Annotated in this window: 205 protein-coding genes, 7 tRNA genes and 3 pseudogenes (2 of these 215 running past the window's edge); 140 read left to right on the forward strand and 75 right to left on the reverse strand. The window is 65.5% G+C overall.

Translation table 11 applies throughout. The features are described from left to right. The 6 genes from ACN8ZM_RS07435 to ACN8ZM_RS07460 all read left to right on the forward strand — a co-directional run. Positions 1-122 carry the 3' portion of an acyl-CoA thioesterase gene (locus tag ACN8ZM_RS07435; RefSeq protein ID WP_420210986.1) on the forward strand. 316 nt of this gene lie to the left of the window's left edge, so 122 of the gene's 438 nt are visible here — the last part of the coding sequence; its start codon lies beyond the left edge, outside the window; it ends in the stop codon at positions 120-122. A 7-nt stretch (positions 123-129) separates the two neighbouring features. After that, entirely contained in the window at positions 130-1,065 is a 936-nt protein-coding gene (locus tag ACN8ZM_RS07440) for a branched-chain amino acid ABC transporter permease (protein WP_420210892.1), read from the forward strand. Next, positions 1,058-2,287, forward strand: coding sequence for a branched-chain amino acid ABC transporter permease (locus ACN8ZM_RS07445; RefSeq protein ID WP_420210893.1), 1,230 nt, complete (start codon positions 1,058-1,060; stop codon positions 2,285-2,287). Before ACN8ZM_RS07440 ends, ACN8ZM_RS07445 begins: the two co-directional genes overlap by 8 nt. Further along, the gene (locus tag ACN8ZM_RS07450) at positions 2,284-3,036 is read left to right on the forward strand and encodes an ABC transporter ATP-binding protein (protein WP_043182479.1); all 753 of its coding nucleotides are present in this window, start codon (positions 2,284-2,286) and stop codon (positions 3,034-3,036) included. The genes ACN8ZM_RS07445 and ACN8ZM_RS07450 overlap by 4 nt, the downstream gene beginning before the upstream one ends. After that, positions 3,033-3,737, forward strand: coding sequence for an ABC transporter ATP-binding protein (locus tag ACN8ZM_RS07455; RefSeq protein WP_043182480.1), 705 nt, complete (start codon positions 3,033-3,035; stop codon positions 3,735-3,737). Before ACN8ZM_RS07450 ends, ACN8ZM_RS07455 begins: the two co-directional genes overlap by 4 nt. A 175-nt stretch (positions 3,738-3,912) precedes the next feature. Continuing rightward, positions 3,913-4,659: a glucose 1-dehydrogenase gene (locus ACN8ZM_RS07460; RefSeq protein ID WP_043182481.1), complete on the forward strand. Its 747-nt coding sequence runs from the start codon at positions 3,913-3,915 to the stop codon at positions 4,657-4,659. 52 nt (positions 4,660-4,711) lie between these two features. Here ACN8ZM_RS07460 and ACN8ZM_RS07465 read toward each other — a convergent pair whose 3' ends face one another. The 5 genes from ACN8ZM_RS07465 to ACN8ZM_RS07485 form a co-directional block, all read right to left on the reverse strand. After that, positions 4,712-5,206, reverse strand: a complete 495-nt coding sequence (locus tag ACN8ZM_RS07465) for a heme-degrading domain-containing protein (protein ID WP_175021947.1) — start codon at positions 5,204-5,206, stop codon at positions 4,712-4,714. A gap of 82 nt (positions 5,207-5,288) precedes the next feature. Then, complete coding sequence (gene iolB / locus ACN8ZM_RS07470; protein WP_420210894.1) at positions 5,289-6,104, reverse strand: 5-deoxy-glucuronate isomerase; 816 nt, start codon at positions 6,102-6,104, stop codon at positions 5,289-5,291. Between the two features lie 44 nt (positions 6,105-6,148). Beyond that, a complete protein-coding gene (gene iolE, locus ACN8ZM_RS07475) occupies positions 6,149-7,078 on the reverse strand; it encodes a myo-inosose-2 dehydratase (protein ID WP_301769467.1) in 930 nt (309 codons plus the stop codon). Positions 7,079-7,139: 61 nt separating this feature from the next. Next, entirely contained in the window at positions 7,140-9,023 is a 1,884-nt protein-coding gene (iolD, locus tag ACN8ZM_RS07480; protein ID WP_420210987.1) for a 3D-(3,5/4)-trihydroxycyclohexane-1,2-dione acylhydrolase (decyclizing), read from the reverse strand. Between the two features lie 40 nt (positions 9,024-9,063). Further along, positions 9,064-11,022, reverse strand: a complete 1,959-nt coding sequence (locus ACN8ZM_RS07485; protein WP_420210895.1) for a bifunctional 5-dehydro-2-deoxygluconokinase/5-dehydro-2-deoxyphosphogluconate aldolase — start codon at positions 11,020-11,022, stop codon at positions 9,064-9,066. 307 nt (positions 11,023-11,329) lie between these two features. Here ACN8ZM_RS07485 and ACN8ZM_RS07490 point away from each other — a divergent pair, with 307 nt between their 5' ends. The 8 genes from ACN8ZM_RS07490 (at position 11,330) to ACN8ZM_RS07525 (ending at position 20,367) form a co-directional block, all read left to right on the forward strand. Then, on the forward strand, positions 11,330-12,256 hold the full coding sequence (locus ACN8ZM_RS07490) for a sugar ABC transporter substrate-binding protein (protein WP_043182491.1): 927 nt from the start codon (positions 11,330-11,332) through the stop codon (positions 12,254-12,256). Between the two features lie 68 nt (positions 12,257-12,324). Next, positions 12,325-13,908 carry a sugar ABC transporter ATP-binding protein gene (locus ACN8ZM_RS07495; protein ID WP_043182492.1) on the forward strand — a complete coding sequence of 528 codons (1,584 nt, stop codon included), beginning with the start codon at positions 12,325-12,327 and terminating at the stop codon, positions 13,906-13,908. Between the two features lie 26 nt (positions 13,909-13,934). Further along, positions 13,935-14,960: an ABC transporter permease gene (locus ACN8ZM_RS07500; RefSeq protein ID WP_043182493.1), complete on the forward strand. Its 1,026-nt coding sequence runs from the start codon at positions 13,935-13,937 to the stop codon at positions 14,958-14,960. A 76-nt stretch (positions 14,961-15,036) separates the two neighbouring features. Continuing rightward, entirely contained in the window at positions 15,037-15,948 is a 912-nt protein-coding gene (locus tag ACN8ZM_RS07505; RefSeq protein ID WP_420210896.1) for a sugar phosphate isomerase/epimerase family protein, read from the forward strand. A 59-nt stretch (positions 15,949-16,007) separates the two neighbouring features. After that, positions 16,008-17,021 (forward strand): Gfo/Idh/MocA family protein, encoded by a 1,014-nt coding sequence (locus tag ACN8ZM_RS07510; protein WP_043182495.1) that lies wholly within the window; start codon positions 16,008-16,010, stop codon positions 17,019-17,021. Positions 17,022-17,053: 32 nt separating this feature from the next. Then, complete coding sequence (locus ACN8ZM_RS07515) at positions 17,054-17,980, forward strand: TIM barrel protein (RefSeq protein WP_301769462.1); 927 nt, start codon at positions 17,054-17,056, stop codon at positions 17,978-17,980. A 32-nt stretch (positions 17,981-18,012) separates the two neighbouring features. Then, positions 18,013-19,185 carry a Gfo/Idh/MocA family protein gene (locus ACN8ZM_RS07520; protein ID WP_043182498.1) on the forward strand — a complete coding sequence of 391 codons (1,173 nt, stop codon included), beginning with the start codon at positions 18,013-18,015 and terminating at the stop codon, positions 19,183-19,185. Positions 19,186-19,482: 297 nt separating this feature from the next. Next, positions 19,483-20,367, forward strand: coding sequence for a MurR/RpiR family transcriptional regulator (locus ACN8ZM_RS07525; RefSeq protein ID WP_043182499.1), 885 nt, complete (start codon positions 19,483-19,485; stop codon positions 20,365-20,367). Between the two features lie 59 nt (positions 20,368-20,426). Here the strand turns inward: ACN8ZM_RS07525 and ACN8ZM_RS07530 are convergent, their stop codons facing one another. Beyond that, positions 20,427-21,947: a CoA-acylating methylmalonate-semialdehyde dehydrogenase gene (locus ACN8ZM_RS07530; RefSeq protein WP_420210897.1), complete on the reverse strand. Its 1,521-nt coding sequence runs from the start codon at positions 21,945-21,947 to the stop codon at positions 20,427-20,429. Positions 21,948-22,060: 113 nt separating this feature from the next. On the opposite strand from ACN8ZM_RS07530, the gene ACN8ZM_RS07535 reads away from it, so the two are divergent. The 7 genes from ACN8ZM_RS07535 to ACN8ZM_RS07565 all read left to right on the forward strand — a co-directional run bounded on the left by ACN8ZM_RS07535 (position 22,061) and on the right by ACN8ZM_RS07565 (position 29,344). Further along, the gene (locus ACN8ZM_RS07535) at positions 22,061-22,996 is read left to right on the forward strand and encodes a LysR substrate-binding domain-containing protein (RefSeq protein WP_420210898.1); all 936 of its coding nucleotides are present in this window, start codon (positions 22,061-22,063) and stop codon (positions 22,994-22,996) included. A gap of 117 nt (positions 22,997-23,113) precedes the next feature. Beyond that, entirely contained in the window at positions 23,114-23,341 is a 228-nt protein-coding gene (locus ACN8ZM_RS07540) for a sulfurtransferase TusA family protein (protein ID WP_006402122.1), read from the forward strand. Between the two features lie 199 nt (positions 23,342-23,540). Then, the gene (locus ACN8ZM_RS07545) at positions 23,541-23,963 is read left to right on the forward strand and encodes a peptidase (protein WP_420210899.1); all 423 of its coding nucleotides are present in this window, start codon (positions 23,541-23,543) and stop codon (positions 23,961-23,963) included. 268 nt (positions 23,964-24,231) lie between these two features. After that, a complete protein-coding gene (locus ACN8ZM_RS07550; RefSeq protein WP_006490421.1) occupies positions 24,232-24,936 on the forward strand; it encodes a response regulator transcription factor in 705 nt (234 codons plus the stop codon). After that, entirely contained in the window at positions 24,933-26,294 is a 1,362-nt protein-coding gene (locus ACN8ZM_RS07555; protein WP_420210900.1) for a FecR domain-containing protein, read from the forward strand. Before ACN8ZM_RS07550 ends, ACN8ZM_RS07555 begins: the two co-directional genes overlap by 4 nt. 10 nt (positions 26,295-26,304) lie before the next feature. Then, positions 26,305-28,692, forward strand: coding sequence for a CHASE2 domain-containing protein (locus ACN8ZM_RS07560; protein ID WP_420210901.1), 2,388 nt, complete (start codon positions 26,305-26,307; stop codon positions 28,690-28,692). A gap of 37 nt (positions 28,693-28,729) precedes the next feature. Beyond that, the gene (locus ACN8ZM_RS07565) at positions 28,730-29,344 is read left to right on the forward strand and encodes a DUF4136 domain-containing protein (protein WP_420210902.1); all 615 of its coding nucleotides are present in this window, start codon (positions 28,730-28,732) and stop codon (positions 29,342-29,344) included. 60 nt (positions 29,345-29,404) lie between these two features. Here the strand turns inward: ACN8ZM_RS07565 and galU are convergent, their stop codons facing one another. Together galU and ACN8ZM_RS07575 are read right to left on the reverse strand one after the other, a co-directional pair. After that, positions 29,405-30,289, reverse strand: a complete 885-nt coding sequence (galU, locus tag ACN8ZM_RS07570; protein ID WP_043182512.1) for a UTP--glucose-1-phosphate uridylyltransferase GalU — start codon at positions 30,287-30,289, stop codon at positions 29,405-29,407. Between the two features lie 87 nt (positions 30,290-30,376). After that, the gene (locus ACN8ZM_RS07575; RefSeq protein ID WP_089450342.1) at positions 30,377-33,244 is read right to left on the reverse strand and encodes a valine--tRNA ligase; all 2,868 of its coding nucleotides are present in this window, start codon (positions 33,242-33,244) and stop codon (positions 30,377-30,379) included. A 213-nt stretch (positions 33,245-33,457) separates the two neighbouring features. Here ACN8ZM_RS07575 and ACN8ZM_RS07580 point away from each other — a divergent pair, with 213 nt between their 5' ends. Next, positions 33,458-35,821 carry a UvrD-helicase domain-containing protein gene (locus ACN8ZM_RS07580; RefSeq protein WP_043182517.1) on the forward strand — a complete coding sequence of 788 codons (2,364 nt, stop codon included), beginning with the start codon at positions 33,458-33,460 and terminating at the stop codon, positions 35,819-35,821. Then, entirely contained in the window at positions 35,818-36,615 is a 798-nt protein-coding gene (locus ACN8ZM_RS07585) for a 5'-methylthioadenosine/adenosylhomocysteine nucleosidase (RefSeq protein WP_301769459.1), read from the forward strand. Before ACN8ZM_RS07580 ends, ACN8ZM_RS07585 begins: the two co-directional genes overlap by 4 nt. A gap of 78 nt (positions 36,616-36,693) precedes the next feature. On the opposite strand, the gene ACN8ZM_RS07590 is transcribed toward ACN8ZM_RS07585, so the two are convergent. Further along, positions 36,694-37,932 carry an MFS transporter gene (locus ACN8ZM_RS07590; protein WP_043182519.1) on the reverse strand — a complete coding sequence of 413 codons (1,239 nt, stop codon included), beginning with the start codon at positions 37,930-37,932 and terminating at the stop codon, positions 36,694-36,696. A 408-nt stretch (positions 37,933-38,340) separates the two neighbouring features. Between ACN8ZM_RS07590 and ACN8ZM_RS07595 the strand changes: the two genes are divergently transcribed. Then, positions 38,341-40,014, forward strand: a complete 1,674-nt coding sequence (locus ACN8ZM_RS07595; protein WP_420210903.1) for a methyl-accepting chemotaxis protein — start codon at positions 38,341-38,343, stop codon at positions 40,012-40,014. 21 nt (positions 40,015-40,035) lie between these two features. Here ACN8ZM_RS07595 and ACN8ZM_RS07600 read toward each other — a convergent pair whose 3' ends face one another. Genes ACN8ZM_RS07600 through ACN8ZM_RS07615 form a run of 4 tightly spaced genes read right to left on the reverse strand, consistent with a single transcriptional unit; the run spans position 40,036 to position 44,923 of the window. Then, positions 40,036-40,911 carry an HlyD family secretion protein gene (locus tag ACN8ZM_RS07600; protein ID WP_043182521.1) on the reverse strand — a complete coding sequence of 292 codons (876 nt, stop codon included), beginning with the start codon at positions 40,909-40,911 and terminating at the stop codon, positions 40,036-40,038. Positions 40,912-40,923: 12 nt separating this feature from the next. Further along, positions 40,924-41,127, reverse strand: coding sequence for a DUF1656 domain-containing protein (locus tag ACN8ZM_RS07605; protein WP_043182522.1), 204 nt, complete (start codon positions 41,125-41,127; stop codon positions 40,924-40,926). Continuing rightward, a complete protein-coding gene (locus tag ACN8ZM_RS07610) occupies positions 41,124-43,331 on the reverse strand; it encodes an FUSC family protein (RefSeq protein ID WP_175021925.1) in 2,208 nt (735 codons plus the stop codon). Before ACN8ZM_RS07610 ends, ACN8ZM_RS07605 begins: the two co-directional genes overlap by 4 nt. A gap of 14 nt (positions 43,332-43,345) precedes the next feature. After that, on the reverse strand, positions 43,346-44,923 hold the full coding sequence (locus tag ACN8ZM_RS07615; RefSeq protein ID WP_080741556.1) for an efflux transporter outer membrane subunit: 1,578 nt from the start codon (positions 44,921-44,923) through the stop codon (positions 43,346-43,348). 157 nt (positions 44,924-45,080) lie between these two features. Here ACN8ZM_RS07615 and ACN8ZM_RS07620 point away from each other — a divergent pair, with 157 nt between their 5' ends. Beyond that, complete coding sequence (locus ACN8ZM_RS07620; protein WP_089450345.1) at positions 45,081-46,022, forward strand: LysR family transcriptional regulator; 942 nt, start codon at positions 45,081-45,083, stop codon at positions 46,020-46,022. 117 nt (positions 46,023-46,139) lie between these two features. Next, the gene (locus tag ACN8ZM_RS07625) at positions 46,140-46,292 is read left to right on the forward strand and encodes a hypothetical protein (protein WP_006476208.1); all 153 of its coding nucleotides are present in this window, start codon (positions 46,140-46,142) and stop codon (positions 46,290-46,292) included. A 60-nt stretch (positions 46,293-46,352) separates the two neighbouring features. Here the strand turns inward: ACN8ZM_RS07625 and ACN8ZM_RS07630 are convergent, their stop codons facing one another. Genes ACN8ZM_RS07630 through wrbA form a run of 4 tightly spaced genes read right to left on the reverse strand, consistent with a single transcriptional unit; the run spans position 46,353 to position 49,658 of the window. Continuing rightward, on the reverse strand, positions 46,353-47,183 hold the full coding sequence (locus ACN8ZM_RS07630) for a metallophosphoesterase (protein WP_175021922.1): 831 nt from the start codon (positions 47,181-47,183) through the stop codon (positions 46,353-46,355). 25 nt (positions 47,184-47,208) lie between these two features. Continuing rightward, entirely contained in the window at positions 47,209-48,630 is a 1,422-nt protein-coding gene (locus ACN8ZM_RS07635; protein ID WP_420210904.1) for an FAD-binding oxidoreductase, read from the reverse strand. A gap of 18 nt (positions 48,631-48,648) precedes the next feature. Beyond that, complete coding sequence (locus tag ACN8ZM_RS07640) at positions 48,649-49,041, reverse strand: DUF2069 domain-containing protein (RefSeq protein ID WP_043182531.1); 393 nt, start codon at positions 49,039-49,041, stop codon at positions 48,649-48,651. Continuing rightward, positions 49,038-49,658: an NAD(P)H:quinone oxidoreductase gene (gene wrbA / locus ACN8ZM_RS07645; protein WP_011351764.1), complete on the reverse strand. Its 621-nt coding sequence runs from the start codon at positions 49,656-49,658 to the stop codon at positions 49,038-49,040. Before wrbA ends, ACN8ZM_RS07640 begins: the two co-directional genes overlap by 4 nt. 145 nt (positions 49,659-49,803) lie before the next feature. On the opposite strand from wrbA, the gene ACN8ZM_RS07650 reads away from it, so the two are divergent. Continuing rightward, on the forward strand, positions 49,804-51,135 hold the full coding sequence (locus ACN8ZM_RS07650; protein WP_043182532.1) for a YihY family inner membrane protein: 1,332 nt from the start codon (positions 49,804-49,806) through the stop codon (positions 51,133-51,135). A 16-nt stretch (positions 51,136-51,151) separates the two neighbouring features. Here the strand turns inward: ACN8ZM_RS07650 and ACN8ZM_RS07655 are convergent, their stop codons facing one another. Then, positions 51,152-51,469: an Mpo1-like protein gene (locus ACN8ZM_RS07655; RefSeq protein WP_043182533.1), complete on the reverse strand. Its 318-nt coding sequence runs from the start codon at positions 51,467-51,469 to the stop codon at positions 51,152-51,154. 158 nt (positions 51,470-51,627) lie between these two features. On the opposite strand from ACN8ZM_RS07655, the gene ACN8ZM_RS07660 reads away from it, so the two are divergent. From ACN8ZM_RS07660 to aroC, 3 genes are all read left to right on the forward strand, one after another. Further along, positions 51,628-52,083 (forward strand): CBS domain-containing protein, encoded by a 456-nt coding sequence (locus tag ACN8ZM_RS07660; RefSeq protein WP_043182535.1) that lies wholly within the window; start codon positions 51,628-51,630, stop codon positions 52,081-52,083. A gap of 139 nt (positions 52,084-52,222) precedes the next feature. Further along, the gene (locus tag ACN8ZM_RS07665) at positions 52,223-54,157 is read left to right on the forward strand and encodes an MFS transporter (protein WP_420210905.1); all 1,935 of its coding nucleotides are present in this window, start codon (positions 52,223-52,225) and stop codon (positions 54,155-54,157) included. Between the two features lie 266 nt (positions 54,158-54,423). Beyond that, a complete protein-coding gene (gene aroC, locus ACN8ZM_RS07670) occupies positions 54,424-55,524 on the forward strand; it encodes a chorismate synthase (protein ID WP_043183141.1) in 1,101 nt (366 codons plus the stop codon). A 137-nt stretch (positions 55,525-55,661) separates the two neighbouring features. On the opposite strand, the gene ACN8ZM_RS07675 is transcribed toward aroC, so the two are convergent. Then, entirely contained in the window at positions 55,662-57,335 is a 1,674-nt protein-coding gene (locus ACN8ZM_RS07675) for an electron transfer flavoprotein-ubiquinone oxidoreductase (protein WP_043182540.1), read from the reverse strand. 178 nt (positions 57,336-57,513) lie between these two features. Between ACN8ZM_RS07675 and ACN8ZM_RS07680 the strand changes: the two genes are divergently transcribed. After that, on the forward strand, positions 57,514-58,296 hold the full coding sequence (locus ACN8ZM_RS07680) for an SDR family oxidoreductase (RefSeq protein ID WP_011351770.1): 783 nt from the start codon (positions 57,514-57,516) through the stop codon (positions 58,294-58,296). Positions 58,297-58,328: 32 nt separating this feature from the next. Next, positions 58,329-58,760: an acyl-CoA thioesterase gene (locus ACN8ZM_RS07685; protein WP_043182542.1), complete on the forward strand. Its 432-nt coding sequence runs from the start codon at positions 58,329-58,331 to the stop codon at positions 58,758-58,760. A 105-nt stretch (positions 58,761-58,865) separates the two neighbouring features. Here the strand turns inward: ACN8ZM_RS07685 and ACN8ZM_RS07690 are convergent, their stop codons facing one another. Further along, the gene (locus tag ACN8ZM_RS07690; RefSeq protein WP_043182545.1) at positions 58,866-59,411 is read right to left on the reverse strand and encodes a LuxR C-terminal-related transcriptional regulator; all 546 of its coding nucleotides are present in this window, start codon (positions 59,409-59,411) and stop codon (positions 58,866-58,868) included. Positions 59,412-59,635: 224 nt separating this feature from the next. On the opposite strand from ACN8ZM_RS07690, the gene ACN8ZM_RS07695 reads away from it, so the two are divergent. Then, complete coding sequence (locus ACN8ZM_RS07695) at positions 59,636-60,340, forward strand: CoA transferase subunit A (RefSeq protein ID WP_043182547.1); 705 nt, start codon at positions 59,636-59,638, stop codon at positions 60,338-60,340. Between the two features lies 1 nt (position 60,341). Further along, positions 60,342-60,983, forward strand: coding sequence for a CoA transferase subunit B (locus ACN8ZM_RS07700; RefSeq protein WP_043182550.1), 642 nt, complete (start codon positions 60,342-60,344; stop codon positions 60,981-60,983). 101 nt (positions 60,984-61,084) lie between these two features. Here the strand turns inward: ACN8ZM_RS07700 and ACN8ZM_RS07705 are convergent, their stop codons facing one another. After that, positions 61,085-62,023 (reverse strand): LysR family transcriptional regulator, encoded by a 939-nt coding sequence (locus ACN8ZM_RS07705; protein ID WP_301769453.1) that lies wholly within the window; start codon positions 62,021-62,023, stop codon positions 61,085-61,087. Between the two features lie 92 nt (positions 62,024-62,115). Here ACN8ZM_RS07705 and ACN8ZM_RS07710 point away from each other — a divergent pair, with 92 nt between their 5' ends. The 13 genes from ACN8ZM_RS07710 (at position 62,116) to ACN8ZM_RS07770 (ending at position 75,368) form a co-directional block, all read left to right on the forward strand. After that, positions 62,116-63,000, forward strand: coding sequence for an EamA family transporter (locus ACN8ZM_RS07710; RefSeq protein WP_420210906.1), 885 nt, complete (start codon positions 62,116-62,118; stop codon positions 62,998-63,000). A gap of 439 nt (positions 63,001-63,439) precedes the next feature. Beyond that, entirely contained in the window at positions 63,440-64,336 is an 897-nt protein-coding gene (locus ACN8ZM_RS07715) for an alpha/beta fold hydrolase (RefSeq protein ID WP_420210907.1), read from the forward strand. Between the two features lie 85 nt (positions 64,337-64,421). Next, a complete protein-coding gene (locus ACN8ZM_RS07720; protein WP_021162422.1) occupies positions 64,422-64,775 on the forward strand; it encodes a RidA family protein in 354 nt (117 codons plus the stop codon). A gap of 44 nt (positions 64,776-64,819) precedes the next feature. Continuing rightward, positions 64,820-67,054: a RelA/SpoT family protein gene (locus tag ACN8ZM_RS07725; RefSeq protein WP_420210908.1), complete on the forward strand. Its 2,235-nt coding sequence runs from the start codon at positions 64,820-64,822 to the stop codon at positions 67,052-67,054. Between the two features lie 87 nt (positions 67,055-67,141). Next, positions 67,142-67,218, forward strand: a tRNA-Val gene (locus ACN8ZM_RS07730). A 271-nt stretch (positions 67,219-67,489) separates the two neighbouring features. Beyond that, positions 67,490-69,397 (forward strand): threonine--tRNA ligase, encoded by a 1,908-nt coding sequence (gene thrS, locus ACN8ZM_RS07735; protein ID WP_420210909.1) that lies wholly within the window; start codon positions 67,490-67,492, stop codon positions 69,395-69,397. 49 nt (positions 69,398-69,446) lie between these two features. Next, positions 69,447-69,971 (forward strand): translation initiation factor IF-3, encoded by a 525-nt coding sequence (infC, locus tag ACN8ZM_RS07740; protein ID WP_080741557.1) that lies wholly within the window; start codon positions 69,447-69,449, stop codon positions 69,969-69,971. A gap of 188 nt (positions 69,972-70,159) precedes the next feature. Further along, positions 70,160-70,357, forward strand: a complete 198-nt coding sequence (rpmI, locus tag ACN8ZM_RS07745; RefSeq protein ID WP_004191477.1) for a 50S ribosomal protein L35 — start codon at positions 70,160-70,162, stop codon at positions 70,355-70,357. A gap of 29 nt (positions 70,358-70,386) precedes the next feature. Beyond that, positions 70,387-70,746: a 50S ribosomal protein L20 gene (gene rplT / locus ACN8ZM_RS07750; RefSeq protein WP_004192938.1), complete on the forward strand. Its 360-nt coding sequence runs from the start codon at positions 70,387-70,389 to the stop codon at positions 70,744-70,746. 148 nt (positions 70,747-70,894) lie between these two features. Continuing rightward, the gene (gene pheS / locus ACN8ZM_RS07755; protein ID WP_043182559.1) at positions 70,895-71,908 is read left to right on the forward strand and encodes a phenylalanine--tRNA ligase subunit alpha; all 1,014 of its coding nucleotides are present in this window, start codon (positions 70,895-70,897) and stop codon (positions 71,906-71,908) included. 96 nt (positions 71,909-72,004) lie between these two features. Further along, complete coding sequence (gene pheT, locus ACN8ZM_RS07760) at positions 72,005-74,434, forward strand: phenylalanine--tRNA ligase subunit beta (RefSeq protein ID WP_205823826.1); 2,430 nt, start codon at positions 72,005-72,007, stop codon at positions 74,432-74,434. Between the two features lie 72 nt (positions 74,435-74,506). Further along, positions 74,507-74,893, forward strand: a complete 387-nt coding sequence (locus tag ACN8ZM_RS07765) for an integration host factor subunit alpha (protein ID WP_006486093.1) — start codon at positions 74,507-74,509, stop codon at positions 74,891-74,893. 61 nt (positions 74,894-74,954) lie between these two features. Further along, on the forward strand, positions 74,955-75,368 hold the full coding sequence (locus ACN8ZM_RS07770) for a MerR family transcriptional regulator (RefSeq protein ID WP_089450353.1): 414 nt from the start codon (positions 74,955-74,957) through the stop codon (positions 75,366-75,368). A gap of 83 nt (positions 75,369-75,451) precedes the next feature. Here ACN8ZM_RS07770 and ACN8ZM_RS07775 read toward each other — a convergent pair whose 3' ends face one another. Next, positions 75,452-77,662, reverse strand: coding sequence for a hypothetical protein (locus ACN8ZM_RS07775; protein ID WP_420210910.1), 2,211 nt, complete (start codon positions 77,660-77,662; stop codon positions 75,452-75,454). Between the two features lie 345 nt (positions 77,663-78,007). Continuing rightward, complete coding sequence (locus ACN8ZM_RS07780; protein ID WP_420210911.1) at positions 78,008-78,142, reverse strand: hypothetical protein; 135 nt, start codon at positions 78,140-78,142, stop codon at positions 78,008-78,010. Positions 78,143-78,276: 134 nt separating this feature from the next. Here ACN8ZM_RS07780 and ACN8ZM_RS07785 point away from each other — a divergent pair, with 134 nt between their 5' ends. The 7 genes from ACN8ZM_RS07785 (at position 78,277) to ACN8ZM_RS07815 (ending at position 84,680) form a co-directional block, all read left to right on the forward strand. Continuing rightward, positions 78,277-78,990 carry a class I SAM-dependent methyltransferase gene (locus ACN8ZM_RS07785; RefSeq protein WP_420210912.1) on the forward strand — a complete coding sequence of 238 codons (714 nt, stop codon included), beginning with the start codon at positions 78,277-78,279 and terminating at the stop codon, positions 78,988-78,990. Positions 78,991-79,146: 156 nt separating this feature from the next. Beyond that, positions 79,147-79,223 (forward strand) — tRNA-Pro (locus ACN8ZM_RS07790). A 665-nt stretch (positions 79,224-79,888) separates the two neighbouring features. Next, positions 79,889-80,824, forward strand: coding sequence for a phosphatase PAP2 family protein (locus ACN8ZM_RS07795; RefSeq protein ID WP_420210913.1), 936 nt, complete (start codon positions 79,889-79,891; stop codon positions 80,822-80,824). A 631-nt stretch (positions 80,825-81,455) separates the two neighbouring features. After that, complete coding sequence (locus ACN8ZM_RS07800) at positions 81,456-81,764, forward strand: hypothetical protein (RefSeq protein ID WP_420210914.1); 309 nt, start codon at positions 81,456-81,458, stop codon at positions 81,762-81,764. 256 nt (positions 81,765-82,020) lie between these two features. Further along, complete coding sequence (locus tag ACN8ZM_RS07805; RefSeq protein WP_420210915.1) at positions 82,021-82,173, forward strand: PAAR domain-containing protein; 153 nt, start codon at positions 82,021-82,023, stop codon at positions 82,171-82,173. Between the two features lie 472 nt (positions 82,174-82,645). Continuing rightward, positions 82,646-83,854 carry an outer membrane protein assembly factor BamC gene (gene bamC / locus ACN8ZM_RS07810; RefSeq protein ID WP_043182564.1) on the forward strand — a complete coding sequence of 403 codons (1,209 nt, stop codon included), beginning with the start codon at positions 82,646-82,648 and terminating at the stop codon, positions 83,852-83,854. A gap of 535 nt (positions 83,855-84,389) precedes the next feature. Continuing rightward, on the forward strand, positions 84,390-84,680 hold the full coding sequence (locus tag ACN8ZM_RS07815; RefSeq protein ID WP_043182565.1) for a putative quinol monooxygenase: 291 nt from the start codon (positions 84,390-84,392) through the stop codon (positions 84,678-84,680). A 40-nt stretch (positions 84,681-84,720) separates the two neighbouring features. Here ACN8ZM_RS07815 and ACN8ZM_RS07820 read toward each other — a convergent pair whose 3' ends face one another. The 3 genes from ACN8ZM_RS07820 to ACN8ZM_RS07830 form a co-directional block, all read right to left on the reverse strand. Continuing rightward, positions 84,721-84,978, reverse strand: a complete 258-nt coding sequence (locus tag ACN8ZM_RS07820; protein ID WP_021162409.1) for a hypothetical protein — start codon at positions 84,976-84,978, stop codon at positions 84,721-84,723. A 136-nt stretch (positions 84,979-85,114) separates the two neighbouring features. Beyond that, the gene (locus ACN8ZM_RS07825; RefSeq protein WP_011351789.1) at positions 85,115-85,393 is read right to left on the reverse strand and encodes a hypothetical protein; all 279 of its coding nucleotides are present in this window, start codon (positions 85,391-85,393) and stop codon (positions 85,115-85,117) included. Between the two features lie 220 nt (positions 85,394-85,613). Then, positions 85,614-86,330 carry a YdcF family protein gene (locus ACN8ZM_RS07830; protein WP_420210916.1) on the reverse strand — a complete coding sequence of 239 codons (717 nt, stop codon included), beginning with the start codon at positions 86,328-86,330 and terminating at the stop codon, positions 85,614-85,616. Between the two features lie 157 nt (positions 86,331-86,487). Between ACN8ZM_RS07830 and ACN8ZM_RS07835 the strand changes: the two genes are divergently transcribed. Next, positions 86,488-86,805: a hypothetical protein gene (locus tag ACN8ZM_RS07835; protein WP_011351791.1), complete on the forward strand. Its 318-nt coding sequence runs from the start codon at positions 86,488-86,490 to the stop codon at positions 86,803-86,805. A gap of 194 nt (positions 86,806-86,999) precedes the next feature. Here the strand turns inward: ACN8ZM_RS07835 and ACN8ZM_RS07840 are convergent, their stop codons facing one another. Together ACN8ZM_RS07840 and ACN8ZM_RS07845 are read right to left on the reverse strand one after the other, a co-directional pair. Next, the gene (locus tag ACN8ZM_RS07840; RefSeq protein WP_080741559.1) at positions 87,000-87,251 is read right to left on the reverse strand and encodes a hypothetical protein; all 252 of its coding nucleotides are present in this window, start codon (positions 87,249-87,251) and stop codon (positions 87,000-87,002) included. A gap of 201 nt (positions 87,252-87,452) precedes the next feature. Then, positions 87,453-87,848 (reverse strand): annotated as a pseudogene (locus ACN8ZM_RS07845) (transposase); the annotation flags it as partial. Between the two features lie 431 nt (positions 87,849-88,279). Between ACN8ZM_RS07845 and ACN8ZM_RS07850 the strand changes: the two are divergent. The 9 genes from ACN8ZM_RS07850 (at position 88,280) to truB (ending at position 100,475) form a co-directional block, all read left to right on the forward strand. Then, a complete protein-coding gene (locus ACN8ZM_RS07850; protein WP_089450360.1) occupies positions 88,280-89,182 on the forward strand; it encodes a LysR family transcriptional regulator in 903 nt (300 codons plus the stop codon). Positions 89,183-89,257: 75 nt separating this feature from the next. Next, positions 89,258-90,460: a pyridoxal phosphate-dependent aminotransferase gene (locus tag ACN8ZM_RS07855; RefSeq protein ID WP_420210917.1), complete on the forward strand. Its 1,203-nt coding sequence runs from the start codon at positions 89,258-89,260 to the stop codon at positions 90,458-90,460. 272 nt (positions 90,461-90,732) lie between these two features. Then, positions 90,733-91,764 (forward strand): SMC-Scp complex subunit ScpB, encoded by a 1,032-nt coding sequence (gene scpB, locus ACN8ZM_RS07860; protein WP_420210918.1) that lies wholly within the window; start codon positions 90,733-90,735, stop codon positions 91,762-91,764. Positions 91,765-91,824: 60 nt separating this feature from the next. Beyond that, positions 91,825-93,603, forward strand: coding sequence for a 23S rRNA pseudouridine(2605) synthase RluB (rluB, locus tag ACN8ZM_RS07865; protein ID WP_420210919.1), 1,779 nt, complete (start codon positions 91,825-91,827; stop codon positions 93,601-93,603). Between the two features lie 454 nt (positions 93,604-94,057). After that, a complete protein-coding gene (rimP, locus tag ACN8ZM_RS07870; protein ID WP_014897219.1) occupies positions 94,058-94,516 on the forward strand; it encodes a ribosome maturation factor RimP in 459 nt (152 codons plus the stop codon). Continuing rightward, the gene (nusA, locus tag ACN8ZM_RS07875; RefSeq protein ID WP_043182579.1) at positions 94,516-95,991 is read left to right on the forward strand and encodes a transcription termination factor NusA; all 1,476 of its coding nucleotides are present in this window, start codon (positions 94,516-94,518) and stop codon (positions 95,989-95,991) included. The genes rimP and nusA overlap by 1 nt, the downstream gene beginning before the upstream one ends. A gap of 91 nt (positions 95,992-96,082) precedes the next feature. Beyond that, complete coding sequence (gene infB, locus ACN8ZM_RS07880; RefSeq protein ID WP_043182581.1) at positions 96,083-99,016, forward strand: translation initiation factor IF-2; 2,934 nt, start codon at positions 96,083-96,085, stop codon at positions 99,014-99,016. A gap of 114 nt (positions 99,017-99,130) precedes the next feature. Beyond that, a complete protein-coding gene (gene rbfA / locus ACN8ZM_RS07885; protein ID WP_011351799.1) occupies positions 99,131-99,529 on the forward strand; it encodes a 30S ribosome-binding factor RbfA in 399 nt (132 codons plus the stop codon). Between the two features lie 13 nt (positions 99,530-99,542). Then, positions 99,543-100,475, forward strand: a complete 933-nt coding sequence (gene truB / locus ACN8ZM_RS07890) for a tRNA pseudouridine(55) synthase TruB (RefSeq protein WP_420210920.1) — start codon at positions 99,543-99,545, stop codon at positions 100,473-100,475. A gap of 55 nt (positions 100,476-100,530) precedes the next feature. Here the strand turns inward: truB and ACN8ZM_RS07895 are convergent. From ACN8ZM_RS07895 to ACN8ZM_RS07915, 5 genes are all read right to left on the reverse strand, one after another. Further along, a protein-coding gene (locus tag ACN8ZM_RS07895; RefSeq protein ID WP_089449955.1) for an IS3 family transposase occupies positions 100,531-101,759 on the reverse strand; the annotation gives its coding sequence in 2 pieces (ribosomal slippage) (positions 100,531-101,391 and positions 101,394-101,759; 1,227 coding nt in all). Positions 101,760-101,874: 115 nt separating this feature from the next. After that, positions 101,875-103,434: a DHA2 family efflux MFS transporter permease subunit gene (locus ACN8ZM_RS07900; RefSeq protein WP_043182584.1), complete on the reverse strand. Its 1,560-nt coding sequence runs from the start codon at positions 103,432-103,434 to the stop codon at positions 101,875-101,877. Between the two features lie 28 nt (positions 103,435-103,462). Continuing rightward, entirely contained in the window at positions 103,463-104,677 is a 1,215-nt protein-coding gene (locus ACN8ZM_RS07905; protein WP_043182585.1) for an efflux RND transporter periplasmic adaptor subunit, read from the reverse strand. A 52-nt stretch (positions 104,678-104,729) separates the two neighbouring features. After that, positions 104,730-106,226 (reverse strand): efflux transporter outer membrane subunit, encoded by a 1,497-nt coding sequence (locus ACN8ZM_RS07910; protein WP_089450693.1) that lies wholly within the window; start codon positions 106,224-106,226, stop codon positions 104,730-104,732. Positions 106,227-106,313: 87 nt separating this feature from the next. Further along, on the reverse strand, positions 106,314-106,805 hold the full coding sequence (locus tag ACN8ZM_RS07915; protein WP_011351804.1) for a MarR family winged helix-turn-helix transcriptional regulator: 492 nt from the start codon (positions 106,803-106,805) through the stop codon (positions 106,314-106,316). A 329-nt stretch (positions 106,806-107,134) separates the two neighbouring features. On the opposite strand from ACN8ZM_RS07915, the gene typA reads away from it, so the two are divergent. From typA to ACN8ZM_RS07945, 6 genes are all read left to right on the forward strand, one after another. After that, entirely contained in the window at positions 107,135-108,961 is a 1,827-nt protein-coding gene (typA, locus tag ACN8ZM_RS07920; protein WP_043182588.1) for a translational GTPase TypA, read from the forward strand. Positions 108,962-109,278: 317 nt separating this feature from the next. Continuing rightward, complete coding sequence (locus ACN8ZM_RS07925; RefSeq protein WP_043182590.1) at positions 109,279-112,143, forward strand: 2-oxoglutarate dehydrogenase E1 component; 2,865 nt, start codon at positions 109,279-109,281, stop codon at positions 112,141-112,143. A 135-nt stretch (positions 112,144-112,278) separates the two neighbouring features. Continuing rightward, entirely contained in the window at positions 112,279-113,553 is a 1,275-nt protein-coding gene (odhB, locus tag ACN8ZM_RS07930) for a 2-oxoglutarate dehydrogenase complex dihydrolipoyllysine-residue succinyltransferase (RefSeq protein ID WP_089450367.1), read from the forward strand. A gap of 83 nt (positions 113,554-113,636) precedes the next feature. Beyond that, positions 113,637-115,067, forward strand: a complete 1,431-nt coding sequence (lpdA, locus tag ACN8ZM_RS07935; protein ID WP_043182592.1) for a dihydrolipoyl dehydrogenase — start codon at positions 113,637-113,639, stop codon at positions 115,065-115,067. Between the two features lie 98 nt (positions 115,068-115,165). Further along, entirely contained in the window at positions 115,166-116,263 is a 1,098-nt protein-coding gene (zapE, locus tag ACN8ZM_RS07940; protein WP_041492816.1) for a cell division protein ZapE, read from the forward strand. Between the two features lie 144 nt (positions 116,264-116,407). Beyond that, positions 116,408-116,818 (forward strand): transposase, encoded by a 411-nt coding sequence (locus ACN8ZM_RS07945; protein ID WP_043182594.1) that lies wholly within the window; start codon positions 116,408-116,410, stop codon positions 116,816-116,818. A gap of 103 nt (positions 116,819-116,921) precedes the next feature. Here the strand turns inward: ACN8ZM_RS07945 and ACN8ZM_RS07950 are convergent, their stop codons facing one another. The 4 genes from ACN8ZM_RS07950 to ACN8ZM_RS07965 all read right to left on the reverse strand — a co-directional run bounded on the left by ACN8ZM_RS07950 (position 116,922) and on the right by ACN8ZM_RS07965 (position 122,665). After that, positions 116,922-117,383: a DUF2147 domain-containing protein gene (locus ACN8ZM_RS07950; protein WP_089450370.1), complete on the reverse strand. Its 462-nt coding sequence runs from the start codon at positions 117,381-117,383 to the stop codon at positions 116,922-116,924. Between the two features lie 166 nt (positions 117,384-117,549). Continuing rightward, a complete protein-coding gene (locus tag ACN8ZM_RS07955; RefSeq protein ID WP_420210921.1) occupies positions 117,550-119,235 on the reverse strand; it encodes a ShlB/FhaC/HecB family hemolysin secretion/activation protein in 1,686 nt (561 codons plus the stop codon). A gap of 144 nt (positions 119,236-119,379) precedes the next feature. Then, entirely contained in the window at positions 119,380-120,789 is a 1,410-nt protein-coding gene (locus ACN8ZM_RS07960; protein WP_043182597.1) for a collagen-like triple helix repeat-containing protein, read from the reverse strand. 40 nt (positions 120,790-120,829) lie between these two features. Then, on the reverse strand, positions 120,830-122,665 hold the full coding sequence (locus ACN8ZM_RS07965) for a collagen-like triple helix repeat-containing protein (protein ID WP_420210922.1): 1,836 nt from the start codon (positions 122,663-122,665) through the stop codon (positions 120,830-120,832). A gap of 679 nt (positions 122,666-123,344) precedes the next feature. Between ACN8ZM_RS07965 and ACN8ZM_RS07970 the strand changes: the two genes are divergently transcribed. From ACN8ZM_RS07970 to ACN8ZM_RS08035, 14 genes are all read left to right on the forward strand, one after another. Then, entirely contained in the window at positions 123,345-123,542 is a 198-nt protein-coding gene (locus tag ACN8ZM_RS07970; RefSeq protein WP_089450374.1) for a Flp family type IVb pilin, read from the forward strand. Between the two features lie 73 nt (positions 123,543-123,615). Beyond that, the gene (locus ACN8ZM_RS07975; protein ID WP_420210923.1) at positions 123,616-124,113 is read left to right on the forward strand and encodes an A24 family peptidase; all 498 of its coding nucleotides are present in this window, start codon (positions 123,616-123,618) and stop codon (positions 124,111-124,113) included. Beyond that, positions 124,110-124,610, forward strand: a complete 501-nt coding sequence (locus ACN8ZM_RS07980) for a TadE/TadG family type IV pilus assembly protein (RefSeq protein WP_089450376.1) — start codon at positions 124,110-124,112, stop codon at positions 124,608-124,610. Before ACN8ZM_RS07975 ends, ACN8ZM_RS07980 begins: the two co-directional genes overlap by 4 nt. A gap of 81 nt (positions 124,611-124,691) precedes the next feature. Next, a complete protein-coding gene (gene cpaB, locus ACN8ZM_RS07985) occupies positions 124,692-125,627 on the forward strand; it encodes a Flp pilus assembly protein CpaB (protein ID WP_420210924.1) in 936 nt (311 codons plus the stop codon). A 64-nt stretch (positions 125,628-125,691) separates the two neighbouring features. Further along, positions 125,692-127,023 carry a type II and III secretion system protein family protein gene (locus tag ACN8ZM_RS07990; protein ID WP_089450378.1) on the forward strand — a complete coding sequence of 444 codons (1,332 nt, stop codon included), beginning with the start codon at positions 125,692-125,694 and terminating at the stop codon, positions 127,021-127,023. A gap of 33 nt (positions 127,024-127,056) precedes the next feature. Beyond that, entirely contained in the window at positions 127,057-128,331 is a 1,275-nt protein-coding gene (locus ACN8ZM_RS07995; RefSeq protein ID WP_420210925.1) for a fimbrial protein, read from the forward strand. Positions 128,332-128,334: 3 nt separating this feature from the next. Further along, positions 128,335-129,702 (forward strand): CpaF family protein, encoded by a 1,368-nt coding sequence (locus tag ACN8ZM_RS08000; protein ID WP_420210926.1) that lies wholly within the window; start codon positions 128,335-128,337, stop codon positions 129,700-129,702. Then, positions 129,695-130,684, forward strand: coding sequence for a type II secretion system F family protein (locus ACN8ZM_RS08005; RefSeq protein ID WP_420210927.1), 990 nt, complete (start codon positions 129,695-129,697; stop codon positions 130,682-130,684). The genes ACN8ZM_RS08000 and ACN8ZM_RS08005 overlap by 8 nt, the downstream gene beginning before the upstream one ends. Before the next feature lie 4 nt (positions 130,685-130,688). Continuing rightward, positions 130,689-131,681, forward strand: a complete 993-nt coding sequence (locus tag ACN8ZM_RS08010; RefSeq protein ID WP_089450381.1) for a type II secretion system F family protein — start codon at positions 130,689-130,691, stop codon at positions 131,679-131,681. A 17-nt stretch (positions 131,682-131,698) separates the two neighbouring features. Further along, positions 131,699-132,532: a pilus assembly protein gene (locus tag ACN8ZM_RS08015; RefSeq protein ID WP_089450382.1), complete on the forward strand. Its 834-nt coding sequence runs from the start codon at positions 131,699-131,701 to the stop codon at positions 132,530-132,532. Positions 132,533-132,552: 20 nt separating this feature from the next. Next, positions 132,553-132,882: a DUF3613 domain-containing protein gene (locus tag ACN8ZM_RS08020; RefSeq protein ID WP_089450383.1), complete on the forward strand. Its 330-nt coding sequence runs from the start codon at positions 132,553-132,555 to the stop codon at positions 132,880-132,882. A 95-nt stretch (positions 132,883-132,977) separates the two neighbouring features. Next, the gene (locus tag ACN8ZM_RS08025) at positions 132,978-134,885 is read left to right on the forward strand and encodes a pilus assembly protein TadG-related protein (RefSeq protein ID WP_420210928.1); all 1,908 of its coding nucleotides are present in this window, start codon (positions 132,978-132,980) and stop codon (positions 134,883-134,885) included. 34 nt (positions 134,886-134,919) lie between these two features. Continuing rightward, positions 134,920-136,311: a sigma 54-interacting transcriptional regulator gene (locus tag ACN8ZM_RS08030; RefSeq protein ID WP_420210929.1), complete on the forward strand. Its 1,392-nt coding sequence runs from the start codon at positions 134,920-134,922 to the stop codon at positions 136,309-136,311. Positions 136,312-136,365: 54 nt separating this feature from the next. Beyond that, complete coding sequence (locus ACN8ZM_RS08035; protein WP_420210930.1) at positions 136,366-137,067, forward strand: DUF2968 domain-containing protein; 702 nt, start codon at positions 136,366-136,368, stop codon at positions 137,065-137,067. A gap of 77 nt (positions 137,068-137,144) precedes the next feature. Here the strand turns inward: ACN8ZM_RS08035 and hfq are convergent, their stop codons facing one another. Next, complete coding sequence (gene hfq, locus ACN8ZM_RS08040; protein WP_089450387.1) at positions 137,145-137,723, reverse strand: RNA chaperone Hfq; 579 nt, start codon at positions 137,721-137,723, stop codon at positions 137,145-137,147. A gap of 296 nt (positions 137,724-138,019) precedes the next feature. Between hfq and ACN8ZM_RS08045 the strand changes: the two genes are divergently transcribed. After that, entirely contained in the window at positions 138,020-138,304 is a 285-nt protein-coding gene (locus ACN8ZM_RS08045) for a PXPV repeat protein (RefSeq protein ID WP_043182620.1), read from the forward strand. A gap of 27 nt (positions 138,305-138,331) precedes the next feature. Here the strand turns inward: ACN8ZM_RS08045 and ACN8ZM_RS08050 are convergent, their stop codons facing one another. The 4 genes from ACN8ZM_RS08050 to ACN8ZM_RS08065 all read right to left on the reverse strand — a co-directional run bounded on the left by ACN8ZM_RS08050 (position 138,332) and on the right by ACN8ZM_RS08065 (position 143,448). After that, positions 138,332-139,249, reverse strand: a complete 918-nt coding sequence (locus tag ACN8ZM_RS08050; RefSeq protein WP_420210931.1) for a DUF1571 domain-containing protein — start codon at positions 139,247-139,249, stop codon at positions 138,332-138,334. Between the two features lie 29 nt (positions 139,250-139,278). Beyond that, positions 139,279-141,033 carry an AMP-binding protein gene (locus tag ACN8ZM_RS08055; RefSeq protein WP_420210932.1) on the reverse strand — a complete coding sequence of 585 codons (1,755 nt, stop codon included), beginning with the start codon at positions 141,031-141,033 and terminating at the stop codon, positions 139,279-139,281. Between the two features lie 157 nt (positions 141,034-141,190). Beyond that, positions 141,191-142,012, reverse strand: coding sequence for a TetR/AcrR family transcriptional regulator (locus ACN8ZM_RS08060; protein WP_420210933.1), 822 nt, complete (start codon positions 142,010-142,012; stop codon positions 141,191-141,193). 215 nt (positions 142,013-142,227) lie between these two features. Next, positions 142,228-143,448: an MFS transporter gene (locus ACN8ZM_RS08065; protein WP_043183148.1), complete on the reverse strand. Its 1,221-nt coding sequence runs from the start codon at positions 143,446-143,448 to the stop codon at positions 142,228-142,230. Between the two features lie 281 nt (positions 143,449-143,729). On the opposite strand from ACN8ZM_RS08065, the gene ACN8ZM_RS08070 reads away from it, so the two are divergent. The 3 genes from ACN8ZM_RS08070 (at position 143,730) to ACN8ZM_RS08080 (ending at position 146,765) form a co-directional block, all read left to right on the forward strand. After that, the gene (locus ACN8ZM_RS08070; RefSeq protein ID WP_043182627.1) at positions 143,730-144,272 is read left to right on the forward strand and encodes a GNAT family N-acetyltransferase; all 543 of its coding nucleotides are present in this window, start codon (positions 143,730-143,732) and stop codon (positions 144,270-144,272) included. Positions 144,273-144,400: 128 nt separating this feature from the next. Next, positions 144,401-145,027 carry a ParB-like protein gene (locus tag ACN8ZM_RS08075; protein WP_043182629.1) on the forward strand — a complete coding sequence of 209 codons (627 nt, stop codon included), beginning with the start codon at positions 144,401-144,403 and terminating at the stop codon, positions 145,025-145,027. Positions 145,028-145,034: 7 nt separating this feature from the next. Then, entirely contained in the window at positions 145,035-146,765 is a 1,731-nt protein-coding gene (locus ACN8ZM_RS08080) for a SulP family inorganic anion transporter (protein WP_043182630.1), read from the forward strand. 28 nt (positions 146,766-146,793) lie between these two features. Here the strand turns inward: ACN8ZM_RS08080 and ACN8ZM_RS08085 are convergent, their stop codons facing one another. From ACN8ZM_RS08085 to ACN8ZM_RS08105, 5 genes are all read right to left on the reverse strand, one after another. After that, complete coding sequence (locus tag ACN8ZM_RS08085) at positions 146,794-147,729, reverse strand: carbohydrate kinase family protein (RefSeq protein ID WP_301770472.1); 936 nt, start codon at positions 147,727-147,729, stop codon at positions 146,794-146,796. 126 nt (positions 147,730-147,855) lie between these two features. Continuing rightward, positions 147,856-148,800, reverse strand: a complete 945-nt coding sequence (locus tag ACN8ZM_RS08090; RefSeq protein WP_089450392.1) for an ABC transporter substrate-binding protein — start codon at positions 148,798-148,800, stop codon at positions 147,856-147,858. Positions 148,801-148,882: 82 nt separating this feature from the next. Continuing rightward, positions 148,883-149,920, reverse strand: a complete 1,038-nt coding sequence (locus tag ACN8ZM_RS08095; RefSeq protein WP_043182633.1) for an ABC transporter permease subunit — start codon at positions 149,918-149,920, stop codon at positions 148,883-148,885. A gap of 40 nt (positions 149,921-149,960) precedes the next feature. After that, on the reverse strand, positions 149,961-151,514 hold the full coding sequence (locus tag ACN8ZM_RS08100) for a sugar ABC transporter ATP-binding protein (protein ID WP_420210934.1): 1,554 nt from the start codon (positions 151,512-151,514) through the stop codon (positions 149,961-149,963). After that, complete coding sequence (locus ACN8ZM_RS08105; RefSeq protein ID WP_043182636.1) at positions 151,501-152,748, reverse strand: ROK family protein; 1,248 nt, start codon at positions 152,746-152,748, stop codon at positions 151,501-151,503. Before ACN8ZM_RS08105 ends, ACN8ZM_RS08100 begins: the two co-directional genes overlap by 14 nt. Positions 152,749-152,876: 128 nt before the next feature. On the opposite strand from ACN8ZM_RS08105, the gene ACN8ZM_RS08110 reads away from it, so the two are divergent. Next, positions 152,877-153,233: a hypothetical protein gene (locus tag ACN8ZM_RS08110; RefSeq protein ID WP_420210935.1), complete on the forward strand. Its 357-nt coding sequence runs from the start codon at positions 152,877-152,879 to the stop codon at positions 153,231-153,233. Positions 153,234-153,272: 39 nt separating this feature from the next. Here ACN8ZM_RS08110 and ACN8ZM_RS08115 read toward each other — a convergent pair. The 3 genes from ACN8ZM_RS08115 to ACN8ZM_RS08125 form a co-directional block, all read right to left on the reverse strand. After that, positions 153,273-153,359, reverse strand: a tRNA-Leu gene (locus ACN8ZM_RS08115). 374 nt (positions 153,360-153,733) lie between these two features. Next, a tRNA-Leu gene (locus ACN8ZM_RS08120) sits at positions 153,734-153,820 on the reverse strand. A 114-nt stretch (positions 153,821-153,934) separates the two neighbouring features. After that, complete coding sequence (locus ACN8ZM_RS08125) at positions 153,935-154,924, reverse strand: aliphatic sulfonate ABC transporter substrate-binding protein (protein WP_420210936.1); 990 nt, start codon at positions 154,922-154,924, stop codon at positions 153,935-153,937. A gap of 367 nt (positions 154,925-155,291) precedes the next feature. Between ACN8ZM_RS08125 and ACN8ZM_RS08130 the strand changes: the two genes are divergently transcribed. Beyond that, positions 155,292-156,854, forward strand: a complete 1,563-nt coding sequence (locus ACN8ZM_RS08130; RefSeq protein ID WP_043182640.1) for a DHA2 family efflux MFS transporter permease subunit — start codon at positions 155,292-155,294, stop codon at positions 156,852-156,854. A gap of 90 nt (positions 156,855-156,944) precedes the next feature. After that, positions 156,945-157,382, forward strand: coding sequence for a MarR family winged helix-turn-helix transcriptional regulator (locus ACN8ZM_RS08135; RefSeq protein WP_043182642.1), 438 nt, complete (start codon positions 156,945-156,947; stop codon positions 157,380-157,382). A gap of 222 nt (positions 157,383-157,604) precedes the next feature. Here ACN8ZM_RS08135 and ACN8ZM_RS08140 read toward each other — a convergent pair. Beyond that, positions 157,605-157,691: transfer RNA gene (locus ACN8ZM_RS08140), tRNA-Leu, on the reverse strand. Positions 157,692-157,941: 250 nt separating this feature from the next. Here ACN8ZM_RS08140 and rnr point away from each other — a divergent pair. From rnr to ACN8ZM_RS08170, 6 genes and pseudogenes are all read left to right on the forward strand, one after another. After that, positions 157,942-160,422 (forward strand): ribonuclease R, encoded by a 2,481-nt coding sequence (gene rnr, locus ACN8ZM_RS08145; protein ID WP_420210937.1) that lies wholly within the window; start codon positions 157,942-157,944, stop codon positions 160,420-160,422. A gap of 150 nt (positions 160,423-160,572) precedes the next feature. Further along, positions 160,573-161,316, forward strand: coding sequence for a 23S rRNA (guanosine(2251)-2'-O)-methyltransferase RlmB (gene rlmB / locus ACN8ZM_RS08150; RefSeq protein ID WP_043182646.1), 744 nt, complete (start codon positions 160,573-160,575; stop codon positions 161,314-161,316). A gap of 97 nt (positions 161,317-161,413) precedes the next feature. Beyond that, positions 161,414-162,286: an N-acetylmuramoyl-L-alanine amidase gene (locus ACN8ZM_RS08155; RefSeq protein ID WP_420210938.1), complete on the forward strand. Its 873-nt coding sequence runs from the start codon at positions 161,414-161,416 to the stop codon at positions 162,284-162,286. 91 nt (positions 162,287-162,377) lie between these two features. After that, positions 162,378-163,073, forward strand: a complete 696-nt coding sequence (gene rpiA, locus ACN8ZM_RS08160; RefSeq protein ID WP_043182651.1) for a ribose-5-phosphate isomerase RpiA — start codon at positions 162,378-162,380, stop codon at positions 163,071-163,073. A gap of 279 nt (positions 163,074-163,352) precedes the next feature. Further along, positions 163,353-164,069 carry a FadR/GntR family transcriptional regulator gene (locus ACN8ZM_RS08165; protein ID WP_006484155.1) on the forward strand — a complete coding sequence of 239 codons (717 nt, stop codon included), beginning with the start codon at positions 163,353-163,355 and terminating at the stop codon, positions 164,067-164,069. Positions 164,070-164,170: 101 nt separating this feature from the next. Then, positions 164,171-164,299, forward strand: a pseudogene (locus ACN8ZM_RS08170) (gfo/Idh/MocA family oxidoreductase); the annotation flags it as partial. Between the two features lie 25 nt (positions 164,300-164,324). Here the strand turns inward: ACN8ZM_RS08170 and ACN8ZM_RS08175 are convergent. Beyond that, a protein-coding gene (locus tag ACN8ZM_RS08175; protein ID WP_089454866.1) for an IS3 family transposase occupies positions 164,325-165,892 on the reverse strand; the annotation gives its coding sequence in 2 pieces (ribosomal slippage) (positions 164,325-165,454 and positions 165,454-165,892; 1,569 coding nt in all). A gap of 150 nt (positions 165,893-166,042) precedes the next feature. Between ACN8ZM_RS08175 and ACN8ZM_RS08180 the strand changes: the two are divergent. Beyond that, positions 166,043-166,909 (forward strand): annotated as a pseudogene (locus ACN8ZM_RS08180) (Gfo/Idh/MocA family protein); the annotation flags it as partial. Between the two features lie 52 nt (positions 166,910-166,961). On the opposite strand, the gene ACN8ZM_RS08185 reads toward ACN8ZM_RS08180, so the two are convergent. The 7 genes from ACN8ZM_RS08185 to ACN8ZM_RS08215 all read right to left on the reverse strand — a co-directional run bounded on the left by ACN8ZM_RS08185 (position 166,962) and on the right by ACN8ZM_RS08215 (position 172,255). Then, positions 166,962-167,654, reverse strand: coding sequence for an amino acid ABC transporter permease (locus ACN8ZM_RS08185; protein WP_043182654.1), 693 nt, complete (start codon positions 167,652-167,654; stop codon positions 166,962-166,964). A 122-nt stretch (positions 167,655-167,776) separates the two neighbouring features. After that, positions 167,777-168,571, reverse strand: coding sequence for a cystine ABC transporter substrate-binding protein (locus ACN8ZM_RS08190; protein ID WP_011351851.1), 795 nt, complete (start codon positions 168,569-168,571; stop codon positions 167,777-167,779). Between the two features lie 100 nt (positions 168,572-168,671). Beyond that, positions 168,672-169,709, reverse strand: a complete 1,038-nt coding sequence (locus ACN8ZM_RS08195; RefSeq protein WP_043182656.1) for a quinone-dependent dihydroorotate dehydrogenase — start codon at positions 169,707-169,709, stop codon at positions 168,672-168,674. Between the two features lie 99 nt (positions 169,710-169,808). Then, entirely contained in the window at positions 169,809-170,639 is an 831-nt protein-coding gene (locus tag ACN8ZM_RS08200) for an arginyltransferase (protein WP_043182659.1), read from the reverse strand. A 33-nt stretch (positions 170,640-170,672) separates the two neighbouring features. Beyond that, positions 170,673-171,437 (reverse strand): leucyl/phenylalanyl-tRNA--protein transferase, encoded by a 765-nt coding sequence (gene aat / locus ACN8ZM_RS08205; protein ID WP_043182662.1) that lies wholly within the window; start codon positions 171,435-171,437, stop codon positions 170,673-170,675. A gap of 12 nt (positions 171,438-171,449) precedes the next feature. Then, complete coding sequence (locus ACN8ZM_RS08210) at positions 171,450-171,995, reverse strand: NUDIX hydrolase (RefSeq protein ID WP_011351855.1); 546 nt, start codon at positions 171,993-171,995, stop codon at positions 171,450-171,452. A gap of 183 nt (positions 171,996-172,178) precedes the next feature. Beyond that, a tRNA-Met gene (locus ACN8ZM_RS08215) sits at positions 172,179-172,255 on the reverse strand. Between the two features lie 197 nt (positions 172,256-172,452). On the opposite strand from ACN8ZM_RS08215, the gene ACN8ZM_RS08220 reads away from it, so the two are divergent. The 3 genes from ACN8ZM_RS08220 to ACN8ZM_RS08230 are packed head-to-tail and all read left to right on the forward strand — an operon-like array spanning position 172,453 to position 174,484. Continuing rightward, positions 172,453-172,950: a heme-degrading domain-containing protein gene (locus ACN8ZM_RS08220; RefSeq protein ID WP_043182665.1), complete on the forward strand. Its 498-nt coding sequence runs from the start codon at positions 172,453-172,455 to the stop codon at positions 172,948-172,950. 9 nt (positions 172,951-172,959) lie between these two features. Further along, on the forward strand, positions 172,960-173,292 hold the full coding sequence (locus ACN8ZM_RS08225) for a DMT family transporter (RefSeq protein WP_374101787.1): 333 nt from the start codon (positions 172,960-172,962) through the stop codon (positions 173,290-173,292). A gap of 31 nt (positions 173,293-173,323) precedes the next feature. Continuing rightward, positions 173,324-174,484 carry an enoyl-CoA hydratase/isomerase family protein gene (locus ACN8ZM_RS08230; RefSeq protein ID WP_420210939.1) on the forward strand — a complete coding sequence of 387 codons (1,161 nt, stop codon included), beginning with the start codon at positions 173,324-173,326 and terminating at the stop codon, positions 174,482-174,484. A gap of 114 nt (positions 174,485-174,598) precedes the next feature. Here ACN8ZM_RS08230 and ACN8ZM_RS08235 read toward each other — a convergent pair whose 3' ends face one another. Further along, the gene (locus tag ACN8ZM_RS08235) at positions 174,599-175,027 is read right to left on the reverse strand and encodes a hypothetical protein (protein WP_043182670.1); all 429 of its coding nucleotides are present in this window, start codon (positions 175,025-175,027) and stop codon (positions 174,599-174,601) included. A 341-nt stretch (positions 175,028-175,368) separates the two neighbouring features. Between ACN8ZM_RS08235 and ssuD the strand changes: the two genes are divergently transcribed. The 8 genes from ssuD to ACN8ZM_RS08275 all read left to right on the forward strand — a co-directional run bounded on the left by ssuD (position 175,369) and on the right by ACN8ZM_RS08275 (position 180,476). Further along, entirely contained in the window at positions 175,369-176,526 is a 1,158-nt protein-coding gene (ssuD, locus tag ACN8ZM_RS08240; protein WP_043182672.1) for an FMNH2-dependent alkanesulfonate monooxygenase, read from the forward strand. Positions 176,527-176,543: 17 nt separating this feature from the next. Beyond that, on the forward strand, positions 176,544-177,356 hold the full coding sequence (gene ssuC / locus ACN8ZM_RS08245; protein ID WP_043182674.1) for an aliphatic sulfonate ABC transporter permease SsuC: 813 nt from the start codon (positions 176,544-176,546) through the stop codon (positions 177,354-177,356). Continuing rightward, positions 177,353-178,312, forward strand: coding sequence for an ATP-binding cassette domain-containing protein (locus ACN8ZM_RS08250; protein ID WP_420210940.1), 960 nt, complete (start codon positions 177,353-177,355; stop codon positions 178,310-178,312). Before ssuC ends, ACN8ZM_RS08250 begins: the two co-directional genes overlap by 4 nt. A gap of 57 nt (positions 178,313-178,369) precedes the next feature. After that, entirely contained in the window at positions 178,370-178,585 is a 216-nt protein-coding gene (locus ACN8ZM_RS08255) for a TOBE domain-containing protein (RefSeq protein ID WP_006476104.1), read from the forward strand. Between the two features lie 142 nt (positions 178,586-178,727). Further along, positions 178,728-178,925, forward strand: coding sequence for a hypothetical protein (locus ACN8ZM_RS08260; RefSeq protein ID WP_089425274.1), 198 nt, complete (start codon positions 178,728-178,730; stop codon positions 178,923-178,925). Positions 178,926-178,980: 55 nt separating this feature from the next. Beyond that, the gene (locus ACN8ZM_RS08265; RefSeq protein WP_043182680.1) at positions 178,981-179,226 is read left to right on the forward strand and encodes a hypothetical protein; all 246 of its coding nucleotides are present in this window, start codon (positions 178,981-178,983) and stop codon (positions 179,224-179,226) included. 130 nt (positions 179,227-179,356) lie between these two features. Beyond that, positions 179,357-180,343: a tRNA dihydrouridine(20/20a) synthase DusA gene (gene dusA, locus ACN8ZM_RS08270; protein ID WP_420210988.1), complete on the forward strand. Its 987-nt coding sequence runs from the start codon at positions 179,357-179,359 to the stop codon at positions 180,341-180,343. Positions 180,344-180,400: 57 nt separating this feature from the next. Further along, positions 180,401-180,476, forward strand: a tRNA-His gene (locus ACN8ZM_RS08275). A 115-nt stretch (positions 180,477-180,591) separates the two neighbouring features. On the opposite strand, the gene ACN8ZM_RS08280 is transcribed toward ACN8ZM_RS08275, so the two are convergent. The 4 genes from ACN8ZM_RS08280 to ACN8ZM_RS08295 all read right to left on the reverse strand — a co-directional run bounded on the left by ACN8ZM_RS08280 (position 180,592) and on the right by ACN8ZM_RS08295 (position 183,885). Then, positions 180,592-180,819: a hypothetical protein gene (locus tag ACN8ZM_RS08280; RefSeq protein WP_420210941.1), complete on the reverse strand. Its 228-nt coding sequence runs from the start codon at positions 180,817-180,819 to the stop codon at positions 180,592-180,594. Between the two features lie 367 nt (positions 180,820-181,186). Further along, positions 181,187-182,185, reverse strand: coding sequence for a phosphatase PAP2 family protein (locus ACN8ZM_RS08285; RefSeq protein ID WP_420210942.1), 999 nt, complete (start codon positions 182,183-182,185; stop codon positions 181,187-181,189). A gap of 165 nt (positions 182,186-182,350) precedes the next feature. After that, entirely contained in the window at positions 182,351-182,869 is a 519-nt protein-coding gene (locus tag ACN8ZM_RS08290) for a VUT family protein (protein WP_051889821.1), read from the reverse strand. Positions 182,870-183,459: 590 nt separating this feature from the next. Continuing rightward, entirely contained in the window at positions 183,460-183,885 is a 426-nt protein-coding gene (locus ACN8ZM_RS08295) for a hypothetical protein (protein ID WP_420210943.1), read from the reverse strand. A 71-nt stretch (positions 183,886-183,956) separates the two neighbouring features. On the opposite strand from ACN8ZM_RS08295, the gene ACN8ZM_RS08300 reads away from it, so the two are divergent. Further along, positions 183,957-184,472 (forward strand): GNAT family N-acetyltransferase, encoded by a 516-nt coding sequence (locus ACN8ZM_RS08300; RefSeq protein WP_420210944.1) that lies wholly within the window; start codon positions 183,957-183,959, stop codon positions 184,470-184,472. Positions 184,473-184,547: 75 nt separating this feature from the next. Here the strand turns inward: ACN8ZM_RS08300 and ACN8ZM_RS08305 are convergent, their stop codons facing one another. Further along, positions 184,548-185,012 carry a plasmid fertility inhibition factor family protein gene (locus ACN8ZM_RS08305; protein ID WP_043182697.1) on the reverse strand — a complete coding sequence of 155 codons (465 nt, stop codon included), beginning with the start codon at positions 185,010-185,012 and terminating at the stop codon, positions 184,548-184,550. Between the two features lie 332 nt (positions 185,013-185,344). Here ACN8ZM_RS08305 and ACN8ZM_RS08310 point away from each other — a divergent pair, with 332 nt between their 5' ends. Together ACN8ZM_RS08310 and ACN8ZM_RS08315 are read left to right on the forward strand one after the other, a co-directional pair. Beyond that, complete coding sequence (locus tag ACN8ZM_RS08310) at positions 185,345-185,749, forward strand: hypothetical protein (protein ID WP_043182700.1); 405 nt, start codon at positions 185,345-185,347, stop codon at positions 185,747-185,749. 209 nt (positions 185,750-185,958) lie between these two features. Further along, positions 185,959-186,585 (forward strand): hypothetical protein, encoded by a 627-nt coding sequence (locus ACN8ZM_RS08315; protein WP_043182701.1) that lies wholly within the window; start codon positions 185,959-185,961, stop codon positions 186,583-186,585. Between the two features lie 430 nt (positions 186,586-187,015). On the opposite strand, the gene ACN8ZM_RS08320 is transcribed toward ACN8ZM_RS08315, so the two are convergent. Continuing rightward, positions 187,016-187,759 (reverse strand): DUF695 domain-containing protein, encoded by a 744-nt coding sequence (locus tag ACN8ZM_RS08320; protein ID WP_043182703.1) that lies wholly within the window; start codon positions 187,757-187,759, stop codon positions 187,016-187,018. Between the two features lie 86 nt (positions 187,760-187,845). On the opposite strand from ACN8ZM_RS08320, the gene ACN8ZM_RS08325 reads away from it, so the two are divergent. The 6 genes from ACN8ZM_RS08325 (at position 187,846) to ACN8ZM_RS08350 (ending at position 190,817) form a co-directional block, all read left to right on the forward strand. Further along, positions 187,846-188,229, forward strand: a complete 384-nt coding sequence (locus ACN8ZM_RS08325; protein ID WP_420210945.1) for a VOC family protein — start codon at positions 187,846-187,848, stop codon at positions 188,227-188,229. 45 nt (positions 188,230-188,274) lie between these two features. Then, positions 188,275-188,583, forward strand: a complete 309-nt coding sequence (locus tag ACN8ZM_RS08330; protein WP_043183156.1) for a hypothetical protein — start codon at positions 188,275-188,277, stop codon at positions 188,581-188,583. A gap of 206 nt (positions 188,584-188,789) precedes the next feature. Further along, positions 188,790-189,032 carry a hypothetical protein gene (locus ACN8ZM_RS08335; protein WP_043182706.1) on the forward strand — a complete coding sequence of 81 codons (243 nt, stop codon included), beginning with the start codon at positions 188,790-188,792 and terminating at the stop codon, positions 189,030-189,032. Between the two features lie 178 nt (positions 189,033-189,210). Continuing rightward, complete coding sequence (locus ACN8ZM_RS08340) at positions 189,211-189,753, forward strand: aspartyl-tRNA synthetase (protein WP_420210989.1); 543 nt, start codon at positions 189,211-189,213, stop codon at positions 189,751-189,753. Positions 189,754-189,914: 161 nt separating this feature from the next. Further along, the gene (locus ACN8ZM_RS08345; RefSeq protein WP_043182707.1) at positions 189,915-190,388 is read left to right on the forward strand and encodes a VOC family protein; all 474 of its coding nucleotides are present in this window, start codon (positions 189,915-189,917) and stop codon (positions 190,386-190,388) included. Between the two features lie 201 nt (positions 190,389-190,589). Continuing rightward, positions 190,590-190,817 (forward strand): hypothetical protein, encoded by a 228-nt coding sequence (locus ACN8ZM_RS08350; protein ID WP_089450413.1) that lies wholly within the window; start codon positions 190,590-190,592, stop codon positions 190,815-190,817. A 136-nt stretch (positions 190,818-190,953) separates the two neighbouring features. Here ACN8ZM_RS08350 and ACN8ZM_RS08355 read toward each other — a convergent pair whose 3' ends face one another. Together ACN8ZM_RS08355 and ACN8ZM_RS08360 are read right to left on the reverse strand one after the other, a co-directional pair. After that, positions 190,954-191,577, reverse strand: coding sequence for a phospholipase D family protein (locus tag ACN8ZM_RS08355; protein WP_011351878.1), 624 nt, complete (start codon positions 191,575-191,577; stop codon positions 190,954-190,956). 341 nt (positions 191,578-191,918) lie between these two features. Next, on the reverse strand, positions 191,919-192,407 hold the full coding sequence (locus tag ACN8ZM_RS08360) for a winged helix-turn-helix transcriptional regulator (RefSeq protein ID WP_420210946.1): 489 nt from the start codon (positions 192,405-192,407) through the stop codon (positions 191,919-191,921). 169 nt (positions 192,408-192,576) lie between these two features. Here ACN8ZM_RS08360 and ACN8ZM_RS08365 point away from each other — a divergent pair, with 169 nt between their 5' ends. Together ACN8ZM_RS08365 and ACN8ZM_RS08370 are read left to right on the forward strand one after the other, a co-directional pair. Beyond that, positions 192,577-193,014, forward strand: coding sequence for a PaaI family thioesterase (locus ACN8ZM_RS08365; protein WP_039358790.1), 438 nt, complete (start codon positions 192,577-192,579; stop codon positions 193,012-193,014). Between the two features lie 147 nt (positions 193,015-193,161). Continuing rightward, entirely contained in the window at positions 193,162-194,214 is a 1,053-nt protein-coding gene (locus ACN8ZM_RS08370; RefSeq protein ID WP_175022571.1) for an NADP(H)-dependent aldo-keto reductase, read from the forward strand. A gap of 77 nt (positions 194,215-194,291) precedes the next feature. On the opposite strand, the gene ACN8ZM_RS08375 is transcribed toward ACN8ZM_RS08370, so the two are convergent. Both ACN8ZM_RS08375 and ACN8ZM_RS08380 read right to left on the reverse strand, forming a co-directional pair. Next, a complete protein-coding gene (locus ACN8ZM_RS08375) occupies positions 194,292-195,578 on the reverse strand; it encodes an MFS transporter (protein ID WP_089450415.1) in 1,287 nt (428 codons plus the stop codon). Between the two features lie 35 nt (positions 195,579-195,613). After that, a complete protein-coding gene (locus tag ACN8ZM_RS08380; protein WP_420210947.1) occupies positions 195,614-197,035 on the reverse strand; it encodes a M20 family metallopeptidase in 1,422 nt (473 codons plus the stop codon). 166 nt (positions 197,036-197,201) lie between these two features. Between ACN8ZM_RS08380 and ACN8ZM_RS08385 the strand changes: the two genes are divergently transcribed. The 4 genes from ACN8ZM_RS08385 (at position 197,202) to ACN8ZM_RS08400 (ending at position 200,926) form a co-directional block, all read left to right on the forward strand. Beyond that, positions 197,202-198,155 (forward strand): LysR family transcriptional regulator, encoded by a 954-nt coding sequence (locus tag ACN8ZM_RS08385; protein WP_043182717.1) that lies wholly within the window; start codon positions 197,202-197,204, stop codon positions 198,153-198,155. A 64-nt stretch (positions 198,156-198,219) separates the two neighbouring features. After that, the gene (mnmH, locus tag ACN8ZM_RS08390) at positions 198,220-199,347 is read left to right on the forward strand and encodes a tRNA 2-selenouridine(34) synthase MnmH (protein ID WP_089450418.1); all 1,128 of its coding nucleotides are present in this window, start codon (positions 198,220-198,222) and stop codon (positions 199,345-199,347) included. Next, a complete protein-coding gene (locus ACN8ZM_RS08395) occupies positions 199,344-200,402 on the forward strand; it encodes a permease (RefSeq protein ID WP_420210948.1) in 1,059 nt (352 codons plus the stop codon). Before mnmH ends, ACN8ZM_RS08395 begins: the two co-directional genes overlap by 4 nt. Positions 200,403-200,503: 101 nt before the next feature. Beyond that, a complete protein-coding gene (locus ACN8ZM_RS08400; protein ID WP_011351887.1) occupies positions 200,504-200,926 on the forward strand; it encodes a hypothetical protein in 423 nt (140 codons plus the stop codon). Between the two features lie 37 nt (positions 200,927-200,963). Here ACN8ZM_RS08400 and ACN8ZM_RS08405 read toward each other — a convergent pair whose 3' ends face one another. Both ACN8ZM_RS08405 and nodI read right to left on the reverse strand, forming a co-directional pair. Beyond that, complete coding sequence (locus ACN8ZM_RS08405) at positions 200,964-201,797, reverse strand: ABC transporter permease (protein ID WP_043182723.1); 834 nt, start codon at positions 201,795-201,797, stop codon at positions 200,964-200,966. Between the two features lie 6 nt (positions 201,798-201,803). After that, positions 201,804-202,718, reverse strand: a complete 915-nt coding sequence (nodI, locus tag ACN8ZM_RS08410) for a nodulation factor ABC transporter ATP-binding protein NodI (protein WP_043182724.1) — start codon at positions 202,716-202,718, stop codon at positions 201,804-201,806. A 337-nt stretch (positions 202,719-203,055) separates the two neighbouring features. Between nodI and ACN8ZM_RS08415 the strand changes: the two genes are divergently transcribed. Continuing rightward, positions 203,056-203,553: a universal stress protein gene (locus ACN8ZM_RS08415; RefSeq protein WP_011351890.1), complete on the forward strand. Its 498-nt coding sequence runs from the start codon at positions 203,056-203,058 to the stop codon at positions 203,551-203,553. Positions 203,554-203,650: 97 nt separating this feature from the next. Here the strand turns inward: ACN8ZM_RS08415 and ACN8ZM_RS08420 are convergent, their stop codons facing one another. From ACN8ZM_RS08420 to lexA, 3 genes are read right to left on the reverse strand one after another with little or no spacing between them, the layout of a single operon-like run. Further along, a complete protein-coding gene (locus tag ACN8ZM_RS08420; RefSeq protein ID WP_301769038.1) occupies positions 203,651-204,370 on the reverse strand; it encodes a DUF2939 domain-containing protein in 720 nt (239 codons plus the stop codon). Between the two features lie 29 nt (positions 204,371-204,399). Then, the gene (locus tag ACN8ZM_RS08425; RefSeq protein ID WP_043182727.1) at positions 204,400-204,735 is read right to left on the reverse strand and encodes a hypothetical protein; all 336 of its coding nucleotides are present in this window, start codon (positions 204,733-204,735) and stop codon (positions 204,400-204,402) included. A gap of 26 nt (positions 204,736-204,761) precedes the next feature. Further along, the gene (lexA, locus tag ACN8ZM_RS08430) at positions 204,762-205,409 is read right to left on the reverse strand and encodes a transcriptional repressor LexA (protein WP_009689103.1); all 648 of its coding nucleotides are present in this window, start codon (positions 205,407-205,409) and stop codon (positions 204,762-204,764) included. A gap of 264 nt (positions 205,410-205,673) precedes the next feature. On the opposite strand from lexA, the gene ACN8ZM_RS08435 reads away from it, so the two are divergent. The 15 genes from ACN8ZM_RS08435 to ACN8ZM_RS08505 form a co-directional block, all read left to right on the forward strand. Next, a complete protein-coding gene (locus ACN8ZM_RS08435) occupies positions 205,674-206,711 on the forward strand; it encodes a sulfate ABC transporter substrate-binding protein (RefSeq protein ID WP_043182729.1) in 1,038 nt (345 codons plus the stop codon). 121 nt (positions 206,712-206,832) lie between these two features. Then, positions 206,833-207,726 carry a sulfate ABC transporter permease subunit CysT gene (gene cysT / locus ACN8ZM_RS08440; protein ID WP_043182731.1) on the forward strand — a complete coding sequence of 298 codons (894 nt, stop codon included), beginning with the start codon at positions 206,833-206,835 and terminating at the stop codon, positions 207,724-207,726. After that, positions 207,723-208,673: a sulfate ABC transporter permease subunit CysW gene (cysW, locus tag ACN8ZM_RS08445; RefSeq protein WP_089450424.1), complete on the forward strand. Its 951-nt coding sequence runs from the start codon at positions 207,723-207,725 to the stop codon at positions 208,671-208,673. Before cysT ends, cysW begins: the two co-directional genes overlap by 4 nt. A gap of 13 nt (positions 208,674-208,686) precedes the next feature. Continuing rightward, a complete protein-coding gene (locus tag ACN8ZM_RS08450; protein ID WP_043182735.1) occupies positions 208,687-209,745 on the forward strand; it encodes a sulfate/molybdate ABC transporter ATP-binding protein in 1,059 nt (352 codons plus the stop codon). 78 nt (positions 209,746-209,823) lie between these two features. After that, on the forward strand, positions 209,824-210,750 hold the full coding sequence (locus tag ACN8ZM_RS08455; RefSeq protein WP_043182737.1) for a CysB family HTH-type transcriptional regulator: 927 nt from the start codon (positions 209,824-209,826) through the stop codon (positions 210,748-210,750). Positions 210,751-211,246: 496 nt separating this feature from the next. Further along, on the forward strand, positions 211,247-211,633 hold the full coding sequence (locus ACN8ZM_RS08460) for a DUF805 domain-containing protein (RefSeq protein WP_043182738.1): 387 nt from the start codon (positions 211,247-211,249) through the stop codon (positions 211,631-211,633). A 277-nt stretch (positions 211,634-211,910) separates the two neighbouring features. After that, positions 211,911-212,861, forward strand: coding sequence for a sugar ABC transporter substrate-binding protein (locus tag ACN8ZM_RS08465; RefSeq protein ID WP_420210949.1), 951 nt, complete (start codon positions 211,911-211,913; stop codon positions 212,859-212,861). A gap of 145 nt (positions 212,862-213,006) precedes the next feature. Further along, on the forward strand, positions 213,007-214,620 hold the full coding sequence (locus ACN8ZM_RS08470; RefSeq protein ID WP_089450427.1) for a sugar ABC transporter ATP-binding protein: 1,614 nt from the start codon (positions 213,007-213,009) through the stop codon (positions 214,618-214,620). After that, on the forward strand, positions 214,617-215,636 hold the full coding sequence (locus ACN8ZM_RS08475) for an ABC transporter permease (protein ID WP_043182744.1): 1,020 nt from the start codon (positions 214,617-214,619) through the stop codon (positions 215,634-215,636). The genes ACN8ZM_RS08470 and ACN8ZM_RS08475 overlap by 4 nt, the downstream gene beginning before the upstream one ends. A gap of 35 nt (positions 215,637-215,671) precedes the next feature. Continuing rightward, positions 215,672-216,703, forward strand: a complete 1,032-nt coding sequence (locus ACN8ZM_RS08480) for a LacI family DNA-binding transcriptional regulator (protein WP_043182745.1) — start codon at positions 215,672-215,674, stop codon at positions 216,701-216,703. Further along, entirely contained in the window at positions 216,700-217,635 is a 936-nt protein-coding gene (gene rbsK, locus ACN8ZM_RS08485; protein ID WP_420210950.1) for a ribokinase, read from the forward strand. The genes ACN8ZM_RS08480 and rbsK overlap by 4 nt, the downstream gene beginning before the upstream one ends. A gap of 268 nt (positions 217,636-217,903) precedes the next feature. Continuing rightward, the gene (locus ACN8ZM_RS08490) at positions 217,904-219,691 is read left to right on the forward strand and encodes a methyl-accepting chemotaxis protein (protein ID WP_420210951.1); all 1,788 of its coding nucleotides are present in this window, start codon (positions 217,904-217,906) and stop codon (positions 219,689-219,691) included. 553 nt (positions 219,692-220,244) lie between these two features. Continuing rightward, positions 220,245-222,167 (forward strand): PrkA family serine protein kinase, encoded by a 1,923-nt coding sequence (locus ACN8ZM_RS08495; protein WP_043182748.1) that lies wholly within the window; start codon positions 220,245-220,247, stop codon positions 222,165-222,167. Between the two features lie 125 nt (positions 222,168-222,292). Beyond that, positions 222,293-223,561 (forward strand): YeaH/YhbH family protein, encoded by a 1,269-nt coding sequence (locus tag ACN8ZM_RS08500; RefSeq protein WP_043182749.1) that lies wholly within the window; start codon positions 222,293-222,295, stop codon positions 223,559-223,561. Continuing rightward, positions 223,558-224,667: the 5' portion of a SpoVR family protein gene (locus ACN8ZM_RS08505; RefSeq protein ID WP_175030159.1), read on the forward strand. Its footprint extends 570 nt past the window's final position; only the first 1,110 of its 1,680 coding nucleotides appear in the window; the start codon lies at positions 223,558-223,560; its stop codon lies off the right edge, out of view. The genes ACN8ZM_RS08500 and ACN8ZM_RS08505 overlap by 4 nt, the downstream gene beginning before the upstream one ends.

The raw sequence follows: 224,667 nt of genomic DNA on the forward strand, positions 1-224,667 counted from the left end.
AGGGCGAAGCCACGCCCGCCGCACTGGGGCATTTCGTGCACGTGTACGTCGATCGCGGCACGCGCCGGCCGGTGCCGCTGCCCGACGCGCTGCGCGCCGCGCTCGAGCCGCTCGCCACCTGACTGCGCGGTGCACGCGTTCGCGCTCCAGGCCTTCAATGGCCTCAGCTACGGCTTGCTGCTGTTCATGCTGTCGGCCGGACTCACGCTGATCTTCAGCGTGCAGGGCGTGCTCAACTTCGCGCATGCGAGCTTCTACATGCTCGGCGCGTATGTCGGCTACAGCATCGCGGCCCGCGCGGGTTTCTGGCCCGCGCTGCTGCTCGCGCCGCTCGCGGTCGGGCTGCTCGGCGCCGGCTGCGAGCGCATGCTGCTGCGCCGCGTGCAGGCGCGCGGCCATACGAGCGAACTGCTGCTGACCTTCGGCCTCGCGTACCTGATCGGCGAGGGCGCGAAACTCGTGTGGGGCCTCGCGCCGCTGCCGGCGCCCGTGCCGGCGCTGTTCGACGGTGCGCCCGTGTCCGTATTCGGCCTCGCGCTGCCGCGCTACCGGCTGTTCATGATGGCGATGTCCGCAGCGATGCTCGTCGCGCTCGGCGCGCTGCTGCGTGCGTCGCGCATCGGGCTCGTGGTGCGCGCGGCGCTCACGCACCGCGCGGCCGTCGAGGCGCTCGGCTACGACGTGTCGCGCGTGATGACGGCGCTGTTCGGCGCGGGCACCGCGCTCGCGGCGCTGGCCGGCGTGATCGGCGCGCCGCTCGCGGTGATCGAACCCGCGCTGGCCGAAACCGTCGGGTCGGTCGTGTTCGCGGTCGTCGTGATCGGCGGGCTCGGCTCGCTCGGCGGCGCGTTCGCGGCGTCGCTCGCGGTCGGCTTCGCGCAGACCTTCGCGGCCGCGAGCGATACGTCGCTGCGCGACCTCACGGAATGGGCCGGCATCGCGCTGCCCGACAGCGTGGCCGCGGTGTCGATCGCGCAGCTGGCGCCGCTGGTGCCGTACCTGCTGCTCGTCGCGGTGCTGGTCGCGCGGCCGCGCGGGCTGTTCGGCGAGCGTGCCGATGCGTAACCGCGCGCTCGCCGGCGTCGCGCGCTGGTCCCTGTTTGCCGCCTGCGTCGCGCTGCCCGCGTGGCTGTGGCCGCATGGCGCGGTGCTCGGCTATCTCGCGCAGACGGCCGTGCTCGTCGTGCTCGCCCTGTCGTACAACCTGCAGCTCGGCACGACCGGGCTGCTGTCGTTCGGGCATGCCGCGTTCGCGGGCCTCGGCGCGTTCACGGCCGCGCACTGGTTCAATCACTTTGGCGGCCCGCTGCCGCTGTTGCCGCTCGTCGGCGGCGTGGCCGGTGCCGGGTTCGGCTTCGCCGCCGGGCTGCTCGCGACGCGCCGTTCGGGCACCGCGTTCGCGATGATCACGCTCGGGCTCGGCGAATGCGTTGCGGCCGCCGCGTGGAGCGTGCCCGCCTGGTTCGGCGGGATCGGCGGCGTGCCGATCGACCGCGCGACCGGCACGCCATGGGGCGGCTGGCATTTCGGCGCGCCGGTCCAGGCTTATGCGGTGATCGCGACATGGTGCGTCGTGTCGGCGTGGGCCATGCACGCGCTGACACGCACGCCGCTCGCGCGGCTCGCGAATGCGGTGCGCGACAACCCCGTGCGCGTCGCCGCGCTCGGCACCGATCCGCGCCGCGTGCGGCTCGCGATGGTCACCTGCGCATCGTTTTTCGCAGGCGTCGCCGGCACGCTGACGCTGATCGACGTCGAAATCGCGACGCCCGACAGCGTGTCGATGGCACGTTCGGCGACCGTGCTGATCGCCGCGGTGATCGGCGGCACCGGCGCGTTCTTCGGGCCGGCGGCCGGGGCCGTCGTGCTGACCGTGCTGAGCATCGTCGTGGCGGGCGTTTCGCGCGCGTGGGCACTGTATCTCGGCGTGCTGTTCGTCGCGATCGTCGTGGCCGCGCCGCGCGGGATCGCCGGCATCGTGCAAGCGCTCGCGCATGCGTGGCGGCGCGGCGCGCCGGCGGCCGAGCGGTGGCGCATGCTGTGCGCGGTCGGCGCGTGCCTGTTCTGGAGCGTCGCGATCGTCTGCGCGGCCGAGCTCGGCTATGCGTGGCGCTTCGCGCAGGACGACGGCGCGGGCTTCGCGTTCGGCGCCTGGGGTATCGATGCCGATACGCCGGCCGGCTGGGCCGTCGCATGCTCCGCGTTCGGTATCGGCACGCTGCTGTGGGGCTGGCGCGCGCGGCTCGTGCCGGGCGGGCAGGCCGGCAAGCGGGAGGACGGACGATGAACGGCAACGCGATCGCGCTTCACGGCGTCGTGCAGCGCTTCGGCGCGCAGACGGTGCTCGACGGCGTCGAGCTGAGCATCGCGGCCGGCGAGCGTCATGCGCTGATCGGGCCGAACGGTGCGGGCAAGTCGACGCTGTTCGGCGTGATCGCCGGTGCGACGCGGCCCACGCGCGGACGCGTCGTGCTGCACGGTGTCGAGCTGCGCGGGCGCGGGCCGGTCGTCGCGAGCCGGCTCGGCATCGGCCGCAGTTTCCAGCAGACGAGCGCGTTCGCGCGGCTCACCGTGTTCGACAACCTGCGCTGCGCGGCGCTGCATGCGCCGGCCGAACGGCGGCGCTGGTGGAACCGGCTGCGCGAATCGGCGTCGGTCGATCGTGCGGCCGCGCGCGTGCTGCACGACATCGGCCTCGATGCGCACCGCGACACGCTGGCCGGCGAACTGAGCTATGCGGAACAGCGCGCGCTCGATCTCGGGATCGCGCTCGCGAGCGGCGCACGCACGCTGCTGCTCGACGAGCCGACGGCCGGCATGAGCCGTGCGCAGGCGGCGCGGATGATTGCGCTGATTCGTGCGACGACGCAGGGGCGCACGGTCCTGCTGATCGAGCACGACATGGATGCGGTGTTCGGCTTCGCTGAACGCATCACGGTGCTCGTGCGCGGCACGGTGGTCGCGACCGGCGCGCCGGAGGCGATCCGCGCCGATCCGGCCGTGCGTGCCGCCTATCTGGGCGAGGGCCATCCATGAGCGCGTTGCTCGAGATTCGCGATCTGCGCGCGTGGTACGGGCTGCAACCGGTGCTCGACGGCGTCGATCTCGCGCTGGCGCCGGGCGAGACGCTCGCGCTGCTCGGCCGTAACGGCTCGGGGCGCTCGACGCTTGCGAAGGCGGTCATGGGGCTCGTGCGCACGGCTGGTTCGGTGCGCATCGCCGGCGCCGAATGCGTGGGCGCACGCACGTTCGAGATCGCGCGGCGCGGCGTTGCTTACGTGGCCGAAAGCCGCGACGTGTTTCCGCTGCTGACGGTACGCGACAACCTGCGGCTCGGGCTGCGCGGTGCCAGCGGTGCGGCCGAACGTGCGGCGCTCGAACGGCTGTTCGAACGTTTTCCGTTGCTGGCCGCGCGCGCGGACGTGAAGGCGGGGCGGCTGTCGGGCGGCGAGCAGCAGGTGCTCGCGCTGGTGCGGGCGTTGGCCGGCCGCCCGCGCGTGCTGCTCGTCGACGAACCGGCCGAAGGGCTCGCGCCGCTGGCGGTCGACGAAGTCGGCGCGTGCCTCGCCGCGCTGCAGGCCGACGGCGTTGCGATCGTGCTGATCGAGCAGCGGCTGCAGTTCGCGCCGCGGCTCGCGCGGCGCGTCGCCGTGATGGGGCGCGGACGGATCGTCTACGACGGCGCGCTCGATGGCCTGGGCGGCGAGGTCGCGAACGCATGGCTGAGCGCCGGCTGACGGTGCGCGCGCGATTGTTCGGCAAACTCTGCCAGTCAATTCGTGCCGAGCCGCTTTATCGCCACCCGGCCGCACAGTAAATTGCCAGTCATGCCGGTCGCCGCCTCCACGCCTCCAGGTACCCGCGCGGCAACCGGCGCCATCCATCGAAAGTCTTGGACTGAGGAATGAAATCATGAGCAAGCTGGCAAACAAGGTCGCAATCGTCACCGGCGGATCGAAGGGCATCGGCGCGGCGATCGCGAAGGCGCTGGCCGCGGAAGGCGCGTCGGTCGTCGTCAACTATGCGAGCAGCAAGGCGGGTGCCGACGCGGTCGTCGGTGCGATCGTCGAAGCCGGCGGGCGCGCGGTCGCGGTGGGCGGCGACGTGTCGAAGGCAGCCGACGCGCAGCGCATCGTCGATACGGCGATCGACACGTACGGCCGTCTCGACGTGCTCGTCAACAATTCCGGCGTGTACGAATTCGGCGCGATCGAGGCGATCACGGAAGAGCATTACCGCCGCCAGTTCGACACGAACGTGTTCGGCGTGCTGCTGATGACGCAGGCAGCCGTCAAGCATCTCGGCGAAGGCGCGAGCATCATCAACATCAGCTCGGTGGTGACCAGCATCACGCCGCCCGCCAGCGCCGTCTACAGCGGTACCAAGGGCGCGGTCGACGCGATCACCGGCGTGCTCGCGCTCGAACTCGGCCCGCGCAAGATTCGCGTGAACGCGATCAACCCGGGGATGATCGTGACCGAGGGCACGCACAGCGCGGGCATCATCGGTTCCGATCTCGACAAGCAGGTGCGCAGCGAGACGCCGCTCGGCCGCCTGGGCGAGCCGGACGACATCGCGTCGGTTGCGGTGTTCCTCGCATCGGACGATGCACGCTGGATGACCGGCGAGCATCTCGTCGTGAGCGGCGGGTTGAACTGATCGTGGAGGGCGGGGCATCGGCGCGTCCGCGCCGGTCGCACCGCCCGTGCCGTTACGCGTGCATCGCGAGCGCGTAACGGCCGACGTGCCACTGCAGGCTCTCGACGACGAGCGCGTGATTGTGTTCCGAATCGAGCCCCGCGATCGTCATCGCGCCGACGATGCCGGCACCGGCGATCCGCAACGGCACGCCGCCGCCGTCGAGCGCATAGTCGTCGTCCGACAGCCCCTGCGACTGCAGCGACCAGCCGGCGCGGCGAAAGCGCTCGCCGACCGCGAGCGAACTGAGGCCGAAGCGCAACACCGTGTTCTGCCGCCGGCGGATCGCGTCGCTGTCATCGGCATGGCTGCCGTCGAGCGCGCAGTAGAACAGCGGCGCCTGCTCGCCGACGATGCTCACGGCGATCGGCAGCCCGCGGCGCGACGCGAGGTTGACCGCGATCTCCCCCATCCGGCGGGCGACCTCCGCATTGAAGCGCGGCAGCGCGGGGTTCGACGCGTCGTCGTCGAAGGCTTGGGGTTCGAGGCGAAAGAGGGTCGTCACCATGGCGGCTCCGTGGCGTCGCCGGCTCTGGGTGCGCGTGCCGGGCGTCGCATCGTCACGGGCCGCGCGCCGGCCCGTCTTTCCATCAGCGCTTCGGTGCGTCGAGCATCCATTCGTGCGCGGGATCGTTCTTGAACGCCCACGCGCGGCTCGGCCCGGCCATCACGTTCAGGTAGTACAGGTTGTAGCCGTGCGGCGCGACGACCGGGTGGTAGCCGCGCGGCACCATCACGACGTCGTGGTCCTCGACCGCGCACGCTTCGTCGAGGCTGCGATCGTCGGTGTACACGCGCTGGAATGCGAAACCCTGCGGCGGATCGATCCGGTGGTAGTAGGTTTCCTCGAGCGACGTTTCGTCGGGTGCCGCGTCGCGATCGTGCTTGTGCGGCGGATAGCTGCTCGAATGGCTGGCCGGCGTGACGACCTCGACCACGAGCAGCCGGTCGGCGGCCGGGTTGTCGCCCATCAGGATGTCGCACACGTAGCGCGTGTTGGTGCCTTGCCCGCGTACTGAGCGGCGCATCCGCTCGCCGTCGAGGCGTTGCACGGGCTTGTCGCCGCTCGCGTACGGCGCGGTGCACAGCGCGATTTCCGCATCGCGCGTCGCGACCAGCGTGACCGTCTTGCCGCCCGGCACGTACAGCGCGTCCGGCGAAACGTCCTCGAAGACGCTGTCGCGCTTGCCGAGCGCATCGTAGGTGTTGCCGTCGACGTCCGCGCGCACCGTGCCGGTGAGCACGACGACGCACAGCTCGCGCGTGCCGGTGTCGAGCGTTTCGGTGTCGCCGGCCTTCAGGCGCAGCGCCCGGAAACCGACGTGCTTCCAGCCGGCCGACTCGGGCGTGACGTTGCAGATTTCGCGGTCGGCAGAAGCCTTGACCAGCAGGGGAGACATCGTCATGGGGTGGGGCTCCGCAATAGAGTAGGGCTCATGCGTTCACGTGCTCACGCGCTCAACCGGTCGACGATCGCGCGCAGCGATTCGTAGCCTTTCTTCGCATACGCATAGCTCGGCGCGACGGCCGGATCCTGCTCGGCCTCGACGACGAGCCAGCCTTCGTAGCCGGCGTCCTTCAGCGTGTGCAGCGTCGCCTCGTAGTCGAGCGCGCCGTCGCCCGGCACCGTGAAGGTGCCGTTGATCACGCCGTTCAGGAAGCTCCAGCCGTCGTTGCGCGCCTGCGTGACGACCTGCGGCCGCACGTCCTTGCAATGCACGTGGACCACCCGCGATACATGCTTCTTCAGCAGCGTCACCGGGTCGGCCGCGCCGCCGAAATACGCGTGGCCGGTATCGAACAGCAGGAACACCTTCGCCGGGTCGGTCAGCGCCATCAGCCGGTCGACGTCGTCGGGCGACTCGACGTACGCGCCCATGTGGTGATGGTAGGCGAGCTTGATCCCGTACGTGTCGAGCAGGTGCGCGCCGAATGCGTCGAGGCGTGCCGCGTAGCGCCGCCAGGCTTCATCGTCGACGAAGCGCGGCCGCTTCGCGACCGGCGTGTCGATGTTGCCCTGGATCGTGCCCGCGCATTCGCCGTACACCACCACCTTCACGTCGTTGTACTGCAGCTTCGTCATGTGCGCGCGGCAGCGCTCGATCTCGGCGGCGACCGCATCGGCGTCGCTCATGCCCGGCTCGACCTCGGCGAGGAAGCCCGAATACCAGCCCGACACGCACACGAGGCCGAACTCGGCGAGCTTCGCCTTCAACTCGGGGCCCGTCTTCGGAAACTTGTTGCCGAGCTCGAAGCCCACATAGCCGATTTCGGCGCCTTCCTTCAGCGCCGTTTCGAGCGGCGTCTCGCCGCCGAGCGACGGCAGGTCGTCGTTCATCCACGACAGGGGATTGATACCGATGCGGACGTTCCAGCTCATGACGTGCTTCCTTGGTTCGAATGTGTTGTTCGCGGGGAGGGTTCGTGGGCAGCGCGCGCCATCAGCGCCGCTGCCGGGTCTTCGCATCGAGGTACGCGCGGTGTGCCGACTCGACGCCGGCGCGTTCGGATACTTGCGGCACGGCGACTTCCCACCATGCGCCGCCGTCGTCGGTCGTGCGGCGGTGCGTGGTGTCGATCACGAGCACCTGGCTCTTCTTCGCCGCGCGGGCGCGTTTCATTTCGCTGCGCAGCTCGCCGATGTCGCGCACGTGCACGGCTTCGGCCCCCATCGCGCGCGCATGCATCGCGAAATCGATCGTCGAGCGCTCGCCGCCCTCCGGCACGCAGTCGTCGAGCATGTTGTTGAAGCTCGCGCCGCCGCAATTCAGTTGCAGCCGCTCGATGCAGCCGTAGCCGCGGTTGTCGAGGATCACGACGATGATCTTGCGGCCAAGCATCACCGACGTCGCGAGTTCCGCGTTGAGCATCATGTACGAGCCGTCGCCGACGATCACGATCACTTCGCGCTCCGGCCGCGCGAGCTTCGCGCCGAGGCCGCCCGCGACCTCGTAGCCCATGCACGAGTACGCATAGTCCATGTGGTAGTTGCCCGCCACGCCGCTGCGCCACAGCTTGTGCAGTTCGGCCGGCAGCGTGCCGGCCGCGCACACGACGAGGTCGTCGCGCGCGCTGTCGCGTCCCGCGTCGGCCGCGGAGTCGCGCACCGCGCCGATCACTTCGGCGTCGTACGGCAGCGTGTCGGTCGGCACGCGCGTCGTCAGCTCGGTCACACGCGCGTTCCACGCGGCGGCCTGGTCGCGGTTGCCTGCCGTCCACGCGGGATCGGCGTGCCAGCCGGCCAGCGCGGCCGACAGCTGGCCGAGGCCCGTGCGCGCATCGGCCACCAGTTGCCGGCCGCGTTTCTTGCCCGCGTCGAACGGCTGCACGTTCAGGCTCAGCAGCGTCGCGTTGCCGTAGAGTGCGTGCGAGCCGGTCGTGAAGTCCTGCAGCCGCGTGCCGACCGCGAACACCACGTCGGCCTGCGCGGCCGCGCGGTTCGCGGCAGGCGAGCCCGTCACGCCGATCGAGCCGAGATTCAGCGGATGGTCCCACGCGAGGCTGCCCTTGCCGGCCTGCGATTCGGCGACCGGCACGCCATGCGTGTCGGCGAACGCGCGCAGCGCGTCCCACGCCTGGCTGTACAGCACGCCGCCGCCCGCGACGATCAGCGGCTTCTTCGCGGCCTTCAGCACGTCGAGCGCATCGGCAAGCTCGAGCGCGTCGGCCGGCGGCCGGCGCATCCGGATCACCGGCGGCGCGAAGAAATCCTCGGGCCAGTCGTATGCGAAGGTCTGCACGTCCTGCGGCAGCGCGAGGCACACGGGGCCGCATTGCGCGGGATCGGTCATCACCTGGATCGCGCGCGGCAGCGCGACGAGCAGTTGCTCGGGCGACGTGATCCGGTCGAAGTAGCGGGTCACCGGCCGGAAGCAGTCGTTCGCGCTGACGTCGCCTTGTTCGAAATCCTCGACCTGCTGCAGCACCGGGTCGGGCAGCCGCGACACGAACACGTCGCCGGGCAGCAGCAGCAGCGGCAGCCGGCCGACGTGCGCGAGCGCGGCCGACGTCAGCATGTTGGTCGCGCCAGGGCCGATGCTCGACGTCGCGGCCATCATCCGCTGGCGGAAATTCGCTTTCGCGAACGCGACAGCCGCGTTGGCCATCCCTTGCTCGTTGTGGGCGCGGAAGGTCGGCAGCCGGTCCTTTTCAGCATGCAGCGCCTCGCCGAGCCCGGCCACGTTGCCGTGGCCGAAGATCGCGAACACGCCGCCGCAGTACGGCAGGATCTCGGTGCGGCCGTCGGGCTGGACAACTTCGGCGCGCAGGGCAGCCAGGTAGCGCACGAGCGCCTGGCTGACGGTCAGTCTCACGGTAGAGGTCATGTCGGTCGGTGAAGAGGAGTGGGTCATCGCAGGCGTCGCGTCAGGCTGCGGCGGCGCGGGCGGCTGCGGCACGGCGGCCGAGCCACGCATCCACGAGCTGCGCGAAATTGCCGGCGACTTCGTCGATCAGCGCCTGGTCGTCGATCCGGCCGGCGAACCAGTTCAGCGACGCATCGGCCCACAGCGTGCGCCCGACCATGAAGCCCTTGACGATCGGGTTGGTCGCCGAGCGGAAGCTGTCGACGAGATAGTCCAGCGGCTGGTTCAGCCCGAGGATCACCGCGCCGCGGCAGTGCGGATCGCGCTCGGCGATCAGCGCTTCGAGCCGCGCCCAGCCGTCGGCGCTCAGCGGCGTGAGCTTCCACCATTCGGGCATCACGCCGAGGTTGTAGAAACGCGCAATCGTGCGCAGCACCGCATCGTCCTCGGTGCCGGCCGGCGTGACTGCGCGCGGCGGAATCATTTCCAGCAGCAACTCGTTGCCGCTGGCGCGCGTGGCTTCCCACAGTTCCAGCACGCGCTGTTCCTGTTCGACGCGCAGGTCGACCTGGTCGTCGGGGTGATAGTGAACGAGGCACTTCACGACCTGTTCGGTCGGCCAGTGCGTGAGCGACGAGCCGACCGAGCGCGTTTCGTCGAAACGCAGCGGCCGCGAGCCCGGCAGCTCGACCGGGCGGCCGACCCACCAGCCGCGCCCGGTGGCCGACGCAAGCGCGTCGCTGCCGTAGCCGCCGCCGTCGATCAGCACGCCGACATGGCCTTCGATATGACGATCGCGCTCGACCTGTTCGACCGCGCGCACGAGCAGGCGCTTCAGCGTCTTGATCCGCGCTTCGTCCGCGCCGGCCTGCACTGCGAGTTCGTAGAACTGGCTGCGATGGTCGAACGCCATCACGCACAGGTCGTCCCATTCGCGGCGCGGCACCGTCACGCGATGCAGGTGCGCGAGCGTCTGGTCGGCGTCGACCACCGGATTGCGGCTGCCGTCGAACCAGTGCGCGAGCTCGGCCGGCGTCGGCATCGCGGCCGAGCACGCATGGCGCGACACGACGATCGCGCCGCACGCGTTCGCGATGCGCGTCGACTCGGCCCAGTCGCGGCCGCGCAGCAGCCCCGACAGCAGGCCCGACAGGAACGCGTCGCCCGCGCCGAGCACGTTGAGCACCTCGACGCGTTCGCCGAGGAAAGTCGGCGCATCGTCGAGGCGGGCGGGAATGTCACCTTCGATCACGCAGCAGCCGAGCGCGCCGCGCTTGACGACCAGCGTCGCGTTCGTGATCTTGCGCACCGCCTGCAACGAGCCGATCACGTCGTGCGGCACGCCGCCCGCGATCAGGAATTCCTCCTCGGTGCCGACCAGCAGGTCGAATTCGCCGAGCACCTGCTGCAGCTGACGCGTTACCTGTGCGTCCGGCACGTAGCGATTCTCGCCCGCGCCGCGCGCGGTTAGCCCCCACAGCACGGGCCGGTAGTCGATGTCGAGAATTCGCACGACACCATGGCGGCGCGCATAACCGAGCGCGGTCAGCGACGCCTCGCGCGTACCCGGCGTCGACAGGTGCGTGCCGGTGATCGCGAGCGCGCGGCAGCCGGCGATGAAGTCCTCGCGGATCTCGTCGGCGCGCACGGCCATGTCCGCGCAGTTCTCGCGCATGAACAGCAGCGGGAACGTGTCGCGATCCTTCAGCCCGAGCAGCACCAGCGCGGTGAGGCGCTCGCGGTCGGTCTGCAGCTGGCTGGTATCGCAGCCTTCGCGCTCGAGCGTCTCGCGCAGGAAGCGGCCCATCTGCTCGTCGCCGACGCGCGAGATCATCGCGGTCTTCAGCCCGAGCCGGGCCACGCCGAACGCGACGTTGCCGGACGAGCCGCCGAGATACATCTGGAAACTGCGCGCGTCTTCCAGGCGGCTGCCGTACTGCTGCGCATAGAGATCCACGGCCACGCGGCCGAGGCAGGCGAGATCGATGGGGCGGTCACTCGGAAAGTTCAGCAGGCTCATATCACGTGTCACGCTCGCGGCCGGCGTTCGGCGATGCCGGCAGATTAGGGGACCGATCCTCTGGCGGTGATCCGCACCGTGTGCTGCACGACGCGGGACTGCCTGCCGCAAGGAATCGGGCTACGGAACGGAGTCTAGACTTTTTGGAAATCCAGTTCCCTAGGTGAAATCACGTAGAAATAAATTTCCAAATTTTCGAGGAAGTGATCTACAGTTTCATCCGGATGCTTCAGTCCGTATCGGACTCGGCCCGGCGGCGCGCAACGCGCCGTCTTCCGCCCCCCGGAGATGAGGAGACAGATTGATCATGAAGACCAAGCTGATGGCCGTCGCGGCCGCCGCAATCCTGGCAGCGCCGCTCGCGCATGCCGAGAAGATCGGCGTGACGATGGCGTCGTTCGACGACACGTTCCTGACCATCCTGCGCAACGGCATCGCCGATTCGGCGAAGAAGGACGGCGCGACGGTACAGATCGAGGACGGCGGCAACGACGTCGGCAAGCAGTTGAGCCAGGTCCAGAACATGATTGCGCAGAAGGTCGACGCGATCATCGTGAACGCGGTCGATACCGACGCGACGCCGAAGATCACCAAGATGGTGACGGCCGCGAAGATCCCGCTCGTGTACGTGAACCGCAAGCCGGTCGATTTCGACAAGCTGCCGGCCGGCGTCGCGGTGGTCGCGTCCGACGAGAAGCAGTCGGGCACGCTGCAGGCGCGCCAGGTGTGCAAGCTGCTCGGCGGCAAGGGCGACCTCCTCGTGCTGATGGGCGAGTTGTCCAACGAATCGGCGCGCGCCCGCACCAAGGACATCGAGGACGTGATCGCGACGAAGGATTGCGCGGGCATGAAGATCGTCGACAAGCGCGAAGGCAAGTGGAGCCGCACGCAGGGCCAGGACATCACGATGAACTGGCTGAGCTCAGGCATGAAGTACGACGCGATCATCTCCAACAACGACGAGATGGCGATCGGCGCGATCAACGCGCTGAAGGCCGCGCGCAAGTGGACGCCGAAGACGATCGTAGCCGGCATCGACGCGACGCCGGACGGCCTTGCGTCGATGAAGAGCGGCGAGCTGAAGGTGTCGGTCTACCAGAACGCGGCCGGGCAGGGGCAGCAGGCCGTCGCGGCCGCGCTCAAGCTCGCGAAGAAGCAGCCCGTCGACCGCTACGTGAACGTGCCGTTCGAGCTCGTGACGCCCGAGAACATGGCCCAGTACGCGAAGCACTGAGCGGTGATCCGTTGAACTGCGCGGGCCCGGCATGGCCGGGTTCGCGCGCGACTCGTCGAGGAACGTCCATGTTTACAGCCAGGATCGCGCGCCCGATGGCCGGCGACGATGCGCCGGCCGCTTCGTCCGGCTCGACCGGCTCGTCGGCCCCGCCGGCTTCTCCCGCGGCCGACTGCGTGCTCGAGGTGCGCGGCGTCGGCAAGTCCTTTCCCGGCGTCGTTGCGCTCGACGGCGTGCAGTTCCGCGTGCGTCGCGGCACCGTCCATGCGTTGATGGGCGAGAACGGCGCGGGCAAGTCGACGCTGATGAAGATCATCGCAGGCGTCTACACGCCCGACCAGGGCGAGATCCTGATCAACGGCGAGCCCGTCGTGCTGAACGGCCCGCTCGATGCGCTCGATCGCGGCATCGCGATGATCCACCAGGAACTCAACCTGATGCCGTACATGACGGTCGCGGAGAACATCTGGATCCGCCGCGAACCGAAGAACCGTTTCGGCCTGATCGATCACGCGGCGCTGCGCCGCCAGACGGCCGAACTGTTCGAGCGGCTGTCGATCGACATCGATCCGGAAACCGACGTGCGCACGCTGACGGTCGCGAGCCGCCAGATGGTCGAGATCGCGAAGGCCGTGTCGTTCGACTCGGACGTGCTGATCATGGACGAGCCGACCTCCGCGCTGACCGACAAGGAAGTCACGCACCTGTTCCGGATCATTCGCCAGCTGCGCGAGCAGGGCAAGGGCATCGTCTACATCACGCACAAGATGAACGAGCTGTTCGAGATCGCCGACGAGTTCTCGGTGTTCCGCGACGGCAAGTACATCGGCACGCATGCGTCGAGCGACGTCACGCGCGACGACATCATCCGCATGATGGTCGGGCGCGAGATCACGCAGATGTTCCCGAAGGAGGAGGTGCCGATCGGCGAGGTCGTGCTGTCGGTGCAGAACCTCGGCGTCGACGGCGTGTTCCGCGACGTGAGCTTCGAGCTGCGCGCGGGCGAGATCCTCGGCGTGGCCGGCCTCGTCGGCTCGGGGCGCTCGAACGTCGCGGAGGCGTTGTTCGGCGTCGTGCCGGCCACGACGGGCGAGATCCGGATCGACGGCAAGCCGGTGCGCATTACGACGCCCGCGCAGGCGATGAAGCACGGGATGGCCTTCCTCACCGAAGACCGCAAGGACACCGGCTGCTTCCTGAATCTCGACCTGCTCGCGAACATGGAAGCGGCGGTGCTCAGCAACCGCTACGTGAAGTTCAATTTCGTGCAGCAGGCGCAACTGAAACGCGACTGCGAGGAAATGAGCCGGATGCTGCGCGTGAAGTCGCCCGGGCTGCACGAGGAAATCCAGAACCTGTCGGGCGGCAACCAGCAGAAGGTGCTGATCGGCCGCTGGCTGCTCACGCAGCCGCGCATCCTGATCCTCGACGAGCCGACGCGCGGCATCGACGTCGGCGCGAAGGCCGAGATCCACCGGCTCGTCAGCGCGCTCGCCGGCAAGGGCGTCGCGGTGCTGATGATCTCGTCGGAAATGCCGGAAGTGCTGGGAATGAGCGATCGCGTGATGGTGATGCACGAAGGGCGCATGACCGGCATCGTCGATCGCAAGGACGCCGACCAGGTCCGCATCATGGATCTCGCGTCGCGTTGAGCCGAAACAAGATTGGAGACAAAGCAATGGGCAACCTGAACCCGGTCGCGGATGCGCAGACCATGACCCTCAAGGCGCGGCACACGAAGTGGCCGCCCGAACTGAGCATCTTCCTCGTGCTCGTCGGCATCAGCCTGTTCTTCGAGATCGTCGGCTGGATCGTCGTCGGCCAGAGCTTCCTGTTCAATGCCGAACGGCTCGAGATCATCGTGCTGCAGATGGCCGTGATCGGCATCATCGCGGTCGGCGTGAACCTCGTGATCATCACCAGCGGGATCGACCTGTCGTCGGGCTCGGTCGTGGCCGCCGCGGCGGTCGTCTCGGCCAGTCTCGCGCAGGTGTCCGACTTCCCGCGCGCGGTGTTTCCGCACCTGACCGACTTGCCGATCATCTGGCCGGTGCTGGCCGGCGTGTGCGTCGGGCTGCTGGTCGGCCTGCTGAACGGCTCGCTGATCGCGATGACGGGCATCCCGCCGTTCATCGCGACGCTCGGCACGATGGTGGCCGCGCGCGGCTTCGCGAAGTGGTTCACCAACGGAATGCCGGTGTCGATGCTGACCGACCAGTTCGCGGCCATCGGCGCGGGCGCCAATCCGGTGATCATCTTTCTCGTGATCGCCGCGATCTTCCACGTCGTGCTGCGCTACACGCGCTTCGGGAAGTACACCTATGCGATCGGCGCGAACCGTCACGCGGCCGTCGTGTCGGGCATCAACGTCACGCGTCACCTGATCTTCGTCTACGCGATCGCGGGCCTGCTGAGCGGGATCGCCGGCACCGTGACGGCCGCGCGCGCGATCTCGGGCCAGTCGGGCATGGGCGTGATGTACGAGCTCGACGCGATCGCGGCCGTCGTGATCGGCGGTACGTCGCTGTCGGGCGGCCTCGGCCGCGTGACGGGCACCGTGATCGGCGTGCTGATCCTCGGCGTGATGACGTCGGGCTTCACGTTCATCCGCATCGACGCGTATTACCAGGAGATGGTCAAGGGCGCGATCATCGTCGCGGCCGTGATCGCCGACCAGTACCGCAACAAGAAGAAGCGCCGCTGACCCGTCAAGCATCGCCGGACGCGGGCGGCACGTGCCGCCGCCTGGGTCCGGCACCCGCCACCGTCGAGGACATTCGATGAAGATCGCGCTGGACCCCTACATGATTCGCCACCTGCCGCTCGACCGCCTGCCGCACGCGGTGGCCGAGCTCGGCTACGACCAGATCGAGCTGTCGCCGCGCAGCGACTTCCTCGACTGGTGGGTGATGCCGCGCGCCACGCGCGAACGGATGGCCGCGTTCCGGCAGGCGATGCGCGCGAGCGGCGTCGGCCTTGCGTCGCTGCAGCCGATGTATCGCTGGGCGAGCCCGTTCGAGGATGAGCGGCAATGGGCCGTGCGCTGCTGGAAGAAGGCGATCGAGGTGGCGGTCGACATGGAGTGCGCGCTGATGGTGTCGGAGTTCGGGCGCGGCGCGTCGCCGGAGCGCTCGGTCGGCGAACGGCCGGGCGCGAACCCGAAGGAGCTGTGCGAAGCCGCGTGGTTCCGTTCGATGGACGAGCTGCTGCCGATCCTCGAACGCGAACGCATCGTGCTGTCGGTCGAGCCGCATCCCGAGGACTGGATCGAGCAGCTGCAGCCCGCGATCGACATCGTCACGAACCTCGGTTCGCCGTCGCTGAAGCTGTCGTACATCGCGCCGCACACGTTCTACTACGGCGATGACATGGCCGCGATGATCGCGCAGGCCGCGCCGATCCTCGCACATGTGCGCGTGGCCGACACCTTCGACCACCGCAAGAGCAGCCAGCTGCGCTACATCGTGAACCCGCCGGGTTCGAACCAGATTCGCGTGCACCAGCATCTCGACATCGGGCAGGGCGAGATCGACTGGGACGTGTTCTTCCGCGCGCTCGGCGCGGCAGGCTTCGACGGCGTGATGTCGTCGTGCGTGTTCGCGTGGGAGGACCGCGCGGAAGAGTCGTCGCGCTACATGCGCGACGCGATCCAGCGCTACGTCGATCGTCATTTCGATCGCACGGCGCGCTGACGAATGGCTGACCGGTGCGGCGCGTGCCGCACCGCCAATGAACGACTGGAGACTTTTAGATGACCTTGCAAATCGGCGTGATCGGCTGCGGTGCGATCGGCCAGGACCATATTCGCAGACTGACCCGCACGCTGTCCGGCGCGCGCGTCGTGGCCGTCAACGACATCGATCCGCAGCAGGCGCGCGACGCGGTGACGAAGTACGCGCTCGACGCCGAAATCTACGGCGACGGCCACGAGGTGGTCGCGGCCGCCGACGTGCAGGCCGTGCTCGTCACGTCGTGGGGGCCGACGCACGAAGCGTTCGTGCTCGACGCGATCGCGCACGGCAAGCCGGTGTTCTGCGAGAAGCCGCTCGCCGTCACGGCCGAAGGCTGCATGCGGATCGTCGAAGCCGAAGCGGCGCACGGCAAGCGGCTCGTGCAGGTCGGCTTCATGCGTCCGTACGACGAAGGCTATCGCGCGCTGAAGCGCGTGATCGACAGCGGCGAGATCGGCGCGCCGCTGATGCTGCATTGCGCGCACCGCAACCAGTCGGTCGGCGAGCGCTACACGACCGACATGGCGATCACCGACACGCTGATCCACGAACTCGACGTGCTGCGCTGGCTGCTCGGCGAGGACTACGTAAGCACGCAGGTCGTCTATCCGAAGAAAACGCGCCATGCGTCCTCGCATCTCGCCGATCCGCAGATCGTGCTGCTGGAAACCGCGAGCGGCGTGCGCATCGACGTCGAGATCTTCGTGAACTGCCAGTACGGCTACGACATCCAGTGCGAGGTGGTGGGCGAGCAGGGCATCGCGAAGCTGCCCGATCCGCCGGCCGTGGGGCTCAAGCATGCGGCGCGGCAGTCGGTCGAGATCATGACCGACTGGAAGGAGCGCTTCATCGCGTCGTACGACGTCGAGCTGCAGGCGTTCATCGACGGCGTGCGACAGGGCGTGCTGACCGGGCCGTCCGCCTGGGACGGCTACGCGGCGGCGGTCGCGGCCGACGCCTGCGTGCGTGCGCAAAAGAGCGGGGCGGTCGAGCCGATCGCGATGGCCGAACGCCCTGCGTTCTATCGCGGTTGACCCGCCACCGCCTACTTGCCGGACTGACCGACATGACGATGAAGATGGGTTGCGCACCGTGCTGCTGGGGTGTCGACGACGTGAAGAACCCGCACCTGCCGCCGTGGCGGCAGGTGCTCGCCGAAGCGGCCGAGGCCGGCTACTCGGGTATCGAGCTTGGGCCATACGGCTACATCCCGCTGGAACTCGACGTGGTGAGCGCGGAGCTCGAGCGGCAGCGCCTGAGCATCACCGCCGGCACGATCTTCGACGATCTCGTATCGCCGGAGAACCTGCCGAACCTGTTGCGCCAGACGCGCGAGATCTGCGCGCTGATCACACGGCTGCCGAAGCTGCCGACGCAGGACGGCCAGCGCTACGCGGCGCCGTACCTGGTCGTGATGGACTGGGGCCACGAGGAACGCGATTACGCGGCCGGCCACGCCGATCGCGCGCCGCGGCTGTCGGACGCAAGCTGGTCGACGATGGTCGAGCACATCCGGCAGATCGCGACGATCGCGCGCGACGAATTCGGCGTGCGCACGGTGATCCATCCGCATGCGGGCGGCTATATCGAGTTCGCGGACGAGATCGACCGGATCGTCGCCGACATTCCGGCCGACACGGCCGGCCTCTGTCTCGATACGGGCCACCTGTACTACTCGGGCATGGATCCGGAAACCTGGCTGCGCCGCCACGCGGCGCGTCTCGACTACGTGCATTTCAAGGATATCGACGCGGCCGTGTACGACGCGGTGATGGGCGAGCACATCGCGTTCTTCGCGGCTTGCGCGCGCGGCGTGATGTGCCCGATCGGCAAGGGCGTGCTCGACTACCGGTCGATCAAGCAGGCGCTCGACGAGATCGGCTACGCCGGCTACATCACGATCGAACAGGAGCGCGACCCGCGCAATGCCGGCACGAGCCTGCGCGACGTGGCCGCGAGCCGCGCGTTTCTCGCGTCGGCCGGTTTCGCTTGATGATCTGAATACGGACAAGGAACGACACAATCATGATCGACGGACAGATTCTGCTTGGACATTCGATTCGCTGGGGCATGGTCGGCGGCGGGCTCGGCAGCCAGATCGGCTACAGCCACCGGTCGGCCGCGTTGCGCGACGGCAGCTTCCAGCTGGTCGCCGGCGCGTTCGACATCGATCCCGAACGCGGCCGCCAGTTCGGCGTGAAGCTCGGCGTCGCGGCGGAGCGCTGCTATCCCGACTACGCGACGATGTTCGACGCCGAGGCGCGTCGCCCGGACGGCATTCGCGCGGTGTCGATCGCGACGCCGAACAACACGCATTTCGAGATCTGCCGTGCGGCGCTGAACGCGGGGCTGCACGTGGTCTGCGAGAAGCCGCTGTGCTTCACGACCGAGGAGGCCGAAACGCTGCAGCGGCTGTCGGTCGAGAAGAACCGGATCGTCGGCGTCGCGTATGGCTACTCCGGACACCAGATGATCGAACAGGCGCGCGAGATGATCGCGCGCGGCGATCTCGGCGAGATCCGCATCGTGCAGATGCAGTTCGCGCACGGGTTCCACAGCGAGGGCGTCGAGGCCGCGAGCGCGGCCGCGCGCTGGCGTGTCGACCCGAAGTTCGCGGGCCCGAGCTACGTGCTCGGCGACATCGGCACGCATCCGCTGTACATCTCCGAAGTGATGGCGCCCGAGCTGAAGATCCGGCGGCTGATGTGTTCGCGGCAGAGCTTCGTGAAGAGCCGCGCGCCGCTGGAAGACAACGCGTTCACGATCATGGAATACGACACGGGCGCGGTCGGCTACGTGTGGTCGAGCGCGGTGAACGCGGGCTCGATGCACGGCCAGAAGGTGCGCGTGATCGGCTCGAAGGCGAGCGTCGAGTGGTGGGACGAGCATCCGAACCAGTTGCGCTACGAAGTGCAGGGGCAGCCCGCGCAGGTGCTCGATCGCGGGATGGGCTATCTGCATCCGCACGCATTGCGCGAGGATCGCATCGGCGCCGGGCATCCGGAAGGGTTGTTCGAGGCCTGGTCGAATCTCTATGCGCGTTTCGCGCTCGCAATGGATGCGGCCGATCGTGGCGACGCCGCGGCGTTGAAGAACATCCGCTATCCGGACGTCCATGCGGGCGTGGAAGGCGTGCGCTGGGTCGAGAACTGCGTGCGCTCGGCCGATGCGGGCGGCGTGTGGGTCGACTATCGTTGAACCGGCGGCACGGGCCGGCTGCGGCGCGCTGCGCGCCCGTCGTGCAAGGCTTCGCACCGACGGCCGGCCTTGGTAGACACCCTAATCTTTACGACGCCGCGAGAGCGTTGGACAATCGCTTCCAGCATTGCCGTGGAGCGTAGGCAAGTGATGATCGAGCGCGTGGGAGCGAGCACGCGGCGCGGGCCGCGCCGCAAACGTGATTAAATTCGCCCTTCATGCATGTATCCAGGTGAGCCCCGGGCCGCGCCCGCCAGTATCGCGCGCACGTCGGGGCCGTCAACTTCGCGCTATCCGATGAGTTCATCCGAGAAACCTCCCGCCACCGTCGAGCAGTTCCTGCAGCATCTGACGCAGGAGTACGACGGCCTCAGCAATCGCCTGAAGGTGATTGCGCGCCACGTGGAAACGCATCGGGACCAGCTTGGCCTGGAAGGCATCCAGTCGCTCGCGGAAGCGTGCGGCGTCCAGCCGTCGGCCGTCGTGCGCTTCGCGAAGCATTTCGGCTTCTCCGGTTTCTCCGAGATGCAGAAGCTGTTCCGCGAGGGGCTCGCGCAGCAGATCGCGCCGGGGCGCGCGTACAACCTGCGGCTGCGCGACGTGATCGAATCGGGCTCGTCGAGCCTGCAGCCCGAGCAGATCGCCGACGAGTTCATCAAGGGCAGTATTGCCGGGATGCAGCAGCTGCGGCAGACGCTCGATTCGCAGGCGCTCGCGCAGGCCGTCGACCTGCTCGCCGACACGCAGGCGATCTGGATCGCGGGCTCGCGGCGCGCGTTTCCGATCGCCGTGTACCTCGACTATGCGCTGCAGCACACCGACAAGCGCATCGGCCTGTTCAGCGCGCTCGGCAGCATGCATCTTGGCCAGATCCGCTCGGTGCGCGAGGGCGACGTGATGATCGTCATCTCGTTCATGCCGTACGCGGAGGAAACCGTGCAGGTCGCGCAACAGGCCGTGCAGCGCGGCGCGCGGCTGATCGCGATCACCGACAGCCGGATGAGCCCGCTGGCGCGGGAGGCCGAGGTGACGCTGATGGTGCAGGACAGCGCGACGTTCGGCTTCCGCGCGCTGACGGCCACGATGGGGCTCGCACAGAGCCTGTTCGTCGCGCTCGCGTACCGGCTCGAACTGTCGTACCTGCCGACCGCCGACGGCGCGCACGGCACGCAGGCCGGCTGACGCATCCTGCCGGCGTACCGCCCGCGCGACCGATCGGCGGGCGGCGTGCCGTCAGGCGCTTACTTCGCGGTCGGCATCGCGAATTCGGCGCCCTTGCCGATGCTCGACGACCAGCGCTGCATCACCGACTTCTGGCGCGTATAGAAGCGCACGCCTTCCTCGCCGTATGCGTGCATGTCGCCGAACAGGCTCTTCTTCCAGCCGCCGAAGCCATGCCACGCCATCGGCACCGGAATCGGCACGTTGATGCCGACCATGCCGACCTGGATGCGCCGCGAGAACTCGCGCGCGATGCCGCCGTCGCTCGTGAAGCACGACACGCCGTTGCCGAATTCATGCGCGTTGATCAGGTCGACCGCCTCGCCGAAATCCTTCACGCGCACGCAGCCGAGCACGGGTCCGAAGATTTCTTCCTTGTAGATGCGCATGTCGGGCGTCACGTGGTCGAACAGCGTGCCGCCGGTGAAGAAGCCTGCCTCGCGGCCCGGCACGCGCAGCCCGCGGCCGTCGACCACCAGTTGCGCGCCTTCGTTCACGCCTTGCTCGATATAGCCTTCGATGCGCTTCAGTGCATCGCCGGTGACGATCGGGCCCATCTCGACTTCCGGCGACATGCCGTCGCCGATCACCAGCTTGCGCGCGCGCTCGGCCACCAGCGGCACGATCTTGTCCGCAATGTCGCCGACCAGCACCGCGACGCTGATCGCCATGCAGCGTTCGCCGGCCGAGCCGTACGCGGCGCCGATCAGTGCATCGACGGCCTGCTCGAGGTTCGCGTCGGGCATCACGACGAGGTGATTCTTCGCACCGCCGAGTGCCTGCACGCGCTTGCCGGATTGCACGGCACGCTGCTGCACATAGGCCGCGATCGGCGTCGAGCCGACGAAGCTGACGGCTTGCACGTCCGGGTGGTCGAGCAGTGCGTCGACCGCGCCCTTGTCGCCCTGCACGACGTTGAACACGCCGGCCGGCAGCCCGGCCTGCGTGAGCAGGTCGGCGATGAACAAGGCCGCCGACGGGTCGCGCTCGCTCGGCTTCAGCACGAACGTGTTGCCGGTCGCGATCGCGACCGGGAACATCCAGCACGGCACCATGCACGGGAAGTTGAACGGCGTGATGCCCGCGACGACGCCGAGCGGCTGGCGCATCGTCCAGTTGTCGATGCCGGTGCTGACCTGGTCGGTGAAGTCGCCCTTCAGGAGCTGCGGCACGCCGCAGGCGAATTCGATGATGTCGATGCCGCGGGCGACTTCGCCCTGCGCGTCGGAGAACACCTTGCCGTGCTCGGCCGTGATGATCGCCGCGAGGGCGTCGCGGTGCTCGTTCATCAGTTGCAGGAAGCGGTGCATGACGCGCGCGCGGCGGATCGGCGGCGTCGCGGCCCACGCGGGGAACGCGGCGTGGGCCGACGCGACGGCCCGTTGCACTTCGCTGTCGTCGGCGAGCGCCACGCGGCGCACCGCGCGGCCGAGCGCGGGATTCAGAACGTCCTGGAAGCGGCCGCTGCGGCCGGCGACGGGCGCGCCGTCGACATAGTGGCCGACATCGGTGTCGGAGGTGTACGCGGGAACCGGATTCATCGTGTCTCCTGGGGATCGGGTGGGAGTGGACAGCACCCAGTCTAGGCAAACGAGCAGGGCGGGAGAAGGCCGCGCAGCTTGATTCACTGTTCAGAATTCTGAATAATCACCGGATGAATCAGCAAAATGTCCAGGCGCTCTGGCCGCATATCCATTCGCTGACGGTGCTGGCCGCGGCCGGCAGTTTTACTGCCGCCGCGCAGCGGCTCGGCATCAGCAAGGCCGCGATGAGCCAGCGCATCGCCGATCTCGAAAAGGCGGCCGGCGTGCCGCTCGTGCGGCGCACGACGCGCAGCGTGCGGCTCACCGACGCGGGCCAGACGCTCGTCGACAGCACGCGCGACGCGTTCGAGTCGATCGGGCAGCACTTCGCGCGCGTGAAGGATCTGGCCGGCGAGCCGCGCGGCCTGCTGCGCGTGACGGTGCCGGTCGCGCTCGGGCGCCAGCAGGTCGTGCCGCATCTGCCCGATTTCCTGCGGCAGCATCAGGGCGTGCAGATCGAGCTCGACCTGTCGGACCGGCTGCATTCGCTGACGCAGGAGGGCTTCGACCTCGCGATCCGCCATACGACCACTGCGCCGCAGACCCACGTCGCGTGGAAGCTGTGCGACACGCGCTCGCTGCTCGTCGCGAGCCGCGACTACCTCGATGCGCGCGGCGCGCCGCGGCACCCGAGCGAGCTCGTCGACCACAGCTGCCTGTGCTACCTGCGCGACAACGAGCCGGCCGCATGGAGCTTCGAGCCGCATGGCCGGCGGCGCGAGCGCGTGAGCGTGCCGGTGCGCGGCAGCTTCGCGGCGAACAACAGCGAGGCGATGCGCGAGGCCGCGCTCGGCGGGCTCGGCATCGCGCTGCTGCCGGATTTCAGCGCGCAGCGCGATCTCGACGCCGGCCGGCTCGTCGCGCTGCTCGACGGCTGGCGGCCATCCGGCGCGTTCGGCGACCACATCTTTGCGATCCGCCCGTACAGCCCGGTCGTGCCGAGCGCGGTGCGCGCACTCGTGCGGCACCTGCGCGAACGGCTCGCGGGCGGCTTTTCAGGCACCTGAGCCCGGTGTCCGCGAGTGCCGGGCCGCGGGCGGCCCGGGCAGGCACCGCGGCGCTGCGGTAAAATCCCGGCTTCTCTCCGCGCCTTGAATGGCGCGTCATTCGAAGGTCGACAGCCGATGCAGATTCACAAGGAAGTGGACGCGCGCGGGCTCAATTGCCCGTTGCCGATCCTGCGTGCCAAGAAAGCGCTCGCCGATATGGAAAGCGGGCAGATCCTCAAGGTGCTCGCGACCGATCCGGGCTCGCAGCGCGATTTCGCCGCGTTCGCGAAGCAGACGGGCAACGAGATCGTCGAATCGACGACGCAGGACAAGACCTTCGTGTTCCTGATGCGGCGCCGCTGAAGGCCCGCGTCACGGTGCCGGCGGCCGCTGGTGTCCGTCGGCCGCGCCTTTCTGACAATTCTTAAACCTCGCTTCGTGATCGGCTGCGTATACTGACCCGGCCGGTCGTCCGCTCACAGCGGATGCGCCGGCCACGGTACGTCTTACGGCGGGCACGGGGGCCATGCCTGACGCTACCGTCGTACAACGGGGAGAGGACATGTCCTTCAGACCAGGGACCATTCGAAGTCCGTCCGGGGCGGAACGCAGCGTATCGGGACTGAGCCGTATCGAGCTCGACCCGCAACAGGATCGCCACGCGCGTGCCGCGCTGGAGGCCTACGCGGATTCGGCCGCGGCCGAGATGCCGTGGTTGGCCGAGTGGCTCGACGAACGGCTGCGCGATGCCGCGCACGACGACGGCTCGGGCCTGACCTACTGCGGTGCGACGATCGAGCGGGTGTTCGATCTGGCGCAGGCGTGGGCGGCGAGCCAACCGGATTACGCGGCTACCGCGTGGGAGCGGGTGCGCGGCCAGCTGCAGCGGATGCTGGTGCAACCGGCGCGTTCGGAACCGCTGTTGCCGTGCGTGCCGGCCGACGATGTCGCCGAGCAGGTGGCCGGTATCGCGGGCGTCGACTAGGCGCTCGATTGCGCGGCGGAAAGGATTATTCGAAGAAAAGACGGTAGTCCGCGCAATTTATTGGCGAATTTCATACTACTATGATGAAATCGCCGGTTCGTCCGTACCCCGTTTTTGAGATATTTAGCCGGGGTCGCCGGTTTGCGCAGATGGCGCGAGCGGCGAACGACGGCTCGCCGGCCGGTATCCGGGGGCCGTGCGCGTACTGCGCGGCTGGATGGGGGCGGGGAGCTGAACTGGACGAATCGATTTCGATTTGCGGGGTGCTATGAGAATTGCTGTACTGGATGACGATCCGGCCCAGACGGATTTCGTCAGTCAAACGCTGACGGCCGTTGGCCATACGTGCTATGCGTTCAAGGAAGGCAAGGCCCTGAAGAAGCGTCTGCAGCGCGAGACGTTCGATCTGCTGGTGCTCGACTGGAACGTGCCCGACATGTCCGGCGAGGAAGTGCTGAAGTGGGTGCGTGCCAATCAGACCGAGCACAGCCTGCCGATCATCTTCATGACGAGCCGTGACGACGAGGCGGGGATCACGCAGATCCTCAATGCCGGCGCCGACGATTACGTGGTCAAGCCCGTGTCGGGCCCGATCCTGCGCGCGCGCATCGGCTCGCTGCTGCGCCGCGCGTATCCGGTCAACGCCGAGGCAACCGTTCGCGAATTCGATCAATTCCGTTTCGACGTGAACCTGAAGCAGGCCTACGTCGGCGACAAGGCCGTGAGCCTCACGCAGAAGGAGTTCGAGCTCGCGCTGCTGCTGTTCCAGCATCTCGACCGGCCGCTGTCGCGCGCGCACATTCTCGATCTCGTGTGGAAGCAGGCGACCGACATCCCGTCGCGCACGATGGATACGCACATCTCGATGCTGCGCACCAAGCTCGGCCTGCGGCCCGAAAACGGCTATCGCCTCGCGCCGATCTACGGCTACGGCTACCGGCTCGAGCGGGTCGGCCAGGGAGAACCGGAGTGACCACGGGAATCACGCAGCGTACGGCGACCCGGCGCACGGTGGCGCTGCACGCGGCCTGTGCGGTCGCGTTTGCGTTTGCCGCGCAGCATGCGGCTGCGCAGCCGCCCGCCGCGGCAGGCAAGATGGTCGTCTATCGCACGCAGGGGGGCGACACGCTGTACGACGTCGCCGCGCGCTACCTGCAGGGCGCGGACGACTGGCAACTGCTTCAGCAGATCAACGGCGTGCCCGCACCGAAGCATCTGCAGCCCGGCGTCGCGCTGAAGCTGCCGGTCGCACGCCTGCGCAAGGAAAAGCTGACCGCGCGCGTCATTGCGGTGCAGGGCACGGCCGAACGCGCGTCCGGCGACGCTTTTGTGCCGCTCGCGAACGATGCGACCCTCGCCGAGGGCGACCGCGTGCGCACGGGCCCGAACGGCTTCGTGACGCTCGAGCTCGCCGACGGCACGCACATGAGCCTGCCGCCCGACAGCCAGCTCGACCTGAAGGCGCTGCGCCGCACGGTGCTGACCGGCACGCTCGATCGTGAGTTCGAACTCACGCGCGGCTCGGTCGACAGCGAGGTCACCCATCTGAAGAAACGCGACGACCGCTTCCAGATCCGGTCGCCGTCGGTCGTGGCCGGCGTGCGCGGCACGCACTTTCGCGTGAATTACGACGCGGCCGGCAATGCGTCGACGCGCGTCGAAGTGCTCGATGGCACCGTCGGTGTCGCGGGCGACCGGCAGTCGGCCGATCCGACACTCGTGCATGCGAATTTCGGCAGCGTCGCGACGTCGTCCGGCGCGGTCGGCGTGCCCGTCGAGCTGCTGCCTGCGCCGGCGCTCGCGCATCCCGACAAGGTGCAGGACGAGCCCGACGTCGCGTTCGACGTCGCCCCGCTCGAACAGGCGCATGGTTACCGCATGCAACTCGCGCACGACGCGGGGCTGCTCGACCTGTTCAGCGAAACGCGCACCGATTCGCCGCGCGCAGTCTTCCACGACGTACCGAACGGGAACTACTTCGTGCGGGTCGCCGCGATCGACGCGAACGGCCTCGAGGGCCGGCCGCGCACGTACGCGTTCGAACGCCGCGTGATGGGGCTCGACGCGAGCGCATCGCCCGGCGCGGGCGGTTACGAATTCCGCTGGTCGCCGAACGGCTCGAGCAAGGATGCGCGCTACCGGTTCGTGCTGTCGCGCTCGAAGGACCTGAGCGCACCGGTCGTCGACCAGGTCGGCTTGCATGCGCGCCAGATCACCGTCGCGCACCTGCCGCCGGGCGACTATTTCTGGGCCGTGACCGTCGAGGAGTTCGAAGGCGGCAAGTTCTACGAGAAGACCAGTCCGGTCAGCGCGTTCACGCTGTCGCGCTGATTCGCGGCGCATGAAACCCGACTCCGTTTCCCCGCGGCGGGGCCTCGGCCGCCGCTTCCTGATCGAATGGATCGCGATCGGCTGCCTCGGGATCGCGGTGATCCTCGTCTGCGCGCTCGGCCGCCTGTCGGCAAGCGTCGACGGCCTGATCTACGACCGGCTGCTGATGCTGCGCAGCCTGCCGCTGTCGCCCGACGTGGTGGTCGTCGACATCGACAACCAGAGCGTGTCCGCGCTCGGCCGCTGGCCGTGGCCGCGCGACGTGCATGCGCGGCTGCTCGATACGCTGGCGCGCGCGCAACCGGCTGCCGTCGTCTACGACGTGCTGTTTACCGAACCGTCGCCGGAGGATCGCGCGTTCGCGGACGCGATGAGCCACGTACCGACCTTCCTGCCCGTGCTGCTGAGCCCCGAGCAGGCGGACGGCTCGCGTGCGGTCGATCCGCCGGTGGCCGCGCTCGCGGCGCGCGCGGTCGGGCTCGGCCACATCAATCTTGAAGTCGACCGCGACGGCATCGTACGCAGCGTTGCGCTGTTCGAAAGCGACGGCCGCGTGCGCTGGCCGCAACTGATGGTGCCGGTGTACCAGGCGATCCAAGGTGGCCGGCTGCACCCGATCGGCGGGGCACCCGGCGCGAATGCGCACGATCTGTCGCGCGACGCGGCCGGCGAGGGCCGCTACCTGATCCCGTTCAGCCGCAATACGCCCGCCTATCCGACGCTGTCGTTCGACGACGTGCTCGAAGGGCGCGTGAAGCCCGACGCGCTGCGCGGCAAGATCGTCGTGGTCGGCGTGACGGCGTCGGGGCTGTACGACCGCTTCGCGACGCCTGTGTCCGGCGAGTTCGGGCCGCTCGCCGGCGTGTATATCCATGCGAACGTGCTCGACATGCTGGCGACCGGCAGCGCGATCTCGCCCGCGTCGCGCGCCGGGCTGTTCGCCGCGTCGCTGCTGCCGCTTGCCGCGCTGCTGGGCGGCTTCCTGATGCTGTCGCCGTGGCGCGCGCTGCTGCTGACGCTGAGCCTCGCCGCGCTCGCGGTCGTCGCGAGCATGGCGCTGCTGTTCGGGGCGCGCATCTGGCTGTCGCCGGCGCCCGCGATCTTCGGGCTGGTCGCCGTCTACCCGATCTGGAACTGGCGGCGGCTCGAAATGACGATGTCGTACTTGCGGCGCGAGCTGCAGCGGCTCGCCGACGAGCCGCACCTGCTGCCCGAGGCGCCGCGCACGCGCAGCGTCGGCGGCGACGTGCTCGAGCGGCAGATGACGCTGATGGCGCAAGCCGCGCAGCGCGTGCAGGACATGAAGCGCTTCGTGTGGGACAGCCTCGACAGCATGCCCGAGCCGATCTTCGTGACCGACCTGGCCGGCACCGTGCTGATCGCGAACCATGCGGCCAAGCGCTACGGGTCACGCCTCTCGCTGCCGCTGCCGGAAGGGCGGCCGCTGCGCAGCGCGCTCGGCGAGCTGACGTTCATGAAGACCGTCGACGGCAACGTCGAACACGACGTGGCGATCCGCGAGCACTGGCCGGCCGTGCTCGACCCGACGCTCGAGGCCGAACACGACGCGATGGCGCGCGGCATCGAGGTGCGCGATCGCGACGGGCTCGACCATCTGCTACGCTACGCGGCTTGCACGAACGCGCAGGGCCGCGTGACGGGCTGGATCGCCGGCCTCGTCGACGTGACCGAACTGCACGCGGCCGAGCGGCAGCGCGAGGAAGCACTGCACCTGCTGTCGCACGACATGCGCTCGCCGCAGGCGTCGATTCTCGCGCTCGTCGAGATCGAGCGCGACCGCGCCGAGACCGACGCGATGCGCGGGCTGCTCGCGCGGGTCGAGCGCTATGCGCATCGCGCGCTGTCGCTGGCCGACGAGTTCGTGCAGCTGGCGCGCGCGGAGTCGCAGGTGTACCAGCTCGAGGTGACGAGCCTCGTCGACGTGCTGATCGATGCAAGCGACGAGGTGTGGCCGCAGGCGCAGGCGAAGCACATCCGCGTCGACACCGATGTCGGCACCGACATGTGCTGGGTGCGCGCGGATCGCTCGCTGATCACGCGCGCCTTCGTGAACCTGCTGAACAATGCAGTCAAATACAGTCCGTCCGATACCGTGATCACGTGTACGCTGGCGGTCGAGCACGCGTCGAAACGGATGTTCTGTACGATTCGCGATCAGGGATACGGCATTGCGCCGGAAGATCAGCGGCATCTGTTCGAGCGTTTCAAGCGGTTCCATGCCGGCGAGCGGCCCGAGATCTCGGGTTCCGGGCTCGGCATGGCATTCGTGAAGACGGTCGTCACGCGCCATGGGGGCAGCGTGTCGGTCGACAGCGAGGTGGGTGTCGGCACCGCGGTGACGGTGTCGCTGCCTGCAATCGACGAGCCGTCCGCCTGACAGGGCCGGGTGCGACGGCAGGTATTTGGGGAAAGCCATGAGAAAGGAATGGGCAGCGACCGCGCTGGCGGTGTCGCTGTTGACGGGTTGCGCCGGTGTGACGAGCGGCGTCAGTGCGGTCGGGCAGCCGAACGCGTTTGCCGCCGATGCGCACGGCTACGATTTCGTGCGGACGGCCGCGCAGGCCGACGATGCTGAATACCGGCAGATCGAGACGCTCGTGCGCGACGAACTCGCGCACCGCGGTTTCGATGCGAAGCCGCTCGCGGCCGCGCACTACCGGCTGTCGATCGCGTATGCGACGCAGCCATCCTCGGTCGCGGCGAGCGCCGACGGGTGTGGCGCCGCGAGCAGTGCATGCGTGACGGTCGACGGGCCGGCGCCGTTCGCGCTGCCGTTCATGGGCCGCGTGTATCGCCATGTGCTGACGCTGCGCTTCGTCGACGCGAAATCGGGCGCCGACGTTTACCGCGTATCGGCGGCGCTGCGCGATCGCGATCCCGGCACTCAGCAGGCCGCGCCGGCGCTCGTGAAGAGCGCGCTCGCGAAGGTACCTTTCGGCGACGGCGGCGGCTGGCTCGTCAAGACGAAAAAAGACGACGCGGGCGGGATGCCGGGCGTCGTCTCGGTGAAGCCGGCCAACGCGCGCTGAGCGGCGGCCGGTGAGGTGAGGGCGGGCTCGCCGGAGTGAGCCCTGGTGCCCTTGCCGCGTTCAGTCGGCGTGGTGTGCGCCGTCGCGCGTGCGCAGGTACGTGTCGAAGTCCGCACCGACTTCCGCGTGGCGCAGCGCGAATTCGACCGTCGCCTTCAGGTAGCCGAGCTTGCTGCCGCAGTCGTAGCGCGTGCCCTGGTACTTGTAGGCCAGCACTTGCTCATCGGCGAGCAGCGACTGGATCGCGTCGGTGAGCTGCAGCTCGCCGCCCGCGCCGGGCTTCAGCGCACGCAGGTGCTGGAAGATCCGCGGCTTCAGGATGTAGCGGCCGACCACGCCGAGGTTCGACGGCGCGACTTCCGGCGCCGGCTTTTCGACGATCGCCGACATCTTGACGATCGACTCCTCCCACTCCTTGCCGTCGACGATCCCGTACGACTTCGTTTCCGACGGCGGGATCTCTTCGACGCCGATCACCGAGCTGTGATAGTGGTCGAACACGTCGACCATCTGCTTCATCACGGGCGGGTTGCCGTCGAGCAGGTCGTCGGCGAGGATCACCGCGAACGGGTTGTCGGCCACGAGCTTTTCCGCGCACAGCACCGCATGGCCGAGGCCGAGCGCTTCCGGCTGGCGTACGTAGAAGCAGTCGACATGGCTCGGCTTGATGCTGCGCACGAGCTCGAGCAGCTTTTCCTTGCCGCGCGCCTCGAGTTCGGCCTCGATTTCATACGACTTGTCGAAGTGATCCTCGATCGCGCGCTTGCTGCGCCCGGTGACGAAGATCATCTCGGTAATGCCGGCGGCGATCGCTTCCTCGACTGCGTACTGGATCAGCGGCTTGTCGACGACCGGCAGCATTTCCTTCGGGCTTGCCTTCGTTGCCGGGAGGAAGCGTGTGCCGAGACCGGCAACAGGGAATACCGCCTTGGTGACTTTCAACATGATCGAACCTTTATTCCTGTAATCGACTTGTCAGACGGTTTATGTTCACGCCCGCATTATAGTGAACGCAAACGACCTTACGGTTTGTTACGCAGGCAACCGATCGAGCTGCGCGCGCAGTTTCTCAAGGGTGCTCTGGAATTCCGCGACGCGCTTCTGCTCCTGTTCGACCACGGCCGGCGGCGCTTTCGCGACGAATGCCTCGTTGCCGAGCTTTGCATTGCACTTCGCAATCTCGCCCGTCAGGCGCGCGATTTCCTTCGACAGACGCTCGCGTTCGGCTGCGACGTCGATCTCGACCTTCAGCACCAGCTTGTTCGGCCCGACGATCGCGATCGGCGCGCCGTGTGCTTCCTTGTCGAGCGTTGCTTCATCCGCGAGGATCTGCACTTCCGACAGGCGTGCAAGCGCCTGAATGTACGGTGCGAACGAGCGCAGGCGCTCGGCATCGCCGGCTGCAAGCAGCGGCACCTTGGTTGCCGGCGACAGGTTCATCTCGCCGCGCAGGTTGCGGCACGCGTCGACGATCGCCTTCAGGTCGGCTGCCCACTGCTCGGACGCCTCGTCGATCTTCTGCAGGTTCGCGATCGGGTACGCCTGCGTCATCAGCGACGCTTCGCCTTCGGCCTTGCCCTGCGGATAGCGGCCGGCCAGCGGCGCGACCTTCTGCCAGAGCGCTTCGGTGATGAACGGGATGATCGGGTGCGCGAGCCGCAGCACCGTCTCGAGCACGCGCAGCAGCGTGCGGCGCGTGGCGCGCTGCTGTTCCGGCGTGCCGTTCTGGATCTGCACCTTCGCGAGTTCGAGATACCAGTCGCAGTATTCGTCCCACACGAACTTGTAGATGCTGCTGGCGATGTTGTCGAAGCGGTAATCGGCGAAGCCCTTCGCGATGTCGGCCTCGGTGCGCTGCAGCAGCGACACGATCCAGCGGTCGGCCGCCGAGAAGTCGAGGTAGCCGCCCGGGCCGCAATCGCCCGCGCCGCAGACTTCCGGCTTGTCGCTGCCGCAGTCGTGGCCTTCGCAGTTCATCAGCACGAAGCGCGTCGCGTTCCACAGCTTGTTGCAGAAGTTGCGATAGCCTTCGCAGCGCGCGAGGTCGAAGTTCACGTTGCGGCCGAGCGTCGCCATCGATGCCATCGTGAAGCGCAGCGCGTCGGTGCCGAACGCGGCGATGCCGTCCGGGAACTCCTTGCGCGTCTTCTTCTCGATCGTCGCGGCCTGCTTCGGGTTCATCAGGCCCGTCGTGCGCTTCGCGACCAGCGTGTCGAGGTCGATGCCGTCGACGATGTCGATCGGGTCGAGCGTGTTGCCCTTGCTCTTCGACATCTTCTGGCCTTCCGCGTCGCGCACGAGGCCGTGCACGTACACGGTGTGGAACGGCACCTGGCCCGTGAAGTGCGTGGTCATCATCACCATCCGGGCGACCCAGAAGAAGATGATGTCGAAGCCCGTGACGAGCACGGACGACGGCAGGAAGTGCTTCAGTTCAGGCGTTTCGTTCGGCCAGCCGAGCGACGAGAACGGCACCAGCGCCGACGAGAACCACGTGTCGAGCACGTCTTCGTCGCGCTTCAGCGCGCCCGCATAACCCTTCGCGGCCGCCTGCGCGCGTGCTTCTTCCTCGTTGCGCGCGACGAACACCTCGCCGTTTTCGCCGTACCATGCGGGAATCTGGTGGCCCCACCACAGCTGGCGCGAGATGCACCAGTCCTGGATGTTCTCGAGCCACTGGTAGTAGGTGGTCGTCCAGTTTTCCGGGACGAACTTGATCTGGCCGTTGCGCACGACGTCGAGCGACGTTTCCGTGATCGACTTGCCGGGGTTGAACGTGCCTTCCGGTGCCGGCTTCGTCATCGCGACGAACCACTGGTCGGTCAGCATCGGCTCGATCACGACGCCCGTGCGGTCGCCGCGCGGCACCATCAGCTTGTGCGGCTTCACCGAGTCGAGGAAACCCTCGGCGTCGAGGTCGGCGACGATCGCCTTGCGCGCGTCGAAGCGGTCGAGGCCGCGATACTGCTCGGGGCCGTTGTCGTTGATCTTCGCGTCGAGCGTCAGGATCTCGATCGGCGCGATCTTGTGGCGCTGGCCGACCTGGTAGTCGTTGAAGTCGTGCGCGGGCGTGACCTTCACGACGCCCGTGCCGAACTCGCGGTCGACGTAGTCGTCGGCGATCACCGGGATCTCGCGGCCCGTCAGCGGCAGCGTGACGAGCTTGCCGATCAGGTGCGCATAGCGCTCGTCTTCCGGGTGGACCATCAGCGCGACGTCGCCGAGCATCGTTTCCGGACGCGTCGTGGCAACGGTCAGCGAGCCCGAGCCGTCGACGAGCGGGTAGCGGATGTGCCACAGGTGGCCGTTTTCCTCTTCGCTCACGACTTCGAGGTCCGACACGGCGGTCAGCAGCACCGGATCCCAGTTGACGAGGCGCTTGCCGCGGTAGATCAGGCCCTGTTCATAGAGCGTGACGAACACGTCGCGCACGGCGGCCGACATCTTGTCGTCCATCGTGAAGTATTCGCGCGACCAGTCGGGCGACGCGCCGAGGCGACGCACCTGGCCGGTGATCGTCGAACCCGATTTTTCCTTCCATTCCCACACGCGCTCGACGAACTTCTCGCGGCCGAGGTCGTGGCGCGACACGCCTTGCGCGTCGAGCTGGCGCTCGACGACGATCTGGGTCGCGATCCCCGCGTGGTCGGTGCCGGGCACCCACAGCGTGTTCTCGCCGAGCATCCGGTGGTAGCGGGTGAGGCCGTCCATGATCGTCTGGTTGAACGCGTGGCCCATGTGCAGCGTGCCCGTCACGTTCGGCGGCGGCAACTGGATCGAGAAATCGGGGCGGGCCGGGTCGAATGCCGGGGCCGCATAGCCGCGCTTTTCCCACTCCGGCCCCCATTGGGACTCGATGGTGTGGGGCTCGAAACTCTTCGCAAGCGTGTTGTCGCTCATGTTGGAAATCTGCCGAAAAATGCGTGAATTGGATGCCGAATCTGACAATTATAAATGGATGCACATCGACCAGCCATCGCCTTGCCGGTACGGGCCCGTCGCGACGCGATCGCCGCGTGCCTGTGACGGGTAATCAAACGGATCGGGAACGGCATCGCGCGGCCGACTTATAATGTCGGGTCCGCATTTTTCTCGTCCGTCCGCTGCCGCTCCATGCCCGATCTGCTCGCCAATCTGAACCCCGAACAACTCGCCGCCGTCACGTTGCCGAACGAACCGGCGCTGATCCTCGCAGGGGCGGGCAGCGGCAAGACCCGCGTGCTGATCACCCGCATCGCGTGGCTGATCCAGCAGGGCTACGCGTCGCCGCCCACCGTGCTCGCCGTCACCTTCACGAACAAGGCCGCGCGCGAGATGATGGCGCGCCTGTCGGCGATGATGCCGATCGACACGCGCGGGATGTGGATCGGCACGTTCCACGGCCTGTGCAACCGGATGCTGCGCACGCACTGGCGCGACGCCGGCCTGCCGCAGACCTTCCAGATCCTCGACACCGCCGACCAGCTGTCCGCGATCAAGCGGCTGATGAAGGCGGCGAACGTCGATGACGAGAAGTATCCGCCGAAGAACGTGCAGTACTTCATCAACAACGCGAAGGAGCAGGGGCTGCGCCCCGACAAGGTCGACGCGACCGACAACTTCAACCGCAAGTTCGTCGAGCTGTACCAGGCGTACGACCAGCAGTGCCAGCGCGAGGGCGTGGTCGACTTCCCCGAGCTGCTGCTGCGCTGCTACGAATTGCTTGCGTACAACGCGCCGCTGCGCGCGCACTACCAGGCGCGCTTCAAGCACATCCTGGTCGACGAGTTCCAGGACACCAACAAGCTGCAGTACGCGTGGCTCAAGATGCTCGCGGGCGGCGAGAACGCGATTTTCGCGGTCGGCGACGACGACCAGTCGATCTACGCGTTCCGCGGCGCGAACGTCGGCAACATGCGCGATTTCGAAGACGAATTCCGCGTGCGCAACCTGATCAAGCTCGAGCAGAACTACCGGTCGCACGGCAACATCCTCGACGCGGCGAACCAGCTGATCTCGAACAACGCGCACCGCCTCGGCAAGAACCTGCGCACCGACGCGGGCCACGGCGAACCCGTGCGCGTGTACGAGGCGAGCACCGATTCGCAGGAAGCCGGCTGGATCGTCGAGGAGATCCGCTCGCTGATCAACACCGGGATGGCGCGCAGTGAAGTGGCCGTCCTGTACCGCAGCAACGCGCAGTCGCGCTCGATCGAGCACACGCTGATGTCGTCGGGCATTCCGTACCGCGTGTACGGCGGCCTGCGCTTCTTCGAACGCCAGGAAGTGAAGCACGCGCTCGCGTACCTGCGCCTGATCGACAACCCGAACGACGACACCGCATTCGTGCGCGTCGTGAACTTCCCGACCCGCGGCATCGGCGCGCGCTCGATCGAGCAGCTCGCCGACGCCGCGCGCCTGTACGGCTGCTCGATGGCCGCCGCGATTCCGTACGTGACGGGCAAGGCCGGCACGAGCCTGGGCGGGTTCGCGAACCTGGTCGCGAAGATGCGCGCCGATACGCAGCAGATGAACCTGCCCGACACCGTCGAGCACATCGTGCGCGCCAGCGGTCTCGCCGATTTCTACCAGGGCGAGCGCGAAGGCCAGGACCGTCTCGAGAACTTGCAGGAACTCGTGAACGCGGCCACCGCGTTCATCGCCGAGGAAGGCTACGGGCTCGACACGCCGGCCCGTTCGATCCCGCTGCGCGCGGGCGCGATCGCGGCGCCCGAGCTCGGCACCGCGACGGACGATCCGGCGGTCGACGTGCTCGATCCGGTATCGCCCGCCGACCCGGCACAGAACCCCGACACGATGACGCCGCTCGCCGGTTTCCTGTCGCATGCGTCGCTGGAGGCCGGCGACAACCAGGCGCAGGCCGGGCAGGACGCCGTGCAGCTGATGACGGTGCACGCGGCTAAGGGGCTCGAATTCTCGGCCGTGTTCATCACGGGCCTCGAGGAAGGATTGTTCCCGCACGAGAACAGCGTGCTCGAATCGGATGGCCTCGAGGAAGAGCGCCGGCTGATGTACGTCGCGATCACGCGCGCGAAGGAGCGGCTCTACCTGTCGTTCGCGCAGAGCCGGATGCTGCATGGCCAGACGCGCTACAACGTGCGCTCGCGCTTCTTCGACGAGCTGCCCGAACACGTGCTCAAGTGGCTGACGCCGAAGGTCGAGGCCGGTTCGCGCTGGGGCGGTCGGTCGGACAACGCCGGATACGGGCGCGACTGGTTCGCGCGGCCGGGCGGCGGCAGCCGCGAGCAGATCGTCGACCCGGCCGTGTCCGCGCCGCTGCCCGCGTTCGCGGACAAGCAGCGCGCGGCCGATGCCGGCTTCCGGGTCGGTCAGCAGGTGTTCCATACCAAGTTCGGCGAAGGCACGGTCACCAAGCTCGAAGGCAACGGCACCGATGCGAAGGCGCAGGTGAAATTCAAGCGGCACGGCGAGAAGTGGCTCGCGCTCGCGGTCGCGAAACTGCAGGCGGTGGAATGATGGGCATCGACATGGTTGTGACGCCTGCGGCCCGTCCGCTCGGCATTCTCGCCGCGCTGCCCGAGGAACTCGGCGACCTGATCGCCGCGATGCGTGCCGAAGGTGCGATGCAGACGGTCACGCTCGGCCGCCGCGATTATCACGTCGGCACCGTGCACGGCGCGGCCTGCGTCGTGACGCTCGCACGGGTCGGCAAGGTCGCGGCCGCCGCGACGGTCAGCGCGCTGATCCACGTGTTCGGCGTGTCTGGCGTCGTGTTCACCGGCGTCGCGGGCGGCGTGTCGCGCACGGTGCGCGTTGGCGACGTCGTCGTGGCCGATACGCTGCTGCAGCACGATCTCGACGCTTCGCCGCTCTTTCCGCGCTACGAGGTGCCGCTGCTCGGCATCACGCGTTTCGCGACCGACGCGGCGCTGACCGCACGCTTGCGGGCCGCGTGCACGCAATTTGTCGCGGAAGAGGGCGCGCAGTTCGCCGCGCGCTTCGGCCTGGCCGGTGCGACGCTGCACGCGGGGCTCATCATCAGCGGCGACCGCTTCGTGTCGAGCGAGCGCGAGGTCGTCGCGCTGCGTGACGCGCTGCCGGATGCGCTCGCGGTCGAAATGGAAGGAGCCGCGATCGCGCAGGTGTGCGCAGAGCACGACGTGCCGTTCGCACTCGTGCGCACGATCTCCGATACGGCCGACGATCACGCGACGCAGTCGTTCTCGCACTTCCTGTCGGCGATCGCGAGCAGCTATTCGTCCGGCATCCTCAAGCGTTTCCTGACGCTGCATGCGACGACGGCGGCCTGAAGCCGCCGCCGTTCCCTTCATTCCTTTATTCGAGCCGTTCGACCGGCCGCCGCGTGTACGCGGCGGCCGGTCGGTTCGTCACGCCTTCTTGCGCCGGCTGCTTTCGAGGTTCGGCAGGAAGATCGTCAGCACGCCGATCAGCGGCAGGAACGAGCACACCTTGTAGACGAACGTGATGTTCGTTGCGTCGGCAAGCTGGCCGAGCACGGCCGCGCCGACCCCGCCGAGGCCGAACGCGAAGCCGAAGAACAGCCCCGCGACCATCCCGACCTTGCCGGGCATCAGCTCCGTCGCGTAGACGAGGATCGCGGCGAACGCCGACGCCAGCACGATGCCGATGATCACGGTCAGCACGGTCGTCCAGAACAGGTTCGCATACGGCAGCAGCAGCGTGAACGGCGCGACGCCGAGGATCGATACCCAGATCACGTACTTGCGGCCGATCCGGTCGCCCACCGGCCCGCCGATCAGCGTGCCGGCCGCCACGGCCGCGAGGAACACGAACAGGTGGATCTGCGCGGCCTGCACCGACAGGTGGAACTTGTCGATCAGGTAGAACGTGAAATAGCTGTTGATGCTCGCGAGGTAGAAGTACTTCGAGAACACCAGCAGCACCAGCACGCCGATCGCGCCGAGCACGCGGCCGCGCGACAGCGTCGGGTGCCCGGCCGCCGCGGCCTTCTTCTTCATCGACGGATGCTTCTTGTACCAGTGGCCGATCTGCGTGAGCACGATCATCGCGACGAGCGCGGCCGCCGAGAACCACGCGATGCTGTGCTGGCCGTGCGGAATGATCACGAGCGCGGCGAGCAGCGGCCCGAGCGCGGAACCCGCATTGCCGCCGACCTGGAACACCGACTGCGCGAGCCCGTGCTGGCCGCCCGACGCCATCCGCGCGACCCGCGACGATTCCGGATGGAACACCGACGAGCCGCAGCCGACGAGCGCCGCGGCCACCAGCAGCATCGGGAAATTCGACGCGGTCGACATCAGCAGCAGCCCCGCGAGCGTGAAGCCCATCCCGACCGGCAGCGAATACGGCTTCGGCCGCTTGTCGGTATAGAGGCCGACGAGCGGCTGCAGCAGCGATGCGGTGATCTGGTAGGTGAGCGTGATCAGGCCGATCTGCGCGAACGACAGCGCGAACTGGCTCTTGAGCATCGGATAGATCGCCAGGATCAACGACTGGATCATGTCGTTGAGCATGTGCGAGAAGCTGATCGCGCCGAGCACCGGGTAGACGGTGCGGGCGACGGGTGGCGCGGGCGGTTGGGTGGCGGCTGCGCCGGCGGAGCCGGTGTCGAGGCTGGTTTCCATGTGAGAGCTGAACGAGTTGAGGTGGCGGGCGCGCTCTGCTGGGGATTGGCGCGTCTTGAATCGTTGCTGCGTCAAAGAAGTGTAATGTGGCGTATTGAGAATGTCAGGACAAGTTTTGTCGTGAATCGGACATTCATCCGACGGATCGGCCGATGCCGGCTTTTTTGACCGGGTATAACGCTGGCGGCGCGCCCGCCTGTCGGCAGGGGCGCGCGCCCTGGGCCGGTGCGTGGTTTACCGGACTCAAGAAACGGTGGTGGCGGCCGTAGAACGACCCAATGACAACAGGCGCGCCGCGCCCGACACCGGCTATCCGCCGTGCGGGCGCAGGACGCGCGGCATGGCCAGCCATCGCGGGAACGCCGGGACCGACCTTTCCGGCCGCGTGATCAATACGGGGATAGTTCGATGAAAGCAGCATCTTTGCATCCACAGCCCGGTGCGGCCGCCGCCGCACCCGACGTTACCGCCGGTCGCGCCGCCCGGCGCCTGCGCGCGGCGCGTCGCGAGCGCCGGCCGTGGACCGTCAAGGCGACGTTGCGCGCCGCATTCGCGATCCTGCTCGCCGGCACGCTGGCGATCGGCATGTTTTCGCTGTGGCAGATCAGCCGGCTGAACGCGTCGATCGCGTCGGTCTACGAGCAGGGCCACGTCGCGAGCCGCGCGGCCGAGGAGGTTCGGGCCGAAGTGCTGCGCGCGAGCCGTGCGCAGAAGATGCTGCTGACGGCGAGCACCGCGAAGGAGCGCGACGAACTGGGCGCCGAAGTCGGCGCGGGGCTCGCGTCGATCGGCCAGGCGCTCGGCACGCTGCAGCGCTACGCGGATCCGGGCGACGTCGACGATTCGGCGCGGCTGCGCGCCTTCTCGACGGCGGTCGGCACGTGGAGCACGCATCTGCGCGATTTCGTTGCGCTCGTGCGTGCGCAGCCGCTCGACCTGTCGCAGATGAACTGGCAGGTCGGCACGCAGGACGTGTCGTTGCTGGTCGAAACCGGCAAGCTCGAGAAACTCGTTGCCGAACTCGTGAAGACGCGCGGCGCGAAGTCGAAGGCCACGCTCGATGCGTCCGCCACCATTTTCTCGTCGTCGTTAGCGATGATCGCGGCGATGACGGCTGCGCTGATCGTGCTCGCGATCGTGATCGCCGAGCGCGTGGTGCGCCGTCTCGCGTCGCAGCTCGGCGGCGAGCCCGCGCACGCGAAGGCGATCGCCGCCGACATCGCGCGCGGCGACCTGACGCGACCGATCAAGCTGGGCCGGCACGACCGCGACAGCATGGTGCGTGCGCTGGCCGAAATGCAGACCGGGCTCGCGGCGACCGTCGGCGAGATCGCCGTCAGCGCCGAGGCGATCGCGGCCGCGTCGGGCGAGATCTCCACCGGCAACCTCGATCTGTCGAAGCGCACCGAGCAGCAGGCCGTCGCGCTCGAGCGCACCGCGGCCAGCATGGAGCAGCTCACGTCGACCGTACGGCAGAACGCCGAGAATGCGCGGCAGGCGAGCGCGCTCGCGGCCAATGCGTCGGCCGTCGCGGAGACGGGTGGGGAAGTCGTCGGGCGTGTGGTGGCGACGATGAGCGAGATCGACGACAGCGCGAAGAACATCCGCGACATCATCGGCACGATCGAGGGGATCGCGTTCCAGACCAACATTCTCGCGTTGAACGCGGCGGTCGAGGCGGCACGCGCCGGCGAGCAGGGGCGCGGCTTCTCGGTGGTGGCGGGCGAGGTCCGCCTGCTCGCGCAGCGCGCGGCGACCGCGGCGAAGGAGATCCGCGCGCTGATCGGCGCGTCGGTCGAGCGCGTCGCGAACGGTGCGGCGCTCGCGCACGATGCGGGCCGCACGATGGGTGACGTCGTGCGCGCGGTCAAGCGCGTGACCGACATCATCGGTGAAATTTCCGCCGCATCGGACGAGCAGAGCGCCGGGATCGACGAGATCGGCCGCGCGGTCACGCAGATGGACGCCGGCACCCAGCAGAACGCGGCACTCGTCGAGCAGGCGGCCGCCGCGGCGAACGCGCTCGACGAGCAGGCGCAGGCGTTGAAGTCGCTGGTCGGGCGCTTTCGCATCGCGGCCTGAGCGCGCCCGGCCGTTCGGGTATTACGACTTCTTCTGCTTGTCGGGATCGATGATGACCGTGCAGGTCGTGCCCGCCGATAGCACCACGTCGGCCGGCACTTCGTCGATCCTGATGCGCACCGGCACGCGCTGCGCGAGGCGCACCCAGTTGAAGGTCGGGTTCACGTCGGCGACGAGGTCGCGGCTTTGCGGGTTGTCGCGATCGTAAATGCCGCGCGAGATGCTCTCGACGTGGCCCTTCATCACGCCGCCGCTCATCAGCCGCATTTCGGCCGGCGCGCCGATCTTCACGCGCGGCAGCTTGGTTTCCTCGAAGTAGCCGTAGACCCAGAACGAGTGGCTGTCGACGATCGCGAGCTTGGCCTGGCCGGCCACCGCGTAGTTGCCCTTGAAGGTCTGCAGGTTCGTGACGTAGCCGTCGACCGGCGCGACGACGCGCGTGCGTTCGAGGTTGAGCTTCGCGGCATCGAGCGCGGCGATTGCCTGCTGGTACTGCGCATCGGCGCTCGATGCGCTGTGCGCGGCGTTCTCGCGGTTTTCCTTCGACACGACGAGCGCGTCGAGGTCCGCGCGGCGGGCCGCGTCGTCGCGGCGCATCTGCAGTTCCGCGCGACGAGCGGCGACGGCCGCCTGCGCCTGCTCGACCGCGATCTGGTAGTGCGACGGGTCGATCTGCATGATCAGGTCGCCTTTCTTGACGAGCTGGTTGTCATGCACGGGCAGCTCGACGATCGCGCCCGACACGTCCGGCGCGACGTTGACGATCTCGGCGCGCACGCGCCCGTCGCGCGTCCACGGATCGTCCATGTAGTGCACCCACAGCGAGCGCCCGATCAGGATCGCGACGATGAGAATGACGGCGGTCGCGACGAAGCCGAAAAGTTTTCTGAGCATCATGATGGTTCTGGATCAACGATAAACGGCAAGACTCAGTCCGCCGCAAATACAGACGAGAAGGCAGGCCCGGAACAGCGACGGGTGCCAGACGAGACGGTAGAGGCCCGTGTAGGCGAGCAGGCGATCGACGGCCCACGTGGCCAGCGCGCCGATGACGAACATCAGCACCACCGTGGGCATGTAGGCATCGAGAATGGCGATTTCACGCGGCATCATGACGAGGCTCCGGGTTGGGTGCGCGCGGTCGTGGCGCGGTTTCGGTTGAGCGCATCGAGCGGCGATTCGGGATCGAGCAGCGCCGTGCGCACGAAATGCAGGTGGCTCAGGATGCGCTGCAGCCGGTGGCGTTCGTCACGCGTCGGCGTGAACGCGTCGAGCGTCTGCCGGGTCGCGTCGATCGCGTCGTTCACCGCTGCGAGCGTCGCGTCGAAGCGTGCGGCGTCGGGCTTCGTGAACAGCGACGACAGCGCGGTGCGCATCGTCTCGATCGCACGTCGCCACGGCATCGTCGGCGCAAAACGCGGGTCGGACGGCAGTGCCGCCAGCTCGTGGCGCAGGTCGATCGACGCGTTGCCGGTCTCGAGCACCGCGAACATCCAGCGCAGCGCGTCGCGCTGCACGTCGGGCTGGTCGGCCGACAGCGTGTGCGCCTGGTACATCAGGTCGCGCGCGCCGCTCTCGAAGCGCGTGCGCAGGCCGGCGAGCCGTGCGTGGCCGGCCGCGACGGCCTGGTGGCGCAGGTCGGCGAACAGCCGCTTCTTGAGCCACGGCGCGGTCGGCGGGAACAGCACCGCGAACGCGATCGCCGATACCAGCATCGACAGCACGAGTGCGAGCGCGTCGTTCATGAAGCTCGACGGATCGTAATGCGTGATGTTGTCCGGGCCCGCGAGGAAGCAGAAGAAGATCAGGTAGCCCATCCCGTAGCCGGCGAGCTTCGGTTTCAGCGTCATGTAGATGCCGATCGCGAGCAGCGGCGCGAGCGCCACGCACAGCAGCACGAAGCCGTCGATCCGCGGATAGATGCCGAACATCAGCACGAAGCCGGTACAGACGGCCAGCGCCGTGCCCATCCCCATCTGGGCGGACATCGCGGTCGGGCGCGGCGTCGACGACGCGAGCGCGCAGGTCGCCGCCGCCGTCAGCACCAGCGTGACGCCGTTCGGCCAGGCCGTTTCGATCCAGAACCAGCCGAGCGTGAGGATCACCACCGCGGTGCGGATGCCCGCGATCAGCGCGGCCGTCATGTTGGTGCGCGGCTCGTAGCGTTCGATCCAGCGTTCACGCTCGTGCGTCGCGCTCGACAGCGACGCGTAGGTCGCCGCGTATTCCTGCAGGTCGGTGATGAAGCGGTACAGCAGTTCGGCCGCCGTATCGAAGTCGAGCAGCGGGAAGTCCGGGCGCGTTTCGAGTTCGGCGCGCGTCGCGCGGATGCGGCGCGGCAGCGCGTCGCGCCACGCGAGCAGTTGCTCGGCCGCGTGCGCGGCGTCGACCGACGTGCGCACGGGTTCGCCGTTGCGCGTGAGCAGCGGCGCGATTTCACGGAAATACGGTTCGATCGCGTCGATCGCGGCTTGCGCGCCGGCCGCGTGCAGCCGGTTCATCAGCTGATGCAGCGCGTGGAAGCGGCTGGACGCGCTCATGAACTCGCTGTTCAGCCGCGCGAGGCGGCCGCTGCGCATGCGCGTGCCGGGATCCTCGAACACCGCCATGCTGCGCGCGGCCTCGAAGCCGACCACGTCGGCGACGAAGCGCGTATGAATGGTCTCGATGTGCGCGCGGTCGAGCTGGCCCGACAGCGCCGACGCGACATAGTCGACGAAGCTGCCGAAGCGCTTGCGGACCGTCGTGCGCATCTGCTCGCCCGTGTACTGCGGAAACACGAGCGCGCTGACGACGCCGGCCGACACGATCCCGATGATGACCTCGGACACGCGCGTCATCGCGCTCATGAAGGCGCCGTCCGGGTGTTGCGACGCGGGCAGGCCGATCAGCGCGGTCGTATAGCCGGCGAGCAGGAAGCCGTAGCTGCGGAAGTTGCGGTTGCGCGCGGCGCCGGCCGTGCACAGCGCGATCCACAGCGCGATGGCCAGCAGGAACAGCTGCGGCTGCTGCGGGAACAGCCCGACGAACGTGAGCGTCGCGATCAGCCCGAAGATCGTGCCGGCGACGCGGTAGAAGCTCTTCGCGAGCACCGCGCCGCTTTGCGGCTGCATCACGATGAACACGGTGGTCATCGCCGTCTTCGGCGCGGGCAGGTCGAGCCGCATCGACACGCCGGTCGCGATGAACGCGGCGAGCAGCGCCTTGAACAGATAGAGCCACGCGGCGCCGTCGGTACGGGCCCAGTCGCCGAACGCGGCGGTCCAGGCCGCGAACGGGCCGCCGGCGTGCGTGGAAGCGGGGGAGGAGGCTGACATGGCGTCGCTCCGCGTTATCGTGCGGCCGGCACGCCGGACGCACCGGCGGCCGCGACCTGCGCGGGCCGGGCGGCGGCTGCCACCGGCTTCGCATTCGACGCGGCGGCAGGCGCGGCTGCGCCCACGGCGGATTCGTCGTGTGGCACGTCGGTACCCGTCTCGACGCCGCCGCCGAGCGCGGCCATCAGCTGGGCGTGCGCGGCGAGGCGTTCCGCGTCGATGCGGGCGGCCGTCTCCTGCGCGCGCAGCAACTGCTGCTGCGCGACCAGCACGTTCACGTAGTCGGTCAGCCCGCGACGGAAGCCTTCGCGCGACAGCTGGTAGCTGCGGTCGTTGGCGGCCACCGAGCGTGCGGCGTCCTTCTTCTGCGTATCGAGCGAACGGATCCGCACGACCTGGTCGGCGATGTCCTTGAGCGCGCCGACGATCGTCTGGTTGTAGCGCTCGACCGCCTGGTCGTAGCCGGCATTGGCCGCGCCGAGCTGCGCGCGCAGCCGGCCGCCTTCGAAGATCGGCAGCGACAGCGCGGGGCCGGCCGTCCAGCCGCCGTTCATCGCGCGCAGGAAGTCGGTGAACGGCGCGGTCACGCCGAAGCCGCCGACCGTCGCGAGCAGGTCGATGTTCGGGTAGAACGACGCCTTCGCGACGTCGATGCCGCGCGCCTGCGCGTCGACCGTCCAGCGCGCCGCGACGACGTCGGGGCGGCGGCCGAGCAGGTCGGCCGGCATCGCCGACGGCAGGCCGGCCGGTGCGTCGAGCGCCAGCTGCGGCCGCTTGATCGTGTCACCGGCGCCCGGGCCCTTGCCGGCCAGCGCGGCGAGCTGGTGCCGCGCGAGCTGGATCGCTTCCTCGTAGCTGTCGATCTGGCGCTCATAGTCGGGCAGCGTCGATTCCGCCTGGCTCACTTCGAGCTGCGTGCCGAGGCCGGCCTGCAGCCGCTTGCGTGCGAGATCGGCGAGCGAGCGCTGGCGCTCGAACGTTTCGTGCGCGAGGTCGAGCAGTGCGTAGTTCATCGACATCTGCACGTATGCACGCACGACGTTGACTTCGAGCTCGAGCTTTGCCGCACGGGCGTCGGCGGCGGTCGCGTGCGCGGTGTCGAGCGCGCGCTCAGTCGCGTTCTTGTCCTTGCCCCACAGGTCGAGGTGGTACGACAGGCCGAGCGTGCCGGTGTTGTTCCAGGTATCCGCGTTCGCGAGCGGGCCGGGGCCGTAGTACACGTTGTCCGGCCAGTGCTCGCGCATCAGCGACAGGTTGCCGTTGATTTGCGGCAATTCGGCCGAGCGGGCCACGCGTGCCATTGCCTGCGCTTCGCGCACCCGGGCCTCGGCGGCCGCGAGCGTCGGGTTGCCGGCCTGGGCATTGGCGATCCAGGCGTCGAGTTGCGGATCGCGGTAGGCGCGCCACCAGTCGGCCGCGGGCCAGCCCGCGTCACGGTCGGCCGCGCGGATCGCGGCGCCCGCATCGAGCGCGTTCGCCTCGATGCGGGCCGACTGCGGCTTGTTGTCGCCCATGCTCGCGCATCCGGCCATTATTAATGAGACTGCAAGAACCGCCAGTGCGAGCGTCCCTTTTTTTGCCGGAGACTGCACGATTTTCTCCCTTTCGGATATAGATGAGTCGGATGCGATTATATTTTTCAGCGATTCCTGAATAAATGGACAAGGGTGCAAGTCATTTTTACGAATCCTGAGACAATACTTGTTCGCCTCTGTGCAACAATCCGTCCGGATTCAAACGGGTAATGGGATGGATACGTTACAAAACATGCGGGTCTTCGTCCGCGTGGTCGATGCGGGAAGCTTTACCGCAGCGGCCCAGCAGATGAATTCGACCACTGCCTACGCGTCGCGCGCGGTCTCGGATCTCGAGGCGCACCTGCGCACGCGCCTCCTGAACCGCACGACGCGCCGGATCGCGCTGACCGAAGCCGGCGAGCGCTATCTGCAGCGCTGCGAGCAGATCCTCGCGTACGTCGACCAGGCCGAAGCCGAGGCGGGGGACGCGCATGCGCGCCCGTCCGGCAAGCTGAAGGTTCATTGCTTCACGAGCCTCGGCCAGCACTACCTGGTGCCGGCCATCGCGCGCTATCGCGAGCGCTACCCGGACGTGCACGTCGAGCTGACACTCGCGCAGCGGATGCCCGACCTGCTCGACGAGGGGTATGACGTCGCGATCGTCGTCGGCCGCGACCTGCCGGATTCGGGGCTCGTGTCGCAGCGGCTCGGCGAGAGCCACAGCGTGGTGTGCGCGTCGCGCAGCTATGTCGAGGCGCATGGCGTGCCGCAGCGGCCCGCGGATCTCGCCCAGCACATCTGCCTCGGGATGGCCGCGCCGGGCTTTCAGTTCGACGAATGGGCGCTGGCGGGCCCGAACGGCGACGAGGTCGTCCCGATCGCGGCGCCGCCGTTTCGCGTGAACGTCGCCGAGGCGCTCGCGGTGGCCGTGCGGGAAGGGATGGGGATCGGCGGCCTGCCGCTCTATTCGGCGATTGGCTGGTTGCGCAGCGGGCACATCGTGCGCGTGATGCCCGAATACCGGTCGCACGTGATGAACATCTACGCGCTGTATCCGTCGCGCCAGTACCTCGACGCGAAAATTCGCACCTGGGTCGATTTCCTGCGCGACGAACTGCCGGCCACGCTCGCAGCCGACGAAGCCGCGCTCGAGCAGTACACGCGTGCGACATGACGGCGCGGTTGACCGCAATCTGACGAGATTTGTCCTTCACGCAACATTTTTTTACGAACGCGTGTCAGACAGTTTGATACTGTGGGAATTAACGAGATACGCAACCCCGGAGCAGCAATGGATACGCACCTGATGATCGGCCTTGGAGTCTTGCTGGGCGCGGCCGCGGCCGCCGCGGCGACCCGCGACCTGCTGCGCGCGATGAAGGCGAAGGCGCAGATGAAGCCGGTGCCGGTGCGAGTGCGCGAGCCGCGTCGCCCGGGCCGCTGATCCCGCGGTCACGCTCCGGGTCGAAACAAGGCCGCGCAACGCGGCCGGGCGGGCCGGCGTTCAGCCGAGCTCGACGACCTTGTCCCACGCGAACGCGGTATTTTCCAGTTCGCCGGTGCGCCGGTGGATGTAGCCGCGCGGATTGCACACCACGCGTGTGCCGCCGTCCGCCACATAATCGAATGATGTATGCGTGTGGCCGTGGAGCCACAGATCCACCGGCGGCCGCACGAGTTCCGCCATATCCGTGACGAATCCCGCCGACGCCAGATCTTCCGCATAACGCTCCGCCAGTGAGCGCCGGTGCGGCGCATGGTGGGTGACGACGATCGTTTGGCCCGCGAACGGCGTCGCGAGCTGCGCTTCCAGCCATGCACGGCTGCGCCGATGCAGCGCGATCGCGTCGGCCGGCGAGAAATCCCGTTCCGGCGTGCCCGGCGCCGCATGCAGCGCCGCGTCATGCGGCCAGGTCACCTGGATCAAGCCCTTGAAATCGAGCATCACGCGCAGCCCGGCCTCGATCGAGCCGGCAAGGCTGGCTTCGTCGGCGCCGAACAGCGAAAAATCGGCCCAGAGCGTCGTGCCTAGCACGCGGAAACGCTGCCCGGGATCGACGTAGACGTCGTTGTTCAGGTAATGCACGTTGTCGAGCGCCTGCGCCGCGTCGCGCATCGCCGTCTCCAGCGCGCCGAATTCCCCGTCGTAGTACTCGTGGTTGCCCGGCACGTATACCACTGGTACGGCCGGGTCGAACGTTTCGGCGGCCCAGCGCAGGCCTTCCGCGTGATTGTGGATGTCGCCGGCCAGCACGACGAGATCCGCATCGGCATGCGGGATCGCGTCGGGCAGGTTGCTTTCGAGATGCAGGTCGGACAGGACGCGGATTTTCACGGGCTTGGCTCCGGGGTGGGCGGCTTCAGCGCAGGACCTTGCCGGGATTCATCAGGCCGCGCGGGTCGAGCGCGGTCTTCAGCGTACGCATCAGCGTCGTTTCGACCGGCGACTTGTAACGCTGCGCGTCGTCGATCTTCAACTGGCCGATGCCGTGCTCCGCGCTGATCGTGCCGTGGTGGCGGTGCACGTTGTCGTAGACGATCCGGTTGATCGGCGCCTGGAACGCGGCCAGGAACGCTTTCGGATCGCCGCCTTCGGGCATCTGCACGTTGTAGTGGAGGTTGCCGTCGCCGAGGTGGCCGAACGTCACCATCCGCGCGCCCGGCGCGGCCTGCTGGATCGCCGCGTCGGTCTCGTCGATGAAGCGTGCGATCGACGAAATCGGCACCGCGATGTCGTGCTTGATGTTGAGCCCCTCGTCGGCCTGCGCGAGCGGGATGTGCTCGCGCAAGTCCCAGAACGCGCGCGACTGCGCAAGATTTTCCGCGACCACCGCGTCGACCACGAGCCCGGCCTCGAACGCTTCTTCCATCAGCTTCTCGAACAGCGCGCGCGCATGCGCTTCGCTTTCGTTGTCGGACAGTTCCAGCAGCACCGTCTGCGCATGCGTCTGCGCGAACGGGTAGCGCAGTTGCGGGTAGTGCTTGCCGACGAGCTGCATGCAGAAGTCCGACATCAGCTCGAAGCCGGTCAGCAGCGGCCCGGCGGCGCGCTGCGCGAGCGCGAGGAAGTCGAGCGCCGCGTGCGGCGATTCGAGCGCGGCGAGGGCCGTGACCTGCGCGGCTGGCAGCGGGTGCAGCTTCATCACGGCTGCCGTGATGATGCCGAGCGTGCCTTCCGCGCCGATGAACAGGTCGCGCAGGTCGTAGCCGGTGTTGTCCTTGCGCAGTCCGCGCAGTCCATCCCAGATCTCGCCCTGCGGCGTCACGACCTCGAGCCCGAGACACAGCTCGCGCGCGTTGCCGTAGCGCAGCACCGCGGTGCCGCCCGCATTGGTCGACAGGTTGCCGCCGATCGTGCAACTGCCTTCCGCCGCGAGGCTCAGTGCGAACAGTCGGCCGCCTTCGCGGGCGCGCGTCTGCACGTCGGCGAGGATCACGCCGGCTTCGACGGTGATCGTGTTGTTGTGCGGATCGAGTTCGCGCACGCGGTTCAGCCGCGCGACGCTCAGGACGGCCTGGCTGCCGCTCGCGTCGGGTGTGGCGCCGCCGGCGAGGCCGGTGTTGCCGCCTTGCGGCACGAGCGCGATGCCGTGTGCGTTGGCCAGCTTGACGAGCGCAGCGACTTCGGCCGTGTTCGCGGGCTTCAGCACTGCGCACGCGGCCCCCTTGTAACGGCGGCGCCAGTCGGTCAGGAACGGTTCGGTATCGTGCGGGTCGGTCAGCACATGATCGGCGCCGAGCGCATCACGGCACGCGGAAACGAAAGCTTCGGAGGACATCATCACCTTGTCGCGTAAGGGTCAGGACGCGGCGCGCGACTTTTTCGCCGCGCGCTTGAACGGCGCGACGTACGCCAGCGCCGCCACGAAGAAGCCGACGGCGAGCGCGGTCTCGCACCAGCCGAGCGTCGCGGACAGCCCGCGATCGGACATGCCGCGCACGACGCCTTCGGCGAAATAGACGAGTATCAGCATGCTCGCCCACTGCATCGTATAGATGTTACGCCGCCAGACGCCGGGCAGCGCGAGCGCGAGCGGGATCGCCTTGAGCATCAGCGCGGAGCCGCCCGGGCGCAGCGGCGCAAGCCACAGCTCCCACGCGAGCGACAGCGCGATCAGCGCGACGAGGCACGCGGTGGCGATCAGCGCGTAGCGCGGCCGGGCCGCGACGGCGGGGCGGGCGGGGGCGTTCATGCGGCCTCGGCGGCCTGGGCGCTGGAGAGGGCGGCCGCCGCGCGCGCGAGCCGCACGCCGAGCGCGGCTGCGAGCGCCTTTTCGTCCGCCGACAGCCCGGCGGCTGCCGAGCGGTCGTGCTGCGCGACGTGCGACGCGCCGTACGGCGTGCCGCCGGTGCGCGTCGTGGTAAGCGCGGATTCCGTGTACGGGATCCCGACGATCATCATCCCGTGATGGAGCAGCGGCAGCATCATCGACAGCAACGTCGATTCCTGGCCGCCGTGCAGGCTGCCCGTCGACGTGAACACGCTGGCCGGCTTGCCGGTCAGCGCGCCCGACAGCCATTGCGGTGTGGTGCCGTCGAGGAAATACTTGAGCGAGGCGGCCATGTTGCCGAAGCGGGTCGGCGAGCCGAGCGCGAGGCCCGCGCATTCCTCGAGATCCCGCAGTTCCGCGTACGGCGGGCCATCGGCGGGGATGTCGGGAGCGGTGGCTTCGCAAACGGCCGACACGGGCGGCACGGTGCGGATGCGGGCCTGCATGCCCGGTACGCTGTCGATGCCGTTCGCGATCGCGAGCGCGAGATCGCGCGTGGCGCCGTGACGGCTGTAATAGAGGACGAGGATGTCTTTCATGGGCGACGGAGCCGCGTGCGGCCGCGCGCGTGCCCGGTGCAGTCGGCCCCTGCTGGAATCGAGCGGCTATTATAGGGGCTGAAGCCGTCGCGCAGCGCGGCGGCGGCGCGCCGTCGGGCGCGCGGCATCAAGAAGGAGAAGTCGTTTGCCGAAGTTGAGCGTCGATCTCGACACCATCAAGCGCCTCGCGCAGTTCGCGGCCCGGCGCAGCGCCGAGGATCGCATCCCGCAAGTGGCGGGCAGCCTGACGTTCACGACGATGCTGGCACTCGTGCCGCTCGTGACGGTCGCGTTCGCGTTGTTCACCGCGTTCCCGATGTTCGCGTCGTTCCAGATCTCGCTGCAGGGGTTCCTCGCGGATCACCTGATGCCCGCGCAGTTCAACATCCAGATCTTCAAGTACCTGAACCAGTTCGCATCGAAGGCGAAGGGGCTGACGACGGCCGGCCTGATCGTGCTCGTCGTCACGTCGGTGATGACGATGATGACGATCGAGTCGGCTTTCAACCTGATCTGGCGGGTGCGCAAGCCGCGACCGTTCGCGCAGCGCGTGCTCGCATACTGGGCGCTGATTACGCTCGGCCCGCTGCTGTTCGGCGTGAGCCTGTCGATCTCGTCGTACCTGTTCACGCAGTCGCTGGCATTTACCGGTGCCGCACCGTCGACGTCGATCGTCGAGTGGTTGCTCGCGCTCGTGTCGCTGCCGCTGACGGTGCTCGCGTTCACGCTGCTGTACGTGTACCTGCCGAACTGCACGGTCGCATGGCGCGACGCGGTGATCGGCGGGCTGTTCGCGGCCGTCGCGTTCGAACTCGCGAAGCGCGGCTTCGGCTACTACGTGCGGCGCATTCCGACCTATACGGCGGTCTACGGCGCGTTCGCCGCGTTGCCCGTCTTCCTGCTGTGGGTGTACCTGAGCTGGTTCATCGCGCTGCTCGGCGCGATGGTGGCCTCCGCACTGCCGGCGATCCGCGTCGGCCAGTTTCACCGCATCCACTATCCGGGCAGCGACCTGCTCGACGCGCTGGAAATGCTCGCGCGGCTGGCCGAAGCGCGTGCGGCCGGCAAGCGCGGCTACACGGCGATGCGGATCGCGGCCATGCTGCGCTGCGACATGGAAACCGCGCAGCGCTTGCTGACGACGATGGAGGAGCGGGAATGGATCGCGCGGCTCGACGGCGGTGGTGAGACGACGCTGCGCTACATCCTGCTCGCGAATCCGGAGCAGTTGACGCTCGCGCAACTGTTCGACGTGCTGGTGATCGACCGCACGGAACTCACTTACCAGCTGCAGCGGCGCCGCAGCCATGTCGATGGCGCGGCGCTGCTCGCGGTGCTGTCGAGCGACCGGTTCGACGTGTCGCTCGCGTCGCTGATCGCCGCCCACCGGCCCGCTGGCGCACAGCCGACGGGTGTTCCGGGGCAGGCGCCGAGCGGCGTGTCCGACCCGCATGCGCGGCCGCCGCGGCCCGCGTGAGCGGGGCGCCCGGCCATTACAGCGGGATCTTGCCGGTGCAGATGTCCTTGAACATCACCCAGTCGCCCATCAGGCTGTAGATCGGGTGCCGGAACGTGGCCGGTCGGTTCTTCTCGAAGAAGAAGTGTCCGACCCACGCGAACCCGTAGCCGCAGACGACCGCTGCCGGTAGCCACAGCCAGTCGCCGGTCGCGATCGCCATCGCGACGCAGCCGATCACGCCGAGCGAGCCGATGAAGTGCAGCCGCCGCGAAGTCAGGTTCTGGTGTTCATTCAGGTAATACGGGTAGAAATCAGCGAAGCTGGCGAATTGCTCCGAATGCGTATGCGCCATGGCCGTCTCCTCGGGCCGCTGTTCATGGGGCCATTGTGCTGCCGGCGGCCCGCTTCCGCAAGCGGGGGGCGGCCCGCCGCGCGGGCTCGCGCTTTCCTTTTGACAGGCTTTCCGATAGGATCGAAAGAGGTTTTGTATTCAAGCATGAGGGGACTACGATGCGCGTCAGCGATATTCTGAAAGTGAAGGGCAACACGCTGTTTACGGTGACGCCCGATATGCCGCTGCGCGAAGCGGTCGATACGATGGCCGAGCACGACATCGGTTCGCTGGTCGTGATGGAGTACGGCGATCTCGTCGGGATGCTGACGTTCCGCGAGATCATCCTGCGCCTGCATGTGAACGGCGGCGCGATCGGCGACGTGCAGGTGCGCAAGGTGATGGACGAGCCGCTCACGTGTACGCCGGAAACGGACGTCAACGAAGTGCGCCGGATGATGCTCGAGCGCCACGCGCGCTACATGCCGGTGCTCGACAAGAAGGTGCTGATGGGCGTCATTTCGTTCTACGACGTCGCGAAGACGGTCGTCGAGGCGCAGAGCTTCGAGAACCGGATGCTGAAGGCGTACATCCGCGACTGGCCGGAATCGGAAGCCGAAGCGCACAAATCGTGAATCACGCCGCGCCCGTCGCCGTCATGCGCGGGCGCCGCCACCCGGCACGCGGCGGCGCAGGCTTGTCCTGCGCCGCCGTTTTTTCAACGACCACACAAGGCCCGCGCAGCGTCGCCCAGATGGCGCGCGCGTATTCCGCATGAGCGATCAAACGCAAGCCACTTCCCGGCAGCGTGACGACCAGCACGCCCACGCGTCGCAGTTCGACCTGCTGCGCGAGCGCCGTTTCGCGCCGTTCTTCACGACCCAGTTCCTCGGCGCGCTGAACGACAACGTCTTCAAGATCGGCTTCACGTCGCTCGTCACCTATCACACCGCGCGATTCTCCGGCGTCGATGCGAAGACGGCCGCCTTCCTGATTTCCGCGATCTTCATCCTGCCGTTCGTGCTGTTCTCGGCGACGTCCGGCCAGATCGCCGACAAATACGACAAGGCGACCCTCACGCGCTTCGTGAAGACCTTCGAGATCGCGCTGATGCTGGTCGGCGCGGCCGGCTTCGTCACGCACAGCGCGACGCTGCTGTACCTGTGCACGTTCATGATGGGCATGCACTCGACGCTGTTCGGGCCCGTCAAGTATTCGTACCTGCCGCAACATCTCGGCGAACATGAACTGGTCGGCGGCAACGGCCTCGTCGAGATGGGCACGTTCATCGCGATCCTGATCGGCACGATCATCGGTGGCGCGGCGGCGGGCATCGAAGGCAGCGGCGAGCGCGTGCTCGCGGCGAGCGTCGTCGTCATCGCGCTCGCGGGGCGGCTCGTCGCGCAGCGCGTGCCGTCCACGCCGGCGCCGCAGCCCGATCTCGTGATCAACTGGAATCCGGTCAGCGAGACCTGGCGCAACCTCGGGCTCGCACGCCAGAACCGCACCGTATTCCTGAGCCTGCTCGGCATCTCGTGGTTGTGGTTCGTCGGCGCGACGTTCCTCACGTCGTTCTTCAATTTCGCGAAGGACGTGCTGTCCGCGAGCCCCGACGTCGTCACGATCCTGCTCGCGACGTTCTCGGTCGGCATCGGCCTCGGTTCGCTGCTGTGCGAACGGTTGTCGCAGCGGCGCGTCGAGATCGGCCTCGTGCCGCTTGGCTCGATCGGCATCAGCGTGTTCGCGATCGAGCTGTATTTCGCGAGCCACGCGCTGCCGTCGCCCGGCCACCTGCTGTCGGTCGGCGAGTTCCTGGCGGGCGCGCGCCACTGGCGTATCCTCGCCGACCTGTTCCTGCTCGCGATGTTCGGCGGCTTCTACAGCGTGCCGTTGTACGCGCTGATCCAGAGCCGCAGCGCGCCCACGCACCGTGCGCGGATCATCGCCGCAAACAATATCCTGAACGCGCTGTTCATGATCCTGTCGGCCGTGATGGCGATGGGGCTGACCAAGGCTGGGGTCGACATCCCGGGGCTGTTCCTCGTCACGGCGCTGCTGAACGTCATCGTCGCCGCGTATATCTATCTGCTCGTGCCCGAGTTCCTGCTGCGCTTCGTTGCGTGGGTGCTCGTGCACACCTTCTACCGGATTCGCCTCGTGCATGCCGAGCGGATTCCGGCGGAAGGGGCGGCCGTGCTCGTGTGCAACCACGTCAGCTACGTCGATGCGCTCGTGCTGGCCGCCGCGAGTCCGCGCCCGATCCGTTTCGTGATGGATCACCGGATCTTCAAGACGCGCTTCGCGAGCTGGGTGTTCCGGCATGCGAAGGCGATCCCGATCGCGCCGCGTCACGAAGATCCCGCAATGCTCGCGCGCGCGTACGACGCCTGCGAGGCTGCGCTGAAGGAAGGCGAACTCGTGTGCATCTTCCCCGAAGGCAAGCTCACGAAGACGGGCGACATCAACACGTTCCACCACGGCATCACGGAGATCCTGAGCCGCACGCCGGCGCCCGTGATTCCGATGGCGCTGCGCGGGCTGTGGGGCAGCTATTTTTCGCGGCATTCCGATGCGCGGATGCCGCGGCCGATCAAGCGCGGCGTGATGAGCCGGCTGACGCTGGTGGTCGGCGAGCCGATCCCGGCGTCGGTCGCGACGCCCGAGTCGCTGCAGGCCGCGGTCACCGAACTGCGCGGCGCGCGGAAGTAGGCGGGCGGGGCGAGCCCGGCAGGATCGTGCCGGGTCGCGCCGCCGCATGCGAACGGCCCGTTCGAACGGAACGGCGCGGATCGCCGACCGTCGCGCCGGGCCATGTCCGTGGCTGGCCGTGTGGTCTGAACGGTTCACACGACCCGCGGGCCCGGGACGGCTGGCATAATAGCGGTTTACCTCTTTTTCTCGACCGGCGAACGATCGGCCTGCCTGCGGCCCTGGCAGCGCATCGGTTTGCGCATTTCTCATTGGGCGGTTCCATCATGTCCGGCAATACCCTCGGCACGCTTTTCACTGTCACGACCTTCGGCGAATCGCACGGTCCCGCGATCGGCTGCGTGATCGACGGCTGCCCGCCGGGAATGGGGCTGACCGAAGCCGACATCCAGGTCGAGCTCGATCGCCGCAAGCCCGGCACGTCGCGTCACGTGACGCAGCGACAGGAGGCCGACGAGGTCGAGATCCTGTCGGGCGTGTTCGAAGGTGTGACGACCGGTACGCCGATCGCGCTGCTGATCCGCAACACCGACCAGCGCAGCAAGGACTACGGCAACATCGTCGAGACGTTCCGTCCCGGCCACGCCGACTACACCTACTGGCAGAAATACGGCATCCGCGACTACCGCGGCGGCGGCCGCTCGTCCGCACGCCTGACCGCGCCGATCGTCGGTGCGGGCGCGGTCGCGAAGAAGTGGCTGCGCGAGCGCTTCGGTGTCGAGGTGCGCGGCTACATGAGCGGCCTCGGCGAGATCGACGTGCCGTTCGTCGACTGGTCGCACGTGCATGAGAATCCGTTCTTCTCGCCGAATGCGGCAGTCGTGCCGGAGCTCGAGGCGTACATGGATGCGCTGCGCAAGGACGGGGATTCGATCGGCGCGCGCATCGACGTCGTCGCGTCGGGCGTGCCGGTCGGTTGGGGCGAGCCGGTGTTCGACCGTCTCGATGCGGACATCGCCAAGGCGATGATGAGCATCAACGCGGTGAAGGGCGTCGAGATCGGCGCGGGTTTCGACAGCGTCGCGCAGCGCGGCTCGGTGCATGGCGACGAGCTGACGCCGGGCGGTTTCGTCGGCAATCATGCGGGTGGCGTGCTCGGCGGGATTTCGACGGGGCAGGACATCACCGTGTCGATCGCGATCAAGCCGACGTCGAGCATCCGCACGCCGCGCCGTTCGATCACGAAGGCGGGCGACGAGGCGACGGTGGAAACGTTCGGCCGCCACGATCCGTGCGTCGGCATTCGTGCGACGCCGATCGCGGAGTCGATGCTCGCGCTGGTGCTGATCGATCATGCGCTGCGCCATCGTGCGCAGTGCGGAGACGTCGAGACGCCGACGCCGAAGATCGCGGGCAGCGCGACCTGACACAAGCGGGCGCGGCGCAGCGCGTCTCGCCCGGCAGGGGTGCGGAGCATGCAAAACGGGGCGCTGCTTGAAGCAGCGCCCCGTTTCGTTTGCGGCAGCCAAAAAAACGCGCCGCTCGTGGCGGCGCGCTTCGGCAATTACATGTTCGGGTAGTTCGGTCCGCCGCCGCCTTCCGGCGTGACCCACACGATGTTCTGCGTCGGGTCCTTGATGTCGCAGGTCTTGCAGTGCACGCAGTTCTGCGCGTTGATCACCAGGCGATCGCTGCCGTCGTCGTTCTTCACGAATTCGTACACGGCCGCCGGGCAGAAGCGCCCCTCCGGCCCCGCGTACGTGCGCAGGTTCACGTTCACCGGCACGTTCGCATCCTTCAGCGTCAGGTGCGCCGGCTGGTTCTCCTCGTGGTTCGTGTTCGAGATGAACACCGACGACAACCGGTCGAACGTCAGCTTGCCGTCCGGCTTCGGGTACTCGATCGGCTGGCATTGCGATGCCGGCTTCAGCATCTCGTGATCGGCATGCTTGTGGTGCAGCGTCCACGGCACGTTGCCGCCCATCACCTTCTGCTCGAGCCCGACCATCAGCGTACCGAGATACAGCCCCTTCGCCATCCACTGCTTGAAGTTGCGCGCACGGTACAGTTCCGTGTACAGCCACGATTGCTTGAACGCATCCGGGTACGCGTTGAGTTCGTCCGACTGGCGGCCGGCCTGCACCGCGTCGAATGCGGCGTCGGCCGCGAGCATGCCGGTCTTGATCGCCGCGTGGCTGCCCTTGATCCGCGATGCGTTCAGGAAGCCTGCGTCGTCGCCGATCAGCGCGCCGCCCGGGAACACCGTCTTCGGCAGCGACAGCAGCCCGCCCGCGGTAATCGCGCGCGCGCCGTACGACACGCGCTTGCCGCCTTCCAGGAACGCGCGGATCGACGGATGCGTCTTGTAGCGCTGGAACTCCTCGAACGGCGACAGGTACGGGTTCGTGTAACCGAGGCCCACCACGAAGCCGACCACCACCTGGTTGTTGTCCATGTGATACAGGAACGAGCCGCCGTACGTATCGGACTTCAGCGGCCAGCCGGCCGTGTGGATCACGAGGCCCGGCTTGTGCTTCGCCGGGTCGATTTCCCACAGCTCCTTGATGCCGATCCCGTAGGCCTGCGGATCCGCGTTCGCGTCGAGCTTGAACTTCGAGATCAGCTGGCGGCCGAGGTGGCCGCGGCAGCCTTCGGCAAACAGCGTGTACTTCGCGTGCAGTTCCATGCCGAGCTGGAAGTTCTCGGTCGGCTCGCCGTCCTTGCCCACGCCCATGTTGCCGGTCGCAACACCCTTCACGGAGCCGTCGTCGTTGTACAGGATCTCGGCAGCGGGGAAGCCGGGGAAGATCTCGACGCCCAGGGCCTCGGCCTGTGCCCCAAGCCAGCGCGTGACGTTGCCCAGCGAAATCACGTAGTTGCCGTGGTTCTGGAAGTTGGCGGGCAGCGCCCAGTTCGGCGTCTGCACCGCGCTCTTCTCGGACAGGAACAGGAAGCGGTCTTCCGTCACCTCGACGTCGAGCGGTGCACCGCGTTCCTTCCAGTCGGGGAACAGTTCGTTGATCGCGCGCGGATCCATCACCGCGCCCGACAGGATGTGCGCGCCGATCTCGGAACCCTTCTCGAGCACGCACACGCCGATCTCGGTGCCTTTCTCGGCGGCCAGCTGCTTGAGCCGGATCGCTGCCGACAGCCCGGCGGGGCCGCCGCCGACGATCACGACGTCGTATTCCATCGATTCGCGCGGGCCGTATTGCTCGATGAGGCTTGCGGGGGTCATGGGCGTTCCTCTAACCGTTAGAATGCTTTTATTCGGGAGCGTATTGTCTGCGAAACGAAACGCTTGCCGCAACAGCATGCGGCTAGATTAGCACGATCGTTCTATTTTCGTGCTAGGGTAATGCCGTTCGGGCCGTACTGTCCGTGGCGGCGAAACGACATCGAAAGGGGAAGTGCAAATGGGTCGGTCGATCAATCTGGAAGGCAAGGTTGCGCTGGTCACGGGCGCGTCGAGCGGCCTCGGGCAGCGCTTTGCACAGGTGCTGTCGCAGGCCGGCGCGAAGGTCGTGCTCGCAAGCCGTCGTGTCGAGCGCCTGAAGGAACTGCGTGCCGAGATCGAGGCGGCGGGCGGCGCCGCGCACGTCGTGTCGCTCGACGTCACCGACGTCCAGAGCATCAAGGCGGCGGTCGCGCACGCGGAGACCGAGGCCGGCACGATCGACATCCTCGTGAACAACTCGGGCGTGTCGACGATGCAGAAGCTCGTCGACGTGACGCCGGCCGATTTCGAGTTCGTATTCGACACCAACACGCGCGGCGCGTTTTTCGTCGCGCAGGAAGTCGCGAAGCGAATGATCATGCGCGCGAACGGAAGCGGCAACGGCAAGCCGCCGTGCCGGATCATCAACATCGCGTCGGTGGCCGGGCTGCGCGTGTTCCCGCAGATCGGGCTGTACGCGATGAGCAAGGCCGCGGTCGTGCAGATGACGCGTGCGATGGCGCTCGAGTGGGGGCGCCACGGGATCAACGTCAACGCGATCTGTCCGGGCTATATCGATACCGAAATCAATCATTACCTGTGGGAAACCGAGCAGGGCCAGAAGCTGCAGTCGATGCTGCCGCGCCGGCGCGTCGGCAAGCCGCAGGATCTCGACGGGCTGTTGTTGCTGCTCGCGGCCGACGAGTCGCAGTTCATCAATGGCTCGATTATCTCCGCCGACGACGGCTTCGGCCTCGCCTGAGCGGATGACATTCAGCAACAAAGAAGACTGCAATGAGCGATTATTCCCCCGTTTTTGAGATGTCGATGCCGATCCGCTGGGGCGACATGGATGCGTTCGGCCATGTGAACAACACGGTCTATTTCCGCTACATGGAGCAGGCGCGGATCTCGTGGTTCGAGGAGCTCGGCATTGCCGGCGGCAACGGCGAGGGGCAGGGGCCCGTCATCGTCACGGCATCGATGGAGTTTCTGAAGCAGTTGCACTATCCGGGCGACGTGATCGCGAAGATGTCGGCTGCGAAACCCGGTCGTAGCAGCTTCGACACGGGTTTCGAGCTGACGCGCGCCGACGATCCGCAGCATGTCTATGCGCGCGGCAATGCGCGCTGCGTGTGGGTCGACTACGCGCTCGGCAAGTCGGTGCCGCTGCCCCAGTTGCTGCGCGACACGATCGAGCGTGCGCTCGCGACGAAGGTCGGCTGAACGTCGATACGGCGAGGTCGGCGCCAGGGCGCCGGCGGCCCGCCATGCCCGTTGTTTCCCGAATCGGCCGCCATGCGCGGCCGATTGTCATCCGGGAGCCGTCATTCACTGCCCGAGCAGGCGCTGCAGCAGCTCCGGCGTATTGTTGGTCCCGTACTTGCGCATCAGCCGCGCGCGGTAGATGTCGACCGTGCGCGAGCTGATGTCGAGCACGCGCCCGATCTGCTTGCTGGTCTTGCCGGTCGCGAGCTGCGCGGCGATCTCGCGCTCGCGCGGGGTCAGTTCCACGGCGACCCGGCGCGTCGCACTCAAGTCCTCGAAGGTCCAGACGCCCGCCGCGAGCGGCGCGGTGCGGTCGAGTGCGCGGCCCGTCACGTGGCACCAGAACAGCTCGCCATCCGCGCGCTTCATGATTCTGTCATCCGAGTAGATGCCGTTCGCGGCCATCACGCGCGCGATGCGTTCGCCGATTCGCTGGAATTCGTCCGTCGACGGGTAGAGCACCTCGTACGATTTCCCGATCAGGTCGGCCCGCACGCAGCGGAAGATCGACGCGAGCGCGTCGTTGCAGTCCTCGATCACGCGGTCGCGCGACAGGACGAGGCCGAGCGGCGCAAGGTGGAAGGCGGTCTGGTAATCGAGGGCGGTCATGGACGCGGGCAGACGATGGCAAATGCTTATGTATTTTTGCGTATTGTGCCGCATCCGCGCCGCATCGTACCCTTTCAGGCATCTCGCGGCGGTTGGCTGCGACATAAAAACAGCGCGCCTCGACGCAGGCATTGCCGTGCATGCATAGAATGATGCGGCGGGCTTGCGGGCCACGTGGGCGCGTGAACCGGTTTCGCTGGTTTCCATAGAGGAAGGGACAACAGATGAACAAAGTCTATCCAAGCGCGGCTGCCGCGCTGGAAGGGATCGTCCGCGACGGGCAGACCTTCGCGGTGGGCGGCTTCGGCCTGTGCGGGATTCCGGAGGCGCTGATCGCGGCATTGCGCGATTCGGCCGTCAAGGGCATCACCTGCATCAGCAACAACGCGGGCGTCGACGGCTTCGGCCTCGGCCTGTTGCTGGAAACGCGCCAGATCAAGAAGATGATCTCGTCGTACGTCGGCGAGAACAAGGAGTTCGAGCGCCAGTACCTGGCCGGCGAACTCGAGCTCGAATTCACGCCGCAGGGCACGCTGGCCGAAAAGCTGCGCGCGGGCGGTGCAGGCATCCCGGCGTTCTTCACGAACACGGGCTACGGCACCGTGATCGCGGAAGGCAAGGAAACGCGCCAGTTCGGCGATCGCCACTACGTGCTCGAGCCGTCGCTGACGGCCGATGTCGCGCTCGTGAAGGCCTGGAAGGCCGACAAGTCCGGCAACCTGATCTTTCGCCGCACCGCGCGCAACTTCAACCCGATGTGCGCGATGGCCGGCAAGATCACCGTTGCGGAGGTCGAGGAGATCGTCGAGAACGGCGAGCTCGATCCGGACCACATCCACACGCCGGGGATTTTCGTGCAGCGCATCGTGCTGAACGCGACGCCCGAAAAACGCATCGAACAACGCGTCGTACGCGCGAAAGGAGACTGACATGGCCTGGAATCGTGACCAGATGGCCGCGCGCGCGGCGAAGGAACTGCAGGACGGCTTCTACGTGAACCTCGGCATCGGCCTGCCGACGCTCGTTGCCAACCACGTGCCGGAAGGCGTCGAGGTGTGGCTGCAATCGGAGAACGGCCTGCTCGGCATCGGCCCGTCGCCGACCGAAGACGAAGTCGACGCCGATCTCATCAACGCCGGCAAGCAGACCGTCACGACGCTGCCGGGCTCGTCGATCTTCTCGTCGGCCGATTCGTTCGCGATGATCCGCGGCGGCCACATCAACCTCGCGATCCTCGGCGCGATGCAGGTCAGCAAGCAGGGCGACCTCGCGAACTGGATGATCCCGGGCAAGATGATCAAGGGGATGGGCGGCGCGATGGATCTCGTCGCTGGCGTGAAGCGCGTCGTCGTGCTGATGGAGCATGTCGCGAAGGGCGACCAGCACAAGATCCTCGAGGAATGCAACCTGCCGTTGACGGGTGTCGGCGTGGTCGACCTGATCATCACCGATCTCGGCGTGATCGAAGTGACGCCGAACGGCCTGAAGGTCCTCGAACTCGCCGATGGCGTGAGCGCCGACGAGATCAAGGCGAAGACGGGCGCACCGCTCGACGTGAGCGCGGTGGGCTGAGTTTTTCGGCGCGAAGCGATTCGCCCCGCATGCCGGCAGGCATGCGGGGCGTTTTCGTTTCCGGGCCGCCGCAGTGGCGCTCCGGAGTTGCGGCGGACGCGTCAGACGGCGACCCGCAACGAGGCGACGCTGCGCCCGGTTGCCGGCGTGTCGTCGTCGGCGTCAGGCGAGCCGAGCTGCAACGCATGAAACAGGAAGCGCTGCAGCGTGGCGGCCGCCGACGTGCGGTCGCCGGCATCCGCATGGCTGAACAGACCGAAGTCGGCGGCAGGCGGTGTGGGTAGCCCCGCGGCCTGCGGGTCGAGCACGTGCATCGTGTCGGCGCGCACGTTCCGGTCGAGCAGCACTGCGACGCCGAGGCCGGCTTCGACCGCCGACTGGATGGCGGACAGGCTCGTGCTCGTGCAGACGACGCGCCACGCGAGGCCGGCTTCACGCAGCGCCGTGAACAGTTTCTCCTGCCACGGGCACGTGCCGCCGAATGCGACGATCGGCAACGGTTCGTCGCGCGGCAGCGCGTTCTGCGCACGCGCGGCGGCCCAGCGAAGCGGATGCCGCCAGGTGGCGAGCGGTTCGGCCCGGATCAGCGCGGGGTCGCCGATGACGAAGTCGAGCGTATGGGTCGCAAGCCGCTGCGACAGCGAGGGGCTCGAATCGACGACGATCTCGAGCGCGACGCGCGGAAACGCTGCCGCGAACTGCCGCAGCGCATGCGGCAGATGGCCCACGGCGATGTCCTCGAGGATGCCGAGCCGGACGGTGCCCGAGATGTCGCCGGCATTGAGCGCGGCGCGCGCGGCGAGCCCGACGTCGAGCAACCGGTGCGCATAGGGCAGCAGCACGCTGCCGGCCGCCGTCGGCTTCACGCCGCGCGACGAGCGTTCGAGCAGGCGCTGGCCAACTTCGTCCTCGAGTCGGCGCAGCGCCATGCTGACGGCTGCCTGCGTGCGATGCAGCGCCGTCGCCGCATCGCTGACGCTGCCTGTTTCGACCACCGTCACGAACGTGCGTAGCAGCGTGCTGTCGAGATCGCGGATCATCAATTTTCCTGATGCGAGCATAAGAATTATCAGCTTATATCAAGCGTGCGACCGCGGTTAGCATCGTCGTGTCAACGATCTGGAGCGACCGAATGAGCGACGAATTGAGCACCGCACGACCGAATGGCGCCGAGCGCGCGGCCCCGTCATTTGCGCATGCGGTCGCGCCGTTGCTTGCTGTTGCGTCGATGTGCAGCGTGCAACTCGGTGCCGCGCTGTCGCGGCCGGCGACGATCGAGTACGGCACGGTCAGCACGACCTGGTTGCGGCTTTGCTTCGCCGCACTCGCGCTGGCGATCGTCGTGCGGCCGCCGCTCCATACGTATTCCCGGCAGCGCTGGATCGCCGCGATCGCGCTCGGCGGTGCGATGGCCGCGATGACGCTGTGCTTTTTCGCGGCGGTCAGGCGCGTGCCGCTCGGGCTGGCCGTTGCGATCAACTTCCTCGGGCCGTTGGCGGTCGCCACGTTCGGCGTGCGCAAGCCGGCGATGCTGGTGTGGCCGGTGCTTGCGCTGACGGGCGTGCTGCTGCTCGCGCGGCAGGACGGCATGTGGGTGGCGACGCCGGCCGCGCTGATCTTTCCGGTCGGCTCGGCGCTCGGCTGGGCCGCGTACATCCTGCTGATGAAGCGCGTCGGTACGCTGTTCGACGGATTGCAGGGACTCGCCACGTCGCTGATCGTGGCCGCGCTCGTGACGACGCCGTTCGGGCTCGCGCAAAGCGGCGGCCATCTGCCGGCCGGGCAACTGGTCGATGCCGCGTATCTGGCGGTGCTGGTCCCGCTGTTCCCGTATGTGCTGGAACTGATCGCGCTGCGGCGGATGAGTGCGTCGGCATTCGGCATTCTGATGAGCGCCGAGCCCGCGATCGCGGCGGCGATCGGCTTCGTCATACTGGCGCAGCCGATGGGGGCGCTGCAGATTGCCGGGACGCTGTGTGTGGTCGGCGCGAGCATCGGCGCGGTCGTGCAGAAGTGAAGATGAAGTAGCCAGGACGTTCCGGCCATGACAAGCCGGCGCAAGGGCGGTGCGTTCGCGGCGCCGTGCCTGCAGCCGCGCAATCTTGTTCCTGTCGGTTTCGCGATCGGTACGCCGCAGCTCGGCTTCCGTAACACGCCGGCCGGCGCCGCGGTGCCGAGCCGTCGGGGCTGGCCGCGCGACCGCTTGGCGGAAGCGCCGCTCGCGACGGCATGGGCGAGGCACGGCGGGAGGCGAGGGGGGCAGCGTGTCGCCGCCCGCCGGTTTCTTTCTACTCCGCCGAGCATGAAGTACGACGCCCGACTCGAACGCCTGCGGACGCGATGAACCGACTCGTGATCCGGAACGGGTTTACAATCGGTTGCGTCCCCGCCCACCCTTCGGGCCGGGCCGGCGCACGTCATCGCGTCGCACCGCACCGTTCGACAGGATGCCTCCGATGCCCACTTCTCCCGTGAATTCCTCGATCCCCCGCCAGTGGCGCGTGCAGTGCGCGAGCGCGGCCGGCCTTCACCACGTCGCCTATACCGAATGGGGCGACCCCGCCAATCCGCGCGTGCTGGTCTGCGTACACGGGCTGACCCGCTCGGGGCGCGATTTCGACCGGCTCGCCGCGGCGCTGTCCGATACGTATCGCGTCGTGTGCCCCGACGTCGTCGGGCGCGGTCGCTCCGACTGGCTCGCCGATCCGCGGCTCTATGCGATTCCGCAATATGTGGCCGACATGGTGACGCTGATCGCGCGCACCGGCGCCGAATCGGTCGACTGGTTCGGCACGTCGATGGGCGGCCTGATCGGCATGGCGCTCGCGGGGCTGCCCGGTACGCCGGTGCGCCGGATGATCGTCAACGACGTCGGCCCGCGCATCGAACCCGATTCGCTCACGCGCATCGGCGAGTATCTCGGCGTGCAGCCGCGCTTCGCGACCGAGCAGGAAGGCATCGACTACCTGACGTCGCTGTCGCTGCCGTTCGGCGCGCTGACCGGCGACGAGTGGCGCGAGATCAACGCGCCGCTGCTGCGTCAGTTGCCCGAAGGCGACTGGACGATGCGCTACGATCCGCGCATCGCCGAACCGTTCAAGATGACGACGCCCGAACTCGCGGCGCTCGGCGAAGCTGCACTGTGGCGTGCGATCGAGACGACCGAAGCGTCGCTGCTGGTCGTGCGCGGTGCCGAGTCGGATCTGTTGTCGCGCGAGACCGTCGCCGAGATGATGCAGCGCGGCCGCCACGTGACGCAGGCGGAAATTCCCGGCACCGGGCATGCGCCGGCGTTCCTGAATGCCGACCAGATCGCGCTTGCGCGACGGTTTTTCGTCGAAACCGGCGCATAAACGCGTCATAATATGCGGTTCGACGGCGCGCGGGCCGCGTCGTCGCCGAACGCTTCATTCATTCATCAAACGACCGGAACATTCCATGGCAGTCATTCGTCATCACGTCGGGGCCCGTCTCTCCGAAACCGCGATCCACAACGGTACCGTGTATCTGGCCGGCCAGATCGCCGAAGACACCACGCAGGACATCAAGGGCCAGACGCGCGAAGTGCTCGGCCACATCGACCGCCTGCTCGCCGAAGCGAACAGCGACAAGGCGCATCTGCTGTCCGTGCAGATCTACATCTCGGATCTGGCCAACTTCGACGGCATGAATGCTGAGTGGGATGCATGGGTCGCGCAGGGCAACACGCCGCCGCGCGCCACCGTCGAGGCGAAGCTCGCGGATCCCGCATTGCTCGTCGAGATCGTGGTGGTCGCCGCGCAGCGGAGTTGAGCTGAACGTAATCCGACGATGACCGCATTCCGCCAGGCCGAGCAATGACCGAGTCCGTTTCCGCTTCCCCCGTCGCGGCGCCGTCGTTCGACGACGTGCTCGCGTTCGTGCGCGAGCGGGCCGGCGACGTGCGCCTGTCGTCGGGTGAACTGCTCGCCGATCACTCGGCGGGCACGGCGTCGATCATGCGCACGCTGAACGTCGATCCGCCCGCGATGCAGGCGGCCGCGCTGTTCGTGCTGACGCCGCACCTGAGCGACCCCGAGCGCGAGCTCACCGAGCGTTTCGGCGACGAAGTGGCGCGGCTCGTGTCCGACGTGCGCAAGCTGTTGCGGCTCGGCACCGTCAGCCTGCGTGCTGCGCAGAACGCGGTGCCCGACGCGGGGCGCGACACGGCGGAAGAGCGGCGTACGCAGATCGAGGCGCTGCGCAAGATGCTGCTTGCGTTCGCGCAAGACATCCGCGTGGTGCTGATCCGGCTCGCGTCGCGCTTGCAGTCGCTGCGCTACTACGCGGCCGTGAAGATCGACCCGCCGCCCGACGTCGCGCGCGAGACGCTCGAGATCTATGCGCCGCTCGCGAACCGTCTCGGTATCTGGCAACTGAAGTGGGAGCTCGAGGATCTCGCGTTCCGCTTCGAGGATCCCGTCACCTACAAGCGGATCGCGAAGCTGCTCGACGAGAAGCGCATCGAGCGCGAAGCGTACGTCACGCAGGCGATCGACCGGTTGCGGCAAGAGCTGGCAGACGCGCACATCCAGGCCGACGTGAGCGGCCGGCCGAAACATATCTACAGCATCTGGCGCAAGATGCGCGGCAAGGAGCTCGATTTTTCCGAGCTGTACGACGTGCGCGCGTTTCGCGTGATCGTGCCGGACATCAAGGATTGCTACGCGGTGCTCGGCATCGTGCATCACCTGTGGCAGCCGGTGCCGAAGGAATTCGACGACTACATCTCGCGGCCGAAGCCGAACGGCTACAAGTCGCTGCACACGGTCGTGATCGGCGACGACGGCCGTGCGTTCGAAGTACAGATCCGCACGCAGGAGATGCACCGTTTCGCCGAGTACGGCGTCGCTGCGCACTGGCGCTACAAGGAGGCCGGCGCGCGCGGCTACGGCGGCCAGTTCTCGGCGAGCGACAAGTACGACGAGAAGATCGCATGGCTGCGCCAGTTGCTCGCGTGGAAGGATGACGTCGAGGACGGCGCGGAAAAGTCGGGCGACAAGGCGTGGGCGCAATTGCGCGAGACGTCGCTCGACGACGACCACATCTACGTGCTGACGCCGCAGGCGCGCGTGATCGCGTTGCCGCAGGGCGCGACGCCGGTCGATTTCGCGTACCACCTGCACAGCGAACTCGGCCATCGCTGCCGTGGCGCGCGCGTCGACGGCGCGATGGTGCCGCTCAACACGCCGCTTGCCAACGGTCAAACGGTCGAGATCGTCGCGGTGAAGGAGGGCGGGCCGTCGCGCGACTGGCTGAACCTGCAGCTCGGCTATATGAAGAGCCCGCGCGCGCGGCAGAAGGTGCGTGCGTGGTTCAACTCGATCGAGCAGGAAGAAAACGTCTCGCACGGCCGCGCGCTCGTCGAAAAGACGCTGCAACGCGAGGGCAAGACGTCGGTCAATCTGGACAACCTCGCGGCGAAGCTCGGCTTCAAGTCGCCCGAGGAGCTGTTCTCGGTCGTCGGCAAGGAAGAGTTCAGCCTGCGCAATGTCGAGCACGCGCTGTCCGATGCGCCGCCGCCCGAACCGGCGCCCGAAGCGCCTGCCGATTTCGAGAAGCGCAGCAGCGGCGCGAGCGTCGCGCACGGCGCGTCGACCGGTGTGCTGGTCGTGGGCGTCGATGCACTGCTGACCCAGCTCGCGCGCTGCTGCCGTCCGGCGCCGCCCGATCCGATCAGTGGTTTCGTCACGCGCGGCAAGGGCATGTCGATCCATCGCACCGATTGCCCGACGTTCCGCCGGATGGTCGAGCGTGCGCCGGAGCGCGTGCTGCAGACGACCTGGTCGGCCGACGTGCTCGGCGGGCGCGGTGCGTCCGTCTATCCGGTCGACCTGATGATCGAGGCGAGCGACCGGCAAGGGTTGCTGCGCGATATCTCCGAAGTGTTCGCGCGCGAGAAGATGAACGTGGTGGGCGTGAAGACGCAGAGTCGCCGCAATGCGGCATTCATGCAGTTCACGGTCGAGGTGTCGAATTCGGCGCAGGTGCAGCGCGCGTGCACGCTGCTCGGTGAGATACAGGGTGTCGTGCGGGCCGGGCGGAAGGCGTGATGTGGGGTTCGAGCACCGTTATTTTGCTGCGACCGCATAAAAATACTTGCCAAGCGGGTAACGGCTCCATATAATCTTAGCTTCACTAGGCTCGTAGCTCAGCTGGTTAGAGCACCACCTTGACATGGTGGGGGTCGTTGGTTCGAGTCCAATCGAGCCTACCAACGAATTGAGAATGCCCGGTCTCCGGGTGTTCGATGCAGCAAATAACTCAACGCGAACAAGGCGAATACGGTTATGACACCGCGAACGTTGACCGAAACCTTTTCGGAGCGACGCTAGTCGAGGAACCCTTTCGCCCTTTCAGTTTGAGTGAAGTATCGAATGCGGCCCCTCGAAAGCGGGGCCGCATTTTTTTTGTCGCGAAATTTTCCCGCGTGATTTTTGAGTCGCGTACCTGGTCTGCCGCCCACTGTCGGCATCACGGAGATTGCTATGGTTTCGATACGCTTGCCTGACGGCTCAGTTCGACAATACGAGCATCCGGTGACAGTTGCCGAGGTTGCAGCCTCGATCGGTCCCGGCCTTGCGAAGGCTGCGCTTGGTGGCAAGCTCGATGGCGAGCTCGTCGATACGTCGGCCGTGATCGACCGTGACGCATCGCTTGCGATCGTGACGGACAAGGATGCCGATGGCCTCGACATCATCCGCCACTCGACGGCGCACTTGCTCGCGTATGCGGTGAAGGAACTGTATCCGGACGCGCAGGTGACGATCGGTCCGGTGATCGACAACGGCTTCTATTACGACTTCTCGTACAACCGTCCGTTTACGCCTGAAGATCTGGAGAAGATCGAAAAGCGCATGCAGGAGCTTGTGAAGAAGGATGAGCCCGTGACGCGCCGTGTCGTGTCGCGCGACGAAGCGGCCGGCTACTTCCGCAGCATCGGCGAGAAGTACAAGGCCGAGATCATCGAATCGATTCCGCAAAGCGACGAAATCAAGCTGTATTCGCATGGCGGCTTTACCGATCTGTGCCGCGGCCCGCACGTGCCGTCCACCGGCAAGCTGAAGGTCTTCAAGCTGATGAAGGTCGCGGGTGCGTACTGGCGCGGCGACTCGAAGAACGAGCAGCTGCAGCGCATCTACGGCACGGCCTGGACGAAGAAGGAAGACCAGGATCAGTACCTGCACATGCTCGAGGAAGCGGAAAAGCGCGACCACCGCAAGCTGGGCAAGCAGCTCGACCTGTTCCACATGCAGGAAGAGTCACCGGGCATGGTGTTCTGGCATCCGAAGGGCTGGGCGCTGTGGCAGCAGGTCGAGCAGTACATGCGCCGCCGCGTGAACGAAGCCGGCTACCTCGAGATCAAGACGCCGATGATCATGGACCGCTCGCTGTGGGAAGCGTCGGGCCACTGGCAGAACTACCGCGAAAACATGTTCACGACGGAGTCGGAGAAGCGCGACTACGCGATCAAGCCGATGAACTGTCCGGGGCACGTGCAGGTGTTCAAGCACGGCCTGCGCTCGTACCGCGACCTGCCGCTGCGTTATGCGGAATTCGGCTCGTGCCACCGCAACGAAGCGTCGGGCGCGCTGCACGGCCTGATGCGCGTGCGCGGCTTCGTGCAGGACGATGCGCACATCTTCTGTACGGAAGAGCAGTTCATCTCCGAGTCGATCGCGTTCAACACGCTCGCGATGAGCGTGTACAAGGATTTCGGCTTCGAGCATATCGACATCAAGCTGTCGCTGCGTCCCGACCAGCGCGCGGGTACGGACGAAACCTGGGATCGTGCCGAGCAGGGTCTGCGCGATGCGCTGACGGCCTGCGGTCTCGCGTGGGAAGAGCTGCCGGGCGAAGGCGCGTTCTACGGCCCGAAGATCGAGTACCACATCAAGGATGCGCTCGGCCGTTCGTGGCAGTGCGGCACGCTGCAGCTCGACATGGTGCTGCCGGAGCGCCTCGGCGCCGAGTATGTCGCGGATGACAGCAGCCGTCGCCGTCCGGTGATGCTGCACCGTGCGATCGTCGGTTCGATGGAGCGTTTCCTTGGTATTTTGATCGAGCACCACGCTGGTGCGATGCCGGCCTGGCTCGCGCCGTTCCAGGCAGTTGTGCTCAATATCGCCGAAAGTCAGGCCGAATATGCACAATCTCTGGCCCAATCGTTGCAAAAACAAGGGGTTAGAGTGGCGGCCGATTTGCGTAACGAGAAGATTAGCTATAAAATACGCGAGCACACGCTGGAAAAGGTGCCTTATCTCCTCGTCGTGGGCGATAAGGAGCGTGATGCGCAAACGGTAGCCGTGCGTGCCCGTGGCGGCGTCGATCTTGGCGTGATGCCGGTCGAAGCCTTCGTTGAGCGTCTGCAGGAAGACCTGCGCTCGTTCAAGTAACCGCCCTGGCAGCGCGGCTCGTTTTTTTAATTTTTAGAGGAAACGTAACATCGCTACTGATAAGTCGTCGCATCGCATCAACGGTGAAATCACTGCGCCGGAAGTGCGTCTGGTCGGGCTCGAGAACGAACCGCTCGGTATCGTAAAACTCCTTGATGCTTTCCGTAAATCGGAAGAACTTGATGTCGATCTGGTGGAAATCGCGCCGCAAGCGGTTCCGCCGGTCTGCCGCCTGATGGATTACGGCAAGTTCAAGTATCAGGAGTCGAAGAAGCAGCACGAAGCAAAGCTGAAGCAGAAGGTCATCCAGGTGAAGGAAGTCAAGTTCCGCCCGGGTACCGATGACGGGGATTACAACGTCAAGCTCCGCAACCTCGTGCGCTTCCTTGAGGAAGGCGACAAGACGAAGATCACGTTGCGTTTCCGCGGCCGTGAAATGGCTCACCAAGAGATCGGCATGCGGATGCTTGAGCGTCTGCGCACGGATCTCGAGGAAGTCGGCCAGGTCGAGCAGATGCCGAAGATGGAAGGGCGCCAGATGATCATGGTGCTCTCGCCGAAGAAAAAGAAGTAACGAGCCCGCGCGCTTCGCGCGCAGGTTCGCAGTGGTTCGGCGCGTGGCCCGGTCAGGGCGGCGTGCCAACAATGACGGCGGCTGCGCAAGCGGTTGCCGTACACAAGTGGACTGGGTTTCGAAGGGCGGGTCAAGGGCGCAAGCCAACCGCACACCCATCGCCATCTAATAAACTGGAGTTGTTCGTCATGCCTAAGATGAAGACCAAGAAGAGTGCTGCAAAGCGCTTCGTGGTGCGTCCGGGCGGTACCGTCAAGCGCGGTCAAGCCTTCAAGCGTCACATCCTGACCAAGAAAACCACGAAGAACAAGCGTCACCTGCGCGGCGCAACGGCAGTTCATGATTCCGATCTGAACTCCGTCCGCGCGATGCTGCCGTTCGCGTAACCCCTAACTGATACTCTAAGGAGAGAAACATGCCTCGAGTCAAACGTGGGGTAACCGCACGGGCCCGCCACAAGAAGATCATCAACCTGGCCAAGGGTTATCGCGGCCGCCGCAATAACGTCTACCGCATCGCCAAGCAGGCGGTGATGCGCGCTGGTCAGTACGCGTACCGCGATCGCCGCAACAAGAAGCGTGTGTTCCGCGCACTGTGGATCACGCGTATCAACGCGGCAGTTCGCCAGCACGACATGACCTACAGCGTGTTCATCAACGGCCTGAAGAAGGCGTCGATCGAACTCGACCGTAAGGTGCTGGCCGACATGGCGGTGTTCGACAAGGCTGCTTTTGCTGCGATCGTCAAGCAGGTGAAAGCCGCCGTTGCAGCCTAATTGCGAAATTAGCACTGCGTGGTTAGTTGCAGCGACGTTCCGGTAGTCTCGGCCGCTGCAGCGAAAACGGGGCTCTTCCGAGCCCCTTTTTTGTTTGGTGGGCGATTTCGCTTACCAAGACCGAATGACGTTGGAAATGATGGGATCTATGGATCTGGACCAGATTGTCGCCGACGCGCAGCAGTCCTTCGAACAGGCTGCCGACATCACCACGCTCGAAAACGAGAAAGCCCGATTTCTCGGCAAGTCGGGTGCGCTGACCGAGTTGCTGAAGGGCCTCGGCAAGCTCGATCCCGAAGCACGCAAGACCGAAGGCGCACGCATCAACGTCGTGAAGCAGCAGGTTGAAGCCGCGCTGACCGCGCGCCGTCAGGCACTCGCCGACGCGCTGCTGAACCAGCGCCTCGCCGCCGAGTCGATCGACGTGACGTTGCCGGGCCGCGGCGCCGGTGCAGGCAGCCTGCACCCCGTGATGCGTACGTGGGAGCGTGTCGAACAGATTTTCGGCTCGATCGGCTTCGATGTGGCCGACGGCCCCGAAATCGAGACTGACTGGTACAACTTCACGTCGCTGAACAGCCCGGAGAACCATCCGGCGCGTTCGATGCAGGACACCTTCTACGTCGAAGGCAAGGATGCCGACGGCCGCCAGCTGCTGCTGCGCACGCACACGAGCCCGATGCAGGTGCGTTACGCGCGCATGAACCGTCCGCCGATCAAGGTGATCGCGCCGGGCCGCACGTATCGCGTCGACAGCGATGCGACCCACTCGCCGATGTTCAATCAGGTCGAGGGGCTGTGGATCGACGAAAACATCAGCTTCGCCGACCTCAAGGGCGTCTATACCGACTTCCTGAAAAAATTCTTCGAGCGCGACGATATCCTCGTGCGCTTCCGTCCGTCGTATTTCCCGTTCACGGAACCGTCGGCCGAGATCGACATGATGTTCGAGCAAGGCAAGAACGCCGGCAAGTGGCTCGAAATCTCCGGTTCGGGGCAGGTGCATCCGACCGTGATTCGCAACATGGGCCTCGATCCCGAGCGCTACATCGGCTTCGCGTTCGGCAGCGGCCTCGAGCGCCTGACGATGCTGCGCTACGGCGTCCAGGATCTCCGGCTGTTCTTCGAGAACGACCTGCGTTTCCTGCGCCAGTTCGCGTAACGCCGCGCGCCGCGCCGACCTGTGCCCGTGCACGCCCCGACGGACGATCCGACGGGGCCCGGGCGTCGATCTAACCTGTTTCGAACGTAGACATCCATGCAATTCCCTGAATCCTGGTTGAGAACCTTTGTCGACCCGCAGCTGACGACCGACGAACTGTCGCACGCGCTGACGATGGCGGGGCTCGAAGTCGAATCGCTGAGCAAGGCTGCGCCGCCGACGTCGAAGATCGTCGTCGGCCGCGTGCTCGAAGTCGTCAAGCATCCGGATGCGGACAAGCTCAATGTCTGCCAGGTCGACGCCGGCACCGGCGCGACGCTGAATATCGTCTGCGGCGCACCGAACGTCGCGCCCGGCATCAAGGTACCGGTCGCGCTGGTCGGCGCGGAACTGCCGCCGGCAGAAGAGGGCGGCAAGCCGTTCGCGATCAAGCTGTCGAAGCTGCGCGGCGTGGAGAGCCAGGGGATGCTGTGCTCGGCGCGCGAACTGAAGCTGTCCGAGGATCACAGCGGCCTGCTGGTGCTGCCGGAAGACACGCCGGTCGGCCAGGACATCCGCGAGACGCTCAATCTCGACGACACGATCTTCGAAATCAAGCTGACGCCGAACAAGGCTGACTGCCTGTCCGTGTTCGGCATCGCCCGCGAGACGGCCGCGATCACCGGCGCGCCGCTGACGCCGGTCGACATCCGCCCGGTGCGCGTCGAGCTCGACGAAACGCTGCCGGTGCGCATTGCCGCGCCCGATCTGTGCGGCCGCTTCTCGGGTCGCGTGATCCGTGGCGTGAACGCGCATGCGAAGACCCCGCAGTGGATGGTCGAGCGCCTCGAGCGCTCCGGCCAGCGCAGCGTGTCGGCGCTCGTCGACATCTCGAACTACGTGATGTTCGAACTCGGCCGCCCGTCGCACGTGTTCGATCTCGACAAGATCCACGGCGGTATCGAGGTGCGCTGGGGCAAGCGCGGCGAATCGCTGAAGCTGCTCAATGGCAACACCGTCGAACTCGACGAAACGGTCGGCGTGATTTCGGACGACCGCCAGGTCGAAAGCCTGGCCGGCATCATGGGCGGCGACAGCACGGCCGTCACGCTCGATACGACCAACATCTACCTGGAAGCCGCATTCTGGTGGCCGGATAGCATCCGCGGCCGTGCGCGCAAGTACAACTTCTCGACCGATGCGGCTCATCGCTTCGAGCGCGGCGTCGACTACGCGACGACCGTCGAGCACGTCGAGCGCATCACGCAACTGATTCTCGAGATCTGCGGCGGCAAGGCCGGCCCGGTCGACGATCAGTCCGTGAACCTGCCGCAACGCGCGCCGGTGAAGATGCGCGTGTCGCGCGCGAACCGCATCATCGGCGTGCAGATCGGTGGCGACGAGATCGCCAGCATCTTCACGCGCCTTGGCCTGCCGTTCGAGCGTGAAGACGACGCGTTCCTCGTCACGCCGCCGTCGCATCGCTTCGACATCGAGATCGAAGAAGATCTGATCGAGGAAGTGGCGCGCATCTACGGCTTCGAGAAGATCCCGGCGCGTCCGCCGGTCGCGACGAGCGAAATGCGCGCGACCAACGAAACGCGTCGCTCGATCCACGACATCCGTCACGCGCTCGCCGCGCGCGACTACGCGGAAACCGTCAACTTCAGTTTCGTCGATGCGGAGTGGGAGCAGGATTTCGCGGGCAACGATCAACCGATCCGCTTGCTGAACCCGATCGCGAGCCAGCTGTCGGTGATGCGCACGACGCTGTTCGGCAGCCTGATCTCCGTGCTGCGCCACAACCTGAACCGCCGTGCAGATCGCGTGCGCGTGTTCGAGGCCGGCCGCGTGTTCCTCACCGATGCGTCGGCGAAGGCCGGTGAGCTGACGGTCGAGGGCTATGTGCAGCCGAAGCGTGTCGGTGCGCTTGCCTACGGTCCGGCGCTCGACGAGCAGTGGGGCGTCGCGACCCGCGCGGTCGATTTCTTCGACGTGAAGGGCGATCTCGAGGCGCTGTTCGCGCCTGCCGCTGCACGGTTCGTGAAGGCGGAGCATCCGGCCCTCCATCCGGGCCGCAGCGCGCGCATCGAAGTCGACGGCCGTGCGGTCGGCTGGATCGGCGAACTGCACCCGCGCCTGATGCAGAAGTACGAGCTGCCGCACGCGCCGGTGATGTTCGAGGTCGATGCGGATGCGCTGATTGCGCGTGCGTTGCCCGCGCCGACCGATGTGTCGAAATTCCCGCCGGTTCGTCGCGATATCGCCGTGGTCGTCGATCAGGCGGTCGAGGTTCAGGCACTTTTCGACGAAATGAAGAAGGCGCTTGCCGAAGAGGCCTGCCGATTCGTTCAGAAGGTTGTACTCTTCGACGAATTTCGTGCAAAATCAAATACTTCCGGTGGTCTTGCCGCGCACGAGAAGAGCCTTGCCTTCCGCGTGACGCTGCAGGACGCGGCTGGCACGCTACAGGATGAGGTCGTCGATCAGGCGATCCAGACGCTGGTCGAGCGGATGGCTCGTGCTGGTGCGCGCCTGCGCGGCTAAGGAGAAGGTCCGCCTGCTCGCGGGCGGCTTTTTCCGATCGTAAGTTTTGATTTAACGCGCTGTATGGCAGATATGAACGACATGACCTCGAGTGAATTCGAAGCCCTCCTGACGGCGCAACGCAGCGCCATGAACCGCGACGCTTCGGCGCCGGCGTCCACCGAGACGCCCACGCTGACGAAGGCGGAACTGGCGGAGCTGCTGTTCGATAGCGTCGGGCTGAACAAGCGTGAAGCGAAGGACATGGTCGAGGCGTTTTTCGAAGTGATCCGCGACGCGCTCGAAAACGGCGAAAGCGTCAAGCTGTCGGGGTTCGGCAATTTCCAGTTGCGCGACAAGCCGCAGCGTCCGGGCCGCAATCCGAAGACGGGCGAGGCGATTCCGATCGCGGCCCGCCGGGTGGTAACCTTCCACGCGAGCCAGAAGCTGAAGGCGCTGGTCGAAAACGGCGCGGAGTAAGCCCCGCGCGCTGACGTCCCCGCGCGGCCGCCGCGCACCCTTTACCGACGGTTAACCGACGATGACCACTACGGTTGAGAAAGTCGTCTTGCCTCCGATTCCCGCGAAGCGCTACTTCACGATCGGTGAAGTCAGCGAACTGTGCGGGGTCAAGCCGCATGTGCTGCGTTATTGGGAACAGGAATTTACTCAACTGCGGCCGGTGAAGCGGCGCGGCAATCGTCGGTATTACCAGCACCACGAAGTGCTGCTGATCCGGCGGATTCGCGAGTTGCTGTACGAGCAGGGATTCACGATCAACGGCGCGCGCAACCGGCTCGATTCGCCGGGCGGCGAGCGAGGTGCGGCGGCACCTGTCGAACCCGACGTGCAGGCCGCCGATGCGCGCGTGTCGGCCAAGCCGGGCGTAACCGTCGACGTCACTGCGTTGCGGCAGGCGCTGCTCGATGTGATCGACGGACTGAAGCACGACTGAGCGCGAAGCGCGAACGAGATGAAACAAAAAGCCCGGTTGGCGATGTGCCAACCGGGCTTTTTCATGGGCGTCGCCCATGTGCATCAACGCGACGCGAGCGGATTCTTTTGCCCCATGTCGACGACCAGCGTGCCGTCCGGCAGCATCCGCACCGAGCCTTGCGCGACCTGGCTGCGGTAGCCGTACAGGTCGAAACGCATCGGGCCGGCCTCGGCCGAATTCCGGATCAGCGCGCGCACGTTCAGTTCGAGCACGTTGAACATCTTCATGTCGCCGCCTTCCATCCACATGTAGCTCGGCGCATCGATCTGCGGCCGTTGCGGTGCGGGCGCGCCCGCCAGGCGCCTGAACGTGAGGCGCAGTCCGTCCCGCTCGACCGTTGCCTGTCCGAGCTTGCCGTTCAGCATGGGTGGCGGGAACACGGTGTATTGGTCGAGCACGAGCGTGTCGCCGCGCAGTTCCGCGCCGCGCCGCTGCAATGGCGTCAGCGAAGCGAGCTCGATGCCGAGCGAACGCAGCAGCTTCGCCTGCGGGATGCCGAGCACCGACACCTGGGACGGGTTGAACGCGAGGTGCCGGTCGTCGAGCACGGACAGCGAGCCCTTCATGTCGGTCGGCAGCCAGACGCCCGGCACATGGTTCCACAGCTTGATGCCGCCCTGGACGCGCAGGTTGGTGCCGTCCGCGCTCAGTTGCAGGTCGTTCAGCGAACGCGGCGCGTAGTCGAGCAGATAGTTGTTGAAGAGCGCGGACATCGCCTTCCACGACTCGACGACCGTGCCGCCGAGAATCCGGATGTCGTACTGGTTCGGATCGTCGAGATCGACGGGTTCGCCGGGCCGCTTCGATACGAGTTCCACGTCCAGATCCTCGACGTGAAAGCCGATATCGCCGGACAGGTTGAAGTCGACGTTGCGCAGATGGATCGTCGGGTTGCGGTTCGACACGTGCCGTTCGTTGAACGGCGCGGTCGACGTGCGCCGCATCGCGACCTTCTGCATGCCGGGGTGAGCGGTATTCGCTGCGAGGGCGTAGGCTTCCCAGTGCTGGCGTATGTCGCGCAGCGCGTTCTGCTGCGTGGCGAGGAAGCTGTCGTTCAGGCGCGCGGCCGCGTTGCCGAGCAGCGCGCCGCTGGCCGGGCCCGCGTACGAATGCATCCGGATTGCCATCGCACCGTTTTCGTCGAAATTGAAGTAGCCGGCCGAGACCTGGTCGCGATAGTGATACAGGTCGAACACGAAAGTCTGGTCGCGCTTCGCCGGATCGACCGGGCCGATCAGGATGTCCGCGTTCATCGGCATCGAGCGCATGAACTTCACGTCGCCGCCGCGAATGTACATCGCTTGCTGCGGTGCGTTCGCGGGCATCGCGAAGCCGGCATGCGTGCCGTCGTCGAGCTTCAGGTCGAGGCCGGCCGGCGTCACGCGCAGCGCGGTGATCGTGAGCTTCAGGCGCGGCGGCGGCATCAGCTTGTCGACCGACATCACGAGATCGTCGCCGGCGAGCTGCGCGATCGGCGTCTGGACTTTCAGCAGGTCGGCCATCTTCACGTTGGCCGCGCGCATCACCGGCTGCGCGTTGATGCCCGAGACGCGCACGCCCGTCGGATGGAACACGAGCTGGCTGCCGTCGCGGATCGCGAGCGTGCCGGTCAGCGAGAACGGCACCCAGCCGTCTCGCTGCATCTCGCCTTGCAGGTGAATCACGCCGTCGCCGGCCGACACGGCGAGCTTGCGCAGCGGCGCGTTGCGATAGCCGAAGATGTAGGTGTTGAAGAGGGCGGTCAGCTTCGCGTTGTCGAGCGTGACCGTGCCTTCATGCACGTCGATCTCGAAACTCGTCGGATCGTCGAACACGATCGGCGCACCGGCCTGCGTCGGCACGAGTGTGGCTGACAACTGATGGATGAAGAAGCCGAGGTTGTTGACGATGCGGAAGTCGACATCGCGCAGGAACGTCATCGCGCCATTCTGGCCCGAGTCGCGTAGCGTGAACGGGCGCGGCTGCGTGAGGTTGATCGATGCGAGCGACGGTACGGTGCGAGCGACCTGCTGCTCGCGGGCGAGGCGTTCGGCTTTCGCGCGTTCGATTTTGGTCGACGCGACCGATGTGTTGCCGTCGCGCTGCGCGGACGATTCCGCGCAACCGGCACACAGCAGCGCGAGCGCCAGCACACCGCAGCCGAACACGCGGGATGGCTTGGGCGAGATGGGGCGGGCCGCGCGATGCGGGCCGGAAATCCAGTCGAAAATTGCCAAAGGCGAGCGATGGCCGCGCCGGACCGCATTCCGCATCGTCTGTCTCCATGTCTTGTCGTGATCGACGGCAGCGCGCGCCATTGCACGGCGCGAGCGTCGATGCCGTGCAGTGTGGCATAGCGTGCTAGAGCGGCGTTACCAAACAACGGCCGCCCGGGCAGGGCAGGCCGGCGGGCTGCGGGGCAACGGATTCGGGGTGGTGGGGCGGCCAGATCAAACGGTCGTTTGGTTTGCGCGGCCGGTCGTCGGCGGATGTTTCCGCGCCCGGACAAATCCGCTCCAGCCTTGACCAGTGCGGGTTTCGCCGGATACGAGGTTGGGGGGGCGGTGCGGTCGAAGCACGGATGCGATCCGGCCCCGACGCAGTGGCCCGCGGGCCAATCAGGTCAGCATGTGCTGCCGCATCGCGTTCAGCGTCGCCTGGTCGAGTTGCCGGCCGTTCGCGATATATGACGTCATCGAGCCGTACGATGCGATGAGCGGGTTAGCGATTTGCGGCGAACCGGCTATCGTCATTTTCGATTCGGGCGGAGTGCGGGTTGCCGGAGTTGGCTGCGCGCCGGGACGGATAGGAGCGGTGGCGCCGGCAAGGTAAGATCGGCATCAGTGGCTGGACGACCAAAGCACAGTAGCCATCACGGGGAAACGTCATGGATCTCAAGGAAGTCGACGTATTGGGTGCGGGCGTGGGCGATCACTGGTACTACGCGTCGAAGGCGAGTGCGATCCGTCGATTCCTGGGGGCGCCGGGCGCGAACCGGATACTCGATGTCGGTGCAGGCTCCGGCTTCTTCTCGAAGCACTTGCTCGAGCGTACGCAGGCGTCGGAGGCGTGGTGTGTCGATACGAGTTACGCCGACGATACCGACGGCGAGGCGGCTGGCAAGCCCATTCACTTCCGGCGATCCGTTGATCGATTCGACGCCGATCTCGTGTTGCTGATGGACGTGCTCGAGCATGTCGACGACGATGTCAGCCTGCTGATGCAATACGTAAAGGGCGCGCCGTCGGGCAGCCGGTTTCTGATTACGGTTCCCGCGTTCCAGTTCCTCTGGAGCGGCCATGACGATTTTCTCGAGCACAAGCGCCGATATACGCTCGGCAGTCTCGAGGACGTGGTGCGTCGCGCGGGGCTCGACGTCGAGCACGGCGCCTACTATTTCGGTCTCACGTTTCCACTTGCGGCTGCGTTGCGGCTCGGCGAGCGGGCGCGTCGGCATCCGCGCGAGCCGGTATCGCAATTGCGCCGTCACCATCCGGTCGTCAACGGCCTGCTCAAGACGATCTGCCGGATCGAGTTGCCGATGTTCCGCTTCAACCGCGTCGCCGGCCTGACGGTCATCTGTGTCGCGCGCAAGCAGTGATGGGATGCGGGGCTGTGCGGGCCGTGCGCAAGTCGCCAGGCCATGCGCGTCGTTGCTTGCATCGGCGCTGTCGCGCAAAAAAATTCACAAGAACATTCACAAAATGCATGCGACCCGTTCTAAATCGGGAAACCGTCTGTTATACTTTCTTTCTTTCGGGGCGTAGCGCAGCCTGGTAGCGTACCTGCATGGGGTGCAGGTGGTCGGAGGTTCAAATCCTCTCGCCCCGACCAGACAAGAACCCGCACAGCGTAATGCTGTGCGGGTTTTTTTATTTGGTGCTCATTTTTTGGGCAAATTAGAGACCATATTGGAGAATCTCTAATATCGGGCTGCATCCTATGCCGATTTCGGCGTCGGCAGGGGCGGGACGGCATTCAATCGCGGCACCTCGGGCGACTTGATGTAGGGCTTGGTCGTCGCGGTGTCGGTGTGAGCGCCGGCGATGCGCAGTTCCTCAATCGCGTAGCTGGTCGGCTTCGCGTCCGTCAGCGCCTTCGCGCGGATATCTTTGATCGACGCGTCAAACTTTTCGACGCGCTCGATGGCGCCATCCCATGCGTCGCACTAAACCTGGTCCGTCTTCGGATTGCCTTTCTTGCCTCTGATCACGAACGAGGCGACGCACGTCGCGTTCGACAGTCTGAATGGGGCAACGATTGTGCGAGTGCCAACCGACTACGCGGGTTCCTTCGATCGACGCATGGCGGTCGTGGCGCGGCAACGCCATCTACAACGATGGATATACCGTAACCGCTTCCGCTCCGGGTGCCGGTCGCGCGATGACTGATTCGATGGAGCCCATGACAAACGCCCAGTGAAATTTTTTGCAGGACGTGATTGAATATGTGCCAACAGGGCGGACCCACCGTCAATAACAATTATGGCCGGGGAAAATATGAAAATGAGAGTATTGGGGGCGTTTTCGATTGCGTGGATTCTGACCGTAGTAATGTTTGCTGTCGATTTCGCGACCATGGGCCGGTTTGGGCTGTCCATCATTCCTGAGTGGTATCTGCAATCGGTCGAGACATGCCTCATGACGCTGCTAATTTGCGGTGTTCTGGTCGGTATCGGACGTATCCCGCGATACCGGATAGTTGCCGAGAAACTTCGCTGCCAGGATGTCGCGCTTTCGATCCTTTGCTTTCGGATTATCGCGATGTATGGGCAGTCTGTAGCGGTTGCGACGTATATCGGAGCGGCCGTCGGCCGTCCCGAGGTTCAGGATGCGCTTCTGGCGTGGGAGCAATCATTTGGATTCGATTGGTTGAAAACCTATCAATGGATCGTCCGTTCCAATATTCTTCAGCAGGTGCTTGAGTTTGCATATCGAAGCATGGCATATCAGATGGTTTTATTGTGCTTCTTGTTCGGAATATTGCGTCGTAGGCAAGAGCTTTGCGAGATGATGTTGATATTCGTGATTTCGCTGCTATTCGTGGTTGCGATTTCGACATGGTATCCGGCGGCGAGTGCGTTCCCGCATTTCGGTATTAACGATTCGGGGCCGGCATCTCATCTTTCGGATTACTTCAGTGCTAGAAGTGGTGCGCCCATGGTAATGAATCCTATGGCGATGCAGGGAATCGTTTCGCTGCCGTCATTTCACGCGGTCGTCGCGCTGATGTTGATCTTTGTCACGCGTAACCTGCGCTTCATTTTTCCCGTCACGCTCGTGCTTAATTTTGTAATGTTGGTATCGACGTTCTCGGTAGGTGGCCATTACCTGGCAGATATCGGTGCCGGCGTGATCGTGGGTATCGTGACCATATGGCTGGTGCGTCGCTGGTTCTCGGTATATGAAACGGTGCAACGGCCGATCCTGACGTAATCTCCTACCTGCCGCAGCCAGACACGTGCGCGATCAAATGATTCGCGCACGACGCATTTCTTGCCGCGACAGGTGATAGCACGTTTGAGCGGCCGCAGGGGCCACCGAGGGCATCTTGGGTTCCTCGTGTACAGGGAACTGCGCGGAGTGTCCTCTAATGTTGACATCTGTGTTTCCCGGGATGCCGTGTCGCTTCGTGCCCGTTTCTTGTGCAGTTAATTAGAGGCGGAAGCGAACATGAGTAGACGCCATTGGGCGTCATCCGGCCGAGATCCAGTCGCATCACGGTCGCGTCTGACGGTTGCAACACCGACTGGGCTCGGTGGTAGGTCGCAAGGAAACGCATGTTGTGGGTATGAGTGCCGTGGCTTGCAGCGTTATGGTAGCGGTCATATTCACGGTCGTTTACTGAGTTTTCCCCGGAGGCTCCTGGGGTAGCATTTCAGTCTGTCGAATACATGCATCACCTGTTCGGTAGCTTGTCTGGGCAATGTAAATGAATCTCAAGTACAAAATCATTTATGTTATCTCGGTCGTAATTTGTTTGGTGTTTATTTTTGTTGGGTGAGAGAATTTTGTAAATTTTTTGATCGGAGCGCCAAGAAACGAGATCGCGATTTCGACGCTCAAGATGGAGTTTGGCAAGATAGAAATCCGTGATGGAGATAATTGGAGTTCTTCCCCGCAATCGTTCGAGAAAAATTTGATCAACGCTGTGAGTGGTCATTTTCAGTCGAGCGCTGGCGTAAATGATGTCTTGGGCTATTGCAGAGCGACTTTGCCTGGGTTGGGCTGGATCGAATCTGGTGAGAAGGATAAATATGGCGAGAAAACCGTTAAATTATGCAGGGCCGGGATGAGTCTAAACATCGTTGCCTCGCGTGATGCTGCTGGGGTTGATTGCTATATGGGGGGCATGGACGGTATCGAAGGGGCTTGATGCATATTGTCCGCAATAAAGTAAGCGAGTTTTGGAAAATTAATGGCATTGGCTGCGCTGAATTCCGGTAAGCCGTCAAAAATTTCCATGTTGAGTACATTGTTTGTGTTCGCATATCTCGCATCTGGCGACGGAAAATATTGCTGCTGTGAAAGCCATTGTTCGTAAAGGTGACTCTACAAATCACGGTGGTATTGCGCTTGAAGCTGCTGACCATGCGAACCCGGATGGCATGGCCTGCGATCGGTGAGGTCACATGGTTTCGTGCCCTAAATGCGGCGACTCCTGTCCGATTGTCCAAGGGGCGAACCGGTGCGCGATAGATGACGGTGCCGTGGCGCTGGATGGCATGAAGACGGCTTGTGGGGCCAAACCAAAGCGGGTGACGCCAATGGATCCGGAGCAGTAATCGATACGACCGGGCGCGGTGACAAGGTGATTTCGAGAGGAGTCCATCGTCGACCCGAGGCGCGACAGAGGTTCTCAATGCGCGCTAGGAGAACCGCGGACTCCACGTACTTTGTGCGCCACGCCTGCTTGAGATTGCGGAGGGCTTGAATGGGGGGATTTCGGGCCGCCGATGACGCTCGAGGGCGACAAGACGACCATCGATGAGAGGGCGTCCCATGCCAAGGTGTGCGACTCCGTGCCAATTGCCATGACGGCCTCGACCGACGCACCGCCCGGAGAGCCTTGTCCCAACGAGGGTTTGATGAGGTTCGAATCCTCTCGCCCCGACCAGACAAGAACCCGCGTCAGCTCAGGCTGACGCGGGTTTTTTCTTGCCGGTCGCTTTTTTGCACATCGCGGCGCGGCCCCGGTAAAATGCAGGGTTGATCCACGGAAAGCGCCGTGATTTAGCGGAAGAGGATTCCCCGAACATGACTGATCTTCGTCTTACCATGCGGTTCGCTGCAGTGCTCGCCACCGGCGCGCTCGTCGCCGGTTGCGGTACGTCGTCGCCCACGAAAGTGGACTACAAGAGCGATTCGAAATCGAAGGAAGCGTCGCTCGCAGTGCCGCCCAACATGCTTGACGAGACGGCCGATCAGCGTTCGCTGCCGCCCCAGGGCGGCGCGACTTCCCTGTCTGCGCTTCACCAGGTCCAGCAGGCGGCGCCTGCGCTGGATACGGTCGCTCCGGCCGTGGCCGGCATGCATATCCAGCGCGACGGCACCGAGAGCTGGCTCGTGATCGACGGCAAGCTGCCGGCCGATGTCTGGCCGCAGGTCCGCCGCTTCTGGCAGGAGCAGGGCTTCCTGCTCGTCGTCGACCAGCGCGACAAGGGCGTGATGGAAACCGACTGGAACGAAACCCATCCGCAGATCAACGACGGCCTGATCCGTAGCGTGATCTCGAAGGCGATGGGCAACTCGTACGTGACGGCCGAGCGTAACAAGTACCGCACGCGTCTCGATTCGGCACCGAATGGCGGCACTTACGTGTTCATCAGCCAGAAGGGCATGCGCGAAGCGATCACGGGCGCGAACAACGATTCGAGCAAGTGGGAACCGAAGCCGAACGATCCGGCGCTCGAGACCGAATACCTGAAGCGGTTGATGGCCGTGCTCGCACAGAACGAGCAGCGCGCGAAGAACGGCGAGCCGCCGATCGCGAACATCAAGGACAACACGGTAGCGAAGGACAAGAAGGCCGACACCGACGCATCGTCGAAGGCGGCTGCAGCGATTGCCGCGCAAAACGTCACCCGCACGTCGGCGCAGGGTAACGATGCGGCCGACGCCGCCGTGCCGTCGGAGGTCACGCTCGGCGAGCCGTACGACCGGTCGTGGCTGCACGTCGGTCTCGCGCTCGATCGTGCGAACTTCACGGTTGACGATCGCGATCGCACGAAGGGCCTGTATTTCGTGCGCTACGTCGATCCGAAGGATCTGAGTTCGGCCGAGCAGGGCTTCTGGAGCCAGCTGTTCCACGGCAAGAAGGAAAAGCAGGCGAAGCAGTACCGTGTCAACGTGAAGGCGCTCACGGCCGACCAGACCCGCGTTGCGGTCGTCGACGATTCGGGTTCGGTCGACACGTCGTCGGCGGCTCGTCAGATCATGGGGCTGCTCGTGAATCAGCTTCGCTGATTTCGACGTTTCTCCGCACCCGTGAAAAGCCCGCCACATGGCGGGCTTTTTTCATGGCCGCTCGTCTGCGCACGCGTGTGCGGGAGGTTCGGTCCCTCCTCGTGACGTTACGTAACATCCGCGCGTTACGGCGGCAGAACGTCTGCCACATTGTCACCAACAAAAAATTTGTCCTTATAAATCAAAGGGGTACTCGGTGCATGGCGGCTGGCATGCAATCTGCTTTATATATTGGAATCGTTGGAACAGGGAGGGTGGCGTCAGATGCCGGGGGTGCGCCGCGAGCGCCCGATCAACGGTATCGATGTCCTCGAATGCCGATGCGACAAGCATCGGCGTCAACAGATGACGATCCGCGCCAGCGTGCGGATCTCGATGGCCCCGTCGCCTATCCTCGTAGGGCGACGGTTTCGCCCGCGCTTCTCTGAAGCGCGGGCTATTTTTTTGGGGCCGTCGTGCGGTGCCGTGCTGGCGTAACCGATGCGCGATTCACGATTCGCGTATTCTCGGACTTTTCCAGATGAAGGGGGCGGGAATGGCGGAAATTGCAGTCGTGGCGCTGATCGTGGCGAAGCCGGGCGCCGAGGAGATGTTGCGCGCCCAGCTCGAAGGGATCGTCGAGCCGACCCGCAATGAAGCAGGCGCATTGCAATACGACCTGCATCGGGACCTGAAGGAGCCCGCGCGGTTCGTATTCGTCGAGCGCTGGGAAAGCGAGGAGGCACTTGCCGCTCATGCGCGCTCCGCGCACATTCTCGCTTATCGCGAAGCGGCCGCGAACTGGATCGAGCGTTCCGAAATCCGCGTGCTGTCGAAGCTCGTCTGAGCCGGGTGGGGCGACCGGACGCGTCCGGTCGCGGGGTGCGTCAGTGCGACGTGTTGGGTACGTCGAGGATCAGGATGATCGTCCAGTCGGCGTCGCCGTCGTGATGATACTGGCGCTCTGCGACGATGAACGGTTGCTGCTTGCCTTGGGGGCCGAGGAAAAGCACGTCGCCCTCCATCGGCAGGCACTCGATCGGCGGCAGCGCGAGAAACGCGTCGGCCGAGCCGCGGGGCATCAGTTGCTTGATCTGGCGAGTGGCGGCTTCGGTCCACTCGATGTCGAGTTGAATGTTGCTCATGCTGTCCTCCGCACCGGGGTGCGCACGGGTGGAAAATTTCGGTGCGCGACTTTAGCACAGCGCACGGGCACCGCAACCAAAAAAGCCGAACCCGGTTGCCCGGATTCGGCTTTTCGCTTGTGCGGTGCCGCCGAACTTACTGGCTGGCAGCGTCTGCGGCCTTGGCAGCCTTCTTGCCGGCCTTCTTCGCTGCTGCCTTGTGGTGAGCAGCCTTCTTGCCGTGATGATGCTCTTCCTGCATCGCCGGCTGTGCGGCTTCGGCCGCTTGCTGCTGCTGCAGTGCTTGTGCGCGCTGCTCGATCTCGGAGATCTTGGCCGGATCGGTGATCGTCTTGATTTCCGTGCTCTCTTGCGCATACGCTGCGCCAGTCAGCGCCGACATCGCTACCAGGATAGCCAGGGACGTCTTCTTCATTGCTTTACCTCCGCTAAGTGGTGATGAACCCGAGTGTTGCCGTTTTGTCTGGCGACTGCAATCGAGTGCGTGTCGAGTGTAACAAAAGTGACGGATCAATGTGCATCCGATCGCGGCACGACGCAAGGCCCCGTTGAAGTCGCGCAACACTTCGTGCAGTTCGTCACGCGCCTGCCATCCTGGGCGCCGCCGCCATTTTCGTTCCGGTTTGCGCGAGTCGTCAGAACCATCCGAGCCATCGATAGACGTGGAATTGCGCGATGCCGATCAGTTCGTGCAGCGCCTGCTCGGCGTTGGCCACATTGCGCCAGCGCGGTAGCCAGCCCGTTTGCGCGCGTCGGCGATTCGCGTAAACGGGCTGCGGATCGATCCCGAAACGGCGGAAATCGAGCAATGCGCGGCGCATCTGATACGACGAGGTGACGAGAATGCGCGCGTCGTCATACTGTGAGCGTAGTATAGACGCAGTGAATTTCGCATTTTCGTAGGTTGTGCGGCTATCCGGTTCCAGTACGAGATCCGTGGGAGCGACGCCTTCGGCGACGAGTTGGCGCCCGTACACGGCCGCCTCGGTTTCGCCGTGATGCTGCGGGTCACCACCAGACATCACCACGGTGCAGCGCTCGGCCTGCTGCCGGCAAGTGCGATAGAGCGTCGCGACCTTGTGGATGCGTGCGGCTCCGTCAGGTGGTGGCCGTAGCCCGGTGTCGGTGCGCTGCGTTCCGGCGCCGATGAGAATCAGTGTGGTTCGCCCATGCATGTCCGGGTGCTCGACGGGTACGACACCCGCCTCGGTCCAGGCGATCAGCGGCGCGGCGAGCCAGCCTGTCGCGAGCAGCCAGAACACCACAACGGCAACGATCGAGATGATTCGACGCCGCTTGTGGCAGAGCATGAAACAGATGAAGAGAAGTACAAATGAATCGAACAGAATCAATTTGATTGGGGTATGGTGTCTTTTTATGGACGGCTGACGATCCGGCCCTGACGCGACGCCGAACGTCGGCCTCCAGAATCGGTGGCGGTATCGGCTGGCGGAGATTCCGTCCGGCGCGCCGCTTCGCATTGTCGCTGCACTTTAAGAAAGAATCGAGATGGCCACGTATTCCAACGAAGCGGTGCTCGACGCATTGAGACGAGTGCAGTACCGCCAGGTACCGTGGGCACGCCGCCCGGGTGTGTTCGAGTATCTCCGTTCACTCGGGCTGATGGACACGGTCAGGCAGAAAACCGTTGCTCCCGCGCCGGGCTTCCACGCACCGGTCGACATTGCCGTGCTGACCGAAAGCGGTCGAGCCGAATTCTCGCGCCTCGAGCGCGACGAGAAATTACTTTCCTGGACCGATCGCCGCATGGCCGACTACGCATTGAGCGAAGCAAGTGCCGTGGCGATTCTCGAAAGCCGCCTGTAGCGGCCGATCATCCCGTCGCGCGCATCGCCGGGCGGCTGGCGATGCCAAAAAAAAGCCCGTATCGCGAGGATACGGGCGTACCGGATACTTTTGCTGTTGCCACGCTGTGCTCATGGCAACGTTGTGACTCGTCGCATGCGGCGCAGTTCCCGACTGCGGGCATTTTCTTTGGCGAAATCCTTAAATTGGCAGGACTACGGATGGCGCGGTCCGTCGGACGGCTGCGAGCCAACGCGCGCCCGCGCATTGCTGGCGATGTCGCCGCGCAGATCGCCACGCGGCACGGTCTGCCGGCTGGGCGAGTTGGCGGACGGTGGCTGGCGGACGGTGTTCCGGTGATCCTGCTGATGATGGGGCGGCTTCGCGCGATCATCGGCCCGGGCTGGAGCGGACAGCGCCAAGGAAATGACAATGCCGCATGCAACGAGCAGTGACATTGGTTTCATGGCGGGGCTCCCTTCAAGCCGTCGACGCGGCCTGTTGATATGTCGCTAAGGTAAGCGTGGGAGTGCAGGCTTGCTGTAAATATTGGTAAATAGATGTATCTTGGCACGACAACGGTAATCGACGGCAATGCAGGCGTCGCGAACGGGTCGCGTCGCAGAAAGAAACCGGGCGGCCGTAGCCGCCCGATCGAGCATTCGTTACGCCATCTTGACGGGCGCGCGCCAGGATTCCGGATTGGTCCAGAAGGCGCCGCGCAGCCGGTCGCGGCTCGGCGGTGCGGGCGGCTTCGCCGCGCTTGCGCCGATGCGCCCGCGCAGGGAGATCTGCCGGCCGCTCGTGCCGAGTCGCTTCACGATTTCGGCGAGCGTGCCGTCCGCCTGCCATTCGTCGAAGCGACGGCGGCAAGTCGGCGGCGACGGATAGCGGCCCGGCAGCTTCGACCAGCCTTCACCCGTCGACAGCACCCACAGCACGGCGTTCACCACCGAGCGGGCTTCCACGCGGGGGCGGCCGCGCCGCTCACTCCGTGCGGGTTCCGAGCAAAACAGACCCTCGACCAGCGCCCACTCGTTATCTCTCAAATCGTCGAACAGCATCATGTCCTCACCTCAGCGAAGCTAACTCCGGTGCGCTGCCCTGCGCCGCGCACTCTTCAAGCACTCGATCGTCGAGTGCCGGGTGGGGGCGTCCGGTTGGCCGGCAGCGGCGTTTCTGCTCTTCCGTCCGACGAAACCTGCGCCCTGTGCGCCAGGTAATGCACGAAGCGTGCCATGTCGGAGGTAATTCCCTCGTGAGCCGCTTGGCAGCGAGCTAACGGCTAAGTCAGCTAGGGGCGTATAAGACGCCAAAATAACCCGCCAGCAAATCGGGACAATCACCAATCTTGTGCAGTTCGCCCGCGCCACGTGCGTTCGCGGATGTATTGCACCGCAGCGAAACATGTGGGGCAGGTGCCTGATTCGCACATCGAAGCCGGATTCGCGCATTAAAATCACGCATCGATATCGACGATTGATGAGGTCGGGAAATGAACGTCACGCTGCGCCAGCTTCGCGTTTTCATCGAGGTCGCGCGGCTCAAGAGCTTCAGTCGCGCGGGCGGCGAGATCGGGCTCACGCAGTCTGCGGTCAGCCGCTGCGTGCGCGAGCTCGAAGCCGAGCTCGGATTGAAGCTGATCGACCGCACGACGCGCGACGTGCAACTGACCGATGTCGGTGCGAACCTGATCGCGAGCGTGTCCCGTCTGCTCGACGATCTCGACGACACGCTGCGTGAGATTCGCGAGATCGGCGAGCAGCGCCGCGGGCGCGTGATCGTCGCGGCCAGCCCGACGATCGCATGCCGGCTGATGCCGCGCGTGGTGGCGTCGTGCGAGCGCCAGTTTCCGTTCGTGACGCTCGGCTTGCGCGACGACGTGCAGAGCGATGTGTTGCGCAAGGTGAAGTCGAGCGAGGTCGACTTCGGCGTCGTGATCGGGCCGCTCACGGTAGCCGATCTCGTCTGCGAATCGCTGATGACCGATTCGTTCTGCCTGGTCGCGCGCGCCGACCATCCGCTCGCGGCGCGTGCCGAGGTGCCCTGGACGGCGCTGGACGGCGAGCGCCTCGTGCTCCTCGATCATGCGTCGGGAAGCCGGCCGCTGATCGATGCCGCGCTGGCTGCCCATCGCGTCAACGCGACGGTCATGCAGGAGCTCGGGCATTCGGCGACCGTGTTCGGGCTCGTCGAGGCCGGCGTCGGTGTGAGCGTACAGCCGTGGCTGTCGCTGCCGCTGCCTGCCGGCTCGACGCTCGTCGCGCGGCCGCTCACGCCGCGCACCGAGCGCACGGTCGAGCTGGTGCGCCGCCGCGACCGATCGTTGTCGCCCGCTGCGCAGGCGATCTGGGAGCTCGTGCGACAGATGCCGGCAAGGGCGGAGGATCTCGACTGACGCGCAGCGCTGTGCACCGGTCCGGCTTGAGGGCCGGTACACTACGCGGATCGTGTTCCTCGATGGTGGTGCTCGATGACGCATTCCGCAGACTTTCTTCCGGTGGCCGGCGCGCCGGCGGCGCGCGACGCGGTGCACGCGTTGCGACCGTCGTTGATCCGGGAGGTGGCAAACGCCGGCTTTGGCGTGCCGGACATGCTGCCGTTCTGGTTCGGCGAATCCGATCGCGTGACGCCGGACTTCATCCGCGACGCCGCAGCCGCGGCGCTGCGCGATGGCGCAACCTTCTACACGCACAACCTCGGTACTGCGCCGCTGCGCGACGCGATCGCGGCCTACGTCAGTGCCCGTCACGGCGCGACGGCGTCCGATACCGTGGCCGTGACGAGTTCGGGCGTGAGCGCGCTGATGCTGGCTGCGCAGATGCTGGTCGGTCCGGGCGAGCGGGTCGTCGCGGTCACGCCGCTGTGGCCGAATCTCGTCGAGATTCCGAAGATCCTTGGCGCGCAGGTCGAATGCGTGCCGCTCGGCTATGGCGATGCGGGCTGGCAACTCGATGTCGGGCGGCTGCTTGCGGCGCTGACACCCGATACGCGGATGCTGCTGATCAACTCGCCGAACAATCCGACCGGCTGGACGATGTCGCGCGACGACCAGCAAGCCGTGCTCGCCCATTGCCGCCGCCACGGCATCTGGCTGGTTGCCGATGAGGTGTACGAGCGGCTCGCGTTCGGCGCGGACGGCGCGCCATCGTTCCTCGACATTGCGTCGCGCGACGAGCGGGTCGTCGTCGTGAATTCGTTTTCCAAAGCGTGGGCGATGACGGGCTGGCGCCTGGGGTGGCTCATTGCGCCGGCGGCGGTGATGGGCGACCTGTCGAAGCTCGTCGAGTACAACACGTCATGTGCGCCAGGCTTCGTGCAGGCCGCGGGCGAAGTCGCGCTACGCGATGGCGAGCCGTTCGTGCGGTCGTTCGTCGCGGCACTGCGCGATGCGCGCGATCACCTGGTCGCTGCGCTGCGTACCCTGCCGGGCGTCGAGGTGCCGCCTCCACCGGGCGCGATGTACCTGTTCCTGCGCCTGCCGGGCGCGGCCGACAGCCTGGCGTTCTGCAAGACACTGGTGCGCGATGCGGGGCTCGGCCTTGCGCCCGGGCGCGCATTCGGCCCGGAGGGGGAAGGGTTCGTGCGCTGGTGCTACGCATGCGATCCAGCGCGACTCGACGCGGGCGTCGAACGGCTGCGCCGGTTCCTCGCGCGCGGCGGAGCCGCCCGCTGAAGCGGGGCCGGAGCGGACACGGCGCACTGGCGGCAGCCCGTTCGGCTCATCTTTACGCACCGGGCAATTTTGCGTAATATGGCGCTCAGTCACGCGGTTCCGTCGTTGAGCCGTGCTGTTCCGTCCGGTTTGGGCCTGGCCTGAAGTTGGTTCGCCGCCCCCGGTTCGTGCTCCCATCAATATGACCGATCAGAATCGGGCGAGCGCGTCTTCCGTTCCTTTCGTCTGTTTGTTGATCCGGTTCGTTTGACCACAGGGTCTGACCTAGCTGCATGAATACCCAAGAGGCGAAGATCGTCCTCGAGACTGCTTTGATCTGTGCGCAGGAACCGCTGAAACTCGGCGATTTGCGCAAGCTCTTTGCCGACGGCGTGTCGGCTGACACGGTCCGCACGTTGCTCGAAGATCTGAAACAGGATTGGTCCGGCCGCGGCGTCGAACTGGTGGCGCTGGCAACCGGATGGCGCTTCCAGAGCAAGCCGGCGATGCGTCACTATCTGGATCGCCTGCATCCCGAGAAGCCGCCGAAATATTCGCGCGCGGTGCTCGAAACGCTCGCGATCATCGCGTACCGGCAGCCCGTCACGCGCGGCGACATCGAAGAAATTCGCGGTGTGACGGTCAATACGCAGGTGGTCAAGCAACTCGAGGATCGCGGCTGGATCGAAGTGATCGGCCATCGCGACGTGCCGGGGCGCCCGGCGCTGTATGCGACGACCAAGCAGTTCCTCGACGACCTCGGCCTGAAGGCGCTCGATGATCTGCCTGCGCTCGAAGAGCCGGCCGCGAACATCGAGGCTGCGCTGCTGGCTCAGCAGGCAATGGATTTCGACGAGGGCATGTCGGTTGCCGACGATGCGGCGGGCGATACGTCGCACGCGGATGAGGCATCCGCCGGCCAATCGGCGGGATTGCCGGATGGTCCTGCAGCGGACGTCGCGTCGACGCAGGAAATCCCGAGCCGCGATACGCTCGATGCTGATCGCGGGCAAACGGAACAATTGGAACAGGCTGGCGCCGAAGCAGTGCCGGCCGGTGTGCAGCCCGAGCCGCTGCGCGCGGATTGGAGCGAGGAAGATCGCAAGCCGGCTGCCGAAACGGTTGCCGGAGACGGAGCGGAAGCGGCCGGCGACATGCCCGGCGAGGCCGGCCAGGCCGACGCCTCCCGTTCCCGTCCCGCGGACGGCGAGATGCTGGACGATACGTCCGACAGTCTCGCCGACGCCGTACGAAGCGCCAGTGCACCGATCGGTGCCGACGCGCTGCCGGACGACGAAGCAGAACCCGAACAGCGTCGCGCCTGATCGCGGCCAACTTCTTGCCGCGCCCGAGCCGGGCGCGAGACCTGACATTTTGAGGTTGTTTTGACAGATATCCACGATATTGAATCGTCCGCGCCTGCCGTGCAGGCAGCGCGTGCCGACGATGCGCCGGAGCAGGGCGCTTCGGCCGAGGGTGGCGACGAGCGTCCCCGCCGCGGTCTGCGGCGAGGCCCGCGTAGCCTGATCGCGCGGCGTCGCGCGGCGGCCAAGTCGAAGGGCGCCGAAGGCGAGCCGCAGGGCGAAGAAAGCGCTGACGCGCAGCCGGCCGAAGCCGCCGAAGCGCAGCAGCCGGCGCGTGCGCCGCGCAAGGAAGGTGCGGCCAAGGGTGCTCGCAAGCCGGCCGCCAAGCGCGAAGGTGCGGCCAAGGCCCCGGGCGGCCAGGGTGGCCAGGGCCGTCGCGGCGCTGCGGCGAAGGTTGAAAGCGGCACGGTGAAGGCGGAAGGCGATGCGTCCCAGGACGAGCTGTTCGCCTACGTGACGTCGCCGGCATTCGATGCGGACAATTCCGCGGGCGGTAGCGGCGTGCGTGCGCCGATGCTGCGTCGCGGCCGCAGCCAGCCGGCGAACAAGCGTGTGCTGTCGCCGGACGACGATGCACCGAAGCTGCACAAGGTGCTGGCGGAAGCGGGCATGGGCTCGCGTCGCGAAATGGAAGAGCTGATCGTCGCCGGCCGCGTGTCGGTGAACGGCGAGCCCGCACACATCGGCCAGCGCATCATGCCGACCGACCAGGTGCGGATCAACGGCAAGCCGGTCAAGCGCAAGCTGCCGAACAAGCCGCCGCGCGTGCTGCTGTACCACAAGCCGACGGGCGAGATCGTCAGCCACGCAGATCCGGAAGGCCGTCCGTCGGTGTTCGACCGCCTGCCGCCGATGAAGACGGCGAAATGGCTCGCGGTGGGCCGCCTCGACTTCAATACCGAAGGTCTGCTGATGCTGACGACTTCGGGTGACCTCGCGAACCGCTTCATGCATCCGCGCTACAGCGTCGAGCGCGAGTACGCGGTGCGCGTCGTCGGCGAGCTGGCCGAAGGCATGCGGCAGAAGCTGCTGCATGGCGTCGAGCTCGATGACGGCCCGGCGAACTTCCTGCGCATCCGCGACGGTGGCGGCGAGGGCACGAACCACTGGTATCACGTCGCGCTGGCCGAAGGCCGCAACCGCGAAGTGCGCCGTATGTTCGAGGCGGTCGGCCTGATGGTGAGCCGTCTGATCCGTACGCGCCACGGCCCGATTCCGCTGCCGCGCGGTCTGAAGCGCGGTCGCTGGGAAGAGCTCGACGATGCGCAGGTGCGCAAGCTGATGGCGACCGTCGGCCTGAAGGCGCCGTCCGAGGAGAAGGGCAAGCGCGGCGGTGCCGGCCAGGCCGAGCGCCGTCAGCCCGATCCGATGCAGACGTCGATGGGCTTCATCGGCCGCGAGCCGGTGCTGACGACGCACGGGCAGCTGGATCAGCCGCGTCGCGGCGGTGGTCGCCGCGGCGGACCGGGCCTGCCGGGTCTGAGCGGCTACGGCAGCCTGCCGGTCGCGCCGTCGGGCTACGGCAATCGAACTGGCGGCGGCCGGGATGGCAACCGTGCGGGCGGCGGACGCGATGGTAATCGCGCTGGCGCTGGCGCTGGCGGTGGCCGTGGCGATGTCGACGGCAATCGTGCGTCGTATGGCGCGGGCCCCAAGCGCGACAGCGCGGGACCCAAACGCGGCGGCAGCAAGGGCGGCAACCGCAACCCGAACGGCAATCGAGCCGAGGGCGCCGCCGGCAACGGTGGTGGTGCACGCGGCGGCCAACGTCCGCAGCGCAGCCGCACGCGCAGCCGCTAAGCGTTCAGGCTGCGGCGGTGCAAAGCCGCCGGCGTACCGGAAGGATCGGCAGTCGTCCGGTTCTGTCGGTGCGACGCGTTGCGTTTATTGCTTTCGGCTATATATATGTCGCGTGCCGCTGCTTGGCCGCCGGCATAACCGATCACCGGCGTGCCACGATGGCGCCGGTCGATCGGGCAGCCCGATTTCGCATTTTGGGCCCGTAAAGGCAGGCAACACGCTGCTTTTACCGGCTGGCTTGGCGTTTACGCCAAAAATCGCTATAATCGCGAAGTCGCTGGGCGTACGGATTCAATGTGCGGCTCAGGTGCGACCACCAGTAAGAAGATGGGCGTTCCGCCCATTTTTTTTTGCTGAAACGGTTAGGCATCTCGGGTAGCGCTTCCTGCGCCGGCTAAGGCGCGCGCCCGCGGGTGAATCGCGAGCGGCGGGCGCGAACACCTGAGAGGACACAGTGCAACTGACGGAACTGATAGAAACCACGGTCACCGGGCTCGGCTACGAGCTGGTGGATCTCGAGCGCACCGGGCGCGGCATGCTTTGCATCTACATCGATCAGCCTGCCGGCATCTCGCTCGAAGATTGCGAAAAGGTCACGCGTCAGCTCCAGCACGTCTTGACGGTCGAAAACATCGATTACGAACGGCTCGAAGTCTCGTCCCCGGGGCTCGACCGCCCGTTGAAGAAGCTGGCCGACTTCGAGCGCTTCGCCGGCAGCGAAGTTTCCGTGACTTTGAAAAAGCCGCTGGACGGGCGCAAGACGTACCGGGGCATTCTGCACGCGCCGAATGGCGAAACGATCGGTTTGGAATTTGAGAGGAAGAAGGGCGAGGCGGCCATGCTGGATTTCACGCTGGCCGATATCGACAAAGCCCGCCTGATTCCGCAAGTTGACTTTAGGAGCCGCAAATAATGAGTCGCGAAGTGTTGATGCTGGTGGATGCGCTGGCGCGCGAGAAAAACGTCGACAAGGATGTGGTGCTGGGCGCCCTCGAGGCTGCGCTCGCGTCCGCTTCCAAGAAGCTGTTCGACGAAGGCGCCGAAATCCGCGTCCATATCGATCGCGAAAGCGGCGAGCACGAAACCTTCCGTCGCTGGCTCGTCGTACCCGACGAGGCAGGCTTGCAGGAGCCGGATCGCGAGATCCTGCTGTTCGAAGCACGTGAGCAGAAGCCCGACGTTGAAGTCGGCGAGTATGTCGAGGAACCCGTTCCGTCGATCGAGTTCGGTCGCATCGGCGCGCAGGCCGCGAAGCAGGTGATCCTGCAGAAGGTGCGCGACGCCGAGCGCGAGCAGATCCTGAACGACTACCTCGAGCGTGGCGAAAAGATCATGACGGGTACGGTGAAGCGCCTCGACAAGGGCAACTTCATCGTCGAATCGGGCCGTGTCGAGGCGCTGCTGCGCCGCGATCAGCTGATCCCGAAGGAAAACCTGCGCGTGGGTGACCGCGTGCGCGCGTACATCGCGAAGGTCGACCGCACCGCGCGCGGCCCGCAGATCGAGCTGTCGCGTACGGCGCCCGAATTCCTGATGAAGCTGTTCGAGATGGAAGTGCCGGAAATCGAGCAGGGTCTGCTCGAGATCAAGGCGGCTGCCCGCGACCCGGGCGTGCGCGCGAAGATCGGCGTCATCGCGTACGACAAGCGGATCGATCCGATCGGCACCTGCGTCGGCATCCGCGGTTCCCGCGTGCAGGCCGTGCGCAACGAGCTCGGTGGCGAAAACATCGACATCGTGCTATGGTCGGAGGATCCCGCCCAGTTCGTGATCGGCGCGCTCGCGCCGGCAGCTGTTCAGTCGATTGTCGTCGATGAAGAAAAGCACTCGATGGACGTCGTCGTCGACGAGAACGAGCTGGCTGTCGCGATCGGCCGCAGCGGTCAGAACGTTCGCCTTGCAGGCGAGCTGACCGGCTGGCAGATCAACATCATGACGCCGGACGAATCCGCCCTGAAGCAGGGTGAAGAGCGCGACCGGCTGCGTGCGCTGTTCATGGCGCGTCTCGACGTCGACGAAGAAGTTGCCGACATCCTGATCGACGAAGGCTTCACGAGCCTGGAAGAGATCGCGTACGTGCCGCTCAACGAAATGCTCGAAATCGAGGCGTTCGACGAGGACACCGTGCACGAACTGCGCAACCGCGCACGCGACGCGCTGTTGACGATGGCCATCGCGAACGAAGAAAAGGTCGAGAACGCAGCGCTGGATCTCAAGAGCCTCGACGGCATCACGCCGGAGTTGCTTGCGAAGCTGGCCGAACACGGCATGCAGACGCGAGACGATCTCGCCGAGCTGGCAGTGGATGAACTGGTCGACATGACCGGGATGGAAGAGGATGCCGCTAAGGCGTTGATCATGAAAGCACGTGAACACTGGTTCCAGTGAGAAATGACCATGGCGCACTGATTTGATGGCGGCCGTATGGCCTGACCCGATGCTAACCGCAAGGAATCGGTCCTTGCACTAAGAGGAATGAATGGCGAGTAACAACGTAGCCCAATTTGCCGCGGAACTGAAAATGCCTGCTGGTGTGCTGCTCGAACAGCTGCAGGCAGCGGGCGTCCAGAAAGCGAGTGAAGACGATGCGCTGTCCGAAACGGACAAGGCGCGTCTGCTCGATCATTTGCGCAAGTCGCACGGCGCAACCGACGGCGACAAGCGCAAGATCACGCTGACCCGCAAGCATACGTCGGAGATCAAGCAATCTGACGCGACGGGCAAGGCTCGCACCATTCAGGTCGAGGTCCGCAAGAAGCGTACGTTCGTCAAGCGCGACGACGCGAGCGAGGGTGCGGAACAGGGTCAGGCGCAGGTCGCCGAAGCGGATGACGATGCAGAACTGAAGCGTCGCGAAGAAGAAGCGCGCCGCGAGGCCGAGCTGCTCGAGAAGCAGGCGCAGGAACTGCGCGAGCGTCAGGAGCGCCTCGAGCGCGAGGAAGCGGAGCGCCGTGCCCGCGAGGAAGCGGCTGAAGCCGAGCGCCGTCGTGCCGAGGAAGAAGCGGCGGCGAAGCGTGCCGCGGCCGAAGCTGCGGCGGCACAGCAGCAGGCAGCCGCACAGCAGCAGGCGGCCGCACAGCAGGCTGCTGCTTCCGAACCGGAAGCGGCGACTGCGCAGTCCGCGCAGGACGAAGCACGCGCAGCCGCCGAACGTGCGGCACAGCGCGAAGCGGCGAAGAAGGCTGAAGACGCTGCCCGCGAGGCGGCGGACAAGGCGCGCGCCGAGCAGGAAGAGATCAGCAAGCGTCGTGCGGCGGCAGAAGCCGAAGCGCGTGCGATTCGCGAAATGATGAACACGCCGCGCAAGGCCGTGGTCAAGGCAGTCGAGCCGCCGAAGCCGGTCGAGCCGCCGAAGCCGGCCGAAGCGAAGGGCACGCTGCACAAGCCGGCAAAGCCGGAAGGTGCGCAGGCGCGTCCGGCCGTGAAGAAGCCGGCCGGTGCTGCAGCACCGGCTACGACTGCGCCGGCAGGCGCGGGCGACCGCAACAAGAAGCCGGGCGCAGGCAAGGGCGGCTGGCAGGACGACGCATCGAAGCGTCGCGGTATCAAGACGCGCGGCGATTCGAGCGGCGGCGTCGACCGCGGCTGGCGCGGCGGCCCGAAGGGTCGCGGCCGTCACCAGGACAGCTCGACGTTCCAGGCGCCGACCGAACCGATCGTCCGCGAAGTGCACGTGCCGGAAACCGTGTCGGTTGCCGACCTCGCGCACAAGATGTCGGTCAAGGCCTCCGAAGTCATCAAGGTGATGATGAAGATGGGCCAGATGGTCACGATCAACCAGGTGCTGGACCAGGAAACGGCGATGATCATCGTCGAGGAACTGGGCCACCGCGCGGTTGCCGCGAAGCTGGACGATCCGGAAGCGCTGCTCGTCGAAGGCGAAACGGGTACCGATGCGGAGCAACTGCCGCGTCCGCCGGTCGTCACGGTCATGGGTCACGTCGACCACGGCAAGACCTCGCTGCTCGACCACATCCGCCGCGCGAAGGTTGCCGCTGGCGAAGCGGGCGGCATTACGCAGCACATCGGCGCTTATCACGTCGACACGCCGCGTGGCGTCATCACGTTCCTCGATACGCCGGGTCACGAAGCGTTCACGGCAATGCGTGCACGCGGCGCGAAGGCGACCGACATCGTGGTGCTGGTGGTGGCAGCCGACGACGGCGTGATGCCGCAGACGAAGGAAGCCATCGCCCACGCAAAGGCAGGCGGGGTGCCGATCGTCGTCGCGATCAACAAGATCGACAAGCCGGACGCGAATCTCGATCGCGTCAAGCAGGAACTGGTCGCGGAAGGCGTCGTGCCGGAAGAGTACGGTGGCGATTCGCCGTTCGTGCCGGTTTCGGCGAAGACGGGCGCGGGTATCGACGATCTGCTCGAGAACGTGCTGCTGCAAGCCGAAGTGCTGGAACTGAAGGCACCGGTCGAGGCGCCGGCCAAGGGCATCGTGATCGAAGCGAAGCTCGACAAGGGCAAGGGCCCGGTCGCGACGATCCTGGTGCAGTCCGGTACGCTGAACCGAGGCGACGTCGTGCTGGCGGGTACGGCCTACGGCCGCGTGCGCGCGATGCTCGACGAGAACGGCAAGCCGACGAAGGAAGCCGGCCCGTCGATCCCGGTCGAAATCCAGGGTCTGTCGGAAGTGCCGGGTGCGGGCGAAGAAGTGATCGTGCTGCCAGATGAACGCAAGGCGCGTGAAATCGCACTGTTCCGTCAAGGCAAGTTCCGCGACGTCAAGCTTGCGAAGCAGCAGGCCGCGAAGCTGGAAAGCATGCTCGAGCAGATGGGCGAAGGCGAAGTGCAGAACCTGCCGCTCATCATCAAGGCGGACGTGCAAGGCTCGCAGGAAGCACTCGTGCAGTCGCTGCTCAAGCTGTCGACCGACGAAGTGCGCGTGCAGATCGTGCACAGCGCGGTGGGTGGCATCAGCGAAAACGACGTCAACCTCGCAACGGCATCGAAGGCGGTCATCATCGGCTTCAACACGCGTGCAGATGCACAGGCGCGCAAGCTGGCCGAGTCGAACGGCATCGACATCCGTTACTACAACATCATCTATGACGCAGTGGATGAGGTGAAGGCGGCGATGTCGGGCATGCTGGCGCCGGAGAAGCGCGAAGTCATCACCGGCATGGTCGAGGTGCGCCAGGTCTTCAAGGTACCGAAGATCGGTGCAGTCGCCGGCTGTATGGTGACGGACGGTATCGTCAAGCGCTCGTCGTCGGTGCGCGTGCTGCGCAACAACGTCGTGATCTTCACGGGCGAACTCGAATCGCTGAAGCGCTTCAAGGACGACGTGAAGGAAGTGAAGCAAGGCTTCGAGTGCGGTATGTCGGTGAAGAACTTCAACGACATCGTCGAAGGCGACCAGTTCGAAGTCTTCGAAGTGACCGAAGTCGCGCGTACGCTGTAACCCTCGCGCATCGGCTCATGGGCGGGGCAGGCTTGGGCCTGTCCCGCCCATTTTCATGGTGGCGTGCCAACACTGGCCGCCGCTTTATCCTGATAAACGGATCACGGATCGATCATGTCCAGGAAACGTACTTCCCCCAATCGCAACGTGCAGATCGCTGACCAGATTCAGCGCGATCTGTCCGAACTCATCATGCGCGAGGTCAAGGACCCGCGCATCGGCATCGTGACCATCCAGAGCGTGGAACTCACGCCGGATTACGCGCACGCGAAGGTTTACTTCACCGCGTTGACCGGCGATCCGGCCAAGACGCAGGAAGCGCTGAACCATGCGTCGGGTCACTTGCACAACCTGTTGTTCAAGCGCCTGCACATTCATACGGTGCCGACGCTGCATTTCCACTACGACCAGACGATCGAGAAGGCCGTCGAAATGTCGCGCCTGATCAAGGAAGCGAACTCGACGCGCGCGAAGGACGATGACGAGGCCGACGCGGCCGCCAAGGACGACTGAGCTCGACCGGCCTATGACGACTGCAGCACCCCAACGTCCGCGCGTGCCCCGGCGCGTGCTGGACGGCGTCCTCCTGCTCGACAAGCCGATCGGCCTGTCGAGCAACGACGCACTGATTCGCGCGAAGCGCCTGCTGCTCGCGAAGAAAGCCGGTCACACCGGCACGCTCGATCCGCTGGCTTCGGGCTTGTTGCCGCTGTGCTTCGGCGAGGCGACGAAGTTCTCGCAGGATTTGCTCGAAGCCGACAAGACCTACGAAGCGACGATGCGTCTCGGTCAGCGTACGGCCACCGGCGACGCGGAAGGTGAGGTGATCGACACGCGGCCCGTCGAATGCGACCGTGCGGCGGTAGAAGCCGCGCTCGTGCGCTTCACCGGCGATATCGTGCAGGTGCCGCCGATGTATTCGGCGCTCAAGCGCGATGGCAAGCCGCTGTACGAATATGCGCGCGCGGGTCAAACCGTCGAGCGTGAGGGCCGCAACGTGACGATCCTCGCACTCGACCTGCTCGCGTGCGACCTGCCCGACGTGACGTTTCGCGTGACCTGCACCAAGGGCACTTACGTGCGCACGCTGGCCGAGGACATCGGCGAGGCGCTCGGTTGCGGTGCGCATCTGACGATGCTGCGTCGCACGGGCGTCGGCGCGCTGACGCTCGAGCATGCGGTGACGCTGGATGCGCTGTCCGACGCCGACGACGCGTCGCGCGATGCGTGGCTCCAGCCGGTCGACGCGTTGCTGTCGACGTTTCCGCTGGTTCGTCTCGATGAAACCAGTGCGAAGCGGTTCCTGCACGGCCAGCGTCTGCCGCTATCCGCGCTCGATCCGATCGATGCGGCAGAAGGCGGGCGTGTGCGTGTCTACGACGCGACGCGGCTGCTCGGTGTAGCGCGCAAGGCGAACGGCGTACTGGCGCCCGAACGGCTCGTCGTCACGGCTGGCTGACGCCGCCGAGCGAACGCGCTCCCGTCTGTCAAGTCCTGGAATAGGTTGACAGTATTCACCCGCTAAACGCCCGATGCACCGCATCGGGCGTTTTGTATTTGAGGGCGGCATGGGGCCGCTCGCAGTTGTAGATGTTCACCGACTGTTCGACCATCTTTGCGGCCTGCTTGAGATCGGCCGGGCGATGCAGTAAGAACTCGCCTTTAAGGATGCCGTTGATCCGCTCTGCCAGTGCATTCTGATAGCAGTCGTAGCCATCGGTCATCGAGCAGCGCAGACCATGGCGTCGATGGATGTCCTGGTAATACGTCGAGCAGTACTGGATTCCGCGATCGGAATGATGGATCAACGGCTGGCGGCTTCGGCGCGTACGCAACGCCTTCTTGAGCGCCTGACTGACTTGCTCGGTCTGCAGGCTGTCATGGACGTGGTAGCCGACGATCTTGCGCGAGAACGCGTCGGTCACAAGGCTCAGGTACACGAACGGACCAGCGGTCGGCAGATAGGTGATGTCGGCAACCCAAACCTGCTCGGGGGCTTTCGGCACGATTTGCTCCGGGCCGGCTTTCAATAGGTTCGGATGGCGCCGGAAGCGGTGATGGCTATGGGTGGTCTTGTGATATGCGCGGTGTGGTGCGACCAGTAGGTGCGCGGTGCGCAGCACGTCGAACAGCCGGTCCCGCCCCAGCTTGATACCACGCTCGACCAGCGTTGGTCCGAGCAGATGATGCAGCTTGCGCGTGCCCAGCCTCGGTTGTCGCAGGCGGATGTTCTGTACCAGTGAGGTGACGGTCTCGGCTTGCGAGCAGCGATGAGCCTCGCTCTGGCAACGCTTGTAATACGCTTGGCGGCTGATGCCCATGTATCGGCAGGCCCGCTCGACGCTCAGCTTTTCGACCCGCCTTTGCGCGACGACCTGCCCGAAGGCTTTTTTACGGTGATCCCGTAGTCCTTGCGCATCACGTCGATCACCGCCTCGAACAGCGCGGCTTTCTCCTGCGCTTCTCGCAACTGCGTCTCCAACTCCTTGATGCGCTGCTCCGGCGTGAGCGGCTTCGAATCTTGCTTCGGCATGGTGGAACCTGATCGCGCACGACCGGATGGATCGGCCCAATCCTGCAAGCCGTGCTTACGTAACCATACCAGCACCGTCGAGCGGCCCTGAATGCCGTAGCGTCGCTGCGCCTCTTTGTAAGTCAGATCGCCTTTTTCGACTTGCACCACCACCGACAGCTTAAAAGCCAGGCTGTAGTCCCGCTGCGTCCGCTTGATCCCTTGCTCCATCTGGCACCTCCTCGCCTCAGCGAAAAAGTGTCAACCTATTTCAGGATGGGTCAGTCGAAATAAAAAAGCCCGGTCGAGGTCGACCGGGCTTTTTGTTTGCGTTCTGGCTGCGTGTTCAGTGTGCGGCCGATGCCGCGGCACCTGCATCGCCGCCACCTGAGCGCTCGGGCTTCGTGATCCAGATCAGCCCGATCAGCAGCACGAAGATCGCCGCGGAGATGTAGAACAGGTCGTTCACGCCGAGCTGCGCGGCCTGCTGCGTGGCCATGTTGTTGATCAGCCCGTGCGCCTGGTCCTGCGTCAGACCGAGGTTGCCCATCTGCGTGACGGCCTGGTTGAACGTCGGGTTGTAGACGTTCGTCTGCTCGACCAGTTGCGCGTGATGGAAGTTGTTGCGATGGTCCCAGGCCGTCTGGAAGATCGACGTGCCGATGCCGCCGCACATGATCCGCACGAAGTTCGACAGGCCCGATGCCGCGGGGATGCGGTGGCCGGGCAGGCCGGACAGCGTGATCGACACCAGCGGGATGAAGAAGCCGGCCATCGCGATGCCCTGCACGAGGGTCGGCAGGGTCAGCGACCATTCGTCGACACCCGTCGTGTAGCGCGACCGCATCCAGAAACACAGCGCAAACGTCAGGAACGACGCCGTCGAGATAAAGCGCGGATCGGTGCGCGGCAGATACTTCCCGGTGAGTGGCGACAGCAGGATGGCGAACAGCCCGACCGGCGCCATCACGAGACCGGCGTCGGTCGCGGTGTAGCCGATCTGCGTCTGCAGCCACAGCGGCAACAGCACGAGGTTGCCGAAGTACAGGCCGTATCCGATCGACAGTGCGACCGTGCCACCGGTGAAGTTCCGCATGCGGAACAGCGACAGGTCGACGACCGGGTGTTCGGCGGTCAGCTCCCAGATGACGAAGAACGCGAACGCGATAACGGCGGTCAGCGCAAGCACGATGATGGTCGTCGATTCGAACCAGTCGAGATCCTTGCCCTTGTCGAGCATGATCTGCAGCGAGCCGACCCAGATGACCAGCAATGCGAGGCCCACGCCGTCGATCGGCGCACGGCGCACGGCCGATTCCCGATTGCGATAGATCGCCCACGTCGCGGCGGCGGCGGCGATGCCGACCGGGATGTTGACGTAGAAGATCCACGGCCACGAGTAGTTGTCCGAGATCCAGCCGCCGAGGATCGGGCCGGCAACCGGCGCGATCAGCGTCGTCATCGCCCATAGCGCGAGCGCCATCGGCGCCTTGGCGCGCGGATAGCTCGACAGCAGGAGCGCTTGCGACAGCGGGATCATCGGGCCCGCAACCGCGCCTTGCAGCACGCGCGACCCAAGCAGGAACGGCAGGTTGGGCGAGAGCCCGCACATCCACGACGAAATCACGAACAGGATGATCGACGCGAGGAACAGGCGAACCTGCCCGAAGCGGTCGGTCAGCCAGCCGGTCAGCGGCACGGAGATCGCGTTCGCGACCGCGAACGACGTGATGACCCATGTGCCCTGGTCGGACGACACGCCGAGGTCGCCCGAGATGGTCGGGATCGCGACGTTCGCGATGGACGTGTCGAGCACGTTCATGAACACCGCGAGCGATACCGCGATCGTCCCGATCACGAGCTGCCCGCCCTGCAAGGGCGGGTGAGAGACAGGAGCCTGTGCCATGTCGGTTGTCTTTCCGGAGTCGGAACGGTTACATCATCTTCGCGATGGCGTTCGACTTCGCCGCGGCCGGTGCCGATGCGTTGCCGCCTGCGTTCTCGGCAACGATGCGGGCGATTTCGGCGTCGGCTTCGTCGCCATACTTCGCGAACACGTTGGTCTCGTAGACGGTGTTCGGCGCGTTCACGAGCTGGTCGCCGCGTTCGTCCTTGATGTCCACGTCGACCTGCATCGACAGGCCGATACGCAGCGGGTGCTTGTCGAGATCCTTCGGGTCGAGTTCGATCCGCACCGGCAGGCGCTGCACGACCTTGATCCAGTTACCCGTCGCGTTCTGCGCCGGCAGCAGCGAGAACGCCGAGCCGGTACCGGCCGAGAAACCGACCACCTTGCCGTGGTAGACCGCCGACGAGCCATAGATGTCGGCCGTCAGTTCGACCGGCTGGCCGATGCGCATGTGCTTGAGCTGGACTTCCTTGAAGTTCGCATCGACCCACACCGCGTTCAGCGGCACCACCGACATCAGCGGCGTGCCCGGCGACACGCGCTGGCCGACCTGCACCGAGCGCTTCGCGACATAGCCGGTGACCGGCGCGGGCAGCACGTTACGTGCGTTCGCAAGATAGGCATCGCGCACCTTCGCGGCCGCGGCCATCACGTTCGGATGCGATGCGATCGTCGTGTTTGCGGTCAGTGCGCGGTTCGACGCGAGTTGCTGCTGCGATGCGTCGAGCGATGCCTGGGCGGCGCGAACGGCGTCGCGTGCGTGCGAGATTTCTTCCTGCGACACGGCGCCCGTCTGTGCGACGGCTACGCGGCGACGGAGATCGTCCTCGGCTTTCGACAGGTCGGACTGGCGCAGTGCGACTTGCGCGCGGTACTGGTCGTCGTTGACGAACAGGCCGCGCACCTGGCGCACCGTCTGCGCGAGATTGGCTTCGGCCTGCTGCAGCGCGACCTGCGAGTCGGCCGGGTCGAGCACGACGAGCGGATCGCCGGCCTTGACCGTCTGCGTGTCGTCGGCCTTCACCGCGATCACGGTGCCGGTGACTTGCGGCGTGATCTGCACGACGTTGCCGTTCACGTACGCGTCGTCGGTCCCTTCATGGAAGCGGGCGACGAGGAAGTAATACAGGCCGTACGCAATGGCCGCGATCACGATGACCGCGACGAGCAGCGTCATCATTCGCTTGCGTTTGCCGTTGCTCTGCGGCTGCGCGCTGGCGGCGTTTTGTTGGTCGCTCATGGCGATTTTCTCCGTCCGTTATTTCGAGTGTCTGCGTAGTGGTGGCGCCGGATCAGTTGGCGGCCTGTTTTGTCGGCTTGTCGGCATCGGGCGCGGCGAGCGGCGTACCGGTCGCGTCGAACCCGCCACCCAGCGCCTTGATCAGCGCGAGCTGCATGTCGCGCCGGCGCATCTTCAGGTTGGTCACCGTCTGCTCCGATGCGAGGCGGTTGCTGTCCGCGGTCAGCACCTGCAGTTGCGGCGACAGGCCTGCCTTGTAGCGGATGACAGCGAGGTCATAGGCGCGCGTCGATGCGTCGAGTGCGCGTTGCGCATCGCCCATCTGGCGATCGACCGCGCGGATCGACGCGACCTGCGTCGCGACATCGTTCAGCGCACTGATCAGCGTCTGGTTGTAGTTCGCCACCGACAGGTCGAAGTCCGCATAGCGGCCCTTGAGCTGCGCGCGCAGCGCGCCGGCGTCGAAAATCGGCAGGTGGATCGCCGGGCCGAACTGCGCCTGGCGGCTCGCGAAGTTCAGGAATTTGCCCCAGCCGAACGCATCGAAGCCGAAGCCGGCCGCGAGGTTCACGTCGGGATAGAACTCGGCCTTCGCTTCCTTCACGTCGTGCATCGCGGCTTCGACCTGCCAGCGTGCGGCGACGATGTCGGGGCGGCGCGCGACGAGATCGGCCGGCAGGTTGCCGGGCAGCGCGACTTCGCCGCTCGGGTTCATCACGGGCGCGGCGATCTGCAGCCCGCGATCCGGGCCCTTGCCGAGCAGCGCCGCGAGCTGGTAGCGCACGGTCGTGATCTGGCCGTCGAGATCCGACAGCGAAGCCTGGGTCGTCGCGATATTGCCGCGGGCCGTCTGGCGTTCGACGTTGGTGTCGAGGCCGGCCGACACGCGGCCGTCGGTGATCTTGCCGACCGTCTCGCGGTTGGCGATCTCCCGTTGGGCGATATCGCGCAGCGCATAGAGCTGCGCGAGCGAGTTGTAGGTGCGTGCGACCGACGACGCGAGCGTGATGCGCGCCTGCTGCATGTCGGCTTCGGCCGCCTTTTCCTGCGACACGGCGGTGTGCAGGCGTTCGCGGTTCTTGCCCCACAGGTCGAGTTCCCACGAGGCACTCGCGAGCGCGTTGTTCTCGCTGTACCACTGGCCGCCGTACGGGGGCGGGAACAGTGCATTCGACGAATACAGCTCGCGTGTCCACGAATAGCTGGCTTCCGCCTTCGGCAGCAGGCTCGAACGCGACGATTCGATGTACGACGACGCCTTGGCGATACGCGCCTGCGCCTGCGCGATCGACGGATTGCCCTGCAGGGCTTCGTCGATCAGCTTCGGCAACTGCGGATCGCCGAACTGGCCGGCCCAGTCGAGCGCCGGCCACTGGCCGCCCTGGGCCGGCAGGCTCTGGGCGGATTCGAATTGCGACGCGGGGGCGATCTGCTTGTCGCTCTTGATGCCGATGTAGTTAGCGCAGCCCGCCAGCGCCAGTGCGGCGACCGCGGCGGCGACGGCGGCGCGGCACGACCCGGCGCGCACGGACAACGGGGAGGATTTCATCGCGCTGATCCCTGACTCGGAATGAATGATGGACACTGCAAGGATTCCCTTACATTAATCTGTCAAAAGTAATTGTTATGGCAACTATTACGTGATGCTGCCGCCGGCGGTCTCGCAGTAGTTGCTGAGAATGCGGCGCAGCATGCTCTTCAGGAACCCGACTTCTTCCGGCGTAAACCCGTCCAGCACCTGGTCGAGCACGCTGCGGAAAATGGGCGGCAGCCGCTCGGCGAGCGCACGGCCTTCGTCGGTCAGCTCGAGGCGCACGACGCGCCGATCCTCGATGCTGCGGACGCGGGACAGCAGGCCGCGTTTCTCGACCCGGTCGAGCAGGCGCGTGACCGCGCTCGCGTCGATCCCGTACTCGCGCGCGAGCTCGGCGGCCGTCGAGCATTTGCCGACCGCGATCATGAACAGCATGCTCGCCTGCGTGCCCGTGATGCCGAGCTCTTCCTGCGTGCGTTGCGTGACGAGGTTGGTCATCACCGACTTCACGCGCGACATCAGATAGCCGACGCTGTCGTTCATCTGATACGAAGACAGCGGCGAAACGGGCGGTTGGGTAGAAGAATCCGACATAAAACCCTGAAGCTGCAATAGTTGACTAGGCAGCAGTATAGGCACAGTTGCTTGCCGCGGCAAATGTTAATCGAACGGCAAAGGGCGCGCTTCGCGTCAGACAAATCCCTTATATCGATAAGGTTTTTGACCTCGTCGGTGATGCGGCTTCGGCATGATTGATGCGTTCGAGGGGAGGGCGTGCCGGCCAGCTTGTCGCGTCGCAACGTGCCCCATCAGCTCTCGACATTCTCACGTGCTATAATTTGTGGCTTTCCAAGCTGCAATGTGCGCGCGCCCGTGAAAAACGAGCGGGCGCGTTTGCGCGTTCAAACGATTTCCAGGTTTCTATGACCCGCGCCCTTCGCAATATCGCCATCATCGCCCACGTCGACCACGGCAAGACCACGCTCGTCGACCAACTGCTTCGCCAGTCCGGCACCTTCCGCGAGAACCAGCAGATTGCGGAGCGGGTGATGGACTCGAACGACATCGAAAAAGAGCGCGGGATCACGATTCTCGCGAAGAACTGCGCGGTCGAGTACGAAGGCACGCACATCAACATCGTCGACACGCCGGGGCACGCGGACTTCGGTGGTGAGGTGGAGCGCGTGCTGTCGATGGTCGACTCGGTGCTGCTGCTCGTCGACGCGGTCGAGGGCCCGATGCCCCAGACGCGCTTCGTCACGAAGAAGGCGCTCGCGCTCGGCCTGAAGCCGATCGTCATCGTCAACAAGATCGACCGTCCGGGTGCGCGGATCGACTGGGTCATCAACCAGACCTTCGACCTGTTCGACAAGCTCGGCGCAACGGAAGAGCAGCTCGACTTCCCGATCGTCTACGCATCGGGCCTGAACGGCTATGCGTCGCTCGACCCGGCTGCGCGCGAAGGCGACATGCGCCCGCTGTTCGAGGCAGTCCTCGAACACGTGCCGGTCCGCCCGGCGGATCCGGAAGCGCCGCTGCAGCTGCAGATCACGTCGCTCGACTATTCGACGTACGTCGGCCGGATCGGCGTCGGCCGCATCACGCGCGGTCGCATCAAGCCGGGCCAGCCGGTCGCGATGCGCTTCGGGCCGGAAGGCGATGTGCTGAACCGCAAGATCAACCAGGTGCTGTCGTTCACGGGCCTCGAGCGTGTGCAGGTCGAATCGGCCGAAGCGGGCGACATCGTGCTGATCAACGGTATTGAAGACGTCGGCATCGGTGCAACGATCTGCGCGGTGGATACGCCGGAAGCGCTGCCGATGATCACCGTCGACGAGCCGACGCTGACGATGAACTTCCTCGTCAACTCGTCGCCGCTCGCCGGCCGCGAAGGCAAGTTCGTCACGAGCCGCCAGATCCGCGACCGCCTGATGAAGGAACTGAACCACAACGTCGCGCTGCGCGTGAAGGACACCGGCGACGAAACGGTGTTCGAAGTGTCGGGCCGCGGCGAACTGCACCTGACGATTCTCGTCGAGAACATGCGTCGTGAAGGCTACGAGCTGGCCGTGTCGCGTCCGCGCGTCGTGATGCAGGAAATCGACGGTGTCCGTCACGAGCCGTACGAGCTGCTGACGGTCGACGTCGAGGACGAGCATCAGGGCGGCGTGATGGAAGAGCTCGGTCGCCGCAAGGGCGAGATGCTCGACATGGCGTCGGACGGCCGCGGCCGCACGCGCCTGGAGTACAAGATCTCGGCGCGTGGCCTGATCGGCTTCCAGAGCGAGTTCCTGACGCTCACGCGCGGCACGGGCCTGATGAGCCACATCTTCGACTCGTACGCACCGGTCAAGGACGGCTCGGTGTTCGAGCGCCGCAACGGCGTGCTGATCTCGCAGGACGACGGCGCTGCCGTGGCCTACGCACTGTGGAAGCTGCAGGATCGCGGCCGCATGTTCGTGAAGCCGGGTGACGCGCTGTATGAGGGCATGATCATCGGTATCCACAGCCGTGACAACGACCTCGTCGTGAACCCGATCAAGGGCAAGCAGCTGACCAACGTGCGTGCGTCGGGTACCGACGAAGCCGTGCGCCTCGTGCCGCCGGTCCAGATGTCGCTGGAATACGCGGTCGAATTCATCGACGACGACGAGCTCGTCGAAGTGACGCCGCAGTCGATCCGTCTGCGCAAGCGTCACCTGAAGGAACACGAGCGTCGCCGCGCGAGCCGCGAAGGCGCGGTCGACTAAGCATTTCGACCGTTCGCTGCATCACGGAAAAGGCTGCCTGCGGGCAGCCTTTTTTTGCATCTGCGCGACGTGCAATCGGGTTGCCTGCAAAACACTGTTTCTGGCGGTCGCGGCAATCCGGCAAAACCCCGTCGGGCGGGCTTTCAGGCGCATTTCACCGTGAACTCCGGTATCGGTTCTGTGATATGCTGCGCGCACGCAAGTTTAGGTCCTTCCAAGCAAGACTTGATTCGCAATCCGCTAAACGGTCAGGCCGTGTCGCGGAAGGTTGAGTAACCCGCTATTTCTCGAGAAGCTCGAAGAAAGGTGAGCGTAAAATGTCAGATGTAATGAAGCAGTTTCAGCTGAACTCCTATCTGTTCGGCGGCAATGCTTCGTACGTTGAAGAACTGTACGATGCATACCTCAACAATCCGGCATCGGTGCCGGAGAACTGGCGAGAGTATTTCGACGCGCTGCAGAACGTACCTGCAACGGACGGTTCGAATGCCAATGACGTCGCCCATTTTCCGATCGTCGAATCGTTCGCCGAGCGCGCGAAGGCCAATGCCTTCATTCCGCGCGAAAGCACCAGCAATCTGGCTGCGGCACGCAAGCAAGTGCACGTCCAGTCCCTTATCAGCGCCTATCGCTTCCTCGGCTCGCAATGGGCCAATCTGGATCCCCTGAAGCGTCGCGAGCGTCCCGCCATTCCCGAGCTCGAACCCGCGTTCTACGATTTCTCCGAAGGCGACCTCGACCAGACGTACAGCGCAAGCAACCTGTACTTCGGTTTCGACCAGGCTTCGCTGCGTGACATCGTCAAGGGTCTGCGCGACACGTACTGCGGCACGATCGGCGCCGAATACATGTACATCAGCGACCCGGAACAGAAGCGCTGGTGGCAGGAGCGCCTGGAGTCGATCCGCGCGACGCCGAATTTCTCGGCAGACGAGAAGAAGCACATCCTGAATCGCCTGACGGCAGCGGAAGGCCTCGAGCGCTATCTGCACACCAAGTACGTCGGCCAGAAGCGCTTCTCGCTCGAAGGCGGCGAAAGCTTCATCGCAGCGATGGACGAAGTCGTCCAGCACTCGGGCAAGCGCGGCGTCCAGGAAATCATCATCGGCATGGCCCACCGTGGCCGTCTGAACGTGCTGGTCAACACGCTGGGCAAGATGCCGGCCGACCTGTTCGCCGAATTCGAAGGCAAGCACGTCGACGACCTGCCGGCCGGTGACGTGAAGTACCACAAGGGCTTCTCGTCGGACGTGTCGACGGAAGGCGGCCCGGTCCACCTGTCGCTCGCGTTCAACCCGTCGCACCTCGAAATCGTGAACCCGGTGGTCGAAGGTTCCGCGAAGGCGCGTATGGATCGTCGCGGCGACGAAGACGGCCTGCAAGTGCTGCCGGTGCAGATCCACGGTGACGCGGCCTTCGCTGGCCAGGGCGTCGTGATGGAAACGCTGAACCTCGCGCAGACGCGCGGTTACGGCACGCACGGCACGCTGCACATCGTCATCAACAACCAGATCGGCTTCACGACGTCCGACCCGCGCGATGCGCGCTCGACGCTGTACTGTACCGACGTCGTCAAGATGATCGAGGCGCCGGTGCTGCACGTGAACGGTGACGATCCGGAAGCTGTCGTGCTCGCGATCCAGATCGCGATCGACTACCGGATGCAGTTCCACAAGGATGTCGTGATCGACATCGTCTGCTTCCGCAAGCTGGGCCACAACGAGCAGGACACGCCGGCGGTCACGCAGCCGCTGATGTACAAGAAGATCGCGCAGCACCCGGGCACCCGTGCGCTGTACGCCGAGAAGCTCGTGCAGCAGGGTGTGATCACCGCGGAAGACGCCGACGGCTTCGTGAAGGCGTACCGCAAGGCGATGGACGACGGTCACCACACGGTCGACCCGGTCCTGTCGAACTACAAGAGCAAGTACGCGGTCGACTGGGTTCCGTTCCTGAACCGCAAGTGGACGGATGCAGCCGACACGGCCGTGCCGCTCGCAGAACTGAAGCGCCTCGGCGAACGCATCACGACGGTCCCGGAAAACTTCAAGGTTCACCCGCTCGTCGAGCGCGTGATCAACGACCGTCGCAACATGGCGCGTGGCGACCAGCCGCTCGACTGGGGCATGGGCGAGCACCTCGCGTTCGCGTCGCTCGTCGCATCGGGCTACTCGGTGCGCCTCACGGGCCAGGACTCGGGTCGCGGCACGTTCACGCACCGTCACGCGGTGCTGCACGACCAGAACCGCGAGCGCTGGAACGACGGCACGTACGTGCCGCTGCAGAACATCGCTGACGGCCAGGCGAAGTTCACGGTGATCGACTCGGTGCTGTCGGAAGAAGCGGTGCTGGGCTTCGAATACGGTTACTCGACCGCCGAGCCGAACACGCTCGTGCTGTGGGAAGCGCAGTTCGGCGACTTCGTCAACGGCGCACAGGTCGTGATCGACCAGTTCATCTCGTCGGGCGAAGTGAAGTGGGGCCGCGTGTCGGGTCTCACGATGCTGCTGCCGCACGGCTACGAAGGCCAGGGTCCGGAACACTCGTCGACGCGTATCGAGCGTTTCCTGCAACTGTGCGCAGATCACAACATGCAGGTCGTTCAACCGACGACGCCGGCGCAGATTTTCCACCTGCTGCGTCGCCAGATGATCCGCCTGTTCCGCAAGCCGCTGATCGTCGCGACGCCGAAGTCGCTGCTGCGCCACAAGGAAGCAGTGTCGGACCTGTCGGAACTCGCGAAGGGTTCGTTCCAGCCGGTGCTGGGCGAAACCGACGGCGGCATCGACGCGAAGAAGGTCAAGCGCGTGCTGGCATGCTCGGGCCGCGTGTATTACGACCTCGTCGCCCATCGCCGCGAAGCGAAGGCGAACGACGTCGCGATCATCCGTATCGAGCAGCTGTATCCGTTCGCGCACAAGCAGTTCGAAGCCGAAATGAAGAAGTACGAGAACGCGACTGAAGTGGTCTGGGTGCAGGACGAGCCGCAGAACCAGGGTCCCTGGTTCTACGTCGAGCACCATCTGAAGGAAGGCATGAAGGAAGGGCAGAAGCTGGCATACAGCGGCCGTCCGGCTTCGGCCTCGCCGGCGGTTGGCTACTACGCGAAGCACTACGAGCAGCAGAAGGCCCTCATCGAAGGTGCATTCGGCCGCCTGAAGAGCGCATCGATCGCGAAATAACCGACGGAAGCGAAACGGGAAGGCGCCATGCGCTTTCCCGTCTCTTTTGGCCCGCCGGGCGCGTCGCGCGCCGCACCGGCCGAAGGAATCGCACGAACCTCGTCATTACCCAGATTAAGCATCCAGGAAAATCACATGGCTATCGTAGAAGTCAAAGTCCCCCAGCTTTCGGAGTCGGTTTCGGAAGCCACCATGCTGCAGTGGAAGAAGAAGCCGGGCGAAGCAGTTGCTCAAGACGAAATCCTGATCGAACTCGAGACCGACAAGGTCGTGCTCGAAGTGCCGGCACCGGCCGCGGGCGTGCTCGCGCAAGTGCTGCAGAACGACGGTGACACCGTCGTGGCCGATCAGCTGATCGCAACGATCGACACCGAAGCGAAGGCAGGTGCAGCCGAAGCCGCTGCGGGCGCCGCCGAAGTCAAGCCGGCAGCAGCGCCTGCTGCAGCCGCACCGGCAGCACAGCCGGTCGCCGCAGCCGCATCGTCGACCACCGCATCGCCGGCTGCATCGAAGCTGCTGGCCGAGAAGGGTCTGTCGGCGGGCGACGTCGCAGGTTCGGGCCGCGACGGCCGCGTCACGAAGGGCGACGCGCTGGCAGCAGGCAGCGCACCGAAGGCTGCTCCGGCTGCCGCACCGGCGAAGACCGCCGCTGCGAAGCCGTCGCTGCCGGACGTGAAGGTGCCGGCGTCGGCGACGACCTGGCTGAACGACCGTCCGGAGCAGCGCGTGCCGATGTCGCGCCTGCGTGCGCGTATCGCCGAGCGCCTGCTCGAGTCGCAGCAGACCAACGCGATCCTGACGACGTTCAACGAAGTGAACATGGCCCCGGTCATGGAGCTGCGCAACAAGTACAAGGACAAGTTCGAGAAGGAACATGGCGTGAAGCTCGGCTTCATGTCGTTCTTTGTGAAGGCGGCCGTCCACGCGCTGAAGAAGTTCCCGCTCGTGAACGCGTCGATCGACGGTAACGACATCGTCTACCACGGCTACTTCGACATCGGTATCGCTGTCGGCTCGCCGCGCGGCCTCGTCGTGCCGATCCTGCGCAACGCGGATCAACTGAGCCTCGCCGAGATCGAAAAGAAGATCGCCGAGTTCGGCCAGAAGGCGAAGGACGGCAAGCTGTCGATCGAGGAAATGACGGGCGGTACGTTCTCGATCTCGAACGGCGGCGTGTTCGGCTCGATGCTGTCGACCCCGATCATCAACCCGCCGCAGTCGGCAATCCTCGGCGTGCACGCGACGAAGGAGCGTCCGGTCGTCGAAAACGGCCAGATCGTGATCCGTCCGATCAACTACCTCGCGCTGTCGTACGACCACCGCATCATCGACGGCCGCGAAGCCGTGCTGTCGCTCGTCGCGATGAAGGATGCGCTGGAAGATCCGGCACGCCTGCTGCTCGACCTGTAAGCCGAGTTTCACCGCATTGACCCGCTCCGCACGGGCGCGCGACACGCGCTGCCCGTGCGGTTGCACAAGAAGAAAGGATTGTCATGTCCAAGGAATTTGACGTCGTCGTGATCGGCGCCGGCCCTGGCGGCTACATCGCCGCGATCCGCGCTGCGCAGCTCGGCAAGACCGTTGCCTGTATCGAGAAGTGGAAGAACCCGGCCGGCGCGCTGAAGCTCGGCGGCACGTGCCTGAACGTCGGCTGCATTCCGTCGAAGGCGCTGCTGGCATCGTCGGAAGAGTTCGAGAACACGTCGCACCACCTGGCCGACCACGGCATCACGGTCGACGGCGTGAAGATCGACGTCGCGAAGATGCTCGGCCGCAAGGACGCGATCGTCGAGAAGATGACGAGCGGGATCGAGTTCCTGTTCAAGAAGAACAAGATCACCTGGCTGAAGGGCCATGGCAAGTTCACCGGCAAGACCGACGCCGGCGTGCAGATCGAAGTGAGCGGCGAAGGCGAAGCCGAAGTCGTGACCGCGAAGAACGTGATCATCGCGACGGGCTCGAAGGCGCGTCACCTGCCGGGCCTCCCGGTCGACAACAAGATCGTGTCGGACAACGAAGGTGCGCTGACGTTCGACGCGGTGCCGAAGAAGCTCGCCGTGATCGGCGCAGGCGTGATCGGCCTCGAGCTCGGCTCGGTGTGGCGTCGCCTCGGTGCCGAAGTGACGGTGCTCGAAGCGCTGCCGGCGTTCCTCGGCGCAGCCGACGAAGCGCTCGCGAAGGAAGCGGCCAAGCTGTTCAAGAAGCAGGGCCTCGACATCCATCTCGGCGTGAAGATCGGCGAAGTGAAGACGACCGCGGACGGCGTGTCGATCGCCTACACGGACAAGGACGGCAACGCGCAGACGCTCGACGCCGACCGCCTGATCGTGTCGGTCGGCCGCGTGCCGAACACCGACAACCTCGGCCTCGAGGCAATCGGCCTGAAGGCGAACGAACGCGGCTTCATCGACGTGGACGACCACTGCCGCACGGCAGTGCCGAACGTGTTCGCGATCGGCGACGTGGTGCGTGGCCCGATGCTCGCGCACAAGGCGGAAGACGAAGGCGTGCTGGTCGCGGAAGTGATCGACGGCCAGAAGCCGCACATCGACTACAACTGCATTCCGTGGGTGATCTACACGTACCCGGAAATCGCATGGGTCGGCAAGACGGAGCAGCAGCTGAAGGCGGAAGGCCGCGAGATCAAGTCGGGCAAGTTCCCGTTCTCGATCAACGGCCGCGCACTCGGCATGAATGCGCCGGACGGCTTCGTGAAGATGATCGCGGATGCGAAGACCGACGAACTGCTCGGCGTGCACGTGATCGCGGCGAACGCGTCGGACCTGATCGCGGAAGCCGTGGTCGCGATGGAGTTCAAGGCGGCGTCGGAAGACATCGCCCGTATCTGCCATCCGCACCCGTCGATGTCGGAAGTGATGCGCGAAGCGGCGCTCGCCGTCGACAAGCGCTCGCTGAACAGCTGAGCGCGGTATAGCGCCGGCCGGCCAACGGCCGGCGCAGCCGTCTCATGACGAAGGCGGGCGGGGTTTCCCGTCCGCCTTCGTTTTTTCTGGTTTGCCCGATGAACGTCACCGAATACTACACGCGCGAATTGACCACGCGCGGCTATCAGTCCGATCCCGCGCAGCGCGCGGCCGTCGATCGTCTTCAGCAATGCTTCGACGAGTGGGTCGAGTACAAGGCGCGCCGCTCGAACGCATTCAAGAAGCTCATCAATCATCCCGACCTCCCGCGCGGCGTCTACATGTGGGGCGGCGTCGGTCGCGGCAAGAGCTTCCTGATGGACAGCTTCTACGCGGTCGTGCCCGTGCAGCGCAAGACGCGCCTGCATTTCCACGAATTCATGCGCGAAGTGCACCGCGAGCTCGAGGAACTGAAAGGGCAGGCGGATCCGCTCGACGAACTCGCACGGCGTATTGCGAAGCGCTACCGGCTGATCTGCTTCGACGAGTTCCACGTGTCGGACATTGCCGATGCGATGATCCTGTATCGTCTGCTCGACCGTCTGTTCAACAACGGCGTGCAGTTCGTGATGACGTCCAATTACGACCCCGACGACCTGTATCCGGACGGCCTGCATCGCGACCGCATGCTGCCGGCGATCGCGCTGATCAAGTCCAGGCTCGACGTGCTCAACGTCGATGCGGGTGTCGATTATCGCCAGCGCACGCTCGCGCAGGTGAAGATGTATCACACGCCGCTCGGGGCGGACGCCGATCGCGAACTGCGCCATGCGTTCCAGAAGCTCGCTGCCGTTCCTGACGAAAGCCCGCTCCTGCATATCGAGAAGCGTGAGCTGAAGGCGCTGCGCAAGGCGGACGGTGTCGTCTGGTTCGACTTCGCGACGCTGTGCGGCGGCCCGCGCTCGCAGAACGACTATCTCGAGCTCGCGAGCCGCTTCCACGCGATCGTGCTGTCCGAGGTGCCGCAGATGTCGCCGCGGATGGCGTCCGAGGCGCGCCGCTTCACGTGGCTCATCGACGTGCTGTACGACCACAAGGTCAAGCTGCTGATGTCCGCGGCGGTGCCGGCGGAGCAGTTGTATGTCGAAGGCCCGATGGCCAACGAGTTTGCGCGCACGGTCTCGCGAATCGTCGAAATGCAGTCGAAGGAATATATCGAAACACCCCGCCGCATTGTCGATACGTCGCTGACCTGATTGCAATTTTCCGGAATGGGCGGGATTCAAACGTCAATTCCGGTCAAATTGGGGTGATCTCGGGGTATTTTCGGATTTGTCTTATATTCATTGTTGAGGTGAGCCGATATCGTTGTGTCATGGTTACCAAGGCTGGAGATGTCCATGACACCGTATCGCGATTTGACCGATCAAGAGTGGCGCTGCGTCGCGTCGCTTCTGCCCGAAATGCAGCCGCGCACCGAGTTGCGCGGCCGGCCGTTGGCCAATACGCGTGCCGTCCTGAACGGCGTGCTCTGGGTGATCTACAGCGGCGCGACGTGGTCGGCCATGCCGCGCCGTTACCCTTCGTATCAAACTTGCCATCGACGCTTCAAGGTCTGGCACGAGACGGGTACGTTGATGAGTGTCATGCGCGAACTCTATGGCGACGCAGGCGTGAATCTGTGCAACGAGTTGTCCACGCGGATGCGCAAGCACACGCAATCGAAGGCGGCGGAAGCGCGCAGCAATGTGGCGCCCGCGTATCGCGCACCTGGCAGCTATGCGTCGGACACGCTGAAGCATGCAGCGTGATATCCATCCGTTCCAGCTACACGCGCACCAAAAGAAAATCGGCCTGCGACAATGTCGCCAGGCCGATTTTTTCATTGAGCCGCGCGTTTAAGCGCGAGTCGCATTATTGCTGGCGAACCCAGGTCTGCGAACGACCGAGCAGCGACACGCCGATGTAACCGCGCACGACGAGCTTCTGGCCACCGTCTTCAAGCGTCATCTTGCACTTGTAGACCTTGCCGTTCTCCGGGTCGAGAATGTTGCCGCCGTCCCAGTGGTCGCCTTCCTTCTTCATTGCCTTGATGATCGTCATGCCCTTGATGAGCTGATCCTTGCGCTCGTCCGTGCAGGCGGTGCAGCGGCGATCCGGCGTATCGTTCGCGCCGAGGCCCTTGACGACCTTGCCGGTCAGCGCACCGTCGCTGTCTTCGGCGATCTGCACGAGCGCCTTCGGCTGATGGGTGTTGTCGTCGATCGTCTGCCACATGCCGATGGGGTTGTCAGCTTGTGCGAACGTGGGGGCAGCGCAAGCGAGCAGTGCGCCGGCGACGGCGATTGCACGCAACGGGCGGGTCAGTTGAATCATTGTCGTCCTCCTTGTTTTGCATGTCGTGTTCGATTTGCACGCACAACCGTCTGCATGGGGCGGGCATGTTGCGAGCTTCGCCAGAATACGTGAAACCGCGCGCCACGTTTGATAGAGGGGACTCTAATCGAAACAGCCCGCGTGGCGCGAGCTGTCGGGTGACCGATCAGTTGAGCTGATACGAAAATGCAGCGTTGATGCGCGGGCTGCGCGATGCGCTTTCGACGGGCGCATCTCCCACCGGCTTCGCGACGTTCAGATCGAGGCTGTAGAAGCGGCTGTCCGAGAAGCGCACGCCGATGCCGACCGACGACATGCGGTTCGGTGACGGTGTGCCGGCATGCAGGTACACACGTGCCATGTCGTAGGCGATGTATGGCGTAACGGATTTCATATACGTCCAGCCCGGTGTGAAGCCGCGGTTGACCTCCAGCGACATCCCCCATCCCGAGTCACCTGACGCTTCGCCCGGCTGATAGCCGAGCGCGTAGCGCGTCGAGCCAAACGAAATCTGCTCGGACGTCGGCAGCGAGTCGGGGCTGTATTGCCCGGTCAGCGAGATCGACGTACCGATCCGGAACGGCCATTCGTTGGTTTGCGTGTAGGTCGCGCCGGTACGGACGAAGGTCAGCGAAATTGGGTCGGCGTACGTAATCGTCGAGCCATTCGCCTGGGCGGTCTGCGATTTCGACGCACCGAGGATGTCGAACGCCTTGGCCACGTTGACACTGAACTTTCGCACCTGCTTCGGCTGGACGCTCGTGTAGTCAAGCTGCAGCTGCATCACGCGAACCTGCGACCGATTGTTGAGCGTCGCGCCGGTGATCTGGTTCTGGTAATTGTCCTCGTTGTGCGCCGCATAGCCCGATACGGTACCGAGCAGGCTGCGCTGATTGTTCAGCAGTATTGGATAGGATGCCGAAAGACCCAGTTTTTCGTTCTTGACCGTCCGCTGGATGTACGACGGCAGGCCGGGATTGTCAGTCGGCTTGCCGCGATAGGTGCTCGCGTCGAGGCGCGTGATCAGGCCGCTGCTGCCGACGGGGACCGCACCGCTGAATGCGAAGTAAGTCTGCTTGTCGCGCCCCGGCGGCGCCAGCGCGGAAATGCTCAGTTGCTCGCCGAACGACGTGAGGCCGTTTTCGGTCGCGGTGATGAGACCCTGGACGCCCGGGTGGTTGAAGTCGATGCCGGTGCTGACGTTGAACGGCTTGCGGTCGACGGCGAGTTCGAGCGTCGTCGCACCGTCGGTGGTTTGCGGCGGCGGGACGTTCGCCTTTACCGTGAGGCCGGGCAACAGGCCGAACGTGTTCACGTAGCGTTCGAACGTTGCGCGGCGCAGCGGGCGATCGGCAGTGATATGCGCGGCGATCGCACGAATCTTCGATTCCATCGCACCGGGCTTGCCGGTGACCTTGACGTCCGACACGTAGCCTTCGACAACCGTGATGCGCACGACGCCGTTCTCGAACGTCTGCGCAGGAATGAACGCGAACGACAGCGCGAAACCGCGATCCTGGTACAGCTTGGTCACGCCGTTGGCGGTTTCGATCAATTCGCCGATCGTGATGTCCTTGCCGACGAGAGGGGTGAAGCGACGCGAGATTTCCTCGAACGGCACGGACTTCACGCCTTCGACCTGGAACGTCTTCGGTGTCACGTGGCGCGATAGCAACTCCTGCAACTGCGGTGCTTGCGGGGCGACCTGCACGGTCACGTTCGGGCCGGTTTTCGGCGCGTTGATCTGGGGCAGGGAGTCGAGCGGGTTACCTCCGACGCGCGTTTGTGCATGTGCCGTGCCTGCTGCCGCGATGGCGAGCAGCATCATCCATCTGTCGAGTCTGGATTTCATTGTTCTTCCTCGTAGGCCTTGCTTTTCGTCTTCTTTGTAATGCCGGCGCGCGACACCAAGGTGTCGCGCGCCGCGTGCCGCAATGCCGGTTGTGTCTGTACGGTCGCGCCATTCGCTCCGGCTGCGAAGATGCGACCGTCCTCCTTACTTGCCAACGCTACCCAGCAACCCCGTGACCGGTGCCAGCAGGCCCGTCGAGCTGCCGCCCGACGCTGCCGTACCCGTGACGCTGCCGACCAGCGACGTGACCGGCGCGAGCGGGCTCGCGCCCCCCGATCCTGCTGCGCCACCCACAGCTCCGGTGACAGTATTCAGCAAACCGGTGACCGGCGCGAGAGGGTTTGCACTGCCTGTGCCGCCCGTTGCGCCGCCGAGCGTGCCCGTCACCGTCGACACGAGATTCGTGACGGGGGCGAGCGGGCCGCCGCTGCCGCCTGCTGCGCCACCGAGTGCGCCCGTCACCGTGGAGACGAGGCCCGTGACCGGTGCGAGCGGGCCGCTGCCCGAACCGCCGGTCGCACCGCCGAGTGCGCCCGTGAGCGAGCCGAGCGGCGTCGAGCCGAGACCCGACAGCAGGCCGCCGAGCGGATTCGTCGAGCCGGAACCCGACGACGCGCCGTTTTGTACGGTCGCCGTCGAGCCGCCGACGAGGCTCGTGATCAGGCCGGGGATCGGTGCTGCGCCGTTCGGGCCGTTCGGGTTGACGAGGCCGCCCGCGTTGGTCACGGTGTTGCCGACCGCGGTCACGAGCTGACCGACGTCGCCGACGAGCGGCTGGCTCGACGTGCCGCCGACCTGCTTGCCGGCGGAGCTGATCGCGCCGCCAACCTGGCCGAGCAGGCCCGACACCGGTTGGCCGAGGCCGGTCGTCGTGCCGACCTGTTGCGTGACCTGGCCGGCGGTGATCACGAGCGGCGTGATCGCCGAGCTGAGCGGCTGCGTCACCTGCTGTACGGCGCCCGACGACAACGTCGAGCCGATCGTCGTGCCGGCGGCTGTCAGGCCGTTGGCCACCGTGTCGAGCACGGTGCCGACCGGCGTCGTGACAGGAGCGAGCGGCGCGAGCTGGCCCGTGCCGAGCGCCTTGACCGTCGAGCTCAGGCCGGACACCGTGTTGCTCGTCGCGCCGACCACGTTGCCGAGGCCTGCGACGGTCGTGCCCACCGGATCGTTAGTCGTGCCGATCTGTCCCAGTCCGTTGCTCACGGCATCGGCGGCTGCGCCGACGATCGTACCGGTGCTGGAGATCGTGCTGCCGACACCCTTCGTCACGCCGTCGCCGAGGCCCGGCAGGCTGATGTTGCCGACCGTGCTGCCGAGGTCGGTGGCCGTCTGGCCAACAGTGCTGACGACTCCCTTGGTGCCGGTTGGCGTGCCGCTGGTGCCGCTCGTGCTCGGCGTACCGCTCGTGCTGGGGTTGTTGTTGCTGCTGGTCGGCGGCGAGCTGACGCCGCCGCCGCCGCAGGCGGCCAGCAGGCAGGCTGCGGCGAAGGCCGTAAGGGGCACGCGCCATTGGCGCAGGGTGGCTGTCGTGAGAGAACGTTGCTGGGACATGAGTGACTCCTCGCTGTCTTGTCGATTGATGGATCTTGGTTTACTTGCCGTGCGTGCCGCCGAGCAGGCCGCCGATCAGCGACGTGACCGGCGCGAGCGGATTCGACGCCGAGCCCGAGTTCGTGACGGCGCCCGTACCGCCGGTCAATGCCGGCGCACCAACCGTGCTGGTCACCGTGGACACTGCGTTCGTCACCGGGGCGAGCGGGCTGCTGCCGCCCGTCGCGCCGCCGAGTGCACCCGTCACCGTGCCGAGGAGACCCGTGACCGGTGCGAGCGGGCCGCCGCTCGTGCCGCCCGTTGCGCCGCCGAGCGCGCCCGTGACCGTCGAGACGAGGCCGGTGACCGGTGCGAGCGGGCTGCCGCTGCCACCCGTTGCGCCACCGAGTGCGCCCGTTACCGTGGAGACAAGGCCGGTGACCGGTGCGAGCGGGCCGCCGCTGCCGCCCGTTGCGCCGCCGAGCGCGCCCGTGACCGTCGAGACAAGGCCGGTGACCGGTGCGAGCGGGCCGCCGCTGCCACCCGTTGCGCCGCCGAGCGCGCCCGTTACCGTGGAGACAAGGCCGGTGACCGGTGCGAGCGGGCCGCCGCTCGTGCCGCCCGTTGCGCCGCCGAGCGCGCCGGTAACCGTTGAGACAAGGCCGGTGACCGGGGCAAGCGGACCGCTGCTGCCGCCTGCTGCGCCGCCGAGTGCGCCGGTAACCGTCGAGACAAGGCCCGTGACCGGTGCGAGCGGGCCGCTGCCGCCGCCCGTTGCGCCGCCCAGTGCGCCGGTGACCGTCGAGACGAGGCCGGTGAGCGGAGCGAGCGGGTTGGTCACGCCGCCGGTGCCGCCCGTGAGCAGGCCACCGACGGCCTTCACCGTGTTGCCCGTCGACGAGACCGTGTTGCCAAGGCCGGTCGTGACGGGGTTGCCGCCGGTCGACGCGAGCAGGGCGCCGGCCTGGTTCAGGCCGTTGCCGACCGTGCCGAGCAGCGTGTTGACGGGCGCGCCGAGGCCGGTCGCCGTGCCGACCGTCTGGGTCGTCTGGCCGACCATCGTCGTGATCGGCGTGATGGCCGAGCTGACCGCCTGCGTGACTTGCTGGATCGGGCCGGTCGACAGTGCGTTGGTGAGGGTGGTGCCGCCGTTCGATACGGCGCCGCCGAGCGTCGATACGAGTCCGCCGACGGCGCCCGTGACCGGCGCGAGCGGCGTCAGCGGGCCGCTGCCGAGGCTCGAGACCAGGTTGCCCGTCTGCGTGACCGCGCCGCCGAGTTGGTTGACCACGCCGCCCGTGCTGGCGAGCGTGGTGCCGAGCGGATCCTTCGTCGCGCCGAGCTGGCCGAGACCGTTGCCAAGGCCGTTGCCGAGCGCGGTCACGGCGCCGCCGACGTTCTGCACGATGCCGCCAGCGGCCTGCGTGGTGGCCGGGTTGACGCCCGGCAGCGACTGGTTGGCGATGACGGAGCCGAGACCCGAGACGGTTCCGCCGACACCCGTGACGATGTTGCTGCTGCTTGCGAGGACAGTTCCCACTGGGTTCGACGACACACCCGAGGTGCCGGAGGTGCCGCTCGTACCCGACGTACCGCTGGTGCCGGAGGTACCGGAGGTGCCACTCGTGCCCGAGGTTCCGCTGGTGCCGGAGGTACCGCTCGTGCCCGAACTTCCGCTGGTGCCGGAGGTGCCACTCGTGCCCGAGGTACCGCTGGTGCCGGACGTACCACCACCCGACGTGGAGATCGAATCGCCGGCGCCCGAGCTCGAGCCGCCGCCGAGCCCCTGGCTGATGGAACCGGAGCCGCCGCACGCGGAGAGGGAAAGCATGGCTGCAACGGTGGCCGCGATCAGAGTCGTCCGGAACACGCCATGAGGGATAACCTTAATGTCCATTTTGTCCTCGCATTAAAAATGTGTTGTGAACTGCGTTGTGTTGAGTGGTGCGCGGACTACTCTGCAACAGTCGTGCCATTTCGATGCCCGACGGTTCGACAACAGGTTTTAAACGGGGCAATTCCTTGTTGGAAAAGGAAGTTATGGAAATTGAAAGATTGTTGAATCTGTTTAAGTACAGATAAATGAGAACGGTTTCGACCGTTTCGTAACGTAACGTCACAACATTGGCGTTACGCGTGGGGCGTAACGTGGTGGCCGCGCAGGCTTGGTGGACGAGGCAATTGTTTTACTGGTGGATTAGGTGTGCACATCTAACCTATCGTAAATCCTATGTGTAAGTCATACCGAAACGCCGTACAAATATGTTGTACTTACGGGCAATTTCGATCCAGATCGCTAAAAAGGGGTTGGAAACTGGAGGGAATCAGAGATAAGATTCAGGTCAGATGTAAGCAAATGTACGGATCGGTACACGACGTTCGAGGAGGGTTCCTATCGCGAATGTTAACTTGCATCAAATTGTGGTACATGCCCTCCGGGGCGAACTATAAAGAAAGCGCACCTGGTCGTCGTTGCGGCAAATGTGACGAACGACGCGGGGCAAGCGGCCAGATATGCGGGGATGTAAGACGTATAAAAGGCCAAAAAACGTATATATAGGCACGAGGAAACAAAAATGAAAGCACTCATCAAGCGCTTCCTGACGGAAGAGAGCGGGGTTACCGCGATCGAATACGGTCTGATTGCGGGGTTGATTTCTGTCGTCATCTTGGCGAGCGTTACATCGATCGGGACGGGCCTCGAAGGCATGTTCCAGAAGATTGCGCTTTGCGTATCGCCAGCCTCGGGCGCCTCTGCCCAGTGTTCGCCATAAGTGTCACGCTAAAGCGGTGAGCGAGATGTGTTGATTCGCTCGCCGCTTTCTTGCGCTTGTATCGGCGGCCGATATGAAATCCTTGTTTTTCGCAGGCGCGTTCGTGGCCTGGGCGGCGCTTGTCGCGATCAGTGATATTCGTTTTCGGCGTATTCGGAATTCGCTAACTGTTGCGGGTTTGGTTGGCGCATTTCTATGTGCGTTTGCTAACGAAAATCCGTTCGGCATTTCACTTGTTCAGGCGCTCATCGGGGTCTTGTGCGGCTTGATTTGTCTTTTCCCGTTTTTTGCATTGCGATTAATGGGCGCGGCCGATGTCAAGATATTTGCCGTAATGGGCGCGTGGTGTGGCACACACGCGCTGTTGGGGATCTGGGTTGTGGCCAGTTTGGCTGCGTGCGTGCATGCGCTTGGGGTGATGTTTATATCCCGCATGTCGGTCGGTGAATTGTTTGGTCGCGGTATGCCGACGATGGTAGTCGGTAATCGTCGCGCAACGCCTTATGCGGCATTTCTCGTGATGCCGGCGATTGTTTGGCTGGGATATCTTCTGGTACAGAGGGGAATATGAGGGCTCGCTGCTTGCAGTTGCGCGGATTGGAGCGTCAACGAGGAGCAACGGCAATCGAAGTTGCACTTACTTTTCCGCTGTTCTTCCTGATTTTCTACGCGATCGTCACATTCGGGATGATTTTTGTCATTCAGCAGAGCCTGACGTTTGCTGCATCAGAAGGGGCGCGTGCGGCATTGAATTACACGCTGACACCGTGTGACCGGTTGAACGTGAATGCGGGAACGGCAGTGACGCAAGCGCTGAATGGCTCGCCGTGGGGGAAAAACGTTCAGTTCTCCGCGCAGGTTTCAACGTCGACGCCGTCCACAAGCTCAACAACGGGCGTAACTTGCGATGCATCTGCATTCGTGCCTACGGCTACATCGACATTTAACGTAATGGTAACGGTGACATATTCGTACGCGAAAAATCCGTTGATTCCGTGGCTGTTTGTATTTACCGCTCCCCAGTTGCAGGGCAGTGCAACGGTGCAAGTCACCCCAAGCATGCTTTGACGCAACGAGTCAGCTCCCTATGAATCAGCCGGCTCTCTGAATTTACGTTCCAGAACCTGCTTCCGGTATTCCAATACCAATATGGCCAACAACCTGACAAAAATCATCGCGGGGCTGCTGATTGCGATCGCCGTTCTGCTCGGAATCTACGCATGGATGCTCGGACGCAGCGCACCGCATGCTGTTCCGACACAGCAGCAGCCCGTTGTGGCCAATCCGGTGCCGGTCGTGATTGCCACGCGCACGCTGCCCGTCGGTCAGCCAATCGCGGCCGACGCGTTGAAGGTCCAGCCGACCGCGCCTGCACCGACAGGCGCATTTGCCGATCCGGCCGCATTGGTTGGTCGCGTTCCGGCGAGAGACATACTGGCATCGGCTCCGGTCGTCTCGGATGCGCTGGTCTCGGGGCTTGCCGAAGACGTTCAACCGGGGGAGCGCGCGATAGCGGTTCGGGTCGACGAGACCAATGCGGTCGGCAACCGTTTGCGGCCCGGCAATTTCGTCGATGTGTTCCTGAATCTGAAGCGCGAAGGCGGTTCGATGCTCGACGGCGAAGTCTCGCAGACGCAAGCGCGGCTCTTGATGTCGAAGGTGCGCGTGTTGTCGTTCGGCGACGCGACGCCGGATCGCGACAGCGGAAACAACAACAACGGCAATAGCAGCCAGCCGACCAACGTGCGCATCGCTGTACTCTCGGTACCGACCGCGCAGGTCGATGCGCTGACGCTTGGCGAGGCGAGCGGCCGGTTGACGCTGGCACTGCGCAATCCCCGCGATGACGAACTTGCGATGCAAACGGTTGCCGTGCGCACGGACAACAAGCTATCGCCGTCGGCACTGGCTGCGGCCGGGGTATCGCTGCAACAACTGTCTGGCACGCCGAGAACTGCCGTGGCTAACTTGAACGTACCGCCGTTGCCGTCGCGTCTGCCGCCGGCAGTACGGTCGGGTGGTGGCGGTGGCGGAAGCAGCATCGAGGTTATCCGCGGCGGCCGGTCGGAAACGGTTGCGTATTGAACGACATCGATGGCCATCGATATCAGCGACGACAAGTAAAGGCCGTGTGACGGTCTACCAAACAATGAAAAACACACTGATTGCATTCGCGATTGCTATCTGGACCATGACATTCGCATCGCTCGCGAGCGCGAGCGGCAAGATCGAACTGCCGGTCGGCGCGCAGCGGCAGATTTCGGCTGGCCATGCATTGCAGCGTGTGGCGGTCGGCGATCCGGCGATAGCCGACGTTCTGATCATGAAAGGCAGCCGGTCCGGCTCGGTACTGCTGACCGCGAAGGCGCCCGGCGCGACGAATGTGATGCTGTGGGAGCGTGGCCACGACGAGCCGACGGTCTGGAGCATCGAGGTCGTCGACGCAGCCGCGCAAGCGGTGCTCGACGATTCCACGCCGCGCGTGAATGCATATGGCGGAACGGCGGTGCTGCGTGGTGCGTCGTCATCGCTTGACGCACATGAACGCGCAGTCGCAGTCGCCAAGAACATGGCCGGGAAGGGCACGGTGATCGATCGGTCGACGCTTGCCGGCAAGAACGTCGTGCAGGTCGACGTGCGCGTCGTCGAGTTCAGCCGGTCGGTGCTCAAGCAGGTAGGGTTCAACTTCTTCAAACAGAACAACGGTTTCTCGTTCGGCTCGTTTTCACCGGGCGGCGTGCAGTCGTATAGCGGCGGTTCCGGTCCCGGCTCTGCAGGGTACATTCCGACGCTCGGCTCACCCGTGACGTCGGCATTCAACCTGGTCGTGAATGCTGCTGGACGCGGCATCTTCGGTGAGCTGTCGCTGCTCGAAGCGAACAATTTCGCCCGGGTGCTCGCCGAACCGACGCTCGTTGCGCTGTCTGGCCAAAGCGCCAGCTTCCTCGCGGGTGGCGAAATTCCGGTCCCGTCACCGCAAGGACTCGGTTCGACCGCAATTCAGTGGAAGCAATATGGCGTCGGGCTTACGCTGACGCCGACCGTGCTGAGTCCGCAGCGGATTGCGCTGAAGGTCGCGCCCGAGTCGAGCCAGCTCGACTTCGTGAACAGCGTGACGATTAGCGGTGTCGCAGTGCCGGGGATCACGACGCGTCGCGCGGACACGACGGTCGAACTAGGCGACGGAGAGAGCTTCGTGATCGGCGGCCTGATCGATCGCCAGACGATGTCGAACGTCAGCAAGGTTCCGCTGCTTGGCGACCTTCCGATCATCGGTACGTTCTTCAAGAATTTGAACTATCAGCAGAACGACAAGGAATTGCTGATCATCGTGACGCCGCATCTCGTTGCGCCGATCGCGAAGGGCGCGGCGTTGCCGGCGACACCCGGTGAGTTGTCCGAGCAGCGTGACGGGCCGGTCTGGCGATCGTATCTGGGCGGCATTGCGGCGCCGGATGCAGCGCCGGGATTTTCGAAATGAACGCGAAGCCTTGCGTAATCGGGGGTGTTCGACATGAACGCACGAACCCAATCATTGTGTGAACCCGCCGTGACCGACTATTTCGTTTGCGCATCGCCGCAGGAAGCGCACGTCCGCTGGCTTGCCGATACGCTTGTGTCGGCCGGCGCGGTCGAGGCGGCGTCGCTCGAGCCGGGTGTGCTTGCGCAGCGCATCACGGGCGTCAATCCGGCGCTGGTGTTCATTGATTTCTCGGAGGGCGTAGAGGCGGCGAGCGTCGCCGCCGCGATGGTGCGCGCTGCGCATCCTGGGTTGCCGATCGTCGCGCTGGGTTCGCTCGCGCAACCGGAAAGCACGCTCGCTGCATTGCGTGCCGGCGTGCGCGACTTCATTGACGTGTCCGCATCGACCGAGGAAGCGCTGCGGACGACGCGTGGACTGCTCGCGCATGTCGGCGAGCCCGCGAGCCGCCATGGGAAGGTCGTCGCGCTGCTCGGCGCGCGTGCCGGTATGGGTGTCAGCACGCTTGCAGCGAATCTCGCCGTCTGGCTGCAAAAGCGCGCGCTCGGCCCGGGCGCGGCGGCGGTTTCGGATGGCGGCACACCGGCCGGCCGTCAAACCGCGCTGATCGATCTGGGCCTGCCGGCCGGTGACAGCGCGCTGTTCCTGAACACGCGCTGCGAATTCAATTTCGTCGATGCCGTGCAGAACCTCCGCCGCATCGATCGCACGTTTGTGAACACCGCGCTGACGCGGCACTCGAGCGGTGTCGCGTTGACGACACTGCCGCCGGATCTGGCCGGGCTACGCGACGTGTCATATGCGTCGTGCATCGGTTTGCTGAACCGTCTCCGCGCATTCTTCGATCAGCAGGTCATCGATCTCGGCGGCTTTTCGAACCGCGAGTTTGTCATGCAAATCACGGCATCCGTCGACGAAGCATGGCTTATTTGCGATCAGGGCGTGGCGTCGATTGTGTCCGCGGCTGATCTGCTCACAGGCCTACGCGACGCTGGCGTCGATACCGATCGCATCAAGCTCGTGGTTAATCAATACGACTCCGCCCTGAACCTGATGCCCGGACAAATCGCCGAGCGCTTGGGGTTGTCGCTGGTCGGTACGCTGCCGGCGCGCCGCGTTGCGATCTGCCACGCCGCAAACCAGGGCCGGCTCATTGTCGATATGGCCGAGCGCGATCCGTACGTGCGAGCGCTTGAATCGTTGGCTACACGATTGCCCGGAGTGTCAGGCATGGCGGGCGCGTCGCGTGTCGCGCCCAGCCTGTCTGCACTGAAACGTTTCATTCAACCTTCGTCCAAGCGGTCGTAAGCGATGGCACACGACATTCAATTCGCCGACGGCGCAGCGCCGTTCTCCCAGACGCAGCAATTTCACGACATCAAGAATGCCGCGCACGAGCATCTGCTGACGCGTATCGAGGAACTAGGTGCCGAGTTCGGTCGCTGGTCCCGTCAGGCGATCAACCAGTTCGTCGATCTCGAGATCGACAGCTTCGTGCGCCTGCGCCGCATCCCGCTCAACGAAAACGAGGTGCGTGCGATTGCCGAGGCGCTGACGAAGGAGCTTGCCGGCTTCGGGCCGATCGAGGACCTGCTGGCTGATCCGGCGGTCGAGGACATCCTGATCAACGGCTACAACGACGTGTACGTGTCGCGTCACGGGATTCTGGCGAAGCTGCCCGTGCGGTTCACCGACAACGCGCATCTGCTGCGGATCGTGCGCCGCATTCTCGCGCCGATCGGGCGTCGTCTCGACGAGTCGAATCCGATGGTCGATGCGCGTCTGCCTGATGGCGGCCGCGTGAACGTCGTGATCGAGCCGCTGTCGATCGACGGTCCGATCGTCTCGATCCGGAAATTCCGCAAGGATCCGTTGAAGCCGTCCGACCTGCTCGGCAACGGCACGTACAACGAAGAAATCGGCGCACTGCTCGAGGCGGCAGTCGAAGCTCGCTGCAACGTGCTCGTGTCGGGCGGCACGAGCTCCGGCAAGACGTCGTTGCTCAACGCACTGGCGTTCCATATTCCCGAGGCGGAACGTGTCGTGACGATCGAAGACACGGCCGAACTGTCGTTGAACCACCCGCACGTCGTGCGGCTCGAGAGCCGGCCTGGTGGTTTCGACGGCACCGGCGTCGTGACGATCCGCGACCTGCTGCGCAACACGCTGCGGATGCGCCCGGACCGGATCATCGTCGGCGAAGTTCGCGGCGGCGAAGTGCTCGAAATGTTGCAGGCGATGAACACCGGCCACGATGGCTCGATGGGCACCGTGCACGCGAGTTCGCCGCGCGAGTGTCTGTATCGTCTGGAGATGCTGGCGGGCTTCGCAGGCTTCCAAGGCACCGAGTCGAGTCTGCGCCGGCAGATCGCGAACGCGATCGACTTCATCGTGCAGATCGGGCGTCTGTCGAATGGGCGCCGCCGGATCTTGTCGATTACCGAAGTGACCGGTTTGTCCGACAACATCATCGCGACGCAGGAACTTTACCGCTACGAAGCACGCGTAACCCCTGAAGGCGAGGAGATCGACCACTGGGAGTCGCTCGGTATCCATCCACATTCACCGAAGCTTGCGCGCTATCGTCAGGCGCTGGTGAACACCAGCCTGGGGGGCGGTGGTTTCGGCGGCGGCTTTGGTGGCAGCGGCTTTGGCCGCGGCGGAGGCTTCAATGTATAGCCCGATGATCTGGGTTCTCGCGATCGCCATGCTGTGCGTCGCGTCGGCACTGATGTTGTGGCGGCACGCGGAAGCGCGGCGCGTGAGAACCGATGCGAAGCGCTTCATCGACAGCCGGCTCGAACCTGGTGTACGGGTGGCGGCGCAAGCATCTCGGCCGGCGGCGGGAAGCGCACCGCGTCCCTCGTCGCCCTTGAGTGTTGCACGGAGTGCGTCCGATACGTTTCGGGTGCACTGGTATGTGGTCGCCACGGAGTATTTGAACAATCTCGTGTCTCGCGCGGGGATCGACGGGGCACGCGGCAAATCGATTGTCGCGCTGATCGTACTCGTTGCAATCGTGGTGATTGCCGGCAGCCACGGCGGCGCGCTTGCTGGCTTTGCGGCGTTTGCGTGTGGAGTTTCGATACTCGGGGTTTGGCTTGCGTCACGCATTCAGCGGCGGCGACTCAAAATCGTTCGGCAGATTCCGTCGTTTCTGGACGGAATCGTACGTCTCGTGACGCTCGGCAATAGTGTGCCGGCCGCATTTCAGGCCGCATTGCTGACAACGGAGGAGCCGCTGCGCGGCTGTCTCGATCACGTATCGCGGATGCTGCGCGGTGGTGTGGAGATCGATCGCGCGATGACGCATATCGCGAAGATATATCGGACCGAGGAGTTCGAGCTCGTCGGTTCAGTACTGCGTCTGTCGGTCAAATATGGCGGTCGCGCAGACGTAATGCTCGAACGCATGGCCGTATTCATGCGCGATCTCGAACAGGCGGAGCATGAGCTGACTGCGATGTCAGCAGAGACGCGGCTGTCGGCGTTCGTTCTTGTAATGTTGCCGATCATGATCGGCAGTTTTGTCATCTTGAATAATCCCAAGTATCTGCAAGGGATGTGGGGCGATCCGAGCGGACGACTGATTCTCACGCTCGCATTTCTGCTGCAGTTGGCCGGCAGCGTGTGGTTGTATCGAATTGCTCGACTCAGGTAATGGTATGACGGCAACTCAGATTGGAGCGATTGCTTTGGCCTTGGGCGCGCTTGGCGTTTTGCTGTTCGGAATGCTGGCAGTGCTGCGCGCGAGTGCCACGACGCGCGCCGAACGCGCGCTCGTCGACGCACTGGATCGGCGCATGGCCGTACTTGAGGCAGCCAAGGCCAAGGCTGAAACAGGTGACAGCACCTCTGCGAAGCCGGACGCGAGTGGTGGCGAGCGCGTTGCACATTTTCTCGATCGATTGTCGTCGACGGGAATGCGCTGGCTCGACACGGGGTTCGGCAAATACATCGTTGCCGAAGAAGATCGTCGTTTGCTCGAACAGTGTGGATACATCGATGCACGTACGCGTGGATTGTTCCTGAGCGTGCGAATTGCATGCGCGATCGGGTTGCCGCTGCTGTTTGCGATATTTGCGAGCGGTCAGATGAAGAGCGGTTACTGGATGATCGGCATGTTTGCCGCATTCGGGTTCGGCTTCATGGTGCCGAAGCTCTATGTGCAACGTCGCGCTGCCGCCCGCAGACAGAGCGTTGTCGACGAGTTGCCGCTGCTCGTTGACATGCTGCGCCTGTTGCAGGGCGTTGGGCTGTCGCTCGATCAGAGTCTGCAAGTCGTGACGAACGATTTCCGCGGAATGATGCCGGTGCTGTCGTCGGAAATGGGTATCGCGCAGCGTCAGTTTGCGGCAGGCCGTACACGCGAGCAGTCGATGCAACGACTGTCCGGTGGATTCGACAATGAGGATCTGCGCGCGATCGTTCGATTGATGGTTCAGGTTGACAAGCACGGCGGTGCAGTCCAGGAACCCCTCAAGCAATTCGGAGACAGGTTGCGCGAGACGCGTCGTGCGATGCTTCGCGAGCGGATTGGACGATTAACCGTGAAGATGACCGGTGTAATGGTACTGACCCTGTTGCCAGCGCTGCTGATCGTGACGGCTGGGCCCGGGATGTTGGCGGTGATGCGTGCGCTGGCGTCGCACCATTGATGGACGAAGGAAAAATGATGAAGCGGACCAGCAGGATGGTGCGGTACGCAGGTGTAGCGACAGCAGCGTTGCTGCTCGGCGCGTGCGCGACCAAGGAGAACGGGTACGGCGTTAACACGCAGACCGAGCGCGCTGCGCTGATTCAGGCGGCCGATCAGAAACAGTCGGTGCCGGACACACCGGCGATGTATCTGGGTCTGATCCAGCGGATGCAGGTACAGGGTCTTTATTATGCGTCGCTTGCGCACATCGACGCATACGATAAAGCGTACGGCGTGTCGCCCGACACGACCCTGCTGCGCGCGGATGCACTTCGGATGACTGATCAGCCGGCTGCCAGCGCGGCAGCGTACACGCAGTTGCTGAAGACGCCGCTCGCGGCTCGCGGTTACAGAGGGCTTGGGCTGATCGCCGGCGCGGCGGGCGATTTTGGACACGCGGTGCAGGCATTGACGCAGGCGTCCGAACTCGCGCCGACCGATGCGTCGCTGTTATCCGATCTTGCTTACGCGAAATTACGCAATGGCGATGTCGTTGGCGCGCGGGTGCCGCTGCTGAAGGCGGCCGAACTGGATCAGCATAATCCCAAGATCGTCAGCAATCTTGCGCTTTATCTGTTCGCGGCGGGGCGCTCGCAGGATGCGCAGATGTTGATGACTCGGCAGCATTTGCCTGCGGATATCCGCAAGGATATCGGTATCGACTCCGCGAAAGTTGCTGCTGCCGTACGCGCACAGCAGCGTGCGGCCGCTACGCTGCCCGTCGTGCAACGGCGAGGCGTGAGTGCACCGATGGCGAACAATTTTGGCTACGACCAGACCGTGCCGCTGCTGCAACGGTTTGCACAATGAACGGACAGGCGGGGAACGACATGAATAATGAACATCAGCGAAATACACGCGCGGGTCGAATCGCGATTCTGGGCGCGATCGTCGGGGTGGCAATGAGCACCGCTGCTGCATATGGGCAGCAGGTTGCGAGGCCAGGCGTATCCGACGTCGACGGCTCGACTAGGGCGTGGCTCTCGATGCAGCGCGACAACCGCGCGGCGGCGCCGACGCAGCCCATGCTCGGGGACGTTGCATCACTTGTCTATCAGCGTTATCTGGATTCGTTCAAGAACAAGATTCCGAACTCGATAAGTTCGCAGATTGGTTCCACCAGTGGCGGTATGTCGGGTGGTGGGCAGGCTGCGCAATAAGCGACATGGCGATGCGTGTAGATCAATCACATGTACGTCGGCGGCGCAGCACTGGCTGGCCCGGAATGCGTCGTCAGCGTGGCTCCATTGCAGTCATGGCGGCGATCTGGGTGATGGTCGCGATTGTCGTGCTGGGGGCGGTCGATATCGGGAATCTGTATTTGCAGCGGCGGGATCTGCAAAGGATTGCGGATATGGCTGCGTTGGCGGCCGCGCAGGCCGCCGCGCCGACCAATCCGACGGACATGTCTTGTTCCAGCGCGAATCTGGCCGCGCAGAGCGTGGCGCAGTTGAATGACTCATACAAGCTCAGTACGATCGCTCCGGTAAATGGCACGGACCAGATTCAGTCTAGCTGCGGCAGATGGGATCCTCCTGCAACGGCGAGCGGATCGTCGACGTATCAGGTCGCCAACGCGAGCATGGCGTGTCCTCAACCCAGTGCTTCGCCTGCTACTCAGTCATGCCCCCAACTCAACGCCGCGCAAGTGACGATGACACGCAAGCTGCGTTACTCGTTCCTGGGAATGCTTTGGTCGACCGTTGCCGGGCCGGTGACCATCTCTGCGACTTCGACGGCCCGCGCGGCGGCGGTTGATGCATTTTCGATCGGTACGTCGCTGGCGATGTTCGGCAGTAACACTGACTGCAACGGAAATGCGATTACGAGCAACGCATACAATCCGGGCCTGGTCAATTCGTTGTTGAGTGCGTTGCTCAATACGTCGTTGAGCTTCAATATCGGTACGTATCAGGCGTTGGCATGTACGCGTATCAAAATCGACGATTTGCGCACGGCGCTCAAGGTGGGGACTGTCGATCAGTTGTTGAGTGCGACCACGTCGATCAGCAACCTTGCCACCCTGATGGTCACTGCGCTGGGGCAGACTTCCGTCGCGAACGTGCAGGCAAACGTTACCGAAAGCCAGAAGCTACTGGGCGCACTTACTAATCTGAACGTGCCTGGGCCAATCGCTATCGGCAACTCGGCGTCTACTCCGGGCTTGTTGTCAATCGGTCTGGCAAACACGCAAAATGCCGCGAATGCGACGGTTAGCCTGCTCGATCTGTTGTTTACCGCAGCAGAAATCGCGAATGCCAACGCGAACAGCCCCGCGGTGAGTGTCAATACCGGCCTCAATCTTCTCGGTCTTGCACAAGCCGCGCTGCAAGTGCAGGTAATCCGGCCGCCAGTCATTGCCGTTGGTGAAGGCGGCACCGATCCAACGAAGCCAGGAAATCCTTGGCGCACGCTCGCCCATACTGCAGACATTGCGGTCTACCTGAACGTCGGGCTTGGAACGTGGGGTTCGTTGGGCGGGTTGCTGAACGGCCTTCTCAATTTGAGTGTGAAGTTGCCGCTATACCTCGAAGTAGCCCCTGGAACAGCATGGTTGACATCGACGAGCTGTGCAGCAACGCGGGCCAATAGCCGCGCGAATATCGTTGCGCAGCCTGGGTTGGCAAACGTATGTATCGGAGACGCGCCGTTGAACAGTCAGGGCGCGATGGACGTGTCCGGTGGCTACTCGTGCGGCTCGCCGCAGGTCGCGACGCTCCTGAACGTTGGCGTTCTGAGCGCGCTGGGTTTGAAGACATCGGTCACCGCGACAGTTCCCGCCATTTCGGTACCCGCTGTCGCATCCGTTGGCGGTCCTTTGGTATTTGACGGCATTACGGGAAATAGCGATGACTATCAAAGCGTCAATTCCAACCAGGTCGGACAAGTACTGACGAACGCGCTATCGGGACCTGCCGGCGCGCTTTCCAAGGGAACCGGCCTGACTGTGACGGCGACGCTGTTGGGTCTCCCGATCACGATCGGCACATCGGTGATCGGCGACCTGCTCGGAATGCTGTCGAAAACAGTACTGAACGGTATTTTTGGCGCTCTCGACCAGCTGCTCGTACCATTGCTGCAGCTTTTGGGCGTTCAGGTCGGGGTTGCGACCGTCCATAACATGTCGTTGACTTGCGCTGTTCCGCAGCTAGTAGGCAATTAAGTGCGTTTTTAACTGAAGTCGCTGGATCAAATTGATGAGACCCACCCCCGCAATCGCAGAACTCGACCTCTACGTCTGGGAAGGCAAAGCGGACATTGTCGACCGCGTTGCCCGCTGCATGGCGAGCTTCGACGTCGAAGTGATCCGCGCCGACAATGCGGAAATCTCGCCGGAGCGTGCCGCCTTGCGGCCGTCGTTGGCGATCATCAGCGTGACGATGATCGAAACCGGCGCGGCGTTCCTGCGCGACTGGCAGGCCAACATCGGCATGCCGGTCGTCTGGGTCGGTGCGGCGCGCGACCACGATGCGTCGCAGTATCCGCCCGAGTATTCGCATATCCTGCCGCTCGACTTCACCTGCGCCGAACTGCGCGGCATGATCGGCAAGCTCGTCACGCAGCTGCGCGCGCATACGGCAGAAACGTCGCATCCGACCGAACTCGTCGCACACTCGGAATCGATGCAGGCGCTCTTGCACGAAGTCGATACGTTTGCCGACTGCGACACCAACGTGCTGCTGCACGGCGAGACCGGCGTCGGCAAGGAGCGCATCGCGCAACTGCTGCACGAAAAGCATTCGCGCTACCGGCACGGCGAATTCGTACCGGTGAACTGCGGCGCGATTCCCGACGGCCTGTTCGAATCGCTGTTCTTCGGTCATGCGAAAGGATCGTTCACGGGCGCGGTTGTTGCGCATAAAGGCTATTTCGAGCAGGCGGGGGGCGGCACGCTGTTCCTCGACGAAGTCGGCGATCTGCCGCTGTATCAGCAGGTCAAGCTGCTGCGCGTGCTCGAGGACGGCGCAGTGCTGCGCGTCGGGGCGGCGACGTCGGTCAAGGTCGATTTCCGCCTGGTCGCGGCGAGCAACAAGAAGCTGCCGCAGCTCGTGAAGGATGGCCTGTTCCGTGCCGATCTCTACTACCGGCTCGCAGTGATCGAGCTGAGCATTCCGTCGCTGGAAGAGCGCGGCGCCGTCGACAAGATCGCGCTGTTCAAGTCGTTCGTCGCGCAGGTCGTCGGCGAGGATCGGCTCGCTCAGTTGTCCGATCTGCCGTACTGGCTGACGGATTCGGTCGCGGACAGCTATTTCCCCGGCAACGTGCGTGAACTGCGCAACCTCGCCGAGCGCGTCGGCGTGACGGTGCGGCAGACGGGCGGGTGGGATGCCGCGCGGTTGCAGCGGCTGATTGCGCACGCGCGCAATTCGGCGCAGCCGGTACCGGCGGAGAGCGCGGCCGAGGTCTTCGTCGACCGCAGCAAGTGGGACATGAACGAGCGCAGCCGCGTCATTGCGGCGCTCGACGCAAACGGTTGGCGGCGTCAGGACACGGCGCAGCAGCTCGGCATCAGCCGCAAGGTATTGTGGGAAAAAATGCGTAAATATCAGATCTTCGATGAGGAGCCCGAGACCCGCGAAAGTGAGTAATTAATGAGATAAAATCGCGCTGAATTATAACGACTCGGGCGGGAATAGAACTTCATGAGCCATAAGACGGGGTTGGGAAGGGCGTGCGTATTGCTCGCCCTGGTGGGGGGCATGCAGGGCGCATACGCGCAAAGTCTGGCAGACAGCGGTTCGCCGGCAGTACAGCAGGCGTCGGCGCCGGTTGCAGCGATTCCGGTGATCGATTCGCAGACGTCGGTGCAGCCGCAGGCGGGCGAGTCGACGGGGCCGAGCACGGTCGACGACCTGCAGCGCCAGATCCAGTCGCACACGCTGACGGAAATGCGCACGAGCTATAACGGCAGCTACGGCGCGAGCCTGCTGTTCAACGTCAAGGACGGTGCGTACTTCGTTGCGCTGTTCCAGCAGAAGGCGTTCTGGCGCGTGATCAAGACTTACGACGAAACGCGTGCGGAAGTGATCTATCGCGATTTCTCGCATCAGGCGGAGCGGCTGGCCGTGAACGAACTGCGGGCAGCGAAGCTGGAATCGCAGAAAGCGCAAATGGACAAGCAGATCGAAGTCACCCAGGATCGCGCGCGGCGCCTGCAGGCCGATATCTCGATCGCCCGCCAGCAGCAGGCGGCGGTCGCGGATCGCCAGAAGAGCGTACGCAACGAGACGGCCGCATTGCAGGCGCAGCAGGCCGAGTTGCAGTCGCAACTGCGTGCGTTGCAGCAGCAGGTGCGTTCGTTGCAGCGCGAGGCCGATGCGGGCCTGCCGACGACGGCACACTGAACCCGATGGCGGTGCGGCGACATGCCGCGCCGGCCGCACAAGTAAAAAGGGCAAGCCGGTTGGCTTGCCCTTTTGTTTTACTGGCCGTCCGGCACGATTCGCCGGCGGCGTGTCACGATCACCGGCCCGTTGCCGCCGCGAGAATCCGACGGCGATGCGCTGCCGGATGCGTCGCCGGCGTCGCGCGGCGCGCCGTAGCTTTCGCGCGGTTCACGGGGTTCGCGCGGGGCGCCGTAGCCTTCGCGCGGCTCACGCGAGCCGTAACCCTCGCGCGGTTCGCGCGAGCCATAGCCTTCACGCGGTTCGCGGGAGCCGTAACCGCCGTCGCCGCGCGATTCGCGCGAGCCGCCGTGCGAGCCGTACGGGCTGTGACCGCCGCCTTCACGGCCACCCGGGCGCCCGCCGGTGCGCGGCCCGCGGGGGCCGCTGCCACCCGGGCGCGAGCCGCCCGTGTCGAGCTGGATCGTGGAAATCGCGCGCTTGTAGATGCCTTGCAGACCCACGGGGGTGCGCAGCATCACCAGGTACTGGTCGAACGACTCGATACATCCCGTCAGACGAATGCCGTTGACGAGATAGATTTCAACGCGCTTACGTTCCTTGCGCGCCGAATTGATGAAGTCGTTTTGCGGATGGGATTCTGCGGGATTGGCCATTGAGGTGCGGCAGGAGCCTGCGTCAGAGAATATGTTGTGCGTGTGTGTGGCGTGGTCGTCCACAAGGTGTTTGGCGGGATTCTACCCTGTTCAATCGGGGAGCGCGTAGCCGTGATTGTGTCGAACCGTAACCCACTATAGACGTTCCAGCGCATTTTCGCGATTCGGCCGAACGGCTAATGTCATTTCGTTACGCCGCGTTACGACTCTCGCAGTGCCGTATCACCTTGGTTCGCGCGCCGCGCGTACATTCGGTCGAGCGAGCCGGGCGGGCCGGCATATCAGGGATTCAGAACATGAACAAGAGACGATGGGCAGGGTGGGTCGGGGCCGTGGCGTTGCTGGCTTCCGGCAGTGCGATGGCGGGGCATGTCGACCTGTCGGTCGGCATCGGCGTACCGGTCGCGCCGGTCTATGTCGAACCGGCGCCGGTCTATGTGGCGCCGCAGCCGGCGGTGGTCGCCTATCCAGGCTACGGATACGGCTACTACGGCGATGACGACGACGATCGCTATCGCAAGTGGCGCAAGCACTATTACAAGCAATGGCACCGGCACCACGGCGACGACGATGACGATTGAGCCCGAGGCCGGCCCCGCCGGCGCGCATCAGAACGCGTAGTCGGGGTTTTTCGGGTCGAATGCGGTGTCGTCGAGTGTCGCCGGTGCGATTTTCTCGATGACGATCCGCTCGAAGATCTTGCCGTCGTTGTCATAGGACTCGACGGTCCGGAAATAGGGCGCGTGCAGGTCGAGCCCGAGGACTTCCTTCTTCGCGTAGAACTGCGGCCGGCCGGTCGGCGTTTCGTAGGTGAGCGCGACCACGCGCACGCCACCGACCGTCCTGGCTTCCACATCGGTCGGCCGCTGCACGCCGGCTTCCACGTATTTCTTCCCTTCGGTCAGGTACAGGTTCGTGATGAACTCGGTGCCGAGATCCGTCACCTGGTGATTCGACTGGGCGCGCGCGAGTGCGCCGTCGAGTGCCGTCCACAGCGGAATCTTGCCGAGCAGGCCGCCGAGGTGACCGTACATCTCGTCCTTGCGCTGCGTCGCGTCGTAGATGGTCTCCTGGCCGGCGTGCGCACCGCCCGGCAGCCATTTCGCATAGACGCGCAGCGGCTCGCGGGTGGTCTTCACGAGCATGTGGTCGGGCGTATCGGACCATTTTCCGCTGATGCGCTCCTGACGCACCATCGTGAACTGGTATGACGGATAGCCGTTGGGACCGTTACGGATATACAGCGGTACGGCGAGCGGATCGAGTGCCTTGAAGAGCGCCGTGAGCGTCGCGTCATCGAGTTGCGCGAGCGTGCCGCGCTGTGCGGCCGTGCGCAGCCAGCGCGCCTGCTGCGCGACCGGCTCGCGCGTGACTTTCGCGAGATCCGCCGGCAGTACGGCACCCGCTGCCGCGCCCGCGGCGGCGGCCGTTTCCTGTGCATGCAGGCCCGTCTGTCCGAGCGACAACAGGCAGGCGACTGCCACGACGGCGGCATGCCGCGCGTGGCGCTTCTTTCCTTCGTTCATCGACGGCGTCTCCTGGGGCGATGGATCGTTCAGCCTTGCTTCGCGGCCTTGATTTTGGCGAGTTCCTCGTCGCGCAGCGCGCGGCGCAGGATCTTGCCGACGTTGGTCTGCGGCAGCGCGTCGCGGAACTCGACGAATTTCGGCATCTTGTAGCCGGTCAGGTTCTTGCGGCAGTGCGCGAGCACGTCGTCGACCGTCAGCGACGGGTCGCGGCGCACGACGAACACCTTGATCCGTTCGCCTTGTATCTCGTCAGGAATGCCGATCGCCGCGGCTTCGCTGATGCCCGGATGCATCACCAGCACTTCCTCGATCTCGTTCGGATACACGTTGAAGCCCGACACGAGGATCATGTCCTTCTTGCGGTCGATCAGGCGGATGAAGCCGCGCTCGTCCATCACGCCGATGTCGCCGGTGCCGAGCCAGCCGTCGGCGTCGATCACCTTGGCCGTTTCGTCGGGGCGCTGCCAGTAGCCGCGCATCACCTGCGGACCGTGCACGCACAGCTCGCCCGGTTCGCCGATGGGCGCCCAGGTGCCGTCCTCGCGGCGAAAGCGCACGAGGGTGGACGGCGCGGGCAGGCCGATCGACCCGCTGAACGCGGCCATGTCGCTCAGGTCCACGGGGTTCATCGTGACGATCGGCGAGCATTCGGTCAGGCCGTAGCCTTCGACGACCGGCCGGCCCGTCACTTGCTGGAAGCGCTCCGCGACCGCGCGCTGCATCGCCATCCCGCCCGCCATCGCGAGCTTCAGCTTCGAGAAATCGCGCTTGCGGAATTCCTCGTTGTCGAGGAACGCGTTGTACAGCGTGTTGATGCCGGTGATGCCGGTGAACGTCTCGTTGCGGATGATCTTCATCACCATCGTCATGTCGCGCGGGTTCGCGATCAGGATGTTGCGCCCGCCGAGCCCCATGAAGATGAATGCGTTCACCGTCAGCGAATAGATGTGATACAGCGGCAGCGGCGTGAGCACGGTTTCGACGTCGCCCGATACCTGGTCGGCGATCCAGGCCTTCGCTTGCAGCAGGTTCGCGATCAGGTTGCCGTGCGTGAGCATCGCGCCTTTCGCGACGCCCGTCGTGCCGCCCGTGTATTGCAGGAACGCGAGGTCGTCGCGCGTGATCTTCACGGGTTGCGGCTTGCCGCGTGCACCGAGCGCGAGGGCGGAGCGCAACCGGATCGCCTGCGGCAGGTGGTAGGCCGGCACGAGCTTCTTCACGTGCTTCAGCACGAAATTGATCAGGCGTCCTTTCGCATTGAAGCCGTCGGCGAGCAGGTCGCCGAGCGCGGTGACGACGACGTTCTTCACCTGCGTTTCCGGCAGCGCGTCCTGCAGCGTGCGCGCGAAGTTCTCGAACACGACGATCGTCTGCGCGCCGCTGTCCTTCAGCTGGTGCGCGAGTTCGCGCACGGTGTAGAGCGGATTGACGTTGACGACGATCGCGCCGGCCTTCAGCGTGCCGAACAGCGCGACCGGGTACTGGAACGTGTTCGGCAGCATGATCGCGACGCGGTCGCCGGGCTTGACGCCGAGGCTTTGCAGATACGACGCGAACGCGTCGACTTTCCGCGCGAGCGTGCGGTAGGTCATCGATGCGCCGGCGCTCACATAGGCGACGCGCTCGGCGAAGCGGCTCGTGCATTCGTCGAAGAACTGCACGAGCGATGCATATTGCGTGACGTCGATCTCGTGCGGGACGCCGGGCGGGTATGACGCGTACCAGATACCGTCGGAGTTCGGCGGAACCTGGGCCGCTGCGGGTGCTGCGGAAGATGACATGACATGTCTCCGGTCTGTGCTCTCGGCGACGGCGGGTGCTTCAGCACCCGCCCGTGCCCCGTGCCGCACGGTCGATCGACGGGAACGTCTCGACGCCCCGCGTGACCGCGCGTTTCAATCAAATCGTGAACAGGAAGCCGCGCGTGGCCTCGCGCGCTCAGTTCGTGGAATGCAGCGTCGCCGTATCGGCGGTGGTCGCGCCCGACTGCGGCAGCCCGAACGCTTCGCTCGCGCCTGCGTCGTCGAGCACGGCCGCGAAGATCGACAGTTGCGCGCTGTCGGGCATCGGCGCTTTCAGCGCGGCGACGATCAGCGACGACAGTCGCGCGATCATCTGCACGTCGTTCATCGTGCGGCCTTGCGAGAACTCGTCGATCAGGCTTTCCGTTTCGGCGCCGGCGAGCGCGCCGGACAGCGCGCCGATCGCGAAGTGCAGGCGCCAGCCGAGCTCCGTGCGCGGCAGGTGCGGCAAGGCCCGCTGGAACGCGTCGAAGAAGCGGCCCGCGACGCTCGCGTAGTGCGCGGTCAGGAAGTTGCGCACGAACGGCGACGGGTCGGTGTACGCACGGCCGATCAGGCGCAGGAACCCGGGCCCGCCGCGCTCGGGATTGCGCGATGCCTTCAGCGCGGGAATGAACATTGCGCCGAGCACGTGCTCGCAGGTGATGTGCGTGCCGAGTTGCGCATCGAAGCGGTCGAGGATGCCGAGGCGTTCCTGGTTGAGCTGGTCGAGCCGGCGCGACAGCATCGCGTGAATCAGCGCTTCCTTGCTGCCGAAGTGGTAGTTGACCGCGGCCAGGTTGACCGCCGCGCGCGAGGTGATCTGGCGCATCGACATCGCCTCGAAGCCATGCTCGATGAACAGATCCTCCGCCGCATCGAGGATGCGTGCCTTCGTCCCGCCGGTCTGCCGAGTGCCGGATGACCGCGCCCCGGACGGCCGTCCCGTGGATGGCCGTCCTTCCTGACTTACTGCCATGTCCCGCCTCCCATGCCGGTCGCCCGGCCGCGAACTGGTGATTTGTTTGTCTGATTCAAACAGTCGTTTTTATTAAGATAAAAAAGGGCAGGCGGAGCGGGCAAGCGGGGAATCTGGACAAATTCCTCTAGTTCGATGTGCGGATGCGGAAAGTATCGCGCGCGCCCTCGGCAGGGCGGGGCACGCGCGATGGTGCGATGCGGCAATGCGCGGGGTCAGCTGACCGCGCTACGCGTATTGACCGATTGCGTCATGTCGATGCCGCGCCGTTCGCGGCTGAACAGGATCAGCACGGCGATCACGACGGCGACGATGCCGGCCACGAGCGCGAGCGCGAAGCTGTAATTGTTGTTGTTCGACACGGCGAGCGAGGCCTGCATCGTCGCGTTGCCCGACGCGAGCAGGTTGCCGAGCTGGTAGACGACGCCGGGGAAGGTCGCGCGGATCTCGTCGGGCGAGATCTCGTTCAGGTGAACCGGGATCACGCCCCACGCACCCTGCACCGAGATCTGCATCAGGAACGCGCCCGCGGCGAGCGCAACCGGGCCGCTCGAAAATGCCCACAGCGGCAGCACGGGCAGTGCGATCAGCGCAGCGATGAAGATGGCGCGCCGCCGGCCGATCCGCTCCGAGATCGCACCGAACGACAGGCCGCCGACGATGGCGCCGATGTTCAGTACGATCGTGATCCACGACACGGTATGCGGATCGAAGTGATGCTGTTCGCGCAGGAACGTCGGATAGAGATCCTGCGTGCCGTGCGAGAAGAAGTTGAACGCGGTCATCAGCACGATCGCGTAGATCGTGAGCTTCCAGTTCTGCCGCATCGTGGTGCCAAGGCTCGGGCGCGGGCGTTTCTCCATCTGCTTCCACGCCGGCGATTCGGGCACGTGTGCGCGCACGTAAAGCACGAGCAGCGCGGGCAGCACGCCGACCATGAACATCCCGCGCCAGCCGATGTACTGGTAGAACAGGCCGAACACGACGGACGCGAGCAGGTAGCCGCTCGGATAGCCGGCCTGCAGCAGCCCCGACACGAAGCCGCGCGCATGGGTCGGCACGGTTTCCATCGTCAGCGCGGAGCCGACGCCCCATTCGCCGCCCATCGCGACACCGAACAGCGCGCGCAACACGAGCAGCGCGGTCAGGCTCGGCGCGAAACCCGACGCGAGTTCGAGCAGCGAATAGCACGCGATGTTGACCATCAGCGTCGGGCGCCGGCCGAAGCGGTCGGCGAGCCGGCCGAAGATCAGCGCGCCGAGCGGGCGCATCGCGAGCGTCAGCGTGAGCGCGAACGCGACGGCCGGGATCGTCGAACCGAATTCGGCGGCGATGTCCTTCAGCACGAAAACCATCAGGAAAAAATCGAACGCATCGAGCGTCCAGCCGAGGTAGGCGGCGATCGTGACGTTGCGTTGTTCGCGGGTCCAGCTCATGTCCGAGGTCTCCTCGTTGGCTTGCGCGCTCACGATGTGCATGCGGATGCCGGCCCGGCTTGCGCGCGGTGCGGGGGCATTGATCGAGTGTAGGCCGCTGCGCCGGGCGATGTAGGGCGCGATAACGTCGAATCGGGAATAATCCCTAGGAAATGAACTGTTTCGGAAATGGAAACGGCGTCGCACGGAACAGGCGACAGGCATCTGTATCATTCCGGCAGGCTGTTTGTAGTTGTTTTGTAATGCGCCCGATGCACATCGTCACCGAATCAGGAGTCCCGATGACTGAACCTTCCGCCGCCACGCTGCCGGTGCTCGAAACGGCCAGGCTGTGGCTGCGTCCGCGCGTGCTGGCCGACCTCGATGCGTGCATCGAGATGGATCGCGATCCCGAGGTCACGCGGCACATCGCGGGCCCGTGGCACGATCCGGTCGAGCATCGACGCTTCGTCACGCACCGGATCACGCGCGACTATCCGCCAGGCCTCGGCTACTGGTCGATCTTCGAGAAGGCCGCGCCCGATGCGTTCATCGGCTGGATCCTGCTGATTCCCGACTATGCGGACGGCGCGCGCGACGTCGAGATCGGCTGGCGGCTGGTGCGTACGACATGGGGGCGCGGCATCGCGAGCGAGGCTGCGTCAGCCGTCGTGCGTCATGCCTTCGACACGGTGCGGCTGCCGCGCGTGATCGCCGATATCGCGGAGGCCAACAGCGGCTCGCTGAATGTCGCGCGCAAGCTCGGGATGCGTCGCGTGAGCATCGTGCACGACGGTATTCCTTACATTCGACATCGTCTCGAACGCAACGATCTGCGCGCGTAGCGCGGCGCAGCGCATGCGCAGGAGGGTGTCAGAGATCGTCAACCGGATGCGTATCGAGGTCATGACGTATTAACGGCTCGCGCGATCAGGAGTATCGTTGCCGGAATTTCGCAACATGGGGTACGACCATGGCACTCGGCAATGATGTTCATCTGATTCCCGTCAAGCTTGAAGAACTGCGTCCCACGCAGATGACGGTCGGCTATCGCGAAGTCAAGGCGAAGCGCAAGCACTGGAAGGCGCTCAGCAAGCGTGCGCGCAAGGCCGCGATCGAATCGCACTGGTTCCCGGCCGTGCTCGGCCCGGATGGGCTGCACTACATCACCGATCACCACCATCTCGGCCTCGCGCTGATCGAGGAAGGCGAGGCGCGCGTGAACGCGATGCTGCTGAAGGATCTGTCGTGGCTCGACCACACGATCTTCTGGCGGATGATGGAACACAACCAATGGGTGCATCCGTTCGGCGCGGACGGCACGCGCCGCGACTACGAGAATCTGCCGAAGGCGCTGACGGGGCTCGTGGACGATCCGTACCGCAGCCTTGCCGGCGAGCTGCGCACGGCGGGCGGCTATGCGAAGGACGCGACGCCGTTCAGCGAATTCCTGTGGGCCGACTACCTGCGCCAGCACGTGTCGCTCGACCAGATCCGCAAGAACTTCGCGAAGGCGCTCGATATCGCACTGCATCGCGCGCACGAGCAGGACGCACGCTATCTGCCCGGCTGGTCGGGCGTCATCGCCGTCAAGCCCTGACCGCCTCATGACGACCGCCCCGATCCGTCCCGATGCCGGCCCGCAGCATGCCGACCATTTCGCCGTGCTCGACGCGACTTCGCCGCCACCCAAGCGACGCATCGGCCTCGATGCGTTGGCCGGCCTGTCGATCGCGGGCCTGCTGATACCCGAGGCGGTCGCGTACGCGGGGTTGGCCAACCTGCCGCCGCAGGCCGGTCTCATCGCGTTGCTGTCGGGGCTCGTCGTCTATGCGCTCACCGGCAGCAGCCGCTTCGCGATCGTGTCGTCGACGTCGTCGTCCGCCGCCGTGCTGGCCGCGACGGTGCTCGCGGAGTCGGGGATGGCGCTCGCCGCGCAGCTCGCGCTTGCGGCGGCGCTCGTCGCGATGACGGGCGTGCTGTTCATCCTGGCGGGCGCCGCGCGGCTCGGCGGCATGTCGGATTTCGTCGCGCGGCCGGTGCTGCGCGGCTTCACGTTCGGCCTCGCGGTGACGATCGTCATCAAGCAGTTGCCGAAAATTCTCGCGATTTCCGTGCAGCACAGCGATGCGCCGCATGTCGCGCTCGACCTGATCACCGGCGCGCCGCATGCGAATCTCGCCAGCGTCGCGCTCGGTGCGACCGCACTGGCGTTGCTGTTCACGCTCGGGCGGAGCTCGCGCGTGCCCGCGACGCTCGTCGTGATCGTGCTGTCGATCGCGGCCGGCTATGCGATCGACTGGCAGCGATACGGGATCGCGATCGTCGGCCACATCGATTTCAAGCACATCGAGTTCGGCTTGCCGACCCTCGACCGCAATGCGTGGATGCAGACTATCGAGCTTGCGTTCGCGCTGATGCTGATCCTGTACGCGGAATCGTACGGATCGATCCGCAACTTCGCGCTGAAGCATGGCGACAGCGTGTCGCCGAATCGCGACCTCGTCGCGCTCGGCTGCGCGAATCTGGTGTCGGGCCTGCTGCACGGGATGCCGGTCGGTGCCGGCTATTCGGCGACCTCGGCGAACGAAGCGGCCGGCGCGCAGTCGCGCTTTGCCGGCCTGTGGGCGGCGGGCGTGGTCGCGCTGATCGTCTGGTTGCTGCTGCCGCAGCTCGCGCGCACGCCGGAGCCCGTGCTCGCGGCGATCGTGATCTTCGCGGTCAGCCACTCGCTGCATCCGTCGGTATTCCGGCCGTATTGGGCCTGGCATCGCGACCGGCTCGTCGTGATCGCGGCGCTGCTCGCGGTGCTCGTGCTCGGTGTGCTGCACGGGCTGCTCGCGGCCATCGGCGTGAGCCTGCTGCTGACGCTGCGCAAGCTGTCCGAGCCGAACGTCAGCGTGCTCGGCCGGCTGCGCGACAGTCACGACTTCGTCGACGTGGCGAGCCATGCCGAAGCGAAGCCGGTGCCGGGCGTGCTGATCGTACGGCCCGAGGCGCAGCTGTTCTTCGCGAATGCGGACCGGATGCTGAACCGCGTGCGTGCGCTGATGAAGACCGCGCCGGACACGCATACGGTGATGCTCAGCCTCGAGGAAACGCCGGATGTCGACGGCACGACGATCGAATCGTTGCGCACGTTCGCGGCTGAATGCACGGCGCGCGGGTTGCGCCTCGCGATCGTACGGCTCAAGGTGCACGCGCTGCATGCGTTGCGCCGCGCAGCGGACGAGACGCTGCACGACGACGCGATGTCCGAATTGAGCGTCGACGAGAGCCTGCAGCTGCTGCAGGCCGGGATGCCGCCGAACGGTAGCGGCGGAACGACCGCCGCTTGACGGTGCGGGGGCGGCGCGCCTGCGCGTGTTATTGCGGAGCCACGGCGTCGGAGGAGCGATCGATCATGTCGGTCACTTCGGCCGCCGTCGGCGCATAGGCGCCTGCATGCGCACAGGCGACCGCCGCACAGGCGGCTGCGTAGCGCAGATGCTCGGCGGCTGACGCATCGGGACGCGCAAGCTGGCTCGCGAGCCAGCCCCCGATGCTCGCATCGCCGCAGCCGACGGTATCGGCAACCTCGGTCGGGAACGCGGGCTGGAACAGCACGGTGTCGCGATGCAGGAGCTGCATGCCGGATGCGCCGCGCGTGACGAGCATCGTCGCGTCCGGTGCCCACGTGCGCAGTTGCGCGAGCGCGGCAGCTTCATCGAGTTCGGGAAACAGCCCGTGCAGATCCTCGTCGGATACCTTGATCCAGTCGGCGAGCCCGGCCAGCCGGCGCAGCGTGTCGCGATACGATGGCGCGGCCATCGGCGCACGGAAGTTCGGGTCGAACGAGATCCGCTTGCCGGCCGCCCGCGCAGCTTGCGCAACTTCGATCAGGCGCGACGCGAGCGGCTCGCGCACGACACCGAGCGAACCGACATGCACGATCTCGGCCGCGTCGAGTGCGCCGGCGGGCAGGTCCGCCGGATCGAACGCGAGATCGGCGCTGTGCTCGCCGATGAAGAAATAGTGGGGCGGCTGCTTCGACACGACCATCGCAAGCAGCGGCGCACGATCGACCTGCCGGATGAAACGCAGGTCGAGCCCCGCGTCGGCGCTCTTGCGCATCAGCTCGTCGCCGAAGATGTCGCGGCTGACCGTGCCGGCGAAGGCCGTCGGCACGCCGAGCCGCGCACCGACGCGCGCGACGTTCCAGCATGAGCCGCCGGCGACGCTGTGCCAGTTCTGCGCGTCGTCGCGGATGAAATCGGTCAGTGCCTCGCCGAATACGATCAGGCGGGGAAACGTCGTCGTCATGTCGAAACCTTGTGCCGCGACGTTGCGCGCGGCCATGCACGGGGAGAAGTCAGAGGCGGGTGGCGCCGGCCGTCGCGTGCAGCGATGCGGCCGGGCACCGCCCGGTTTTGCGGCGGCGCGGCGCGATCAGCGCGGGGTGCTCCAGCCCTTGTAGCTCTTCACGTTGTCGCGCGTGATGAGCGTCGGTTCGATCAGGATCATCGGGTTGGCCGGCTTCTGGCCGTTCATGATCCCGTAGCCGACGTTGACGGCCTGCTGCGCCATCGCCCACGGATCCTGGCTCGACGACGCCTGCACGAGCGTGTTGGTCTTGAGCGCGACTTCGATGTCGGGCGCGCCGTCCACCGACGTGATCACGATGCCCGGACGGTTCAGCTGTTTCGCGGCGAGATCGCTGCCGATCGCCTGCGGGTCGTTGATCGTGAATACTGCATCGAGCTTCGGAAAGCGCGTCAGGTAGCCCTGCATCGCATTCATCCCGCCTTCGCGCGAGCCCTTGCCGTCCTGGTCGCTCGACAGTACCTTGATGCCGGCATTTTTCGCGAGCACGGTCTTGCAGCCGTTGACGCGGTCGATCACGGCGGACACCTGCGGGCCGTTCTCGATGATCACGTTGCCCTTGCCATTGAGTTTCTTCGCGATGTAATCGCATGCCAGCTCGCCGGCCTTCACGTTGTTGGTCTGCACGGTCGCGTTCGCGCCGGCCGCCGCGACGTCGACCGCGACGACCGTGATGCCGGCCGCCTGCGCTTTCTTCACCGCCGGCTCGATCGCCTTCGGGTCGGTTGCGTTGAGCAGGATCATGTCGACATGCGCGGAGATGAAGTTGTCGATCTGCGTGAACTGCTTGTTCAGGTCATAGTCGGCCGACACGGCCGTGACCTTCGCATTCGGGTTGAGCTGCTTGGCGCGTGCCTCGGCGCCCTTGACGATCGTGACGAAGTACGGGTTGCCGAGCGACCCGACCGTGACGCCGATCGATTTGAGCGGCTTGTCGGCCGCGTGCGCGGCGGAAGTACCGAAGGCGAGTGCGCAGGCAGCGGCGGTCAGGACGGCTTTGTGTTTGAACATGTCGTTGTGTCTCCGAGAAGTGGGCTGGCGAGCGGGCGCAGGGATCGGCCTGCGCCGCAAGGTCGAATGAGCGGGAAGGGGTTCAGGTACGTGCGGAATCGCGCTGGCGGTAGCGGTCGAGCGCGACGGCGCCGATGATCACGAGCCCCTTGATGATGTACTGCCAGATGTCGGATACGCCGAGCAACACGAGGCCGTTCGTCAGCACCGCGATGATCAGCGCGCCGATCAGCGTGCCGACGATCGAGCCGACACCGCCGACGAAGCTCGTGCCGCCGAGGATCACGGCGGCGATCGCGTCGAGTTCGTACGACTGGCCGAGCTGCAGGCCGTTGGCCGCATAGAGCCGCGCGGCCGACATCACCGCGCCGAGGCCGGCGAGCAGCCCCGACGCCGCGTACACGAACAACTGGATCGCCCGCACGTTGATGCCCGACAGGCGGGCGGCTTCCGGATTGCCGCCGACCGAATAGATGCGCATCCCGAGCACCGTGCGGCGCAGGATGAACCACGAGATCGCGATCACCGCGCACGCGATCACGACGAGCCACGGCACACCGAGGATCGTGCCGTTGCCGATGAACGCGAACGGCAACTGCGGATTGAATACGGTCGTGTCGTTGCCGATCAGGCGTGCGACACCGCGCACGGCCGTCATCGCACCGAGCGTGACGATGAACGGCGGCAGGCGCAGGAACGAGATCAGGCCGCCGTTGATCGCGCCGAACACGAGGCCGACGACGAGCGCGAACGGCACGCCGAGCCAGCCCCAGCCCGGGATGGTCGACGCGAGCAGCGCCGCGACGGCCGCGGCGGCGAGCACCGAGCCGACCGACAGGTCGATGCCGCCCGTGAGGATCACGAAGGTCATGCCGGCGGCGAGCACGATGTTGATCGATGCCTGCTGCGTGACGATCGACAGGTTCTGCAGCGTGAAGAAACCGTCGGTCAGGAAGCCGAAGCCGATGCACAGAACCAGCAGCACCGGCAGCATGCCGGCGGTGCGGATCAGCGACTGCATGCGGGCACGGTGATCGGTGCCGCGCAACAGCGGCGTACGGTTGCCCACCGGCTGGGCCGTCGCGGAAGCGAGGTTCCGCTGCTTGGTCGGGTTGATCATTTCGGTAACCTGAATGTAAAAGTGAAATGAAAGGGCGGGTTCAGTGCGCGTCGGCGAGTTCGGCCTGCGAGCCGGTGGCGAGCGCGATGATCGCTTCCTGCGTGATGGGCGTGTGCGTGTGGCCGCCGAGTTCGCCCGCGATCTCGCCTTCGCGCATCACGAGCACGCGATCCGCGACGCCGATGATCTCCGGCAGTTCGCTCGAGATCACGATCACGCCCACACCGGCTCGCGCGAGTTCGTTGATGATCCGGTAGATCTCGGATTTCGCGCCGATGTCGACGCCGCGCGTCGGTTCGTCGAGGATCAGCACGCGCGGCTTCGTCTCGAGCAGGCGAGACAGCAGCACTTTCTGCTGGTTGCCGCCCGACAGCGCACCGACGTTGACGTTCGCGTTCGGCACGCGGATCGACAGCGACGCAATGGCGTCGCGTGCGCGTTCGGCGCCGCGCGCGAGGTCGAGTGCACCGAGGCGCGCATCGCGGCTGCAGACCGAGATGTTGATGTTGTCGCGCACGCTCATGTCGAGGAACAGGCCCTGGCGCTTGCGGTCTTCGGTCAGGTAGACGAGGCCCGCGTCGATCGCGTCGCGCGGCGAGTGCACGCCGAACGTGCGGTCGCCCACCTTCACGTCGCCGCGCACGCGCGGTTCGGCGCCGAAGATCAGCCGCGCGAGTTCGGTGCGGCCTGCGCCGACGAGCCCCGCGACGCCGAGCACCTCGCCGGCGTGCAGGTCGAAGCTGCAGCCGCGCACGCGCGCGCCGTCGGCGATGTCGCGGACCGACAGCAGCAGGTGGCCGGGATCGTACGGCGCGTGTTCCTTCTTGTAGAAGCCGGAGATGTCGCGGCCGACCATCATCGCGACGAGACGCTCGGCCGACAGCGATGCGCGTTCGAGCGTGCCGACGTACGCGCCGTCGCGCAGCACCGATACACGGTCGGACAGTTCGTAGATCTCCGCCATCCGGTGGCTGATGTAGATGATCGCGAGACCTTCCTCGCGCAACTGGCGGATCAGGCGGAACAGGTGCTCGGTCTCGCGCGACGACAGTGGCGTGGTCGGCTCGTCCATCACGAGGATGCGTGCGCGGGTGTGCACGGCGCGCGCAATCTCGACGAGCTGCTGCTCCGCGATCGACAGCGTGTCAACGAGCGTGTCGGGCCCGAACGATGCGCCGAGGCGTGCGAGCACGTCCTCGCAGCCGCGCGCCATCGCCGCGCGGTCGATCGTGCCCCAGCGCCGGTTGCCGCGCCGCAGTTCGCGGCCGATGTAGATGTTTTCCGCGACGGTCAGGTTCGGCGACAGGCACAGCTCCTGGTAGATCACCGCGACGCCCGCATCGCGTGCGGCAAGGGGGCCGTCGATGTCGATGCGTGCGCCGTCGATCAGGATCTCGCCGCCGGCATCGGCGCGGTATGCGCCCGACAGGATCTTCATCAGCGTCGATTTGCCCGCGCCGTTTTCGCCCATCAGCGAATGGATCTCGCCGGGATAGACGGTCAGGCTGACGTTGTCGAGCGCGCGCACGGCCGGGAACGTCTTGCTGATCCCGCGCATCTCGAGCAGCGGGCGGGGCGACTCAGATCGCGACATGGCTGGCCTCCTGCGAGTCGGTGCGGGCGCCCTTGAGGATGCCGGCCCGCGGGGAGAAGTTGAAGAACATCGGCAGCGTGGCTGCGCCGATCGCACCGGCGTCGGCGCCGAACGTGCCGCGTACGAGCACCGGCGTGCCGCGCGCTTCGGGCGCGGTGGCCACGAGCGCCGCACGCAGGCGGGTCGTGACCGCGTCGAGCAGGCCCGCGTCGGTATCGGCGTCGAGCACGACCACCGGCGCATCGACCACGCACAGCACCGCGCGCAACGCCGGCGCGAGCGCGTCGACGCAATCGTCGATCCATTCGTCGACGGCAGGCAGGCCGCGGGCGATGCACGCTTCGAGATCGGCCCGGTTGTCGACCGTCTCGCCGTGATGGCGCAGATGGCGCACGAGCGCGTGCAGCGATGCGCGCGCGAGCAGGATGTCCCACGGGCCGCGCGGCGGCGGTGCGGATGCCAGCCGGCTCGGCGGCACGGGAATCACGGCGATGTCGCCCGCATTGCCGGTTACGCCGCGCAGGCAGTCGCCGTCGATCGCGATGCCACCGCCGATTGCCGGCCCGATGAACAGGTAGACGAAGTCGTCGCACTGCCGGCCGTATCCATAGAACAGCTCGGCGATCGCGGCCGCGTTGCCGTCGTTTTCGCCGAATACCGGAAGCGACAGCGTGCGACCGAGGTCGGCCGCGAAATCGACGTCTTCCCACGCGCGGAACGTGTCGGGTGCGAGGCCGAGTTCGCGCATCCACGCACCCAGGTTGTAGGGCTGCGCGACGCCGATGCCGGTCAGGCGGGCGCGCTCGTGGTCGGGGAGCAGGGCCTGCATCGCGTCGATGTCGTGCCGGACGATTTCGAGCACGTCGGCGGGCGGAGGCAGCAGCGTGTCGTGCGAGCGGCGGCCGAGCACGTCGCCCGCGAAGTTGACGAGCGCCGTTTCGATGCGCATGCGGTCGAGGTGGACGCCGATGCCGAATGCGCCGCGCGGGTCGAGGCGAATCAGCGAGGCCGGCTGGCCGCGCTGGCCTTCGGTGCGGCCCGCGAATTCGATCAGCTTTGCGTCGGCGAGCGACGCGATGATGCTGCCGACCGCCGTGCCCGTCATGCTGGCGAGACGGGCGAGATCGGCCTTCGACGCGCTGCCGGCGCGGCGCAGCGTCTTCAACAGCAGGCGCTCGTTGTAACGGCGCACGTTGGCCGAGTTGCTGCCTTGGCCGAAGTGCGGGCTTCTCATGGCGTCTCCTTCCATGGTGCGCCGTTTGGTGGCGCATTAAATAAATCACGTTGATTTATTTAACCGCGTGAGCGCCGGCATGTCAGCCTAGGGAAATCCCGGTTTTGGGTGGAGGCGGGGATGGCGGAGTGAGGCGTCGGGAATCGGGGGCGGATTGCGGAGCGCTGGAAAGTCAGGCGCAACGTGATGCCGGTGGTGGCATTCATGCGGGACAAATGGCTGTCGCCGGGTTCGCAGCACGCCGTCACGGCTCACCGGTGCTGATCGCGCAAACGGAATCGATGGGTTCGTTCGTGAAGATGGGGGATGTGTTTCCGGAGCCGGAAATGAAAAAAGGCCGGCTAGAAGCCGACCTTTTTAAAAAACAGATGGTGCCCAGGAGAGGACTCGGTCACACATGCGCGACCCCGGCTGCGCTTGCAAGCGCAGCCTTTCGAGTCCTCACGCAAAGCGCGCAGGCGCTTTGCTTCCTGGGCTTGAAATGAAAAAAGGCCGGCTAGAAGCCGACCTTTTTAAAAAACATATGGTGCCCAGGAGAGGACTCGAACCTCCACGATGTTGCCACCGCTAGGACCTGAACCTAGTGCGTCTACCAATTCCGCCACCTGGGCACGTTTCGCTTGTTGCTGCATCGCGAAAGAAGGCAATTATAGCGTGTCCGAAGGGGCTGTCAACACAATTTGAGGTCGCGAACGAAAATAATTCGGCGGACCTGTTCGCGGGGCATCGGGTGGGTGGGGTGCGCAAACATCGCGGCGGTCGACGCGTGTCGTCGAACTTGGGATGCCGACCAGGGACGCGAGCGCATCATTTCCGGATGCCGGAAATGAAAAAAGTAGAAAGCAGATGATGGTCGGCAGGGGGAGGGCTTGATCACGCTTGCAAGCGCAGCCTTTCGAGATCTCGCGCGAAGCGAGCAGGCGCATTGTTTCCAGAGCCGGAAATGAAAAAAGGCCGGCTAGAAGCCGACCTTTTCAAAAACAGATGGTGCCCAGGAGAGGACTCGAACCTCCACGATGTTGCCACCGCTAGGACCTGAACCTAGTGCGTCTACCAATTCCGCCACCTGGGCACGTTTCGCTTGTTGCTGCATCGCGAAAGAACGCAATTATAGCGTGTCCGAAGGGGCTGTCAACACAATTTCATCGGCGACGATGAAAATTATCGCCCTTCACTGAACGGCCATTCACACACCGACCGGCTCCGCCCGTTTCGCAGCGAAATTCCAGCGCAGCGCCTGACCCGTCTCGACACGCATCGGCAGCAGTCCGGCGGCCAGGAACGTGTCGGCGATCTGCTGCTGCTCGCCGAAATTTTGCGGGGTCACCGCGCGGACGAGATAACTGCGCCGCGCGTTCGCGCGCGCGATCGTCGTCGCGTCGAGCCCCCAGATCGGTGCGAGGGTATTCGCGGCCTCCTGCGGGTGGTCGCGCAGCCACGTGCCCGACTGCGACAGCTGGTCGAACAGGATCTGGATGACGTCGGGACGCGCGGCGGCGAAACGGCTCGATGCGAGGTAATAGCGCTGGTACGACGCGAGCCCGTTGCCGTCGGTGAGAATCCGCACGTCGGGATTCCGGTCGACCGACGCGACATAGGGATCCCACGTGATCCACGCGTCCACGCTGCCGCGCTCGAACGCTGCGCGGCCGTCCGCGGGCGTCAGGTAATGGATCGCCGCATCGGCAGGCGCGAGCTTCGCGCGTGCGAGCGCGGCAAGCAGCAGGTAGTGGCTGCCGGCTGCCTTCGTGACCGCAATGCGCTTGCCTTTGAGATCGGCGAGCGTACGCAGTGCGCCGTCCTGCTTGACGACGATCGCCTGCGCCTTCGGCGAAGGCGCTTCCTGCGCGACGTACACGAAACGCGCATGCGCGGCCTGCGCGAAGACCGGGACCGTATCGGCCACGTCGGCGCTGAAATCGACGGCGCCAACGTTGAGCGCTTCGGTCAGCGGCAATCCGCTCGCGAATTCATGCCACGACACACGCAAGCCGAGCGGCGCCAGTGCCTGTTCAAGTGCGCCGCGCGTCTTGAGCAGCGTGATGAGCGTCGACGATTTCTGGTAGCCGATGCGTAACACATCGGGTGCGTTCTCGGCGTGCGTTCGGACGCCGGCGGCAGTGAGGCCTGCGGCCAGCATCACGCGTGCGAATGCGCGGCGGTTCATCGACGTCATGGATCGTGCTCCTGGTCTGGTTCGTTGCATTGAAGCGAGCCGGCTAAGTTACAACGGGGCGGGCCGACGATAACCGATAAATTCTGCTATCGATCCGGCTGGCGAGCATAAGGGGAGGGGGGAGGCGCCGGTGGTCGCGGCGCGCCCGGTCACGTGAGGACAGTCGATCGATGTTTCCTGCTTGCATTTGATTGCATAGTCAAATATATTCATTGCAGAAAACTCAGAGTCAGCGATTGGTGTAGGCGCGGGCAGTACCCGCGCGCCGCGCCAGTCGCTTTTTTTCCCTCATTTATCTGACTTGTCAGTTAATTTTGCTCGGTGTCGCGGCGGCTGTTCGCGTGGCGCCCGATCAGAAGGACCTCCGATGAAACCGTCCGAAAGTCCGGGCGCGCCGGCGCCGCTGACCGGCGCCAGCTTCGCACTGGGCACGCTCGCGGTGGCGCTCGCCACGTTCATGAACGTTCTCGATTCGTCGATCGCCAACGTCGCGATTCCAACCATTTCCGGCAATCTGGGCGTGTCCACCGACGAGGGCACGTGGGTCATCACGCTGTTCTCCGCGGCCAACGCGGTGTCGATCCCGCTGACCGGCTGGCTGACGCAGCGGGTCGGGCAGGTGAAGCTGTTCGTCTGGGCCATCCTGCTGTTCGTGCTGTCGTCGGCCGCGTGCGGGCTTGCACCCAACCTCACCACGCTCCTCGCGGCACGGATCATTCAAGGCGCCGTGGCTGGGCCGCTCGTGCCGCTGTCGCAGGCGTTGCTGCTGGCTTCGTTTCCGAAGGAGAAGAGTTCGAGCGCGCTGGCACTGTGGGGAATGACGGCAACCGTCGGGCCGATTGCGGGCCCCGCGCTCGGCGGCTGGATCACGGACAACTACAGCTGGTCGTGGATCTTCTACATCAATGTGCCGGTCGGGTTGTTTGCCGCCGCCGTGATCTGGGCGCTCTATCGCAACCGCGAGACGCCAACCAGCAAGCTGCCGATCGACAAGGTCGGGCTGATCGCGCTGGTCGTATGGGTGGCCGCGCTGCAGGTCATGCTCGACAAGGGCAAGGATCTCGACTGGTTCAATTCGTCGACGATCTGGATCCTGACCATCGTGGCGGTGGTCGGTTTCGTGTTCTTCCTGATCTGGGAGTTGACCGAGGAGCGTCCGATCGTCGATATCAGGCTGTTTGCACAACGAAATTTTCTTGGCGGAACGCTGGCCATTTCGATTGCGTTTGCGGTATTTTTCGCGAATCTCGTGATCCTGCCGCAATGGATCCAGGGTTCGCTCGGCTACCCGGTCATCAATGCCGGCCTCGTGACTGCACCGCTCGGCATCTTCGCGGTGCTGCTCGCGCCGGTGGTCGGGAAGGTGATGCCGAAATCGGATATGCGCGTGCTCGTCACGTTCGCATTTCTCGGATTCGCCGGCGTGTTTTTCATGCGCTCGCGCTATACGACGGGCATCGATACGTGGTCGCTCGTGGTGCCCACGTTGCTGCAAGGGATCCCGACGGCGTTCTTCATGACGCCGCTCACGTCGATCATCCTGTCGGGGCTGCCGCCCGAGCGCATCCCGGCGGCCGCGGGCCTGTCCAATTTCGCGCGCGTGTTCATGGGCGCGGTCGGCACGTCGCTCGCGAGCACCGCGTGGAACGACCGCACGATCCTGCATCATGCGCAACTGGCCGAGCAGGGCAGCGTGAACAACCCGATCTTCGCGAGCGCGCTCTCCGGCGTGCAGAGTGCGCTGGATGCAGGTACGCCGAAGGCGCTGACGTTCCTCGAGGCGACATTGAATGCGCAGGCGACGATGCTGGGGCTGAACGACGTTTTCTGGCTGTCGGCGGTGATCTTCGTGCTGATCATCCCGCTGGTCTGGGTGACGAAGCCGGGCAAGGGCGTGGCAGCCGGGGCAGCGGCGGCCGGCGGGCATTGAGCCGGCGCGCACGCGGGATGCCGCGTGCCTTGAAAAATCATGATGTCGCAATTATTGTGTCGGTCAACAATATCCGACTCAGCGAGCACGATGGAACACTACACGCCGAAGAATTTCCTGCTCACCGAAAGCGTGGGGTTCGTGCTCGCGAAGGCGCGCAACCTGGTCACGTCCGAGATGGATGCGGCATTGAAGGATCTCGATATCACGGCGCAGCAGATGGGCGTGCTGCTGTCCCTGCGGAGCGGCAGCGCGGCGACGCCTTTCGAATTGTCGAAGCTGCTCGGCGTCGACACCGGGCTGATGACGCGCTTGCTCGACAAACTGGAGGGCAAGGGGCTCGTCGAGCGTTCGCGCAGCGTGAGCGATCGGCGCGTGGTGGACCTCGCGCTGACCGAAGCGGGGCAGGCGGTTGCCGCGCAGATTCCGGAGATCGCGCCGAAGGTGCTCAATGCCCGTTTGCGGAAATTTTCGAAGGCCGAGTTCGATGAACTGAGCCGGCTGCTGCGCAAGTTCATCGGCGAGTAAGCCGGGCGCTGTCATGCGGGCGCCGGAAATGCTAAAAGGCCGGCTAGAAGACTTTTAAGAAGCAGAGGGTGCCCGCGAGGGGGAGCTCGGTCACACATGTGCAGCCCCGGCTGCGCTTGCAGGCGCAGCCTTTCGATATCTCGCGCAAAACGAGCAGGCGCTTTGTTTCCTGCGCCGGAAATGAAAAAAGGCCGGCTAGAAGCCGACCTTTTCAAAAACAGATGGTGCCCAGGAGAGGACTCGAACCTCCACGATGTTGCCACCGCTAGGACCTGAACCTAGTGCGTCTACCAATTCCGCCACCTGGGCACGTTTTGCAGTTAGCTGCTTGCTGCAAAGAAGCGAAATTATAGCGCCCCAATTATTCGTGTCAACACTTTTTTGCGATGCATCGCAAACCGGCCTCCGCCGCGCCTGCTGGCGGCATTCCCGTCATTTGGTGACACAGGCGGGTGATAGAATGACCCGCCGCCGTCAATATAGAACTGTCTGAAGGACACCTCTATGTTGATGCCGTGCACCATCAATCAACGCAACGAGAACAACCATCGACAAACCCTTGAGCAAATATCCGTACCCCATTCCGAGCCGTGAAGAAATTCTCGGCGTGCTGCGTACGAGCGACGCGCCGCTGGCCGCCAACGACATCGCCGAGGCCCTGTCGATCAAGCGTCAGGAGCGCGAGGGGTTCTTCCGGCGTGTCGCCGCGATGGAACGCGACGGCCAGATCCGCCTCGACAAGCGTGGCCACTACCAGTTGACCCATCCGTCGAACTTCGTCGCCGGGCGCGTGCAGGGGCATCGCGACGGCTACGGGTTCGTGATCCGTGACGACGGCCAGGACGACCTGTTTTTGCCGAACGGCGAAATGCAGAAGGTGATGCACAACGATCGCGTGCTCGCGCGGATCGTCGGCTACGATCGCCGCGGTCGCCCGGAAGGGCACGTCGTCGAAGTCACCGAGCGCGCGAACAAGCGCGTGATCGGCCGCCTGCTCAACGAGAACGGCGCGCTGATCGTCGCGCCGGAAGACAAGCGCATCGGCCACGACATCCTGATCACGCAGAACGTGAAGAAGGCGAAGGTCGGGCAGGTCGTCGTCGTCGAGCTGACCGACTTCCCGAGCCGTCATTCGCAGCCGCTCGGCCGTGTCGTCGAGGTGCTCGGCGATATCGACGATCCGGGCATGGAAATCGAAATCGCGGTGCGCAAGTACGGCGTGCCGCACGAATTCAGCCAGCCGGCGCTCGACGAAGCCGCCGCGCTGCCCGACAAGGTGCGGCCGGCCGACCTGCGTTTCCGCGTCGACCTGCGCGACGTGCCGCTCGTGACGATCGACGGCGAGGACGCACGCGACTTCGACGACGCCGTCTACTGCGAGCCGGTCAAGGTCGGCCGCGGCGACGGCTACCGGCTGATCGTCGCGATCGCCGACGTGTCGCACTATGTACAGCCGGGCAGCGGGCTCGATGCCGACGCGCTCGAGCGCAGCACGTCGGTGTATTTCCCGCGCCGCGTGATTCCGATGCTGCCGGAGAAGCTGTCGAACGGCCTGTGCTCGCTGAATCCGCAGGTCGACCGCTGCGTGCTCGCGTGCGACATGGTGATCACCGCGCGTGGCGAGATCAAGGCGTACCAGTTCTATCCGGCCGTCATCCATTCGGCTGCACGCCTGACGTACACCGAAGTCGCGGCGGTGCTGTCGAACACGAAGGGGCCGGAGGCCGCGCGCCGCGCGGACCTGCTGCCGCACCTGCAGGATCTGTACGGCGTCTACAAGTCGCTGTTCGCCGCACGGCAGAAGCGCGGCGCGATCGACTTCGACACGACCGAGACCTACATCGTCTGCAACTCGCAGGGCAAGATCGAGCAGATCGTGCCGCGCCAGCGTAACGACGCGCACAAGCTGATCGAGGAATGCATGCTGGCCGCGAACGTCTGCGCGGCCGATTTCCTGAAGCGCAACAAGCATCCGGGCCTGTACCGCGTGCACGCGGGGCCGACGCCGGAGAAGCTTGAGAACCTGCGTGCGTTCCTGCGCGGCATGGGCCTGTCGCTCGGTGGCGGCGACAAGCCGCATGCGAGCGACTACGCGGCGCTGATGGCGCAGATCCGCGACCGGCCCGATGCGCAGATGCTGCAGCCGATGCTGCTGCGCTCGATGCAGCAGGCCGTCTACAGCCCGGACAACATCGGTCACTTCGGCCTTGCCTACGAGGCGTACGCGCACTTCACGAGCCCGATCCGCCGTTACCCGGACCTGCTCACGCACCGCGCGATCTACGCGATCCTGTCCGGCAAGAAATACGTGCCGAAGGCGCCGGACGGTTTCGAGCTGAACACCGCGCTGTCGCCGCGTGCCCGCGCGATGCAGCAGGCCGACGACGAAACGCGCGGCCGCTCGCGCCCGAACACGGCGATCTGGGAAGAGCTCGGCCTGCACTGCTCGGCGAACGAGCGCCGCGCGGACGAAGCGTCGCGCGACGTCGAAGCCTGGCTCAAGTGCTACTTCATGCGCGACAAGCTCGGCGAGGAGTACGGCGGGATGGTGAACGGCGTCACGTCGTTCGGCATCTTCGTGCAGCTCGACACGCTCTTCATCGAAGGGCTCGTGCACGTCACGGAACTCGGCTCGGACTACTTCCAGTACGACGAGATCAAGAACGAGCTGCGCGGCGAGCGGACGGGCATCCGCTATCGCCTGTCGGATCGTGTGCGTGTGCAGGTGAGCCGCGTCGATCTCGACGCGCGCAAGATCGACTTCCGCCTCGTGCGCGATACGCCGGTGAAGGCGCCGCGTCCGTCGCCCGCGCCGACTTCCGCTGGCGGCGGTGTCGACCGCGGTAATGGCCCGCGCGTCCGCGCGCTGCCGCAGGCGGAGGAACCCGCGCCGCGCCGCAAGAAGGCCGCGAGCGCGCCGAGCGTTGCCGTGAACGAAGCGCGCGCTGCGCGTGCCGCCGCGAAGAAGAAGGGCGGCAGCGGTGGCGGTGTGGCGGCGAAGCCGACCGCGAAGAAGACTCGCGCCCGCAAGAAGTATTGAGCGTTCGGGGCGGGCGCCAAGCGCCCGCCCTGCAGTATCGAGAGACGCCGCGTCACCGGTCATCGGCCGGCAACGCGGCGCTTTCCTTTTCCATGGATCGCGGTTGCGCGCGTCGCGCGGCCGCACGTTTGATCGAAGGTTGTTCCAGTCATGTCACGTCTGAAGGTTCTTTACGGTTTTCATGCGGTGACCGCACGTTTGCGGCACGATGCATCGACGGTGGCGGAGGTGCTGTACGACCAGACGCGCCGCGACCGCCGCATGCAGGACTTCCTGCACGCCGCGAAGGAAGCGGGCGTGCGGCTGATCGCGGCCGACGAAACGCGCCTGTGGGGCCTCGCCCATACCGAGCGTCACCAGGGCGTCGTCGCGCGCGTCGAGGACATCCCGCTCGCGCAGAACCTGTCCGAACTGCTCGACGGCATCCAGGGCCCGGCGCTGCTGCTGGTGCTCGACGGCGTCACCGATCCGCACAACCTCGGCGCGTGCCTGCGTGTCGCCGATTCGGCCGGTGCGCACGCGGTGATCGCGCCGCGCGACCGTGCAGTCGGCCTGAACGCAACCGCGGCCAAGGTGGCGAGCGGCGCGGCCGATACGGTGCCGTACATCACGGTGACGAACCTCGCCCGCGCGCTGCGCGAGCTGAAGGAGGCCGGCGTGTGGATCATCGGCACGTCGGACGAGGCTTCTGCCACGCTCTACGAAACGAAGCTCGACGGCCCCGTCGCGCTCGTGATGGGCGCGGAAGGCGAAGGCATGCGCCGGCTCACGCGCGACACCTGCGACGAAGTGATGAGCATCCCGATGGCCGGCAGCGTGGAAAGCCTGAACGTGTCGGTCGCAAGCGGCGTGTGCCTGTACGAAGCCGTGCGCCAGCGGCGCGTGAAGGGCTGACACAGCCCGTCCCGCGCGACCTGCGCGGGCCTCGAATGACCCGAACGACGCGTGCCGCGATTCGATGCGGCACGCGGCTCTCCGGAGCTCGCGACCGATGACCCTGTTTCGCGTTGGCGCATCCTGCGCCGTGCTGTGCCTGCTGGCTGCCTGCACGGCGCCGTCGCTCGTCGAACGCGGCACCTACTACGCCGACACGAGCCTGCACGCACGCGGGGCCGATTCGCGGATCCGCTTTCTCGTGATGCATTACACCGAAAGCGACGAAGCGAAATCGCTGCGCACGCTGACGGGCGATTCGGTCAGCGTGCATTACGTCATCCCGCCGCAGCCGCGCGTCGAGCGCGGGATGCCGGTCGTCTACCAGCTCGTTCCGGAAGCCGAGCGCGCATGGCATGCGGGCGTCAGCGAGTGGCAGGGCACGACGGAGTTGAACGCGGTGTCGATCGGCATCGAGAACGTGAACCGCGGCCCGCTGGATCCGCAGAACCGCACCTGGCAGCCCTATCCACCCGAACAGGTCGCGGCACTGACCCGATTGTCGAAGGACATCGTCGCACGCTACGGGATTCCGCCGACGCGCGTGGTCGGGCACAGCGACATCGCGCCGCAACGCAAGATCGATCCGGGGCCGCTGTTTCCGTGGCATGCGTTGGCCCAGGCCGGCGTCGGCGCATGGCCGGACGATGCGACCGTGGCCGCCCGGCTCGGCGGTCGCGATCCGCATGCGCCGGTCGACGTGCGGGAACTGCAGCTCAAGCTCGCGCACTACGGCTACGACGTGGCCACCGATGGCGTGCTCGACGCACGCACGCGACGGGTGTTCGCGGCGTTCCAGATGCATTTCAGGCCGTCCGACTATGCGGGCAACCCGGACGCCGAAACCGACGCGATCGCGCAGGCATTGCTCGACAAGTACTTCCCCGGCGCGCAACCCGCGGACAACGCGCCCGGAGCGGGCGCGCCCTGAACCTGCGGCGCGCCGTACGCCGAAAAACGCGGGCCGTCATCCGAGTCCGGTAAACTGGCGGTTTTCCGCAATCCCGCAGCATCACCACTCCATGACTCAAGACGAACTCAAACGCCTCGTCGGCCAGGCCGCCGCTGACTACGTGATCCAGAACGTGCCGGAAGGCGCCGTGATCGGTGTCGGCACCGGCTCGACCGCCAACTGCTTCATCGACGCGCTCGCCGTCGTCAAGGCGCGCTATCGCGGCGCCGTGTCGAGCTCCGTCGCCACGACCGAACGCCTGAAATCGCACGGCATCAAGGTGTTCGACCTGAACGAGGTCGACTCGCTGCAGGTGTATGTCGACGGCGCCGACGAGATCGATGCGGGCGGCGCGATGATCAAGGGTGGTGGCGGCGCACTGACGCGCGAGAAGATCGTCGCGTCGGTGGCCGACACGTTCGTCTGCATCGCCGACGCCAGCAAGCGCGTGCCGGTGCTCGGCGCGTTCCCGCTGCCGATCGAGGTCGTGCCGATGGCACGCACGGCGATCGGCCGGCGCGTGACCGCGCTCGGTGGCGTGCCGGTGCTGCGCGTGACGAAGGACGGTGCGCCGTACATTACCGACAACGGTAACGAGATCATCGACGTGAAGGGGCTGCAGATCGCCGATCCGCGTGGCTTCGAAGCGCAGGTGAACGCATGGCCGGGCGTCGTGACGGTCGGCCTGTTCGCCGAGCGCGGCGCGAATCTGTGTTTGCTCGGCACGGAAAGCGGCGTTGAAACGATCGTTTATTCGGCTAAGTGAAAGATATGGCAAGCAGTCCGTAATGGTGTGTCACACGCCGTAATGGACTGAATGTTTAAATCTTGTGGAAAACGGGGCCCGGTAGGCGCAATGCGCTTCCCGGGCCTTATTTTTAGCCGTATAAATCACCCCGTCAAAAAGAGGGATAACCCTGTCAGGTGTTTACCAGATAGCGAAATGTCCTCGAACTCATCAACTTATAGATCATAAGAACAGTCGTAACCAGGGCCGGCGGAACTGCGGAGCAGGTGTTCGCAAATCGACGCACGGGGAGGTGTCATGGAGCAGGGCAAAGACCGGTCACTGGTCGCCAAAGTGATGGATGGGCTTGTCTCGGGTATCGTCGAAGACAAGTATGGCGGCATCTTGCCGCCGCAGGACGTGCTGTCGAAAGAGTTCGATGTGAGTCGCACTGTGATGCGGGAAGCGTTGTCGATGTTGCTTGCGCGCGACATGCTCGACGTGCGGCCGAAGGTCGGCACGCGCGTGCGGCCGATGCGCGACTGGCGCATGATCGATGAGGATGTGGTGAGCTGGCGATTCCGGGCGAAACCCGATCCGCAGTTCATGCGCGACGTCATCGAATTCCGGATGCTGATCGAACCGCGTGCCACCGCGCAGGCGGCGGTGCGTGCGACGGCGGCCGACATCGCGGGCATCCGCGAAGCGTTCGATGCGTTCAAGGTGCTGCAGCCGGGCGACCCTGGCTACGACACGGCGGACGAGTTGCTGCACACGCGGATCGTCCAGGCGAGCGGCAACCAGTTCTTCCAGCAGATGGCGGCGATCGTGCGCGGTGCAGTGCGTCTCGTGAATCCGCGGGTCGTGCAGAAGGAAGGGGCGCACGACATTGCGGTGAAGGCGCATGCGCGTGTGGTCGACGCGATCGAGCGTCGCGATCCGCGCGAAGCCGAAGCCGCTTCGCTCGCGCTGATCGATTTCAGCGCCGACGAGATCTCGCGCGATTTCTCCGTCGACGTGCCCGTGCGCGCCTGACGCTGCGCGTGTCGCTCATCCGTGTGCCGCCGGGCCGTTTATCATGACGGCCGGCCGGCAGCGTGCCGGCCACCGTCATACGACCGACACGGAAGATCAGGATGAACGACAACGACCATCGCCCGGTGCGCTTCGGCATCGTCGGCGCGGGCAGCATCGCGCGCCGCTTCGCGCAAAGCCTGGCGCATGTGCCGGGCGCCACGCTCGCCGGTGCCTGGGCCCGCCCGGCGCGAGTCAAGCTAGTTGTCGTCTCGGTCATGCTGCCAATGGCTCTATATCGGTCGAGCGCGTATACGTTTTGACGATGCAGTCGCGCTCGGGGTTCAGTGTTACCGCGCCGATAGGCGTCCAGTTCCGGGTGGCGCCCGACCAGCGCCGCGGATTTCGTTCTCGCGCCTGGAGATATACCTCGTGACGGGCGGCAAGGATCGCGGCATCTTCACCCGCATGACGCTGGGCGGGACTGACGTAGCGGATGCCACTGTGCCGGTGATCATGGTTGTACCAATGCACGAAGTGCGAAGCCCAGCGGCGAGCCTCATCGAGGTTGGCAAAGCCCTTGTCGGGGAACTCGGGGCGGTACTTCGCCGTGCGGAACAGGCTTTCGACGTAGGCGTTGTCATCGCTCACGCGCGGGCGCGAGTACGAAGGCTTGACACCCAGCCAGTTCAACATCGCCAGGACAGTCGTGGCTTTGAGGGTCGAGCCATTGTCGCCGTGCAGCACCGGCCTGGTCGCCATGGCATGGATGCCTTCGGCCAGCGCCGTACGCTTGACCAGATGCGCCGCATGGTCGGCGTCGTCACTGTCGTGCACTTCGAAGCCCACGATCTTCCGGCTGTACACGTCCAGAATCAGGTACAAATAAAACCAGCGCCCCACGATCTCGGCAGGCAAGTACGTCATGTCCCAACACCACAGCTGGCGCGGTGCAGTGGCGATATGCGTGGTTGGCGGGCGGCTCTTGCGCGGTGCCTTGGCGCGGCCCCGGTGCTGGTTCTGCCCATGCTCGCGCAGTACGCGCTGGAAGCTCGATTCGCTGGCCAGATACACGCCTTCGTCGGCCAGCATCGGGACGATGCGCGCCGGGGGCATGTCGGCAAAGCGCGGCTCGTTGGCCACCTGCAGAATCTGCTCGCGCTCGGTGGGTGTCAGCGCGTGGGCCGGTGTCGGCCGCACCGCGCCGGGTCTGCCATCACCCGATACGAGCCCATGGTTGGCCTTCCAGCGCTGCAGGCTGCGCTCGTCGATGCCGGCGACCTCACAGGCCTGCGCCAGCCGCGCACCGGCCTGTTGAGCCGCTTCAATGTCCTGGGCCAGGGTCTGGCGATCTTCGAGCCCGATCATTCGTCCTCGCTTCTGTTCTTGTTGAAGATCGCCTCGACTTTTTTTGACAGCACCAGCAGCGCTGCCGTCTCAGCCAGCGCTTTGTCCTTGCGGCGCAGCTCGCGCTCGAGTTCCTTGATGCGCCGACGGTCTTCCTTGGTCTGCTGCGGGCTGGCGCGCTTCTCCGCGGGTTCGGCAAGCGCTTGCGTTGCGCTGTCACGCCATTGCTGTAGTTGCTGTGGATACACGCCGTGTTCGCGGCACCAGGCGCTGCGGGTGGCCTCGTCCATGGCTGCCGTGGTAATGACTGCCTCCAGCCGAGCCGCTGCCGTCCAGCTGCGTTCTCGCGCCGGCTTGGCCAGTTCCTCACCGCGCCAGCGTTCCAACGTATCTGTGCTCACCCCAATCTCCCGAGCCACCACCTCCAGCGGGGCGCTCTCCGGCGGCAGCAACCGCGCCACCGCTCTGTCCTTAAAACCTTGTCCGTATCGAGCCAACTTGTTCTCTCATCATCGCCCCCTTGTTGCGGAAATCGGTGGCAAGGGGGCCGTCGCCTTCGGCGACGGCAACCCACCACCATCTACGAAACTTGAATTCAGGAAAGATTCAAGTTTCTATCGGGGCGACAACTATTTTGCCGCGGGGGGCGCCGCGCCGATGCCGCGGCCGACTTTTGCGGAGCGTACGGCGGTACGCCAGCCGCCAGTCTCGACGCGCTCCTCGCGAGCAATATCGACGCGGTCTACATCGCGACGCTCCATGACAGTCACGCGCAGTACACGCTGGCCGCGCTTGCCGCCGGCAAGGCCGTGCTGTGCGAAAAGCCCGCGACGCTGAACGCGGCGCAGCTCGAGACCGTGTTGCGTGCGGCACGCGACGCCGGGCAGCTTTTCATGGAGGCGATGAAGCCGCCGTTCTTTCCGCTGTACCGTCAGTTGCGTGCGCACCTGCATGACGATCCGATCGGCGAGATCCGGCTCGTGCGGGCAGGGTGCGCGTCGTCGTCGGTGCCGGACGACCATTCCGTCTATCGCCTCGATCGCGCGGGCGGTGCGCTGCTCGATATCGGGATCTACGAGGCGTTTCTCGCGGTCGACTGGCTCGGCGCGGCGCGCGACGTGCAGACGCTCGGCCGCGTCGGCGCAACCGGTGTCGACCTGTTCGCGAGCCTGAACAGCGTGCATGCGAACGGCGGGATCGCGCAGCTCTTTTGCGGGCTCGACGTGATGGGGCGCGGCGACGCGCTGATCGCCGCGGCCGGCGGCCATGTGACGATTCACGAGAAGTGGTGGAACCCGTCACGCGCGACGATTCGCTACGCGGACGGGCGCACCGTCGAACTCGACGCGCCGGTCGACGGCGGTGGGCTGAACTACGAGACCGCGCATTTCTGCGACCTGCTGCGCGCGGGCAAGACCGAAAGCCCGATCATGACGCACGACCATTCTCGGCAGATGATCGCGATGACCGATGCCGCGCGTGCGGCACTCGGCGTGCGCTATTCGGGCGAGTAGGCGGGAAAGAGGGCGCCGGGCACGCGGGTGCGGCCCGGCGGATGACGTGCGTTCAGTGCCGCGACGGCAGCGACAGGCGTTTTTCGTACCAGCGCTGCACCCATTCGAGGATCTGGCACAGGATCCAGTACACGGCCGCGGCGGCGAGATAGAGCGGCAGCGGCTGATAGGTCGCCGCGATCACTTCCTGCGCACTGCGCAGCAGTTCGGTCACGGTGATCACGGACACGAGCGACGTGTCCTTGATCAGGCTGATCAGGCTGTTCGACAGGCTCGGCACCGCGATGCGCAGCGCCTGCGGACCGATCACGTAGCGCAGCGTCTGCCCCCACGACAGCCCGAGGCTGTATGCGGCGAGCCACTGGCCGCGTGCGATCCCGTTGATCGCGCCGCGCATGCTTTCCGACATGTAAGCCGCGACGTTCGCGGACAGCGCGATGACGCCGGCGGGTGTCGGGTCGAGCGAGATGCCGAGGCTCGGCAGCCCGTAATAGATGACGAAGATCTGCACGAGCAGCGGCGTGCCGCGCATCAGGCTCACGTACGCGCGTGCCAGCCACGCGAGCGCGTTGACCCAGATGCGTTCGAAGCCTTCGAGCGCTTCGCTTTGCCGGATGCCCATCATCGCGAGCACGACGGCACCAAGCAGGCCGAACACCATCGACAGCACGGCGAACTTGACGGTCAGTACGGCGCCCTGGGCGAGCACCGGCAACGATTGGACGAGCAGGGACGTTGTCGACATGGAATACGAATCGAATGCGTGCGCGAAAGCGCAATCATAAACCGGACGAATAAAACAAAGGGCGGCATCGTTACGGATGCCGCCCTTTCCGGCCCGCCGTCAGGCGGGAAATGCAGGCGTGCTTACTTGATCGGCTTCGTCACGTCGATGCCGAACCACTTGTCCGAGATCTTCGTGAAGGTGCCGTCGGCTTCGAGTTGCGCCATCGCGTCGTCGATCGCCTTCTGGAACTTCGGGTTGCCCTTCTTGAACGGGATGCCCGACGGGTTCGCCGAGCCGACGTTCGCGCCCGGGCGCAGCGGCAGTTGCGAATTCTTCGTCAGGTACGCGAGCATCAGGCGATCGTTGAGCGCCGCGTCGAGACGACCGGCCGCGAGATCGCGCAGGTACTCGGGCGCGCCCGGGTACGTCTTCACGTCGATGCCGGGCACCGACTTCGCCATGTCCATGTAGTTCGTGCCGAGCGCGACGCCGAGCTTCTTGCCTTTCAGGTCTTCAAGCGACTTGAACTGGCGCGTGTCGTCGTTGCGCTGGATCAGCTGCGCGGACGAATACGTGTACGCCGGCGAGAAGTCGAGCGTTTCCTTGCGCTTGTCGGTGATGCCGACCTGGTTGGCGATCACGTCGAACTTGCCGGCCTGCAGGCCCGCGATGATGCCGCTCCATTCGGTCGTGACGAATTCCGCTTTCACGCCGAGCTTCGCGGCCACCGCCTTCGCGATGTCAACGTCGAAGCCGACGAGTTCACCTTGCGGGTTCTTCGAGTTGAACGGGGGGAACGTGCCTTCGAGGCCGACCCGCAGCGTGCCGCGTTGTTTCACCTGGTCGAGGAGGTCGGCCGCATGCGCGGTGGCGGCGGCGAACGACGTGCCGATCAGGCCGGCAACCAGCAGCTTCTTCAGCAGCGCAATCTTCATCGTGTGTTTCCTTGCCCTGTCCGGGTCATTGATTCTGATAACGGGGTCGATGATAGCAAAAACGCAATCGACCTCTAAATATCGTTTGTTTATGCCTATATTACGCGGTGCGTTCGCGGGCGATGGCCTTCACGCATTCCGCGACGAGCGCGGGGCCGCGGTAGATGAAGCCCGTATACAGCTGGACGAGTGCCGCGCCGGCCGCGAGCTTGGCGCGGGCGTCCTCGCCGGAGAAAATGCCGCCGACGCCGATGATCGGCACTTCGCTGCCGACTTCGGCGTGCAGCTTGCGGATCACTTCGTTCGACGCGTCGAACACGGGGCGGCCCGACAGGCCGCCGGCTTCGTCCGCATGCGGCAGGCCCTGGACGGCCGCGCGCGACAGCGTCGTGTTGGTGGCGATGACCGCCTCGATCTTGTGGCGCAGCAGCGTGTCGCCGATTTCCTTGACCTGCTCGTCGTCGAGATCGGGCGCGATTTTCAGTGCGAGCGGCACGAGCTTGCCGTGCAGGTCGGCGAGGCGCTGCTGCTTGTCCTTCAGCGCTGCGAGCAGCGCGTCGAGCTCGCCCGCGCCTTGCAGCTGGCGCAGGTTCTTCGTGTTCGGCGACGAGATGTTGATCGTCACGTAGCTCGCGAACGGGTAGACGCGCTCGAGGCAGTACAGGTAGTCCTCGGCGGCGCGCTCGATCGGCGTATCGGCGTTCTTGCCGATGTTCAGGCCGAGGATGCCGCGATAGCGGGCGGCCTGGACGTTCTTCACGAACTGGTCGACGCCGTGGTTGTTGAAGCCCATCCGGTTGATCAGTGCTTCGGCCTGCGGCAGGCGGAACATCCGCGGGCGCGGGTTGCCGGGCTGCGGGCGCGGCGTGACCGTACCGACCTCGATGAAGCCGAAGCCGAGCGCCGCCAGGCCGTCGATGGCTGCGCCATCCTTGTCGAGGCCGGCCGCGAGGCCGACCGGGTTGCGGAACGTGAGCCCCATCACGGTGCGCGGTGCGTCGGGCACGCGGGCCGACAGCGCGCAGGCGAGGCCCGTGCGGCCGGCCGCGCCGAGCGCGCGCAGCGTGAGGTGGTGAGCGTCTTCCGCATCCATCTTGAACAGGGATGCGCGGGCCAGCGGATAGAGGGAACTGAACACGGGAATAGGGCGGACAGCCGGAATGAATGACAACCCGCTATTTTACCGGGAGTTGCGCGGCAGAGGCGCGCTTCGCTTCGTTACCCCTGGCGGCGCGTGTCAGCCCGAGCCGGAATGCCCGCCCGGCAACGGCGCGCGGGCCAGTGCCGCGTCGACGGGCGGCAGGTCGATCCGTTCCGGGTCGAGTATCTTCCAGCGGCCGTCGATCAGCCCTTCGAGCGGGTGGAAGTTCGCCTTGTAGGCCATCTTCGGGCTCTCGCGGATCCAGTAGCCGAGATACACGTAGGGCAGGCCGAGGCTCTTCGCCTGCTCGATCTGCCACAGGATGTTGTAGGTGCCGTAGCTGGTGTGCGCGTCGTCAGGTTCGAAGAACGTATAGACCGACGACAACCCGTCGCCGAGGATGTCGATCATGCTGACCATGCGCAGCTTGCCGGGCTCGCCGCCCGGTGCGTCGAGGTCGCGGAATTCGACGAGGCGCGAGTTGATCCGGCTCTGCAGCAGGAATTGCTCGTACTGGTCGCGGCTGTCGCGATCCATGCCGCCGCCCGCGTGGCGTGCAGACTGGTAGCGCATGTAGAGCGCGTAGTGCTCTTCGTCGTAGTGCAGCGGCGAGACCGTCGCGACGAGCGTGCGGTGGCGCTTCCACATCCGGCGCTGCGTGCGCGACGGTACGAACGCGTCGACAGGCACGCGCACCGGCACGCAGGCACGGCAGCCGTCGCAGTACGGACGATACGTGAACACACCCGAGCGCCGGAAGCCGGCCTTGACGAGCTCGGTGTAGATGTCGGAATTGATCAGGTGGCTCGGCGTCGCGACTTGCGAGCGCGCGACGCGGCCGTCCAGATAGCTGCACGGATAGGGCGCCGTTGCATAGAATTGCAGCGCCGAAAGCGGTGAAAGCGGCAGCTCAGTCGGGTGAGTCATGGGCAGCTCTCGTTGCAGGGAGGGAGGGCCGCGCTAGCGCTCGATCCCGGAGGGGGCCGCCGTTTCGGCGCGGCCCGTCAGCGCGGCGAGCACGCGCTTGTCGAACTGCCACGGAATCGGCGGTTCGGCTACCGCGCTGCGCACGTGAGCGACAAAGGCCTTGCGTGCGATCTCGCGGCCGCCGAGCGACGCTAGATGCGACGTATTCTGCTGGCAGTCTATCATCTCCAGCCCCTGCTCGCGAAGGTGCGCGACGAGCGTGGCCAGCGCGATTTTCGATGCGTCGGTCGCGTCCGCATACATCGACTCGCCGAAAAACATCCGTCCGAACGACACGCCGTACAGGCCGCCGACACGTCGCCCGTCATGCCACGTTTCGATGCTGTGCGCGTTGCCGGAGCGGTAGAGCGACGTGTACGCGTCGATGATCTCGGCCGTGATCCACGTGCCGCGCTGCCCGCGGCGCGGCGCCTGCGCACACGCGCGCATCACGCCCGGAAAGTCGTAGTCGACGCGCACTTCCCATTCGGGCGCGCGCAGCACGCGTTTCAGCGTCTTGCGCAGCGAAGGCGACACCTTGAATTCGGCCGGCACGAGGATCATGCGCGGGTCGGGGCTCCACCACAGCACGGGCTGGCCGTCCGAATACCACGGGAAGATGCCGCGCAGGTACGCGTCGATGAGGCGCGACGGCAGCAGGTCGGCGCTCGCGGCAAGCAGCCCTGGCGCGCCGGTCGCGGGGCCGAGCGCGCGTTCGATGGGCGGAAAGGGATCGTCCGGGCCGAGCCAGGGGACCATGGGGCGGGGGGCTCAGCCGTTGCGCAACGAGCGGAAGATATCGCCGGTGTGCACGCCGTAGTCGCCCGCGGCGCGATCGGCGAAGAAGAATCGCAGGGTCTGGCTGACGGTCGGGAACGCGATTTCGTCCCACGGAATGTCGGCTTCGTCGAACAGCTTCACTTCGAGGCTTTCCTCGCCGGCCTCGAATGCCGGATCGGTGAGCCGCGCGAGGTAGAACAGGTGAACCTGGTGCACGTGCGGCACATTGAGCAGCGTGAACAGGTTCTGCACCTCGACACGCGCGCCGGCTTCCTCGAGCGTTTCGCGCGCGGCGGCTTCGGCCGTCGTCTCGCCCATCTCCATGAAGCCTGCCGGCAGCGTCCAGAAGCCGTAGCGCGGTTCGATCGCGCGGCGGCACAGCAGGATCTGATCGCCCCAGACCGGGACCGTGCCGACGACGTTGCGCGGATTCTGGTAGTGGATCGTGCCGCAGTGATCGCAGACGAAGCGCTCGCGATTGTCGCCCGGAGGAATGCGCGCGATGACTTCGTGACCGCAGACGGAGCAGAATTTCATGTCGAGTGGAAGGGACGAGGTGATGCGAGTGTATCACCGGGATGCGGCATTCTCGAACGCGGGCGCGTGCAGGCCGCGTGTCGCGCAAAGTGGAGGGGGCGGGTGCGCGAAGCGGCGCGGGGAGTACGACGGAAAAACAAAAAGCCCGGCACTAGGCCGGGCTTTTTGCATGAATCTGGACGTTGGTTGCGGGGGTAGGATTTGAACCTACGACCTTCGGGTTATGAGCCCGACGAGCTGCCAGACTGCTCCACCCCGCGTCCGTCGAAGAAATGAATTATAAGGAGTAACCCGAACGCGTGCAAGCGTTTTCTGACAATTTCTTGTCGCCGCTTGTGGGGCCGGTACGGTGGGTGGGTGCGCTAGAATCGAGCGGTTTATTTCGTCTCTTCGGCAGCGGGGCTGTGCGCGATCGCGTCGGCACCGTTGTGACTCTCATTACTGTATCGACGGATTCATGGACATCGCTCACGATCTGCAATCGATCGGCGCGCAGGAACAGGCGCTCGTGTTTCCCCATTTCGACCCGGCCCGCGCATGGGCGCTCGGCAACCGGATGCATGCGCTCGCGACGTCGCGTGGCCATGCGGTCGCGATCGACATCGTCACGTTCGGCCAGCCGCTGTTCTACGCGGCGCTCGCTGGCGCCACGCCCGAGAATGCCGACTGGGTGCGCCGCAAGCGCAACGTCGTCGCGCATTTCCGCCGCAGTTCGTACGCCATCGGCCTGCGCATGCAGCAGGCCGGCACCACGCTCGCGGACAAGCACGGGCTGCCGGTCGCCGAGTACTCGCCGTACGGCGGCTCGTTTCCGCTGATCGTGGCGGGCGCCGGCGTGATCGGTTCGATCACAGCATCCGGGCTGCCGCAGCGCGCGGATCACGAATTCGTCGTCGAGGCGCTGTGTGCGGAGCTCGGCCACGACTACGCGGTGCTGGCCCTCGCAAGGAGCTGAGCGATGCAACTGCCCGGTTACGCATGGCTCGCGATCGCGATCGTCGCGGAAGTGATCGGCACGTCCGCGCTGCGTGCGGCGGACGGCTTCACGCGCCTTTGGCCGTCGTTGCTCGTCGTCGCCGGTTACGGCATCGCGTTCTATTGCCTGTCGCTCACGTTGCGTACGATGCCTGTCGGCATCATCTATGCAGTCTGGTCGGGCGCCGGCATCGTGCTGATCACGCTCGTCGCGATGCTGCTCTATCGTCAGGTGCCGGATCTGCCGGCGGTGATCGGCCTCGGCCTGATCGTCGCCGGCGTCGTGGTGCTGAACCTGTTTTCGAAGATGCAGGCGCACTGAGCGTGCGACTGCCATTTGCCGGATGACCCTCATGACCGATTCCACTTCCACTTCCGCTGCCGTTTCCGCCGAATCCGCCCAGCCCGACGTACGCGCGTATGTCGCGAACCGCATCGGCTTTCTCGAACTGAACCGGCCGAAGGCGCTGAACGCGCTGTCGGTCGGCATGATCCGGCTGATGCAGCAGGCGCTCGACGCGTGGCGCAACGATCCCGACGTCGTCGCGGTGGTCGTGCACAGCCCGCATCCGCGCGCGTTCTGTGCGGGCGGCGACGTGCGCTTCTTCCATGAGGCGTGGCAGCGCGACGACCGTGACGCGGTCGACACGTTCTTCATCGAGGAATACACGCTCAACCACACGATCTTCACGTATCCGAAGCCTTACATCGCGCTGATGCACGGCGTCGTGATGGGCGGCGGCATGGGGATTTCGCAGGCGGCGCGGCATACGGGCGGCCTGCGCGTCGTGACCGACTCGACGAAGATGGCAATGCCGGAAACGCGTATCGGCCTGTTCCCGGACGTCGGGATGAGCTGGTTCCTCGCGCGCACGCCCGGCGCGATCGGCCGCTATCTCGCCGTGACCGGCGCGACGCTCGACGCGGCCGGCGCGCTGTACGCGCAGCTTGCCGACGTCTACTTGCCCGATGCCGCGCTGCCCGCGCTGCTCGATACGTTGCGCAGCGCGCGCATCGACAACGGCGAGCAGGCCGTCGCCTGCGTGGCCGACGCGGCGGCCGCGCACAAGGTCGTGCCGACGCCCGACACGTCGGCGCTGGCCGACGCGCGCGCCGGGATCGACCGGCATTTCGCGCAGCCGGACATCGGCGCGATCCTCGCGTCGCTCGACGCCGAGCAGGATTGCGCGGCCGTCGACGGGTGGGTCGAGAAGGCGACCCATGCGATGCGCGAACAGTTGTCGCCGCTGTCGATGGCCGTATCGCTGGAAGTCGTCGAACGTGCACGCGGCGCGACAATGGCCGATTGCTTGCGGCGCGACCTCGATCTCACGCGCTCGACGTTCGCGCACGGCGACGTGATCGAAGGCGTGCGTGCGCTGATCGTCGACAAGGACCACCAGCCGGTCTGGCGCTTCCAGTCGACCGCCGACATCGATCGTGCAGACGTGCTCGCGATGTTCGACAGCCCGTGGACGCCCGACACGCATCCGCTGCGGAATCTGCAGGACTGACGTCGGACTGACCGAAGCACACACTGGAAACGAAAAGGCCGCCTGCGCACGCAGGCGGCCTTTTTCATGGAGGCGACCGGCCCGCGGTCGACGGGCGTCGCGCTTGCGCCCGCGTTACTCGTCGCCTGCGTCGTCCGACATGAACGCGCGCATGAACACGAGTGCGCCGAAGCCCCATACCGCGTTCGCCGCGAAGCCGGCCGCGAGCACGGGCATCATGTTGCCCGACGGCCAGATGCCGCGCAGCGGATCGATCGCGAACACGCGGGCGGCCGTCAGCACGATGCCGCCGAACACCAGTGCACCGATCCACGATGCCTCACGTTCCGGCGACACCCGCAGCAGCCACGCCATCGGGACTGCACAGCATGCGCTGATCAGCGCATTCGCGACAAATTCAGGAATGCCGAGCGGCGCGAACGGTTGCGTGGAGAAGCCGGTTGCGGCGATCAGGTCGGCCGTATGAAGGAGTGCGAGCGTGGCCTCGCGGAAGAACAGGGCGGCCAGGAAGCCGGACAGGAATGGCAGGATGACTTTCTGCATCGATGAGTGCACCGCAGGCGCGCACGGCCGGGGCCGTCCGCGCGGAGTTATTCGGATAGGTGCGTCATTATAGGGCCCGCCCGCCGCGATATTCGCTCCAGCGTCGTGCTAATCACGAAAGCGGAAAACCTAAGCTCAAAAAAATCGTTCCAAAGCCCTGCACCGATCCATAGACTGATTTCCCAGAAACAGCCGTGCAATCGCGTCCTCGCCCGCTGCACGGCCTGACCGGCGAGCCATCCCGATTCGAACGCACACCATGCATGCGCCGCTGATCCGCGACGCGAGCAGGGCGGTGTTTTTTTCAAATTCCGGCAAGGACAGTCAAGCAGGAGCAGCAAATGAATGTGTTCTGGTTTATCCCCACGCACGGCGACAGCCGCTATCTCGGTACGGCCGAAGGTGCGCGCGCCGCGGACTACGATTACTTCAAGCAGGTCGCGGTGGCGGCCGACACGCTCGGCTACGAGGGCGTGCTGCTGCCGACCGGCCGTTCCTGCGAGGACGCGTGGGTCGTTGCGTCGAGCCTCATCCCGGCGACGCAGCGCCTGAAGTTCCTGGTCGCGATCCGTCCCGGCATCGCGTCGCCGGGGCTGTCGGCGCGGATGGCCGCGACGTTCGACCGCCTGTCCGGCGGCCGCCTGCTGATCAACGTCGTGACGGGCGGCGATGCCGCCGAACTCGAAGGCGACGGCCTGTTCGCGGATCACGACACGCGCTACGAAATCACCGACGACTTCCTGAACATCTGGCGCGGGCTGTTGTCCGCGTCGCACGACAACGGCGGGTTCGACTACATCGGCAAGCATCTGCAATCGAAGGGCGGCAAGGCGCTGTACCCGCCCGTGCAGCGTCCGCATCCGCCGCTGTGGTTCGGCGGCTCGTCGCCGGCCGCGCATGAGATCGCGGCCGATCACATCGACACCTACCTGACCTGGGGCGAGCCGCCTGAGGCCGTCGCGAAGAAGATCGCGGATATTCGCGCCCGTGCGGAGGCGCGCGGCCGCAAGATCAAGTTCGGCATTCGTCTGCACGTGATCGTGCGCGAAACCGAGGACGAAGCGTGGCGCGACGCCGAGCGCCTGATCAGCCGCCTCGACGACGAAACCATCGCACGTGCGCAGAAGGCGTTCGCGAACATGGATTCGGAAGGCCAGCGCCGGATGGCCGCGCTGCACGGCGGCAAGCGCGGGGGCCGCGAGGCGCTCGAGGTGTATCCGAACCTGTGGGCCGGTGTCGGCCTCGTGCGCGGCGGCGCGGGTACCGCGCTCGTCGGCAATCCGGAACAGGTCGCGGAGCGCATGCGCGAATACGCGGATCTCGGCATCGAGACCTTCATCCTGTCCGGCTATCCGCACCTGGAGGAGTCGTACCGCTTTGCGGAACTCGTGTTCCCGCTGATCAAGGGCAACGGCGAGGCGAAGGCGACCGGCCCGCTGTCGGGCCCGTTCGGCGAGATCGTCGGCAACAGCTATCTGCCGAAAGCGGCCCAGAGCTGAGCGACGGGAGGCCTGCGATGACAACGAAAACGTCGACGACGGGCGCGGCCGTGGCCGCCCGCGCATGGCGCGGCGTCGCACCGTGGCTCGTGCCGCTCGCGCTGCTGGCGGCATGGGAAGTCGGCGCGCGCACCGGCTGGCTGTCGACCCGCGTGTTGCCCGAGCCCGTGGCAGTCGTCCGAGCGGCCTGGTCGCTCGTGACGTCGGGCGAAATGTGGGCGAACGTGAAGGTCAGCACCTGGCGCGCGCTGTTCGGTTTCGCGATCGGCGGCGGTGTCGGGCTCGCGCTGGGGCTCGCGACCGGCTTGTCGAAGGCGGCCGAGGTCGCGCTCGATTCGACGATCCAGATGATCCGCAACATCCCGGCGCTCGCGATGATTCCGCTCGTGATCCTGTGGTTCGGCATCGACGAGAAGGCGAAGCTGTTCCTCGTTGCGCTCGGGGTGTTCTTTCCGGTCTACATCAACACGTACCACGGGATCCGCTCGGTCGACGCGAACCTGATCGAGATGGCGAAGAGCTATGGCGTGCGCGGCTTTGCGCTGTACCGCGACGTGATCCTGCCCGGTGCGTTGCCGTCGATTCTCGTCGGCGTGCGCTTCGCGCTCGGGCTGATGTGGGTGATGCTGATCGTCGCGGAAACGATCTCCGCGCAGTCGGGCATCGGCTACATGACGATGAACGCGCGCGAATTCCTGCAAACCGACGTGGTGGTGGTCGGCATCCTGCTGTACGCGGTGCTCGGCAAGCTGGCCGACGTGCTGGCGAAATGGCTCGAGCGCGTGACGCTGCGCTGGCACCCCGCTTATCAATCAGGAGCAAAGGCATGAATGCGACGACTTCGGCGGCCGCCTACGGCCCGCTCGCCGGCGCAGACCTCGAGGCCGCACTGGCGCAGGCGCGCGTCGCGGACGGTGACGCGCGGGATGCGGCGATCCTCGAACGTGACGGCAGCGCCTCCGTCGTTCCGCTTGCACGGCGGCGGGCAGGCGGCCCGGCACCCGACGATGCGGTGACGCTGTCGGGCGTCAGCAAGCGCTTCGGCGCGCGCACGGTGCTCGACAACGTCGAGCTCGGCATCGCGCGCGGCAGCTTCGTCGCGATCGTCGGTCGCAGCGGCTGCGGGAAATCGACGCTGCTGCGTCTCGTCGCGGGGCTCGAGCAGCCGAGCAGCGGCGCGCTCGTGACGCGCGGCGAGGGCGGCGGCGAACTCGATACGCGGATCATGTACCAGGATGCGCGCCTGCTGCCGTGGAAGACCGTGCTGCAGAACGTGATGCTGGGCCTTGGGCGCGGCGCGCGCGACCAGGCACGCGCGGTGCTCGATGAAGTCGGCCTGCTGGAACGCGCGAACGACTGGCCCGCGCAACTGTCGGGCGGCCAGCGGCAGCGTGTCGCACTGGCCCGCGCGCTCGTGCACCGGCCGCAATTGCTGTTGCTCGACGAGCCGCTCGGCGCGCTCGACGCGCTGACCCGCATCGAGATGCATGCGCTGATCGAGCGGTTGTGGCGCGAACACCGGTTCACGGCGCTGCTCGTCACGCACGACGTGCAGGAGGCCGTTGCGCTCGGCGACCGCATCCTGCTCATCGAGCAGGGGCGGGTGGCGCTGGATCAGCCGGTGCCGCTCGACCGGCCGCGCGCCCGCGCATCGGCCGCGTTTGCGGCGCTGGAGGATCGCGTGCTGAAACGCGTGCTTGCCGGCGGGCCCGGTACGGCCGGCCAGGACGCGACGCATGAGACGGATAACGTTCGACCGGTCGGGCAGATCCGCTGGGCCGTTTAAATCCGGGCGGCAACGGCCGCCCGTTGTGAGATCTTTTTCTTCGGAGCGATCAACCTGATGAGCATCACTGCAATCAACGTACGTAACCAGTTCAAGGGCAAGGTGAAGGAGATCATCCGCGGATCCGTGGTCTCCGAGGTCGACGTCGAGACGCCGTTCGGCATCGTCACGTCGGTGATCACGACCCGTTCGGTCGACGAACTCGAACTGAAGGTCGGCGCGGAAGTCGTTGCGCTCGTGAAATCGACCGAAGTATCGATCGCGCGCCTCTGAGCCCACGTGTCCAGCGCCGGTGCGGCGTCGCGGGCAAGCTGCCCGTTGGCGCCGCCCGGCATTTCCGTAGCGCGTTTGCCTTGGTATTCGACGTCCGGACGAAGTGCTAGGATGGAGCGACAACGATGCCGGAGGCCAACGCATGACCCCCATCCTTTCCCCCGAAGCCATCGAGGCGCTGAAGTGGATCGACCAGTTCGGTGAAAGCCGGCCGGTTCCCGCCGTGTTCGACGACGTCGTCTACGCGTTGCTGAACGAGGGGCTGATCTACCAGGCGGCGGCCGACCGGGTCGACCTGACGGCCGATGGCAAATCCTTTTTATCCGACGAATACGATTGAGCGCACGGCGTCGGCCGCGCGGGCGGCCCGGCGCTGCGTCGCCACGGAGCGTGCGATGGAACCGAGAGGCAGCGACCTCGGCGATTTCAGCGAGCCGTACCGCGGCTTCGAGATCGAGGTGAAGACCGAGCAGGTCTGGGACGGCGAGCACGCGCATTACCGCGTGCTGCAAGGCGATGCCGTGCGGATCGACTGGCGGCTCGTCAAGGTCGACGGGATGCTGCTGACCGAACGACGCGTGATCGAGCGTGTGCTCGACGAGGCGCGGCGGGCCGTCGATACGGAGCTCGGCGAAGGGTAGCCTGCGTGCCGGGCAGGCACGGACCGTCTTGCGGTAAAATACCGGGTTGTTCCCGCGCCGTCTGGCCTGTTGCCCGAAATCCATGTCCGTACCGTCCTCGCTTCCTCCCCGCCGCGTATCCGTCGCGCCCATGCTCGACTGGACCGACCGCCATTGCCGGTCGTTCCATCGGACGCTGACGCGCGACACGTGGCTGTATACGGAGATGATCACGACGGGCGCGCTGCTGTTCGGCGATGCCCAGCGGCATCTCGCGTTCACGCCGAACGAGTCGCCGGTTGCGCTGCAGCTGGGCGGCAGCGAGCGCGACGACCTCGCGCGTGCCGCGAAGCTCGGCGAGCAGTGGGGCTACGACGAAATCAACCTGAATTGCGGATGCCCGTCCGAGCGCGTGCAGCGCGGCGCGTTCGGCGCGTGCCTGATGAACGAGCCGCAACTCGTGGCCGACTGCGTGAAGGCGATGAGCGATGCAGTGTCGGTGCCGGTCACGGTCAAGCACCGGATCGGTGTCGATGCGGTCGAGGACTACGCGTTCGTGCGCGACTTCGTCGGCACGGTGGCCGAGGCTGGCTGCAAAACGTTCGTCGTGCATGCGCGCAATGCGATCCTGAAGGGGCTGTCGCCGAAGGAGAATCGCGAGATTCCGCCGCTCAAGTACGACTATGCGTATCAGTTGAAGCGCGATTTTCCGTCGCTCGAGATCGTCATCAATGGCGGCATCACGACGCTCGACGAAGTCGCGGAGCATCTGGAGCATGTCGACGGCGTGATGCTCGGCCGCGAGGCGTATCACAACCCGTACGTGCTTGCGGAGGTCGATGCGCGCTTCTACGGATCGACCGCAGCGGTGCCGACGCGCGAAGAGGCCGAGGCGAAGCTGATCGAATACTGCGCGGCCGAACTGAAGCGCGGGACTTACCTCGGCGCGATCGTGCGGCACGCGCTCGGACTGTATCGCGGCATGCCCGGCGCACGCGGCTGGCGTCGTGTGCTGTCCGACAACAAGAAGCTCGCACGTGCCGATCTGGCCGTGTTCGACGAGGCGCGCGCGCATCTGAACGAGGCCGAAGAAGTTTTTGAAAAAAAAGCTTTGCAAGATTCAAAAGTGTTCGTATAATCTTGTTCTTCGCTGCTGAAACACAAAAGCAGCGAAGAACAAAAAGCAGTAACAGTGGTGGCTGTAGCTCAGTTGGTAGAGTCCAGGATTGTGATTCCTGTCGTCGTGGGTTCGAGTCCCATCAGCCACCCCAAAGAATTCCAAGCAGTATCAAGTAGTTAGAAACGGCGCTGAGATTTTATCCAGTGCCGTTTTTGTTTTGGAATTCCACAAAATGGAATTCACAGCGCTTTACGTTTTTATTTCGGTCATGCACGCGTGTGGTTGTCTGGATTCGCGTGAAGGTCGGGCAGCGCGCCGCGCTTGTCCTTGTCCTTGTCCTTGTCCTTGTCCGTGTGCTGTGTCGCGTAATATGCGCGCAGGCCATGGAACGTGAACCGGCCGGCAAATACCTTTTCCTCGATTGCCTCGTTCAGCAACTTCGCCTGGAACCTTTTGACGCCGTCGCGTGTGTAGCGCGTGCCGGACGTCGTCATGATTTCGATCTGCTCGATTACCTCGCTGCGCCTCTTCCCACGCTTCAGTTTAATGTGACCAGCCTGGCGGCCGACCTGCGGCCACGACCGGTCACTTCGGTTACGGCGCGATGAATGCGGCGTGAATCTGGTCGGTCACTGCGTGCAATTTGCTATTGACGACGTCGCCGATGACGATCCAGAAGAGGACGCGAGCGGCTGCTTCACGGCCGTCTCCTGCTGCTCGAAATTGCCTGGATGTCGATAGTTCAGATAGTTCTAACGCACAGTCGAGCAGTTTCTAAAACGTGAAACCAAAAAAATTGCCCGTTCGAGGCGGGCAGCACTGAAAGTAGTCCGGGAGCGGCCGGACACGGCGGCCACTGACTTATTGGCGCTTGTCGGTAGAGAGAGGGTGGGCGGCGATCGGCAGATCGCGATCGGGCAGCGGGGATTCGGCGGTTGCCAGCAAGTAACCCGGCAGGAAAGCGCGCGTCACGTATATCGTGGCGACGCCGAGGAAGATTCCGGCGACGACGTCGGCGAGATAGTGGCCGCCTTCCGTGGGCGTCGACAGGATCATCACGATGTTCAGGACGCAGGCGGCAGGAAAAACTCGCCGGACATGCCGGAGACTCCATGCGAAACAGATTGCTAGCGCTGCATGGTACGACGGCATCGATACGAGCCCCTGCGCGTTCTCAAGGACGATCTGCCGTAGTTCGCCGGACCGAAGCAAGACGAAATCTGAAACCGTGTCGGCCGTTCCGGGTGCGTGAATTCCGAAGTGCAGGTACGCGCTGCTGGCCGGGTAGAGCCAGCCAACCAATACCACAATGAGCCCCGAGATCGTGGCGTTCAGGACCAGCTCCGAGTAATCTTGCGATTTTCTGGCAACAGCCAATATAAACGGGATTGTCGCAAGCTGAATTAATCCTGTTTCATACGCCACGTGCAATATGGTTTTTATGGTGGGATGTGCGCCGACCCACTTATATAGTACCTCCCACTCGAAACCGAAGTGTGAATCGAACCGTAGCAACGCCGTGTCGACCAGCGGGTGCCCAGCGCTTACGGTCAGGTATTGCAGTACCAGAGCGGCGTCGGTGAACGCACAGAAGGCACCGATCCACCACAGCACGATGGCGATTTCACGGTAGAAGATGGTCCGCGATTCAGACCAATTACGGAATGCCCGCGAGACCATCCACAGTAGAGTGCCAAGCAACATGGCTAGCACTATTCCGACGCCCTTTTTTGCGATAGTAGAAATAGGCACGGATATTCCGGCTGCTGGGAGCCAGAATAAATCGATCAATACGAGTATGCCGTTGATGGCCCAAAGGGCGGCATATTGTCGGCTCCGCGTTTTATCGTGGTTTGTCATTATCTTGTCGATCGAGCAATACGTCATCGCCCATACCTGGACGGCAGGTGCGTGGCGATCGAATACGGCGCTACCGCGATCTTTTCTCTGCAGTGGGTGCAGTCGATCGAGGCAACATCGCAGTCGTCCGATGGCTTTGGCCCGTGGCCAAACGCCGACCCGTCCTCACCGATCCACCACATTGCTCGCGATCCCAGCCTGCACCGTTCGAGCGTTTCGAAAAACCAACCACGACCACAAAGCACCACCAGCCACCTTCGCGACGAACTGCAATGCGGCGATCGTCGGGAACACCGTCCCGAACGCAATCAGCGGAAAGATGATGGAGTCGACAGCCGCCCCCGCGACATTCGCGCCATTTGCACGCGCCAGTATCGGGAAGCGACGTGCGAGTTGAAACACGATCGCGCTCGCCACGGCTGCCGAACCGAACGCCACCAGAGACGCGAGGGCGATTTCCTTGGCGGCGGGATTGAGCGCGTAACTGACGACGCCGGCGGCTGCGATCAACGCAAACATCCGTGACCAAAGCGCGCGGCCGCGCCAGTCCAGATGGAGCCGGTCTCGAATCGCGAGATCGAGTCCGATCAGAAGGAACGCGATGATCGGGGTAGCAGCCGGTCCGAAATGAGCGACCATCAGGTTAGCGACAGCGACCGCTGCGATATAGATCAGGACGTACATGATTCCCCTGTGATTAAGAGTGCGCGCGGCGTCGATTCGGAGCCGAAGTTTGCCATACATGGCCAATGAAACGGACGGGCACTCCGCTACGCGCAAGCCGGGTCGAACGGCGAACGATTGACGGAAAGCAGGGTTGGGCACGACAGGATATCGTTACTGTGTAGCAGGTTTTCATCAAACCATCTTTGCCGCGAGATCGTATGGCCGTATCCGGTTGACGTGATGTCGCGCAGTTTCCTTTCCCGATTAAGGTTCTCGCTCCCCGTGCCGTTATCTTCCCTGGACAGCCCTCGTGCCTCGAATGCTGATCCGTTTTCTTGCCTGCTCGCGTTCAGCGTGAGCAGGCTTTTTTCGTTTATGGCCGCCCTTTATCGCCTGAATGGCCGAATGAGACAGGGACTTGGCGTGAACCGACAATGCGCAACAGTCTTACATTGATGTAATGTATCGACTTCCTCGTGCCCTCATGCTTTGCAGGGCCGTTCGATCCCGACAACCCATGAAGGTGTCGGGATTTTTTTTGCCCTCATCCCGTTGCGCTGGCAACGAGTTGCAGCGACGCCCGGCAGGCACGCGCTGACGCGATCGCGTCAGACGTGAAGGAGGCGAACGCCCGCGAACGTCACGAGCCAGTGTGTGGCGACGGCGCATGCAAGGTACGCGACGATCACGTGCGGCGGGCGACGTCTTGAAAACAGATAGGCGCCGAGCACCGCGAACAGGATAGGCGGTCCGAACAGATACGCGAACAGGTCGACGGTGGCGTGGATCGTTGCTGCGCACGCATCTACGCCGCCACCGCAGGAACCGGCCGGCGGTATGCACAATCGATCGAACGCGATACACAGGCGGCTGTCGATCGTGGCCCACGCGATCACGCTGATGACGCCCGCGATCGCAAATCCGATCGTTCCCAACACACGTCGCATTGTTTGAATTCCCCAAGGTTTCTGTACCCGTGGTCCCGGGTCGGGCCGACAAGTGTGGTTCGAGCGCGGCAACGTCGATTTTTGCATGCGTGCAACGCGCGGTATATTTTGCGGCGAGACGTCCCGATCAAGACAACAAGTGGAAGGAGTGACCACCGATGCCGGAAACCCGGGCCACGCTGCGCGCTGCGACAGCGCAAGACGCCAACCACATCGCTCGCCTGCACACGCTGAGCTGGCAAACCGCGTACAGCCACATCCTGCCGGTGGCCTACCTGTCCGACGAGGTGCCGACGGAACACGCGATCCGGTGGCGGCAATATCTCGATCGCAATGAAAAAGAGTGGGGCCTCGTGCTGATCGCCGAGGTGGGCGGCGAGCCCGTGGGCATCGTCAGTGCCGAGCGTCCCGTCGATCCGGCGCTGGGCGTGCTGCTCGATTGCCTGCACGTCCATCCTTCTCATCACGGAAGCGGTACGGGCAAGTGCATGATCGAAGCCGTTCGCGCGTGGGCGCGCGGGCTCGGCGTGGACAGGGTCCACCTGAAGGTGCTGGAGGGCAACGAACGGGCGATCGGTTTCTATGAACACAACGGCTGGCAACTGGCGGGTATCGAAACGAGCCGCATCGGCCAGACGGAGGTCACCGACCGGATCTACGCGATACCGGCGTAGCGGCCTGGCGACATTCGAACGAACGGTCGCATGACGTTCGGCCATTGCCGGGCGAAGGCCAAACGTACTCCAGCGCTACTCGCTGCAGTACCGCACGAGCAAATCGGCTTCCGTCTCATGCACCTCGACGGGCAGGGTCGTTGCGCCCGCATAGGCGAGATAGCGCGCGCGATGCTGGCCGTTGCGGAACGACGCCACGCCGACTTTCGACAGGCCCGGGATGCCGAGCAGCGTGCGCGTTCTCGTCTCGCGAAACGTGATGTACGGCATGTCGGGAATCCTGTCCTGGTCCGGATCGAGGAATTCGCGAATGCCCGCGGCCTTTCCGGGGGCCCAGTACAGCACCGACGGCAACACGTAGTCCGTCGTGTCTCGGTCGGCGCATGTCAGCAGTTTCTTCAGGTCGATCGTCACGACCCGGTGTCGCGTATCGTCGGACGAGAATACCCGCTTGAGGTGCGTATAGGCATAGGGGGCGTGCCCGGGAAGCTGGATAATCCAGACTTCTACGCCATTCTGTTGTGCGTGGGCGAGTGCCATTGCCATTACTTCCTCTGGTGCTGCAAGCGGTCGTCTTTGTTGAAGTTTAGCAGCGCGATTGCGGCGGGGAAGCAGGGCAATACCCGCAACCGGAAAGCGGAGCGATTCGCAGCAGAGCCTGAACCGCGAATGAAAGCGCGGAGAGGAAGGGTGGAAAAATCGAATGCGGTCTTGTGTCGGCGATCGATATCGACAGGTCACGGGAATGTCGCGATACTGCCAGCGGGAATGACGCACCGCGCGAGTTTCACTCGGGATTCGCGCGGCGTCGCGAAACCCGGGATGCACGAATCATCATAAGAACAGAGAGGGCAGATTGACCGGAGAAAACCATGCCGTCGAAACTTGAGATCGAGTATCTCGATTACTGTTTCACCGCAACGCTCGAAATCAGGGAATCCGGTCGGACAGGCGTTGTCGATTGGCGTCTCGAATCCGCTTCGCGAAGCAAGACGCTTGCGTGGATCGTGTTCGACCGCTTTCTCGAGCGGCATGATTTCGCCGATGAAGAAGAGGCGCGTGCCAATATCGTCGACTGGCTGGAGCGGTTGGCCGATCCGAGATCCGGCGCGTCGGTCGAAATAGCGAAGGCGAACGCGGTTGCTGCTGGCGCGGTGGCGACGGGCGCATCGGCCTCATCGACCGAGTCGACTGCCGAAATCGTCGGCGAAACCGTCATTGACGTCGCCAGCGATCTCGACTGGATCGAGATGGTTGCGGAATGGCTTTTCAACTGACTGTCACGACGACGAAACCCGGTCGTCATGATGCAAGTTCTTGGGTTCGCGAAACTCGGTTTCGAAAAAATCGGTAGCGAAAAATGAAGTCTGAATCGTGCCGCTAGAAAAAATAGAATGATCCTGCTTTGACAGCCCACGCGACTTACCGGAAACTGGCCCCGGGCCTCAAATCATTCGCTTGAATTAAAACAAAAAAAATTCCGGACATGAAAAGAAGAACGCTACTGACGGCGGGCGCGATCATTGTCGCTGCCGGCCTGACAGGCTGCACCGCCATGCTGTTCGAAGACGGCAGGTATGAAGAGACAGTCGACCGATTCCTTGTCAGCGAGGACGGCAAGAAATTCGTCGTGCTCGGCAAGAAATATCACTACATCTTCGATATGCCCGAGCATCTCGGCGCTGTGCTGGCTTCGCCTTACCGCAAATCGATCAAGGCGGCGCTCTATGGGTTCGTCGCGCAGGGCAGCAAGATCTCGGGCAAGTTCTCGCTGCGGCTCCCCCGCAATGGCATGACCGACGAGGATTGGGATCGCGCGCAGGAGGACGGCTTCACGAAGCTCGGAAGCAGAGATCTGGAGATGAATGGTGTGCTGGACGGATCGCGCTATCTGGCCGATGGTTTTGCGCAAGGCAAGACGTGGTCGTCGTTTGAGCATTCGTACAAGATCCAGGTCACCGATCGCATTACCACGGCAGGCAAGGCTGTGCGCTTGCTCGCGACACCTGTCACGCTCGCGGCCGACGGCGTGATGATGGTCGGGGCAGTGGTGCTGTCGCCTGTCATCGTGGTGATGCTCGCGCCGGTCGCAGGCGTTGCGCTCGGACCGTGACGCGATCCGCGCGGCACGCACGCGGTCCGGTTGCCGCGGCATTGTCACCAAAGGGTGAGTTGGCGCACAGATCGTTGCGCGGCCCGCGCTCACAATTTGGCCGGTTGACCGTTCTTCCCCGGCCCGGTCAACCGTTTCCCCGCTCGCTCGCGCAGGAGCGGGGGCTTTTTGCCCGTCCGACGCCGGAAGGCTGCGTCGGCGGATCCGGACAGGCGTTCGGCGGGCGGCGTAATCGCATCGGTTGCGCGCCCCGGCATCCGATCGCCTGATCCGTACGAATCGCTTTCCTCGTGCCTGAGCGAACCCTCAGGCCCATCGCCGGTTTCGGCCGGTGATGCCTTGGTCCCGGCGGCGCGCAACCCTGCCGCCGGGATGTTTTTTGCGCCGGATGCGTTGCATCACGTCGCGCGCAGCGGGCACGTCACCCCGCTCAGCGAGCCTGTTCGACGCTGGTTTCCCAGCCGTCGTATTCCCCTCCGAACGAACGTACCTCGTGATTGATCGCGACTGTATGGCGCGTGATGTCGGCCAGTGCCATGGTGCCTTCGTGCGAAAACCGTACGGCCGACTTGCCGTCTTCGGTGGGCGCAACCGATTCGACCGGATAGCCTTTCGCTTCCGCCCAGTCTGCGAACTGATGCGCGTCGCTTTGGTCGGGGAAGTACGCCCAGTGCATCACGCGCCGGCTGACGTCGCTGGCGTCGCCTTTCTTCCGCAATTCATCCAGTACGCGCATGTCGCGCATGATCTGCCAGTCGTCGTCGGTCGGGTAGAGCGTTTGCCAGTAGGCTTCCTTGTCCGGATCGTCCTGGTGCGCGTACTGAAGGGCGTAGGTCGTCTGATCGGCCAGTGCGTCGACGATCTCCGCCGCTGCCGCGTCGTCGAACGGCACGTAGAAGAGGAAATCCCGGTGGCCGTCGACGGTGATGCGGCCAACCTGCACGCCACCTTTCGCGGTGATCGTGGCGTCCAGCAGATCCTCGATCGTCGCGAGCGCGGCGAATTCGTCGCCGGCCGGCAGGCCTTCCGGCGTCGGATGCGCAAAGGGGACGCGCACACTGAGCAGCGACGCGCGCGGATCGCCTTCCGCGATTTCCGCAAAGCTGTGGTTGAAGCTGATGAAAGCCTGATGGTCGCCCATTCTGGCAGGGAAGGTTCCCCAGGCGTCGGTCATGTGTTTCTCCCGTGCACGATTGTCTGTTGACGGTTGCAAAGCGTCCCAATGTATCATCGAAAATCGCGTTGGCCGGAGAAGCGCACATGATCGCGAGTCTGGGCATCCTGGTGCCGGTCGAATACGACGGCTTTCGGGCGGTGGTGGATTTCTATCGTGTGGCGCTCGCGCTGCCGGTGCATTCCGATGGCGTGTCGGTAGCGGGGAATCCGTGGCATCGCTTCGTCGTCGGCGGAGCGACGCTGACCGTTCATACGGGCCGCGCTGGCGAGTTTCCGTATCCGGAGTTTCGACCGACCGGCCATGGCATTGCGCTGGCGATCGAAGTGGCGCAAGTCTCGGAAGTCGTCGCGCGGCTCGAGTCGTGCCGCGTCAGTATCCTGAACGAGTGGGACTACGGCGACGGTACGATCGCGATTTCCGTGGCGGATCCGGCAGGAAACGTCTGCGAGATCTGGGGCTGTCCGTGACCCGTATCGGGACGGCGGGCCGAAAAAAATTCGAAGGAGATGCCGATGTCGATGTTTGCGGTGAATGGCGTGAGAATCGATCCGCTCAGCGCGCGCGTGACGCACGTGCGCTGGGCGGCCGTGAATCCGGCCGACCGGTCGTGGGCGGCGGCGCCCAGCGAGGCGCCGGTGGCGGACGTGGCGCGCGCGCTCGCGTCCGGCAACGATGTCCGCGCAATCTTCTCGGCATCGGACGCCACCGCGATCGGGCCCAGGCTCAAACGCGTGCAGTATCGCGATGCATCGGAAGGCATCGAGCTCGACATCGATGCAACGAGCGAGTCGCGCACGTTGCGCGATCTGCCGCAAATCTGACCGGCGCGGCGCGCGCCGGCGATAGCGGGTGCCGCCGCATGGCTGGCGGTACCTGGCCGAACGGCCGCGCGCACGACGTCGATCGCGAGGAGTAGTATTGGATGACCGTCATGCCGGGTTGACGGTTGCGCCGAACGGTTTGACGGGCCACGCGATCTTCAGCGAGCCCGTTACCGGAAGCGAATATCGCATACGCGTACGAGACCATGTCCAGATCGCTCATCGCCCCGTTGGCATCCGCACTTTGTCTGGCGCTGTCGGCTTGCCAGACCGCGTCCGAGCCGCCTTTGCTGCCGTCGCCCGACACCGCGTCGACAGCGGCAGCCGTTCCGGCATCGTCGCCGGCCGCGCCGATTCGCGGCATCGGCCTGGCGCCTCATCTGGCAGGGCAGAGTCACTGGGCCACCGGTCAATGCACGAGCAACGGTACCGTCAAGGTGTGCAACTAAACATGACCGATGCCGACGGAGCGCTGCCCGTTCCGCGCGGACGCAAGCGTGTTGGCGTGCGTCGATACGAACCGTCCTCGATCGCGTCCACGGTGTGGCGACAAGCCGCCCGTCGCGGCGTGTCGATAGGGTGTCCGACCTCGATGACCCGGTTGCCGTCGATGTGAGCGATCGGGCGATGAACGACGAACGCGAAACCGCCGATTCCGGCTGGCATGTCGATCCCGTCGCGGGAACGATTGCCGGCCAGTTGCCGGTGACGCTGGCGGTCGACAGCCGGAGCCTGCAAAAAAGGGCGATCGCGTGCGCGGTGCTGGCCGCGGCGGGCCTGTGCGGTTATGCGGCGGCGCCGGCGCTCTGGCCGGTGGCGGCGCTGGCCGTGTTGCTGGCGCTGGCGGGTGTTGCCTTCTTCGTGTCGTCGCGGCGCAGGATGGCGCTGCAGGTCGACGAGACGGGCTTCAGGCTGATCGGGGCCGTACGCGAACAACCCGTCACGCGATGGCGCGACGTCACCGAATTCCGGATCATCAGCGTCGCCGGTAATCGTTACATCGGCTACCAGTTCTCGGCGCATTCGTCGCGCGCCAGGGTGCCGGGCGGCGTGATGCTGCCGATCTCCCGGTTTGCCGATCTTCCGCTCGATGCAGTGGCCGGATTGCTGGAGGCGTGCCGCCGGCAGTTCGGTATGCCGGACAACGAGGTCGACCGAACGGGCCGATGACGCCCGATACGGGGAGCCCGTGCGCTCCGATACCCGAGAAAACAAAAAATGTCGGGCGCCGTGTCGATTTCCACCGGGTTCGTCCGTCGTAGCATCGGAGGCGTGCGCATCGCGCGTCCGTCCCGATTCCGATACGACAACCGCCCGAAGGAGCGACACTCATGTCCACGTCCGTCAAACCGATCCCGGAAGGGATGCGCACGCTGACGCCGCACCTGATCTGCGCCGGCGCAGCAGCAGCCATCGACTTCTACAAGCGCGCGTTCAATGCGAGCGAACAGTTTCGCCTGACGATGCCCGACGGCCGGCTCGCGCACGCGTGCCTCGTGATCGGCGATTCGACACTGATGCTGGTGGATGAAATGCCCGATCACGGCGCGCTCGGGCCGAAGGCCCTGAAAGGCACGCCGGTCTGCCTGCACCTGTACGTGCCGGACACCGACGCGGCGATCGCGAAGGCGGTCGCGGCTGGCGCGACGGTCACGATTCCGGCTGCCGACATGTTCTGGGGCGATCGCTACGGACAGGTCGAGGATCCGTTCGGGCATCGCTGGTCGCTCGCGACGCACCAGCGCGACCTGACGCCCGAGCAGATCGCCGAGGCGATGGCCAGCGCGCCGCCGTGCGGAAGCTGACGCAGCCACGCAACCGCAGTTGAACGGCCGGGCGGCGGCATGCGCCCGCGCTCGGCCAGGATCGATGCAGATGCGTTGGGAAGCGGGCGCCATGAGCCCGCGTTTTGCCCCGATGCGCAATGCGATGCGCGGCGCCTCAAGGTGCCCGGCGCCGTGCCGTAAACAGGGCGAGACCAATCGTTCATCGCTTCCCATCGCACCATGGTTCGAATTCTGTACGCAGGCTATCTCGCGTTTGCGCTGTATCTCCTTTATCCGATGGTTCAGAACACGCTGGCATTCGGCATCGTATGTGCGGGCAGCGCGCTGCCGGGCGGCGCCAGCGGCTTGTCGACGACTTCGGCAAGCGGTGTGAGCGGACAGGCGAATCGCTGTGCGCCGACGACGCAAGCCGGCGTCGCGGCGGGGCGGACACCCGACATCCACTGAGCGCGACGGTGTCGCACCGGACGTGCGATACGCGAGGCGGCGCGCTGGCCATGCGGCTGAATTGCACATCGCGCCATGCTCGCCGATCATCTGCAACACGGTCGAGCGAACGCGGCAGGGCGCCGCGCGGCGTGCGTCAGTAGCTGGAGCGGTACGGCGTGCCCTGGTCGAAGCGGCTTTGCCAGTGCGTGAGATAGCGCGACGCAAGTTGCGGGTTGTTCCACACCACGACGACGTTCTCGGAATTGCGGCTGGCCGCCGACGCGCTGTAGTTGAACGAGCCGGTTTCGACGTGCTCGGCGTCGATCACGAGGTACTTGTCGTGATGGATCGCATAGGCATCGATCGTGCGCGTCGGGATCCCTGCGTTGACGAGCAGGTTCAACGCCTGCTTGCTGCTCTTCGCGCGGTTGCCCTTGTCGTCGACGACCACCGCGACATTCACGCCGCGTCGCTTGGCGGCGAGCAACGCGCGCGTGACGGGTGGCGACGTGAACGAATAGGCGGCGACGCGGATCGAGCTGCGCGCAGCGCCGATCGCTTTCAGCACGAGCGCTTCGGCACCGCCGTCGGGCGAAAACGCCGATTCGACGACCTGTGTCGCGGGGGCTTCGTGAGTGGGGGCCGGCAGCCATCGCGACACGAAGTCGATCGCCTGCTGGAGCAGCGATTCACTTTGCGTCTTGCCGAAGGCGGCGAACGGTGTGGCGAGCAGGGAAGCGGCGAGGCAGGCAGCGGCGAGGCGATTGCGCGACAACATCTTGGACAGCGAACAATTTCGAGACAGCGGGCCGTGAGTGTAACGCAGACGTGGCGGCCCGGTCACGTGCGGATGAGACGAGATGACTCGTCGCGATGGCCTGCGATGTCAGAAGCGGTGACGCAAAGTTGCGTTGTGCGGGATCCGTGTGCGCGCTCGCGTTGAGCAGCGGATCGGCGCGATCGCGGCGCGCGAATGCACGTGCGGTGGTGGCGGGACAGCGTCGTGCAAGCCATGCGTGCGTGCAGCCGGGTGGGCTCGATGCGGCCCACGACGGCATGGCGAACGCAACGAACGATCCGTGTGCGTCACGCGTTCACGCATGTCTGTACGACGCAGCGTCAATCCTCGGTAGCGGGCGCTCCGGCTGCCTCGGCCGCGATCCACCCGGGGCCGCGCTCCAGTTGCACATCGCGTGCGTCGAGCGGCTCGCCGCACGCCGAGCATACGGTGATCGCATGCATCAGATGGCCGCAAGTGCGGTGGCGCAACTGCACCGGCGGCCCCCGGCCGTCGTCTTTCCAGCGGTCGCCCCACGCTGTCATCGCGAGCAGGGTCGGGTAGAGGTCGAGGCCCTTGTCCGTCAGCCGGTATTCGAAACGCGGCGGTCGCTCCTGATACGCGCGCTTGACCAGCACGCCTTCGTCGACGAGTCGCGCGAGCCGCTCGGCCAGCACGTGGCGCGTGAGGCCAAGTTGGGTCTGGAACGCGTCGAAACGGCGGCAGCCGAGGAACGCGTTGCGGAGGATCAGCATGGTCCAGCGGTCGCCGAGCACAGCGAGCGTACGTGCGATCGAACAGTTCAGCGTGCCGATGTCATCCCATTTCATCGTCGAGTCTCTTGCGGCGGTTCAGCGAAATAGCGGGTTCGATTATAGAACCCGTCTTCGGTTGCAACGGGCCCGGCCGCGTTGACAACGGCCACCATCGTTGTCAATAATGGGTTCCAATTTGGAACTTACTCGCGCGGCGACGCGCTTTCAACCCGGAGACAACCCGATGAACCCGCTTTCCCTGTCTGGTCTCGATCTGTTGCGCGCCGCGGTATCGGGCGATGCGCCGCTCGCGTCGATTTCCGAAACGATCCCGATGCGCCCGCTCGATGTCGAGCTCGGTTATGTGAAGTTTTCGGCGCGGGCGGATGGCCGGCACCTGAATCCGCTCGGCGGCGTGCACGGCGGGTTCGCCGCGACGGTGCTCGATTCGGTCACGGGGTGCGCGGTGCATTCGATGCTCGATGCGGGCGTCGGCTACGGTACGGTCGACCTGCACGTGAAGATGCTGCGGCCCGTGCCGCGTGACGTCGACCTGGTGGCGGAAGGGCGCGTGATTCACCTGTCGCGTTCGCTGGGCGTTGCCGAGGGCACGCTGAAGACGGCGGACGACAAGATCGTCGCGCATGCGTCGGCAACCTGCTTCATCCAGCGGCCGCAGTGACGGCGGGCGGCAACGCCATCGTCCGGAACGACGCGTGAATCTCCACGCCGGCGCCGCAGGCCGCCTGTAAGCGTTCGCGGCGCCTGTCTGAAGCGGCCGCTTCAATGTGATAGCGTTCCTGCTTTCCACCGACGCGACAGGACCAGCATGGAATACCGCACACTTGGCGATTCGGGCATCGAGGTCAGCCTGATCGGCCTCGGCACGATGACGTGGGGCGAGCAGAATTCGGAGCGCGATGCGCACGAGCAGATCGACTACGCGATCGGGCAGGGCGTGACGCTGATCGATGCCGCGGAGATGTATCCGGTGCCGCCGAAGCCCGACACGCAGGGGCGCACCGAGCAGTACATCGGCACCTGGCTCGCGCAGCATCGCGCGCAGCGCGAGCGCATCGTGCTCGCGACGAAAATCGCCGGTCCGGCGCGGCAGCCGCACAATCCGCGCCATATTCGCGGCGAAGGCAACCAGTTCGACCGCAAGAACCTGACCGAAGCGCTCGACGGCAGCCTCAAGCGCCTGCAGACCGACTACGTCGATCTCTATCAGCTGCACTGGCCCGATCGCAGCACGACGACGTTCGGCCGTCCCGCCTATCCGTGGGTCGACGACACCTATACCGTGCCGATCGAGGAAACCCTCGGCGTGCTCGCGGAATTCGTGAAGGCCGGCAAGGTGCGCGCGATCGGCGTGTCGAACGAAACGCCGTGGGGCGTCGGGCAGTTCCTGCGCGCGGCCGAGAAGCTCGGGCTGCCGCGCATCGCGAGCATCCAGAATCCGTACAGCCTGCTGAACCGCACGTTCGAGAACGGGCTGTCGGAATTCACGCATCGTGACGGCGTCGGCCTGCTCGCGTATTCGCCGCTCGCGTTCGGCTGGCTGTCCGGCAAGTACGAGAATGGTGCGCGTCCGGCCGGCGCGCGCATCACGCTGTTCGAGCGCTTCCAGCGTTACAGCAAGCCGCAGGCCGTCGAGGCGACGTCGCGTTACGTCGCGCTCGCGCGGCGTCACGGGCTGTCGCCCGCACAGCTCGCGCTGGCGTTCGTCAACAGCCGGCCGTTCACGCGCAGCAACCTGATCGGTGCGACGTCGCTCGAGCAGTTGAAGGAGAACATCGGCAGCATCGACGTGAAGCTGTCCGACGAGATCCTCGCCGAGATCGACGCGCTGCACGAACTGCAGCCGAACCCGGCGCCGTAAATGGCGCACGGCCCGCGCGGCAGCGATGCCGCGGCGGGCCGCACCAGCGGCGCATCGCTGCGCCGTCGTTTCTTCCGTTACCGCATCTTGAGTCGCGTGCGCGCGACGAACAACGCGATCAGGCTCAGCAGCGCGCAGCCCATCAGATAAAGCGCAGGCGACAGCCGGTTGCCGGTCGCGCTGATCAGCCAGGTGATGACGAACGGCGCGAAGCCACCGAACAGCGTGACACCCGTGTTGTAGCTGACCGCGAGCCCTGTTGCGCGCGTCTGCGACGGGAACAGCTCGGCCATCAGTGCCGGCAGCGCGCCGCAGTACATCGCCTTCAGCGCACCGATCCAGACCAGGGCGGCGAGCATCGTCGCGAACGACGCGTGGCGCGTGAGCCACGCGAACGTCGGCCATACGGTGACGAGCATCAGCACGGCCGCGGTCGCCATCATGCGGATCCGCCCGGTGCGATCGGACAGATGGCCGACGACCGGCGTGACGAGCGTGAGCACGAAGCCGGTCGCGAGCGTGGCCGCGAAGCCCGTCGACGCAGGCAGCCCGAGCTGCTTGATCGCGTAAGTCGGCATGTACAGGATCATGTAGTTGATCGCGGTCGAGATCACGAGCGCGCCGATCGACAGCAGCACCCGCACCTTTTGCTCCGCGAACAGCTCGCGCACCGGCGCTTCCGAGCGTGCCTGCGTCTTGAACTCGACGCCTTCGTCGACGTAACGGCGGATGTACAGCCCGACCGGGCCGATCGCGAGCCCGAACAGGAACGGCACGCGCCAGCCCCAGCTTTCGAGTTGCGCAGACGTCAGCGTGGAGGTCAGCAGCGCGCCGAAGCCCGATGCGAGCAGCGTCGCGAGGCCCTGGCTCGCGAACTGCCAGCTCGACATGAAACCGCGGCGCTGCGGCGCGTGCTCGACGAGGAACGCGGTCGAGCTCGCGAATTCGCCGCCCGCGGAAAAGCCCTGCATCAGCCGCGACAGCATGATCCCGAGCGGCGCGAGGATGCCGATCGATGCGTAGGTTGGCATCAGCGCGATCAGCAGCGTACCGGCCATCATCATCGCGATCGACAGCAGCAGCGACGCCTTGCGGCCCGCACGGTCCGCGTATGCGCCGAGCACGAAGCCGCCGATCGGCCGGATCAGGTAGGACAGCCCGAACGTGCCGAGCGTGAGCATCAGCGACGTCGCTTCGCTCGTGGCGGGGAAGAACAGCTTGGCGATCGTCACCGCGAAGAAGCCGTAGACGATCAGGTCGAACCATTCGAGTGCGTTGCCGATCGACGCCGCGAAGATGATGCGCCGGATCTTCGCGGCGCTGGGGCGGGCGGCTTCCTGCGAGGTCAGGGTGGTCGTGTTCATCGTGTATGCAGGTCCCGTGAAAGGGGCGAAGCGCGTTACAGGGCGGCGCCGGCCGCGGCGGGCGCCGCGCGGCGAACGGTCGGTGCATCGTCGCCGAGATCCCAGAAGAGGCCGGCCATCATCTGCAGCCCCTCGCTGACGACGCTCGCGAGCAGGTGCTCGTCGGGGGCGTGCTGCGAGCACGCCGGGTACGAGTGCGGCACCCACAGCGTCGGCAGCCCGAGCGTGTCGGCGAACACTTCGTTCGGCAGCGTGCCGCCAAGATTCGGCAGGATCGCGGGCTTCTTGCCGGTGGTGCGCGCCAGCGACGCGACGGCCCAGCGGACCCACGGATCGTCCGGCGGCACGCGCGTCGCCGGTGCGCCGCGTTCGACGTCGATCTCGATGTCGGCGAAGCCGTGTGCATCGAGGTGCGTGCGCAGATGGGCGTGCAGCGCTTCCCAGTCGGTGCCGACGACGAAGCGCAACTGGCAGTGCGCATACGCGGCGGGCGGGATCGCATTGACGGGGTGCTCGGGATTGCCGGCCTTGAACGCGAGGATCTCGAACGTGTTCCAGCCGAACACGCGCTCGGCCGCGGTGAGGCCGGGCTCGCCCCAGTCGGCGTCGAGCGCCGGATCGCCGGGGCCGCCGCCGACGGAGAGATCGGCGAGCGCATCGCGCACGGCGGCCGGGATCGGCGGCGGACGCAGCCCCGCGACGCGAATCGCGCCGCGCGCGTCGACGAGGCTCGCGAGCGCGTGCGCGAGCACGATCGCCGGATTGCGCAGCAGTCCGCCCCAGTTGCCGGAATGATGCGCGCCGTCGCGGGCCCGCAGGCTCAGCTTGAAATTGACCGAGCCGCGCGAGCCGAGGAATACCGTGGGGCGCGCGGCGGCGATGCGCGGGCCGTCGGACGCGATCAGCACGTCGGCCGCGAGCGCGTCGCGTTCCTGGCGGCACAGTGCGTCGAGGCCCGGCGAACCCGTTTCCTCGCCCATCTCGATCAGCAGCTTCGCGTTGAAGCCGAGCCGGCCGCCGCGCGCGTCGAGCACGCTCGCCAGCGCGGCCAGGTTGATGGTGTGCTGGCCCTTGTTGTCGGCGCTGCCGCGGCCGTACCAGCGGTCGCCGTCGGCCGTCAGCGTCCACGGCGACAGCGGCGCGCGCCACTGCGCGTCGTAGCCGCGCACGACGTCGCCGTGGCCGTAGATCAGCACGGTCGGCAGCGCGTCGTCTTCGTGGCGCGAGGCGAGCAGGAACGGGCCGCCGCCGTCGACCGGATTGTCGACGATCCGCGACGTGAAGCCGAGGCGCGCGGCCTCCGGGGCGATCTCGTCGGTCAGGTAGGCGCGCAGCGCGGCTTCATTGCCGCTTTCCTGGCTCTCGGTGCGCAGGCCGACGCGGCGGCTCAGGGTCGTGAAGAACGCACCGGATTCGAACTGGTTCAGCGCGTGCTGGATGGCGGCGGTACGGCTCAAGTCGTGTCTCCTCTGTCGGGTTCCCTGCACGCGGCGGATCGGGCATGCAGCGTGAAGTGCGATCGATTCTAGAAAGCCGATTTATTTGTCACAATGATCGAATTTCGAACCTTTCTTTGCCTAAAAGGCAAAGCAGTGCGGCCGGCGGCCGGGCGGAGACAGAACGATGGCGGCTTTCCTGCATGGCCTGGCGTTGCGGTATTTCGTCGAAGTGGCGCGCACCGGCTCGATCAGCGACGCGTCCGCGCGGCTGCACGTGGCCGTATCGGCGATCAGCCGCCAGATCGCGAAACTCGAGAGCGAGCTCGGCGCGCCGCTGTTCGAGCGCCGGCCGCGCGGGATGGCGCTGTCGGAGGCCGGCGAGCGGCTGCTGGCGTTCGCACAGCGCAGCCTGCTGGAGGCCGAGCACGTGATGAAGGACATCGGCGGGCTCGATGCGCTGCACGGCAGCCTGCTGAAGATCGCGTGCTCGGAAGGGTTCGCGATCGATTTCCTGCCCGGCACGCTCGCCAGCTTCAAGGCGCGCCATCCGGGCGTCGATTTCTCCGTGTGGGTGGTGTCGCCGGCCGACGCGACGCGGCGCGTGCGCGACGGCGACGTGGACATCGCGCTGAGCTTCAGCCTCGCGCCGGAGAAGGGCGTGCGCGTCGAGCATACCGAGCGCGCGCCGATCTTCGCGCTGGTGCGGCACGACCATCCGCTCGCGACGCGCGACGCGGTGTCGCTCGCCGACGTCGCGCGTCACCCGCACGTGCTGCCCGAGGCCGGCACGACGGTGCGACAGCTGATCGACATCGCGTGCGCGCTCGACGGGCTGCTGCTCGAGCCCGAACTGACGAGCAACAACACGGCGGCGATGTACGGCTACGCGCGGCGCACGGGCGCGGTGATGTTCACGGGGCTGCTGTCGGTGCGCGACCGCTGCGCCGCGGACGGCTTCGTCGTCGTGCCCGTGACGAACCCGCAACTGCGCGAGCGCAGCATCCAGGTGCAGACGATGGCGGGGCGCGATCTGCCCGCGTCGGTACGGGCGTTCCGCGACCATCTGATCGACGCGATGCAGGCCGCATCGGCGCCGCCGACTGCCGCGCGCGGCCCGAGACGCCGGCCCGTGAGATAATCGTCAATCCGCCTTCCTTGTCCATGCGGCTCATCGAGCCGCATCGCCCCTGTTTGACGCCAAATTGAAGAACCTGATTGTCACCCTCGATCGCGCCGGCGAGTTCGACGAGATCATCGACGTGCGCACGCCGCTCGAGTTCGCCGAGGATCATATTCCCGGCGCGCTGAACGCGCCTGTCCTCAGTAACGAGGAGCGCGTGCTCGTCGGCACGATGTACCGGCAGGTGTCGCCGTACGAGGCGACGCGCGTCGGCGCGGCGATCGTCGCACGCAACATCGCGCGCCATCTCGATACGACGTTCGCCGACCGTCCGCGCAACTGGCGGCCGCTGATCTACTGCTGGCGCGGCGGCAAGCGGTCGGGCTCGATGACGACCTGGTTCAACCTGATCGGCTGGAAGGCGCGCCAGCTCGACGGCGGCTACAAGGCGTACCGCCAGTCGGTGTGCGCGACGCTCGACTCGCTGCCGACGCGGTTTCGCTACATCGCGCTCGTCGGCCATACGGGCTGCGGCAAGACGCGCCTGCTGAACGCACTGCGCGACGTGGGCGCGCAGACGCTCGATCTCGAAGGGCTCGCGTGCCATCGCGGCTCGCTGCTCGGCGCGCTGCCGGGCAAGCCGCAGCCGGCGCAGAAGGGGTTCGATTCGGGGCTCGTCGAAACGCTTGGACGTTTCGACCCCGAATGGCCGGTATTCGTCGAGTCGGAAAGCCGCAGGATCGGGCTCGTGCAGTTGCCGATCGCGTTGATCGACGCGTTTCACGCCGGGCCGTGGGTGCATGTCGACGCGGCGCACGACGAGCGCATTGCGTTCCTTCTCGACGATTACGCGCACCTGTTTGACGAACCCGATGCATTCAAGGCGCAGCTCCATCGGCTGATCGGCCTGCATAGCCGCGAACAGGTGACGCACTGGAAGGCGCTGATCGATGCAGGCGCGCGCGCCGACCTGTTCACCGAGCTGATCGACAAGCACTACGATCCCGCCTACGCACGGACCTACCGCGCGACGTACAACAAGCCGAACCGGGCGCTGACGTTCACGTTCCGGCCCAACGCCGCCGACGTGCACGATCAGGCGCGTGCGCTGCTGGCCGAACTCGCGCAAGCCGGGTTGCCCGCCTCGGCCGCGCTTGCCGCAGGCGCGACCTCCGCAACCGACCCAGACCAATCGACGACCACACGATGACGACCACCCGCACCCAACCCAGTCCCGCCCTCGGCTGGATGACCTTCCTGCTGATCGCGGTCGCGGGCCTGTTCTACGTGAAATGGTTTCCGTACTACAACAAGGCGTTCGTTGCCGCCGAGCATCATTCGATCGGCCAGTCGATCCTGATGGGCACGTCGGCGGCCGCTCCCGAGCCGTCGCTGAAGGCTGCGCTCGACTACGCGTGGGCGTACGGCAAGGCGATCTGGCAGGCGATGGTGCTCGGCCTGCTGCTCGGCTCGGCCGTGCAGGCGCTGCTGCCCGCGCACTGGGTCGCGCGCGTGCTCGGTCGCACCGGCTTCGGCAGCGTCGCCGCGGGCGGCCTGCTGTCGCTGCCCGGCATGATGTGCACGTGCTGCGCGGCGCCGGTCGTCGCGGGGCTGCGTGCGCGCCATGCATCGCCGGGCGGCGCGGTCGCGTTCTGGCTCGGCAACACGGTGCTGAACCCGGCGGCGCTGGTCTTCATGGGCTTCGTGCTCGGCTGGCAGTGGAGCGCGCTGCGCCTCGTGCTCGGCGTCGCGATGGTGTTCGGGATCGGCTATCTGCTGAACCGGATCGCACGTCCTGAAGACGCCCGCATCGACGATGCGCAGCTCGCCGCGCTGGCGGCCGAGCAGGCCGCGGCCGGCAATCCGTTCGTCCGCTGGGTGAAGCTGCTCGCGCGCATGGCCGTGCGGCTCGTGCCCGAATACATCGTGCTCGTGCTGCTGCTCGGCGCCGCGCGCGCATGGCTGTTCCCGCATATCGGCCCGGACATCGGCAATCATCTCGGCTGGATCGTCGCATTCGCGGTGGCAGGCATGCTGTTCGTGATCCCGACGGCCGGCGAGGTGCCGATCATCCAGGCGATGCTGTCGCTCGGCATGGGCGTCGGCCCGGCCGCCGCGCTGCTGATGACGCTGCCGCCGATCAGCGTGCCGTCGATCGCGATGCTCGCGCGTTCGTTCAAGCCTTACATGCTGGCCATCGTCGCGATCCTCGTCGTCGTATTCGGGATCGCGAGCGGCCTGCTCGCGATCGCGCTCGGGTTCTGACGCGTACAAGCGGCGCGCCTGTCGGGCGCAATCGTCATATTCATCCGGCGCCGCCGTTGCACGTGTGCAGCGCCATTTACAAGAAGCAAACAGGAAAACGCATGACCCAACCGAAGATCCATCCTCGACTCGAAAAGGCGCTGACGCGCGGCGATCTCGCGATCCGCCAGGCCAATTCCGCGCGGGCGACTGCCGTGCTGAACGCACTCGGCACGATGATCATCGAGGCCTCCGCAACGATCGGCGTCGACGCCAGCATCGACATTCCGCAAGGCGACCGCATTTACGATCCGGTCAACGGCCTGTGGCCGCAGAAGATGCTGGTGTCGTTCGACGGCCCGGTGGACGAAGCCGACAAGGAAGAGCTGCGCTCGGTCTATCTGGTTGCCGACGATCCGGGCACGCAGTTCCGCGTCGAATGGCATCGCGCGGACGGCAAGCTCGGCCGCCAGGAAGGTGGCCCGCTCGCGACCGTCGCGTTCCTGACCGACGTCGAGATTCCGTGGAGCGACGACGACGAGTGACGTCGTCGCATGAGGCCGGTGCCCGGTGCGCCGGCTGTCAGCGCATCATCCGCCGCCGGAACAGCCACGCGGACAGCAGGAAGCCGCCGACCGCGTAGCCGGCGAGCACCGCGACATGCAGCGCGACGTCGGTCGCCGGCCGGCCGAGCATCGCGGGCCGGATCAGCTCGACCGCGTTCGCGAGCGGCAGCGCCTGCGCAGCGTGCTGGGCGATCGGCGGCAACTGCGTGGTCGGGAAGAACACGCCCGACAGCAGCAGCATCGGCGTCAGCACGAGCGTCTGATAAAACATGAAGAAATCGTAGGACGGCGCGAGCGCCGTGACGATCATCGCGATGCTTGCAAACGCGAGGCCCGCGAGCGCGATCACGGGCAGCGCCGCGAGCATCGACGGAAACTGCGCATAACCGAGCGCCCCCGCGACGAGCATGATCGCGGCCCCCGACAGCATCGCCTTGCTGGCCCCCCAGACGATCTCGCCGAGCACGATGTCGCCGAGCGCGAGCGGCGTATGCATGATCGCTTCCCACGTGCGCTGCACGTGCATCCGCGAGAAGCCCGAATACATCGACTCGAAGCTCGCGGACATCATCACGCTCGACCCGACCGTGCCGGCCGCGAGGAACGCGATATACGACACGCCGTCGACATGGCCGAGCATCAGCCCGAGCCCGAACCCCAACCCGAACAGATAGATCATCGGATCGGCAAGATTGCCGAACATCGACGCGAGCGCGAGCTTGCGCCAGACGAGATAGTTGCGCCGCCAGACGGCGATCCAGTTGGTCGCGTTGGCGGGCATCGCGATCGCGAAGCGTGACACGCGCGGCGGTGCCGACGGTGCGGCGGTGGAATAGTTGCGGACGTCCATGATCGATCAGTCCTGCATTTCGCGGCCCGTGAGCCGCAGGAACACATCTTCAAGATTGGCCGGGCGATGCAGATAGCGCAACCCCGGGCGACCCTTGAGCCGCGCACTGAGCGGTTCCGGGTCGCTCACGTAGCAGAACAGCGTCTCGCCGCTGATCTCGGTGTGCTTCGCGAACGCCGACAGCTCGTCGCGCAGCGTGGCCGGATCGGGCCCGTAGATCTCGATCACGTCGCAGCCGATTTCCGATTCGATCAGCGCGTGGGGCGCGCCTTCGGCGATCTTGCGACCTTCCTCAATCACGCACAGCCGGTCGCACAGGCGTTCGGCTTCTTCCATGAAGTGCGTGGTGATCAGGATCGTCTTGCCGCGTGCGAGCAGCGAGCGCAGGCGTTCCCACATGAGGTGACGTGCCTGCGGGTCGAGGCCCGTCGTCGGCTCGTCGAGCACCAGCACGTCGGGATCGTTGACGAGCGCGCGCGCGAGCGTCAGGCGGCGCTTCATGCCGCCCGACAGCTCGCCGACCTTCGCATCGGCCTTGCTCTCGAGCTTCGCGAATTCGAGCAGCGGCTTCACGAGCGCGCGCGCAGCCTGCGCGGACATGCCGAAATAGCGGCTGAACACGAGCAGGTTCTCGCGCACGGTGAAGTCGGGGTCGAGATTGTCGAACTGCGGAACGACCCCGACGCGCTGGCGCGCATGCCGCGCGCGTGATGGAACCGGTTCGCCGCAGAGCGAAATGGTGCCCGCGTCGGGATGCGTGAGGCCGAGCAGCATTTTCAGCGTGGTGGTCTTGCCTGCGCCGTTCGGCCCGAGCAGGCCGTAGCATTCGCCGGCCTGTACCGTGAAGGACAGGCCGTTGACGACGAGCTTGTCGCCATAACGCTTTTCGACGTTCCGGAAATCGATCGGTGCAACGGACATGGGCATGTTGTCGTTGTAAGCGGGCGCGGAAGCGTTCCGCTGCCCGATGCGTGGCCGGTTGGCGAACCGATCGGACGATTGCGTGTCACACGGGCATGACCGAAGTGCACGATGCCGGCGCCTGATGGCCCGCTGGAGTACGAACGGGCCATTCTAGTGCATCGGCTGCGTCTCTTCAGGGCATGCCTGCACGGTGCGATGCATGCGCGCACCGATCGTGCACCGCATCATCGCGCACGCGCCGAGCGGGGCGAATCAGCGTTTTCCATCCCTTGCGTCCTGAATTGCGGCGCACCATGATGAATGCGTAGGCTCGTTGTTGCGATAGGGAGGTTTCATGGCTAGCTACAACAAGATTCTGCTGTGTTACGACGGCACGCTCGAAGGACGCAAGGCATTGCGCTGCGGCGCCAATCTCGCGATGGACCTGAAGGCCGAGACGCATTTGCTGTCGGTCGTCGACATGCGCTCGAGCATTGCACAGAGCGCGGGTTTGCTGACCGACGTCGCGTGCGGCCGGTTCGAGGAAACCGCGCGTGAAATCCTGCAGGAAGGGGTGAACTGGCTGCGCGAGCGCGGCGTGCAGGCCGAAGGCCATTTCGCGTTCGGCTATCCGATCGACGAAATCGCGAATCTCGCGACGGAACTGCAGGCCGACCTGGTTGTGGTCGGCCATCGGTGCCGCAGCGGGCTGTCGAGATGGTGGATGGGCTCGGGTAACACGCAACTGCTCGATCGCGTGAACTGCAGCATTCTGGTTGCATGTTCGTCCGCGCAGGAGCAGAAGGCCGAAATCGCGCGCGAGCGTGAAGCGGCCACGGCGAACGGCAAATGATCCCATGATTCGATGACTGCCTGACCGGCGAACCGCGCCGGTCAGGCGTCGTGCCACGTCAGTGGCGCGGGCGCCGGCCGTGGCCAGTCAGGACCGGTCAAGCGTGCAGGTCGATCGCCGACAACTTCCACGAGAACAGGCCGAAGCGGTGGAATATCGCCGCGTAGCGCGTGCCGTCGGCACTGCGCTGGTAGGTCACGACGAATTCGTCGATATTCCGGTAGCCGGCGCTGGTTTGCTGCGGGTGCGGCGAATGCGTTGCATCGGCCGGGCTGGCCGGTGCGGCAGCGGCGGGTGGTTGCGATGACGCAGCCGTAGCGGCTGCGTTGCTACCCGGAGTCGCAGCGCTCGCCGGTGCCGGATTGGCCGTTGGTGCGGCCGGCGCGTTGCCCGGTGCATTGCTGCCTGACGGCAGATTCGACCATTCCGGTGGACGCTCACCCGGATTGCCACGCGGCGGCAATCCGCTCATCAGCGCGGCCACACCCTCCGGGGTCGCGTACGCATCGACCAGCGGGCCGATCAGCGCAGACCCGATCAGCGCGCCGATCACCGCGAACGGATTGTTCTTCTTCACCGCGTCGATCCGGCGCATCAACTCTTCCGTGACCTGCTGCTTGAGGCTGATGCGCAGCGACGGAAAATCGACATATTCGCTGATGGCCTGCGCGTCGCGCGCATCGATCGCCGATTTCAGGCGACCGAGCGCGACGTACGGCGACGCGTAGGCATAGCCGATCGCCGCAATGATGGCGACGGCCAGCACGACGATCAGCAGGGGCTTGAGCCGCCAGGCGCGGCTCGACGATCCGGTCACGTTGCCTCCGGTGCGGGGATGTTCCGCAATCAGAGACCGCCTGGCGTGGCCGATCGTTCCTCTGCGATGCAGCGATCGATCATCCGGCACACGGCATCGATCGTGCCGACCATGATCAGGCGCGAGCGGCCGTGATAGACGCGCACCGGTGCGCGGCGTGCGGGTTCCGCGTGATTCAGGCCGGCGTTCAGCGATACCCGCGCGAAAGCGGGGAGCGCCGACGGCAGCAGGGACGCCTGCCGTTCGACTGCGACTTCTTCTTGCACAGGCGCCGCCGCGGACAGCGGTGCGCAGGGCGTGCGGCCGCGCAGGTGACGCAGGCGACCGAATTGACGGAAAGGCAGCAGACGGGAAAGGCGTTCCATGATGTTCTCCTCAGCGAGACGGAATGTCAGAGTTCGCCCGAGCGGATCAGCCCGACGGCGATGCCTTCCAGCGCGAATTCCGCGCTGCCGGCCTTGACGAAGATGTTTTCGTAATCCGGGTTCTCCGCGATCAGCTCGAGACCGCCCGGCCGGCGCATCAGACGCTTGACCGTGACGTCGTCGCCGAGACGCGCGACGATGATCTGGCCGTCCTTCGCTTCCGTGCGCTTCTGCACGGCGAGGAGGTCGCCGTCGAGGATGCCGGCGTCGCGCATCGACAGGCCGCGCACTTTCAGCAGGTAGTCGGGCTTGCTGGAGAACAGCGCGGGATCACACGCGTAATGCTGCGAGATGTGCTCCTGCGCGAGGATCGGGCTACCGGCCGCGACGCGGCCGACGAGCGGCAGCGACAGCTGCATCAGGCCGGCGTGCGGCAGCGTGAACTGGTGCGGGGCGTCGTCGATGCCGAGCAGGCGGATGCCGCGCGACGCACCGGCGGCCAGCTCGATCACGCCTTTGCGGGCCAGCGCGCGCAGATGCTCCTCGGCCGCATTCGGCGAGCTGAAGCCCAGCTCGGCCGCGATCTCGGCACGGGTGGGCGGGAATCCGGAGCGCTCGATCGCGCGGCGGATCAAGTCGAACACTTGCTGCTGACGGGCGGTGAGTTTGGTCATGGCTGAACTGTATGGATAGACAGTGAGCTGTATTTTTATACAGTAGTTCGCGAATTTCAAGTGTTACGTGAGGTTCGACGCGATCACGCCGGTTCCGGCGCGATTTCGCGACGTCCGGACGCCGGTTCATCTGCCGCAACCGTCCATCCCGTCTGCGTTAGCACTTTTGAGTATTAAAAAATGAGGAACGATTATTTTTAATCATGTAACCCGTTCGTTAGACTGGCCCGACATCGCAATACCGACAACACTGGAGAACCAAGGATGGGCAAGCGCAATACGGGGCTGGTGGGCGGAGTGGGCCGCCTGATCGCAACACTCGCGCTGGGCGCGGCGGCGGCGCTGGGCGTCGCGACGCACGCGCAGGCCGATACGACGTTCCTGAACGTGTCGTACGACCCGACGCGCGAGCTGTATCAGGACTTCAACCAGGCGTTCGGCAAGGAGTGGAAGGCCAGGACGGGTGAAACGGTCAACTTCAAGCAGTCGCACGGCGGTTCGGGCGCGCAGGCGCGCTCGGTGCTCGACGGCCTGCAGGCCGACGTCGTCACGCTGGCACTCGCGTACGACATCGACGCGCTCGCGAACAAGGGGCTCGTCAACAAGGACTGGCAGAAACGCCTGCCCGACAACGCGTCGCCGTATACGTCGACGATCGTGTTCCTGGTGCGCAAGGGCAATCCGAAGGGGATCAAGGACTGGGACGACCTGACCAAGCCGGGTATCTCGATCGTCACGCCGAATCCGAAGACGTCCGGCGGCGCGCGCTGGAACTACCTGGCTGCCTGGGCGTACGCGCTGCACAAGCCTGGCGGCAACGAGCAGACGGCGAAGGAATTCGTCACGAAGCTCTACAAGAACGCGGGCGTGCTCGATTCGGGCGCGCGCGGCGCGACCACGAGCTTCGTGCAGCGCGGGATCGGCGACGTGCTGATTGCATGGGAGAACGAGGCGTTCCTGTCGGTCAAGGAGTTCGGTACCGACAAGTTCGAGATCGTCGTGCCGTCGGTGAGCATCCTGGCCGAACCGCCGGTCGCGGTGGTCGACAAGGTGGTCGACAAGAAGGGCACGCGCAAGCTGGCCGAGGCGTACCTGAACTTCCTGTACAGCCCGCAGGGCCAGGAGATCGCGGCGCGCAACTACTACCGGCCGCGTTCGAAGAACGTGCCGGCGGAGCTGACGAAGCAGTTCCCGAAGCTGAAGCTGTACACGGTCGACGATACCTTCGGCGGCTGGACGAATGCGCAGAAGACGCATTTCGCGGACGGCGGCGTGTTCGATTCGATCTACAAGCCGCAGTAACGCCATAACGACAGCGGCGCGCCACGACAGCGCGCCGCATCCCCGACGGCTGCCGGCGCAATGCATCGCGCCGGCGTTTGCGTCGGACCCGTGAGCAGCAACGACCCAGCAAGAGCATCCGATGACGACGTACACCTTTCGCAAGCCGAGCGCGCTGCCCGGTTTCGGCGTGACGCTAGGCATCACGGTGGCCTATTTGAGCCTCGTGGTGCTGATCCCGCTCGCCGCCACGTTCCTGAAAACCGCGACGCTGTCGTGGGACCAGTTCGTCACCGCCGTCACGTCGCCGCGCGTGCTCGCGTCGTACCGGCTGACGTTCTTGTCCGCCCTCGGCGGCGCGCTGATCAACGCCGTGTTCGGTTTCCTCGTCGCGTGGGTGCTCGTGCGCTACACGTTCCCGTTCAAGCGCCTCGTCGATGCGATCGTCGACCTGCCGTTCGCGTTGCCGACGTCGGTCGCCGGCATTTCGCTCGCGGCCGTCTACGCGACCAACGGCTGGGTCGGCCAGTATCTCGCGCCGCTCGGCATCAAGATCGCGTTCACGCCGGCCGGCGTGCTGGTCGCGCTGACCTTCATCGGGCTGCCGTTCGTCGTGCGCACGGTGCAGCCGGTGCTCGAGGATTTCGAGCGCGAGCAGGAAGAGGCCGCCGCGTGCCTCGGCGCGTCGCGCTGGCTGACGTTCCGCCGCGTCGTGCTGCCGGCCGTGCTGCCGGCGCTCCTCACCGGGTTCGCACTGGCGTTCGCGCGCGCGCTCGGCGAATACGGCTCGGTGATCTTCATCGCCGGCAACGTGCCGATGAAATCCGAGATCACGTCGCTGCTCATCATCACGAAGCTCGAGCAGTACGACTACGCGGGCGCGACCGCGCTCGCGGTCGTGATGCTCGTCGTGTCGTTCCTGATGCTGCTGCTGATCAACACGCTGCAGTGGTATCTGCAGCGCCGCACCAGCAAGGGCGCGAGCGGCCCCGCGCCCGCCACCGTCACCGCCGTCGCAGCAGGAGGCCAGCAATGAGCCAGGAGGCCACCGTCGTGCTGAAAACCCCGTCTTCGGCTGCGCAAGGGCGCGCCGCAAAGCGGCTCGACCCCGTCAGCGAGTCGCGCGTCGTGCGCTGGCTGCTCACGGGCATCGCGCTGGCGTTTCTTGCGTTCTTCCTCGTCGTGCCGCTTGCCGCGGTGTTCGTCGAGGCGCTGCGCAAGGGCATCGGCTTCTATCTGGAATCGCTCGCCGACCCCGATGCGTGGGCGGCGATCAAGCTGACGCTGACCGTCGCCGCGATCGCCGTGCCGCTGAACCTCGTGTTCGGCGTGTGCGCGTCGTGGGCGATCGCGAAGTTCGAGTTCCGCGGCAAGGCGTTGCTGACGACGCTGATCGACCTGCCGTTCTCCGTGTCGCCGGTGATCTCCGGCCTCGTCTACGTGCTGCTGTTCGGCGCGCAGGGCTGGCTCGGGCCGTGGCTGCAGGATCACGACGTGCAGATCATCTTCGCGGTACCGGGCATCGTGCTCGCGACGATCTTCGTCACGTTCCCGTTCGTCGCGCGCGAACTGATTCCGCTGATGCAGGCGCAAGGCACCGACGAGGAAGAAGCCGCGCGTGTGCTCGGCGCATCGGGCTGGCAGATCTTCCGTCGCGTGACGCTGCCGAACGTGAGGTGGGGCCTGCTGTACGGCGTGATCCTGTGCAACGCGCGCGCGATGGGCGAGTTCGGCGCGGTGTCGGTCGTGTCCGGCCACATTCGCGGCGTGACCGACACGATGCCGCTGCACGTCGAGATCCTGTACAACGAATACAACTTCGCGGCGGCGTTCGCGGTGGCGTCGGTGCTGGCGCTGCTCGCGCTCGTCACGCTCGCGCTGAAGCTGCTCGCCGAGCGCCACCTGGCCGCCGAACTGGCCGGCGCGCGCGATACCGCTCCCGCACATGCCGGCCCCGTCGCCGTCGTTTCGTCGAAATCGTAAAGAGGCAACCAGAATGGGTATCACCGTCCGTCACCTTCAGAAGCGCTTCGGCGATTTCACGGCGCTCGACAACGTATCGCTCGATTTTCCGCCGGGCGAACTGGTCGCGCTGCTCGGGCCGTCCGGCTGCGGCAAGACCACGCTGCTGCGCGTGATCGCGGGCCTCGAGCACGCGGATGCGGGGCAGGTCGTGCTGCAGGGGCTCGACGTCGCGTCGGTCGGCGCGCGTGAGCGCCAGGTCGGTTTCGTGTTCCAGCACTACGCGCTGTTCCGCCACATGACGGTATTCGAGAACGTCGCGTTCGGGCTGCGCGTGAAGCCGCGCCGCGAGCGGCCGTCGGAAAGCGTGATCCGCGACAAGGTGCACGAGCTGCTGAAGCTCGTGCAGCTCGACTGGCTCGCGCAGCGCTATCCGTCCGAGCTGTCGGGCGGCCAGCGCCAGCGGATCGCGCTGGCCCGCGCGCTCGCGGTCGAACCGAAGGTGCTGCTGCTCGACGAACCGTTCGGCGCACTTGACGCGAAAGTCCGCAAGGAGCTGCGCGGCTGGCTGCGTCGTCTGCACGACGACCTGCACATCTCGACGATCTTCGTCACGCACGATCAGGAAGAGGCGCTGGAAGTCGCGGATCGCATCGTCGTGCTGAACCGCGGCCACGTCGAGCAGGTCGGCAGCCCGCAGGACGTCTACGATCATCCGCAGAGCGCGTTCGTCTACGAGTTCCTCGGCGCGGCCAACCGGTTGCCGGGCACGGTCGCCGGGCGCGGCTTCGTCGCCGAGGGCGCAGCCGCGCCGATCGAGGTCGACGCCGATTTCGCGGGCCCCGCGAATGCGTACGTGCGGCCACACGACCTGCAGCTGTGGCCGGCGGGCGAAGGGCACCGCGACGGCATCGCAGTGGACGTGCGCCGTGTGATCCCGCTGGGCGGTTCGGTGCGCGTGGAGCTCGAGGCGCGCGCAGGCGGCGCGCTCGAAGCCGAACTCGACCGCGACGCGTGGCGTGCGCTGTCGCTGCAGGTCGGCGACGGCGCGACGGCCGTGCCGCGCGCGGTGCGCGTATTCCCCGCGCGCTGACGCGCGGGTGCAGGGCAGGAGGGGGCGGGTGCCGCTCCGACTACACAAGCAAACAACGACAGCCTAAGAGGCATACCCATGAATTTTCAGCAACTGCGCTTCGTGCGCGAAGCGGTGCGCCAGAACATGAACCTGACGGAAGTCGCGAACGTGCTGTACACGTCGCAGTCGGGCGTGTCGAAGCAGATCAAGGATCTCGAGGACGAGCTCGGCGTCGACATCTTCATCCGGCGCGGCAAGCGGCTGACGGGGCTCACCGAGCCCGGCAAGGCCGTGCACCAGCTGATCGAGCGGATGCTGCTCGATGCCGAGAACCTGCGCCGTGTCGCGCGCCAGTTCGCCGACCAGGACAGCGGCCACCTCGTCGTCGCAACGACCCACACGCAAGCGCGCTACGCGCTGCCGAAGGTGATCCGGCAGTTCACCGAGGTGTTCCCGAAGGTGCATCTCGCTTTGCGCCAGGGCAGCCCGCAGCAGATCGCGCAGATGATCCTGAACGGCGAGGCCGATCTCGGCATCTCGACCGAGGCGCTCGACCGCTACCCGGACATCGTCACGTTCCCGTGCTATTCGTGGCACCACACGGTGGTCGTGCCGAAGGATCATCCGCTCGTCGGCCGCGAGAACCTCACGCTCGAGGAAATCGCCGAGTACCCGATCATCACGTACGACCAGGACTTCACGGGCCGTTCGCACATCGACCAGGCGTTCACGCAGGCGGGGGCCGTGCCCGACGTCGTGCTGACCGCGATCGACGCGGACGTGATCAAGACCTACGTCGAACTCGGGATGGGGATCGGCGTCGTCGCGGCGATGGCCTACGATCCGCAACGCGACACGGGGCTCGTCGCGCTCGACACGCAGCACCTGTTCGAGGCGAGCACGACGCGGGTCGGGCTGCGCAAGGGCGCATTCCTGCGCGCGTATGCGTACCGGCTGATCGAGATGTTCGCGCCGCACCTGAACGAAGCGGAAATCGCGGGGCTGTTGCGCGAAGCCGTTTGACGACAGCGCGTCGCGCGCCGTCCGCGCCGTTGCAGCAGACGGCGCGACGTCCCTGCGCGGGTTGTCATGCATTGGGCGGCGGCACGCGATCTGCCGCCGCCTTGGTGGTTCGATTCACCGAATCATCGACCGCCATCGCGGTTTCCAGTCCGATTCATCCCCCCACGCGGCGACCGAGATGCGGTCGCCTGCCGGCACACCATCAACACAGCACGTTCGAGCGCCCCGTTTCGGGTGCTGTCATCTGCCATACCGGGCGACCCGTTTCCACACGGATGTGATTCAATGCGCGTGAATGCCGGCGGACGGATGCCCTCGGCCACGCTCCTGACCGATAGGCCCGCACGGCGGCGCAATGCGCCGCGCCGGAACGAACCGCGGGGCGCATGACCGACAGCCGGTTCGCATTCATGGAACCATGCGCCCGGATTGCCGGCTCCGACACACTCGGCGACATATTGCGCAGTACGCAACACACGTGACGAAGCGCTAAACAATGAATCTGAAATGGTTTCTCTTTTCCTTCGAAGGCCGAATCGGGCGTCTGCCGTGGTGGATCTACGCGCTGGCTTACGCTTTGCTCTGCGCGTTTTTCGATGCGGGTTCGCGCGGCTCGTCGACTGACGATCTGCCGCTGCTTGTGGTGCTGGTGGGCGTCGTCATCGCGGTCATCGCGGTGTGGTCGTCGATTGCGGTCGGTGTGAAGCGGCTGCACGACATCGACAAGTCGGGATGGTGGATGCTGTTGTTGTTCGTGCCGATCGTCGGCTCGCTCGCATTGTTCGTGATGAACGGCTTCATCGCCGGCACGCCGCAGGCGAACCGGTTCGGCGAGCCGCCGTCGGTTGATGAAGACGCGCCGGCGCCGCATGATCCGGCGTGACGCGCGCTCCGAATAAACCCTTAAATATTGATCAGACAGGTTGCGCGCCGACACGAATCGGTACAGCATAGCCTTCACTCCGCCGGCGTCCCGCCGGCGGTGGCGTGTCAACGACAGCACGCGTCAGGCAGTCGGCCGTCTGCCTCGCTTCCATTCCGTGGTACCGACAGCAGCATCGATGGCCGTTGTCCGGGTAGTGTGGCGCAAACGTTTGCTCACATTAAAACAACAGTCAAACAATTGTCAGGCCCTTGGGGCCAGTCGCCAGGAGATGTGTATGAATGTCCTCTTTCGCCGTCGCTTCCTGACCGCCGCGCTCGCCGCCGTCGCGGTCGCCGCCGCACCGGCCGTCTACGCGCAATCGATGGCCAAGCCGAAGGTCGCGCTCGTGATGAAGTCGCTCGCCAACGAGTTCTTCCTGACGATGGAAACGGGCGCGAAGGAATACCAGAAACACAACGCGAGCCAGTTCGACCTGATCACCAACGGCATCAAGGACGAGACCGACACCGCGAACCAGATCCGCATCGTCGAGCAGATGATCGTGTCGAAGGTCGATGCGATCGTGCTCGCGCCGGCCGATTCGAAGGCGCTCGTGCCGGTCGTGAAGAAGGCGGTCGACGCGGGCATCATCGTCGTGAACATCGACAACCGGCTCGACCCCGACGTGCTGAAGTCGAAGAACCTGAACGTGCCGTTCGTCGGCCCGGACAACCGCAAGGGCGCACGCAAGATCGGCGATTACCTCGCGAAGCGGCTGAAGGCGGGCGATCAGGTCGGCATCGTCGAAGGCGTGTCGACCACCACCAACGCGCAGCAGCGCACGGCCGGCTTCCAGGACGCGATGAAGGCGGGCGGGATGAAGGTCGTGTCGGTGCAGTCCGGCGAATGGGAGATCGACAAGGGCAATGCGGTCGCGGCCGCGATGCTGAACGAATACCCGAACCTGAAGGCGCTGCTGTGCGGCAACGACAACATGGCGATCGGCGCCGTGTCGGCCGTGCGCGCGGCCGGCAAGCAGGGCAAGGTGCTCGTGGTCGGCTACGACAACATCAACGCGATCAAGCCGATGCTGAAGGACGGCCGCGTGCTCGCGACCGCCGATCAGTACGCGGCGAAGCAGGCGGTGTTCGGCATCGACACGGCGCTCAAGGCGATCGCCGAGCATCGCAAGCAGGCCGACATGTCGGGCGTGGTCGAGACGCCGGTGGATCTCGTGACGAAGTGATGCAGCTCCGATGCGGCCGCCACCCTCAAGAATTTGGCGCGGCGGCCGTTATCCGGGGTGAGCGCGATCACGGCCACTGCATGCACATGCACTTGTGAGCGTCACACCCGCGCGCCGCGTGCGCGCGGCCGCAACCAGGATCGCGATGGACCCGACCTTCCAACCCTCCCGCGCAGCCACTCCCGTGCTGTCCGTATCCGGCATCGGCAAGACCTATGCCGAACCCGTGCTCGCCGACGTCACGCTGACGCTCGAGCCGGGTCACGCGCTTGCGTTGACGGGCGAGAACGGCGCAGGCAAGAGCACGTTGTCGAAGATCATCGGCGGGCTCGTCGAACCGACCACCGGCACGATGCAGCTCGGCGGCCAGCCGTATGCACCGGCGAGCCGGACCCAGGCCGAAGCGCTCGGCGTACGCATGGTGATGCAGGAGCTGAACCTGCTGCCGACACTGACGATCGCCGAAAACCTGTTCCTGAACCGCCTGCCGCGGCGCTTCGGGATCATCGATCGCGCGCGGCTGCGCGACGATGCGCGGGCCGCGATGGCACAGGTCGGGCTCGACACCGTCGATCCCGATACGCCGGTGGGCGCGCTCGGCATCGGCCATCAGCAGATGGTCGAGATCGCGCGTAACCTGATCGGCGACTGTCGCGTGCTGATTCTCGACGAACCGACCGCGATGCTGACCGCGCGCGAAGTCGAGCTGCTGTTCGAGCAGATCGACCGGCTGAAGGCGCGCGGCGTCGCGATCGTCTACATCTCGCATCGGCTCGAGGAGCTCGCGCGCGTCGCCGAGCGGGTCGCGGTGCTGCGCGACGGCCGGCTCGTCCATGCTGGCGACATGGCGGCGACGACGTCCGACGGGCTCGTCACGCTGATGGTCGGGCGCGAGATCGGCGAGCACATCGATCTCGGCGAGCGCCGTATCGGCGCGCCGCGGCTCGTCGTGTCGGGCCTCACCCGCGGCACGGCGGTGCGCGACGTGTCGCTCGAAGTCCGCGCGGGCGAGATTTTCGGCATCTCCGGGCTGATCGGCGCGGGTCGCACCGAGCTGCTGCGGCTGATATACGGCGCCGATACGCCGGATGCGGGGACGATTGCGGTCGGCCAGCCGCTGAAGCCGGCGCGGATCGGTTCGCCCGTCGAGGCGGTGAAGCACGGCATCGCGTTGATCACCGAGGATCGAAAGGGCGAAGGACTGCTGCTGTCGCAGTCGATCACCGCGAACGTGTCGCTCGGCCAGCTCGACCGGCTCGCGCGCGGCGGCATCGTCGACAGCGCGCGCGAAACGGCGCTCGCCGAGCAGCAGATCGATGCGCTGCGGATCCGCACGCACGGTGCGGCGCAGGCGGTCGGCGAGCTGTCGGGCGGCAATCAGCAGAAAGTCGTGATCGGCCGCTGGCTCGCGCGCGACATGGGCGTGCTGCTGTTCGACGAGCCGACCCGCGGGATCGACGTCGGCGCGAAGTTCGAGATCTACACGCTGATGGGAGCGCTCGCGCGCGAAGGCCGCGCGCTCGTCGTCGTGTCGAGCGACCTGCGCGAGCTGATGCTGATCTGCGACCGGATCGGCGTGATGTCGGCCGGCCGCATGACCGCCGTGTTCGAGCGCGGCAACTGGACCCAGGATGCGCTGCTGGCCGCGGCGTTTGCCGGCTTCGGCCGCGAGACGCCGCCGGGCGGCACACGGCATCCGGACGCGGGGCAGGCGCCAGGCGCCGCTCCGGGCACTTCGACGACAGGACGACAGCCATGACCCAGCCTCCCGTATCCCCGACCGACGCAGGCGCGCAGCAGGACGTGACGGGGCGCCGCGCGCGCACGCTGTCCGGCACGCGGCTCGGGCTGTCGAACTATCTCGGGCTCGCCGGCGCGCTCGCCGCGATGATCGTGCTGTTTTCGGTGCTGAGCTCGCATTTCCTGACCTACGACACGTTCAGCACGATCGCGAACCAGATTCCCGATCTCGTCGTGATGTCGGTCGGGATGACCTTCGTGCTGATCATCGCCGGGATCGACCTGTCGGTCGGCTCGGTGCTCGCGCTCGCCGCGTCAATGGTCAGCGTCGCCGCGCTGAAATGGCAGTGGGGGCCGTTGCCGGCCGCGTTGATCGGCATCGCGGTCGCGACCGTCACGGGCGCGCTGACGGGCGCGGTCACGGTCGGCTGGCGGATTCCGTCGTTCATCGTGTCGCTCGGCGTGCTGGAGGCCGCGCGCGGCGTCGCGTACCAGCTGACGAATTCGCGCACGGCCTATATCGGCGACGCGTTCGATTTCCTGTCGAACCCGATCGCGCTCGGCATCTCGCCGGCATTCCTGATCGCGGTCGCGGTGATGATCGCGGCCCAGTTCGTGCTGACGCGCACCGTGTTCGGACGCTATCTCGTCGGGATCGGCACGAACGAGGAAGCCGTCCGACTTGCAGGGGTTAACCCCCGGCCGTATAAAATTCTCGTATTCGCACTGATGGGCGCGCTCGCCGGGCTCGCATCGCTGTTCCAGATTTCGCGGCTCGAGGCGGCCGACCCGAACGCGGGCGTGGGCCTCGAACTGCAGGTGATCGCGGCCGTCGTGATTGGCGGCACGAGCCTGATGGGCGGGCGCGGCTCGGTGATCAGCACGTTCTTCGGCGTGTTGATCATCTCCGTGCTGGCCGCGGGGCTTGCGCAGATCGGTGCGAACGAACCGACGAAACGGATCATCACCGGCGCGGTAATCGTGGTGGCAGTCGTGCTCGATACGTATCGCAGCCGGCGCACACGCGTGCGGTAGAAAGACAGACAGAACAGACCAGAGAGAAACGGGAAATGGCGACGATCAAGGATGTGGCGGCCATGGCGGGCGTGTCGTTTACGACCGTCTCGCACGTGGTGAACAATTCGCGGCCGGTGTCCGCGGATGTGCGTGCGAAGGTCGAGGGCGCAATCCGCGAGCTGAATTACGTGCCGTCGGCCGTGGCGCGCTCGCTGAAGGCGCGTGCGACGGCGACCATCGGCCTCGTCGTGCCGAACAGCACGAATCCGTACTTCGCGGAGCTTGCGCGCGGCATCGAGGATCAGTGCGCGGCCAACGGCTATTGCGTGTTCTTCTGCAACTCGGACGACGATCCGGTGAAGCAGCGCAACTACCTGCGCGTGCTGCAGGAAAAGCGCATCGACGGGCTGATCGTCGCATCGGCCGGCGAGGATGCAGTGCTCGCGCAGACGCTCGCGGATATTCACGCGCCGCTCGTCGTCGTCGACCGCAACATCGAGGGGCTCGCGGCCGATCTCGTGCAGATCGACCACGAGCGCGGCGCGTACCTGGCGACGCGGCACCTGCTCGAGCTCGGGCACGCGAAGATCGGCTGCATCACGGGGCCGACCGACACGGCCGTCAGCGCGATGCGCGTGCACGGCTTCATCCGTGCGATGGCCGAGCGCGGGGTCGACATCGTGCCGGGCGCGATCGCGGAGAGCGACTTCTCGTGCCTCGGCGGTTATCACGCGGCGTCGCGGCTGTTCGAATCGGTGCGGCCGAGCGCGATCTTCGCGGGCAACGACCTGATGGGCGTCGGCGCGCTGCGCGCGGCGGCCGAGCGCGGCATGCGCGTGCCGGACGACTGCTCGATCATCGGGTTCGACGACATCGAATTTTCCCGCTACACGTATCCGGCGCTGTCGACGGTCGGCCAGTCGGTGCGCGCGCTCGGCGAAATGGCCGCGCAGACGCTAATCGAGCGGATCGGTGGCGGCTCGACGGCCGTGCCGAGCCGCCGTCGCGTCGTATCGCCGCGCCTCGTGCTGCGTGAATCGACCGCGATCTACCGCGAGCCGCCGGTCTCCGGCGGTCGCGCATGATGGCGCTCGCACCGGGCGCCGGCCGCGTGACGGTGGTCGGCAGCCTCAACATGGATCTCGTCGTGCGCGCGCCGCGTCTGCCGTTGCCGGGCGAAACGCTCGCCGGCCACGCGTTCGCGCAGGCGGCGGGTGGCAAGGGTGGTAACCAGGCTGTCGCCGCTGCGCGGCTTGGTGCGCAAGTCGCGATGATCGGCTGCGTCGGCGCGGATGCGCATGGCGCGGCCCTGCGCGCGGGCCTCGAAGCCGAGGGGATCGATTGCGCGGGGCTCGCGACGAGCGCGTCGGCAGCGACCGGCGTTGCGCTGATCGTCGTCGACGATGCGAGCCAGAACGCGATCGTGATCGTCGCGGGCGGCAACGGCGAGGTCACGACCGATACGGTCGCGCAGCACGAGGCCGCACTGGCGTCGGCCGACGTCGTTATCTGCCAGCTCGAAACGCCGCCGGACGCGGTGTTCGCCGCGCTGTCGGCCGGGCGTCGGCTCGGCCGCACGGTGGTGCTCAATCCGGCCCCGGCCGTCGCACCGCTGCCGGACGGCTGGCTGCCGCTCGTCGATTACCTGATCCCGAACGAGGTCGAGGCCGCCGCGCTGACCGCGCTGCCCGTGCGCGACCCGGCGGAGGCGGAAGCCGCCGCGCGGGCGCTGCAGGCAAGCGGCGCGCGCAACGTGCTGGTCACGCTGGGCGCGCGCGGCGTGCTGGCGCTGACGGCCGATGGTGCGGCGCGGCATTATCCGGCGCCCGCCGTGCAGGCCGTCGACACGACGGCGGCCGGCGATACCTTCATCGGCGGCTTTGCCGCGCAGCTCGCGGCCGGCGCGGACGTCGACACGGCCATCCGCTTCGCGCAACGCGCAGCGGCACTGTCGGTCACGCGAGCGGGCGCGCAGCCGTCGATTCCAACGCTAGCCGAACTGGCCGATAGGGCCTGATCGCCCATCGCGGCCGGCTCGTCGCCAACGACGGCCGGCCGGGCGCCGCGACGCCCGCCGGCTGTGGCGGGCCTTCCATCTCCTGGCTTCCCGGGCACACGCGAAACGCGCATTTTTCATTCAGCTATTTGTAATAAACAGACGAATAATTCGAAAAAATAGCGGGATCGCCATCAAGTTGTGCGGTGCACGGTCGTAAATGCACCGGGTGAAGCAATGCTTCGAGCCAACGGGCCGGGCCCGTTCATGACGCAACACAGGATGGATGATGGTGTTCAGGAACCTGACGATTCGCGCGCGCATCGGTTTGACGATGGCATTTCTGGCGGTGCTGCTGGGTGTAACCGGCGTGCTCGGGGTGTACGGCATGACGCGCTCGAACGACTCGACGCGCGATATTTTCACGAACCAGATGCCGAGCGCGGTCGATGTGGCGATGGCGGAAATGTATGCGGCGCGCGAGCGTCTTGCGCTCGACCGCGCGGCGCTGCTGGCCGGCACGCCCGATGCGGCGGCCGCCGTCGAGCGTAGCCGCGCGATGCGCACGCAGGCCGACGCGTGGTGGCAGAAATACCTGGCGCTGCCGCGCGGGCCCGAGGAGGATCGGCTCGCGCAGGACGTCGTCGCGAAGCGCGAGGCGATGCAGCACGGCTGTGACGCGTTCGCAAGCGTCCTTGGCGCGGATCAGCGCGATCGCATCGGCGACGGCGCCAAGCAGCTCCAGGTGCTCTACAACGACCTCGCGGTGGCCAGCGAGGCGCTGCGCAACTTCCAGTTCACCGATGCGCAGGCGAGCTTCAATCATGCGGAATCGGCGTTCGACACGCTGCGCGTGCTGTCGATCGTCGCGCTCGTGGCCGGGATCGGCGCCGCACTGGTGTCGTGGTTGACGCTGAGCCGCGCGATCGGCCGTCCGATTGCCGACGCGCTCGCACATTTCGACGCGATTGCCGCCGGCGATCTGCGCCGGCCGATCGTCGTGGACCGGCATGACGAGATGGGCCAGCTTCTCCAGGGCCTGGGCAAGATGCAGCGCGGGCTCGTCGACACGGTGCGCACTGTGCGCGGCGGCAGCGAGTCGATCGCGACCGCGGCGCGCCAGATCGCGGCCGGTAACATCGATCTGTCGTCGCGCACCGAGGAGCAGGCCGCGGCGCTGCAGGAAACCGCGTCGAGCATGGAACAGCTGACCGGCACCGTGAAACAGAACGCGGACAATGCACGTCAGGCCAGTTCGCTGGCCGCGAATGCGTCGGAGATTGCAAACAAGGGCAATACGGTGGTCGGCCAGGTGGTCGGCACGATGGGCGAGATCAACGACAGCTCGGCGAAGATCGCAGACATCATTGCGATCATCGAGGGAATCGCGTTCCAGACCAACATTCTTGCGCTGAATGCAGCGGTCGAAGCCGCGCGGGCAGGCGAGGAAGGCCGAGGTTTCGCGGTCGTCGCGGGTGAGGTGCGCAGCCTGGCCCAGCGTTCGTCGACTGCGGCCAAGGAGATCAAGGTGCTGATCGACGCGTCGGTGGAGCGCATCCGGTCGGGTTCCACGCTGGTCGACGAAGCGGGGCGCACGATGAGCGACGTGATCGGTGCGGTGCAGCGCGTGACGGACATCATGGGCGAGATCGCAGCGGCGTCCGAGGAGCAGAGCGGCGGGATCGACCAAGTGGCGCGCGCGGTCGCACAGATGGACGAGGTCACGCAGCAGAATGCGGCGCTTGTCGAGGAAGCCGCGGCCGCCGCACAGTCGCTCGACGAACAGGCCGGGCGTCTGCGTGAAACAGCGGCGGTATTCCAGCTCGACGACGACGCGTCACGCCCGGGCGCCGCGGCGCCGGTTGCGGTGCGTCACGCGCCGCGTGCGCCTTCCGTCGCGGTTGCCATGCCCGTCCAGACTGACGTTGCGCAACGCGCAACTGCTGTGCGCGACGATCGCGATGCACCGCCGAAACGCGTGGCCGCAGCGGCGCCGATGCGCAAGCCGGTCGCTGCCGCTGCTGCGCCCGCGCAGTCGGCCGTGACCGCGGACGCGGATGACTGGGAGACCTTCTGATTCGCGCGTGCCGCGCATCTATCCCCATTTGGTGACGAACGACGCCCGCGATATGCGGGCGTCGTCGTTTCTGCGCCGGAAAAAAATGTGACACGCGATGTGCATGAATGACGATCGTGCATCGTCGCATGCATCGCGTGACCTGCATCGCCGGATGCGTGCACAGCTGCATGTGACGTTCCCGCATCCGTCGTACGGGTATCTCCGTAAGGGCGCTGCGAAAAAAATTTGTAACGGCGCGCGTAACGTGTCGTCGCAAACGGCTGCTCGAACGTATAGGGATGAAGGGGGGAAGTGACGACGTCGGATGTGTCCAACGCACAAGACGTTCCGTCGTTCGACGAGACGTGACGGATGCAGTTTCTGCGGCTCGGGAGATCGATTGTAAAACGACGAAATGTGTTGTCCAAGCGGTGTTGTCGAGAATGACGAACTTCATACGAAGAGTTCGTGAAAAAAAATAAGAAAGGGTTTAGGATGAATTCGAACGCGCTTGCTTCTGCGCAGTCGTACGAAGGCAGGCACGTCTTCAGACTCAGGCGAGGGAGGTAGCATGGATATTTACAGCAGCTTCGCGAACCGCTTCGAAAAAACGCGAGAGGAAGAGCTCTCGCTGGAGGAGTATCTCGCGCTCTGCAAGAACGATCCATCCGCGTACGCGACGGCTGGTGAACGCATGCTGGCAGCAATCGGGGAACCTGAACACATCGATACCCGCAACGAGCCGCGCCTGTCGCGGATCTTTGCGAACAAGGTCATCAAGGTCTATCCGGCATTCCGTGAGTTCTACGGAATGGAGGAAGTGATCGAGCAAGTGGTCGCGTATTTCCGTCACGCTGCGCAAGGGCTCGAAGAGAAGAAGCAGATCCTCTATCTGCTGGGTCCGGTGGGCGGCGGCAAGTCGTCGATCGCCGAGCGTCTGAAGCAACTGATGGAGCGCGTGCCGTTCTATTCGCTGAAGGGTTCGCCCGTCAACGAATCGCCGCTCGGGCTGTTCGACTACGACGAAGACGGTCCGATCCTCGAGGAACAGTACGGCATCCCGCGCCGCTACCTGAAGAACATCCTGAGTCCGTGGGCCGTCAAGCGGCTGCACGAATACAACGGCGACATCCGCCAGTTCCGCGTGGTGCGCCGCTATCCGTCGATCCTGCGGCAGGTCGGCATCGCGAAGACGGAGCCGGGCGACGAGAACAACCAGGACATCTCGTCGCTGGTCGGCAAGGTCGATATCCGCAAGCTCGAACAGTACGCGCAGGACGACGCCGACGCATACAGCTACTCGGGTGGCCTGTGCCTGGCGAACCAGGGCCTGCTCGAGTTCGTCGAAATGTTCAAGGCACCGATCAAGGTGCTGCACCCGCTGCTCACTGCGACGCAGGAAGGCAACTTCAAGGGCACCGAGGGCTTCGGCGCGATTCCGTTCGACGGGATCATCCTTGCGCACTCGAACGAGTCGGAGTGGAAGGCGTTCCGCAACAACCGCAACAACGAGGCACTGCTCGACCGGATCTTCGTCGTGAAGGTGCCGTACTGCCTGCGTGTATCGGAAGAGACCAAGATCTACGAGAAGCTGATCCGCAACTCGTCGCTGGCCGAGGCCGTGTGCGCGCCGGGCACGCTGAAAATGATGTCGCAGTTCTCGGTGCTGTCGCGCCTGCACGAGCCGGAGAATTCGAGCCTGTTCTCGAAGATGCAGGTGTATGACGGCGAAAACCTCAAGGACACCGATCCGAAGGCGAAGTCGTACCAGGAATACCGCGACTACGCGGGCGTGGACGAAGGGATGACGGGCGTGTCGACACGCTTCGCGTTCAAGATCCTGTCGCGCGTGTTCAACTTCGATTCGAGCGAGGTCGCGGCCAACCCCGTGCACCTGATGTACGTGCTCGAACAGCAGATCGAACGCGAGCAGTTCCCGCCGGAAACCGAGCAGAAGTACCTGTCCTTCGTGAAGGACGTGCTCGCGTCGCGCTACGCGGAGTTCATCGGCAAGGAGATCCAGACGGCCTACCTCGAGTCGTATTCGGAGTACGGCCAGAACATCTTCGATCGCTACGTCACGTATGCGGACTTCTGGATCCAGGATCAGGAATTCCGCGATCACGATACGGGCGAGAGCTTCGACCGCGCCGCGCTGAACGCGGAGCTGGAGAAGATCGAGAAGCCGGCCGGCATCAGTAATCCGAAGGATTACCGCAACGAGATCGTGAACTTCGTGTTGCGTGCGCGGGCGGCGAATGCCGGCAAGAACCCCGTGTGGACGAGCTACGAGAAGTTGCGCGTCGTGATCGAGAAGAAGATGTTCTCGAACACCGAGGAACTGTTGCCGGTGATTTCGTTCAACGCAAAGGGTTCGGCGGAGGAACAGCGCAAGCATGAGGACTTTGTGAACCGGATGGTCGCGAAGGGCTATACGCCGAAGCAGGTGAGGCTGCTTTGCGACTGGTACCTGCGCGTGCGCAAGTCGTCATGACGCGCGCGGTACCGCGCCCGTACGGCGTCGCCGTACGGGTGTTTTCAGAGACGCCGCCCGCATGACGGGAGACGGCATGTGCGGCGAGCGTCCCGGCATATCGACTTTCGAGCGGGAGACCGGGAGTGCTTCATCAAATCATCGACCGCAGGCTGGCCGGCAAGAACAAGAGTATCGCCAACCGCGAACGCTTTCTGCGTCGCGTCAAGAACTACATTCGTCGTGCCGTGTCCGACGCGGTGCGCGACCGTAGCATCAAGGATATCCAGAGCACGCAAAGCATCACGATCCCGCGCAAGGACATCGCGGAGCCGAATTTTCGGCACGGCCCTGGCGGACGTCGTGAATACGTGCACCCCGGCAACGAGGACTACGTGCGCGGCGACAAGATCCCGCGTCCGCAGGGCGGCTCGGGCGGGGGAGGCAGTCAGGCGAGCAACGAGGGCGAAGGGCAGGACGACTTCGTGTTCGAGTTGTCGCGTGACGAGTTCATGCAGTACTTCTTCGACGATCTCGAACTGCCGCGCCTCGTGAAGACGCACCTGCTGACGGTGCCGAGCTGGAAGAACGTGCGCGCGGGCTGGTCGGCGGAAGGCACGCCGAACAACATCGACGTCGTGCGTTCGCTGCGCAGCGCGCTCGGGCGTCGCATCGCGCTCGGCTCGCCGCTCGTCAACGAGCTGCGCGAACTCGAGGCCCAGCTCGAGGCGATGAAGAGCGATCCGGAAGACCGGCGCGCGGAGATCGCGGTGCTCGAGGCCGAGATCCATCACCTGAAGGGGCGCATCTGGCGGATTCCGTTCATCGATCCGTTCGACCTGCGCTACATCAACCGCGTGAAGCAGCCGCAACCGTCGAGCCAGGCCGTGATGTTCTGCCTGATGGACGTGTCGGGTTCGATGGACGAGCAGCGCAAGGATCTGTCGAAGCGCTTCTTCATCCTGCTTTACCTGTTCCTCAAACGGAACTACGAGCGCATCGAGGTCGTGTTCATCCGTCACCACACGCGCGCCGAGGAAGTCGACGAAGATACCTTCTTCCATTCGACCGAAAGCGGCGGCACGGTGGTGTCGAGCGCGCTCGAGCTGATGCGCAAGGTGATGAACGAGCGCTACTCGCCGACCGAGTGGAACATCTACGGCGCGCAGGCGTCCGACGGCGACAACTGGACGGACGATTCGCCCAAGTGTCGCAAAATCCTGGAAGAGGATATCCTCACGAAGACGCGTTACTTCGCGTATATCCAGGTCGCGCCGGAAGAGCAGAACCTGTGGCTGGAATACGCGCAACTGGCCCTGTCACAGCCGCATCTCGCGATGAAAAAAGTGGAATCGGCTGCCGACATTTACCCGGTGTTTCGCGAATTGTTCGAAAAGCAGGTGGAAACGTCATGACGACCCGCCATCTGCACAACGAGTCGCGCGGCTATGCGCCGCGCCCTTCCGGCGACGACACGGCCGGTCCTGCCGCATCGCAGCAACGCGGGCAGGCCGAACCGTCGCCGCCGGCCGCCGACTTGCCCGGCCCAGGGCAAAAGGAAGCGCGTATGAACGTTGCCGAACGCAAGCCGCTGCCGTGCCCGTCCGACTGGACGTTCGAACTGCTCGAGGAATACGACACGCACATCTCGCAGGTCGCGGAACAATACGAGCTCGACATCTACCCGATCCAGCTCGAACTGATCAGCGCCGAACAGATGATGGACGCGTATGCGTCGGTCGGGATGCCCGTCAACTACCGTCACTGGTCGTTCGGCAAGCACTTCCTGTCGACCGAGAAGAGCTACCGTCGCGGCCAGATGGGGCTCGCATACGAAATCGTCATCAACTCGAACCCGTGCATCGCGTATCTGATGGAAGAGAACACGATGACGATGCAGGCGCTCGTCATCGCGCACGCGGCGTACGGGCACAACTCGTTCTTCAAGGGCAACTACCTGTTCCGGCTGTGGACCGACGCACACGCGATCATCGACTATCTCGTGTACGCGAAGAACTACGTCGCGGAATGCGAAGAGCGTTACGGGCTCGACCGCGTCGAGGAACTGCTCGATTCGTGCCATGCGCTGATGAACTACGGCGTCGACCGCTACAAGCGGCCGCAGAAGCCTTCGCTGTCGAAGGAAGCCGCGCTGCGGCGCGAGCGCGAGGCGTACCTGCAGTCGCAGGTGAACGAACTGTGGCGCACGCTGCCGGGCAAGAAGCCCGAGCTGATGGAGGAGCAGGAAGGCCGCTATCCACCCGAGCCGCAGGAGAACCTGCTGTATTTCGCGGAGAAGAATGCACCGCTGCTCGAACCGTGGGAGCGGGAAGTGATCCGCATCGTGCGCAAGATCGGCCAGTATTTCTACCCGCAGCGGCAGACGCAGGTGATGAACGAAGGCTGGGCGACGTTCTGGCACTACACGCTGCTGAACACGCTGTACAACCAGGGGAAGCTGGAAGACGGCTTCATGATGGAGTTCCTGCATTCGCACAGCAACGTGGTCTACCAGCCGCCC

Source organism: Burkholderia aenigmatica, assembly GCF_048627025.1.
Lineage (GTDB): Bacteria > Pseudomonadota > Gammaproteobacteria > Burkholderiales > Burkholderiaceae > Burkholderia > Burkholderia aenigmatica.

Bases quoted from the DNA above. Each gene is read 5' to 3' on its own strand.
- ssuD (WP_043182672.1), top strand. From the start codon at position 175,369: ATGAATGTGTTCTGGTTTATCCCCACGCACGGCGACAGCCGCTATCTC.
- rpiA (WP_043182651.1), top strand. From the start codon at position 162,378: ATGACTCAAGACGAACTCAAACGCCTCGTCGGCCAGGCCGCCGCTGAC.
- ACN8ZM_RS08075 (WP_043182629.1), top strand. From the start codon at position 144,401: ATGGCACTCGGCAATGATGTTCATCTGATTCCCGTCAAGCTTGAAGAA.
- ACN8ZM_RS07520 (WP_043182498.1), top strand. From the start codon at position 18,013: ATGATCGACGGACAGATTCTGCTTGGACATTCGATTCGCTGGGGCATG.
- ACN8ZM_RS07515 (WP_301769462.1), top strand. From the start codon at position 17,054: ATGACGATGAAGATGGGTTGCGCACCGTGCTGCTGGGGTGTCGACGAC.
- ACN8ZM_RS08480 (WP_043182745.1), top strand. From the start codon at position 215,672: ATGGCGACGATCAAGGATGTGGCGGCCATGGCGGGCGTGTCGTTTACG.
- ACN8ZM_RS07455 (WP_043182480.1), top strand. From the start codon at position 3,033: ATGAGCGCGTTGCTCGAGATTCGCGATCTGCGCGCGTGGTACGGGCTG.
- cysT (WP_043182731.1), top strand. From the start codon at position 206,833: ATGACGACGTACACCTTTCGCAAGCCGAGCGCGCTGCCCGGTTTCGGC.
- ACN8ZM_RS07510 (WP_043182495.1), top strand. From the start codon at position 16,008: ATGACCTTGCAAATCGGCGTGATCGGCTGCGGTGCGATCGGCCAGGAC.
- wrbA (WP_011351764.1), bottom strand. From the start codon at position 49,658: ATGAAAGACATCCTCGTCCTCTATTACAGCCGTCACGGCGCCACGCGC.
- ACN8ZM_RS08395 (WP_420210948.1), top strand. From the start codon at position 199,344: ATGACGACCACCCGCACCCAACCCAGTCCCGCCCTCGGCTGGATGACC.
- ACN8ZM_RS08220 (WP_043182665.1), top strand. From the start codon at position 172,453: ATGGACATCGCTCACGATCTGCAATCGATCGGCGCGCAGGAACAGGCG.
- ACN8ZM_RS08450 (WP_043182735.1), top strand. From the start codon at position 208,687: ATGGGTATCACCGTCCGTCACCTTCAGAAGCGCTTCGGCGATTTCACG.
- ACN8ZM_RS08080 (WP_043182630.1), top strand. From the start codon at position 145,035: ATGACGACCGCCCCGATCCGTCCCGATGCCGGCCCGCAGCATGCCGAC.
- ACN8ZM_RS07640 (WP_043182531.1), bottom strand. From the start codon at position 49,041: ATGAACGCCCCCGCCCGCCCCGCCGTCGCGGCCCGGCCGCGCTACGCG.
- dusA (WP_420210988.1), top strand. From the start codon at position 179,357: ATGCTCGACTGGACCGACCGCCATTGCCGGTCGTTCCATCGGACGCTG.
- ACN8ZM_RS08015 (WP_089450382.1), top strand. From the start codon at position 131,699: ATGAAGCGGACCAGCAGGATGGTGCGGTACGCAGGTGTAGCGACAGCA.
- nodI (WP_043182724.1), bottom strand. From the start codon at position 202,718: ATGTCCGTTGCACCGATCGATTTCCGGAACGTCGAAAAGCGTTATGGC.
- ACN8ZM_RS08235 (WP_043182670.1), bottom strand. From the start codon at position 175,027: ATGCAGAAAGTCATCCTGCCATTCCTGTCCGGCTTCCTGGCCGCCCTG.
- ACN8ZM_RS07600 (WP_043182521.1), bottom strand. From the start codon at position 40,911: ATGATGCTCAGAAAACTTTTCGGCTTCGTCGCGACCGCCGTCATTCTC.
- aat (WP_043182662.1), bottom strand. From the start codon at position 171,437: ATGGTCCCCTGGCTCGGCCCGGACGATCCCTTTCCGCCCATCGAACGC.
- ACN8ZM_RS08005 (WP_420210927.1), top strand. From the start codon at position 129,695: ATGTATAGCCCGATGATCTGGGTTCTCGCGATCGCCATGCTGTGCGTC.
- ACN8ZM_RS07925 (WP_043182590.1), top strand. From the start codon at position 109,279: ATGTCAGATGTAATGAAGCAGTTTCAGCTGAACTCCTATCTGTTCGGC.
- ACN8ZM_RS08285 (WP_420210942.1), bottom strand. From the start codon at position 182,185: ATGACAAACCACGATAAAACGCGGAGCCGACAATATGCCGCCCTTTGG.
- ACN8ZM_RS07445 (WP_420210893.1), top strand. From the start codon at position 1,058: ATGCGTAACCGCGCGCTCGCCGGCGTCGCGCGCTGGTCCCTGTTTGCC.
- ACN8ZM_RS08465 (WP_420210949.1), top strand. From the start codon at position 211,911: ATGAATGTCCTCTTTCGCCGTCGCTTCCTGACCGCCGCGCTCGCCGCC.
- ACN8ZM_RS07955 (WP_420210921.1), bottom strand. From the start codon at position 119,235: ATGAAATCCAGACTCGACAGATGGATGATGCTGCTCGCCATCGCGGCA.
- ACN8ZM_RS07530 (WP_420210897.1), bottom strand. From the start codon at position 21,947: ATGAATCCGGTTCCCGCGTACACCTCCGACACCGATGTCGGCCACTAT.
- rbfA (WP_011351799.1), top strand. From the start codon at position 99,131: ATGTCCAGGAAACGTACTTCCCCCAATCGCAACGTGCAGATCGCTGAC.
- ACN8ZM_RS07605 (WP_043182522.1), bottom strand. From the start codon at position 41,127: ATGATGCCGCGTGAAATCGCCATTCTCGATGCCTACATGCCCACGGTG.
- ACN8ZM_RS07900 (WP_043182584.1), bottom strand. From the start codon at position 103,434: ATGGCACAGGCTCCTGTCTCTCACCCGCCCTTGCAGGGCGGGCAGCTC.
- pheS (WP_043182559.1), top strand. From the start codon at position 70,895: ATGGATCTGGACCAGATTGTCGCCGACGCGCAGCAGTCCTTCGAACAG.
- ACN8ZM_RS07595 (WP_420210903.1), top strand. From the start codon at position 38,341: ATGAAAGCAGCATCTTTGCATCCACAGCCCGGTGCGGCCGCCGCCGCA.
- iolD (WP_420210987.1), bottom strand. From the start codon at position 9,023: ATGACCTCTACCGTGAGACTGACCGTCAGCCAGGCGCTCGTGCGCTAC.
- rbsK (WP_420210950.1), top strand. From the start codon at position 216,700: ATGATGGCGCTCGCACCGGGCGCCGGCCGCGTGACGGTGGTCGGCAGC.
- ACN8ZM_RS08400 (WP_011351887.1), top strand. From the start codon at position 200,504: ATGACCCAACCGAAGATCCATCCTCGACTCGAAAAGGCGCTGACGCGC.
- ACN8ZM_RS08155 (WP_420210938.1), top strand. From the start codon at position 161,414: ATGACCCTGTTTCGCGTTGGCGCATCCTGCGCCGTGCTGTGCCTGCTG.
- ACN8ZM_RS07980 (WP_089450376.1), top strand. From the start codon at position 124,110: ATGAGGGCTCGCTGCTTGCAGTTGCGCGGATTGGAGCGTCAACGAGGA.
- ACN8ZM_RS07805 (WP_420210915.1), top strand. From the start codon at position 82,021: ATGGTTTCGTGCCCTAAATGCGGCGACTCCTGTCCGATTGTCCAAGGG.
- infB (WP_043182581.1), top strand. From the start codon at position 96,083: ATGGCGAGTAACAACGTAGCCCAATTTGCCGCGGAACTGAAAATGCCT.
- ACN8ZM_RS07460 (WP_043182481.1), top strand. From the start codon at position 3,913: ATGAGCAAGCTGGCAAACAAGGTCGCAATCGTCACCGGCGGATCGAAG.
- ACN8ZM_RS08050 (WP_420210931.1), bottom strand. From the start codon at position 139,249: ATGAACGAAGGAAAGAAGCGCCACGCGCGGCATGCCGCCGTCGTGGCA.
- truB (WP_420210920.1), top strand. From the start codon at position 99,543: ATGACGACTGCAGCACCCCAACGTCCGCGCGTGCCCCGGCGCGTGCTG.
- ACN8ZM_RS07855 (WP_420210917.1), top strand. From the start codon at position 89,258: ATGACGCATTCCGCAGACTTTCTTCCGGTGGCCGGCGCGCCGGCGGCG.
- ACN8ZM_RS07655 (WP_043182533.1), bottom strand. From the start codon at position 51,469: ATGGCGCATACGCATTCGGAGCAATTCGCCAGCTTCGCTGATTTCTAC.
- ACN8ZM_RS08365 (WP_039358790.1), top strand. From the start codon at position 192,577: ATGAACCCGCTTTCCCTGTCTGGTCTCGATCTGTTGCGCGCCGCGGTA.
- ssuC (WP_043182674.1), top strand. From the start codon at position 176,544: ATGACAACGAAAACGTCGACGACGGGCGCGGCCGTGGCCGCCCGCGCA.
- ACN8ZM_RS08065 (WP_043183148.1), bottom strand. From the start codon at position 143,448: ATGAGCTGGACCCGCGAACAACGCAACGTCACGATCGCCGCCTACCTC.
- ACN8ZM_RS08280 (WP_420210941.1), bottom strand. From the start codon at position 180,819: ATGACGACGTCCGGCACGCGCTACACACGCGACGGCGTCAAAAGGTTC.
- ACN8ZM_RS08325 (WP_420210945.1), top strand. From the start codon at position 187,846: ATGATCGCGAGTCTGGGCATCCTGGTGCCGGTCGAATACGACGGCTTT.
- ACN8ZM_RS07505 (WP_420210896.1), top strand. From the start codon at position 15,037: ATGAAGATCGCGCTGGACCCCTACATGATTCGCCACCTGCCGCTCGAC.
- rplT (WP_004192938.1), top strand. From the start codon at position 70,387: ATGCCTCGAGTCAAACGTGGGGTAACCGCACGGGCCCGCCACAAGAAG.
- ACN8ZM_RS08435 (WP_043182729.1), top strand. From the start codon at position 205,674: ATGGGCAAGCGCAATACGGGGCTGGTGGGCGGAGTGGGCCGCCTGATC.
- ACN8ZM_RS08230 (WP_420210939.1), top strand. From the start codon at position 173,324: ATGACCGATTCCACTTCCACTTCCGCTGCCGTTTCCGCCGAATCCGCC.
- ACN8ZM_RS07710 (WP_420210906.1), top strand. From the start codon at position 62,116: ATGAGCGACGAATTGAGCACCGCACGACCGAATGGCGCCGAGCGCGCG.
- ACN8ZM_RS08255 (WP_006476104.1), top strand. From the start codon at position 178,370: ATGAGCATCACTGCAATCAACGTACGTAACCAGTTCAAGGGCAAGGTG.
- ACN8ZM_RS07525 (WP_043182499.1), top strand. From the start codon at position 19,483: ATGAGTTCATCCGAGAAACCTCCCGCCACCGTCGAGCAGTTCCTGCAG.
- lexA (WP_009689103.1), bottom strand. From the start codon at position 205,409: ATGACCAAACTCACCGCCCGTCAGCAGCAAGTGTTCGACTTGATCCGC.
- lpdA (WP_043182592.1), top strand. From the start codon at position 113,637: ATGTCCAAGGAATTTGACGTCGTCGTGATCGGCGCCGGCCCTGGCGGC.
- odhB (WP_089450367.1), top strand. From the start codon at position 112,279: ATGGCTATCGTAGAAGTCAAAGTCCCCCAGCTTTCGGAGTCGGTTTCG.
- ACN8ZM_RS08470 (WP_089450427.1), top strand. From the start codon at position 213,007: ATGGACCCGACCTTCCAACCCTCCCGCGCAGCCACTCCCGTGCTGTCC.
- ACN8ZM_RS07565 (WP_420210902.1), top strand. From the start codon at position 28,730: ATGAGAAAGGAATGGGCAGCGACCGCGCTGGCGGTGTCGCTGTTGACG.
- hfq (WP_089450387.1), bottom strand. From the start codon at position 137,723: ATGGCCAATCCCGCAGAATCCCATCCGCAAAACGACTTCATCAATTCG.
- ACN8ZM_RS08035 (WP_420210930.1), top strand. From the start codon at position 136,366: ATGAGCCATAAGACGGGGTTGGGAAGGGCGTGCGTATTGCTCGCCCTG.
- ACN8ZM_RS07585 (WP_301769459.1), top strand. From the start codon at position 35,818: ATGATGGGCATCGACATGGTTGTGACGCCTGCGGCCCGTCCGCTCGGC.
- scpB (WP_420210918.1), top strand. From the start codon at position 90,733: ATGAATACCCAAGAGGCGAAGATCGTCCTCGAGACTGCTTTGATCTGT.
- ACN8ZM_RS07700 (WP_043182550.1), top strand. From the start codon at position 60,342: ATGGCCTGGAATCGTGACCAGATGGCCGCGCGCGCGGCGAAGGAACTG.
- ACN8ZM_RS08415 (WP_011351890.1), top strand. From the start codon at position 203,056: ATGGCTAGCTACAACAAGATTCTGCTGTGTTACGACGGCACGCTCGAA.
- ACN8ZM_RS07960 (WP_043182597.1), bottom strand. From the start codon at position 120,789: ATGTCCCAGCAACGTTCTCTCACGACAGCCACCCTGCGCCAATGGCGC.
- ACN8ZM_RS08290 (WP_051889821.1), bottom strand. From the start codon at position 182,869: ATGTACGTCCTGATCTATATCGCAGCGGTCGCTGTCGCTAACCTGATG.
- ACN8ZM_RS08475 (WP_043182744.1), top strand. From the start codon at position 214,617: ATGACCCAGCCTCCCGTATCCCCGACCGACGCAGGCGCGCAGCAGGAC.
- ACN8ZM_RS07725 (WP_420210908.1), top strand. From the start codon at position 64,820: ATGACCGAGTCCGTTTCCGCTTCCCCCGTCGCGGCGCCGTCGTTCGAC.
- ACN8ZM_RS08360 (WP_420210946.1), bottom strand. From the start codon at position 192,407: ATGAAATGGGATGACATCGGCACGCTGAACTGTTCGATCGCACGTACG.
- ACN8ZM_RS08370 (WP_175022571.1), top strand. From the start codon at position 193,162: ATGGAATACCGCACACTTGGCGATTCGGGCATCGAGGTCAGCCTGATC.
- ACN8ZM_RS08070 (WP_043182627.1), top strand. From the start codon at position 143,730: ATGACTGAACCTTCCGCCGCCACGCTGCCGGTGCTCGAAACGGCCAGG.
- ACN8ZM_RS08260 (WP_089425274.1), top strand. From the start codon at position 178,728: ATGACCCCCATCCTTTCCCCCGAAGCCATCGAGGCGCTGAAGTGGATC.
- ACN8ZM_RS07795 (WP_420210913.1), top strand. From the start codon at position 79,889: ATGAAAATGAGAGTATTGGGGGCGTTTTCGATTGCGTGGATTCTGACC.
- typA (WP_043182588.1), top strand. From the start codon at position 107,135: ATGACCCGCGCCCTTCGCAATATCGCCATCATCGCCCACGTCGACCAC.
- ACN8ZM_RS08125 (WP_420210936.1), bottom strand. From the start codon at position 154,924: ATGACGTCGATGAACCGCCGCGCATTCGCACGCGTGATGCTGGCCGCA.
- ACN8ZM_RS08355 (WP_011351878.1), bottom strand. From the start codon at position 191,577: ATGTTGTCGCGCAATCGCCTCGCCGCTGCCTGCCTCGCCGCTTCCCTG.
- ACN8ZM_RS08350 (WP_089450413.1), top strand. From the start codon at position 190,590: ATGGTTCGAATTCTGTACGCAGGCTATCTCGCGTTTGCGCTGTATCTC.
- ACN8ZM_RS07550 (WP_006490421.1), top strand. From the start codon at position 24,232: ATGAGAATTGCTGTACTGGATGACGATCCGGCCCAGACGGATTTCGTC.
- ACN8ZM_RS08460 (WP_043182738.1), top strand. From the start codon at position 211,247: ATGAATCTGAAATGGTTTCTCTTTTCCTTCGAAGGCCGAATCGGGCGT.
- ACN8ZM_RS07540 (WP_006402122.1), top strand. From the start codon at position 23,114: ATGCAGATTCACAAGGAAGTGGACGCGCGCGGGCTCAATTGCCCGTTG.
- ACN8ZM_RS08310 (WP_043182700.1), top strand. From the start codon at position 185,345: ATGCCGTCGAAACTTGAGATCGAGTATCTCGATTACTGTTTCACCGCA.
- ACN8ZM_RS08045 (WP_043182620.1), top strand. From the start codon at position 138,020: ATGAACAAGAGACGATGGGCAGGGTGGGTCGGGGCCGTGGCGTTGCTG.
- cysW (WP_089450424.1), top strand. From the start codon at position 207,723: ATGAGCCAGGAGGCCACCGTCGTGCTGAAAACCCCGTCTTCGGCTGCG.
- galU (WP_043182512.1), bottom strand. From the start codon at position 30,289: ATGTTGAAAGTCACCAAGGCGGTATTCCCTGTTGCCGGTCTCGGCACA.
- ACN8ZM_RS08105 (WP_043182636.1), bottom strand. From the start codon at position 152,748: ATGAGAAGCCCGCACTTCGGCCAAGGCAGCAACTCGGCCAACGTGCGC.
- ACN8ZM_RS08165 (WP_006484155.1), top strand. From the start codon at position 163,353: ATGGAGCAGGGCAAAGACCGGTCACTGGTCGCCAAAGTGATGGATGGG.
- ACN8ZM_RS07695 (WP_043182547.1), top strand. From the start codon at position 59,636: ATGAACAAAGTCTATCCAAGCGCGGCTGCCGCGCTGGAAGGGATCGTC.
- ACN8ZM_RS08030 (WP_420210929.1), top strand. From the start codon at position 134,920: ATGAGACCCACCCCCGCAATCGCAGAACTCGACCTCTACGTCTGGGAA.
- ACN8ZM_RS08295 (WP_420210943.1), bottom strand. From the start codon at position 183,885: ATGCAAAAATCGACGTTGCCGCGCTCGAACCACACTTGTCGGCCCGAC.
- ACN8ZM_RS07590 (WP_043182519.1), bottom strand. From the start codon at position 37,932: ATGGAAACCAGCCTCGACACCGGCTCCGCCGGCGCAGCCGCCACCCAA.
- ACN8ZM_RS07850 (WP_089450360.1), top strand. From the start codon at position 88,280: ATGAACGTCACGCTGCGCCAGCTTCGCGTTTTCATCGAGGTCGCGCGG.
- ACN8ZM_RS07685 (WP_043182542.1), top strand. From the start codon at position 58,329: ATGAGCGATTATTCCCCCGTTTTTGAGATGTCGATGCCGATCCGCTGG.
- ACN8ZM_RS08250 (WP_420210940.1), top strand. From the start codon at position 177,353: ATGAATGCGACGACTTCGGCGGCCGCCTACGGCCCGCTCGCCGGCGCA.
- ACN8ZM_RS08495 (WP_043182748.1), top strand. From the start codon at position 220,245: ATGGATATTTACAGCAGCTTCGCGAACCGCTTCGAAAAAACGCGAGAG.
- ACN8ZM_RS08405 (WP_043182723.1), bottom strand. From the start codon at position 201,797: ATGGACGTCCGCAACTATTCCACCGCCGCACCGTCGGCACCGCCGCGC.
- ACN8ZM_RS08090 (WP_089450392.1), bottom strand. From the start codon at position 148,800: ATGTTCAAACACAAAGCCGTCCTGACCGCCGCTGCCTGCGCACTCGCC.
- ACN8ZM_RS07495 (WP_043182492.1), top strand. From the start codon at position 12,325: ATGTTTACAGCCAGGATCGCGCGCCCGATGGCCGGCGACGATGCGCCG.
- ACN8ZM_RS07775 (WP_420210910.1), bottom strand. From the start codon at position 77,662: ATGCGGAATGCGGTCCGGCGCGGCCATCGCTCGCCTTTGGCAATTTTC.
- ACN8ZM_RS07800 (WP_420210914.1), top strand. From the start codon at position 81,456: ATGGAGTTTGGCAAGATAGAAATCCGTGATGGAGATAATTGGAGTTCT.
- ACN8ZM_RS07500 (WP_043182493.1), top strand. From the start codon at position 13,935: ATGGGCAACCTGAACCCGGTCGCGGATGCGCAGACCATGACCCTCAAG.
- ACN8ZM_RS08055 (WP_420210932.1), bottom strand. From the start codon at position 141,033: ATGTCATCTTCCGCAGCACCCGCAGCGGCCCAGGTTCCGCCGAACTCC.
- ACN8ZM_RS07665 (WP_420210905.1), top strand. From the start codon at position 52,223: ATGAGCGATCAAACGCAAGCCACTTCCCGGCAGCGTGACGACCAGCAC.
- rpmI (WP_004191477.1), top strand. From the start codon at position 70,160: ATGCCTAAGATGAAGACCAAGAAGAGTGCTGCAAAGCGCTTCGTGGTG.
- ACN8ZM_RS07660 (WP_043182535.1), top strand. From the start codon at position 51,628: ATGCGCGTCAGCGATATTCTGAAAGTGAAGGGCAACACGCTGTTTACG.
- cpaB (WP_420210924.1), top strand. From the start codon at position 124,692: ATGGCCAACAACCTGACAAAAATCATCGCGGGGCTGCTGATTGCGATC.
- ACN8ZM_RS07465 (WP_175021947.1), bottom strand. From the start codon at position 5,206: ATGGTGACGACCCTCTTTCGCCTCGAACCCCAAGCCTTCGACGACGAC.
- ACN8ZM_RS07705 (WP_301769453.1), bottom strand. From the start codon at position 62,023: ATGATCCGCGATCTCGACAGCACGCTGCTACGCACGTTCGTGACGGTG.
- ACN8ZM_RS08330 (WP_043183156.1), top strand. From the start codon at position 188,275: ATGTCGATGTTTGCGGTGAATGGCGTGAGAATCGATCCGCTCAGCGCG.
- ACN8ZM_RS07485 (WP_420210895.1), bottom strand. From the start codon at position 11,022: ATGAGCCTGCTGAACTTTCCGAGTGACCGCCCCATCGATCTCGCCTGC.
- ACN8ZM_RS07770 (WP_089450353.1), top strand. From the start codon at position 74,955: ATGACCACTACGGTTGAGAAAGTCGTCTTGCCTCCGATTCCCGCGAAG.
- ACN8ZM_RS08100 (WP_420210934.1), bottom strand. From the start codon at position 151,514: ATGTCGCGATCTGAGTCGCCCCGCCCGCTGCTCGAGATGCGCGGGATC.
- ACN8ZM_RS07780 (WP_420210911.1), bottom strand. From the start codon at position 78,142: ATGACGATAGCCGGTTCGCCGCAAATCGCTAACCCGCTCATCGCATCG.
- ACN8ZM_RS08345 (WP_043182707.1), top strand. From the start codon at position 189,915: ATGTCCACGTCCGTCAAACCGATCCCGGAAGGGATGCGCACGCTGACG.
- ACN8ZM_RS07910 (WP_089450693.1), bottom strand. From the start codon at position 106,226: ATGAAATCCTCCCCGTTGTCCGTGCGCGCCGGGTCGTGCCGCGCCGCC.
- ACN8ZM_RS08010 (WP_089450381.1), top strand. From the start codon at position 130,689: ATGACGGCAACTCAGATTGGAGCGATTGCTTTGGCCTTGGGCGCGCTT.
- ACN8ZM_RS07680 (WP_011351770.1), top strand. From the start codon at position 57,514: ATGGGTCGGTCGATCAATCTGGAAGGCAAGGTTGCGCTGGTCACGGGC.
- ACN8ZM_RS08020 (WP_089450383.1), top strand. From the start codon at position 132,553: ATGAATAATGAACATCAGCGAAATACACGCGCGGGTCGAATCGCGATT.
- ACN8ZM_RS08130 (WP_043182640.1), top strand. From the start codon at position 155,292: ATGAAACCGTCCGAAAGTCCGGGCGCGCCGGCGCCGCTGACCGGCGCC.
- ACN8ZM_RS08185 (WP_043182654.1), bottom strand. From the start codon at position 167,654: ATGTCGACAACGTCCCTGCTCGTCCAATCGTTGCCGGTGCTCGCCCAG.
- ACN8ZM_RS07905 (WP_043182585.1), bottom strand. From the start codon at position 104,677: ATGAGCGACCAACAAAACGCCGCCAGCGCGCAGCCGCAGAGCAACGGC.
- ACN8ZM_RS07620 (WP_089450345.1), top strand. From the start codon at position 45,081: ATGGATACGTTACAAAACATGCGGGTCTTCGTCCGCGTGGTCGATGCG.
- ACN8ZM_RS07575 (WP_089450342.1), bottom strand. From the start codon at position 33,244: ATGAGCGACAACACGCTTGCGAAGAGTTTCGAGCCCCACACCATCGAG.
- ACN8ZM_RS08210 (WP_011351855.1), bottom strand. From the start codon at position 171,995: ATGAAATTCTGCTCCGTCTGCGGTCACGAAGTCATCGCGCGCATTCCT.
- ACN8ZM_RS07545 (WP_420210899.1), top strand. From the start codon at position 23,541: ATGTCCTTCAGACCAGGGACCATTCGAAGTCCGTCCGGGGCGGAACGC.
- ACN8ZM_RS08340 (WP_420210989.1), top strand. From the start codon at position 189,211: ATGAACGACGAACGCGAAACCGCCGATTCCGGCTGGCATGTCGATCCC.
- ACN8ZM_RS08425 (WP_043182727.1), bottom strand. From the start codon at position 204,735: ATGGAACGCCTTTCCCGTCTGCTGCCTTTCCGTCAATTCGGTCGCCTG.
- ACN8ZM_RS08315 (WP_043182701.1), top strand. From the start codon at position 185,959: ATGAAAAGAAGAACGCTACTGACGGCGGGCGCGATCATTGTCGCTGCC.
- ACN8ZM_RS07970 (WP_089450374.1), top strand. From the start codon at position 123,345: ATGAAAGCACTCATCAAGCGCTTCCTGACGGAAGAGAGCGGGGTTACC.
- ACN8ZM_RS08300 (WP_420210944.1), top strand. From the start codon at position 183,957: ATGCCGGAAACCCGGGCCACGCTGCGCGCTGCGACAGCGCAAGACGCC.
- ACN8ZM_RS07965 (WP_420210922.1), bottom strand. From the start codon at position 122,665: ATGGACATTAAGGTTATCCCTCATGGCGTGTTCCGGACGACTCTGATC.
- ACN8ZM_RS07560 (WP_420210901.1), top strand. From the start codon at position 26,305: ATGAAACCCGACTCCGTTTCCCCGCGGCGGGGCCTCGGCCGCCGCTTC.
- ACN8ZM_RS07490 (WP_043182491.1), top strand. From the start codon at position 11,330: ATGAAGACCAAGCTGATGGCCGTCGCGGCCGCCGCAATCCTGGCAGCG.
- ACN8ZM_RS08305 (WP_043182697.1), bottom strand. From the start codon at position 185,012: ATGGCACTCGCCCACGCACAACAGAATGGCGTAGAAGTCTGGATTATC.
- ACN8ZM_RS08085 (WP_301770472.1), bottom strand. From the start codon at position 147,729: ATGACGACGACGTTTCCCCGCCTGATCGTATTCGGCGAGGCACTGACC.
- ACN8ZM_RS08375 (WP_089450415.1), bottom strand. From the start codon at position 195,578: ATGAACACGACCACCCTGACCTCGCAGGAAGCCGCCCGCCCCAGCGCC.
- ACN8ZM_RS07825 (WP_011351789.1), bottom strand. From the start codon at position 85,393: ATGAAGAAGACGTCCCTGGCTATCCTGGTAGCGATGTCGGCGCTGACT.
- ACN8ZM_RS08135 (WP_043182642.1), top strand. From the start codon at position 156,945: ATGGAACACTACACGCCGAAGAATTTCCTGCTCACCGAAAGCGTGGGG.
- ACN8ZM_RS07990 (WP_089450378.1), top strand. From the start codon at position 125,692: ATGAAAAACACACTGATTGCATTCGCGATTGCTATCTGGACCATGACA.
- ACN8ZM_RS07995 (WP_420210925.1), top strand. From the start codon at position 127,057: ATGAACGCACGAACCCAATCATTGTGTGAACCCGCCGTGACCGACTAT.
- ACN8ZM_RS07720 (WP_021162422.1), top strand. From the start codon at position 64,422: ATGGCAGTCATTCGTCATCACGTCGGGGCCCGTCTCTCCGAAACCGCG.
- ACN8ZM_RS07785 (WP_420210912.1), top strand. From the start codon at position 78,277: ATGGATCTCAAGGAAGTCGACGTATTGGGTGCGGGCGTGGGCGATCAC.
- nusA (WP_043182579.1), top strand. From the start codon at position 94,516: ATGAGTCGCGAAGTGTTGATGCTGGTGGATGCGCTGGCGCGCGAGAAA.
- ACN8ZM_RS07635 (WP_420210904.1), bottom strand. From the start codon at position 48,630: ATGATGTCCTCCGAAGCTTTCGTTTCCGCGTGCCGTGATGCGCTCGGC.
- ACN8ZM_RS08385 (WP_043182717.1), top strand. From the start codon at position 197,202: ATGGCGGCTTTCCTGCATGGCCTGGCGTTGCGGTATTTCGTCGAAGTG.
- ACN8ZM_RS07840 (WP_080741559.1), bottom strand. From the start codon at position 87,251: ATGAAACCAATGTCACTGCTCGTTGCATGCGGCATTGTCATTTCCTTG.
- ACN8ZM_RS08095 (WP_043182633.1), bottom strand. From the start codon at position 149,920: ATGATCAACCCGACCAAGCAGCGGAACCTCGCTTCCGCGACGGCCCAG.
- zapE (WP_041492816.1), top strand. From the start codon at position 115,166: ATGAACGTCACCGAATACTACACGCGCGAATTGACCACGCGCGGCTAT.
- ACN8ZM_RS08265 (WP_043182680.1), top strand. From the start codon at position 178,981: ATGGAACCGAGAGGCAGCGACCTCGGCGATTTCAGCGAGCCGTACCGC.
- ACN8ZM_RS07450 (WP_043182479.1), top strand. From the start codon at position 2,284: ATGAACGGCAACGCGATCGCGCTTCACGGCGTCGTGCAGCGCTTCGGC.
- ACN8ZM_RS07820 (WP_021162409.1), bottom strand. From the start codon at position 84,978: ATGAGCAACATTCAACTCGACATCGAGTGGACCGAAGCCGCCACTCGC.
- ACN8ZM_RS07675 (WP_043182540.1), bottom strand. From the start codon at position 57,335: ATGACCCCCGCAAGCCTCATCGAGCAATACGGCCCGCGCGAATCGATG.
- iolE (WP_301769467.1), bottom strand. From the start codon at position 7,078: ATGAGCTGGAACGTCCGCATCGGTATCAATCCCCTGTCGTGGATGAAC.
- ACN8ZM_RS07690 (WP_043182545.1), bottom strand. From the start codon at position 59,411: ATGACCGCCCTCGATTACCAGACCGCCTTCCACCTTGCGCCGCTCGGC.
- ACN8ZM_RS08000 (WP_420210926.1), top strand. From the start codon at position 128,335: ATGGCACACGACATTCAATTCGCCGACGGCGCAGCGCCGTTCTCCCAG.
- ACN8ZM_RS08200 (WP_043182659.1), bottom strand. From the start codon at position 170,639: ATGACTCACCCGACTGAGCTGCCGCTTTCACCGCTTTCGGCGCTGCAA.
- pheT (WP_205823826.1), top strand. From the start codon at position 72,005: ATGCAATTCCCTGAATCCTGGTTGAGAACCTTTGTCGACCCGCAGCTG.
- ACN8ZM_RS07835 (WP_011351791.1), top strand. From the start codon at position 86,488: ATGGCCACGTATTCCAACGAAGCGGTGCTCGACGCATTGAGACGAGTG.
- ACN8ZM_RS08320 (WP_043182703.1), bottom strand. From the start codon at position 187,759: ATGACCGACGCCTGGGGAACCTTCCCTGCCAGAATGGGCGACCATCAG.
- rlmB (WP_043182646.1), top strand. From the start codon at position 160,573: ATGTCACGTCTGAAGGTTCTTTACGGTTTTCATGCGGTGACCGCACGT.
- ACN8ZM_RS07715 (WP_420210907.1), top strand. From the start codon at position 63,440: ATGCCCACTTCTCCCGTGAATTCCTCGATCCCCCGCCAGTGGCGCGTG.
- aroC (WP_043183141.1), top strand. From the start codon at position 54,424: ATGTCCGGCAATACCCTCGGCACGCTTTTCACTGTCACGACCTTCGGC.
- bamC (WP_043182564.1), top strand. From the start codon at position 82,646: ATGACTGATCTTCGTCTTACCATGCGGTTCGCTGCAGTGCTCGCCACC.
- ACN8ZM_RS07975 (WP_420210923.1), top strand. From the start codon at position 123,616: ATGAAATCCTTGTTTTTCGCAGGCGCGTTCGTGGCCTGGGCGGCGCTT.
- ACN8ZM_RS08490 (WP_420210951.1), top strand. From the start codon at position 217,904: ATGGTGTTCAGGAACCTGACGATTCGCGCGCGCATCGGTTTGACGATG.
- ACN8ZM_RS07815 (WP_043182565.1), top strand. From the start codon at position 84,390: ATGGCGGAAATTGCAGTCGTGGCGCTGATCGTGGCGAAGCCGGGCGCC.
- ACN8ZM_RS07765 (WP_006486093.1), top strand. From the start codon at position 74,507: ATGAACGACATGACCTCGAGTGAATTCGAAGCCCTCCTGACGGCGCAA.
- ACN8ZM_RS08025 (WP_420210928.1), top strand. From the start codon at position 132,978: ATGGCGGCGATCTGGGTGATGGTCGCGATTGTCGTGCTGGGGGCGGTC.
- thrS (WP_420210909.1), top strand. From the start codon at position 67,490: ATGGTTTCGATACGCTTGCCTGACGGCTCAGTTCGACAATACGAGCAT.
- ACN8ZM_RS08190 (WP_011351851.1), bottom strand. From the start codon at position 168,571: ATGAAGATTGCGCTGCTGAAGAAGCTGCTGGTTGCCGGCCTGATCGGC.
- ACN8ZM_RS07950 (WP_089450370.1), bottom strand. From the start codon at position 117,383: ATGATTCAACTGACCCGCCCGTTGCGTGCAATCGCCGTCGCCGGCGCA.
- ACN8ZM_RS08335 (WP_043182706.1), top strand. From the start codon at position 188,790: ATGTCCAGATCGCTCATCGCCCCGTTGGCATCCGCACTTTGTCTGGCG.
- ACN8ZM_RS07625 (WP_006476208.1), top strand. From the start codon at position 46,140: ATGGATACGCACCTGATGATCGGCCTTGGAGTCTTGCTGGGCGCGGCC.
- ACN8ZM_RS07915 (WP_011351804.1), bottom strand. From the start codon at position 106,805: ATGTCGGATTCTTCTACCCAACCGCCCGTTTCGCCGCTGTCTTCGTAT.
- ACN8ZM_RS07580 (WP_043182517.1), top strand. From the start codon at position 33,458: ATGCCCGATCTGCTCGCCAATCTGAACCCCGAACAACTCGCCGCCGTC.
- ACN8ZM_RS08060 (WP_420210933.1), bottom strand. From the start codon at position 142,012: ATGGCAGTAAGTCAGGAAGGACGGCCATCCACGGGACGGCCGTCCGGG.
- ACN8ZM_RS07945 (WP_043182594.1), top strand. From the start codon at position 116,408: ATGACACCGTATCGCGATTTGACCGATCAAGAGTGGCGCTGCGTCGCG.
- ACN8ZM_RS07535 (WP_420210898.1), top strand. From the start codon at position 22,061: ATGAATCAGCAAAATGTCCAGGCGCTCTGGCCGCATATCCATTCGCTG.
- ACN8ZM_RS07610 (WP_175021925.1), bottom strand. From the start codon at position 43,331: ATGTCAGCCTCCTCCCCCGCTTCCACGCACGCCGGCGGCCCGTTCGCG.
- ACN8ZM_RS08455 (WP_043182737.1), top strand. From the start codon at position 209,824: ATGAATTTTCAGCAACTGCGCTTCGTGCGCGAAGCGGTGCGCCAGAAC.
- iolB (WP_420210894.1), bottom strand. From the start codon at position 6,104: ATGACGATGTCTCCCCTGCTGGTCAAGGCTTCTGCCGACCGCGAAATC.